The organism is Enterobacter soli (assembly GCF_964208575.1).
GTDB classification, from domain to species: Bacteria; Pseudomonadota; Gammaproteobacteria; order Enterobacterales; family Enterobacteriaceae; genus Enterobacter; species Enterobacter soli_A.
Window position 1 is genome coordinate 1 of record NZ_CAXOFU010000006.1, and the last position, 230,686, is coordinate 230,686.

Genomic DNA, 230,686 nt, shown 5'->3' on the forward strand with positions numbered 1-230,686 from the left:
CGTCCGAGGACGTTAAGAATCCATGTCACTTTGAGTGCCCACACAGATTGTCTGATAAATTGTTAAAGAGCAGTTGCGACGCGCTTCAGCGCTCTGTCGCGAGGTGGCGTATAATACGCTTTCCTCTTTCAGAGTCAACCCTGAATTTCAGGATTTTTCTCTTCAACCGAACCGGCTGTTTGTGTGAAGTGATTCACATCCGCCGTGTCGATGGAGGCGCATTATAGGGAGCTCCCGAGGAATGACAAGCGGAAAAATGCATTTTTATTTCAACCGCTCACCTTTTCACCAAAAAGGCTATTTTTGGTGCTTTTTAATCTCTTTTGGTAGGTCTGCCAGGCTATTAATCACCCAATCAGCCGCTTTTTCTGCTTCCGGCGTAACGGGCTTACCGGTACGAACCAGTATTTTTGACCCTACACCTGCTGCGGCGGCTGCCTGCATATCTTCCAGTTTGTCGCCCACCATATAAGAAGCAGCCATATCAATGTGCAGGAATTCTTGTGCAGAGATAAACATACCCGGATGCGGCTTACGGCAATCACACGTCTGGCGATACTCTTCTACCGTTCCCTGTGGGTGGTGCGGGCAATAATAGATACCGTCGAGATCGACGCCGCGATCGGCTAATGACCAGTCCATCCATTCCGTCAGCGTTTCAAACTGCGCTTCGGTGAATTTACCGCGCGCAATGCCGGACTGGTTGGTGACAACCACCAGCGCATACCCCATCTCTTTCAGCTGACGCATTGCATCTATTGCGCCTTCGATAAACTCGAACTCGTCGATCTCGTGGACATAGCCGTGATCCACATTAATAGTGCCATCACGGTCGAGAAAAATTGCAGGTACTGATTTTGCCACCGGTTTGCTCCTGAAAAAGGCATGTTCAGCTAGTATCTCATGAATCGCAGCGCAATAAAGTGCTCATCGTACAGAGGCGGATTGATTTAGACGTCTGGATGCCTTAACATCCGTTTTGTTTACGGTCTTCACCCGTATCTGGCAGAAGAAAATGCCACGGCTAACTTACATACGATAAAAATAATCTAATGATTAAACTTTCCAATATCACCAAAGTGTTCCAGCAGGGGAACCGAACCATTCAGGCGCTGAACAACGTCAGCCTGCATGTTCCTGCTGGTCAAATTTATGGCGTCATTGGCGCATCGGGCGCAGGTAAAAGTACCCTGATCCGTTGTGTTAACCTGCTTGAGCGCCCAACCCAGGGCAGCGTGGAAGTGGGTGGACAGGAACTTACCGCCCTTTCAGAGAAAGAATTAACCAAAGCGCGTCGCCAGATTGGCATGATCTTCCAGCACTTTAACCTGCTGGCGTCCCGCACCGTATTCGGCAACGTTGCCCTGCCGCTTGAGCTGGACAACACGCCAAAAGAAGAAGTGAAGCGCCGCGTGACCGAGCTGTTAGACCTGGTGGGCCTGGGCGATAAGCACGACAGCTATCCGGCGAACCTCTCCGGCGGTCAAAAGCAGCGCGTGGCTATTGCCCGTGCGCTGGCAAGCAACCCAAAAGTGCTGCTGTGTGACGAAGCCACCAGCGCGTTAGATCCGGCAACCACCCGTTCTATTCTGGAACTGCTGAAAGACATTAACCGTCGCCTGGGTCTGACCATCCTTCTTATTACTCACGAAATGGATGTAGTGAAGCGCATCTGTGACTGCGTTGCGGTTATCAGCAACGGTGAGTTGATTGAGCAAGACACCGTGAGCGAAGTGTTCTCTCATCCGAAGACGCCGCTGGCGCAGCAGTTTATTCAGTCCACGCTGCATCTGGATATTCCGGAAGATTATCTGGAGCGTTTAAAAGCAGAAGCGACAGCCGACAGCGTTCCGATGCTGCGCATGGAGTTCACCGGCCAGTCCGTTGATGCGCCGCTGCTTTCCGAAACCGCGCGCCGCTTTAACGTGAACAACAACATTATTAGCGCGCAGATGGATTACGCCGGCGGCGTGAAGTTCGGCATCATGCTGACTGAAATGCACGGCACACAGGAAGAAACACGGGCGGCTATCGCCTGGCTGCAAGAACATCACGTAAAAGTAGAGGTACTGGGTTATGTCTGAACCGATGATTTGGCTGCTGGTTCGCGGCGTTTGGGAAACGCTGGCAATGACCTTCGTATCAGGCTTCTTTGGCTTCGTGATCGGCCTGCCGGTTGGCGTGCTGCTGTACGTAACGCGCCCGGGGCAAATTATTGAAAACGCGAAGCTCTACCGCACGCTCTCTGCGGTGGTGAATATCTTCCGATCCATCCCGTTCATTATCCTGCTGGTGTGGATGATTCCATTTACCCGCGTAATCGTCGGGACGTCCATCGGCCTGCAGGCTGCTATCGTTCCTCTGACCGTGGGGGCAGCACCCTTTATCGCCCGTATGGTGGAAAACGCCCTGCTGGAAATCCCAACCGGTTTGATTGAAGCGTCACGCGCGATGGGCGCAACGCCTCTTCAGATCGTTCGTAAGGTCCTGCTGCCGGAAGCGCTGCCGGGCCTGGTGAATGCGGCAACCATTACGCTTATCACCCTGGTCGGGTACTCCGCGATGGGGGGTGCCGTGGGCGCCGGCGGTTTAGGGCAGATTGGCTATCAATACGGCTATATTGGTTATAACGCTACCGTGATGAATACCGTTCTGGTATTGCTGGTTGTTCTGGTTTACTTAATCCAATTCTCTGGCGATCGCATCGTCCGGGCTGTTACTCACAAATAACGTTACACACAACACAAACTCGACGAGTTAAGGATAAAACATGGCGTTTAAATTAAAGACCTTTGCAGCGGTAGGCGCGCTGATCGGCTCTCTGGCACTGGTGGGTTGTGGTCAGGACGAAAAAGATCCGAACCACATTAAAGTGGGCGTTATCGTGGGCGCAGAACAGCAGGTTGCTGAAGTGGCGCAGAAAGTCGCGAAAGAGAAATACGGCCTGGACGTTGAGCTGGTGACCTTTAACGATTACGTGCTGCCAAACGAAGCGCTGAGCAAAGGCGATATCGATGCGAACGCCTTCCAGCACAAACCGTACCTGGATCAGCAGATCAAAGACCGTGGCTACAAGCTGGTCGCGGTAGGTAACACCTTCGTTTACCCAATTGCCGGTTACTCCAAGAAAATTAAATCTCTGGACGAACTGCAGCCTGGCTCTCAGGTCGCTATCCCGAACGACCCAACGAACCTTGGCCGTTCCCTGCTGCTGCTGCAGAAAGTGGGCCTGATTAAGCTGAAAGACGGCGTTGGCCTGCTGCCGACCGTTCTGGACGTGACCGAGAACCCAAAAAATCTGAAGCTGGTTGAGCTGGAAGCACCGCAGCTGCCACGTTCACTGGACGACGCGCAGATCGCGCTGGCGGTCATCAACACCACCTACGCCAGCCAGATCGGCCTGACGCCTGCGAAAGACGGCATCTTCGTTGAAGACAAAGACTCTCCGTACGTGAACCTGATCGTAACCCGCGAAGACAACAAAGATGCGGAAAACGTGAAGAAATTCGTACAGGCATACCAGTCTGACGAAGTTTACCAGGAAGCCAACAAGGTGTTTAACGGCGGCGCTGTTAAAGGCTGGTAATCTGACCTCAGTGTAATATCATCAGGACGGGCGAAAGCCCGTCTTGTCATTTATGCAGGCAACTGATTCAATATCTGACGATTTGATTATCCATTGAGGAACTATTATGCGTGCTTTACCGATCTGTCTTTTAGCACTGATGCTGAGCGGTTGTTCTATGCTAAGCAGATCTCCTGTTGAACCTGTTCAAAGCACTGCAACCCCGCCAAAAGCGGAGCCAGCAAAACCGAAAGCGCCTCGTCCTGCGCCGGTAAGAATCATCACCAAAGCCGAAGATTTAGTGGGCAAACCTTTCCGCGAGCTGGGTGAAGTCAGCGGTGAATCCTGTCAGGCGACCAATCAGGACTCCCCACCGAATATCCCAACCGCCCGCAAGCGCATGCAGATCAATGCATCAAAAATGAAAGCGAACGCCGTGCTGCTGCATAGCTGCGAAGTGACCAGCGGAACGCCAGGCTGCTATCGTCAGGCTGTTTGCATCGGTTCTGCGCTTAACATCACGGCGAAATGAGTTCGTTTCAGTTCGAGCAGATAGGCGTTATCCGCTCCCCGTACAAAGAGAAGTTCGCCGTGCCGCGCCAGCCAGGGCTGGTTAAAAGCAGCAGCGGCGAGCTTCACTTAATCGCACCCTATAATCAGGCCGATGCGGTACGCGGGCTCGAGGCGTTTAGCCACCTGTGGGTTATCTTCGTGTTTCACCAAACGATGGAAGGCGGCTGGCGTCCTACCGTGCGCCCTCCTCGTCTGGGTGGCAACGCGAGAATGGGGGTCTTTGCTACCCGTTCCACCTTCCGCCCGAATCCCGTGGGGATGTCGCTGGTTGAGCTGAAAAGTATTCGCACGCAGAAAGAACAGGTCATTCTGGAGTTAGGCAGCCTCGATCTGGTGGATGGCACGCCGGTTATCGATATCAAGCCCTATCTTCCCTTTGCGGAAGCCCTGCCGGACGCGCGGGCAAGCTATGCCCAGCAGGCGCCGCAGGCCGACATGCCGGTTTATTTCACCGCTGAGCTGGCAGCACAGCTTGTGCAGCTGGAAAAGCTTTACCCTCGCCTGAAAGATTTTATCGTTGAAGTGCTGGCTCAGGACCCGCGTCCGGCCTACCGAAAAGAAGAGGAAGCCGGGAAAACCTACGCCGTCTGGCTGCTTGATTTCAACGTTCGCTGGCGGGTGATTGAAGCGGGTTTTGAAGTCTTTGCCCTGGAACCCAGGTAATTTTATTCTCCTCTCTTTTGGCATCTTTGCCACACTGGTAAACTAAACCACTTTTTTTGTGTCAGGCTGGCGTCTCAGCCTGTTCCAATCGTAGAAATGGAACCGTAACAACATGCGTACTAGCCAATATCTGCTCTCCACTCTGAAGGAGACACCTGCCGACGCCGAAGTGATCAGCCACCAGCTGATGCTGCGCGCCGGGATGATTCGCAAGCTGGCCTCAGGTTTATACTCCTGGCTGCCGACCGGCGTGCGCGTCCTGAAAAAAGTCGAAAACATCGTGCGTGAAGAGATGAACAACGCCGGTGCTATCGAGGTGTTAATGCCGGTCGTTCAGCCCTCTGAGCTGTGGCAGGAGAGCGGTCGCTGGGAGCAGTATGGTCCGGAACTGCTGCGTATTGCCGATCGTGGCGATCGCCCGTTCGTGCTCGGTCCTACGCATGAGGAAGTCATCACCGACCTGATCCGTAACGAGCTGAGCTCTTACAAACAGCTGCCGCTGAACTTCTTCCAGGTGCAGACCAAGTTCCGTGACGAAGTGCGTCCACGTTTTGGCGTGATGCGCTCGCGCGAGTTCCTGATGAAGGACGCCTACTCTTTCCACACGTCTCAGGAATCGCTGCAAGAGACTTACGACAAGATGTACGAAGCCTACAGCAAAATCTTCTCCCGCATGGGTCTGGATTTCCGCGCGGTACAGGCTGACACCGGCTCTATCGGCGGTAGCGCATCTCACGAATTCCAGGTGCTGGCGCAGAGCGGCGAAGACGACGTGATCTTCTCTGACTCCTCCGATTACGCCGCGAACATCGAGTTTGCTGAAGCCCTGGCGCCAACAGCGCCGCGCGCGGCTGCAACCGAAGAGATGAAGCTGGTTGATACGCCAAACGCGAAAACCATTGCCGAGCTGGTTGAGCAGTTCAATCTGCCAGTCGAGAAAACCGTTAAAACCCTGCTGGTGAAAGCGGTTGAAGGCAGCAAGAGCCCGCTGGTTGCCCTGCTGGTGCGCGGCGATCACGAGCTGAACGAAGTGAAAGCAGAGAAGCTGGCCATGGTTGCCAGCCCGCTGACCTTCGCGACGGAAGCCGAAATCCGCGCCGTGGTTAACGCAGGTCCAGGCTCTCTGGGCCCGGTCAACATGCCTGTTCCAGTGGTGATTGACCGCACCGTTGCGGCCATGAGCGATTTCTCCGCTGGCGCAAACATCGACGGTAAGCACTACTTCGGCATTAACTGGGATCGCGACGTTGCGACGCCGGAAGTGGCTGACATCCGTAACGTGGTTGCCGGCGATCCAAGCCCGGACGGCAAGGGTACGCTGATGATCAAACGCGGTATCGAAGTGGGCCATATCTTCCAGCTGGGCGAGAAATACTCCCGCGCGATGAATGCCTCCGTTCAGGGTGAAGATGGTCGTAACCAGATCCTCACCATGGGCTGCTACGGTATCGGCGTGACGCGCGTCGTTGCGGCGGCGATTGAGCAGAACCATGACGAGCGCGGCATCGTTTGGCCAGACAATATCGCCCCGTTCCAGGTCGCGATCCTGCCGATGAACATGCACAAATCTTACCGCGTACAGGAGCTGGCTGAAAAACTGTACGCCGAGCTGCGCGCCAAGGGTATCGACGTGCTGATGGACGATCGTAAAGAGCGTCCAGGCGTGATGTTTGCGGATATGGAGCTGATTGGCATCCCGCACACTATCGTTATCGGCGACCGTAACCTCGACAGCGACGAGATTGAGTACAAATACCGTCGCAGCGGCGAGAAGCAGATGATCAAGACGGGCGATATCCTTGATTACCTGGTGAAAGCCATCAAAAATTAAAAAAACAAAACCCCGCGGATGCGGGGTTTTTTTATGGGGTTATACCGGCTATTTGCTGCTGCAGTCTTTACCCGCGAGGAATTTCGCGTCTTTGTCCGCCACCAGCGTTTTCACCATTTCACCGCTATCCGGATTAGGCTCCATCGTGAAATGACCGTCCACCGTTAGCAATACCGGCTTGCTGTCGTTCCCACGCGCCACGGCGAAATCACGCTCCAGCTGAGCGTTGTTTGCCACGCTGACTTTTTTACCGGTCGCGCAGTCGGTGAAGACCGCCGCATCCGCCATATAGAAGTACATGCCGCGCATCGCCATTGGCGTGGCGGGCAGCGCCGCTTTTACCGGTGCCAGCGTGTAGTTGAACTGCGACTCAATCGGGTTACCTTCGCGATCGAGCATCTCCATCCCTTCACCTTTGGCGCGGAAATAGGTCTTGTCGCCCGTGGTATCCGTCAGGATCAGCTTCTCCGCGGTGCGCGCCCAGGTGCCATAGGTCGCAAAGGACGACGGCTCTTTTGCCCCCTGATAGCGCTGGTTCATCACCCATGTTCCGTCTTTTTCCAGGAACAATGAGGTTTCGATACCTTCACAATCCGCACAGGGCAGAACGCCTCGCCAGCTTTGCTGCATCGGTTTTAATTCTTCCGCCTGAGAAGGCTGGAGGGCCTGCGTTTCCGCACGGTTGTTACACCCGAAAAGTGCAAAGAGCGTACTCACTGCCAGGACTGACAATAGTGCTTTTTTCACCATGAATTCCTTATAAACAATTGTGTTCCTTTTCGTCACTCCGTAGGGCGACGAACTTTACCGCGTAGCGCTTTCACTGTGGATTTCTGCGCCTTCGACGACAATCGACGCTCTTTAGAGGCGCGAGTGGGTCGCGTTGGACGACGACTTTTTTGTACCGCGGTTAACTCTTTTATGACAGCGACCAGCCTTGAGATTGCCGCTTCCCGGTTTAGTTCCTGGCTGCGGTACTCCTGCGCTTTAATCACAATCACACCCTCGCTGGTGATCAGGTGGTGGCTGGCGGCTAACAGACTTTCCTTATAATACTCTGGCAGGCTGGAGGCCCGGATGTCAAAGCGCAAATGGATAGCCGTTGAGGCCTTATTGACGTGCTGCCCGCCCGCGCCCTGCGCGCGGATCGCCGTAATCTCCAGCTCGTTGTCAGGAATGCTGACGTTCCGGGACAAGACAATCATGCGGCGGGCTGCCAGGCCGTCAGATGAATTTCCAGATTATTCTGAGCGTCAGAGAGCCAGATGGCGCCGTCCTGAATCGTTGCCTGTAGCACCATCGTCCGGCTGGCAAACTCGCTCAGCTGCGCCAGCTGTTCATCATCCAGATACCAGACGGTCAGATTGGCGAACTGGGCGCATTTGTTTTTGTTCTGCTGCCACCAGATCTCCGCCGCGCGCTGGTTATAGGCAAACAGCGCAACCGCTGCGGACTGGGTGCAGGCTTTTTTAATCCGGCGCTCGTCGGGCAGGCCGAGCTCAATCCACAGATCAATGCCGAGATGATCGTTACGCAGCCAGGCCTCCGGCTCGTCTTCCGCGCTCAAGCCGCGGGTAAACTGCAGCCGCTCGTCGGCGTATTTGATCCACGCCAGCAGGCGCAGCATCATGCGCTCCTGGGTTTCAGAGGGGTGACGCGCCAGCGTCAATGACGCATCGAGAAACTGGTTGCGGTCAAGATCCGCCACATTGACCACAGCTTTATAAATTGTCGCTTTCAGCGCCATGAGAGAACTCCTTTCGAATCAGGCGCACATTGTAGCGAAATTAGTATCAAAAGGCTGTTACGAGGTGATGAATGACCCACCATCAAGGCGCTGATATTGCTTGAATGAGTATGGTATAGTCACCTTGCTAAACCGAGTTTATCTTCGTAGGCTTAATGATATCTCACAGTAAAGGTCAGTACGCTGGCAGGAGGGGATGTGAATAATTATTGTGAGCTAATTCGCAAAAGGTATGCGGAAATCGCCAGCGGCGATTTGGGATACATCCCGGACGCGCTGGGCTGTGTATTGAAAGTGCTAAATGAAGTGGCCTCCGATGAGAGCCTTTCAGAATCGGTCAGGGAAAAAGCAGCGTATGCTGCGGCGAATTTACTGGTGAGCGATTATGTCGATGAATGATACCTATCAACCCATCAATTGTGATGACTATGACAACCTCGAACTCGCCTGCCAGCATCATCTGATACTGACGCTGGAGCTAAAAGATGGCGAAGTGTTGAAGGCGAAAGCCAGCGACCTGGTTTCACGCAAAAATGTGGAATATCTGGTAGTGGAAGATGCCGGAACGACGCGCGAGCTTCGTCTGGACAAAATTGCCAGCTTTAGCCACCCGGAGATCGGCACCGTTGTGGTGAGCGAATCCTGATTATCACTAACGGGCAGCCTGGCTGCCCGTTACGCTTTCCATTCCAGACAGACACCCTCTTCAGCCCACCCTTCCTCGGTAATGAACACGCCCGCAGCAGCAATCAGCGTTTCCCCGTAGAAAAGCAGCGGCGTGGTGTCGCGCAGCCAGGGCGGAACATTGCTCTCCTGCCAGATTTTTTTCAGCTTGCGCCCGCCGTTGCGCCCGACGATATGCAGCATTCCGCTCGCCTTAAAACGCACGGTGACGGCTTCATGCGCCAGCGGCAGGCGAACATTCCCCGGTTTCGTCAGTGATACTACACCCGTCCCAAACGGCAGGACGAGGTCATCCTCGGGTGTCGTCCAGGGGAGAACAACGTCAGTCAGGGACGGCCGGGAGGCTATCCACCACAGCTGCCCTTTATAGCGCCTGACCTCAAAGCCGTTGAGATGGACGCAGGGCGCAGCGTCTTCCCGGGCCTGCGCCACTTCGTCCCAGATACGGTTTAGCATCGCCCGCGACGGCATGGCGGCATTGTGCGTTGCCAGCCAGCGCCGCAGCAGCGACGCGCGACGCGCCGCGCTTAAGGTTTCAAGCGGCGGGATCGCCAGCGCGCCCTGCGGAGAAAGCATCTCCGCCAGCTCTTCGCCTAGCAGCTCGTCAAGCAGGCTTTCCTGTTCGGCACAAAGCTGCGCGCTTCTCGCCGTGGCCTGCGCGAAATGCGGCCAGCGCTCAGCCAACTGAGGAAGTACGCGCAGGCGCAGGAAATTGCGGTCGTAGCCGTCGTCCTGATTGCTTTCGTCTTCAATCCAGCGCAGATCGTGTTCACGCGCCCAGGCTTCCAGCGAGGCGCGCGATTCGCTCAGGAGCGGGCGAATCAGCTGCGTCCCGGCGAACTCGCTGCGCTCAGGCATGGCAGACAGCCCCGCCGGGCCGCTCCCCCGCTTGAGCGCCAGCAAAAAGGTTTCGCACTGATCGTCCAGGTGCTGCGCCGTCACCAGCGCCTCGCCGGGCTTGAGGGCGTCGGCAAAAGCCGCATAGCGCGCCTTGCGCGCCTGCGCTTCCGTCCCCAGCCCGTCGTCCCCAAGCGTCACCCGCGCCACCGTCAGCGGGATATTCCACGCGGCGCAGAGCGCTTCGCAGTGCGCAACCCAGTCATCGGCAAAAGGGCTCAGCCCATGATGGATATGCATGGCACGCAGCTGAACGTCAGGTGCCTGTTCGCGCCAGAGCATCAGTCGATGAAGGAGAACGGTGGAATCCAGGCCACCGCTAAACCCCACCAGCAGCTGGCGGTAGGGTGAAACGGCTTGAGCGATAGCGGGTAGGGTCATAGAAATCTAGCGTAAAAAAATGCCCGAACAAGACGGGCATTATCACACATGACGGGCATTACTGCTGGTAAAGCTCCAGCGGCAGGCCGTCCGGATCGTTGAAAAAGGTGAACCGCTTGTCGGTGAATGGATCGATTCGAATCGCTTCGCACGTCACGCCGTGAGCTTCAAGGTGCTGCACCGCGCTGTCGATGTCGTCCACGCTAAAGGCGAGGTGGCGCAGGCCGCAGGCTTCCGGACGGGACGGGCGCGCCGGCGGAAAAGGAAAAGAAAACAGCTCGATCACATACTGCCCGTTTAGCGCGAGATCGCCTTTCCAGGAATCGCGCTCTGCACGGTAGGCCTCGCTGAGCAGCGTAAAGCCCAGAATGTCGCAGTAAAACGACTTACTTCTCTCGTAGTGGCTCGCAACAATCGCTATATGATGAACCTGTTTTAAACCCAGCATAGCTTCTCCTTTTTTTGAAGCCAGAACGTTACAACTGAAAACCCGCGCCGCGCAAGCAGCCCCTTTTATTTTAGGACTCGTACCCAATAGACGCCCTGCTCATCGCGTTTCGCGCCGTGGATATCGGTCTCAAAGCCCGGATAATGGCGGCCAACGGAGCAGAGCATCAGCAGGAAATCGAGTACCGCCCTGCTCTGTTCGGTGATCATCTCCCCGGGCATCAGCAGCGGTACGCCGGGCGGATACGGCAGGATCATGTTTGCCGATACGCGACCGACCAGGTTTTCCAGCTCGATCGTTTCTACCTCGCCTTTCACCTGCCGCTGCCACGCCTTGTGTGGCGTGAGCTTCATCTCCGGCAGAACGTCAAACGCCTGCAGCATCAGACGCGGCAGATCGTGCTGGCGGATAAGCCGGTGGATCCCCTGCGCCAGATCCTGAATGCGCATATTGCGGTAGAAGTCCGGATCTTCCGCATAGAGATCCGGCAGCATATTTTTAACCCGCAGGTTGAGATCGTACGCGCGCTTGAACTCCATCAGCCCGCGCAGCAGCCCCATCGCGCGGGTTTTATCGATCCCAATGCTGAACAGGAACAGCAGGTTGTACGGCCCGGTTTTCTCTACCACCACGCCGCGCTCGTCGAGGAATTTCGCCACCAGCGCGGCGGGGATCCCCTCATCGCTCATGGCGCCCTGCTCGTCCATGCCCGGCGTCAGGATCGTCACCTTCACCGGATCGAGGAACATATGGTCGGCGTCCGCATCGCGGAACCCGTGCCAGGGCTCTCCCGGCGCGACCGGCCAGCATTCGGCCTCTTCAATCTCTTCCGGCTGCCAGATGTCAAAGAACCAGCCGTCGGCTTCATCCTTCAGGCGCTGGACCTCTTTGCGGAAATGCAGCGCCCTTTCGACGGAGCGATTGATCAGGCGCTTGCCCGGATTTCCGCGCAGCATCGCCGCCGCCGTTTCAATCGAGGCCACCAGCGGGTAGCTCGGCGAGGTGGTGGTGTGCATCATAAAAGCTTCGTTGAAGGTGTCTTCGTCGTACTCGCCCTTGATGTGAATAAGGGAAGCCTGGGAAAACGCCGCCAGCATCTTGTGGGTCGACTGGGTTTCGAAGAACACTTTGCCCGGTACGCGCTCCCCGCTCATGCCGCTTTTGCCCGCGTAGATCGGATGGAAGTTGGTATAAGGCACCCAGGCGGAATCGAAGTGAATAGACGGCACGTCGAGGGTTTGCTTGATCCAGTTGGTGTTGTACAGCAGTCCGTCGTAGGTCGAGTTGGTGATCACCGCGTGGATCGGCCAGCTTGCGCCCGGCACCGAGGCCACTTTGCTTTCAATCGCGCCGTGGCTAAATTCACGGCGCGGAATGCCGCCTAAAATCCCCAGCGCGTTGCGCGTGGGCGACAGCCAGAGCGGAACGACGTCGCTCATCATCAGCAGATGTGCCAGCGACTTGTGGCAGTTACGGTCAATCAGCAGCGTGCTGCCCGCGGGGGCGGCGTACATCCCGACGATTTTATTCGACGTGGAGGTGCCGTTGGTGACCATGTAGCTCTGCTCGGCGCCAAAGGTGCGGGCGATGTACTCTTCGGCTTCCAGGTGCGGCCCGGTGTGGTCAAGCAACGATCCCAGCTCGGTGACCGAAATCGACACGTCCGCCTTCAGGGTGTTACCGCCGAAGAAATCGTAGAACAGGCATCCCACCGGGCTTTTCTGATAGGCGGTTCCCGCCATGTGGCCCGGCGTGCAAAAGGTATATTTGCCCTCTTTAACGTAGGTAAACAGGGCGCGGGTAAAGGGCGGCGTGATGTTGTCGAGGTATTCGCGGGTGTATTGCTGAATGCGGGTGGCAATATCCTCCGCCACCCCGAGGGAATATTCAAAGAACCACAGCGCCATGCGCATGTCGTGGGCGCTGACGTCCATCGTCGAGTGGGTATTGATAAAGGCGTACAGCGGGAGATATTCATTCAGCTTGTTGATGTCGCTGCACAGCTCCAGGTCGTACTCGTCCCAGTCGAAAATCACGCCGCAGATGCGCGGGTTGTGTTCGATAAACTTCAGCAGGTCTGCACTGTTGTGCGGCCATATCAGCTGATATCCGCGAGCCTGCAGTGATTGCTCCAGCTCCTTGATGGGTTCGTCTTTATAAAAGACGCCGTGTGGCCCCATGATGGCGATGATGTTCACGGTCTACCTCCTTGAAAAACATTAGCTAAGCATAGCCAGGGTAAACCGCAGGTATAAAAAAAGCCGCAACAATGTGCGGCTTTTCGGATAATTGTGACGCTTATGCGTAACCGTAGGTCATCAGACGCTGATAGCGGCGGTTGAGCAAGTCTTCTTTGCTCAGCACGTCGAGATCGGCCAGGTCTGCCAGCAGCTGCGCCTTCAGGGAAGCGGCCATCACTTCCGGCTTACGGTGCGCACCGCCCAGCGGCTCTGGGATCACGGTGTCGATCAGCTTAAGCTCTTTCAGGCGCGGTGCAATGATGCCCATCGCTTCTGCTGCCAGAGGCGCTTTGTCGGCGCTCTTCCACAGAATAGATGCACAGCCTTCCGGAGAGATAACGGAGTAGGTGCTGTACTGCAGCATGTTCACTTTATCGCCCACGCCGATCGCCAGCGCACCGCCGGAGCCACCTTCACCGATAACGGTACAGATGACCGGCACGCTCAGCCGAGACATTTCACGCAGGTTGCGTGCGATGGCTTCGGACTGACCGCGCTCTTCCGCGCCCACGCCAGGATATGCACCCGGGGTGTCGATGAAGGTGATGATTGGCATGTTGAAACGCTCAGCCATCTCCATCAGACGCAGCGCTTTACGGTAGCCTTCTGGTGCTGGCATACCGAAGTTGCGGCGAATTTTCTCTTTGGTTTCACGGCCTTTCTGATGACCAATGATCATCACCGGGCGTCCGTCCAGACGCGCGATACCGCCGACAATCGCTTTGTCGTCAGCGTAAGCGCGATCGCCTGCCAGTTCGTCAAATTCATCAAACGCCAGGCGGACATAATCCAGGGTGTACGGGCGCTGTGGATGACGCGCCAGCTGGGCAATCTGCCATGCGCCGAGATCGGCAAAGATTTTGCGCGTCAGTTCTACGCTTTTTTCGCGCAGACGATGCACTTCTTCGTCGATGTTAATATCCAGTTTTTCATCCTGACGGCTTACCGCTGTCAGAGAATCGATTTTCGCTTCCAGCTCTGCAATCGGCTGTTCGAAATCAAGGAAATTCAGACTCATAGTATTCCTGTATTAGTCAAACTCCAGTTCCACCTGCTCCGAACCAATGAGGCCACGGAGATCGTTTAGTAAACGATCGCTCGGAGAGACACGCCACGTTGCACCAAAGCGCAACCGCGCACGTGCATCCGCCCTCTGATAGTAGAGATGTACTGGAATTGTCCCCGAGCGGTGGGGTTCCAGAGACTGACGGAGTCGGTTTAAAAGCTGGTCATCAATTTGCCTGTCCGTCAGCGAGATAGCAAGCCCGCGAGCATATTTTTCCCGGGCTTCGTCAATGTCCATCACTTCGCGGGCGGTCATTTTAAGCCCCCCGCTGAAGTCATCAAAGCTGACCTGTCCGCTGACGATAAGTATGCGGTCTTTTTCCAGCAATTGCTGGTATTTATCCAACGCGTCGGTGAACAACATCACCTCCAGCCGCCCGGAACGGTCATCCAGCGTACAGATGCCGATACGATTGCCGCGCTTGGTGACCATAACCCTTGCAGCAATCACGAGCCCCGCAGCCGTGGTGATTTTACCACGATCTGTCGGATGCATGTCTTTCAGCCTATTGCCTCCGACATAGCGCTCAATTTCTTTAATGTACTGGTTGATCGGGTGACCCGTCAGGTACAGCCCTAACGTTTCACGCTCGCCGTCCAGCACCACCTGTTCTGGCCACGGCTGGCAGTTGGAATACGACTGTTCAATCTGCTCTGGCTCTTCAGCCAGCACGCCGAACATATCCGCCTGCCCTATCGCTTCCGCTTTCGCGTGCTGATCCGCCGCTTTCAGCGCATCCCCAAGGGAGTTCATCAGCGCGGCGCGGTGCGGGCCAAGCCTGTCGAACGCGCCGGACATGATCAGTTTTTCCAGCACGCGGCGATTCAGTTTTTTCGTATCGGTGCGGGCGCAAAGATCGAACAGCTCGCGGAAGTAACCGCCGTTATTACGCGCCTCGATGATAGCCTCAATCGGCCCTTCACCCACACCTTTAATCGCACCGATGCCGTAAACAATTTCCCCGTCGTCGTTGACGTGGAAATGGTAAAGACCCGAGTTGATATCCGGCGGCAGGATCTTAAGCCCCATACGCCAGCACTCGTCCACCAGGCCTACCACCTTCTCGGTGTTGTCCATATCGGCAGTCATTACCGCCGCCATAAACTCGGCGGGATAGTGCGCTTTCAGCCACAGCGTCTGGTAAGAGACCAGCGCATAGGCGGCGGAGTGAGATTTGTTAAATCCGTACCCGGCGAATTTCTCTACCAGGTCGAAGATTTTCATTGCCAGCTCGCCGTCAACGCCGTTCTTTTTCGCCCCTTCTTCGAAGGTGCCGCGCTGCTTGGCCATCTCTTCCGGCTTTTTCTTACCCATTGCACGACGCAGCATGTCCGCGCCGCCGAGGGTGTAGCCAGAGAGCACCTGGGCAATCTGCATAACCTGTTCCTGGTACAGGATAATGCCGTAGGTCGGCTCCAGTACCGGTTTCAGGCTTTCGTGCTGCCACTGGACGTCCGGGTAGGAAATTTCTTCGCGCCCGTGCTTACGGTCGATGAAGTTATCTACCATCCCCGACTGCAGCGGGCCCGGACGGAACAGCGCCACCAGTGCGATCATATCTTCGAAGCAGTCGGGCTGCAGGCGCTTAATCAGGTCTTTCATGCCGCGGGATTCAAGCTGGAAGACCGCCGTAGTTTCCGAGCGTTGCAGCATGTCGAAGCTTTTCTTGTCGTCCAGCGGGATAGCGGCGATGTCGATAGGCTCCAGGCCCTGCTTCTCCCGGCGCGGGTTGATCATCTTCAGCGCCCAGTCGATGATCGTCAGGGTTCGCAGACCGAGGAAGTCAAACTTCACCAGCCCGGCGTATTCCACGTCGTTCTTATCAAACTGGGTAACCGGATGCTGGCCCGCTTCATCGCAGTACAGCGGCGCAAAATCGGTAATTTTGGTTGGAGCGATAACCACGCCACCCGCATGTTTACCGGCGTTACGCGTCACGCCTTCGAGCTTGCGCGCCATGTCGATCAGCGCTCTGACTTCTTCGTCAGCCTCGTAAATTTCCGGCAGCTGCGGCTCGGCCTCAAAGGCTTTCGCCAGGGTCATGCCCGGATCGGGCGGCACCAGTTTTGAGATGCGATCCACGAAGCCGTAAGGGTGACCCAGCACGCGGCCTACGTCGCGGATAACCGCTTTCGCCGCCATCGTACCGAAGGTGATAATCTGCGATACCGCATCGCGGCCGTACATATCCGCCACGTGATCGATAACCTGGTCGCGTTTCTCCATGCAGAAGTCAACGTCGAAGTCGGGCATCGAAACACGTTCCGGGTTAAGGAAACGTTCGAACAGCAGGTCGAATTCCAGCGGATCGAGGTCGGTAATTTTGAGCGCGTAAGCCACCAGCGAGCCCGCACCGGAACCACGGCCCGGGCCTACCGGCACGCCGTTGTCCTTCGACCACTGGATAAACTCCATTACGATCAGGAAGTAGCCGGGGAAGCCCATCTGGTTGATAACCTGGAGTTCAATGTCCAGACGTTCATCATAGGGCGGGCGTTTTTCCTTGCGCACCGCTTCATCCGGGAACAGGAATTCCAGACGCTCTTCGAGACCCTCTTTCGATTTCACGACCAGGAAGTCTTCCGTGGTCATGTCGCCGGTTGGGAACTGCGGCAGGAAGTACTCGCCGAGGCGCACGGTCACGTTACAGCGCTTGGCTATCTCAACGGTGTTTTCCAGCGCTTCCGGAATATCCGAGAACAGCTCGCACATCTCGTCTTCGTTGCGCATGTACTGCTGCGTCGAGTAGTTACGCGGGCGCTTGGGATCGTCAAGGGTAAAGCCGTCGTGGATCGCCACGCGAATTTCATGCGCATCGAAGTCGCCCGGCTCGAGGAAACGCACGTCGTTGGTTGCCACAACGGGCAGCCCGCGCTCTTCCGCCAGCGCGACCGCGGCGTGAAGATAGCTCTCTTCATCCTGGCGCCCGGTGCGAATAAGCTCCAGGTAATAGCGATCCGGGAAATGTTCTTCGTAGAAGGCAACGCACTGATCCACCAGCGCGGCATTCCCGCGCAGCAGGCTTTTACCCACATCGCCCATACGGCCGCCGGAAAGCAGCAGCAGCCCTTCGCTGAGCTCCGCCAGCCAGTCGCGATCGATCCACGGCCCCAGTGCGCCGTAGCCGCGCTGGTAGGCTTTAGAGATAAGCAGCGTGAGGTTCTGGTAGCCCGTGTTGTTCATTGCCAGCACGGTGATTTGCGTCAGTTCGTCGCCGATAAGATCGCTCTGAACGTGAAAATCCGCACCGACGATAGGTTTCATCCCCGCACCGTGCGCCGTTCCGTAGAACTTCACCAGGCCACACAGGTTGGTAAAATCGGTGATCGCCAGCGCAGGCATACCCAGAGAGGCCGCCTTTTTTACCAGCGGCCCGGTCTTTGCCAGCCCATCGATCATGGAGTAGTCGCTATGCACCCGCAGGTGTACGAAACGTGGTTCAGCCATCTTCAGATTCCGCGTTACTTAATTGCTTGCGTCTTGATTCAGGACACCAGTCCCAGCGCGCGTTTCACCGGGCCAAAACTGCGCCGGTGATGTTCAGTTGCGCCATGTTCAGCCAGCTTTTCCAGGTGGAAAGCGGTTGGATATCCCTTGTGCTGGGCAAAGCCATACTGAGGATAAGTGAGGTCCAGCGCGGCCATTTCAGCGTCGCGCGTCACTTTGGCAATAATAGAAGCCGCGCTGATTTCTGCTACCCGGCTATCGCCTTTGACCACCGCCATAGACGGGACAGGCAATGCAGGACAGCGGTTACCGTCAATCAGCACGTACTCAGGGGCAATTTTCAGGCCCGCTACCGCACGCTGCATGGCAAGCATGGTGGCGTGCAGAATGTTCAGCGTGTCGATCTCTTCCGGCTCGGCGCGCCCGAGGCTCCAGGCCAGGGCTTTCTCTGTGATCTCATCGAAGAGCGCCAGGCGGCGTTTCTCGGTGAGTTTTTTCGAGTCATTCAGGCCGATAATCGGACGAGCGGGATCGAGGATCACCGCAGCCGTGACGACAGCACCGACTAACGGGCCGCGCCCGACTTCATCCACACCCGCAACGAGGTGCGTATGTGGGTAAACGAATTCAATCATTTTGCTAGCTCCAGCACCGCGTCCGCCGCTTGCTCATCGGCATTACAGCAGATCTGCTGATGCAGTTCGCGGAAGGTGTCATGCATCTGGTGGCTGGTTTTGCCGTCGGCAAGAAGCGGCAGCAGCGCGTCGGCTAACGCCTGCGGCTCGCATTCATCCTGCAGCAGCTCTTTCACCAGCTCGCGACCGGCAAGCAGGTTGGGCAGTGAAACGTAGTCCGTCTTCACCAGGCGCTTTGCCAGCCAGAAGGTGAATGGCTTCATGCGATAACCCACGACCATCGGGCATTTTGCCAGCATACACTCCAGCGCAGCCGTGCCGGAGGCCAGCAGCGCCGCGTCGCTGGCGACCATCGCTTCGCGTCCTTTGCCGTCCAGCAGATGGACGTGAAGATCGGGAGCCACTTCCGCTTTAATGCGCTCGAACTGCTCGCGGCGTTTGGCATTGACCAGCGGCACGACCACTTCGAGATCGGGATAGGTGTTACGCAGAATTTGCGCGGTTTTCAGGAAATCAGCGCTGAGCATTTCAACTTCGGCGCCGCGGCTTCCTGGCAGGAGCGCCAGACAGTGCGCGTTGTGCGGAATGCCCAGCACGTCACGCGCCGCGTTCTTATCCGGATCAAGCGGCATGGCATCTGCCATGGTATGACCGATAAAACGGCACGGGACGTTAAATTTGTCGTAAAACGCTTTTTCGAAAGGCAGAAAAGCCAGCACCAGATGGGTGGATCTACCGATTTTGAAAACGCGTTTCTGTCGCCACGCCCACACGGACGGACTGACGTAGTGGATTGTTTTGATTCCCTGCTTTTTCAGGTTCCCTTCAAGGGTGATGTTGAAATCAGGGGCATCAATACCGACAAAGACATCGGGTTTGAGATCGGTGAAACGGCGGGTGAGATCGGCGCGAATATGCAGCAGGCGACGCAGGCGCCCCAGCACCTCGACAATGCCCATCACGGCCAGCTCTTCCATTTCATACCAGGCTTCACAGCCTTCAGCCTGCATCAGCGGGCCAGCCACGCCAACAAAGCGGGCGTTAGGGACGCGAGCCTTTAGCGCGCGGATCAGACCGGCACCAAGAATATCGCCGGAGGTTTCTCCGGCGACCAGGGCTATCGTAAGCGGACGATTGTCGACCATTAACGAATCAGACCACGCGTTGAACGCTCAAAGAATTCCATGAACGCGTTCACCTCAGGGTGCTTATTCGCCAGCTCGGCAATTTCCGGCTTCGCCTCTTCCAGCGTTTTACCGTTACGGTACAGTTGCTTATACGCGTTACGGATGGCTGTGATTGCTTCGCGGCTAAAGCCACGACGCTTGAGGCCTTCGATGTTTACGCCAAACGGCGTTGCATGGTTGCCCTGCGCAATGACGTACGGTGGGACATCTTGCGCCACACCGGAACAGCCGCCGACCATCACGTGTGCACCAATGATGCAGAACTGATGAACTGCGGTCATGCCGCCAATAATTGCGAAGTCATCGACCGATACGTGTCCTGCCAGCGTTGCGTTGTTGGCAAGAATACAGCGGTCACCTACCGTACAGTCGTGCGCGATATGCGCATTGACCATAAACAGGTTGTCGCTGCCCACCTTCGTCAATCCACCGCCCTGTACTGTTCCACGATGAATGGTGACGCTTTCGCGGATGCGGTTACGATCGCCAATTTCCAGACGGGTCGACTCACCAGCATATTTCAGATCCTGGTTAACTTCGCCGATGGAGGCGAACTGATAGATCTCGTTGTTGCTGCCAATGGTCGTATGACCATTCACGACAACGTGAGACTTCAGTACTGTACCCTCACCAATTTCGACATGGGGTCCAACAATACAAAACGGGCCAATGTGAACGTTAGCACCAATGATGGCACCGACTTCCACAATCGCAGTAGGATGAATAAAGGCGGATTTATCAATCACGTATCAGGCCTCCCGGCTACGAGCACACATCATTGTCGCTTCGCAAACAACTTTACCGTCAACCAGAGCTACGCCCTTAAAGCGAGTCAGGCCACGGCGCGTTTTTTCAAAAGTGACTTCCATGATCATCTGATCACCAGGCACGACTGGACGCTTGAAGCGCGCTTCATCGATACCCGCGAAGTAATACAGCTCACCTGGCTCCAGTTTACCTACGCTTTTAAACGCCAGAATACCGGTAGCCTGTGCCATCGCTTCCAGGATCAACACACCCGGGAAGATAGGCTTACCAGGGAAGTGCCCCTGGAAGAATGGCTCATTTACGGAGACATTTTTCACTGCGCGCAGAAAACGACCTTCTTCAAAATCCAGCACACGGTCTACCAGCAAAAACGGGTAGCGGTGCGGCAGAAGTTCTAAAATCTCTTCAATATGCAGAGTATGAGTGTCGGTAGTCAAAATACTCTTCCTGTCAAAATGTACTGAATAGCAATAATAACACGGCCTGCCGGTTTATAAGAAAGCCGACAGGCCGGGAAATTTAGCGTTAAATTGATGAACGCTTAGTCTTGTTGATCGATCTTGCGCTCAAGAGACTTGAGTCGCTTGCTCATATCATCAATATTCATCACCAGAGCTGCTGTTTTACGCCACACCTTGTTAGGTTGCAGCGGGATACCCGAGGAATAGACGCCAGGCTCAGTGATAGGACGCATCACCATGCCCATTCCGGTAACCGTGACTTTATCGCATATTTCCATATGCCCGTTAATCACGCTGGCACCACCAATCATACAGTAACGGCCAATTTTGAGGCTGCCCGCCATGATGACGCCACCAGCAACGGCAGTATTGTCGCCAATCACAACGTTATGTGCAATCTGACACTGGTTATCGATGATAACACCGTTACCAATAATGGTGTCGTCAAGCGCGCCGCGGTCGATGGTCGTACATGCGCCGATCTCAACACGATCGCCGATAATCACGCGTCCAAGCTGGGGGATCTTGACCCAGTTACCGCGATCGTTGGCATAGCCGAATCCGTCAGAGCCGATCACGGTGCTGGACTGAACCAGGCAATTTTCGCCGATCTCGACTTCGTGATAAACGGAGACGTTGGCCCACAAACGGGAACCTGCGCCAATTTTTGTGTTTTTACCAACGAAGCAACCCGGGCCGATGACCACGTTATCACCGAGCACAACCCCGGATTCGATAACGGCATTGGCGCCGATTGAGACGTTGTTACCCAGCTGCGCCGTGGCGTCGATTGCGGCACTGGCAGCAATGTTCTGCGCCGGCTGCGGCGTGGTATCAAGAATTTGAGCCATGCGTGCATAGGTCAGGTAGGGATTTTTCACTACCAGCGCGCTTACAGTGGCAAAAGGAAGATCGTCCTGCGTCAGAACAACGGCAGACGCCTGGCATTGAGCCAGATGTTCACGGTACTTAGGGCTTACCATGAAGGTAATGTTGCCAGTTTTAGCAGATTGCATGGACGCAACAGCGGTGATGACGATATCGCCATCACCGTGTAATTCTGCATCCAACTGCTGAGCTAAATCAGCCAGTCGAATAGAAGGCATTACTTATTTAACCTGTTTCAGAACATCAGCGGTGATGTCTTTAACATCGCTGCTGTTGAAAGCAACGGCGTTCGCATCTACAACCAGATCGATGCTCTGATCGGCAGCAACTGCTTTAACAGCAGTCTGAATGCGGGTAACCAGTTTGCCACGTTCTTCGTTGGAACGACGCTGACGATCCTGCTCGAAAGCCTGCGCTTTCTGGGAGAAAGTCTGGCGCTGAGCCATTACGTCTTTTTCCAGCTTGCTGCGGTCAGATGCTTTCATGGTAGAACCATCACGCTGCAGACGCTGCATTTTGGACTGAAGATCGTTTTCCATACCCTGCAGTTCGCTTGCACGGCCTTTGAATTCGTTTTCCAGAGTCGCAGAAACACCTGTTTTCTGTGCAACCTGCTGGAACAAATTACCCATGTTGACGATTGCAATTTTGTCTGCTGCCTGAGCAGAAGTTGCCATCGCTAAACCGAGACCTGCAGCTAATAACCACTTTTTCACAATTAACTCCTTACCATCCCATTGGCACCCGAAGGTACCGTTCTTTGCGTGGCAAGGCGATCGTGTTACCGATCGCCGGTTGTCAGCGCTACACTGCCAACGCATTCCATTGCAGCGGATTATTACCAGGTTTTACCAATGTTAAACTGGAACTGCTCCGCTTTGTCTCCATCGTATTTCTTAAACGGCTGGGCGTAGGAGAAGACCAACGGCCCCAGCGGTGACATCCATTGTAATGCGATACCTGCAGACATGCGAATGTTGCTCGGATCGCTATAGTCCGGAATACCTTCTGCACGCGTTGCGGCAGTGTTCTCCCAGTTGGTATCCCACACGGTACCCGCATCCAGGAAGAACGAGGTACGCACGGAGTTCGCATACTTGTCGCTAATAAACGGCGTAGGCGTAATGAACTCCAGGCTGGCAACACCCATGGCGTTACCGCCCACCGCGTCGTCTGAGCTACAGACTTTCGAGGTGTCTGATGTATCACAGTTATCCAGACCCTTACCGCCGTAGTAAACCGCTTTCGGACCAATGTTATTGGACTGGAAGCCACGGACGGTGCTGGAACCACCGGCATAGAAGTTTTCATAGAATGGCAGTTCTTTGCCACCTAAACCATCGCCGTAGCCCCAGCGTGTACGACCCAGAACAACCCATTTATGGTCGTCATCAATTGGGAAGTAGGACGCGGTATCCAGCGTAATTTTGTAGAACTCGTTATCAGAGCCTGGAATGGTCACTTTACCGTTCAGGTTGACGCGAGAACCTTCCGTCGGGAAGAAACCACGGTCGAGGCGGTTATAGGTCCAACCGTAGTTGAACGTGAAGTCATCCGCAGCGAAGCCGTTGTTATCGCTCGACGTACTGGTCGATTGGCCGATGGAATCCAGATAACGCCACATCGCCACCTGCGGTTGCATATTGGACAGGTCGTTATGCACGTAACCTAAACCAGCACGCAGGGTGTTGTATTCGTTAATTGGGAAGCCCAGCGTGCCATCGACACCGTAGCTTTTGTTGGTGTACGAGGACAGATCCGCGTCGTCTGCTTTAAAGTCGTTATAGAAGATACGACCGCCCAGGCTCACACCGTCAACGGTGAAGTATGGGTTAGTAACAGAGAACTCAGAGTAGGTCTGGTAGTCGTTTTTGGTGCCGTTGATGCCCACAGAGTAACCTGTGCCCAGCCAGTTATCCTGCTGAACACCGACCTGGAAGCTCACGCCACTTTCAGTACCGTAACCCACACCGAAGTTGAAGCTACCGGTGTTACGCTCTTTGACTTTATAAACAACGTCAACCTGATCGGGACGACCCGGCACGCGCTGCGTATCGGTATCAACGGTTTCGAAGTAGCCCAGACGGTTCAGACGTTCTTTACCCTGGTCGACGAGATCGCTACCCAGCCATGCACCTTCCATCTGACGCATTTCACGGCGCAGAACGGAATCTTTAGAGGTATCGTTGCCTTCGAAGCGGATCTTACGCACGTAGAAACGGTTACCCGCGTCCACGTTCACGTGCAGCTTCACGGTTTTATCCGTGTCGTTGATCTCAGGCTGAGTTTGTACGCGCGGATAGGCATAACCATAACGGCCGAGCAGCTTCTTAATGCCGTCTTCCATTTTGGTCACTTTAGAGCCGCTATACAGATCGCCCGGCTGAATCTTGGTCAGAGACTCGATCTCAGCTGAATGTCCGGCCAGGTTTCCGCTTACCTCAACACCTGAAAGCTTGTACTGCTCGCCTTCAGTAATGTTAATCGTAATGTAGATGCCTTTCTTGTCCGGAGTCAGACTTACCTGAGTCGAATCAATGTTGAAACGCGCATAGCCGCGATCGAGGTAGTAGCTGCGCAGGGTTTCAAGGTCGCCCGCCAGCTTCTGCTTCTGGTATTTACGATCGCCAACCACGTTCCACCACGGCACTTCGTCGCGCAGCTGGAAGGTAGAGATCAGTTCATCGGTGCTGAAAGCATGGTTACCGACGATGTTGATCTGCTGGATCTTTGCAGAAACACCTTCCTGGAACACCAGCTTCAGGTCTACGCGGTTACGCGGCAGCGGTGTGACAACCGCTTTCACGCTGGCGCTGTATTTACCTACGCTGTAGTAGAAGTCTTCCAGACCTTTTTCAATGTCTGAAAGGGTAGTGCGGTCCAGAGATTCCCCCACACGGACGCCAGATGCTTCAAGGTTCTGCTTGAGCATGTCATCTTTCACCGACTTATTGCCGGAGAAAGTGATACTGGCGATCGTTGGACGTTCTTTTACCTGAACCAGCAGCGTATCACCATCGCGCAGGACGCGGACGTCCTCAAAGTTGCCAGTGGCAAACAGAGCACGGATGGTGTTACTGATATCATCATCATTAACCGTATCGCCAGGGCGCACAGGCATACTGAGGAGGGCCGCACCAACGGCGACACGCTGAAGGCCTTCGAAATGAATGTCTTTCACTACGAACCCGTCAGCACCGTATACGGTGGCGCTGCTAAACAGCAGCGACGCTATGAGCAACTTTTTCATCGCCATCGTTATTATGCGTTCTTCCTAACTAACTCTCTTACAACCGAGAGAAATCATTGAAAAGTGCAAGCCCCATTAACAGCACCAGCAAAATCGAGCCAATGCGATAACTAAAGTCTTGAACTCGCTCGGATACCGGTCCGCCTTTTAGCTTTTCAATCGCTAAAAACAGCAGATGACCCCCGTCTAACACGGGAAGCGGGAACAGGTTGATTATCCCGAGGTTCACGCTAATGAGCGCGAGAAACATGAGATAGTAAATCACCCCGAATTCCGCTGACATCCCAGCCCCCTGAGCAATCGAGATTGGCCCACTGAGGTTGTTCAGTTTCACATCACCGGTTATCAATTTCCCCAACATGTTTACCGTTAGCTTCATCAGTTGCCATGTTTTATCCGTGGCTTCAAGGATGGCGCTAAACGGCCCATACTGGCGTATTGTCTTGTACTCATCTGGCAGCGGGATCACTTTCGGCACTACGCCTGCGAACCCTTCCGCCTTTCCGCCTCCCGATTTGGTATCCGGGATAAGCGTCAGTGAGAGCGGACTCCCCTGCCTTTCAACGTCTAATGCGAGTGACGTACCTGGATTATCGCGCACCAGATTAACAAAGGTCATCCACTGTGTTAATGGCTGACCATCGACTTTAACGATCCTGTCGCCCGCTTGCAAACCCGCTTTACTCGCTGCCGAGTTAGCCTGTACTTCGGCTAATACCGGTTCGATCTGCGGGCCTCGCGGTCGAATCCCCAGTGCTGAAACCGGATCTTCTTTGTCAGGCTCGAAGCTCCAGTGGCGTAAATCCAGAACTTTCTCCTGCCGCTGGTTAGTTCCAAATGGCGACACGCTGACGGTCGTCTGCTCGTCACCGATTTTCGCTACCAGCTGCAGTCGCACGGCATCCCAATCAGGGGTTTCGATGCCATCAATCGCTTTAAGTTCCATCCCCGGTGTAATTTGCGCACTCGCCGCGATGGAGTCGGGGGCAATTTCACCGACAACCGGACGCACGCCAGGGACGCCGATGATAAACACCAGCCAGTAGGCAAAGATAGCAAAGATGAAATTGGCTACCGGTCCGGCAGCGATGATGGCGGCGCGTTGTCCAACGGTTTTGTTGTTAAACGCGCTGTGGCGAAGTTCTGGGGCAACCGGCTCGACGCGCTCGTCGAGCATTTTGACGTAGCCGCCGAGCGGGATAAGAGCGATGACAAACTCGGTGCCATGCTTGTCGGTGCGCTTCCAGAGCGATTTACCAAAACCGATGGAGAATCGTTCTACCCGCACACCGCAGCGCCGAGCAACCCAGAAATGGCCAAATTCATGCACGGTAATCAGTACACCCAGTGCAACAATGAACGCCGCCAGATTCCAGAGAATGCTCAGCATAAAACCTTCCGTTAAATCGTCCCAAATACCAGTAAAAGCAGGCAAGCAAACACTGGAACTGCAGCCGTCAGGCTGTCAATGCGATCCAGTATACCGCCATGTCCTGGGATAAGGTGACCACTATCTTTAATCCCTGCTTCACGCTTAAACATGCTCTCGGTTAAATCACCCAGAACGGATGCCAGCGCAGCGAAAATAGAGCATACCAGCAGCGTTGACGGCGCAACGTCGAGATTCGCCCAGACGCCGTAGCCCCAGGAGATAATCGCTGCGGTAAACAGGCCGCCAATGAATCCTTGCCAGGTTTTTCCCGGCGAGACTTTGGGAGCCAGCTTATGTTTGCCAAACAGTTTACCAAACATATACGCGCCAGAGTCAGCACCCCAGACGAGGATCATCACGTAGAGCAGCCACAATGCGCCGCTGTAGTGGTTTTCATCGTAGTGCCAGGCGCGCAGTGCAACCATACCCCAGAAAAAGGGAATAATGGTGAGCAGACCAAAAATCAGGCGTAAAACTTTAGAGTTACGCCAGAGCGCCGCAGAGCCTGGGTAAAAAAGCACCAGCACAAGCGCGGCAACCCACCAGCCTAATGACACCCAAAGCGAGCCAGCGACCAGCGGTTGGTGAATATCGTGGTGATATTCAGGCAATGTAAACAGCATCAGAGCCAGGATAAAGCCGCAGAGCACCGCCAGCCATACCCGCTGAGTGCGTGAGGTAAAGCCGCTAAACTGTCCCCATTCCCACGCGGCGAGCATGCACACCACCAGCGTCACAATAGCGAATCCCACTGGAGGCAGTAAAAACAGCGCCGCAATGACAATGGGTATTAATACAAAAGCGGAAATCAGGCGATACTTCAGCAAAAGCTACCCCCATCAGGCTTTGTCGCCACCAGGCTCTGTGCCGCCGAAACGACGCTCTCGGTTGGCAAAGGCATGAAGCGCACCTTCAAAGTCTTGTTCATCAAAATCGGGCCAAAGAACATCAGTAAAGTAAAGTTCGGCGTAGGCGATTTGCCAAAGCAAAAAGTTACTTATGCGATGTTCTCCCCCTGTCCTAATTACCAAATCCACGGGAGCCAGTTCATTCATGCAGATTTGCTTACCCAGCGCCTCTTCATCAATTTGGTCGGGTCTCAACAGCCCTTCCTGAACCTGTTCGGCCAGATGCCGAACACCCTGGATAATATCCCAGCGTCCGCCGTAATTCGCCGCGATATTGAGCGTCAGACCGGTGTTGTTTTCCGTCAACGCTTCTGCTTTGCGAATACGTTCCTGCAAACGTGAGTTAAAACGACTGGTTTCCCCGATAATACGCAGGCGCACGTTGTGGCGGTGCAGGCTTTTTACTTCGCTGTCGAGCGCCCACACAAACAGTTCCATCAACGCAGTGACTTCCTGCGCAGGTCGATTCCAGTTTTCACTGCTAAAAGCATAGAGCGTTAACGCATCAATGCCGTTATTGGCGGCAAAAGAAACGGCGCGGCGAACGGATTTCGCCCCAGCTTTATGCCCAAAGGCTCGTATCTTCCCTTGTCTTTTCGCCCAGCGGCCGTTGCCATCCATGATGATTGCTACATGACGGCAGCCATGCGCTGGCAAGTTTTCGCTTATTGGTTGATTCGCAGACAACATAACGCGTTTTTAGTCCCTGAAAAGGATTTAACGGTACTCAGGAATACTGAAGCCTAAACATAAAAAAGCCGTGTCAAACCACGGCTTACCTGACCACATTAAGTCAAATACCTGCGATCAGGTGGCGCAGACTATATCACTGAAGCCCAACGCTAACAAATGGCACGACGACTACTGGTTGGTTTATCACCAGCTTGCGAGACGTGTCACCTGCTTGCGCGCAATAACACGGGCCTGAGCATCCACCGCCAGCACCTCTTCCACGCTCTGTGGTTCGCGCAAATCCATCATTTCCAGCACCGACAGGTTCAGTGCGGCAATGTCGGTAAAGCGGATCTGCTGATTCAGGAATGCCTCAACGGTCACCTCATTGGCTGCATTCAGTGCTGTCGTCGCCGCCTGTCCCTGGTCGAAGGCCGTCATTGCAAGCTTCAGACACGGATAGCGGTCGTAATCAGGCTCGCTGAACGTCAGCGAGCTGAGCTTGCAAAAATCGAGCGGTTTTACGCCCGACTTCACGCGGTTTGGCCACGCCATAGCATGCGCAATCGGGGTTCGCATGTCAGGCTCGCCCAGCTGTGCCAGCACGCTACCGTCCTGATAGCGCACCATTGAGTGGATCACCGATTGCGGGTGGATCAGCACTTCCATCTGTTTCGCTGACGCATTGAACAGCCAGCGGGCTTCAATGTATTCCAGACCTTTGTTCATCATGGTGGCTGAATCAACGGAGATCTTACGCCCCATCGACCAGTTCGGATGACGGCACGCCTGATCCGGCGTCATTGCGCTCAGTTCAGACAGTGGCGTTTCGCGGAACGGGCCACCAGACCCGGTAAGCAGAATGGATACAACGCCATTTTGCTCCAGGTCAGCGTACCCCAGGTTCTGCTGAAAAGGTTGGGGCAAACTCTGAAAAATGGCGTTGTGCTCGCTATCAACCGGTAAAAGACGCGCCCCGCGCTGTTTAACGGCATCCATGAACAGGCGTCCGCAGGTCACCAGCGACTCTTTGTTCGCCAGCAGAACATCTTTTCCGGCATCAATAGCGGCAAGCGTCGGCAGAAGCCCTGCCGCACCGACGATTGCCGCCATCACCTGATCAACCTCATCCAGCGCAGCCATGTCGCACGCTGCCTGCTGCCCGCTCAGCACCTCTGTCCGACAGCCCTTCTCAGCAAGCTGTGCTTTCAGCAGTCGCGCACTGCTCTCGTCATCCATAACCGCATAGCGAGGCGTGAACTCCAGACACTGCTCCACCATGCGCTCCACGTTTTTTCCGGCCACGAGCGCAGTCACGGTGTAGAGTTCAGGGTTATGGCGAACAACGTCGAGAGTGCTGCAGCCAATAGAGCCGGTTGAGCCGAGGAGAGTTAAATGCTTCATGAGATGCCCGGGAAAAGTTAAACCAGATAAAAGCAAAACGCCGCCAGCAAGCACGAAGGCTCTCTGAACGGCGTTTATCAGTGTACGACAGAAATCAGAACTGCATCAGTTCCGCTTCTTTTTCTGCCAGCGCCGCGTCAATTTTCTTGATAGCAGCGTCAGTCAGTTTCTGCACGTCGTCCTGGGAACGACGGTCGTCATCTTCGCTGATCTCTTTTTCTTTCAGCAGTGCTTTCACTTTATCGTTCGCATCGCGGCGCACGTTACGCACGGACACACGACCCTGCTCCGCTTCACCACGAACCACTTTGATCAGGTCTTTACGACGTTCTTCAGTCAGCGGCGGCAGTGGAACGCGGATATCAGTACCCGCAGAGCTTGGGTTCAGACCCAGGTCAGAAGCCATAATCGCTTTCTCAACCGCAGGACCCATAGAACGGTCGAATACGTTGATTTTCAGCGTGCGGGTATCTTCCACGGTGACGTTCGCCAGCTGACGCAGCGGAGTTGGCGTGCCGTAGTATTCCACAACGATGCCATCCAGCAGGCTTGGGGAAGCACGGCCAGTACGAATTTTGCTGATTTGGTTTTTGAACGCTTCTACGCACTTATCCATGCGTACTTCAGCATCTTTTCTGATGTCGTTAATCACGTTACGGATCCTTGAAAACTTGTCTCAGGCAGACTATCCGCCAGCACAGCCGCTACAGGTGTGCTAAGTATAGTCGCGTTTAAATCATGACAACGCCAAAGGCGCGTCCGGGTAAGATACCACTACAAAATAAAGCGGAATCTTACCTGTATTTATCGTCGACGGAAATTATTCCGTGATCAAAGTGCCTTCTTTTTCGCCCATTACAACGCGACGCAGCGCGCCGGGCTTGTTCATGTTGAAGACACGAATCGGCAGTTTGTGGTCACGAGCCAGCGTGAAGGCGGCAAGATCCATTACTTTCAGCTCTTTATCCAGTACTTCGCTGTAGGTCAGCTGATCGTACATGGTGGCAGAAGGATCTTTTGCCGGATCGGCAGTAAACACGCCGTCAACTTTGGTCGCTTTCAGCACCACATCGGCTTCGATTTCGATACCGCGCAGGCAGGCAGCGGAATCGGTAGTAAAGAACGGGTTACCCGTACCGGCGGAGAGGATCACCACGCGGTTGTTGCGCAGCAGGCTGATTGCCTCTGCCCAGCTGTAGTTATCGCAAACGCCATTCAGAGGAATAGCAGACATCAGGCGAGCATTCACGTAGGCGCGGTGAAGCGCATCACGCATTGCCAGGCCATTCATTACGGTTGCCAGCATCCCCATGTGGTCGCCCACAACGCGGTTCATACCCGCTTTCGCCAGACCAGCACCACGGAAAAGGTTGCCACCGCCAATGACCACGCCAACCTGAATGCCCAGTTCGACCAGTTCTTTGATTTCCTGTGCCATGCGATCAAGGATGCTTGCGTCAATACCGAAGCCTTCCGATCCCTGCAGCGCTTCGCCACTCAGCTTAAGCAGAATGCGTTTGTACACGGGTTTTGCATTGGTAGCCATGTTTCTTTCCTGAGACTGTCAACGATTAAGATGGGGGTTAATTCTGGCGACATGTTATGTCGCAAACCAGCACAGCGATACCGGAGCCTGTCTGATTTTGTATGACGGGTGACAAAAAGAAGCCGCCCTCAGGCGGCTCCTTTTTCATCATTAAGACTGCTTGGACATTGCAGCAACTTCTGCTGCGAAGTCAGTCTCAACTTTCTCGATGCCTTCGCCCACTTCGAAGCGGATGAAGCCAGTTACGTCAGCGTTATGCTCTTTCAGCAGCTGAGCAACAGACTTGCTTGGATCCATTACGAAAGGCTGGCCAGTCAGAGAAACTTCGCCGGTGAATTTCTTCATGCGGCCTTCAACCATTTTCTCTGCGATTTCTTTTGGCTTACCAGACTGCATCGCGATGTCCAGCTGAACCTGGTACTCTTTCTCTACCACTTCAGCAGACACGTCTTCTGGCTTAACGAATTCTGGCTTGCTTGCAGCGATGTGCATTGCCAGCTGTTTAACCAGCTCTTCGTCAGCGCCTTTAGCCGCAACCAGAACACCGATACGCGCACCGTGCTGGTATGAACCCAGAACGTCACCTTCCAGAGAAGATACGCGACGGATGTTGATGTTCTCACCGATTTTAGCAACCAGCGCAACGCGTTCTTCTTCGAACTGTGCTTTCAGAACTTCAACGTCAGTGATTTTGCCAGCAACAGCTGCGTCCAGAACTTTGTTCGCAAATGCCTGGAAACCGCCATCTTTAGCAACGAAGTCAGTCTGGCAGTTAACTTCCAGAATGATGCCGTAGTTGCCGTCGATTTTAGTGATGATCACGCCGTCAGCAGCAACGTTGCCTGCTTTTTTAGCTGCTTTGATCGCACCGGATTTACGCATGTTTTCGATTGCCAGCTCGATGTCGCCGTTCGCTTCAGTCAGCGCTTTTTTGCAATCCATCATGCCTGCGCCAGTACGCTCACGCAGCTCTTTTACCAGGGATGCGGTAATTTCAGCCATTCTTAAATCCTCGGGAGATGTGAACTGCCCGGCCAGAAGCCAAACAGTATAAATTGAAAAAAGGGGCCGATAATTGGCCCCTATTCATACACGGTACTAATAAGGGGTGTAGCCTTATTATTCAGCTTCTACGAAGCTTTCTTCCGCCTGAGAAGCCAGATCCTGAGAACGGCCTTCACGAACGGTAGCAGCTACAGCGCCCAGGTACAGGCTAACGGCACGGATTGCATCGTCGTTACCCGGGATAACGAAGTCAACACCGTCCGGATCGGAGTTGGTATCAACGATAGCGAATACCGGGATACCCAGGTTGTTAGCTTCTTTGATTGCGATGTGCTCGTGGTCTGCATCGATTACGAACAGCGCGTCTGGCAGGCCGCCCATATCTTTGATACCGCCCAGGCTGTTTTCCAGCTTGTCCAGTTCACGAGTACGCATCAGCGCTTCTTTCTTAGTCAGCTTATCGAAAGTACCGTCCTGAGACTGGGTTTCCAGATCTTTCAGGCGTTTGATTGACTGACGAACGGTTTTCCAGTTGGTCAGCATGCCGCCCAACCAGCGATGGTTCACGAAGAACTGATCGCAGCTGTTAGCAGCATCTTTCACAGCTTCGCTTGCAGCGCGTTTAGTACCAACGAACAGAATCTTACCTTTACGGGAAGAGATCTTGTTCAGCTCAGCCAGGGCTTCGTTGAACATTGGTACAGTTTTCTCAAGGTTGATGATGTGAACTTTGTTACGCGCGCCGAAGATGAAAGGCTTCATTTTCGGGTTCCAGTAACGGGTCTGGTGACCAAAGTGAACACCAGCCTTGAGCATGTCGCGCATGGAAACAGTTGCCATGTTTAAAACCTCTATTTAAAAGTTGGGGTTATGCCTCCACGTATCCCATGTTACCGACCCCGAAGGGCACCCCGGAACATGTGCCGATACGTGTGTGTTGTTACACAAAGTGAGATATGTCGCCTCCGTCCATTCTGTGTATATGAAATGGATCGGAAGTCCGGCGCGCTTTATACCACAAAACGCGGGCGGAAACCAACAGTTGTTGGCGGTGTGTGCTGCTAATGATTCTCAATTTGGCACGGGGTGCGCCTGACTGATACCATTAACGACACTTAGACTAGTATTGTCGAAAAAATCGACACCGATGGACAGATTACATGGCTATCTCTATTAAGACCCCTGAAGAAATTGAAAAGATGCGCGTCGCCGGTCGTCTGGCCGCCGAAGTGCTGGAAATGATCGAACCGTTCGTTAAACCGGGCGTTAGCACCGGCGAGCTGGATCGCATTTGTAACGACTACATCGTGAACGAGCAGCACGCGGTTTCCGCCTGCCTCGGCTATCACGGTTTCCCGAAATCCGTCTGCATCTCTATTAATGAAGTGGTTTGCCACGGTATTCCGGACGACGAAAAACTGCTGAAAGATGGCGACATCGTGAACATCGACGTGACCGTCATTAAAGACGAGTACCACGGCGACACCTCTAAGATGTTCATCGTGGGCAAACCGACCATCCTCGGCGAGCGTCTGTGCAAAGTGACGCAGGAAAGCCTCTACTTGGCGCTGAAAATGGTTAAGCCGGGCATTCGCCTGCGCACGCTCGGCGCGGCTATCCAGAAGTTCGTTGAAGCAGAAGGTTTCTCTGTGGTGCGCGAGTACTGCGGACACGGCATCGGCCGCGTGTTCCACGAAGAGCCGCAGGTTCTGCACTACGATGCGGATGACGGCGGCGTGGTGCTGCAAAAAGGCATGACCTTCACCATCGAGCCAATGGTCAACTCCGGCGATTACCGTATCCGCACCATGAAAGACGGCTGGACGGTGAAAACCAAAGACAGAAGCTTGTCTGCGCAGTACGAGCATACTATTGTGGTCACAGACAACGGCTGCGAAATTATGACGTTGCGCAAGGATGACACTATCCCGGCGATACTGACGAACATTGAGTGATAAGAAGCCGGCAAATGCCGGCTTTTTTAATGGCGATAGCTTTTTCTTATGGGTGGCGCACGATGAGTAATCTATTACCAGAACAGTATGCTAACACAGCCCTTCCCACCCTCCCTGACCAGCCCGACAACCCGGGCGTCTGGCCGCCGCACGAGCTGACCTGCGCCCACATCAAAGCGCATCTGGACGTCTTCCAGCGCTGGCTCGGCAGCGCGTTTGACGCGGGCATTTCCGCCGAACAGCTGATTGAAGCGCGCACCGAATTTATCGACCAGCTTTTGCAGCGCCTGTGGATCGACTACGGCTTTGGGCAAATCAGCGACGTCGCGCTGGTCGCCGTTGGCGGCTACGGCCGCGGCGAGCTGCACCCGCTGTCTGACATCGACCTGCTGATCCTGAGCCGCAAAAAGCTGCCGGACGACCAGGCGCAAAAAATCGGCGAGCTGCTGACCCTGCTGTGGGACGTGAAGCTGGAAGTCGGCCACAGCGTGCGAACCCTGGAAGAGTGCCTGCTCGAAGGGCTTTCCGACCTGACCGTCGCCACCAACCTGATTGAAACGCGTCTGCTGATTGGCGACGTGGCGCTGTTCCTGGAGCTGCAAAAACACATCTTCAGCGACGGCTTCTGGCCGTCGGAGAAGTTCTTCGCCGCGAAGGTGGAAGAGCAAAACCAGCGCCACCAGCGCTACCACGGCACCAGCTATAACCTCGAACCCGACATCAAAAGCAGCCCCGGCGGCCTGCGCGACATCCACACCCTGCAGTGGGTCGCCCGTCGCCATTTCGGCGCCACCTCGCTGGACGAAATGGTCGGCTTCGGCTTTTTGACCGAGGCCGAGCGCAACGAGCTGAACGAGTGTCTGCACCTGCTGTGGCGCATTCGCTTCGCCCTGCATCTGGAAGTCACCCGCTACGACAACCGCCTGCTGTTCGACCGCCAGCTGAGCGTGGCCCAGCGCCTGAACTACAGCGGCGAAGGCAACGAGCCGGTCGAGCACATGATGAAGGACTTCTTCCGCGTGACCCGCCGCGTCACCGAGCTGAACCAGATGCTGCTACAGCTTTTCGACGAAGCGATCCTGGCGCTGACGGCGGATGAAAAGCCGCGTGCGATCGACGACGAATTCCAGCTGCGCGGCACGCTGATCGACCTGCGGGACGAAACCCTGTTCATCCGCGAGCCGGAAGCGATCCTGCGCATGTTTTACACCATGGTGCGTAACAGCACGATCACCGGGATCTACTCCACCACCCTGCGCCATCTGCGCCACGCCCGTCGTCACCTGACGGAGCCACTGTGCTATATCCCGGAAGCGCGTTCGCTATTCCTGAGCATGCTGCGCCATCCCGGGGCGGTCAGCCGCGGCCTGCTGCCGATGCACCGCCACAGCGTGCTGTGGGCCTATATGCCCCAGTGGTCGCACATTGTCGGGCAGATGCAGTTCGATCTTTTCCACGCCTATACCGTGGATGAGCACACCATCCGCGTGATGCTCAAGCTGGAAAGTTTTGCGAAGGAAGAGACTCGCTCCCGCCACCCGCTGTGCGTTGAGCTGTGGCCGCGCCTGACCCACCCGGAGCTGATCCTGATCGCCGCGCTGTTCCACGATATTGCCAAAGGGCGCGGCGGCGACCACTCGGTGCTGGGCGCGCAGGACGTGCTGAAATTTGCCGAGCTTCACGGCCTTAACTCCCGGGAAACGCAGCTTGTGGCCTGGCTGGTGCGCAATCACCTGCTGATGTCCGTGACCGCACAGCGCCGGGACATTCAGGATCCGGAGGTGATTAAGCAATTCGCCAAAGAGGTGCAGACGGAGCATCGCCTGCGCTTCCTGGTGTGCCTGACGGTGGCCGATATTTGCGCCACCAACGAAACCCTGTGGAACAGCTGGAAGCAGAGCCTGCTGCGCGAACTCTATTTCGCGACGGAGAAACAGCTGCGGCGCGGAATGCAGAACACGCCGGACATGCGCGAGCGCGTGCGCCATCACCAGCTTCAGGCGCTGGCGCTGCTGCGGATGGACAATATTAATGAAGAGGCGCTGCATCAGATTTGGGCCCGCTGTCGCGCCAACTACTTTGTGCGCCACAGCCCGAACCAGCTCGCCTGGCACGCGCGGCACCTGCTCAAGCACGATCTGTCGAAACCGCTGATCCTGCTCAGCCCGCAGGCGACGCGCGGCGGAACGGAGATTTTTATCTGGAGCCCGGATCGCGCCTACCTGTTTGCCGCCGTTTGCGCCGAACTTGACCGCAGAAACCTGTCCGTTCACGACGCGCAGATTTTCACCACCCGCGACGGGATGGCGATGGACACCTTTATTGTGCTGGAGCCGGACGGCAGCCCGCTGTCGTCAGACAGGCATGAAGGGATTCGTTTTGGTCTGGAGCAGGCGATAACCCAGCACAGCTGGCAGCCGCCGCAGCCTCGCCGCCAGCCGGCAAAATTGCGCCACTTTACGGTGGATACGGAGGTCAATTTCCTGCCCACGCACACCGACAGGAAATCGTTCCTGGAGCTGATCGCGCTTGACCAGCCAGGGCTGCTCGCCCGCGTTGGCCAGGTTTTTGCGGATCTGGGAATTTCGCTTCACGGGGCAAGAATTACAACCATTGGCGAGCGAGTAGAAGATTTATTCATAATCGCGACCGCCGATCGGCGTGCCCTTAATAATGACCTGCAACTTGAAGTGCAACAACGGTTGACAGCAGCCCTCAATCCAAACGATAAAGGGTGACTTGTTTTTAGTGAATATGGAAAGAGTAAACAATGCAGCAGTTACAAAACGTTATTGAGTCCGCTTTTGAGCGCCGCGCCGAGATCACTCCGGCAAATGTGGATACCGTTACCCGTGAAGCCGTGAACCAGGTGATTGCCCTGCTGGATTCCGGCGCTCTGCGCGTAGCAGAGAAAATCGACGGTCAGTGGGTAACTCATCAGTGGCTGAAGAAAGCCGTGCTGCTCTCTTTCCGTATCAACGATAACCAGGTTATCGACGGAGCAGAAAGCCGCTACTTCGACAAAGTGCCGATGAAATTCGCCGATTACGACGAAGCGCGTTTCCAGAAAGAAGGTTTCCGCGTCGTGCCACCGGCAGCCGTGCGTCAGGGTGCATTTATCGCGCGTAACACCGTGCTGATGCCATCCTACGTCAACATCGGTGCTTACGTTGACGAAGGCACCATGGTAGACACCTGGGCGACCGTGGGTTCCTGTGCGCAGATCGGTAAAAACGTTCACCTGTCCGGCGGCGTGGGCATTGGCGGCGTACTGGAGCCGCTCCAGGCTAACCCAACCATCATCGAAGACAACTGCTTCATCGGCGCACGCTCCGAAGTGGTTGAAGGCGTGATCGTGGAAGAAGGCTCCGTGATCTCCATGGGCGTGTACATCGGTCAGAGCACCCGTATCTATGACCGCGAAACCGGCGAAGTGCATTACGGTCGCGTTCCGGCGGGCTCCGTGGTAGTTTCCGGCAACCTGCCGTCAAAAGATGGCAAATACAGCCTGTACTGCGCGGTTATCGTGAAGAAAGTTGACGCGAAAACCCGCGGCAAAGTGGGCATCAACGAACTGCTGCGCACCATCGATTAATCCGCTTAGCAAACCGCTAAACGTAAAAACCCGCCTGATGGCGGGTTTTGTTTTTAGGCCTTAGTCACGCGTACCGGCACGCTTTTATAGGCGGGCGTCAGGCTTTGCCAGTCCACCGCATCCAGCGAGAGCAGCACGTTGGCCTCCGGCAAATAGGCGCCAACCGACCCGCTCGCCATACTGTAAATCACCACCGTCAGGCCTGACATCATCCGCCCCCGCGAAGGCTGCCCGCTATCATCCAGCGCCTGCACGTTCACGACATCCCCTTCCGCCAGGCCGCGCGCGGTCGCTTCGGCTTCGCTCAGGAACACCACGTCGCGACGACCGGTGATGCCGCGATAGCGATCGTTCATGCCGTAGATGGTGGTGTTGTACTGGTCATGGCTGCGCAGCGTGGCCAGCACCAGCGCGTCGTCCGGCTGACGCGCGCGGTCAACGGCCCGGCGTCGACTCACCGCAAAGTTCGCTTTGCCGTTGACCGTCCGCCATTCGCGGCGGGAGGCTGGCGTGTCCATACGGAACCCGCCGGGTTCAGCAATGCGCGCGTTGTAGCCCGCAAATTCCGGGAGCACGTCGGCAATGGCCTCGCGGATCAGGGCGTAATTACCGCTCATCTCCTCCCAGTTAACCGGGGAGTCAGGCAGCGCGGCGCGCGCCATTTCAGCCACGATGGCCGGCTCCGATTTCAGCCAACGCGAGGCGGGTTTGAGCGCCCCGCAGGAGGCGTGAACCATCGACATGGCGTCTTCCACGGTGACGGACTGGATCCCCGTCGCCTGTACATCGCGCTCGGTTCTGCCCAGCGCCGGCAGCAGGTAGTTATGCTTCGCCAGCAGCAAGTGCGACCGGTTGAGCTTAGTGGCAACGTGAACCTGCATATCGAGGTGCTTTATGGCCGCAAAGGTGCGCTGCGGATCAGGCATCGCCACCGCAAGGTTACCGCCCATGCAAATCAGCGCCCTGGCCTCGCCGCGCTCGATCGCCCGAATACTCTCCACGCTGGAGCGACCATGCTTGCGGGAAACGGTAATCGAAAAACGATCTTCAAGGCGCTGTAAAAATGCCTCCGGAGCCGCCTCGTTGATCCCGACCGAGCGGTCGCCCTGCACGTTGGAGTGGCCGCGCAGCGGGCAGATCCCCGCCCCCGGCCTCCCGATGTTGCCTTTCAGCAGCAGCAGGTTAACCAGCTGCTGGACGTTTTCCGTGCCGTTTTTGTGCTGGGTGATGCCAAGCCCGTAGCAGATGATGGTAGCGCGGGATTGACTGTAGGTGTGGGCCAGATCTTCCATCTGGCTGCAGGTCAGCCCGCTTTCCCTTTCCAGCTCCGCCCATTTGTGGTTGCGAAGATCCTGATACAGCGCGTCGTAGCCTTCGGTGTGTTCCGCAATGAAATCATGGTCGAGGCAGAGCGGCTGGTTGAGCAGCGCCCGGGCTTCATCCATCTCGATTAGCGCTTTCATCATGCCTTTCAGCAGCGCCGAATCGCCCCCCATCTTCACCTGGTAGTAGCTGCTGCTGAGGGCGGTCGCTTTTCCGGAGAGCATCTCGCCCGGGCTTTGAGGGAAGCAAAACCGCTCGAGGCCGCGCTCTGCCAGCGGGTTAATGGAGATAATTTTCGCTCCGCGCTTCGCCACCTCACGCAGCGTGGTGAGCATTCGCGGATGGTTGGTGCCGGGGTTGTGGCCGATGCAAATCACCAGATCGCAGCGTTCAAAGTCGGCCAGCTCGACCGTGCCTTTGCCCAGACCGATGGAGTGGGTCAGGCCGACGCTGGTCGGCCCGTGGCACATGTTTGAACAATCCGGGAAGTTAGTGCTGCCATACTCGCGCGCAAAAAGCTGATACAGGAACGCCGCCTCGTTGGAGGTACGCCCGGAGGTATAAAACTCTACCTGCTCCGGAGAATCATAGCCGCGCAGGCGCTCGCCGATTTCCTGAAACGCCACCTGCCATTCGATGGCCTGCCAGCGATCCGTGGCGGCATCGTACTTCATGGGGTGGGTCAGCCGACCGCTGTTTTCGAGCGCATAATCGCTGTACTGCCATAGCTCGGAAACCGTATGGCGGCGGAAAAACGCCGGAGAAGCTTTCTTGCTGGTCGTTTCCCAGGAGACCGCCTTAACGCCATTTTCGCACAGCTCCATCGGCGCGCGATGGGCTGGATCGGGCCACGCGCAGCCCGGGCAATCAAAGCCCGAGACCTGATTCATCCTGAACATGGCGATAATGTCGCGGGCCACCGCCTTTTGTGAAAACACCGACGCCGAGACCGCTTTCACCGCGCCCCAGCCACCAGCCGGGCCTTGATAGCCGCGGACACCCTGAATACCCTTTTTCATTGCTACTGCTTATTTATCGGCAATTATTAATAGCAAATACGGTAGCAAGTTCTCTTTGGCATTGATTTCCTCTTGACGAGGTAACTAAAAACTACAATAAACGAGTTAGATTACTTCTCCCTGACCGGGGTAAACGGGCGAAAACTGAGTACAGGTATTCAGGGTTTTCTCTGATTTCCACAAGCCCCGTCATTTGCCGTCTGGACGTAATCAGGATCGACCCCGCTTTTTTTGTATCTGAGGGTGGCAGTAAGACATTTTTTCGTTAATTATTCATAGGTTATGTTGAGATAAAGGGTACCGATATGTACGATAATCTGAAAAGTCTGGGCATTACCAATCCTGATGAAATTGATCGTTACAGCCTCCGTCAGGAAGCGAACAACGATATTTTGAAAATCTATTTCCACAAGGACAAAGGAGAGTTTTTCGCCAAAAGCGTGAAGTTTAAATACCCACGCCAGCGTAAGACCGTGGTCGCTGACGGAGTGGGTCAGGGATACAAAGAGGTTCAGGAAATCAGCCCTAACCTGCGCTACGTGATCGACGAACTCGATCAGATTTGCCAGCGCGATCGTACCGAGGTCGATCTCAAACGTAAGATCCTTGACGACCTGCGTCATCTGGAAAGCGTTGTCACCAACAAGATCAGCGAAATCGAAGCGGATCTTGAGAAGTTAACGCGGAAATAAAAGCAAAACGGCAATCCTTGATTGCCGTTTTTAGTGTTTGCGCTCTCTCCGGTGAGAGCACCAGTCCGCACTCAGCTATCGCTGTTCATCAAGTTCTTGTAGGCCGGGTAAGGCGAAGCCGTCACCCGGCACACAGCCTCACCGCTGCTCGTCTAACTGAAGCGCCACGTACAGCAGCAGCCTGTCGTCAAAATTCCCCAGGTCCAGCCCGGTCAGCTCAGAGATACGGTTAAGCCGATACTCCAGCGTGTTGCGGTGTATAAACAGCGCTTTCGAGGTGGCCAGGGGCTGCACGTTATGGCGAAACCACGCCTGAAGGGTGCGGCGCAGCAGGCCGTTGTTGTCCATCGCCTTCAGGCGCACCAGCGGGCGCGCCAGCTCGTTGGCCTGCCAGCCGCCGCGCAGGCTGTCGAGCAGCACGGGCAACATCAAATCCTGATAAAAATAGCTCCGGCTTTCCGGCATCCGCTGTTTGCCCACCATCATGGTGGTGCGGGCGGTACGCCACGAACGGGCGATGCTGCCCGGCCCGGTAAAGTAGTTGCCGAGCGCAACGCGAAAGCGCAGCTGGCCGTTCTCTTTCATCCGCGCAATCAGCTGGTCGACCCGGCGACGGTGATCTTCCGCATCCCAGCGGCCAAACTGGTTTAGCGCCGGTTTAAGCACCACCATTTCGGTCAGCGAGACAATGGCCACCAGGTTGTTACGCTCCGGCGTGGCCAGCGCGTTTTGCAGCTGCTGCAGCTCGGCCATCGCGCTGTCGACTCCAAGCTGGCCGCTGTCCACCTCAATCACCGCCACCACGCGCGGCTGATTGAGATCGATCCCCAGACGCTGCGCCCACTCGCTCAGGGCAGGCGTATGTTCTTCCGCCTGAATCAGGTTCATCACCAGCTCTTCGCGCAGGCGGCTATCCTGCGCCAGCAGGTGCATCAGGCGCGACTGCTCCAGCATCATCTCGGCGGTCATGCACACCAGCTCGCCGTACTTGCGCAGCGACTCCGGCTCACCGGTCAGGCCGATCACCCCGACGATTTCCCCTTCGAGGCGCAGCGGTAAGTTGATGCCCTGACGCACGCCGTGCAGGTGTTTGGCCACCGCATCGTCGATATCCACCACCCGCCCCTGGGAGAGCACCAGCAGCGCCCCTTCGTGCAATTCACCAATGCGCTCGCGATCGCCGCTGCCAATAATGCGCCCGCGGGCATCCATTACGTTGATATTGGTATCAATGATGCGCATGGTGCGCGCCACGATATCCTGCGCCATTTTGGTATCAAGATGCCAGCCAGCCATGTAACCCTCCTGTGAGCAGAGCTCAAGCATAGGGGAGTTCAATCACGGCCGCATTGTGCAGATGCACAAACTCAGGGGGAGAAGTATGGACTTGTGGAAAGGGTCACAGAAAAGTAAAACCCCGCTCGCTGCCGGGCGGGGGTTTGAGGGGATTACTGCATCAGCAGGTAGATTGAGGAATCACCGCGCTGGATATTCAGCGCCAGCACGGACGGTTTGCTGTCGAGAATTTTGCGCAGTTCAGCGATGTTTTTCACCGGCTGCTGGTTCGCACCCATGATGACGTCGCCTTTTTTCAGGCCGATGCGGGCTGCCGGTGAGTTCGCTTTCACGTTGTTCACCACCACGCCTTTATCAGCGCCCTTGTTGCTCATCTCTGCGCCTTCAATGCCGCTGAAGATAGAGCTGGAATCCACCTGATTCTGGCTGCTCTGCTGCAGTTCAAGGCTGACGTTGACCGGCTTACCTTCGCGCAGCAGGCCAAGGGTAATTTTGCTGCCGACCGGCATTGAACCCACTTCCGCACGCAGCGCCGCGAAGCTGCTGATTGGCTTGCCGTTCAGGGAGGTGATGACATCACCCGCCTTGATGCCCGCTTTCGCCGCAGACGAGTTCGGCATCACCTGGCTGACGAACGCGCCGCGCTGGGCGTCAACTTTCATCGCCTTCGCCAGCTCGGAGTTCAGCTCCGTCCCCAGAATACCCAGCTCACCGCGTTTCACCTGGCCGTACTGCACCATCTGCGCGGTCAGGTTTTTCACCATGTTGCTTGGGATCGCAAAGCCGATACCGATGTTGCCGCCGTCCGGTGCCAGGATCGCGGTGTTAATACCGATCAGCTCGCCGTTCAGGTTAACCAGCGCACCGCCGGAGTTGCCGCGGTTGATGGCGGCATCCGTCTGGATGAAGTTTTCGTAGTTTTCCGCGTTCAGGCCGCTACGGCCCAGCGCAGAGACGATCCCGGAGGTTACGGTTTCGCCCAGGCCGAACGGGTTACCGATTGCCACGGTGTAGTCGCCAACGCGCAGCGCGTCGGAGTCGGCAATTTTAATCGCCGTCAGGTTTTTCGGATCCTGGATTTGGATCAGCGCGATATCGGAGCGCGGATCTTTGCCCACCACTTTAGCGTCGAATTTACGGCCGTCGCTCAGCTGGACTTTAATCGTGTTGGCGTTATCCACAACGTGGTTGTTGGTGACGACATAGCCTTTTGCGGCATCAATGATGACGCCGGAACCCAGCGCCATGAACTTCTGCTGCTGGCCGCCGTTACCGCCGCCCTGTGAGTCATCACCTGCGCCACCGCCCTGACAGAACGGTGAGCTCTGGAACGGTGAACCATCCTGGCAGAACGGCGAGTTGTCACCGAAGAACTGCTGGAAGTTGCGCGGCATGCGCGGCGTGTTAACCGTCGTGCTGCCTTCAACGTTAATACTCACCACCGATGGCATCACTTTTTCGAGCATCGGTGCCAGGCTTGGCATCGGCTGCGCCGCTGCGGCTGACGATGCGGTCTCGGCTGCCGTAGCAGTCACAGGAGACAGTGCTAAACCTAAACTCAGAGCCAGTGCACTCATTGCTAATGTGGTTTTTTTCATGTTTCTTAATCTCGATTAACAGATAACGCAAAATTGCTGTGTTACTCAGATTCGTTTTATACCGCTTAGTTCCGGGAGTAAGTTTATGGAAAAAGTAAAAATTTATTGGCCGTCTTTACAAAACTCCCCCTTTATTCCACCGCCATCAGCTTCCGGTATTCATCCCACGCATAGAGATCGGTCATCCCGCTGATATAGTCCTGAATAAGCCGGCAGCGATAATAATATTCCAGCACCGGCCACTGCAAAGCGTGGCGGTCAATCTTGCCAATCGCTTCTATGTAAGCCAGGCGATGGCGGGTCGACAGCTTATGATACAGGCGGGTTTCAATCGGCAAGCGGCGCACCCGCTCTTTTTCCACCAGCTCGCTGAATTCGTCCGTGGATAATTGCAGCAGCGGGCGGTAAATTTCCAGCAGGCCGCTTATCACCCGATATCCTTGCAGTTCCAGCTGTTCCACGTCGGGGTGGCTGAAGACGTGACGCACAGCGACATTCTTATAGAGCTCAAGCAGTTGGCTAAAGTCGCTGTCATCTTCCAGCAGGGCGTGGTTGAATTCCCCGCTGAAAATCATCGGCAGGTTATCAATAAAGCGCGAGGCCGCGTAGGGCACCAGCTTATTTAAGGTGTTGACCCGCAAATACATAAAGAACTGATCTTCGGTGCTGCGGCTGAGGGTATTTGAGCGCGATTTCTCCCACGCGTTTTCGACAACCTGGGCAAACAGCGACCCTTTTTCGTGTTTTCCCCAGGCCTCATAAAGATGCTGATAAAGTTCTTCTACGCTGAATATTCTTTTTTCAACGGCGTCTTCGAGATCGGCCACGCAATAGGAAATATCGTCGGCGGCTTCCATTATCCAGGTGAGCGGGAAGCGGCCGTGCGGGGTCAGAGAAAGTTCTTTACGTAGCCTTTCAATATAAACTTCTTCGGATAAATAATAGCCCGGCTTTTTCATTAAATAATTGTGCGATGCGGGCGGTTCGCCCATCCACCACGCCGGTCGCGTATATTTCAGAATGCAGCCGACCTGCGCCCACGTCAGGTTCATGCGCATCAGGGTGTGCACCATGCGAATGCCCTGCGCGTTGCCTTCGAAGTGGCAAAGATCCTGACGAACCTTGCGCCGCAGTTCGTTTAGCGCCTCCTCGCCTTCGCGCAGACGTAAATCCCGCACGGTACAGCGATCGTCGCTCAGCGGCTGGCTGATGGCATCCGAAGGGAAAAGGCGCTGCTTGAACCAGTCGTTAATCGCCGCCTCGCCGAAATGCCCAAACGGCGGATTGCCGATGTCGTGCATCAGGCAGGCCATCTCAACGATGCTTTCAAACGGGCCGGTCAGCTCGTCAAGGCCGTAGGTTTCGAGCAGGCGCTGCTCTTTCAGGCGGCTTAAAATCTCTTTGGCAATGTAGCGCCCGACCTGCTGAACTTCCATTGAGTGGGTTAAACGCGTGCGGACCGCTGCGTTACGCTCCAGCGGGAAAACCTGGGTTTTTTGCTGCAAACGGCGGATCGCCGGTGAGTTAATGATGCGCCCGCGATCGCTTTCGAAAATACGCAGGATCTCATGTTCACTTTTTTCTCCCTGTGGAGAACGAAAACGGCGCTGCCAGTTAATCTTGGTGCGAAAATCGATTGGTGCCATGTGCTCTCCCGCCTGAGAATGCGTTTCCCCTTATGCGCATGATAGACTATGCATCTTAACAAGGCACATCGCGAGTAAATCTATGAAAATCGGCATTATTGGTGCAATGGAAGAAGAAGTTACGCTGCTGCGTGACAAAATTGAGAACCGTCAGACCCTCTCTCTTGGTGGCTGTGAAATCTATACCGGCCAGCTGAACGGTGTCGACGTGGCTCTGCTGAAATCAGGCATCGGTAAAGTTGCGGCTGCGCTGGGCGCAACGCTGTTGCTCGAACGCTGCAAGCCGGACGTGATCATCAACACGGGCTCTGCGGGCGGTCTGGCACCGACGCTGAAAGTGGGCGATATCGTGGTTTCCGACGAAGCGCGTTATCACGATGCCGACGTGACCGCGTTTGGTTACGAATACGGTCAGCTTCCGGGCTGCCCGGCGGGCTTTAAGGCGGACGACAAGCTGGTTGCGGCGGCAGAAAGCTGCATCGCCGAGCTGAACCTCAACGCCGTGCGCGGCCTGATCGTCAGTGGCGACGCCTTCATCAACGGTTCCGTCGGCCTGGCGAAAATCCGTCATAACTTCCCGCAGGCTGTTGCCGTGGAAATGGAAGCGACCGCGATTGCGCACGTTTGCCATAACTTCCAGGTGCCGTTCGTGGTGGTTCGCGCCATCTCTGACGTGGCCGACCAGCAGTCGCACCTGAGCTTTGACGAGTTCCTGGCCGTGGCGGCAAAACAGTCTACCGTGATGGTAGAAACCCTGGTGCAGAAACTGGCACGTGGGTAAGCACTTCCGGAGGGCGCTTGCCGCCCTGCTTCTGCTGGCACCGGCATGGCTTTACGCCGTGCCGCGTGTTATCACCCTCTCCCCCGCCAATACCGAGCTGGCCTTTGCCGCCGGGATCACCCCCGTTGGCGTGAGCAGTTTTTCCGATTATCCCCCGCAGGCCGCAGGCATCGAAGAGGTGTCGACCTGGCAAGGGATGAACCTCGAACGCATCGTGGCGCTGAGGCCTGACGTGGTGTTAGCCTGGCGCGGCGGCAACGCGGAGCGGCAGGTTAACCAGCTGACCTCGCTCGGCATCAACGTCATGTGGATTGACGCCGTAAGCATCGAGCAGGTCGCCCAGGCGCTTCGCGATTTAGCGCCCTACAGCCCAACGCCGCAACAGGCTGAACGGGCGGCGCAGAATATGCTCAACGACTATGCGGCGCTGAAAGCGAAATACGATACCCCGACCAAAAAGCGCGTGTTTTTGCAGTTCGGCAGCCAGCCGCTGTTTACCACCGGACAGGGCTCTATTCAGAATCAGGTGCTTGAAGTGTGCGGCGGAGAAAACATCTTTGCCGCCAGCCGGGTGCCCTGGCCCCAGGTTAGCCGCGAACAGGTTCTGGCTCGCCAGCCCCAGGCCATTGTGGTAACGGGAAATGCGAGCGAGATTCCTAAAGTTGAAAAATTCTGGCAGGGTCAACTCAAAATTCAGGTAATACCGCTCAACGGCGACTGGTTTGAACGTGCCGGCCCGCGTATTATCCTCGCCGCAAAACAGCTCTGTGCGGCACTGGCGCAGAGCCATTAACAAAGACAATTAACATAGACCCGTAGTTCGAGGATTTCACGATGCTCGTATATTGGCTGGATATTCTTGGCACAGCCGTTTTTGCTATCTCCGGCGTTCTGCTCGCCGGAAAACTGCGCATGGATCCGTTCGGCGTTCTGGTATTGGGCGTGGTGACCGCCGTTGGCGGAGGCACGATCCGCGATATGGCGCTGGCGCATGGCCCGGTGTTTTGGGTCAAAGATCCCACCGACCTGGTGGTGGCGATGGTCACCTGTATGTTAACCATCGTGCTGGTGCGCCAGCCGCGCAGGCTGCCCAAGTGGGTGCTGCCGGTGCTGGACGCCGTCGGCCTGGCGGTGTTTGTCGGTATCGGGGTGAACAAAGCCTTCAACGCAGGGACGGGCCCGATGGTGGCTATCTGCATGGGCGTGTTAACCGGCGTGGGCGGCGGGATTATTCGCGATATTCTGGCGCGTGAAGTGCCGATGATCCTGCGAACGGAAATCTACGCGACGGCCTGTATCGCTGGCGGCATTGTTCATGCCACGGCGTATTACACCTTTGCTATTCCGCTGGAAACATCCGCCATGCTGGGCATGGTGGTGACGCTGGGGATACGTTTAGCGGCGATACGCTGGCATCTTAAGCTGCCGACGTTTGCGCTGGATGAAAATGGCAGGTAAAAGCAAAACGGTAACCTTGCGGTTACCGTTTTGAGTCTTTTCGGCCGGTGCGAGGGCGTCAGCCCGCACATCTTAAATACTGAACGAAGAGCCGCACCCGCAGGTGCTTGTCGCGTTAGGGTTGGTCACCACAAAGCGCGAACCTTCCAGACCTTCGCTGTAGTCAACCGAACCGCCCACCAGATACTGCAGGCTCATCGGGTCAACCACCAGCGCAACGCCCTGTTTCTCGATAGTCATATCGCCATCGTTCACCTGGTCGTCAAAGGTGAAGCCATACTGGAAGCCGCTGCAACCGCCGCCCGTAATATAGACGCGCAGTTTCAGATCGGGATTGTCTTCGTCGGCAATCAGGGTTTTCACTTTATTGGCTGCGGCTTCGGTAAACTCGAGCGGCACAGCTACTACGTCATCACTCATCTTATGCTCCCATGAATACTGCTGTTGGGTAAAAATCGCCCAATTCTTCTTGTCATTATCTAATACCCTGGTAATTCATTCAAGTATTCTGCTTGAGGGCGCGCTCGGCCTCAAGCTTGCCCAGGGTGCGTGCAAGGATGGTGGAGTATAGCGGTTTTCCACCCAGGAATTGGGCTAATAGTGTCGCGCCGAGGCAGGTAATGATCATTGGCAAAATGAGCTGGTAATTGTCGGTCATTTCCAGAACCAGCACGATCCCTGTCAGCGGCGCGCGCAGAGAAGCCGCCAGCAGCGCCCCCATTCCCGCGATCGCAAACGTCCCGGCATCAAGGTGATACGCCGGGAAACTGACTTCGGCGGCCATGCCAAATGCCGTCCCGAGCAGCGTCCCGAGCGCCAGCATCGGCGCGAAAATCCCGCCCGGCGCGCCGGAGGAGAAGCACAGCACCGTCGTCACGACCCGGGAGATAAACATAAACAGCAGCAGGCCCATGCTGAAATTGCCCGCCGCGGCAATCGGGATCAGCCCGAAGCCGCCGCCCGCGGCGTTAGGCTCAATAAAGCCCAGCACGCCGCACATCCCGCCGAGCAGGCCGCCCATCAGCACCCACTTCGTCGTGTTGCCGCCGTGAACGCGCTGGAACATATCCTGGGCGCGGATGATCAGCGTATTGAACAGCGGGCCGACCACGCCAAAAATCATCCCGAGGATCAGATAAAGCCACAGCGTATTCACCGGCGCGTTGGTCAGCTTCCCGACCTCGATTACCGCCTCTTCGCCGTTAAAAACGCGAAAAACGATGCTCGACATAATGACGCCGGTAAACACCGCTTTTATCGAGATCAGGTTGTAACGAAACTGGGCGCGCATCTCCTCGATGATAAACAGGATGCCCGCCAGCGGCGCGTTGAACGCCGCAGAAAGCCCGGCGGCGGCACCGGTCGCCAGCAGGGTGTGGCGCGCCTCGGCGCTGCGCATCCGGAACAGATCGCCAATCATCCGCCCGACGTTGCCGCCGAGCTGCACCGTTGGCCCCTCGCGTCCCAGCACCATCCCCGCGCCGAGCGTGCCCATGCCGCCGATGAATTTCACCGGGATCACGCGCCACCAGCGAACCGGACGCAGCTCTTCAAGCGCCCCTTCGATTTCAGGGATCCCCGAGCCGCCCGCCTCCGGCGCGAATTTGCGCACCAGAAAATAGCCGACCATCGCAAACAGCGCCGACAGGCCAAAGGCCGCGACCCACACCAGCCAGGGTTTATCGGCAAAACCGGCCACCGTACCGATACGCCAGTTGAGCACCGCATTCACCGCTTTTTCAAACGCCACGCCCACCAGCCCGGCCACCGTCCCGACCACCGCCGCCGCCAGCAAAATAGCCAGCGGGGTCTTATCGCGATTGAGCAGTCGGCGGATGCTGATGCGGTGCCGCGCGCGCGTAAACTGTTGTTCTTCAAAAGAGGAGGGTTCTGCTTTCATCATCTGTTCTTTTTCGTCATACAAATTTCCGTGGGGATTTTACCAGAGTGCGCCATCGCGTCCCCTGAAAAATCCTTAACAATTGTTTATGCATTAGTGGGGCAAAATTTCGCGAATCACTTAGAATAGTGCGCTTAATCATTTTATACGAACCAGGAACGATGCCATGAGCAAGTCTGAAAACCTCTACAGTGCAGCCCGCGAGCTTATTCCGGGTGGTGTGAACTCACCGGTTCGCGCCTTTACCGGCGTTGGCGGCACGCCGCTGTTTATCGAACGTGCTGACGGCGCGTATCTGTATGATGTCGATGGCAAAGCCTATATCGATTATGTCGGCTCCTGGGGCCCGATGGTGCTGGGTCATAACCATCCTTCTATCCGCAATGCGGTGATCGAAGCCGCTCAGCGCGGCCTGAGCTTCGGTGCGCCAACCGAGATGGAAGTGAAAATGGCCGAGCTGGTGACCGAACTGGTGCCGACGATGGACATGGTGCGTATGGTGAACTCCGGTACGGAAGCCACCATGAGCGCAATCCGTCTGGCGCGCGGCTTTACCGGGCGCGATAAAATCATCAAATTTGAAGGCTGTTACCACGGCCACGCCGACTGCCTGCTGGTGAAAGCCGGCTCCGGCGCGCTGACCCTCGGCCAGCCGAACTCGCCGGGCGTGCCTGCCGACTTCGCGAAGCACACCCTGACCTGCACCTATAACGATCTGAATACCGTTCGTGAAGCCTTCGAGCAGTATCCGCAGGAGATTGCCTGCATCATCGTTGAGCCGGTCGCGGGCAACATGAACTGCATTCCACCGCAGCCTGACTTCCTGCCGGGCCTGCGCGCCCTGTGCGACGAGTTCGGCGCACTGCTGATCATCGATGAAGTGATGACCGGCTTCCGCGTAGCCCTGGCGGGCGCGCAGTCCTACTACGACGTCGAACCGGATCTGACCTGTCTGGGCAAAATCATCGGCGGCGGGATGCCGGTTGGCGCGTTTGGCGGCCGCAAAGAGGTGATGGAAGCCCTGGCACCTACCGGCCCGGTTTACCAGGCGGGTACGCTCTCCGGTAACCCGATTGCGATGGCGGCGGGCTTCGCCTGTCTGACCGAGGTTTCTCAGCCGGGCATTCACGAAACCCTGTCCGACCTGACCGCGCAGCTGGCGCATGGCCTGCTGAAAGCCGCAGAAGAAACCGGAATTCCTCTGGTGGTGAACCACGTTGGCGGGATGTTCGGGATTTTCTTCACCGATGCGAAAACCGTGACCTGCTATCAGGACGTGGTGAAGTGCGACGTTGAGCGCTTCAAGCGTTTCTTCCACCTGATGCTGGAAGAAGGCGTTTACCTGGCACCGTCGGCGTTCGAAGCGGGCTTTATGTCCGTGGCGCACAGCAAAGAAGATATCAACAATACCATTGACGCGGCGCGTAAGGTGTTTGCGAAGCTTTAAAACGTGCGGCTTGATGCCCTCACCCTACCCCTCTCCCACAGGGAGAGGGAACCGATCGCGCGAAGCGTTACTAACGCGATCCCATTGCCTGCATAAAAGATAATCCTGAAGCGACTCCCTGTTCCGGCCGAAAATCGCCGAAGCGTTTCCGTAAGGCCGGGGCGAGGCGCAGGGACGCGCCGAGAGGGCATAGCCTGCAGGGATGCAGGCTGGTGCCCGACCCGAAAGCCTGAAGGAATAAGCTGAGGGCATCGCGAAGCGACGATTTTCTTGCCGGGAGCCAGGGTGGTCAGGGAGGCGGCGGTGAGCCTCCCTGACACGTTCACAGGTAGTGTGGTGACAGAGAAGCAGGGAACGTAAGGTGAACGGAATGACCTCCACAGCCGTATGTTCCCCTCACCCATACCTTCTCCCCAGCGGGAGTCAGTGCTAGCGACTCTGCTTCCTCAACAAATAAACAAAATACGGCGCGCCGATAAACGTCGACAGCAGCCCCGCCGGGATCTGGTACGGGAACAGGATCATCCGTCCACACCAGTCCGCAAAGACCAGCATTAGCCCCCCCGTTAGCGCCGACATCACGATGTGCGGCATCGTCCTGCGAAAGCCCATCATTCTGGCGATATGCGGCGCCATCAGCCCGACAAAGCTCAGCGGCCCGATGGTCATCGTCGCCGTGGCGGTCAGACACGCCGCCAGCAGCAGCAGCCCGATACGCGCGGGCGTCAGCGCAATGCCCACCGCGCGCGCGGTTTCGCCCCCGAGCGGCAGAATGGTCATCCAGCGGCGGCACAGCGGCACAATCGCCAGCAGCACGAGCATCGCCACGCCGGTATGCATCACCTGGCTGGCCGTCGCCCCGTAGGTGGAGCCGGAGATCCAGGTGAGGATCTGCGCCATGCGCGGATCGCCGCTGGCCTGCAGCATCATCAGCAGCATGGTGAAGGCGGTGCTGAGCGCCATCCCCGCGAGCAGCATTCGGTGCGGCGAGAACCCGCCGCGCCCGGCGGCAATCATGATAATCAGCAGCGTGACGGCCGCGCCGATACTCCCGGCAGGCATCAGCCAGCCAAAGGCGTTGCCCGGCACCAGGAACAGCATCAGCACCACGCCGAACGCCGCGCCGGAGCTGATCCCCAGCACTTCCGGGCTTGCCATCGGGTTACCGGTTAAGCGCTGGATAATGCAGCCCGCCACCGCCAGCATCACGCCCGCGATCAGCGCCGACGAAATGCGCGGCCAGCGCCACTGCATCAGTTCATTGAGCAGATCCCCGCTCGCCCAGTGCCAGCCCTGGGCGTCACGCCCGAGCGAGAGCGCCGCGAAGGAGGCAATAATCAGCACCGCAAGTCCGGCCAGGCTAAACCACAGCACCGACCGACGCTCGGCATAGACCTTATCGCCCGCGTCCATCGCCGGGGCGCTCATGCTGCGCAGGCGCGGCAGCAGCCACAGCAGCAGCGGTGCGCCGATCAGCGCCGTCACCGAGCCGGTGGAGACTTCCATCCACACTCTTGAGAGCCAGAGAATGATTTGATCCGACAGCCAAAGGATCAGCGCCCCGATCAGCGGCGCGAGCATCAGACGCGCCAGCAGGCGGCGCGCGCCGAGCATTTTCGCCAGCAGCGGCGCGAACAGGCCGATAAAGCCAATGATCCCCACCGCGTTCACCAGCAGAGCGCTGAGCACAATCGCCAGCGTCAGCGCCGCCAGACGCGCAAGGGAGAGCGCCAGCCCGAGGTTGCGCGCCACGCCGTCGTCCAGCCCCATGAGTGTCAACGGACGCAGGAGCAGCAGCGTCAGCACCACGCCGCCAACCAGCTGCGGCCACAGGCGCTGCACGATGCTCCAGTCGGTCTGGGTGAGCGTTCCGGTGCTCCACAGGAACATGCTTTGCAGCTGATCGTGATGGAACAGCACCAGCAGCTGGTTGATGGCGCCGCAGTAGAGGCTCACCACCAGCCCGGCGAGGATCAGCGTTACCGGCGAGAGGCGCTTACCCCACGCGACGCCAAACACCAGCGCCCCCACCACGCACGCCCCGGCAAGGGCGGCGAACTGCGAGGTTAACGCCCCGGGCAGCGCCCACAGCGTGGTGATGGTGATCCCAAGCTGCGCGCCGGTCGCGACGCCGAGCGTGGTCGGCTCCGCCAGCGGGTTACGCAGAACCTGCTGGAACAGCACGCCCACCAGCCCTAATCCGGCCCCGACCAGCAGGGAAATCGCCAGCCGCGGCAGCAGGCTGTAGTGGAACAGCATTTGCTGGATGTTATCGATATCCGGCGTAGCCAGCGCCGCGCCCCACTGCCCGCGCGGCAGCGCCGTCGACAGGTTGAACCAGGTCAGCGTCAGGGCAACGAGGAAAATAAGCGTCAGCAAGAGCGCCGGGAAACGGGCGATACGCGTGCTCATGCTTTACCTCCCAGCGCGCCGTCCAGCACCCGGGCGAAGTGCATGGCTGACAGGGTCGCCCCGTAGAACCATACCGCCGGCACGCGCTGGAAGCGCTGCTCGCGCACGAACGGCATCGCCTGCCAGAGCGGCGTCGCCATCAGGGTTTGCATTTCGCGCTCGTTGCCGTGATCGAAACAGAGCACGTCCACATCGCGGAAGGCCGCCAGGCGGTCAATGCCCACGGCGGTGCTGCCCCAGAAGGTCATCTCCCCTTCCCAGGCATTGCGGATGCCAAAGCTATCCAGCACTTCCTGGAACAGGCAGTTGTGACCAAAGACCAGCACGTGTCGGGCATCCAGCAGCGTGACCATCAGCAGCGGACGGTCGCCACGGCTTGCGAAGCGCGGCTTGAGGGAGTCAATCAGGGCATCAAAGTCGTCGAGGTGGCGTTTCGCCGCCGCCTCTTTATTCAAAAACTGCGCCATTTCGTTAATTGAGCTGCGCGCCATCGTCAGCGGCTTTTTGCCGTCGCTAAAGGAAAATCCGCGCCCGGGCGCGATGCGCGCCATTGTCTCCTCCGAGGGGCCATAGCCCGCGGACCAGAACAGGAATGACGGCTTCATCTGGGTGAGCAGCTCGAGGTTGGGCTCGGTGCGCAGGCCGATGTCGATAACCGACGCGGGCAGCTTTGGCTCGTTCACCCACAGGTTGTAGTTCGGGATATCGGCCACGCCGTAGGGCGTGACGCCCAGCGCCAGCATTAGCTCAACGGGCAGCCACTCCAGCGCCACAATGCGGTGCGGATCGATGGCCGCCGCGCGCGCGGGGCGCATTTTTAACAGGAGTGGCGAAAGCGCCAGCGCCGTCAGCAAGCGACGGCGGCTCATCATCATGCGTTCCATCAGTACACAAAGCTCACCGGTGCAGCCCCGGCAGGGTGAGGCAAGATCCCCATTGGAATACCGTAGATATGTTCCAGCGTTTCACTGCGCATCAGCTCGGACGGCGTGCCCTGGGCGATCGTCTCGCCGCCGCGCAGCGCCACCAGATAGTCGCAGTAGCGGGCCGCCATATTGATGTCATGCAGAACGGCGATCACCGTCAGGCCGCGCTGCTGGCTTAAGCGGTGGATCAGCGCCAGAACGTCAACCTGATGGGCGATATCCAGCGCGGAGGTGGGCTCGTCGAGCAGCAGACAGCGGCTGTCCTGCGCCACCAGCATCGCAATCCACGCCCGCTGACGCTCGCCGCCGGACAGGCTATCGACCAGGCGATGGGCCAGCGGTTTTAGTCCCACCAGCGAAATGGCTTCCTCTACTTTTTCACGGTCGGCGACGCCAAAACGCCCGAGCGCTCCGTGCCACGGATAGCGCCCAATCGCCACCAGCTCGCGCACCGTCATCCCTTCCGCCTGCGGCAGCTGCTGCGGCAAATAGGCCACTTTGCGGGCAAAGGCTTTACTGTTCCAGCTCTCAAGGGGCTGCCCGTCCAGCAAAATATCCCCTTCTGAAGGGGGCTGATGGCGGCCAAGCATTTTGAGAAGCGTTGATTTACCGGAACCGTTGTGGCCAATAAGGCCAGTGACTTTGCCTGCGGGGAACGTCAGAGAGAGCGGGTGCAGCAGGGTGCGCCCGGGTACGCGAAAAGAGAGGTTGTTGAGCGTAAAGGTGGTGTCAGATTGCGATTTATTGTCCTGCATATCAGCCAACTTAGTGAAAAAAGGGCACGAAAACCGTGCCCAAAGAGAGTTAGAAGCGGAAGGTTGCTGTCGCTACAACCTGACGCTCAGCACCCCAGAAGCATCCGTAGGTGTTAAAGCAGCTGGCAACATATTCACGATCGAACAGGTTGTTCACGTGCAGCGCCACGTTCGAGCCTGCCATGCCAACGCGCGCCAGATCGTATCGAACCAGTGCGTCCACAACCGTGTAGCTGCCCACTTTGAAGGAGTTCGCCGGGTCGCCGTAGCTGGAGCCAGTGTAACGCACGCCGGTACCCAGCGTCAGGCCGGAGAGCGCGCCATCAAACAGCGTGTAGTCGCCCCAGACGGATGCCATGTGTTTTGGCACCTGCGCTGGCGTGTTGCCTTTGTAGTTGGTGTCGGTGGTGTACTGCGCGTCGGTGTAGGTATAAGAACCCACCACGTTAACGCTCGCAGAGAGCGCCGCTTTCGCTTCCAGCTCTACGCCGCGCGAGCGAATTTCGCCGCCTTCAACCGAGAAGAAGGAACCCGCAGGATCGCCCATCAGGTTGTTGGTTTTGGTCAGCTGGTAGACCGCACCGGTGATAACGATCGGACGATCGTTCGGCACATATTTCACGCCCGCTTCGTACTGTTTGCCTTTAGACGGTGCAAACAGCTTGCCCTGCGCATCGGTCTGCGATGCCGGTTCGAAGGATTCGCTGTAGCTGAAGTACGGGGTTACGCCGTTATCAAACAGGTAGTTAACGCCGCCGCGCCAGGTGAACTGGGTGTCATCACGCTTAGAGGTTGACCCCGTTACGCGGTTGAAGGATTCCTGATCCGCCCAGTCGTAGCGACCGCCCAGGGTGACCAGCACTTTGTCCCACTGCGCCTGATCCTGAACGTACAGACCGGTTTGCTTCTGACGGTTCAGAACCTGATACGCGCCGGAAGTTGCCGGATCTTTCGAGCCGAAATCGAAGTTGCCGTTCACCGGATGGTAGAGATCCAGCAGCGGTACAGAGTCGTCGTAGCCGAACCAGGAGTTGATGTCGTTACGCATGCGCATGAAGTCAACGCCGGTCAGCAGGACGTGGTCCACTTCGCCGGTGGCAAACGTGCTCTGCAGCTGTGTATCCACGGTGAAGTTTTGCAGTTTTTCGTCATCGACAACGTATTTACGCGCCAGATAGCGGCCTTTGTCCGCAGGCGCTAGCGCCGCACACTGCTTGCTGTAGACGTTTGCTGGGTCGGAACAGACGCCATAGCCGTAAACGCTGTTCTGGGAGGTTTTATTCTCCGCAAAGCGCAGGTTCTGACGCACCGTGAAGGTGTCGTTGAACGCGTGGTCGAAGCTGTATCCCACCATTTTCTGATTGCGGGAATAGGTGTTGTTCTTCGCGCCTTCGTTGAAGTCGGTTGGCAGACGATCGCCGTTCGGCAGCGGATCGACCGTCCCCTCTTTCGGCAGCCAGCCGTAGTAGCCGGTTTCAGGCTCGTTCTGGAAGTAAGAGAGGAAGGTGAAGTTGGTTTTGTCATCCGGGCGCCAGGAGAATGACGGCGCGATGGCATAGCGCTGCTCGCCTTTGTCCTGCTGCTGCGAATTGTTGGAACGCGCAACGCCGGTTAAGCGATAGGAGTAAACGCCGTCGTCATCGATGGCATCGCTGAAGTCAAAGCCGGTCTGGAACAGGCTGTCGGTGCCCATCTTGAACTGGACTTCTTTCAGCGGCTCGGTTGTCGGGCGCTTGCTGACCATGTTCAGCAAACCGCCTGGGCTGCTTTTTCCGTACAGCACGGAAACCGGGCCGCGCATGATTTCGGCGCGCTCCAGCATATAAGGGTCAATTACCGCGTCGTTATAGAAGTTGCCCTGCATCTTCATACCGTCGAGGTAGTTGTTCTGGCTCTGACCATCGGCGGCAAAGCCGCGGATCACCAGGTAATCATAGGTATTGGACGCACCGCGGGTGCCGACCGCAACACCCGGCGTATAGCTCAGGGCTTCTTTAACGGAACGCGGCTGGTGCAGCGCCATCTCTTCTGCCGTCACGACGGAAATAGACTGCGGAACCTTTTGAATAGGGGTATCCGTTTTGGTGCCGGTAGCAGACTGACGAGCAGCAATCGTTGCCGCCGGGCCCCAGGCACTTTCCTGCGGCGCGGGGGCGGCAGTAACGGTGATGGTTTCTTCTTTTTTCGGGGTTTCGGCAGCCTGTGCATATGCAGACATGCCGGCAACCGCTGTGGCTACGACGACCGCGATTTTTCGCAGCGTCATGTTAATTGGCTGAGCAGTATTGGAAAGCGCCATGTTGTATCTCTGATGGAAAATTGAATGATAACGTAAACGAGAATTATTATTATGACCGCAGAATAATATGCGAAACGCTGAACGCATAGCAAGCAGTATGCGCCCCTACTGGAAATAAGGGTTTAAGAAACAACCAGATGAAAAGAAGGGGTTAAAAGAGTTGGGATTTATGTTGTTCTGATGAAATGACCTGGTTAACCAGGCCATCCTATTCATTCATCGATAATAGATTTCAAACGTTGCCAGCGCCTTCACCTCGCCGGGCTGGACGGAATCAAGCATGATGTACCGCGCCTTTAGCGGGATGGTGATAGACTGCTTCCCGACCGTTTTCATATTGGCGTAATAGTGCTTATCGAAATCAACGACGTTGCCGCTGCTGCCAATTATCTGAATCCCGACGCCTTTTGCCGCATTTTCTCCATCCTGGATACTGAGGATGTTGTTTTTCGTCACGGTGTTTGAGCCCGCAGAGGTAAATCTGAAATCGACGATTAAACCAGGCGCGCAGTCTGCCAGCTCGATTTTAAACTCATCGCCGGAAACGACCGGTGAATACGCGCTGACGAAAGCATTCGTGGTGATCGTTTTTAACGGCACGGTGATGTTTTTTTCTACCAGCGTGCAGGCGTTGGACACGACGTCCATCTTCGCGTTGGTAAAGGTCAGCTCGGCGACGAGCAGGTTGTCATACTGCCACTTTGCAACCAGCTCGGTGGCATAAAGCGTTCCCGCGGCAATAGGCCCGGTCACCACAACCTGAAAAATCGCGTTGAAATTCAGGGTATAGGTACCCGCGCTATGGCTTACCGTTGACGATCCTTTGCTCCACGGCTTGATGTATCCCGAATCGAAGCTCGCCGTGCCGGTGTTTACCCATGTCGCGCGTATCCCGATCCCTGGAACACTCGTCGCGTAAACGCCCGACAGCGGGTTATCTGAAACCAGATCGGCATCGCTAATCCCCCCGGTATACCCCTGATATATCGGCCCCGTCGCATTGCAGGTCACCTTTACGGTAGCGGAGCTCATTTGCCCGGTATACAGCACGGTACCCACGATGACATCCTGCGGGAGGCTCAGTGACGGGATGGTAAAATTCATCTTACCGATGCTGCTCCCGCTGTTAAAACTGCATGATGCCCAGGCCGGCTGCGCCAGCAGGCTTGCGGCCATCACGCCCACGAGTTTGAGAATAATAAAGAATCTGGATTTCACGCTTAACTCCTCCTTGAGTTACTGGCAGCTGGCGGTCATATGAAGCAGCCCGGCTTTGGCGTTTTCCGGTACTGAGATCTTGCCCGCGCACTGCGTTTCCGGCGTTTCGCCCCACTGCACGCGGAACGCCTGAGTCCCTTTAAGCCCGGTGAGGTACACTTCACCCTCTTCGCCCACGATGTTCGTCACGCCGTCCATGCTTAAGATCGCGCCAAACGGCACCATCCCCTGCGGGCGCGTTAAGGTGACGAGCGCGCGTTTACCGGAACGCGCGGTGAAATCAGCCGCCACCACCGCGCCTTTGGTTGGAATAACGGACGCCGAGGCGTCGTGGATATCGATCTCTGCACGCCCGCGGGTATTTACCGTGATGCTGTTGCGGCGATAGGAGGTCAGCGACGGCACCACCGCGTTGCCCCAGTAGTCGGTATACACGCCCTGGGTGTTCTGCACTTTTACGTTATCGCCATCCTTGATGTGGACGATCCCGAAGGCGTTTTGAACCGCCTGCCCCAGGGTGACGCCGTGCGGATGCGCCACAATTGAACCCTGAGCGCTATATCCCCACTGCTTACTGTCTTTTTGATAGCTGTAGCTGGCGCTGACTTCCCCGGCGGAAGCGCGATAGCGCGACGAGAGATAACCGCCGTTTCCTTCGTCGTTGCCCATATAGGTCTGCTGAAGGTTGTAGCTGAGATTGTTATCTTCCAGCAGCGTTCCGCTAATGCCCGCCTGGTGCGATGTTCCGCTCTTTTTGACATCTGTCACCGTGTAGGTCGCCCAGGCGTTCGTCAGCCAGCGCGACAGCGGAACGTTAATGGTCAGCGACACCTGCTGGTCATCATCCATGAACGGCGTTTTGGTCAAGTTGTAATTCACCGACCAGTTGATGTTGTTCCAGCTGCTGCTGTAGCCAAAACTGATGCTGCGCTCGTGGCCTTTCAGCCCCCAGTAGTCCTGCTGATAGGCGTTGGCATAGATCGAACCCAGCACGTCCAGCGACTGAGAAAGGTTGAGCTGGAAGCGGCTGCGGCGGTTGTTTTTACCGCGATAGTTGTAAAAATCATCGTCATCATAGCGGTTGCTGCGCTGATCCAGCGCTTCCTGGAAGGTGTAAAAGCCCGCCGTCGAGTAACGGTAGCTTGCCAGGGTAACGGTTGTATCCGTCGCCGGGAAATCTTTCGCGTACTGCGCGCGCCAGGATTGTCCGTTGGCAACGTCGCGGTCGTCGTTGAGGGTGGTTTTCGCCGCCGTTAAGTCCATCGACAACGAGCCAAAATCACGCAGATCGGCACCCAAACCAATCAGACCGGCCTGATACATGGACGCCCCCTGCAGGCCGCCGTACACCGTCATGCCGTACGGCAAACCGTATATCAACGTGCCCTGGCCGAACTCCGGCTCTTCAGCCGCATTCACGCCGCGATACTGACCGCCAGACAGGCTGTATTTGTACGCGTCTTCACGCAGCATGATCGGCACCGAGGAGCTTGCCTGAATAAAATGCTGCTCAGCGCCGTTGGCCTCCTGAACCGTCACTTCCAGATCCGCACCCGCGGTAACCTGAGAAAGGTCGTGAATTTCAAACGGGCCCGGTGAGACGTTGGTCTGGTAAATGGTGTAGCCGTTCTGCTTCACAATGACTTTGGCGTCGCTGGCCGCGATGCCGCGAACGACGGGCGCAAACCCCTGAAGGCTGCTCGGCAGCATCCCGGTATCCGTTTCCATCTTAACGCCCGTCATCTGCACGCTGTCGAACAGCTCGCCGTTGGTGTAGGTCTGGCCGATGGCGAGCTGGCTGCGCAAGCTTTTCAGGTCGCGTTCCAGCGTGGTGCTGATGGATTCCCAGCCCTGCGTTTGATCCCAGTTGCTGGCGTTTTTCAATCGCCACGGGCCAACGTTGAGCCCGGAGTTCACGCTCGCCCAGTTCGAAGTGCTGGTGCTGCTGTTATTCTGCTGGCGGCTTCCGGAAAAATAGTAACTCGCCCAGAGCGCGGGGATGCCGTCGTCCCAGTTTTTAGGCGAGGTTTCACCCGAAATATGGCTATTGCGATAGATCTGCGGAATGTGGACCTGCAGCACATGGCTTTCCGGGCTAAAGATAAATTTAGCCTCCGGAATGTAGCGGCTGATATCGCCCACCAGCGCATCGTCTTCGAGATCTTTGATCCCCGGCATCGCGTCAACCTTAGCGCCCAGCTCCCGCAGATCCGCTTTGGTGAATTGCGGGATCAGCGTCTTTCCGTCTTTGGACAGAAGATAGGTGACGTTGCGTTTATCAATGAGGTCATGGTTCCAGACGATAGCCGTGAGGTAATCGCCCGGCGTCAGGCCATTGCTCCGAAGATAGGCTTCCAGCGCCCCTGAATTTTCGAGCGGGGTTTCCGTTTCAAGCGCACTAATATTGAAATAATCATCCGCATACACCGGACACACCGCGGCCCATATCGCCAGGGTGAGCGCCCTGATGTTAAAGGGGCGTTTGGTTATGATTGGAAGCATATGCACCACCGTCATTGATTAAGTGTCTGATGCTGCATTACAGGCTTTGCTTGCGTTGCTCGGTCTCAGCACCAAAATCATTGATGGCGGTCCAGGTGAGCCGACCTTTCGCGTTAGCCGGAATCGCGAAATATTGCTCGCTGAACGGCGCGAGCATCATCGACAGCGCGGAAGGCGAATTCTGCTCTTTGGACGGAGTCAGCGCTTTTCCACCCAGGGAAAGTTCCCCGAAGGAGACATAGAAAGGCGTTGGGTTTTTCACCCGCAGCTGATTACCGCTGCGGCTGAACTGCAGCGATGTCCACGCGTTTTTTGCCGCGTTGCCGTCCAGCGACGACGGGCGATAAAACAGCTTCATTTTGCTTTTAATGGCGAACTGCAGCGTATTACTGCTGCGCAGCTCTTCGGGGATCGCGGAGACGGATTTCACATTCATCATAAACAGCGATTCACGATCCTGAGGCAGTGCGTTTTTATCACCGGTATAAACGATATGCAGCAGCGTCTGGCGGTTTTCTTCCAGTTTATAAACAGGCGGAGTGACGACAAAAGGCGCTTTATTGTCATCAATACCGCTGATCCAGCTCTGAACTAAATACCGTTTATCGTTATCTTTATTTTTTAACGTGACCTGCACTTCCGGCTGTTCAGACGGATAAATAACGCGCGTGCCGCCAACAATTACCCCTGCCAGTGACGCGCAGGTATAAAAGAGAAGCAGCAGCGAAAACATTCCGAAATTCCATTTCATCATTTTCATTCCCTTTGAAAATTGTAAAAAAAAGCACTGACTCATATGAGCCAGTGCTAAAAACGTAAATTAACGGTAGATCAGGGTGTAGGTAGTCTGAGCCGCGTAGTCACCCACTGTAGGCACGGCAGAACCGACCTGGATAACTTCAGCGGTATAGTTGAATACTACGCTTGCTGCATTAGCTTTACGCAGCGCAACGTCTGGCTCAGAGCCATCGAATTTGATGTAGCTGCTGGATCCTTCCGGCAGCAGACGCACGCCGAGGTTGCTTGCAGTACCCGTCGCTTTCAGAACTTCGTCGTCGTAACCGGAAATACGTGTGCCGTCAAAAACAACGTTCAGGTTTTTAATTGCAGAGTCACACTTGGTCACGGTAATCACTAAAGGCTGTGAGTCGCCAACCGTTTTATCCGCGCCAAATGAGGTGGTGGATAAGTTGTTGAACGTCACAACGCCATTGGTCGTTGAACCATTAACGTCAACGGCGCAGCTATCCGCAACAATCTTACCATTAAAGGTTACAGTTCCAGTATCGACGGCCATTGCAGGTGAAACTACCGCAGCGAGCAACAGCGTTGCGAGATATTTTTTACACATATTGTATTCCTTACATATGTTTAAGTGATAAGCACGCGGAAAGAAATAAGACAGGAAAGATTTATTCACTATTCACTTTTTGAATATGTAGGAATATTTAACTGAGCAAATCCTTTGCCTGAGTTTCCTTAATCCGACGAGATTCTATATTTCAGACGGGGAGACTGTCTATGCCACGCCAATAAGCATAAAGAACTTATCAGAACAAAGCCCTGTTTTTAAAGGATAAAACACTATGCTTAATTTTACTAAACAGACGGTTAAGAAAACTTTGAAATATAATTCACACTAATATCAAATATGAATTCAATCATAATTAAATATAAAAAAAGCCTGCCTGATAATTCAGGCAGGCTTTTTATCATTTCACACTATCAGTTACCGCCGAACATATCCTTAATCCAGCCGGCGACGCCATCGCTGTCCTTCTTCTCATTCTGCTGCTGAGCCGGCTGCTGTTGCTGCGGCTGCTGCTGCTGCGGGGAAGAAGAATCAAACGGGTTACCCGACGGCTGCTGAGGCTGGCTCTGCTGGCAGAGTGAATCCGGATTGGTTGTCCAGACCGGAAGCGTACGCATACCGCCACCGCAGATGAAATTACCGGATTCATCGACACCCATATCCACGATATCTTCCGGCGCAACCAGATTCAGCGGCACCGGAGACTGGTTAGCCAGGTAGCGCTGGTAAATCGACATCGCACCGCTCGCGCCGTACAGTTTGGTCGGCTGGTTGTTATCGCGTCCTACCCATGTGATTACCACTTCACGGCCGTCGATACCGGCGAACCAGGTATCGACGTTGTTGTTGGTGGTCCCGGTTTTACCCGCCAGATGCAGGCCCGGATATTTCGCGCCCAGCTGACGGCCCGTACCACGCTGCACAACCTGCTGCATGGTCCACAGCGTCATGTACGCCGCCTGAGCCGGAACCGCACGCTCTGCCTGCGGGAAGCTCTGATAGAGCACGGAGCCATCTTCCGCAATCACCGAACGCAGCGATGAAAGCTGTGCGCGGTTACCGCCGCTGGCGATAGTCTGGAACGCCTGCGCCACTTCAATTGGCGTCAGGTTCAGGGCACCGAGGATCATCGCCGGCACCGGATGCAGCTGATCTTTCGGCACGCCGAGCTTCTGCCAGGTGTCGGTGATCGCTGGCAGGCCAAGCGCCATACCCAGGTTAACCGTTGGCACGTTCATGGAGCGCGTCAGCGCGTCCACCAGCATCACCTGACCGCTGAACTGTTTGTCATCGTTCTGCGGCGACCACACCTGGCCGTTAGGCTGGCGCAGGGAGATTGGCGCATCGGCAATCCAGGTATTCAGACGGTACTGGTTTGGCTGGCTCAGCGCGGTCAGATAGGTCGCCGGTTTTGCCAGAGAACCAATCGAACGGCGCGCCTGCATTGCGCGGTTGTAACCCGCGAACTGCGGCTCTGCCCCGCCCACCATCGCGCGAACTTCACCGGAGTTACGGTCAACAACGACCATTGCCGTTTCCAGATCGCTCAGCTTGCGCTGTTTCTTCAGCACCGGAATGCCTTCCACCGCCGCTTTTTCTGCCGCATCCTGCGCCACGGAGTCGAAGGTGGTGAAGATCTTCACGCCGGAGAGATCTTTAACCTTGTCGCCGAGCTTAGCCTGCAGCTCCTGGCGAACCATCTGCATAAAGGCAGGCTGCGGAGAGATCACCCCACCGCGCGGCTGCACGCCCAGCGGACGCGCGCTCAGCATGTCGTACAGTTCCTGGTCAATCACCTGCTGCTGCTGCAGCAGACGCAGAACCAGGTTACGACGCTCCAGCGCCAGCTTCGGGTTACGCCACGGGTTGTAGATGGACGCCCCTTTCACCATGCCCACCAGCAGCGCCTGCTGGTCGAGGCTCAGCTCTTCCACCGGACGGCCAAAGTAGTAAAGGCTCGCCAGCGGGAAGCCGCGGATCTCGTTATCGCCGCTCTGACCGAGGTACACCTCGTTCATGTACAGCTCAAGGATACGATCCTTGCTGTAGCGGGCATCCATCAGCACGGCCATGTACGCTTCGTTGGCCTTACGCCAGTAGGAGCGCTCGCTGGAGAGGAACAGGTTCTTCACCAGCTGCTGGGTCAGGGTACTCGCCCCCTGCACCGTGCGGCCTGCCGTCAGGTTCGCCAGCACCGCACGACCGATGGAGTACAGGCTGATGCCGTCATGCTCGTAGAAGTGACGGTCTTCGGTTGCCAGCAGGGTATCCACCAGCAGATCCGGGAAGCCGTTACGCGCCACGAACAGGCGCTGCTCGCCGTTGGTCGAAGAGAGCATGGTGATCAGACGCGGATCGAGACGGAAGAAACCGAACTGGCGGTTGTTATCCATGTTCTCGATAGTGTCGAGGCGATCGCCGTCAAAGGTCAGGCGCGCGCGCACCTGCCCCTCTTTGCTGTCCGGGAAATCAAACGGACGGCGGATCATTTCGATGCTTTTTGCCTGCACGGTAAACTCGCCGGGACGGGTCATCTTCGTCACCTGACGGTACTGTGTCGCCTGCAGCAGTTTGACCATCTCGTTCTTGCTGATGGACATGTCAGGCTCAAGATTGACCATGCGACCGTACACCGCCGCCGGCAATTGCCAGACTTTGCCATCAATACGGCTGCGGATCTTCTGATCCAGGTAAACGCCGTAGATCGCAATCAGCACCACAAAAACAATGAATAGCTTCAGCAGCAGCCAGAACCAGCCGCGTTTTCCACGAGGCTTACGCCCTTTGCCTTTTCCTTTACGCGGCATCGGTTCTTCATCCTCATAATCATCTTCATAGTCATCGTCGTAATCATCACTACTGCGACGACGGCTCACCTTTTCTTTTGCCGGACGTGAAGGTTTACCCTTACGTCCAATTGGCTCGCGGTCATTCCCCGCCATGCTTTTTCTCCGCAACATTCAGGCGCAAAGGCCAGATTTTCTTTTCTTCCACGAACCTGTGAAAGAAGAAATCTCTCAAAACTGCTTTCTCCCTCTCTCGTGGAGAGGGCCGGGGCGAGGGCATCAGCCGCACGCCTTACGAATATTTCTTTGTTCGCCTTGTCGGCGCCGTATTCGCCGGATCGTCCGGCCAAACGTGCTTGGGATAACGCCCTTTCATCTCTTTTTGCACTTCCCGGTAGCTTCCCGCCCAGAAGGCGCTCAGGTCGCGGGTGATCTGCAAAGGCCGGTGCGCGGGCGAGAGCAGCTCCAGCACCAGCGATACCCGCCCCTGTGCAATGGACGGCGTTTTCGCCTCGCCGAACATCTCCTGCATCCTCACGGCCAGCGCGGGCGGATTATCCTCATGATAACGAATGGCAATCCGGCTTCCGGTCGGCACAGTGTAATGCCCAGGCAGTTCACTATCCAGACGTTGACGTAATGACCAGTCGAGTAAATTCTGTAACGCCGCTTTAACATCGAGCGTTTTCAGGGCGCGCAGCGAATGCACGCCGTCCATTTGCGGCAGTAGCCACGCGTCGAGCGAGGCCAGCAGCGTATCGTCATCAACGGCGGGCCAGTCGTACTCCGGCAGCCAGCGCGCCGCACAGTGAAGACGAATGCGGTACTGCTCGGCCTCCGGCGTCCAGTTCAGCACGCCCAGCCCCTTTTCCCTAATGCCGTTCAGCATCGCCCGATGCAGCTCCTCTTCCGACGGCTTCGCCAGCGGCCTGCTGCCCAGCGTCAGCCTGCCTATCTGGCTGCGGCGAAACGCCTTCAGCGTGCCCTGCGCGTCGTCCCACTCGACGATATCGGACTGCTGGATCAGCTGCGGACAGTCGCGCGTAAGCGCTTCAACGTCCACGGCAATCGCCTGTAAAATCCGCGCATCCGGGGAGTGGCTGCCCTGCAATAATAGCGGAGCGATAAGCCATTCGTGACGCGTTAATGCATCATCGCTGTCCAGCATCGCCCCCATGCCGTTTGCCAGCTGGTAGCGCCCGTCCAGGCCGCGCCGACGCGCCACCCGATCCGGGAACGCCTGCGCCAGCAGGGGCGCAATGCGATCGCCGTCGGGCGAGCCGCCGCGGCCGTTGAGCCGCTTGCACAGCTGCTGCGCCCGCTGCTGCCAGTTAGGCTGATTGCGAGAAAACGCCTGGGCCAGATCGCTGCTTCCACCGCGCGGGGGCTCCTCCAGAATAGCTGCCAGTTTCGCCGCCGTGTAAATTTCGTCATCCCCTTTTGCCGCCACCAGCATCGCCGCCAGCCGCGGATCGTTGCCCAGCGTCGCCATGCGCTGGCCGCGCGACGAGAGGCGATTGCCGTCGAGCGCCCCCAGGCGGGTTAACAGCGCTTGCGCGGCGGCGAGGTTGACCGCAGGCGGCGGGTTGAGCCAGGTCAGCTGCGACGGATCCGGGCAGCCCCACTGGAGCAGATCCATCACCAGACCCGACAGATCGCTTTGTAAAATCTCCGGCGTGCTTTGCTGGGCGGCGCGCTCAGCCTGCTCTGCGCTGGTTAAATGCAGGCAAATGCCGGGCTCGAGTCGACCCGCGCGGCCCGCGCGCTGGATCATCGACGCCTGGCTGATCCGCTGGGTTAACAGCTTCGTCAGCCCGGTGCGCGGATCGAAGCTCGCCACCCGCTCCTGGGCGGTATCCACCACCAGACGTATGCCTTCGATGGTCAGACTGGTTTCGGCAATATTGGTCGCCAGCACCACTTTGCGCTGCCCGGCGGGGGCGGGAAGAATGGCTTTGCGCTGCTCGCTTAACGGCAACGCGCCGTAGAGCGGGCAGAGCGCGACATCGCTGCCCACGCGGGCGGCAAGCTGCTCCTGCACGCGCTGAATCTCCCCGACGCCGGGCAAAAACAGCAGCAGAGAGCCGGGCTCCTGGCGCAGCAGGTCAGCGGTGGCGATTGCCACGGCCTCATCGAAACGCTGATGCGCGGAAAGCGGCTGATAGCGCCGTTCAACGGGAAAAGCCCGCCCCTCGGATGAAATCACCGGCGCGTCGGGCAGCGCCTGCTGCAGCCGCTCGTTATCCAGCGTCGCGGACATGATCAGCAGGCGGAGATCGTCCCGCAGCCCCTGCTGCACGTCCAGCAGCAGCGCCAGCGCCAGGTCAGCCTGCAGGCTGCGCTCGTGGAACTCATCGAGAATCACCAGATCGACGCCGATAAGCTCAGGATCGTTTTGCAGCATTCGGGTAAGAATGCCCTCGGTCACCACTTCCAGGCGGGTTGCTGGCCCGACGCAGGTTTCGGCGCGCATCCGGTAGCCCACCGTTTCACCCGGCTTTTCGTTGAGAAGCTCGGCCAGACGCTGCGCCACGTTGCGCGCGGCGAGCCTGCGCGGCTCCAGCAGGATAATTTTCCCGCGGACGTTGCCTGCGTTAAGGATTTGCAGCGGCAGCCAGGTCGATTTACCCGCCCCGGTGGGGGCGTTAAGCAAAACCTGGGGGGCAGACTGTAGGGCGGCAAGTAGCTCAGGAAGTACGGCGGCGACTGGCAATGAGGACACTAACGGCTCCAGAGGGTTAACATTCGTCGGCGTACATTGTAGCATCGCCGCATCTCATTACAGAGCACCCGTATGTCTGAATTGAAACGACTGTTTTTCGCCATCGAGCTGCCCGCCCCTGTCCAGCGGCAGATTGTCCGCTGGCGCGCCGACCATTTCCCGCAGGAGGCAGGCCGCCCCGTGGCCGGCGCGAATCTGCACCTGACGCTGGCCTTTCTCGGCGACGTCAGCGCGGAAAAGCAGCGCGCGCTGGCAGCCATGGCCGGGCGAATCAGCCAGCCGGGCTTTACGCTGCATCTGGATGACGCCGGGCAGTGGCTGCGCTCGCGGGTGGTGTGGCTCGGCACGCGCCAGCCGCCGCGCGGATTGTTGCAGCTCGCCAGCATGCTGCGCGCGCAGGCCGCCCGCAGCGGGTGTTACCAAAGCCCGCAGCCTTTTCATCCGCATATCACCCTGCTGCGCGATGCGGGCCAGGCCGTCGCCATCCCGCCGCCGGGGTTTAGCTGGTCATTTCCGGTCAATGAATTCGTCCTCTATGAATCTGTTTTTGGACAGGGACGCACCCGATACACGCCGCTGCAGCGCTGGACGCTGGGCGACAATCTAAGGAATTCCGATGAAGTTTAGCCCCGCGCTGCAGCGCGCCACGCTTATCCAGCGCTACAAACGTTTTCTTGCCGACGTGGTGACCCCCGAAGGTGAACACCTGACCCTGCACTGCCCAAACACCGGCGCGATGACCGGCTGCGCGGCGCCGGGGGATACCGTCTGGTATTCCACTTCAGAAAATACTAAACGCAAATATCCCCATACCTGGGAGATTACGCAGACCCAGCAAGGGGCATTTATTTGCGTTAACACCCTCCGGGCGAATCAATTAGTTAAGGAAGCTCTTATGGCGGGGAATATTCTGGAAATCACCGGTTACGACTCGATAAAGAGCGAAGTGAAATACGGCGATGAAAGCAGCAGAATTGACTTCATGCTACAGGCGGAAGGAAAGCCTGAGTGCTATATTGAAGTAAAATCAGTGACGTTAGCGGAACAGGAAAATGGCTATTTCCCGGATGCGGTGACGCTACGCGGTCAGAAGCATCTGCGGGAACTGATGAGTGTAGCGGCGGCGGGCAAGCGCGCCGTGTTGCTGTTTGCGGTGCTGCACACGGCAATTGAACGTTTTTCACCTGCCCGCCATATTGATCCAAAATACGCGCAATTGTTGAATGAGGCACAAAAGCAGGGGGTGGAGGTTTTGGCTTATAAAGCGGAACTTTCTGCCGATAATATGACTCTGAGATTGTCTCTCCCCGTTACGTTATTAAGGGGGTAGTCGATTGATTATTATGTGTTCTGGTCGCGTGCGCAAATACGCTTTTCCTCACAGGCTTGTCAAGTGTTACGTTTAGATAATTGCCATTCGGAAAAGCATCTGCTATTTATAGCGACCTGATTTTTCCCCCAACACGGGGATCGATAGTGCGTGTTAAGGAGAAGCAACATGCAAGAAGGGCAAAACCGTAAAACATCGTCCCTGAGTATTCTCGCCATCGCTGGGGTGGAGCCGTATCAAGAGAAGCCGGGCGAAGAGTATATGAACGAAGCCCAGCTGTCGCACTTCAAGCGTATTCTTGAAGCATGGCGTAATCAACTCAGGGATGAAGTCGATCGCACCGTTACACATATGCAGGATGAAGCAGCAAACTTCCCGGATCCGGTAGACCGTGCCGCTCAGGAAGAAGAGTTCAGCCTCGAACTGCGTAACCGTGACCGCGAGCGCAAGCTGATTAAAAAGATCGAAAAAACGCTGAAAAAGGTTGAGGACGAAGATTTCGGTTACTGCGAGTCCTGCGGTGTTGAAATTGGTATCCGTCGCCTGGAAGCGCGTCCAACTGCCGATCTGTGCATCGACTGTAAAACGCTGGCGGAAATCCGCGAAAAACAGATGGCCGGTTAATTCCAGCGCTGTAAACACTCTATAAAGGCGGGAGTCTCTCCCGCCTTATTACCGTTGATATGTCTGAATCACACTATATTGGGCGCTTTGCGCCATCCCCTTCCGGTGAATTACATTTCGGCTCGTTAATTGCCGCTCTCGGCAGCTACCTGCAGGCCCGTGCGCACCGCGGTATCTGGCGCGTCCGCATTGAAGATATTGATCCCCCTCGTGAAGTTCCCGGTGCAGCAGAGACCATTCTGCGTCAGCTGGAACATTACGGCCTTCACTGGGACGGCGACGTCCTGTGGCAGTCAAAACGTCACGATGCCTACCGTGAACGCCTGGCCTGGCTCTATGAGCAGGGGCTTTCCTATTATTGCACCTGCACCCGCGCGCGCATTCACAGCGTGGGGGGCGTCTACGACGGTCATTGCCGGACGTTAAACCACGGCCCGGAAAACGCCGCCGTGCGGCTGCTGCAGCGCGCGCCCGTGACCCATTTCCACGATCTCTTGTCCGGTGACATGCAGGCCGACGCCCGCCTGGCGCGTGAGGATTTCATTATTCACCGTCGCGACGGGCTGTTTGCCTATAACCTGGCGGTGGTGGTGGACGATCATTTCCAGGGCGTGACGGAAATCGTGCGCGGTGCAGATTTAATTGAGCCCACGGTGCGACAAATATCGCTTTATCAGCAGTTTGGCTGGACGGCTCCGGCGTATATTCATCTGCCGCTGGCGCTGAACGCGCAGGGCAACAAATTATCAAAGCAAAATCACGCCCCGGCCTTGCCAGACGGCGATCCGCGCCCGGTTTTGATCGACGCGCTGCGATTTCTCAACCAGACTGTAACGGACGAATGGCAGGATTTGCGTATTGATGAATTGCTAAAAATGGCGACTCAGAACTGGACGCTACGGGACGTGCCAAAAATCCAGCATTCTCAAACGCGTCGCGCTGAGCTATGATTAGCCGCTTTTTTCATAACAAAACACACTACGAGGTGTACTATTTTTACCCGAGTCGCTAATTTTTGCCGTAAGGTGCTAAGCCGCGAAGAGAGCATGGCGGAAGAGGCTGTTGCCCAAAACCACATGTCGGTTATTCCACGTGAGCAGCACAATATTTCCCGCAAAGATATCAGTGAAAATGCCCTCAAGGTGCTCTATCGTCTGAATAAAGCAGGCTACGAGGCCTATCTCGTCGGCGGCGGGGTTCGCGATTTACTGCTGGGCAAAAAACCAAAAGATTTCGATGTGACAACCAGCGCCACCCCTGAGCAGGTACGCAAGCTTTTCCGTAACTGCCGTCTTGTGGGTCGCCGCTTCCGTCTTGCACACGTTATGTTTGGGCCTGAAATCATTGAAGTGGCTACCTTCCGTGGCCATCACGAAGGCACTCCCTCAGACAAAGCCACCTCCCAGCGCGGCCAGAACGGTATGCTGCTGCGCGACAACATCTTTGGCTCTATCGAAGAAGATGCCCAGCGTCGCGATTTCACGATCAACAGCCTTTATTACAGCGTCGCCGATTTCACCGTGCGTGATTACGTGGGTGGCATGCAGGATCTCAAATCCGGCACGATCCGCCTGATCGGCACGCCGGAAACGCGCTACCGCGAAGATCCGGTGCGTATGCTGCGCGCCGTGCGCTTTGCCGCCAAACTGAATATGCGTATTAGCCCGGAAACCGGCGAGCCGATTCCGCGTCTGGCAACGCTTATCAACGACGTTCCGCCCGCGCGCCTGTTTGAAGAGTCGCTTAAGCTGCTGCAGGCCGGTTACGGGTTTGAAACCTATAACCTGCTGTGCGAATACAACCTGTTCCAGCCGCTGTTCCCGACCATCACCCGCTATTTCACCGAAAATCGCGACAGCCCGATGGAGCGCATGATTGCGCAGGTGCTGAAGAACACCGACAACCGTATCCACAACGATATGCGCGTCAACCCGGCGTTCCTGTTCGCCGCGATGTTCTGGTATCCGCTGCTGGAAACCGCGCAGAAGATTGCCCAGGAGAGCGGCCTCGCCTACTACGACGCGTTCGCGCTGGCGACTAACGACGTGCTGGATGAAGCCTGCCGCACGCTGGCAATTCCAAAACGCATTACCACGCTGGTGCGTGATATCTGGCAGCTGCAGCTGCGCATGTCCCGTCGTCAGGGTAAACGCGCCTGGAAGCTGATGGAGCATCCAAAATTCCGCGCCGCTTACGACCTGCTCTCCCTGCGCGCAGACGTAGAGAAGAATCAGGAGCTGCAGCGTCTGGCACAGTGGTGGGGCGAGTTCCAGGTGTCCGCGCCGCCAGAGCAGAAAGACATGCTGACGGACCTGGACGATGAACCGGCACCGCGCCGTCGCCATCGTCGCCCGCGCAAGCGCGCGCCGCGCCGTGAAGGCACCGCATGACCCTCGCCTATATCGCCCTCGGCAGCAACCTTGCCTCTCCTCTGGAGCAGGTAAACGCTGCCGTTAAGGCGCTGGGCGAAATCCCGCAAAGCCGCATCGTGGCGGTATCGTCCTTTTATCGCACGCCGCCGATGGGGCCTCAGGATCAGCCTGACTATCTGAATGCCGCCGTTGCGCTGGAGACCGCGCTGGATGCCGAAACGCTGCTGGACAACACCCAGCGTATCGAGCTGCAGCAGGGCCGCGTGCGTAAAGACGAGCGCTGGGGGCCGCGCACCCTTGACCTCGACATCATGCTTTTTGGTCAGGACGTCATCGCGACAGAACGCCTGACGGTTCCCCATTACGATATGAAAAACCGCGGGTTTATGCTCTGGCCGCTGTTTGAAATTGCCCCTGATCTGACCTTTCCCGATGGCGATCCTTTCCGCGCCCTTCTCGCCCGTCTGGACGCTGAAAAACCCGCCTTCTGGTGATGCCGTTTTTTTATCGGTTAACCGCAAAATATTTGTGGTTAATCGATTGCCTAAAATCATTGTTCCCTCGAATGTTACTGTTAGAATGCGCAAAGATTCGCTTTTGGGCTTTCAGGAAAAGCAGGAAACAGTATGAAACCAACCACCATCTCCTTATTGCAGAAGTGCAAACAGGAAAAGAAACGCTTCGCCACCATCACCGCGTATGACTACAGCTTCGCCAAACTGTTTGCCGAAGAGGGGATTAACGTCATGCTGGTCGGAGATTCGTTAGGGATGACGGTACAAGGACATGATTCCACCCTGCCGGTCACGGTCGAGGATATTGCCTACCACACGCGTGCGGTGCGCCGCGGCGCGCCTGCCTGTCTGCTGCTTTCCGATCTGCCGTTTATGGCCTACGCCACGCCGGAGCAGGCCTTCGAAAATGCCGCTGCCGTCATGCGCGCCGGCGCCAACATGGTGAAAATCGAGGGTGGCGCGTGGCTGGTGGACACCGTGAAAATGCTCACCGAGCGCGCGGTACCCGTCTGTGGGCATTTAGGCTTAACGCCGCAGTCGGTCAACATCTTTGGCGGGTATAAAGTGCAGGGCCGCGGCGATGCGGCGCAAACCCTGTTTGACGACGCCGTCGCGCTCGAAGCCGCTGGCGCGCAGCTGCTGGTGCTGGAGTGCGTGCCCGTCGAGCTGGCCCAGCGCATTACCGACGCGCTCTCCATTCCGGTGATTGGCATTGGCGCGGGCAACGTCACCGACGGTCAAATCCTGGTGATGCACGACGCGTTCGGCATTACCGGCGGCCATATCCCGAAATTCGCGAAGAATTTCCTGACCGGCACCGGCGACATGCGCGCCGCGGTCAGGCAGTATATTGCCGAGGTTGAATCCGGTGCTTACCCGGGTGAAGAACACAGTTTCCATTAAGGAGTCTTGTTGTGCTAATCATTGAAACCCTGCCGCTGCTGCGTCAGCATATTCGCCGCCTGCGTCAGGAAGGTAAACGTATTGCGTTGGTGCCTACGATGGGCAATCTGCACGACGGCCATATGAAGCTGGTCGACGAGGCGAAGGCCCGTGCGGACGTGGTCGTGACCAGTATTTTCGTGAACCCAATGCAGTTCGACAGAGCCGACGATCTGGCGCGCTACCCGCGTACGCTCCAGGAAGATTGTGAAAAGCTCAAAAAGCACCACGTCGATTTCGTCTTCTGCCCTACCCCGGCGGATGTTTATCCGCAGGGTACAGAAGAGGCGACCTATGTCGATGTGCCGGGCATTTCAACCATGCTTGAAGGCGCGAGCCGTCCCGGGCATTTCCGCGGCGTGTCCACCATCGTCAGCAAGCTTTTCAACCTGGTGCAGCCGGACATCGCCTGCTTCGGCGAGAAGGATTTCCAGCAGCTTGCGCTGATCCGCAAAATGGTTGCCGACATGGGCTACGACATCGAGATCGTGGGCGTGCCGATTGTGCGCGCCAAAGACGGTCTGGCGCTGAGCTCCCGCAACGGCTATCTGACCGCCGACCAGCGTAAAATCGCGCCGGGTCTGAGCAAAGTGATGAACACCATGGCCGAACAGCTCGGCGCCAAAGAGCTGACGGCAGAAGAGATCGTCGCCCTGGCCGAGCAGGCGCTGAATGACAAAGGCTTCCGCGCCGATGATATCCAAATCCGCGATGCCGATACGCTGCTCGAACTGACCGGTTCAAGCAAGCGCGCGGTCATTCTGGTGGCCGCATGGCTTGGCCAGGCGCGTCTCATCGACAATAAAGTGGTTGAACTGGCGTAGCCCGTTCGCTCTGCCCTCTTTCAGGAGAGGGCTTAACGCATGATGATTAAAGGTAAACGTAATGATTCGCAAAATGCTGCAAGGTAAGCTTCACCGTGTGAAAGTCACTCAGGCCGACCTGCACTACGAAGGCTCCTGCGCGATCGATCAAGATTTCCTCGATGCGGCTGGCATTCTGGAAAACGAAGCCATTGATATCTGGAACGTGAACAACGGCAAACGCTTCTCAACCTACGCCATCGCCGCCGAGCGCGGATCGAAAATCATCTCCGTCAACGGCGCGGCAGCGCACTGCGCGGACGTGGGTGACATTGTGATCATCGCCAGCTTCGTGATGATGTCTGACGAAGAAGCCCGCCGCTGGCAGCCGAAAGTCGCCTACTTCGAGGGCGACAACGAAATGAAGCGCACCGCCAAAGCCATTCCGGTTCAGGTCGCTTAACCCTACCCCTGCGGCTGATTGCTGATCAGCCGCGACATGGTCTCTAATGAATCCGTTCTTAAAATATATAAGCGCTTAAGTAAGAACGGATTATCCCCCGGCTTCACCTTCCCTTTTACCGTCGTCACCGCCAGGTGGAAACCCGCGTCGTTCGCCGCCTTCACCGCGCTGTCGTTATAGGCGCCAAACGGATAGGACAGATACAGCACGTGCGGGTTGAACTGCGTCAGGTCCCGGCGCGAGCGCTGGAAGTCAAACAGGATCACGTGGTAGCTGCGGCTGAGCAGAATAGGGTGTTTGTTGGCATCAACCCGGTGCAGGAAATGGGTGTGCGACTGCACGTCAAACACGTCCTGAATGCCCTTAAGCTCCGATACGCTCATAAACTGCAGCGATTTAGGATCCCACTTCTGCGGGTGGCGCTTAATGCGCGAAGAGATAATAAAGGCGGTGGCGTTAAAGCCGTACTCTTTCAGGATCGGGTAGGCGTAGCGGCTGACCGATTTCAGGCCGTCATCAAAGGTGATTGCCACCGCGCGGGCCGGCAGGTTGATCTTGTTTCTGACGTAGCCTTCCACCTGATACAGGGTTAACGTCGTATAGCCCTGATCCCGCAGCCAGGTCATCTGGTTGCTGAAGGCGCGCACGCTGGTGGTGGTGGAGGTGTGGCGAAAACGCGTATTCTCTTCGTCGCGCAGAATATGGTGGTAGGTCAGGATCGGCAGACCGCTGTCCTCCTGTGCGTCCAGGCTGCTTACCCACGCCAGCCGATTCCCGATGCGGATCTGAAACCAGGTCTGGTTCAGGCGATCTTTCAGCTTGTTCAAAATGGGATAGCGCAGATTGTCGCTGAGCGTACCAAAGGGGGCGCTGCCGCTGGAGGGCGCGTTATACACCGGCGTATCTTTCCAGGTGATCAGGTTCTGATTGCTGAGCGGCTTATTGAGGTCGCCCAGGCTGTCCTCCACCCGCTGCTTGCCCTGAACGGGCTCGAGATGCTCTTTATCGATAAAACCGGTGCCAAAGCCGAAGCGGAACTCGTAGTAGTCTGCTTTGATCGGCACCACGGCGATAATCTGCCCGGCGCGAATATTGCCGACGTTGACCACCTCATCGCCCACCTGCGCCCAGATAGCCGCATCTTCCGTGGTTTGCATGTACTGAGCTGGCACACCCTGTTCGCTCAGCAGGCTGGCTGACGCGCTAAAGGAAAACATCATCAGAAGGATGATAAACCGGATAAACATAGGCCCAAGAGTTATCAAAGTGACATTCACCACATTGTAACATAAGGTCATCCCGATCCCCCTGTTTCCTCTCCCCTCGCCTCGCGTCGTTATCTGGCCTCCTGAACAATTAACGATAAAAAAAGCCAAAAAATAGCTTCAATTGTCGATAGCACAAATTAACAAAATATCTCAACGCCTTGTTTAAGCATCAGAAAATACCTTTGCATCACCCTCTTTTTTCTCTTGTAGAAATACTAAATCTGCGCATAAGAAAAATGAAATATCCCCAAAATGATATTTCTCTAGTATGAAAACCCGTGAATAAATCACGAAGAAAATATATCAATTATTTAACACAGGTGAAATCGTGACGGGCAAAATGTTCAAAATGGCAAATGCGTCAATTCTTATTCTCGCGGGCATCATGTCGTTTAATGCCTGCGCGGATATTATTATTTCCGGGACGCGCATTGTTTATCCTGCAAAAAATAAAGACGTCACCGTGAACCTGGAAAATAAAGGCAATAAGCCTTTACTGGTTCAGTCCTGGCTCGACGACGGACGCGATAGCGTTAATCCGCAGGAGCTTAAAATTCCTTTTATTATTACGCCGCCGGTCACCCGCGTTGACGCGCATAAAGGCCAGACCATTCGCGTGACCTGGCTTGGGCAAAATGTCCCTCAGGACAGGGAATCCCTTTTCTGGTTTAACGTTCTGGAAGTGCCGCCGAAGGCCCAGGGCGCCGAAACGCAGAACCTGCTGCAGGTGGCCTTCCGCACCCGTATTAAGCTGTTCTTCCGCCCGACGGGCCTGAAAGGCACGCCGCAAGAGGCGGTGAAGAATCTGAAGTGGTCACTCACTTCTGGCGGCAGCGTTCTGACCGCCAAAAATGACTCGCCGTACAACGTCTCTATCGCCAGCGCGGACGTGGTGTCCGGCGGCAAAAAATACGCGACCGACAGCCACTCCATTAAGCCGTTTTCCAGCGAAAACATGAAAATTAAAAACTCGGCGTCGCTATCTTCCGCAACCGTGAAATTTGTTTCGATTAATGACTTTGGCGGCACGGAAGATAATCAGGCAACCGCGAACCGCTAATTTTTTCTCACCCCCTGCGCAATAAGAATGTGAAAAATGTTAGGTCGTCACTCATTAACATGCTTAATTCTCTGCTCTGCACTGAGTGCAAACGCGGCTGAAAACGCAGCTCCCCTGCCGGGTCAGGGAGAGGGAAATGACGTCGAATTTAACGATCAGTTTTTATATAGCACGGGCACAAATATCGACGTTCATCGTTATTCCCGCGGAAATCCGGTGACGCCGGGTACGCATCGGGTGACGCTGGCCGTAAACGGCGTAACGAAATTAACAACTGATGTGAAATTTAAGGATAACGGCACGCCGCGGGCGACGCCCTGCGTGACGCTTAAGCTCTTAAAGCAGATGGACGTGGATATTTCCCATGTCGATACCGTCGATGATGAAGAGATGTGCCGGGATATCGAAAAGGTATTTCCCGGGTCGTCCGTCGAGTTTGATACCGCCACCCAGACGCTGGATCTGGGTATTCCGCAAATATATGTGCTGAAGCACGCGGCGGGCTATATCGACCCGTCCCTGTGGGATGACGGCATCACCGTCGGGCTGCTCTCTTACGATCTGAACGCCTGGCACAACCAGGGCGAGCAGTCCCAGGGCGATACCGCCTACGCCGGGCTGCACTACGGCGCCAACGTTGGCCCGTGGCGCCTGCGCTCCAACGGCAGCCTGAACTGGAGCCAGGAGGCGGGCGCCAGCTATGTAAATCAGGATATCTACCTGCAGCGGGATATCACCGCGCTGAAGGCGCAGATGGTGATGGGCGACTCCTGGACGCGGGGCGATGCCTTTGACGCCGTGAGCCTGCGCGGCGCGCGGATGTACAACGACGACCGAATGCTGCCAAGCGGCATGTCGAACTACGCCCCGACCATTCGCGGCACGGCGAACACCAACGCCAAAGTCACCGTGTCGCAAAGCGGCAATAAGATCTACGAAACCACGGTTCCGCCGGGCGCGTTCGAGTTCAACGACATCAATGCCTCGGGCTACGGCAAAGATCTGACCGTCACCATCGAAGAGTCAGACGGGAGCCAGCACTCGTTCATCGTGCCGTTCTCTTCCGTGACGCAGATGCTGCGTCCGGGCTATGCGCGCTGGGAAGCCGGCGCGGGCGAGCTGCACGACGATACGCTGCACCACTCGCCGAAGCTCGGGTACGGCACGATCTATTACGGCCTGAACAACACCTTCACGGGCTACACCGGCCTGCAGTACACCGAAATGGGCTTTACCGCCGGGCTGCTGGGTATTGCGATGAACACAGCCCTGGGCGCGCTGGCCTTTGACGTGACCCGGTCGTCGGCACAGATTGACGGCGTGCCCGCCAGGCACGGGCAGAGCTATCGCCTGTCGTGGAGTAAAACGGTCGATCAAACCGATACGTCGCTGAACGTGGCGGCGCTGCGTTTTTCAACCAAAGACTACCTGAGCCTGACCGACGCCGCCGAGCTTGAGGATCGCATTAAATATGAAAACGAAAGCAGCGACGAGGCCTGGAATAATCTCCAGCAGATGAAAAACCAGGTGCAGGTAAACGTTAACCAGCCGATTGAAATTAATAAAACCAACTATGGCTCTTTTTATATTAACGGCAGCTGGCAATCCTACTGGAAAGGTGAAAGCCAGACGGCCAGTTACGCCATGGGCTATAGCAACAGCTTCCGCTACGGCAGTTATTCCATGGCCCTGCAGCGCACCTACGATGCCTACGGTGAACCCGATAACAGCCTGTACGTCAATATTAATATTCCCTTCGACGCGTTCCTCGAGGGGAAAAGAAGCTTAGCCGGATTTAATAACGTCAATATGGGGATGAGTTCCGATCTGAAAGGAATGAATAACCTCAATATGACGGCAAACGGCGCGACGGAGGACAGCCGCTATAACTACAGCGTCACCACCACCTACAGCACCAATTCCACCGCGGACTTAAGCCAGGTGAGCGCTTACGGCAGCTACAACAGCGCCTACGGGCCATTAAGCGTGTCGGCCTCATCCAGCTCGGACAACAGCCAGCAATTCTCCACCAGCTACAGCGGCGGGCTGATTGCCCACGCCGGGGGCATCACCTTTACGCCGGGCAGCATCGGCGAAACCGACGCGCTGGCGCTGGTGAAAGCCAGCGGCGCCAGCGGCGCGAAGGTCAGCAACAGCCGCGGCGAGATTGGCGATTCCGGCTACGTGGTGATGCCGTATCTATCGGCCTACCGGGAGAATCGCATCACGCTGGATACCAGCGGATTAACCGCGGACGTCGACGTGGAGAGCAGCAGCACCGTCGAAGTCCCGCGTAACGGGGCGGTGGTGATGGTCAATTTTAAAACGAATCAGGGCCGCTCAGCGGTGCTCGAATTACTGCGCTCGGATAAAGGCTTTATTCCGCTGGGCGCGGACGTCATGAATGAAAAAGGAGAAATCATTGGAAGCGTAGGCCAGGCAGGGCAAGCGTATGTCAGGGGGGTTAATGAAACAGGAAAATTAACGGTGGTATGGGGAGCAGGAAAAGAGAGTACCTGTTCCGTGAATTATCAGTTTGGTTCTGATGAACAAAAAGTGGGGTTAACCACAATTCTCCATAATCAAATATGCGTTATGCAAAGGGATCTTTAAGCATGGAAATTAAAATAGCTGCGTTAAACAAAAAGCGATTACTGGTCAGCACGTCTCTTGTGGCGGTTTTATTGACTGCCGCAGGCGCTGTGAGAGCGGCCGAAAACATTGACCTGACCTTCAGTGCCAATATCCGGGAAACCACCTGCGATATTAAAATTGATGGCGGGACAGGTGACGGTACGAATAACACCCTTTCCATTGGCGCCAACGGCAATACCCGCGTTGACACCATTGCGACAGGTGCCGCAAAAGAAAACTTCAAGCTGGTCATTACCGAATGTCCTTCCAGCCTCAACGCTCTGAAAACCTCGGTGAGCGGAACTGTTTCTGAAAGCCTGACAACGGCGATTGCGAACAGCGTCGGGACGGAAGCAGGCGGTGCGGCCAACATTGGGCTTTCCATTGCACGCGCCTCCGCACCGGACGCCCCTTTTGTCATCAACTCAACGGATGACAGCAAGCGGCTGGTGTGGACCAGGGATGAAATCACAGCAAAAGAAGTGGGACTGGTGGCAACCCTGGTGGAAACCGCTGCCGATCAGGCAGCGACCGGCTCGTTCAGAGCCATCGCCACGTTTAACTTCAGCTACGAATAACGATACAGGGAAAGGAACAAGTAATGCGTAAACATATTTCGGCTTTAGCTTTAGCAGTCTGCGGCGGCGTGTTGTCCTTCGCGGCACAAGCGCAAATCACCGGCACGACCAGTCTGACGGCAACGTTTGAGACTAACGTCGTTCCAGGAACCTGTAGCGCAGAAATTCAGGATTCGACAGGCAACGCGTCATCGGAAATCAGTTTTGGCGACGTGTTTAAATCCGATCTGACCTCTAAAAGTCGTATCGAAGCCTTCAAACTGAACTTCAGCGGCTGTTCCGGGGTGAAAAATGCGGTAGTGCAAATTACCCCTGGAGCCGGAACAAACTGTTCAACGGCCTCCAGCGATAAGTTTGGTTCAACCCATGGAACCGCCTTTGAAGTCTGGAAAGGTGTGGCCGATTCCGGCTCGGTTCTGAGTTGCACCACGCAGCCTAAGCAGAACGTGGCAATCGCGTCTGGGGCGGGCTCTCTGGACATGAATGCGCGCATTGTTATTGCCGACGATAAAACCATTGCTGATGTTACGCCCGGTGCGGTGACATCCCTGGTAACGTTCATGGTGACCTATCAGTGAAAATCAAAAAGGGCTGTCGGGCATCTGTTCGGCGCGGCACCCTTTTTTTCTTTGTATGCAGGCTGTGCAAAAAAATGAAAAACCACCCTTTCCGTCCTCTGCTTATGCTGTTGCTGCTCGCGCTTGTCGCGCTGCTGAGCCGCCCGGTCTTTGCCGATCAAAGCTGCTATATCCACAGCACCAACGGAGGAACTTACACCACGGGCAGCTCGCCGCTGCTGAACATTTCAACCAATCACGTCACCACGCCAACCAGCCTCAACGTGAGTTACACCTGGGTCATTCAGTTTATGACCAGCGATCCGATTGGCTGTAAGAACTGGACGCCCTACGACAATACCGTTCACTTTATTAATGCCGCCGGCAGCCTGCTCGACACCCGCTACACCACGCCGGACGGCAATGCGCTGATTAAAACCACGGTGCCGGGCATCGATTACACCGTTGAACTCGTGTGCCTGGTGTCCGACGGCTGCGGGACCTCGCACCCTGCTATCGATCTCTTTTTGAAAGGCGGGAATGGCACGGACAACACGGTGGCCTCCCAGGGCGGGGATCCGCCCTATACCGACGCCGACAGCCAGTGGAAGCTGAAGTATTCCCTGTGGGTCACGCCCGATTTTAAGCCGCAGAAAGGGCTGAACATGGGGAATGCGCTGCCGGGCACGCTTGCCGAATTCCGGATCGGGCCGTCCAGCCAGCCAAGCATTATCTTTAATGCCACCGCCAGCACCCTGCAATTTACCGTTCCGGCCAGCAGCTGTTCCTTTGGCGTGGCGCAGGGGAATACCGTGTCGGGGAATAACGTCGCGCTTGGCGATGCCTGGGTCAACGACATCAAATATGGCAATACGCCGGTGATTCCGTTTTCGATCTCCCTGGAAAACTGCTACACGCCGAAGCTTAAAATTAAAATGACGTCGCCCTACGTCGCCAGCGATAAAACCATGCTGGGGCAAAGCAGCGGTAGCGCCGCGGGGGTCGCGCTGAAGATTATGAATACGGACATCCCGATGCAGATGATCCCAAACAGCGCCAGCAGCACGGATTACGATCGCGGCGATGACTGGGCGTCGATGGCAAACCTGAACTTCTCTGCCCAGCTGCTGTGGACGGGCATCCCGATGAAGGCGGGTGATTTTAACGCCATCGCCACCTTCCAGATGGATTACGAGTAGCTATAGCGAGTAGAGGTCGTGCAGCAGAACAAAGGGAGGGTTTTTCTGCTGCTGGTGCCACAGGCTGCTGACGCCCGGGGCGCCCTCCTGGACGATGGCATCACGAAATTCCGCGCTGCTCAGGGCGTCGCGCCGGGTGAACATGGCTTCAAGGAGAGGATAGCTGATACCGGATATCACTTCGCAGGAGTCGTGCTTATGGCTCATCAGCGAGGCCACGCGGTACGGCGCCGCGCCGGTTTTATCGGTTAAGAAGATCACGCCGTCGCCGGAGTCGGTTTCATGCAGCGCATCGCACATCATGCGGCTCAACATGTTGCTGCTTAATCCACGCCAGTAGTTGACCGCCCGGCACTGCACCAGCGGGCCAAATTTCTTCTCCAGACGATCGAGGATCGTCTGTGCTTCATCATCGTGGCAAGTAATCACCCAACCCAACATAACGTCTCTCCTTAGCGGGCAAGTAGTTTAGCGGAGTGAAAGTTAGCGTGAGGTGATAGTAATCAAAGAAAAGCGCCCGGCACGCAGAATGCCGCCGGGCGAGGAGATTAGCTGCGCAGTCCGCGTCCGCGCTGGATCAGATACCAGCAGAGCAGATAAAACGCGACGATGAACACCACCAGCACCGCCACCGTGGTAAACAGCGGCACGTCGGTGATGCCGAGGAAGCCAAAGCGGAAACCGCTGATCATGTAGACAATCGGGTTCAGATGCGACAGCGCCTGCCAGAACGGTGGCAGCAGGGTCAGGGAGTAGAACACCCCGCCGAGATAGGTCAGCGGCGTCAGCACGAAGGTCGGGATCAGGCTGATGTCATCGAAGGTTTTCGCGAAAACGGCGTTCAGCAAGCCCGCCAGCGAGAACAGGATCGCCGTCAGCAGCAGCGTGAGCGCCACAAACAGCCAGGAGTGAACCTGGAACGGCACGAAGAACAGCGAGATCGCCGTCACCAGGATCCCCACGCACAGCCCGCGCGCCACGCCGCCGCCGACATAGCCTGCGATAATGACGTGCGTTGGCACCGGGGCCACCAGCAGCTCTTCGATGTTGCGCTGGAATTTGGCGCTGAAGAACGATGAGGCCACGTTCGCGTAGGCGTTGGTGATCACCGCCATCATGATCAGACCCGGCACGATAAACTGCATATAGGTAAAGCCGTGCATCTCACCGATGCGGGAGCCGATCAGGTTCCCGAAGATGATGAAGTACAGGGTCATGGTGATCACCGGCGGCACCAGGGTTTGCACCCAGATGCGCATAAAGCGGTTGATCTCTTTCGCCCAGATGCTTTTCAGCGCAACCCAGTAAAGATGCGTCATGCCTTGTCTCCTTGTTTGTCGTGCACCAGAGAGACAAACAGCTCTTCCAGTCGGTTGGCCTTGTTACGCATGCTCAGAACCTGCACGCCTTGCGCGCTTAGCTGCGAGAACACGCTGTTAATGCCCTGCTCGCGCAGCACTTCCACTTCCAGCGTTGAGGTGTCCACCAGACGATAGTTGTAACCTTCCAGCTTCGGCAGCGGGCTTTTCGCCGCCAGATCGAGAATAAAGGTTTCGGACTTGAGCTTGGAGAGCAGATCTTTCATCGAGGTGTTTTCCACCAGCTCGCCGTGCTGAATGATGCCGATGTTGCGGCACAGCATTTCCGCCTCTTCGAGGTAGTGGGTGGTCAGAATAATGGTGGTGCCTTTGTCGTTCAGATCCTTCAGGAAGCCCCACATGGAGCGACGCAGTTCGATATCCACGCCCGCGGTCGGCTCGTCGAGGATCAAGAGCTTTGGCTCGTGCATCAGGGCGCGGGCGATCATCAGACGGCGCTTCATCCCGCCGGATAACATCCGCGCGCGTTCGTTGCGCTTTTCCCACAGATCGAGCTGTTTAAGGTACTTTTCGCTGCGCTCAACCGCCTCTTTGCGCTCAACCCCGTAATAGCCGGCCTGGTTGACCACAATCTGCTGCACGGTTTCGAACGGGTTGAAGTTGAACTCCTGCGGCACCAGCCCGAGCTGGCGCTTGGCGTTGACCACGTCCTTTTGCAGGTCGTAGCCAAACACGCTCACCCGGCCAGAGGTTTTATTGACCAGCGAACTGATGATGCCGATGGTGGTGGACTTCCCCGCCCCGTTCGGCCCGAGAAGGGCGTAGAAATCCCCCGCCTCGACTTTAAGATCTATCCCGCGCAGCGCCTGAACGCCGCCCGGATAGGTTTTTTTAAGCTGTTCAAGCTCTAGTGCAATTGCCATGAATTAAACTTACCTATAGTTCTGACACACGTTGTGTGGTTTCATTAAAAGTCCGGTTACCCTATAGTAGCGCAACGCAATCACTCGGTTACAGGTCGTTAACCACCATGAATGACATAGATACACTCATCAGCAACAATGCACTATGGTCAAAGATGCTGGTGGAAGAGGATCCCGGTTTTTTTGGGAAGCTGGCGCAAGCGCAGAACCCGCGCTTTCTCTGGATAGGGTGTTCCGACAGCCGCGTTCCGGCAGAGCGTTTGACCGGTCTTGAACCTGGCGAACTCTTTGTCCACCGCAACGTTGCCAACCTGGTCATTCATACGGATCTCAACTGCCTGTCAGTCGTTCAGTATGCGGTCGACGTTCTGGAAGTTGAGCACATCATTATTTGCGGCCACTACGGCTGCGGCGGCGTGCAGGCGGCGGTCGAAAACCCGGAGCTGGGCCTGATCGACAACTGGCTGCTGCACATTCGCGATATCTGGTTCAAACATAGCTCACTGCTTGGCGAAATGCCGCAGGAGCGCCGCCTTGACACGCTTTGTGAGCTTAACGTGATGGAGCAGGTGTATAACCTCGGGCACTCCACCATCATGCAGTCGGCGTGGAAACGCGGGCAGAAGGTGTCGATTCACGGCTGGGCTTACGGTATTCACGATGGCCTGCTGCGTAACCTGGAAGTGTCGGCCACCAACCGCGAAACGCTGGAGCAGCGCTACCGTTCGGGCATTGCCAACCTCAAGCTTAAGCACGTGAACCATAAATAAAGCGGGGTTTTCTCCCTCTCCCTGTGGGAGAGGGCCGGGGTGAGGCCATCAGACCGCACCCAACACGTTTTACTCGTCCAGCAGCACCACTTTCCCGACGTACGGCAGATGGCGATAGCGCTGCGCGTAGTCAATGCCGTAACCCACCACGAATTCGTCCGGAATGGAGAAGCCTACAAACTCAACGGGCACCTGCACTTCGCGGCGCTCGGGTTTGTCCAGCAGCGTACAGATAGCCAGCGACTTCGGCTCGCGCAGGCTCAGGATTTCGCGCACTTTAGACAGGGTGTTGCCGGAGTCGATGATGTCTTCCACGATCAACACATCTTTGCCACGAATATCTTCATCCAGATCTTTGAGGATTTTCACATCACGGGTGGTGGACATGCCGCTGCCATAGCTGGATGCGGTCATAAAATCGACCTCATGGGGCACCTGCACTTCACGGCACAGATCCGCCATGAACATGAAAGAGCCGCGCAGCAGGCCAACCAGCACCATTTCGCTGCCGCTGTCTTTGTAGTGCTCGGTGATTTGACGACCCAGTTCGGCGATACGCGCTTTGATCTCGGCTTCCGGGATCATCACTTCAACAGTATGTTTCATATTACTAACCATATGATTTTAATGAAAATCTCTCAATGCGGGCGAGTGTTTTTCCGGCATCGATTCGCAAGCCAGCCATTATAACAGCAAATGGATAGCCCTGGCGCATGAGTTATAAAAAGCAAATTTTGTGATTCCGATCACAGTTGTTAATACCTATAATTAATTGCTAGCAAATAATTAACAAAACTGACGAGTACTTTTCTATGGCTGAAATAAAAACTCAACAGCCGCGTTTACTGGTAACTCTTACAGCGGCGTTCGCAGCCTTCTGCGCGCTGTATCTGTTAATCGGTGGCGTCTGGCTGGTCGCGCTTGGCGGCTCCTGGTACTACCCGATTGCGGGTCTGGTTATGGTTGGCGTAACCGTCCTGCTGTTCCGCAGAAAGCAATCTGCACTGTGGCTTTACGCTGCATTACTCCTCGCAACCATGATCTGGGGCGTCTGGGAAGTCGGCTTCGACTTCTGGGCACTGACGCCGCGCAGTGACATCCTTGTCTTCTTCGGTATCTGGCTGATCCTGCCGTTCGTCTGGCGTCGCCTGCTCGTGCCGTCCAGCGGTGCCGTTGCGGCGCTGGTGGTGGCCCTGCTGATCAGCGGCGGCATCCTGACCTGGGCCGGCTTCAACGATCCGCAGGAAATTAACGGCACGCTGAACACCGAATCCACCCCGGCAGCGGCGATTTCGCAGGTCGCGGATAGCGACTGGCCTGCCTACGGTCGTAATCAGGAAGGTCAACGCTACTCTCCGCTGAAGCAGATCAACGCGGATAACGTTAAAAACCTGAAGGAAGCGTGGGTCTTCCGCACCGGCGACCTGAAAATGGAGAACGATCCGGGTGAGCTGACCAACGAAGTGACGCCGATCAAAGTGGGCGACATGCTTTATCTGTGTACCGCGCACCAGCGTCTGTTCGCGCTTGATGCGGCAACCGGTAAAGAGAAATGGCACTTCGATCCGCAGCTGAACTCGAATCCGTCGTTCCAGCACGTCACCTGCCGCGGCGTGTCCTATCACGAAGCGCGTGCAGAAACCGCAAGCCCTGACGTGGTGGCCGACTGTCCTCGTCGTATCATCCTGCCGGTGAACGATGGCCGTCTGTTTGCCATCAACGCCGAAACGGGCAAGCTGTGCGAAACCTTTGCCAACAAAGGGATCCTGAACCTGCAAACCAACATGCCGGACACCACGCCTGGCCTGTATGAGCCGACCTCTCCGCCAATCATCACCGATAAAACTATCGTGATTGCCGGTTCGGTAACGGATAACTTCTCAACCCGCGAAACCTCCGGCGTTATCCGTGGTTTCGACGTGAACACCGGTAAACTGCTGTGGGCGTTCGACCCGGGCGCGAAAGATCCTAACGCGATCCCATCCGACGAACATACCTTTACCTTCAACTCGCCAAACTCCTGGGCGCCGGCCGCGTATGACGCGAAGCTGGATCTGGTCTACCTGCCAATGGGTGTGACCACGCCGGATATCTGGGGCGGCAACCGCACGCCGGAGCAGGAGCGTTACGCGAGCGCGATCGTGGCGCTGAACGCCACCACCGGTAAGCTGGCCTGGAGCTATCAGACCGTCCACCACGACCTGTGGGATATGGATATGCCGTCCCAGCCGACGCTGGCGGACATTACCGTTAACGGCAAAACCGTTCCGGTGATTTATGCCCCGGCGAAAACCGGCAACATCTTCGTGCTGGATCGCAGCAACGGTAAGCTGGTCGTGCCTGCGCCGGAAAAACCGGTTCCGCAGGGCGCGGCGAAAGGCGACTACGTCAGCAAAACCCAGCCTTTCTCTGACCTGAGCTTCCGTCCGAAGAAAGACCTCAGCGGGGCAGACATGTGGGGTGCCACCATGTTTGACCAGCTGGTGTGCCGCGTGATGTTCCATCAGCTGCGCTACGAAGGTATCTTCACGCCGCCGTCCGAGCAGGGCACGCTGGTCTTCCCGGGTAACCTGGGGATGTTCGAATGGGGCGGGATCTCCGTTGACCCGAACCGTCAGGTGGCGATTGCTAACCCGATGGCGCTGCCGTTCGTTTCCCGCCTGATCCCACGCGGTCCGGGCAACCCAATGGAGCAGCCGAAAGACGCCAAAGGCAGCGGTACAGAAGCCGGTATCCAGCCGCAGTACGGCGTGCCTTACGGCGTAACCCTGAACCCGTTCCTGTCTCCGTTTGGTCTGCCGTGTAAACAGCCTGCCTGGGGCTATATCTCCGGTCTGGATCTGAAAACTAATCAGATCGTATGGAAAAAACGTATCGGTACCCCGCAGGACAGCATGCCGTTCCCGATGCCGGTTCCTGTACCGTTCAACATGGGTATGCCGATGCTGGGTGGCCCAATCTCCACCGCCGGTAACGTGCTGTTCATCGCGGCAACCGCAGATAACTACCTGCGCGCGTACAACATGACCAACGGTGAGAAGCTGTGGCAAGGCCGTCTGCCGGCGGGTGGACAGGCAACGCCGATGACCTATGAAGTGAATGGCAAGCAGTACGTTGTCATCTCTGCGGGCGGTCACGGTTCGTTTGGTACGAAGATGGGCGACTACATCGTTGCCTATGCCCTGCCTGACGAGAAGTAAGTAGCAAAAGCCGGGTGGCGGCTGCGCCTTACCCGGCCTACGGAAAGATGCAAAACGGCAACCTCGGTTGCCGTTTTTTTGTTTATTCCCTCTCCCCGTGGGAGAGGGTCAGGGTGAGGGCATCAGGCCGCGCAGAACTAAACCGTAAACCCGAGCATCATCCCCGTATCTTCATGCTCCAGCAGATGACAGTGCGCCATATAGGCAAACTCCTTCGGCGCGTAGTGGTCAAACTTCACCAGCACCTCGCTCACGCCGCCTTCTACCCGCACCGTGTCCTTCCAGCCCGCGCGATGCACCGCTGGCGCTTTGCCGTTCTCAGACAGTATGCGGAACTGCGTGCCGTGGATATGGAACGGATGCAGCATCATGTCGCCCTCGCCGGAAATCACCCAGCGCTCGAACTGCCCTTTCGCAGCGGCAAACATCGGGGTATTCATGTCGAAGGCAGTACCGTTAATCCGGTTGGCGTTGTGGAAATCGAAGCCGTGGCTCCCGTGATCCATTCCGCCCATCTTGCCGTGATCCATATTCATATGGCCCATCATCTGCCCGTGATGCATCCCCGCCATCGCCTGATTGCCATACTTCTGCATCAGCGCCTGCATCCCCATCATGTCGAGCATCGGATCCATCGACAGCTGGAGCTTACGCTGGGTAAGCCCTTCCAGCGCCGGTAGGGCAGGCAGCGTGGTGAGGGTATCCGGCAGTACGCCAGACGCGGTGATTTGCAGCGGCTGGATGCGCAGCACCGGATGCGGCTTATCAAACGGCGCCACGGCCATGCCCATCTGGCTCACCGGCAGCGTGACAATGTCAAAGGCTTTACCGTCGCTGATATCCACCAGCACTTCGAAACGCTCGCCCATCAGCATCGGCAATTCCGTGACTTTTACCGGCTCGGGCAGCAGGCCGCCGTCGCTCGCCACCACGTACAGCGGGCGCTTATCGCTGGCGGCAAAGTTCAGGGAGCGGGCGTTACAGCCGTTAAGCAGGCGCAGGCGCAGCCAGCCCTTCGGGGCGGCGTGCTGAGGGTAAATCGCGCCGTTGGTCAGCAGCGTATCGCCAAACCAGCCCACCGCCGCGCTCATTACGTCCAGCTGATAGTCTATCTGCCCGTCCTGGGTGAATTTTTTGTCCTGCACAATCACCGGCACATCGTCGATGCCCCACTGCTTTGGCAGGCGCAGCAGGCGGCTTTCGTCATCTTCAATCAGCACCAGCCCGGCCAGCCCCATCGCCACTTGACGCCCGGTTTTGCCATGCTGATGCGGATGGAACCAGCAGGTCGCCGCGCGCTGATCAGGAGTAAAGGTCACGCTGCGTTTACCGCCCGCCTTGATGATGCCGTGCGGGCCGCCGTCCACCTCGCCCGGCACCTCCAGCCCGTGCCAGTGCAGCGTAGTCTCTTCCGCCAGGGTGTTGTGAATATCGACGGTGACGGTTTTCCCTTTGCGGAGCTGAATCGCAGGGCCGAGCAGATTGCCGTTATAGCCCCAGGTTGACGCGGTGTGCTGCCCAAACGCAGTTTTACCCGCCTGAACGACGAGCTGAATGCGGCTGCGGGCATCGGCGGTGAGTAAATCCGGGATAGGTAAGGCGGGCCTGTCGGCGGCAAAGACGGTACGACTCCATAGCGGTAATGCGCTGGCAACCCCCAGCGCAACTGAATATTTTAAAAAATCACGACGTTGCATGTTCATTTCCTTATTTCCAGCAGGCGATTATTTGAGCATAAACCCTCCCCTTACAGGAAGGTCAAGCCGCGCGTCGATAATAAAGATCGTCGGGTTGGCATCAAGTATGCTAACGTTAATTTTCCGTGACGCAGTGGTAGAAGCAATGAAGACGTTTTTCAGGACAATTTTGTTCAGCAGCCTGATGGCAATGTGTGCGAACAGTTATGCGCTAAGTGAAAATGAAGCGGAAGATATGGCCGATTTAACGGCGGTTTTTGTATTCCTGAAGAATGATTGTGGCTACCAGAATTTACCCAACGGGCAGATTCGCCGCGCACTGGTCTTTTTTGCCCAGCAGAACCAATGGGATCTCAGCAACTACGACAGCTTCGACATGAAAGCGCTCGGTGAAGACAGCTACCGTGATTTAAGCGGTATCGGCATCCCCACTGCAAAAAAATGCAAAGCACTGGCTCGTGATTCACTTAGCCTGCTCGCCTACGTCAAATAACCTTCCCGACGCCTCTCGTTGTCTTCTGGCCGTTTAATCGCGGCCAGAGGTTGCGCCATTCTGCCGGACGTAATGGATGTTAACGAAAGAGGTATCACCCATGACCGAAAAAACGGTATGGCATGAAACGCTGCATGACCAGTTTGGTCAGTACTTTGCCGTTGATAACGTGCTTTATCATGAGAAAACCGATCATCAGGATCTGATCATCTTCGAAAACGCCGCCTTTGGCCGCGTGATGGCGCTGGACGGTGTGGTGCAAACCACCGAGCGCGACGAGTTCATCTACCACGAGATGATGACCCACGTTCCCCTGCTGGCGCACGGGCACGCAAAACACGTTCTGATTATTGGCGGCGGCGATGGCGCGATGCTGCGCGAAGTGTCTCGCCATAAAACCGTGGAATCCATCACGATGGTGGAGATCGATGCCGGGGTCGTTTCTTTCTGCCGCCAGTATCTGCCGAACCACAACGCCGGAAGCTATGACGATCCGCGCTTTAATCTGACGATCGACGATGGCGTTAACTTCGTTAACCAGACGTCGCAAACCTTCGACGTGATCATCTCTGACTGTACCGATCCCATCGGCCCGGGCGCGTCGCTGTTTACCTCGTCGTTCTACGAAGGCTGCAAACGCTGCCTCAAGCCCGGCGGGATCTTCGTGGCGCAAAATGGCGTTTGCTTCCTGCAGCAGGATGAAGCCCTCGACAGCCACCGCAAGCTGAGCACCTATTTTTCCGACGTCAGCTTCTATCAGGCCGCCATTCCGACCTACTACGGCGGGATCATGACCTTCGCCTGGGCGACCGACAACGAGGTGCTGCGCCATCTTTCCACCGAGATTATTCAGGCCCGCTTCCACCAGGCCGGTTTAGCGTGCCGCTATTACAACCCGGCAGTCCACACCGCCGCGTTTGCCCTGCCACAGTATCTGCAAGACGCGCTGTCCCCGAAGGAGGTGAACTAATTGAAAAAGCTTAAACTGCATGGCTTTAACAACCTGACCAAAAGCCTGAGTTTTTGTATTTACGATATCTGCTACGCCAAAACGGCAGAAGAGCGCGATGGTTATATCGCCTATATCGATGAACTCTACAACGCTAACCGCCTGACGGAGATCCTGTCGGAAACCTGTTCGATTATCGGCGCGAACATCCTGAACATTGCCCGTCAGGATTACGAGCCGCAGGGGGCGAGCGTGACCATTCTGGTCAGCGAAGAGCCCGTTGACCCTCAGCTTATCGACAAAACCGAGCACCCTGGCCCGCTGCCGGAAGTGGTGGTGGCGCACCTCGATAAAAGCCATATCTGCGTGCATACCTACCCGGAAAGCCACCCCGAGGGCGGACTCTGTACCTTCCGCGCGGATATCGAAGTGTCGACCTGCGGCGTGATCTCCCCGCTGAACGCGCTGAACTATCTCATCCACCAGCTTGAGTCCGATATCGTGACCATTGATTACCGCGTGCGCGGTTTTACGCGCGATATCAACGGCATGAAGCACTTCATCGACCACGAAATTAACTCGATTCAGAACTTTATGTCCGACGACATGAAGGCGCTGTACGACATGGTGGACGTGAACGTGTACCAGGAGAACATCTTCCACACCAAGATGATGCTGAAAGAGTTCGACCTGAAACACTATATGTTCCACACGCGACCTGAAGATTTGAGCGAAGAAGAGCGGAAGGGCATTACGGATCTGCTCTGGAAAGAGATGCGCGAAATCTACTACGGCCGCAATATTCCGGCCGTGTAAAGGCGCCAGGAGCAGGGACGCTCCGGTAGGTTATTTCTGTTTCATAAATTCGCGGTACGCCGCCACCACCTTCAGGAAGTCTTCCACGCCGCACAGCGACAGGCTTTCTTCATCGTAGTAGCTCATCCCCTCTTCCATCTCGTCACCCGAGAATTCAAGCTGGTTGGCACGCACCATGACCTCTTCGCCATCCATCCACAGCGTGTATTCATGCCCGGCGCGCTGCCAGGAGCGCTCGCTGCCTTTTACCGTCTGTGCCGCCTGCTCAACTTCATCCAGCAGCGAGAGGTTCTCTTTCACCTCTTCGTTAAACCAGTGTCCAACGGCTTCGTGGCCCATCGACATACGCACTTTCACCACTCCGGTGATGTCGCGCAGAAATTCGTAATCCATAGTGTTTTCCTCTGCAAAGCCATTGGGGTAATTATCGCAGCAGAGAAGAAGAAAAAAAGCGTGAGAGGTGGGAGGAATGAAAATAAAAAATCCCCCTCACCCCCTGCCCCTCTCCCCAGAGGGGCGAGGGGGGGATTATATTCCCTCTCCCCTTTGGGGAGAGGGCGAGGGTGAGGGGTTGGTTTTTATACCGCGGTCTGGAAGATCACCCCGTCCGCTTTCTCGGTGTACTGAGAGAGCTGGTCGAAGTTCAGGTAGCGATAGGTATCCACCGCCGTCTTATCAACCTGAGCAATATAGGCCTGGTACTCTTCCGGCGTTGGCAGTTTACCAATCAGCGCCGCAACCGCCGCCAGCTCCGCCGAGGCCAGGAAGACGTTCGCCCCCGTACCCAGACGGTTCGGGAAGTTACGGGTTGAGGTAGACACCACCGTCGCACCGTCCGCTACGCGCGCCTGGTTACCCATGCACAGGGAACAGCCAGGGATTTCGATGCGCGCACCGCTCTTACCGAACACGCTGTAGTAGCCCTCTTCGGTCAGCTGTGCCGCGTCCATACGGGTTGGCGGAGCCACCCACAGGCGGGTTGGCAGCTGGCCTTTGTGGGTATCCAGCAGTTTACCGGCCGCGCGGAAGTGGCCGATGTTGGTCATGCAGGAACCGATGAACACTTCGTCGATTTTTTCGCCCTGCACCGCAGACAGCGGACGCGCGTCGTCAGGATCGTTTGGCGCACAGAGGATTGGCTCTTTGATGTCCGCCAGATCGATGTCGATCACTGCCGCGTACTCTGCGTCAGCATCGGCTTCCAGCAGCTGCGGATCCGCCAGCCATTTTTCCATGCCCTGAATACGACGCTCCAGGGTACGACGATCGCCGTAGCCTTCTGCGATCATCCACTTCAGCAGCACGATGTTTGACGTCAGATACTCTTCAATCGGCGCCTGGTTCAGCTTGATGGTACAGCCCGCAGCGGAACGCTCTGCGGAGGCATCGGTCAGCTCAAACGCCTGCTCTACTTTCAGATCCGGCAGACCTTCGATCTCCAGAATGCGGCCTGAGAAGATGTTTTTCTTACCTTTCTTCTCAACGGTCAGCAGGCCCTGTTTGATGGCGTACAGCGGGATGGCATGCACGAGGTCGCGCAGGGTGATCCCCGGCTGCATTTTGCCCTTGAAGCGCACCAGAACGGATTCCGGCATGTCCAGCGGCATCACGCCGGTCGCGGCAGCAAACGCCACCAGACCCGAGCCCGCCGGGAAGGAGATACCAATTGGGAAACGGGTATGGGAGTCACCGCCGGTGCCCACGGTATCCGGCAGCAGCATACGGTTCAGCCAGGAGTGGATCACGCCGTCGCCCGGACGCAGGGAAACGCCGCCGCGGTTCATGATGAAGTCCGGCAGAGTGTGGTGCGTGGTCACGTCAACCGGCTTCGGATACGCCGCGGTGTGGCAGAAGGACTGCATCACCAGGTCAGAAGAGAAGCCCAGGCACGCCAGGTCTTTCAGTTCGTCACGGGTCATTGGGCCGGTGGTGTCCTGAGAGCCCACGGAGGTCATCTTCGGCTCGCAGTATGCGCCAGGGCGAATACCGGTTACGCCGCACGCACGACCCACCATTTTCTGCGCCAGGGAGAAGCCGCGGCTGCTTTCGGCCACGTCTTTCGCCTGACGGAATACGTCGGAGTGCGGCAGACCCAGCGCTTCACGCGCTTTGGTGGTCAGGCCACGGCCGATAATCAGCGGGATACGGCCACCGGCGCGCACTTCGTCGATCAGCACGTCGGTTTTCAGCTCGAAGCTTGCCAGCAGCTCGTTGGTTTCGTGGTTACGCACTTCACCTTTGAACGGATAAACGTCGATGACGTCGCCCATGTTCAGATTAGTGACGTCCACTTCGATAGGCAGCGCGCCCGCGTCTTCCATGGTGTTGAAGAAGATTGGCGCAATTTTGCCGCCGAGGCACAGGCCGCCGCCGCGCTTGTTCGGCACGTGAGGAATGTCATCGCCCATGAACCACAGCACGGAGTTAGTCGCGGATTTACGGGAAGAACCGGTACCCACCACGTCGCCCACGTAGGCCAGCGGGTAGCCTTTTTTCTGCAGGGCTTCAATTTGCTTGATCGGGCCAATGCTGCCCGGCTGATCCGGCTCGATACCTTCACGGGCGTTTTTCAGCATCGCCAGCGCGTGCAGTGGGATATCAGGACGGGACCATGCATCCGGCGCCGGAGACAGGTCATCGGTGTTGGTTTCACCGGTCACTTTGAAGACGGTAACGGTAATTTTTTCAGCCAGCGCAGGACGGTTCAGGAACCATTCGGCATCGGCCCAGGACTGCATAACCTGCTTCGCGTAGACGTTGCCCGCTTTGGCTTTTTCTTCCACATCGTAGAAGTTATCGAACATCAGCAGCGTTGAAGAGAGCGCTTTAGCGGCAATGGGCGCCAGCTTGTCGTTATCCAGCGCGTCGATCAGCGGATGAATGTTGTAGCCACCCTGCATAGTGCCGAGCAGTTCAATCGCTTTTTCAGGAGAGACCAGTGGGGAGGTTGCTTCGCCTTTGGCAATGGCAGCAAGGAATCCGGCTTTCACGTAGGCAGCTTCATCTACGCCAGGCGGTACGCGGTTGATCAACAGGTCTAACAGGAATTCTTCTTCGCCCTTAGGCGGGTTCTTCAGCAGCTCGACGAGCGCGGCCATTTGGGTTGCATCTAACGGTTTGGGTACAATTCCCTCGGCGGCACGTTCTGCTACGTGCTTACGGTATTCTTCTAGCACGACGGTTCTCCTCGCTCTCATTGTCATAGTGCGGCATACACGTTGTGTATTGGGCTTCTCTTCACGCTCCTGTGAGACAGCAGTTTGTAGGGTAAATGCCCGTTACCGCGTCGGGCAGCATAGCAGGATTTCTGCACAGTGTTAATCCGTTTACAAAAAAGCAACATTAAAATATTTGCTGAATCGTTAAGGATGGTATAGCGGCGATAGAGGGCGAATTTCAGGCACAAAAAAACCGCCTTACAGCGGTTAGTTTGTTGCCTTGCGGTGGTAGCACACCGGGCTGGCAGATTTGCGGCAAAACGCACGAAGCCCCAGCGACTTTTACGGCATCGGATATAATTGTGTAATAAATGCTCACACTCTTTGTCCGGGCAACCCGGTCTGATTCCCAATAAAAGTCAAAACTGTATAACACGGGTGAATAATACTCGCGGCAACAGGATCGCCTAACGGCACAGCTCTCTCGGAGTCACTTTATGAAGTTGCCATTTAAGCCACATCTGCTTGTCCTTCTGTGCAGTGCCGGGCTGTTTGCCGCCTCGGGCGTCATGTTCGTTAAAAGCCGGGCGACGGAAACGCCGGTCGCTCCCGCCCCCGTTGCCCAACAGGCCGCCACCCCAACCCCGACGCCGGCAGCGCAGCCTGCCGCACCAACCTATACGCCAGCGCAGATCGATCAGTGGGTCGCGCCCATCGCGCTCTATCCTGATGCGCTGCTGTCGCAAATTTTGATGGCGTCAACCTACCCGGCAAACGTGATTCAGGCGGCGCAGTGGTCGAAAGACAACCCCAAAATGCAGGGAGATGCCGCCGTTCAGGCCGTGTCCGGGCAGCCGTGGGATCCGAGCGTGAAGTCGCTGGTCGCGTTTCCTCAGCTGATGTCGCTGATGGGGGAAAACCCGCCGTGGGTGCAGAGCCTGGGCGATGCGTTTCTTGCCCAGCCGAAAGACGTGATGGATTCCGTGCAGCGTCTGCGCCAGCTGGCACAGCAGACCGGGGCATTGCAGTCCACGCCGCAGCAGACGGTGACCACCGTCACCAAGCCGGCCCCCGCGAAAACCGCGGCGACGGAATCAACCGCTACCACTACGACCACCACGACCACCACCAGTCCAACGGTCATCAAGATCGAGTCTGCCGACCCGCAGGTGGTTTACGTTCCAACCTACAACCCGAACACGGTGTACGGCACCTGGCCGAATACCGCCTATCCGCCGACCTATCTGCCCCCCTCTCCCGGCGAGCAGTTTTCCAACAGCTTCGTGAACGGCCTGGGGTTTAGCCTCGGCGTGGCCACCACCTACGCCATATTCAGCAACATCGACTGGGACGATGACGACGATCATCACCACCACGATGACGACTGGGATCATCACGGCGGCTATAACCGCAACGGGGACAACAACATCAATATCAACGTTGATAACTTTAATAAAATCAGCGGTGAGCATCTGACAAACGCCAACCGTACCTGGCAGCATAACCCGGCCTATCGCGAAGGGGTGCCCTACCCGAACAGCCAGCTGAACAGCCGCTTCCACTCCACCACCACGGCAACAGGGCTGAGCGCGACGCAGCAGAAGCCGGTGAATCGGGATAGCCAGCGCCAGGCGGCGATGGCGCAAATGGAAAAATCGACCGGGAAAACCTTCCCGCAAGCGGCCCGCACGGGCAGCAAAGAGACTCAGCGTCAGGCCGCCAGCCAGCAGCTGAAGCAGATCTCCCAGCGCAATAGCTATCGCGGCTATGACACCAGCAAACCGCAGACCGCGAAACGCGCGGCGGCCCAGCAGCCGCGGGAGAACCGCCCGCAGCGGCAGGAGCAGCGGGCGACACAAACCGCACAGCAGCGAAACGTGCAGCAACGCCCTATTCAGCAGCGCACCAGCCAGCCGCGCGCCAACGCGCTGAGCGGTAACGACAGCCGCTCCGGCAACTGGCAGGCCCAGCAGCAGCGCGGGGCGCAGAGCCGTCAGATAGCCTCGCGCAACCTGCAGCCGCGCCAGGCCCCTGCGCACCGTGAATTCCGCCATCGTTAAGGGAACCGACATGAAGACTCAATTACTCAGTGGAATCGTGTTGCTGATGGCCTCCACCCTCGCTCACGCGCAGCAGCATTTCAGCACGCCCGAACAGGCCACCGACGCGCTGGCAACCGCGATCAGCGAGCAAAACGAAAGCGCGATGAGCAACCTGCTCGGGGAAAACTGGCGCGATTTTCTGCCCGAAGAAGGCGTCGATCCGGACGCGGTGGATCGCTTCCTGCGCGACTGGAAGGTGAAACACAGCACCGTCATCAACGGCGACGTGGCGCATCTGGTGGTCGGCGACAGCAGCTGGCAGCTGCCCATCCCGGTCATAAAGACCGCCAGCGGCTGGCAATTTGACATTCAGGAAGCCGCCGAGGAGATCCTGACCCGCGAAATCGGGCGCAACGAACTCGCCGCCATCGAGGCGCTTCACGCCTACGTCGACGCGCAGCAAAGCTATTACGCCATGAACCAGAGCTACGCGAAGAAAGTGGTGAGCTCAGCGGGCAAAAAAGACGGCCTGTACTGGCCGGCAGCCCCCGGCGAAGCGCCCAGCCCGCTTGGCCCGGCCTTTAGCCCCACCGAGCCCGGCGCGGGCTATCACGGCTACCGGTTCCGCATTCTGCCGGACAAAAACAGCGGCTTCGCGATGGTTGCCTGGCCGGTCAGCTACGGGCAAACGGGGGTGATGAGCTTTGTGGTGAATCAGGATGATAAGGTGTACCAGAAGGATCTGGGCAACGACTCCGCGCAAAAAGCGCAGGCGCTCGCGCAATACAACCCGGACGGCAGCTGGCAGCCCGTGGCGCCGTAAACGTCAGGCATAAAAAAAGCGGCTCGTGAGCCGCTTTTTTCTGTCAGAAGAAACTTACTTCTTCTTCGCTTTCGCGTTTGGCAGGTCGGTGATGCTACCTTCAAACACTTCTGCCGCCAGGCCCACTGACTCGTGCAGAGTCGGGTGCGCGTGGATGGTCAGCGCGATGTCTTCCGCGTCGCAGCCCATTTCGATCGCCAGACCGATTTCACCCAGCAGCTCGCCGCCGTTGGTACCGACAATCGCACCACCGATTACGCGGTGAGTCTCTTTGTCGAAGATCAGTTTGGTCATACCGTCTGCGCAGTCGGACGCGATAGCACGGCCGGAAGCAGCCCACGGGAAGGTGGCGGTTTCGTAGCTGATGCCTTTCTCTTTCGCTTCTTTCTCGGTCAGACCCACCCAGGCAACTTCTGGCTCGGTGTACGCGATAGATGGGATCACTTTCGGATCGAAGTAGTGCTTCATGCCGGCGATAACTTCAGCGGCAACGTGGCCTTCGTGAACACCTTTGTGCGCCAGCATAGGCTGACCGACGATATCGCCGATAGCAAAGATGTGCGGCACGTTAGTGCGCAGCTGTTTGTCAACGCGGATAAAGCCACGGTCGTCCACTTCCACGCCAGCTTTGCCCGCGTCGAGGTTTTTACCGTTCGGCACGCGGCCGATTGCCACCAGCACGGCGTCGTAACGCTGTGGTTCAGCAGGAGCTTTTTTGCCTTCCATGGAAACGTAAATACCGTCTTCTTTCGCTTCAACGGCAGTCACTTTGGTTTCCAGCATCAGGTTGAATTTCTTGCTGATGCGTTTGGTGAAGACTTTAACGATGTCTTTGTCGGCAGCCGGGATAACCTGGTCGAACATTTCAACCACGTCAATATCTGAACCCAGCGCATGGTAAACGGTACCCATTTCCAGACCGATGATACCGCCGCCCATAACCAGCAGGCGTTTTGGCACGGTTTTCAGTTCCAGCGCATCGGTGGAGTCCCACACGCGCGGATCTTCATGCGGAATGAACGGCAGTTCGATCGGACGGGAGCCCGCCGCGATGATCGCGTTGTCGAAGTTGATCACGGTTTTGCCGTTTTCGCCTTCCACTTCCAGGGTGTTTGCCCCGGTGAATTTACCCAGACCGTTAACCACTTTGACCTTACGGCCTTTCGCCATACCCGCCAGACCGCCGGTCAGCTGAGTGATAACTTTCTCTTTCCAGGTACGAATTTTGTCGATATCGGTCTTCGGCTCGCCGAAGACGATACCGTGTTCAGCCAGCGCTTTGGCTTCTTCGATAACTTTTGCTACGTGCAGCAGAGCTTTAGAAGGGATACAGCCGACGTTCAGACAAACACCGCCAAGGGTGTTGTAACGTTCAACGATTACGGTTTCCAGACCTAAATCAGCGCAACGGAAGGCAGCAGAGTAACCTGCCGGGCCTGCCCCAAGTACCACGACCTGAGTTTTGATTTCAGTACTCATCATGACCTCTTATTGATTTCCGGCGGTCCAGGTACTTGTCGCCCTTCATCCACCGGGACGTTCTATCCGCCCGTATTTTACAAAATTGTTAACAATTTTGAAACAACAAACGGCTCACGAATTGTCGCTTTCGCTCATAACCTCACAGACTTCATGAGATTACCAGAAAAAAGCCGGCCGATTGGCCGGCTTTTCGATTACATCACCAGGCGGCGAATGTCGCTCAGCATGTTGTTGATGATGGTGATGAAACGCGCACCATCAGCACCGTCGATCACGCGGTGGTCGAAGGACAGAGAGATTGGCATCATCAGACGCGGCATGAACTCTTTGCCATTCCATACCGGCTCCATCGCGGACTTGGACACGCCAAGGATCGCAACTTCAGGCGCGTTAACAATCGGCGCGAAGTGGGTAGTACCCAGGCCGCCGATGCTGGAGATGGTGAAGCAACCGCCCTGCATTTCGCCAGCGGTCAGCTTGCCATCACGCGCTTTCTTGGAGATCACGGTCAGTTCACGGGACAGCTCGGTGATGCTCTTCTTGTTCACGTCTTTGAAGACCGGAACAACCAGACCATTTGGCGTATCAACCGCAACACCGATGTTGATGTATTTCTTCAGCGTCAGCTTCTGGCCGTCTTCGGACAGGGAGCTGTTGAAGCGTGGCATCTGTTCCAGCGCCGCAGCAACCGCTTTCATGATGAAGACCACTGGGGTGAATTTCACGTCCAGCTTACGCTTCTCAGCTTCGACGTTCTGCTGCTTACGGAAGGCTTCCAGATCGGTGATATCGGTTTTGTCGAAGTGCGTAACGTGCGGGATCATCACCCAGTTACGGCTCAGGTTTGCACCAGAGATTTTCTGGATACGGCCCAGCTCAACTTCTTCGATTTCGCCGAACTTGCTGAAGTCCACTTTCGGCCATGGCAGCATGCCCGGGATACCGCCGCCAGCGGCTGCAGCAGGTGCAGCTTCAGCGCGTTTCACCGCGTCTTTCACGTAGGTCTGAACGTCTTCGCGCAGGATGCGACCTTTACGGCCGGTGCCTTTCACTTTCGCCAGGTTCACACCGAATTCGCGCGCCAGGCGGCGGATCAGCGGAGTCGCGTGGACGTAAGCGTCGTTTTCAGCGAATTCAGATTTGCCTTCTGCTTTCGCAGCTGGGGCCGCGGCAGGTTTAGCCGCCTGAGCCGGAGCAGCAGCCGGTGCTGGAGCAGCCGCAGCCGCCGGAGCAGCAGCAGGCGCAGCGCCTTCCACTTCGAAGACCATGATCAGAGAGCCGGTAGACACTTTGTCGCCGGTGCTGATTTTGATCTCTTTAACCGTACCCGCGAACGGCGCAGGGACTTCCATAGAAGCCTTGTCGCCTTCAACGGTGATCAGTGACTGTTCAGCGGCAACTTTGTCGCCCACTTTCACCATCACTTCGGTCACTTCAACTTCGTCACCGCCGATGTCCGGTACGTTAACGTCTTTCGCGCCGCCAGCGGCTGCTGGTGCAGCAGCCTGAGCCGGTGCCGCTGCCTGTGCAGGCGCGGCAGCAGGTGCAGCACCCGCCACTTCGAAGATCATGATCAGGGAGCCGGTAGACACTTTGTCACCGGTGTTGATTTTGATCTCTTTAACGGTACCCGCGAACGGCGCCGGAACTTCCATAGAGGCTTTGTCGCCTTCTACGGTAATCAGCGACTGCTCAGCGGTCACGGAATCGCCCACTTTCACCAGGATTTCAGTGACTTCAACTTCGTCACCGCCGATGTCAGGCACGTTCACTTCTTTCGCGCTCGCGGCAGCGGCTGGAGCAGCGGCGGCCGGAGCGGCTTCTTTCTTCTCTTCCTGCGCAGGTGCAGCAGCTGCTGCACCGTCGGCGGAATCGAAAATCATGATCAGTTTGCCGGTCTCGGTTTTATCGCCAACAGAGACTTTGATCTCTTTAACGATGCCAGCCTGAGGAGACGGAACTTCCATAGAGGCTTTATCGCCCTCTACGGTGATCAGCGACTGTTCAGCTTCAACTTTGTCGCCCACTTTGACCAGGATCTCGGTGATTTCAACTTCATCAGCCCCGATGTCCGGTACATTGATTTCGATAGCCATTATTCTTTTACCTCTTACGCCAGACGCGGGTTAACTTTTTCTGCATCGATGTTGAATTTGGTAATTGCGTCTGCAACCACTTTCTTATCGATTTCGCCACGTTTAGCCAGTTCGCCCAGGGCTGCTACAACCACGTAGGAAGCATCAACTTCGAAGTGGTGACGCAGGTTTTCGCGGCTGTCAGAACGACCGAAGCCGTCAGTACCCAGTACGCGATAATCATCAGCCGGTACGTAAGTACGAACCTGCTCAGCGAACAGTTTCATATAGTCAGTAGACGCCACCGCTGGCGCATCGTTCATCACCTGAGCGATGTACGGAACGCGCGGCGTTTCCATTGGGTGCAGCATGTTCCAGCGCTCACAATCCTGGCCATCACGCGCCAGTTCAGTGAAGGAGGTCACAGAGTACACGTCGGAACCCACACCGTAGTCTTTCGCCAGGATCTGCGCTGCTTCACGGACGTGACGCAGGATAGAACCGGAGCCCAGCAGCTGAACTTTACCTTTGCTGCCTTCGAGGGTTTCGAGTTTGTAGATACCTTTACGGATACCTTCCTCGGCGCCTTCCGGCATCGCTGGCATGTGGTAGTTTTCGTTCAGCGTGGTGATGTAGTAGTAAATGTTCTCCTGCGCTTCGCCGTACATACGCTGCAGACCGTCATGCATGATGACTGCCACTTCGTACGCGTAAGACGGATCGTAAGAGATACAGTTAGGGATAGTCAGAGACTGAATGTGGCTGTGGCCATCTTCGTGCTGCAGACCTTCACCGTTCAGGGTCGTACGACCGGAAGTACCACCTACCAGGAAGCCGCGAGCCTGCTGGTCGCCAGCCTGCCAGCACAGGTCACCGATACGCTGGAACCCGAACATGGAGTAGTAGATGTAGAACGGGATCATCGGCAGGTTGTTGGTGCTGTAAGAGGTCGCAGCAGCCAGCCAGGATGCGCCTGCGCCCAGCTCGTTGATACCTTCCTGCAGGATCTGGCCTTTCTCGTCTTCTTTGTAGTATGCAACCTGCTCACGGTCCTGCGGGGTGTACTGCTGGCCGTTCGGGCTGTAGATACCGATCTGACGGAACAGACCTTCCATACCGAAAGTACGCGCTTCGTCAGCGATGATTGGCACCAGGCGATCTTTGATCGACTTGTTCTTCAGCATCACGTTCAGGGCACGCACGAAGGCGATAGTGGTGGAGATCTCTTTGTTCTGCTCTTCCAGCAGCTGAGAGAAGTCTTCCAGCGCCGGCAGTTCCAGCTTCTCGGTGAAGTTAGGCTGACGAGCAGGCAGGTAGCCTTTCAGCGCCTGACGACGTTCGTGCAGGTACTTGTGCTCTTCAGAACCTTCCGGGAAGGTGATGTAGGACAGGTTTTCTACCTGCTCATCGGTCACTGGAACGTTGAAACGGTCGCGGATATAACGCACGCCGTCCATGTTCATTTTCTTAACCTGGTGAGCGATGTTTTTACCTTCTGCGGTATCACCCATGCCGTAACCTTTGATGGTGTGGGCCAGGATTACAGTCGCTTTACCTTTGGTTTCCTGCGCTTTTTTCAGTGCAGCGTAGACTTTCTTCGGATCGTGACCACCGCGGTTCAGCGCCCAGATCTGCTCGTCAGTCCAGTCTGCAACCAGTGCTGCGGTTTCAGGATATTTACCGAAGAAGTGCTCACGAACGTAGGCACCGTCTTTAGATTTGAAGGTCTGATAGTCACCGTCAACGGTTTCGTTCATCAGCTGGATCAGTTTACCGCTGGTGTCTTTACGCAGCAGCTCATCCCAACGACCGCCCCACATGACTTTAATCACGTTCCAGCCAGCACCTGCGAAGATGCCTTCCAGTTCGTTGATGATCTTGCCGTTGCCGGTTACCGGACCATCCAGACGCTGCAGGTTACAGTTGATGATGAAGCACAGGTTGTCCAGCTTCTCACGGGTCGCGATGGTGATCGCGCCTTTAGATTCTGGCTCATCCATTTCGCCGTCGCCCAGGAAGGCGTATACGGTCTGCTCAGAGGTGTCTTTCAGCCCACGGTGTTCCAGATATTTCAGGAATTTAGCCTGGTAGATCGCACCGATAGGACCCAGACCCATAGATACGGTCGGGAACTGCCAGAATTCAGGCATCAGTTTAGGGTGCGGATAAGAGGACAGACCTTTACCGTGAACTTCCTGACGGAAGTTGTTCATCTGCTCTTCAGTCAGACGACCTTCCAGGAATGCACGTGCATAGATGCCCGGAGAGATGTGGCCCTGGAAGTACACCAGATCGCCGCCGTCTTTCTCGTTAGCTGCACGGAAGAAGTGGTTGAAGCACACTTCGTAAACGGTTGCAGAAGACTGGAAGGACGCCATGTGGCCGCCCAGCTCCAGATCTTTCTTGGAAGCGCGCAGAACGGTCATGATGGCGTTCCAGCGGATTGCAGAACGAATGCGGCGTTCCAGATCCAGATTGCCCGGGTATTCCGGTTCGTCTTCGACGGCAATCGTGTTTACGTAGTTGCTAGCCCCTGCACCTGAAGCGACCTTCACGCCACCTTTACGGGCTTCTGAAAGCAGCTGATCAATCAGATACTGAGCGCGCTCAACACCTTCTTCACGGATGACCGATTCGATCGCCTGTAGCCAGTCGCGAGTTTCGATCGGATCCACGTCATTTTGGAGACGTTCTGACATGGGGGTATTCCTTATCTATCTAATACGTTGATTTGTCTGGAACCTGTCCCATTGCACTTTCCTTTCTTCATATTTCGGGCTGTCTCTTTGTTGGCTGCGCTTCCTCACCCCAGTCACATAGTTAACTATGCTCCTGGGGATTCGCGCGCTTGCCGCCGCGATACACCCAAACTATTTCGAAAACTAAAAGCGCAATAAGACAGGTTCTGCGTTTAGTTGCCGCGCTCTAAAAAACCCTGGCGCTTAATCCTTTCGTTGCTGTATGCGGCGTAACGAACGTTCGCGACGCGATTGTTCTCGGCTGCGGTCCAGCAAGATTTCCTCAATGAAAGCCAGATGGCGGTGCGACGCTTCGCGCGCCTGCTCCGGTTCCCCGGCCATTATCGCCTCGAATACTCGGGTGCGATGGTTGCTTACCAGTGGGAGCATGTCCCGACGGGCATACAACAATTCAAAATTCTGACGAACGTTCTGGGCCAGCATCGGCTCCATGCAGCGTAGCAAGTGTAGCAACACCACATTGTGTGCCGCTTCGGTGACGGCAATCTGATACTGGACGACGGCATTGGACTCGGCGTCTAAGTCGCCGGACTGCTGTGCCCGTTCAATGGCCTGATGCAGCTCGCGGATGCGCACGCGATCTTCATCAGTGCTGCGAAGGGCGGCGTAATAGGCCGCGATACCTTCAAGCGCGTGACGGGTCTCAAGCAGGTCAAACTGGGATTCGGGGTGGTCAGAAAGAAGCTCTACCAGCGGATCGCTGAAGCTCTGCCACAGGCTGTTTTGCACAAAGGTTCCGCCACCCTGGCGACGAAGCAGCAGGCCCTTGGCTTCGAGGCGTTGAATTGCCTCACGCAGCGAGGGGCGGGAAACGTCGAACTGTTTGGCCAGCTCGCGTTCAGGCGGGAGTTTTTCACCAGGGCGCAGCGTCCCTTCGAGGATCAAAAACTCCAGCTGCTGTTCGATCACATCGGATAATTTTGGTTGGCGAATTTTGCTGTAGGCCATATTCCCTGTCTTACGCCTTTTTGCCCGGAGTCAATTGGTCTTACCAATTTCAAGTTCGTATCGCTAAAGTAACAAAGTATTCACCTTCTGTCCATATTGGTTTTGATTGAAATCAGTAAACCTTGCACATTTTAACAACCTTACAGAAATAACGTTTCAGAAATGTAACTTTGCACAAATGAGTTGATTACCCCCTTCGAGGGAGTTTTAACCATAATGAAACGAGGGTTTTTGCAATCTGAAGCGATTCAACAAGGCAAATAATGAAAATTCGCCCACTTATGGAGCATTTCTATTCTATAGGTTGGGGTAGGAACGACTAACGGGCAGATTTACAAATGCTTTCTTTTTATTCAACTCGTCATCACCCCTTCATAAAGCAGGTGCATTCGCTCGCACTTATCACTATTCTTGCGCCTACGGAAGATGCTTCCGAATATTTCACACCCTTAGTCCGTAAAGAAAATAATACATGAAATGGACTTTCGTAATTACACACGCCATTGCGTGAACATAACAACCACACACGAGGTTTCATGATGGAAGGTCAACAGCACGGCGATCAGCTAAAGCGCGGACTTAAAAACCGCCATATACAGCTCATCGCATTAGGTGGTGCTATCGGTACCGGCCTGTTTCTGGGAAGCGCATCCGTTATCCAGTCCGCCGGCCCTGGCATTATTTTGGGTTACGCTATCGCGGGGTTCATCGCCTTCCTGATTATGCGTCAGCTGGGTGAGATGGTGGTTGAGGAGCCGGTTGCAGGCTCGTTCAGCCACTTCGCCTATAAATACTGGGGCGGCTTTGCGGGCTTCGCCTCCGGCTGGAACTACTGGGTACTGTACGTGCTGGTTGCCATGGCCGAGCTGACCGCCGTCGGCAAGTACATTCAGTTCTGGTATCCGGAGATCCCCACCTGGGCCTCCGCGGCGGCCTTCTTCGTTATCATTAACGCCATCAACCTGACCAACGTAAAAGTGTTCGGTGAGATGGAGTTCTGGTTTGCCATCATTAAAGTCATTGCCGTGGTGGCGATGATCATCTTCGGCGGCTGGCTGCTGTTCAGCGGCAACGGCGGCCCGCAGGCGACGGTGCGTAACCTCTGGGAGCAGGGCGGGTTCCTGCCTCACGGTATGACCGGGCTGGTGATGATGATGGCGATTATCATGTTCTCCTTCGGCGGCCTTGAGCTGGTGGGGATCACCGCAGCCGAAGCCGATAACCCGGAGCAGAGCATCCCGAAAGCCACCAACCAGGTTATCTACCGCATTCTGATCTTCTATGTGGGTTCACTGGCCGTTCTGCTCTCCCTGCTGCCGTGGACGCGCGTCACCGCCGACACCAGCCCGTTCGTGCTTATCTTCCATGAGCTTGGCGACACCCTCGTGGCAAACGCCCTGAACGTGGTGGTGCTGACCGCGGCGCTGTCCGTTTATAACAGCTGCGTCTACTGCAACAGCCGTATGCTGTTCGGCCTGGCGCAGCAGGGCAACGCTCCGAAAGCGCTGCTCAACGTGGATAAGCGCGGCGTACCGGTTAACACCATCCTGGTCTCTGCCGTCGTCACCGCGCTGTGCGTATTGATTAACTACCTTGCACCGGAGTCGGCCTTTGGCCTGCTGATGGCGCTGGTGGTCTCTGCTCTGGTGATCAACTGGGCGATGATCAGCCTGGCGCACATGAAGTTCCGCCGCGCGAAACAGCAGCAGGGCGTAACCACCCGCTTCCCGGCGCTGTTCTATCCGCTGGGTAACTGGATCTGCCTGCTGTTCATGGTGGCGGTGCTGGTCATCATGGTCATCACCCCGGGCATGGCGATTTCTGTTTACCTGATCCCGGTCTGGATTGCCGTTCTCGGCGTGGGCTACCTGTGTAAAGAGAAAACCCGCAACGCCGTAAAAGCGCATTAATCCCCTCCCCGACGTGCCCGCGCTTTGCGGGCGCGTCGAGTTGTTACCTTCCTCACATATTCTCGCCGACAGCCATTTAATCCATATCACCGACTTTATACTGCAACGCATATATTTGATTGCCAGCGAATAATTCTCTCCATACCGTAACCCGGAGAGCAGTCAATGGATAACACAAAGCTTTCAGTCAAAGAAAAGATCGGCTATGGGATGGGCGACGCAGGATGCAACATCATCTTCGGCGCCATCATGCTGTTTGTTAACTATTTTTATACGGATATTTTCGGCCTGGCCCCCGCACTGGTGGGGGTATTGTTGCTCTCAGTGCGGGTTATCGACGCCGTAACGGACCCGATCATGGGGGCGATCGCCGACCGTACCCGCAGTAAATACGGACGATTTCGTCCATGGCTGCTGTGGATTGCCTTCCCCTATGCGCTGTTCAGCATCCTGATGTTCACCACGCCGGAATGGAGCTATAACAGCAAGGTTATCTATGCGTTTGTCACCTATTTCCTGCTGTCGCTGACCTACACCGCCATTAACATTCCGTACTGCTCGCTGGGCGGCGTGATCACCAACGATCCGAAGGAGCGCGTGGCCTGCCAGTCCTGGCGCTTTGTGCTGGTGGGTATCGCCACCCTGCTGCTCTCCCTGACGCTGCTGCCGATGGCCGACTGGTTCGGCGGCGACAACAAGGCCAAAGGCTACCAGATGGCGATGACCGTGCTGGCGCTGATCGGGACCTGCATGTTCCTGTTCTGCTTCGCCACCGTGCGCGAGCGCGTGCGCCCGGCGGTGCAAACCAACGACGAGCTGAAAAACGATCTCAGGGACGTGTGGAAAAACGACCAGTGGGTGCGCATTTTGCTGCTGACGCTCTGCAACGTCTGCCCCGGGTTTATCCGCATGGCGGCGACGATGTACTACGTCACCTGGGTAATGGGCCAAAGCACCCACTTCGCCACCCTGTTTATCAGCCTCGGCGTGGTGGGCATGATGTTCGGCAGTATGCTGGCAAAAGTCCTGACCGACCGCTGGTGTAAGCTGAAGGTGTTCTTCTGGACCAACATCGCGCTGGCGATTTTCTCCTGCGCGTTCTATTTCTTCGATCCGAAAGCGACCACCGCCATCGTGGTGCTCTACTTCCTGCTCAACATCCTGCACCAGGTCCCTTCCCCGCTGCACTGGTCGCTGATGGCCGACGTGGACGACTACGGCGAGTGGAAAACCGGTAAACGCATCACCGGGATCAGCTTCTCCGGCAACATCTTCTTCCTCAAACTCGGGCTGGCGATTGCCGGTGCGATGGTTGGCTTCCTGCTCTCCTGGTACGGCTATGACGCGGGTGCAAAAGCGCAAAGCGCGGATGCCATCAACGGGATCGTGCTGCTCTTTACCGTCATTCCGGGCGTGGGATACCTCATCACCGCGGGGGTGGTGCGTCTGCTGAAGGTTGACCGCGACACCATGAAGCAGATCCAGGCAGACCTGGAAAAGCGCCGGAACAACTACCGCGAGCTGAACGACTATACCCTAAATAATTCGAGTTGCAGGAAGGCGGCAAGTGAGTGAATCCCCGGGAGCGTACATAAGTACGTGATTGGGGTGAACGAGTGCAGCCAACGCACATGCAACTTGAAGTATGAAGGGTATATCAGGAACTCAAAGCCGCTGAGACCAAATAAGGAGAGCCGAATGCAAACCTGGCCAAACCCGTTTATCGAACAACGCGCCGATCCGTACATTCTGCATCATGAGGGGCAGTACTATTTCATCGCCTCCGTGCCGCAGTACGACAGGCTGGCAATCCGCCGTGCCGACACGCTGGAAGGCTTACGCAGCGCCGAAGAGGTCGTGGTGTGGCGCAAGCCCGATACCGGCCCGATGAGCCAGCTTATCTGGGCGCCAGAGCTGCACCACATCGACGGTAAGTGGTACATCTATTTTGCCGCCACCCACACGCAGGCGCTGGATAAGCTCGGGATGTTCCAGCACCGCATGTTCGCTATCGAATGTGCCGGGCCGGATCCGCTTACCGGCAGCTGGGAGGAAAAAGGGCAAATCGTCACCCCGTTCGACACCTTCGCGCTGGACGCCACCACCTTCGTGCATCAGGGCAAGCGCTGGTATCTGTGGGCGCAAAAGGCCCCGGATATCTCCGGCAACTCCAACCTCTATTTGTGCGAAATGGAAAATCCCTGGACGCTCAAGGGCGAGCCGGTGATGCTGAGCCAGCCGGAATACGACTGGGAGTGCCGCGGCTTTTGGGTCAACGAAGGCCCGGCGGTGCTGGTGCACGATGACAGGCTATTTATCAGCTATTCCGCCAGCGCCACGGATGAAAATTACTGCATGGGGCTGCTGTGGATAGACATGAACGCCGATCCGCAAAACCCGGCGAACTGGCATAAATCGCCCCATCCGGTTTTCAAAACCAGCTACGAAAACCGCCAGTACGGGCCTGGGCACAACAGCTTTACGCAAACGCCGGAAGGGGAAGATGTGCTGGTGTATCACGCGCGTAACTACACCGAAATTGAAGGCGATCCGCTTTACGATCCCAATCGCCATACCCGCCTGAAGCGAGTGCGCTGGAAAGAAAACGGGATGCCCGATTTCGGCATCCCGCCCGCTGATACGCAGTAAATGATGCGGCGCGCTGGCCTACACCAGCGTGCCGTAAATCGTCAGCAGCGCCACGACCACAATCACCACAAACGACGTTTTCTTGGCCATGGAAACCGCCGCTTTCGGCGTTTCTACCTTGTCGGTATGCGGTTCACGCGCCAGGGAGAACTGCGCCAGACGCGTCAGCACCTGATACTGTGAGGTATGGCGGTCGCCCAGAGAGGCAAACCAGGCCGGGAGCGCCTTTTCACCGTGACCAATCAGCGCGTACACCACCCCAACCAGGCGCACCGGAAGCCAGTCAAGCACGTGCAGAATGGCATCAATCCCGGACTGCAAGCGCTCGTGCGGGGTGAGATAACGGGCAAGCCAGCTCTGCCAGGCGCGTAAAAAGGCATAGCCCATCAGCAGTACCGGCCCCCACGGACCACCCACCACAAACCAGAACAGCGGCGCCAGATAAAAGCGGAAGTTAATCCACAGCAGCGCGTTTTGCAGCTCGCGAAGGAAATCACGCTCGTCGCAATCCGGCGGCACGCCGTGGATCATGGTCAGCTCGCTGGCCATTGCGGCACGCGCATGGGCATCATCACGCGATGCCGCTTTCAGGTAGGCGTGATAGTGCAGCCGCACCTTGCCCGCGCCAATGCACAGCACGCCGAGCAGGATCCACACCACCAGCAGCGGCACGTTGAAAAACAGGCCGTACAGCGCGCGCAGCAGGAGGAAAGTAACCAGCATCACGCCCGCCATCATCAGCAGCGTGCGCAGCATGGAAAAGTGTTTGATTCTGCGGAAAAAGACTTCGAGTCGATGATCCAATTGCCAGTGTTCACCGAGCTTAAACAAACGCTCGGCGATGATAACCAGCAGCATGGTAAACAACGTCATGTTATCTCCTTATCTGACGAAGCGGTAAGCATGGCGTGAAAACGCGACCAGTCAAACGCCGGACCGGGGTCGGTTTTTCTCACCGGGGCAATGTCGCTGTGCCCGGTTATATTCTCGGCTATCGCGGGATACATTCCGATCAGGGTCTGCGCCACGGCAGCCAGCTGTTGATACTGCGCGTCGGTATACGGCGTGGTGTCAGTTCCTTCCAGTTCGATACCAATCGAAAAATCATTGCAGCGTTCGCGCCCCTGGTAAACCGACACCCCGGCGTGCCAGGCGCGCTTATCAAACGGAACATACTGAACAATCTCTCCGTCACGGCGGATCAGGCAGTGCGCCGACACGCGCAGATGCGCGATTTCAGCAAAGAAGGGATGAGCGTTGGGATCAATCGTTCCCGTGAATAATGCATCAATCCACGGCCCGCCAAATTCCCCAGGCGGAAGACTGATATTGTGAACCACCAGCAGTGTGGGCTTTTCATCCTCCGGGCGGCAATCGTGGTGCGGCGAGGGCACATGCCGCGCGTCCACTAGCCATCCGTTTTCTAACAACATGCTGGAACTCCTTATGTATGGTGCTGTTACTCGGTTCAGAGTAGCATGTTTCAATATTATGATTCGTTACCAATTTGGAGTTTTATCATGCCGCCTCGCCGCTACAACCCCGACCACCGACGTGACGCGCTTCTGGAACGTATTAACCTGGATATCCCGGCAAGCGTTGCCCATGCCCTGAAAGAAGATCTGGGCGGCGACGTCAATGCCGACAACGATATTACCGCGCAATTATTACCAAAAGAGACGCGCTCCCACGCGGTCATCATCACCCGCGAAGACGGCGTGTTTTGCGGTAAGCGCTGGGTCGAAGAGGTGTTCACTCAGCTTGCTGGCGACGATGTGCAGGTCACCTGGCATGTGGAAGACGGCGATGCCATCCGCGCAAATCAGCCGCTGTTCGAACTCGACGGCCCTTCTCGCGTGCTGCTGACCGGCGAACGCACCGCGCTTAACTTTGTGCAGACGCTGTCCGGCGTCGCCAGCGAAGTTCGCCGCTACACCGACCTGCTGGCGGGCACCCAAACTCAGCTGCTCGACACGCGTAAAACCCTGCCGGGCCTGCGTACCGCGCTGAAGTACGCGGTGCTGTGCGGCGGCGGCGCGAACCACCGTCTGGGCCTCTCCGACGCCTTCCTCATCAAAGAAAACCACATTATTGCCTCTGGCTCCGTGCGTCAGGCGGTGGAAAAAGCCTTCTGGCTGCACCCGGACGTGCCGGTCGAGGTGGAAGTGGAAACGCTGGAAGAGCTGGATGAAGCCATCAGCGCCGGGGCCGATATCATCATGCTGGATAACTTTGAAACCGAGCAGATGCGCGAAGCGGTAAAACGCACCAACGGTCAGGCGCAGCTTGAGGTTTCCGGCAACGTGACCTTCGACACCATCCGCGAATTCGCCGAAACGGGCGTTGATTTTATCTCCGTCGGCGCGCTGACCAAACACGTCCGCGCCCTCGATCTCTCAATGCGCTTTAAGTAATCCCCCGCTTCCCCTCTCCGCCCGGAGAGGGGAAATACGAGGCGACTCGCAAATCTGCTGTTCCGCACTGCAACCCCGTCATTAATCCCTGAAAGCGCCTTCACGTTTCCTTTTTTGCCGCTCGTCTCAACGCCTCCTCGCTGCCACAGTAGCGCCACTTTTTCTGAGGAGCAGATATGAACAGACAACAAGGATTCACGCTCATTGAGCTGATGGTGGTCATTGGCATTATTGCCATTCTGAGCGCGATAGGCATTCCCGCTTACCAGAGCTACCTGCGAAAAGCCGCTTTGACCGATATGCTGCAAACCGTCACTCCCTACCGAACGGCGGTCGAACTCTGCGCGCTGGAGCGGGGCGGAACGGACGGCTGCGACGGCGGCAGTAACGGCATTCCGTCGCCTGCCACGTCCCGCTACGTTTCCGCCATGAGCGTGGCAAAAGGCACGGTCTCGGTCTCCGGTCAGGAGAGTCTTAACGGGCTTGAGGTCAGCCTCACGCCGCTGTGGGGCAACGGCAACGGCATCACGGGCTGGACGCGTACCTGCACCATCGCCAGCGACAGCGCGCTCAGGCAGGCCTGCGAAGAGATCTTCCGCTTCAACAGCAAGTAGCAGGAGCCGCCCATGAAATTCGAACAACTCATGGCGCTGTGCCAGCGCCACAACGCCCAGCTGCTTGCCAGCGATGCCGGCAAAGTCAGCATTGCCGTAGTGGGAACACCGAACGCCGAGCTGATGGAGGCCTTACGCTTCGCCACGCAAAAGCGCATTGATATCGAATGCTGGCCCCGCGAGCGCATGGAAAAGCACAGGCAGCTCGCCGCGCAGTCCCATCTGCCCGTCGCCGCTAATACCGCCTCTGCGGTGGATATTCTCAACCGCACGCTTTTGCAGGCCATGAACCAGCGTGCGTCTGATATCCACATTGAGCCCACGGAGCAGGCCTGCCATATCCGCCTGCGCATTGATGGCGTGTTAACCCCACAGCCATCGTTGTCCGCAGAGCTGGCTGCAACGCTCACCGCACGGCTAAAAGTGCTGGGGAATCTGGACATTGCCGAGCGCCGCCTGCCGCAGGACGGGCAGTTTACGGTGGAGCTGGCGAACGAGCCTGTCTCTTTTCGCATCGCCACGCTGCCCTGCAGCAATGGGGAGAAAATTGTTCTGCGCCTGTTGCAGCAGGTCAATCAGGCGCTGGACGTTGGTCTGCTGGGGATGAACGCCGATCAGCTGGCGCGCTTCACCAGGGTGCTCCACCAGCCACAGGGGTTGATCCTCGTCACCGGGCCAACGGGAAGCGGGAAAACCGTGACGCTCTACAGCGCGTTACAGGCCCGCAATACGTCTGATGTGAATATCTGCAGCGTCGAAGACCCGATTGAGATCCCCCTGCCCGGCTTAAACCAGACGCAGATTAACCCCCGCGCGGGCTTAAGCTTTCAAAGCGTGCTGCGCGCGCTGCTTCGCCAGGACCCGGACATCATCATGGTCGGTGAGATCCGCGACGGCGAAACGGCCGAGATAGCCATTAACGCCGCCCAGACCGGGCATCTGGTGCTCTCCACGCTCCATACAAACTCGACGGCAGAAGCGCTGATCCGCCTGCAGCAGATGGGCGTTGCCCGCTGGATGATTGCCTCTGCACTCTCTTTGGTTATCTCTCAGCGTCTGGTTCGCCGCCTGTGCCCGCACTGCCGACGGGAGGGACAAACCAAAACGGCCATGCCGCGCACGCTGTGGCCACGCGAGCTCCCCCACTGGCAGCCCGTGGGGTGCGAGCGTTGCTATCACGGCTTTTACGGGCGCGTTGCGCTGTTTGAAGTGCTGACCGTGGATAATCCCCTTCGGCAGGCGATTTCCGGCGGCGCAGCCGTCGAGGTTATCGAAGCCAGCGCCCGGCAGACCGGGATGATGACTCTGTTCGAGCATGGCTGCATGGCAGTCGAACAGGGACTTACCACACTGGAAGAGCTGATACGCGTTCTGGGGATGCCCGATGGCAGCTAATCAACTCTGGCGCTGGCGGGCGCTGACGCTCGACGGCGAGCTGCAAAGCGGTGCGCTGTGGGCAACCTGCCGCGAAGCGGCGTTTACCGCATTGATGCATAAGGCCCTGCACCCGCTAACCCTGACGCGCTGCTCCCCGCGCCATCGCTGGCAGGCCAATCACTGCTACGAGGTGTTTAGCCAGCTTGCGACCCTACTCCAGGCCGGGATTACGCTGTCCGACAGCCTGCAAATGCTGGCGCAACAGCACCCTTTGACCCAATGGCAGGCCCTTTTACAAAGCCTGGCAGACGATCTGAGTGAAGGATCGGCATTTTCGGAGGCGTTAAAAAAATGGCCCAACGTATTTAGTCCGCTGTACGTGTCGATGGTGAAAACGGGCGAGCTGACGGGAAAGCTGGAAACCTGCTGTCGGCAGCTCGCTCAGCAGCAAAAATCACAGCAGCTTCTCAACGCCAGGGTGAAAAAAGCGCTGCGCTATCCCCTGATCGTCCTGACGCTGGCCGTCGCCGTGGTGCTGGCGATGGTGACGCTGGTGCTGCCAGAGTTCGCAGCTATCTATAAAACGTTTAATACTCCCCTTCCGCTGCTGACCCGGATGGTCATGGGGCTGGCAACCTTCATTGAGGAGTGGTTGATGGTGCTCGTCGTTTTGCTGCTGATACCTGCCCTGCTCGTTTACAGCCTACGGCGGGATCCGCGATGGCAGCGCGTGAGCCAGCGCATTCTGCTGCAAATGCCCGCGGTGGGTTCGCTGGCAAAAGGGCACAGGCTGGGGCAAATATTCACCGTGCTCTCGCTCACGCAGCAGGCGGGTATCGCCTTTTTACAGGGGCTGGAAAGCGTGGAGGAGACGACCCAGAATCGTTACTGGCAGGAGATCGTTCACGCCATGCGCGAAGAGGTCGAGCGGGGATCGCCCGTCTGGTCAGCGTTTCAAAACGCCGCGGTGTTTACGCCGCTTTGCATACAGCTGGTGCGCACAGGTGAAATTTCCGGGGCGCTCGATATCATGCTGGCGAACCTGGCGCGCCACCACACCGAACACGCGTTTCAGCAGGCAGATAGCCTGGCCGCTTTGATGGAGCCAGTACTGTTGATTGTGACCGGAGTGATAATCGGCACGCTGGTGGTGGCAATGTATCTTCCCATTTTCCACCTGGGAGATGCCATGAGCGCGGGATAGCGCTGGCGCATGACGCTGCGCCAGCGAGAGGCCATTACAGGCTATTGAAAATGCGGTTTTCCTGTTCCTGAACGCGGATAAACGTGGTGCGTTTGGTCAGCTCTTTCAGGCGAGATGCTCCCACGTAGGTGCAGGCTGAACGCAGGCCGCCGAGAATATCGAGCGCGGTATTTTCTACCGGGCCGCGCAGAGGCAGCTTCACGGTTTTACCTTCTGCTGCGCGATATTTCGCAACGCCGCCCACGTGGCGAGTCATGGCAGATTCAGAGCTCATGCCGTAGAACAGCATAAATTTCTCGCCGTTCTCTTCAACGACGGTGCCGCCGCTCTCTTCGTGGCCTGCCAGCATTCCGCCGAGCATGACGAAGTCTGCGCCGCCACCGAAGGCTTTCGCGACATCGCCTGGCATGGTGCAGCCGCCGTCGCTGATGATCTGGCCGCCGAGACCGTGAGCCGCATCAGCGCACTCAATCACCGCAGAAAGCTGCGGATAGCCGACACCGGTTTTCACACGCGTGGTGCACACGGAGCCAGGGCCAATACCGACCTTCACGATATCTGCGCCGGAAAGAATCAGCTCTTCACACATTTCGCCGGTCACAACGTTACCCGCGATAATGGTTTTTGTCGGCCAGGCTTCACGCGCTTTGCTGACGAACTGAACGAAGTGTTCGGAATAACCATTCGCAACGTCAATACAAACGAAATTCAGCGCCGGGTTGGCAGCCAGAATCTGTTTGGTCTTCTCGAAATCGGCGTCGGAGGTGCCGGTGGATACCACGGCATGTTTGATAACATCTTCGGAAGCAGAAGCGACAAAGTCGTTCCACTCTTCCGGGCTGTAGTGTTTATGCACGGCGGTGAGAATGTCGAACTTCGCCAGCGCGGTCGCCATTTCGAAGGTGCCCACGGTGTCCATGTTAGCGGCAATGATCGGCACACCAGACCAGGTCTGACCGGAATGTTTAAAGGTGAATTGACGGTCGAGTTCAACGTCTGAGCGACTTTTCAGCGTAGAGCGTTTAGGGCGGATAAGAACGTCTTTGAAACCTAACTTCAGATCTTCTTCGATACGCATGTGCGGATTCCTGGGGTTAGAGGCAAATATTTAAAAGCACAACTCCAGTGACGCTATCATACGCACTAATACCTGCTCCGCAAGACTGCGAAATTCTCTTTTTTTACGCTACAATCCTATAAATTTACCTGCATAAAAGCGGGTAAAGAGAGTTAAACATTCGCTGCTCTACGTTTAAATTTTAAGCAACTGATTTTCATAATGAATAATTCCCAGGATTTGATTTAATGGGGTATATCGTCGCATTAACCGGCGGCATCGGTAGTGGCAAAAGTACCGTTGCAGACGCATTTTCACGTCTGGGTATCTCAGTTATTGATGCCGATATTATTGCCCGTCAGGTGGTAGAGCCGAATACACCCGCGCTAAAGGCCATCGCAGCCCATTTCGGAAGCGCTATTCTCAACGAGGATGGCACGCTCAATCGCCGGCAGCTCAGAGAATGCATTTTTTCTGACTCGTCGGAAAAGGTCTGGCTTAACGCCCTGCTCCACCCCATTATCCACCAGGAAACACAGCGCCAGATGGCAGAAGCCCGTTCACCTTATGTGCTGTGGGTTGTGCCTCTGCTGGTTGAGAATCAGCTGCAGAAAAAAGCCGACCGGGTTCTGGTTATCGATGTTTCCCCCGAAACGCAGATTGCCCGCACCATGGCGCGCGACCATGTCTCGCGAACCCATGCTGAACAAATCCTTGCTGCTCAGGCCACGCGTGAAGCGCGCCTTGCTGTCGCGGATGATGTTATTGATAATAACGGCGCACCAGATGCTATCGCATCGGATGTTGCCCGTCTGCACGAGCAGTATCTGACGTTCGCCGCGCAGGCCGTTGCACAGGAAAAACCATAATGACCACTCATATCCTTTTTGAGCACCCGCTTAACGAAAAAATGCGTACCTGGCTGCGCATTGAGTTTTTAGTTCAACAGCTTTCACAACATCTGCCCGTCAACGATCACGCCACGGCGCTGCATTTTTTCCGCAACGTTGGCGATCTGCTGGATGTCGTCGAGCGCGGTGACGTGCGTACCGAGCTGTTGAAAGAGCTTGAGCGCCAGCAGCGTAAATTACAGGCATGGAATGAAGTACCGGGCGTTGACCAGAGCCGCATTGACGCTCTTCGCCAGCAGCTGAAAAACAGCAGCGGCATTCTGATGGCCGCGCCGCGCGTGGGGCAGTTCCTGCGCGAAGATCGCCTGATCGGCCTGGTGCGCCAGCGCCTGAGTATTCCCGGCGGCTGCTGCAGCTTTGACCTGCCAACCCTTCACATGTGGCTGCATATGCCGCAGGCGCAACGCGATGTTCACGTGAACGGCTGGCTCGCCAGCCTTGAGCCGATGAACCAGGCGCTCTCGCTGATTCTCGATCTCGTGCGCAACTCCGCGCCTTTCCGCAAGCAGACCAGCCTGAACGGCTTTTATCAGGACAACGGCGACGACGCCGATCTGCTGCGCCTGACGCTGTCACTTGGCGATCAGCTTTACCCGCAAATCTCGGGCCACAAGAGCCGTTTTGCAATTCGATTTATGCCGCTGGACAGCGAAAATGGCACCGTACCGGAACGCCTCGATTTCGAGCTGGCCTGCTGTTAAGGAGTTTAGATGTCTGAAGTCACAACCGTAAGTTGCCCTACCTGCGGCAAAACCGTTGTCTGGGGTGAGGTGAGTCCGTTTCGCCCGTTCTGCTGCAAGCGCTGCCAGCTGATCGATCTCGGCGAGTGGGCGGCAGAAGAGAAACGCATTCCAAGCGAAGGCGATCTCTCCGACAGCGATGACTGGAGTGAAAACCAGCAGTAACCGTTAAGGCCTGCTGGCGCATCGTCCGGCAGGCTTATTTGCCTTCCACTAATCGGGCAATAACGGGCTCGTTGGCTGGCGGGAATTTTTCCGCATCCGCTGCCTGAAGTTCTACCCACTGTCCCGGCTGCCCCTCTTTCCCCCAGGGTTCCCCTTCCCAGCTCTCGACAAGCCAGAACCACAGGGTGATATGGCGATCGGGAAACTGGTATTCGAGTTTATCAAAGAGCGTTGCGCCGACGGGCGTGATCCCTACCTCTTCCTGAAGCTCGCGGATCAGCGCCTGCTCCGGCGTCTCTCCCGACTCAATTTTCCCGCCGGGAAACTCCCATTTGTTTGCCATGTGCGCATCGGCAGCGCGTTGGGTGATGAAAATTTGGTTTTGCGGGTTGCGAATAATCCCGACGGCGATTTGCAGTGTTTTCATAGTGTCGCTTCCATAAAAAAGGCGCAGATATCTGCGCCTTTTCGGTTTGTTATGCTCTTAGCTCAGACGGCCGTGGCACGCTTTGTATTTTTTACCGGAACCACATGGGCACGGATCGTTACGCCCGACTTTACGATCGCCGGTCTGCGCCGCGATTGCCGCAGCCGCTTCGCTCTCGTCAGTCTGGTGGCTCAGCTGCTGCATCTGCGCCAGGCGCTCAGCCTCTTCGCGACGCTGCTGCTCCATCGCTTCAACTTCTTCCGGCATACGCACCTGAACCTTGCTCAGGGTGCTGATCACTTCGTACTTCAGCGACTCCAGCATAGAGGCAAACATAGCAAAGGACTCACGTTTGTACTCCTGCTTAGGATCCTTCTGCGCATAGCCGCGCAGGTGGATACCCTGACGCAGGTAATCCATCGCCGCCAGGTGCTCTTTCCACAGGGAGTCCAAAGTCTGCAGCATCACGCCTTTTTCGAAGTGACGCATCATCTCTGCGCCAACCACTTCTTCTTTACGCTTGTAAACTTCCAGCGCAGTTTCGAAGATGCGCTCGCGCAGCGTTTCTTCGTGCAGCTCCGGCTCTTTGTCCAGCCACTCTTTGATTGGCAGCTCGAGGTCGAAGTCGTTTTTCAGACGTTCCTGCAGGCCTTCGATATCCCACATCTCTTCCAGAGACTGCGGTGGAATGTGGCCATCGATGGTCGCTTTGAAGACGTCTTCACGAATGCTGTTGATGGTTTCGCTCACGTCGGACACGTCGAGCAGCTCGTTACGCTGGGTGTAGATAGCGCGACGCTGGTCGTTCGCCACATCATCGTATTCAAGCAGCTGTTTACGGATGTCGAAGTTACGGCTTTCAACTTTACGCTGTGCGTTGGCGATGGCCTTAGTCACCCACGGGTGTTCAATCGCTTCGCCAGGTTTCATGCCCAGCTTACGCATCATGCCGGACACGCGATCAGAGGCGAAAATACGCATCAGCGCATCTTCCATCGACAGGTAGAAGCGGGAAGAACCGGCATCACCCTGACGACCCGCACGACCGCGGAGCTGGTTATCGATACGACGAGATTCGTGACGCTCAGTACCAATGATGTGCAAGCCGCCGGAAGCCAGTACCGCATCGTGGCGAACCTGCCAGTCAGCTTTGATCTGGGCAATCTGCTCTGGCGTTGGGTTTTCCAGCTCGGCCACTTCTGCCTGCCAGCTGCCGCCGAGCATAATGTCAGTACCACGACCCGCCATGTTGGTTGCGATTGTTACAGCGCCAGGATAACCGGCCTGCGCAACGATATCCGCTTCTTTAGCGTGGAACTTGGCGTTCAGAACGTTGTGCTTAATGCCCGCTTTGGTCAGCTCATTGGAAACCACTTCGGATTTCTCAATGGAGATAGTACCTACCAGCACCGGCTGGCCAGCAGCAGTACGATCGCGAATATCTTCGATGATCGCCTGAATTTTTTCCGCTTCGGTCATGTAAACCAGATCCGGCATATCCTTACGGATCATCGGACGGTTGGTTGGAACAACCACGGTATCCAGCTTGTAGATGGAGCTGAATTCAAACGCTTCGGTATCTGCAGTACCGGTCATACCTGCCAGCTTCTCGTACAGACGGAAGTAGTTCTGGAAGGTGATGGATGCCAGCGTCTGGTTTTCGTTTTGAATATCAACGCCTTCTTTGGCTTCAACGGCCTGGTGCAAACCGTCAGACCAGCGGCGACCCTGCATGGTACGGCCAGTGTGTTCATCGACGATGATCACTTCGCCGTCTTTAACAATGTAATCCACATCGCGGGTGAACAGCGCATGAGCGCGCAGCGCCGCAGTTACGTGGTGCATCAGCATGATGTTGCTCGGAGAGTAAAGCGACTCGCCCTCTTCCATAATGCCCTGCGCAACCAGCAGCTCTTCGATTTGCACCAGACCACGCTCGGTCAGGTTCACCTGACGCGCTTTTTCGTCAACGGAGAAGTGACCTTCACCCTGGAAGGTGTCGGAGTCTTCTTTTTCCTGACGCAGCAGGTGTGGAATGATTTTGTCGACTTTACGGTACATTTCGGAGCTGTCTTCAGCCGGACCGGAGATGATCAGCGGGGTACGCGCTTCGTCGATGAGAATGGAGTCAACCTCATCCACCAGCGCATAGTGCAGCTTACGCTGTACGCGCTCTTCAGGGCTGAACGCCATGTTGTCACGCAGGTAGTCGAAGCCGTATTCGTTGTTCGTACCGTAGGTGATATCCGCGTTATACGCATCACGCTTAGCCGGTGCTGGCAGGCCGGACATGTTGATGCCGACGGTCATGCCCAGGAATTCGAACAGTGGACGGTTGTTTTCGGCGTCACGCTGCGCCAGATAGTCGTTGACGGTAACAACGTGAACGCCTTTACCGGTCAGCGCGTTCAGGTAAGCAGGCAGCGTCGCGGTCAGGGTTTTACCTTCACCGGTACGCATTTCCGCGATGCAGCGTTCGTTCAGCACCATGCCGCCCAGCAGCTGCACGTCGAAGTGACGCATGCCGAACACGCGTTTACTTGCTTCACGCACCACGGCAAAGGCTTCTGGGATCAGGCTTTCTAAGGTTTCACCTTTTTCCAGACGCGCGCGGAACTCACCGGTTTTGGCTTTCAGCTCGTCGTCAGACAGCTTTTCCATTGCCGGTTCCATACCGTTGATGACGGCTACAGCCTTACGCATACGGCGCAGGGTACGATCGTTACGACTACCAAAAACTTTAGTTAATAATTTGATTAGCATAATAAATTCTCAAACGCCCCAGATGGGCAGATAAATTAAGGTATTGAAAAAGCGTTAATTTAGCTGAGGCGTTGAGGCCCGGCACGGATGCCGTGAACCTGGCTAATCCAGGTCGATACGATAAACGTTGAAGGCGGGACAACATCGGTTTTCGCCAGCTGACGAACGACGACAGGCGGCTGTGTATCCTGGGTCAGCAGAGCATTGAGCGTATCCAGCAGCGCAAGATGCTGCGCCTGAACCGGCAGCGTCTCTTCTGCAACGGGCATCGCCTGCGGCGCCATTGCAAAGGAAAGGTGACGGATAACGGTGCGGATAGCGTGCTGGTGCCAGTAGTCCACCGAAAAATTCGGGCGGCGATTGGCTTCCAGCAATGCGAGGTTAGTAAAGTTAACCCGCGTGGAGAGATCGTGTTTGGTGGAAGTGGTCTTTGTCGGCGTCGCCGCTTCCGCGCTGTTGCTGAGCACAGGCAAGCCGAGACTCGCCGCGACCATCCCTAATAAGAGATGCGGCCAGAAGTAACGTCTGCCAAATTGTCGCCAGCGCGTCAGTATTCCGCTCACTTGCTCCACCCGATAAGCCAGCCGTGTCAGGCTGAGTTCAGTTATTCTTTTTAGCGCCCAGATATTACCACTAAAGCCATAGCACAGCAGCAGGAATGACGTATTACAGCGGGGAAAAACGGTCAAGAATGCAGCTAACGCGCAGATTTTCTACGACTGGCAGGCGATCGGTAAAACTGGTACGAAAGTCAGAGAGATAAAAATAAAAAAGACTGGCTACCCTGGCCGGAGAGAGTACCAGGTGAACCAGTCTTTTTTTACGAAACGGTTAAACCGTTACGCCAGAACCATGCTTGGTGCTTTGAACGCCAGCGGCAGTTCTGCTTCGTCTTCGAAGGTCACATATTCCCAGGCTTCCTGTTTTGCCAGGACGGCCTGCAACAGTTTGTTGTTCAGCGCATGACCGGATTTAAACGCGGTAAATGCACCAATGATATTGTGACCACACATGAACAGGTCGCCGATTGCATCCAGCATTTTGTGACGCACGAATTCATCTTCAAAACGCAGGCCGTCTTCGTTCAGTACGCGATAATCGTCAACAACGATGGCACAATCGAAGCTACCGCCCAGGCACAGGCCGCGGGACTGCAGATATTCGATATCACGCATGAAGCCGAAAGTACGGGCACGACTGATCTGGCGCATGAACGCATCCGCAGAGAAGTTCATCGCGTAGCGCTGGGTGCTGGCATCAATCGCCGGATGGTTAAAGTCGATGGTAAAGTCCAGCGAGAAACCATTGTACGGTTTGAATTCAGCCCACTTGTCGCCGTCTTCAACGCGAACAGTGTCTTTGATGCGAACAAATTTCTTCGCGCAGTTCAGTTCTTCGATGCCAGCGTCCAGCAGCAAATACACGAACGGAGCAGCACTACCATCCATAATCGGGATTTCTGGTGCATCGACTTCAACAACGATGTTGTCGATACCCAGACCCGCCAGGGCGGCGTTCAGGTGCTCTACGGTAGAAATCCGCACGTCATGCTCGTTCACCAGGCAAGTACAGAGCATAGTATCACGCACAGATTTGGCATCGGCCGGAAAATCTACCGGTGGATTCAAGTCGGTGCGACGATAGATGACCCCGGTATTGGCCGGCGCAGGGCGCAGCGTCAGGGTGACTTTCTTGCCGGTATGCAAACCGACGCCAGTCGCCTGAACGATACGTTTAAGTGTCCTTTGTTTGATCATCGTATAATCTCGCCAAATTAACTATCCAACCGAGAGTGTATATCACTATCGGTGGGCCAGTTTAGCACAAAGAGCGAAAATCCCCAAATTCCAGCCAATTCTTAATCAGCTTGCTTACGCAGGAACGCTGGGATGTCCAGATAATCTGGCTCTTTCGCCGTTTGCGGAGTTGTGTCGTTAACCACTTTCGCGGCCGGTTTCTGCTCTTGGGTCAGCGGAGCCATACCGTGCTGCTGGTAACGATCCATCACCGGCTGCTGAGTCTGTTTATTGGTTACCAGGGTGATCTCAGGACGTTTGTCCATGCCGATACCGGTGGCAACAACAGTCACACGCAGTTCGTCGTTCATTTCTGGATCAAGTGAAGTACCGATTACCACCGTCGCGTTGTCGGATGCGAACGCACGGATGGTGTTACCCACGGTTTCGAACTCATCCAGACGCAGGTCGAAGCCAGCGGTAATGTTGACCAGCACGCCGCGCGCGCCAGACAGATCGATATCTTCCAGCAGTGGAGAAGAGATAGCCATTTCAGCCGCTTCTTCTGCACGGTCTTCACCGCTCGCCACGCCAGAGCCCATCATCGCGTAGCCCATTTCGGACATCACGGTGCGAACGTCTGCAAAGTCAACGTTCATCAGGCCAGGACGGGTAATCAGCTCGGCGATACCCTGCACTGCGCCTTTCAGTACGTCGTTTGCTGCGCCAAAGGCGTCCAGCAGAGAAATACCGCGGCCCAGAACTTTCAGTAACTTGTCGTTCGGGATAGTAATCAGAGAGTCCACATGCTTGGACAGCTCGGTGATACCCTGCTCTGCGAACGCCATACGCTTCTTGCCTTCAAAGTTGAACGGCTTAGTCACGACAGCAACAGTCAGAATACCCAAATCTTTTGCTACTTCTGCCACAACAGGTGCTGCACCGGTACCCGTACCGCCGCCCATACCTGCTGCGATGAAGACCATGTCCGCACCTTCCAGTGCCGCACGCAGTGCTTCACGGTCTTCTTCGGCTGCATTGCGGCCGACTTCCGGATTAGCCCCTGCTCCCAGACCTTTGGTGATGCCGCCACCGATCTGAATAGTCTGGCCAACCGCCGTTTTACGCAGTGCCTGAGCATCGGTGTTAACCGCAAAGAATTCAACACCTTCGATACGTTCACGCACCATATGCTCTACGGCGTTACCGCCGCCGCCACCGACGCCGATGACTTTAATCACCGCGTCGTTGGTTAATTCCATTGGTTCAAACATAGTTTCTCTCCGTTGTGCCTGTCGCCCGAGACCGCTAATTCTCTCCGGTCTCTTAAAAAAATTAAAACTCTTTTCGCAACCAGGTGTTGAGTCGTTTGACCCACGACCCCACCGATACGCGTTTTTCCACTTCGGCTTCACCACTCAAATGGGACTCTTTCCCGTAGTGAAGCAACCCGACAGCCGTTGAATAATACGGCTCCTGGGCATAATCCGTTAAACCGGTAATATTCAGCGGTGCGCCAATACGAACCTGCGTATGGAACACGCGCTGCGCGCAAGCAGCAAGACCTTCAATTTGCGCTGCACCGCCGGTTAATACAATCCCCGCCGCGAGATGATGTTTCACACCCTGCTGGCGAAGCTGTTCCTGTAACTGCAAAATTTCTTCGTTGACGAGGTTGAGCAGCTCGGTGTAGCGCGGCTCAATGACCTCTGCCAGCGTCTGACGTTGCAGGCTGCGCGGCGGACGACCACCAACGCTTGGCACTTCAACGCTCTCATCTTTGCCAACGATAGAGCCCAGCGCACAGCCGTGGCGCACTTTGATTGCCTCTGCATCGCTCGGCGGCGTACCAAAGGCATAAGCGATATCGCTGGTCACCACGTTCCCTGCGTAAGGGATCACTTTGGTATGGCGCAGGGCACCGCCGGTATAAACGGCCATGTCCATAGTACCACCACCAATATCGACCACACAGACGCCGAGTTCACGTTCATCTTCGGTCAGCACGGAATAGCTTGCGGCCAGACCGGCGAAAATGAGTTGGTCAACTTTCAGGCCACAACGTTCAACGGCTTTTACAATGTTCTTCGCCATATCGTTGTGACATGTGATCAAGTGCACTTTTGCCTGCATACGCACGCCGGAAAGACCGACCGGGTTCTTGATCCCTTCCTGATAGTCGATTGCATACTCCTGCGGAATAACGTGCAGCACACGATGTTCATCGCGCACACGCACGGACTTCGCCGTATGCACCACATTTTCAACGTCTTCCTGCGTCACTTCTTCTTCTGAAATCGGCACCATACCGATTTCGTTCTGGCAGCTAATATGCTTGCCAGAAAGGGCCAGATAGACAGATGAAATCTGGCAATCTGCCATCAATTCAGCCTGATCGATGGCGCGCTGAACGCATTTCACCACCGACTCAAGGTCGTTTACCCCACCTTTATCCATACCACGTGACGGGCAACTGCCCACGCCAATGATATTGACCATACCGTCGGGCAGAACTTCCCCTACTAAAGCGGCAACCTTCGCGGTGCCAATCTCCAGTCCAACTACCAGTTTTCTGTCCGTCGCCTTGATCATTGTTGTTTTGCCTGTACCTGTGCCTGATTCTGTTGCTGATTAGGTTCTTCGACCGGAGCCGGCACCCAACCGACTGCTGCGCCTGAGTCATAACGCAAATCAACGTAGCTTATCCGTTTGCCATCGGTCTGCGCCTGTTGCTGTAAAACTGGGTAAAGTTCTACAAATCGCGCCAGACGTTTCATCGTGTCGCCGCGGCCAAGGTTGAGCTTAATGCCGTTCGTTAACGTGAGCTGCCATGAACGGCGCGCCGTCATTGCTGCATCTTTTAACGTGAACCTGTCCTTAGCCAGCACTTGCCCCATATCGCGGAAACCCTGTAAGACTTCGTTTTCGCTACCTTCCGGGCCGTACAACATCGGTAAATTTTGCTTGCTGACGCGATCGCTTGGGACGCTGAAGGAATTTCCGTCTACGTCTACCATGTGCTGATCATTCCAACGCGCAATGGGCACATATTCAACCAGATGAATCTTCAATTCATCAGGCCATTGCTTTCTTACACTCGCCTGTTTTATCCACGGCAGACGTTCGATCTGGCTTTGGATAATATTGACGTCCTGGGTCATAAAGGTTCCAGGCGATCCCAGAGCCAGAATCGACTGACGAATATCGTCGTTGCGGGTGTAGTGGCGCTCCCCGGTTACCACCAGCTTAGAAAGCGGTAAACGTTGCGCATCTTCCATCCAGCCCAGCACCATCCAGCCGCTGATAAACACGGTACACAGCACACCGAGCAGGAAAATAATCCCTGCAAGACGCGTTCCATTACTCCGCCGTGAAGAAGAATATTCTTCTTCGTCTTCGCGGTTGCGCGTGTTCAATGCAGCCTGAGACATATCAGCCCGCCTGGTCCAGAATACGTACGACTAATTGCGAGAAGCTCATTCCCGCCTGACGCGCAGCCATCGGCACAAGGCTGTGACTGGTCATGCCAGGAGAAGTATTGGCTTCCAGCAGATAAAATTGTCCGTCGCTGTCGAGCATCACATCAATGCGCCCCCAGCCGCGGCAACCCAGAACATTCCAGGCTTTGAGGACCAAAGACTGTAAATCTGATTCGCGTTCTGCTTCAAGACCACTTGGGCAGAAATATTGCGTTTCATCAGAGAGATACTTCGCCTCATAATCATAGAAGGTTCCGGCGGGTTGGATACGAATTGACGGTAAAATTTCTTCGCCAAGCATCGCGACGGTAAATTCCGGCCCGCTGAGCCATTTTTCAATCAGAACTTCTTCATCATGTTGAAATGCCAGCGCTAAAGCGGGAGATAAATCCTGCGCTTTATCGACCTTCGACATTCCAACGCTCGACCCTTCACGGCTCGGTTTCACAATAACCGGTAAACCCAGTTCGGCAATGCGCGCATTAACGCTATCCGAAAGGCCTAATTCAAACTCGCGACGCGTCAGGGCAACCCAAGGAGCAACGGGCAAGCCCGCGCCCTGCCACAGCAGTTTGCTGCGCAGTTTATCCATAGAGATAGCGGACGCCATCACGCCGCTGCCGGTATACGGCATACCAATTAAATCCAGCAGCCCTTGCAGCGTGCCGTCTTCACCGCCGCGACCGTGCAGGGCGATAAAGACTTTGTCGAAGCCCATTGCTTTAAGCTGGGTGACGTCGACCTCTTTTGGATCGACCGGGTGCGCATCCACACCGCCTTCACGCAGGCCCGCCAGCACGGCAGCGCCAGAATTCAGCGAAACTTCACGTTCAGCGGATGTCCCGCCGAACAGGACCGCAATCTTATCAGCCATGGCGCTCTTCCTCTGGAGTTTGCGGCTTCAGTTTGATTTCAGCTAAGGTACGGGCGATTTTGCCGATATTTCCCGCACCCTGAATCAGAATCAAATCGTTACCCGTCAGCACCGGCGCCAAAATTGCGGCCACCTCGGCAGGATCGGACACCAGAATAGGGTCAACTTTACCGCGACCACGAATGGTACGGCACAGTGAACGGCTATCCGCGCCCGGGATCGGGGTTTCACCTGCAGAGTAAACGTCGAGCATCAGCAGCGTGTCTACCTGAGAGAGCACGCTTGCGAAATCGTCATACAGGTCGCGGGTACGGGTGAAGCGGTGCGGCTGGAAGATCATCACCAGATTCTTCTCAGGCCAGCCCGCGCGGGCTGCTTTGATCGTCGCGTCGACTTCCGTTGGGTGGTGACCATAGTCATCAACCAGCATCGCGCTGCCCGCTTTACCGTTCACTTCTTCCAGCGGGTATTCCCCGAGGAAGTCGAAGCGACGGCCCGTTCCCTGGAAGCTTTCCAGCGCACGCAGGATAGCTTCGTCTTCAATACCTTCTTCGGTTGCCACCGCAACCGCTGCCGCCGCGTTCAGGGCGTTATGGCGACCTGGCGCATTGAGCGTCACGTGCAGCAGTTCTTTATCCTGACGCGCCAGGGTGAAATGCCCCTGCGCGCCAATCTGTTTGTACTCTTCCACGCGGACGTCAGCGTCTTCGCTAAAGCCGTAAGTGGTGATTTGACGACCGACGCGCGGCAGCAGCTCGCGGATCACCGGATCGTCAACGCACATCACCGCGCGCCCGTAGAACGGCAGGTTGTGCAGGAAGTTGATGAAGGTCTGCTTCAGATTCTCGAAGTCGCCCTGGTAAGTATCCATGTGGTCGGCTTCGATGTTGGTGACAATGGCCACCATCGGCTGCAGGTGCAGGAACGACGCGTCGCTCTCATCCGCTTCCGCAATCAGATAGCGGCTGTGCCCCAGGCGCGCATGAACGCCTGCCGCCTTCACCAGACCGCCGTTAACGAAGGTCGGATCCAGGCCAGCTTCGGCATAAATGCTGGACACCATTGCCGTGGTCGTGGTTTTACCGTGGGTTCCGGCCACGGCGATACCGTGACGGAAGCGCATCAGTTCAGCCAGCATCTCAGCGCGGCGGATCACCGGGATACGCGCTTCATGGGCCGCAACGATTTCCGGGTTATCCGCGGAGATGGCGCTGGACACCACAACAACACTCGCATCGCGCACGTTTTCCGGGCGATGGTTGAAATAGATAGTCGCCCCAAGCGACGTCAACTGCTGCGTAACAGGGTTTGGCGCCAGGTCAGAACCGCTGATCTGGTAACCTTCGTTAGCTAACACTTCGGCAATACCGCCCATGCCAGCACCACCGATGCCGACAAAGTGAATGTGCCGGACGCGACGCATCTCGGGCACGATTGAACGCAGTTTCGCCAGTTGTTGTGTATTCATTCTCTAAACGCCATCGACTACTTCAAAAAATCGTGCAGCGCAACACGCGCTGCGAGGGTTAAGCCTGGGCTGCCAGGCTCACTTCATTTGCCACCCGCTCTGTCGCATCCGGGATAGCGGTCGCGCGCGCGCGCTGTGCCATCTCCAGCAATGCTTCTCTGTTCCAGCCCGCCAGGGTGGTGGCGACCGCATCGGCGGTAAATTGTGGCTGCTCGAATATTTTCGCGGCGCCCGCTTTCTCAAGCGGCAGCGCGTTCCAATACTGCTGTCGGTCTTTGTGCTGGAAAGGCACAAACAGCGCCGGCAAACCCGCCGCGGCGATCTCGCTCACCGTCAACGCGCCTGAACGGCAAACAACGACATCGGCCCAGGCATAGGCTGCCGCCATGTCGTCGATAAATTCGGTGACTTTATGCTGCGGCTGACCCGCGTCGGCATACGCCTGCTCAACCGTCTGCTGAGCGCCTTTACCGCTTTGATGCCAGATGGTTACGGCATCGCCCAGCTTCGCCGCGACGTCCGGCATAGTCTGGTTCAAAATGCGGGCACCCTGAGAGCCGCCCACAACCAGCACCCGCACCGGGCCTTCACGCCCAGCCAGACGCGCATCGGGAAGAGGCAATGCCAGTACGTCTACGCGCACCGGGTTCCCCACGACGTCCGCTTTCGGAAACGCGCCGGGGAATGCCTGCATCACCTTGGTGGCGATCTTCGCCAGCCATTTATTGGTCAGCCCGGCAATACCGTTCTGCTCGTGCAGCACAACCGGAATACCCAGCGACCACGCAGCCAGCCCGCCCGGGCCAGAGACATAGCCACCCATGCCTAATACCACATCAGGTTTAAAGCGCTTCATAATGGTGCGAGCCTGACGCCAGGCGTTAAAAATACGCACCGGCGCAAGGAGCTGCGCCTTGATCCCTTTTCCGCGTAAACCTGAAATACGGATAAAATCAATGTCGATACCGTGCTTCGGCACTAGATCGGCTTCCATGCGATCGGCGGTTCCAAGCCAGCGTACCTGCCAGCCCTGATCCATTAAATGGTGCGCAACGGCCAGCCCCGGGAACACGTGTCCTCCGGTACCGCCTGCCATCACCATTAACCGCTTCGGTTGATTCATCGTGAACCTCGTGTAAACGCCTGAGCTTTCTCCAGACGCGTTTCATAATCTATACGTAACAACAACATGATGGCCGTCGACATGATCAGAAGACTGGAACCACCATAACTGATTAACGGCAACGTCAGGCCCTTGGTCGGCAGCATACCCGCTGCGGCCCCTACGTTTACCAGTGCCTGGAAGCTGAACCAAATACCAATTGAGCAGGCTAAGAAACCTGAGAAGCGGTGATCGATCTCCAGCGCTTTCCGGCCAATCGACATAGCACGGAAAGCCACGAAGAATACCATTAAAAGCGCAAGTACCACACCGATATAACCCAGTTCCTCCGCAATAATGGAGAAGATGAAGTCAGTGTGCGCTTCAGGTAAATATTCGAGTTTTTGCACCGAGTTGCCTAGGCCCTGCCCCCAGACTTCACCACGGCCAAAGGCCATCAGCGACTGGGTCAGCTGGTAGCCGCTGCCGAACGGATCTTCCCACGGGTTCCAGAAAGAGGTCACGCGGCGGATACGATAAGGCTCGGCGAGGATCAGCAGCACCACTGCGGAAATCCCCATGCCGATGATGGCGATGAACTGCCACAGCTTCGCCCCCGCCAGGAACAGCATCGCCAGCGTGGTAACGAAGAGTACAACCACCGTACCGAGGTCAGGCTGCGCCAGCAGTAACACCGCCAGCACCAGAATCACGCCCATCGGTTTTAAGAAGCCGCGCAGGTTATTACGCACTTCATCAACCTTACGCACCAGGTAGTTGGCGAGATAGCAGAACAGGGAAAGCTTTGTGAATTCAGCAGGCTGAATACGCAGCGGGCCAAACGCAATCCAGCGTGATGCCCCGTTTACCGAGCTCCCCACCACCAGCACGATCAGCAGCATGATGATGGAGGCAATCAGCATCGCGGTGCTGTGGCGCTGCCAGAAGGCCATCGGCAGACGCAGGGTCACCATCGCCAGGCAGAACGCCAGAATGATATACAGGCCATCACGTTTGGCAAACAGGAACGGGTCATTCGCCAGTCGTTGCCCGACGGGCATGGATGCCGAGGTCACCATAATAAAGCCGATCGCCGCCAGTCCCATGGTCAACCAGAACAGCGTGCGGTCGTACATGATCAGGCTATCGGAATCTTTATCCCGCGAAGCCATCACCCAGCCTTTCAGCGCCGTAAACAGCCACGCCAGGATCCCAAATCCTGGCAAGCGCGGCATTTTCAGGCGAGGGAGAGATAAACGCATTAGCCTAACTCCTTCGCCAGGCGGGTAAAGACATCACCCCGCTGTTCGAAATTCTTGAACTGATCGAGGCTGGCGCAGGCAGGGGAAAGCAGCACCATATCGCCCGGCTTCACGCGCGGGGCAATAAGCCGCATCGCCTGTTCCATGGTCTCGGTCTGTTCGGCAATGTCCGGGCGCAGCTCTGCCAGCTCGGCGCCGTCGCGACCGAAACAGTACAGGCGGATGTTGTCACCGCTGAGATAGCGCTTCAGCGAGGAGAAATCGGCAGATTTACCGTCGCCGCCCAGCAGCAGATGCAGCGTGCCATCAACGTGCAAACCGTTCAGGGCAGCTTCTGTGCTCCCGACGTTGGTGGCTTTCGAGTCGTTGATCCAGCGCACGCCGTTGTGCTCCAGCGCCAGCTGGAAACGGTGCGCCAGGCCGGTAAAGGTCGTCAGCGCCTTCAGGCTTGAGGAGCGCGGCAGGCCAACGGCATCCGCCAGCGCCAGCGCCGCCAGGGCGTTGGTGTAGTTATGCTGCCCGGTAAGCTTCATCTCTTTCACGTTCAGCACTTTCTCACCCTTCACGCGCAGCCAGGTTTCGCCCTGCTGACGGTTCAGATGATAGTCACCCATGGTGATACCAAAACTGACGCAGCGCTCGTCGGCACCGCGAACCGGCATGGTCAGCGCATCGTCGGCGTTGACCACGCAGACTTTGGCATTTTCGTACACCCGCAGCTTGGCCGCGCGGTACTGCTGAAGGCCAAACGGATAGCGATCCATATGATCTTCGGTCACGTTCAGGATCGTCGCCGCCGCCGCATGAAGGCTGGAGGTTGTCTCAAGCTGGAAGCTTGAAAGTTCCAGCACGTACAGCTCGCAGCCCTTATCGAGCAGCATTAACGCCGGCAGGCCAATGTTCCCGCCAACGCCAACGTTTTTGCCCGCGGCCTGGGCCATTTCACCCACCAGCGTGGTAACGGTGCTTTTCCCGTTAGAGCCGGTAATCGCAATGACGGGCGCCTGCGCTTCGCGGCAGAACAGCTCGATGTCACCAACGATTTCAACCCCGGCATCCGCCGCCGCGCTCAGCGAAGGATGGGCCAGCGCCATGCCCGGGCTGGCGACAATCAGATCGGCCGCCAGCAGCCAGTCATCGTTCAGACCACCAAGGTGGCGTTCTACCGATTCTGGCAGCTTATCCAGACCCGGCGGAGAGACACGCGTATCCATCACGCGAGGCGTCACGCCGCGCGCGAGGAAAAAGTCCACGCAGGAAAGGCCGGTGAGGCCCAACCCGATGATAACGACTTTTTTACCCTGGTAATCTGCCATGATTAACGTACCTTCAGCGTTGCCAGGCCAATCAGCACCAGCATCAGCGAAATAATCCAGAAGCGCACAATGACGCGCGGTTCCGGCCAGCCTTTCAGTTCATAGTGGTGGTGAATCGGCGCCATACGGAAGATGCGCTGACCGCGCAGCTTGAAGGAGCCGACCTGCAGGATCACCGACAGGGTTTCAACCACAAACACGCCGCCCATAATCACCAGCAGGAACTCCTGACGCAGCAGTACGGCAATGATGCCCAGCGCGCCGCCCAGCGCCAGAGAGCCGACGTCACCCATGAAGACCTGAGCCGGATAGGTGTTAAACCACAGGAAGCCAAGCCCTGCCCCGACGATTGCCGTACAGACGATCACCAGCTCGCCCGCGTGGCGCAGATACGGAATGTGCAGGTAGTTAGCAAAGTTCATGTTACCGGTCGCCCAGGCCACCAGCGCAAAGCCCGCAGCCACGAAGACGGTCGGCATAATCGCCAGGCCGTCCAGACCGTCCGTCAGGTTCACGGCATTGCCGGTCCCGACGATGACGAAGTAGGCCAGCAGGATGTAGAACAGCCCCAGCTGCGGCATCACGTCCTTGAAGAACGGCACAACCAGCTCGGTGGCTGGCGTGTCTTTCCCTGCGAGGTAGAGCGCAAACGCGACGCCCAGCGCAATCACCGACATCCAGAAGTATTTCCAGCGGGCAATCAGGCCTTTGGTGTCTTTACGCACCACTTTGCGGTAATCATCGACAAACCCGATGATGCCGTAGCCGACCAGCACGGTCAGCACGCACCAGACATACGGGTTAGACGGGTATGCCCACAGCAGCACGGAAACCACAATCGCGGTCAGGATCATAATCCCGCCCATGGTCGGCGTGCCGCGCTTGCTGAAGTGCGATTCCGGACCGTCGTTACGCACGACCTGGCCGAAAGAGAGCTTTTGTAAACGGGCAATCATGCGCGGGCCCATCCACAAAGAGATGAACAGCGCGGTCAGCAGGCTGACGATGGCGCGAAACGTCAGATAGGAAAAGACGTTAAAGCCTGAATAATATTTGACCAAATGTTCGGCCAGCCAAACTAACATGTCCCGTTCTCCTGTAATGCGTGCACAACCTCTTCCATGGCGGCACTGCGTGAACCTTTAACTAACACCGTCACAATTTGTTTTTCGGCAATTAACGTCTTAAGACGTTCAATAAGTGAAGCTTTATCGGCAAAGTGCTCGCCCACGCCGCTCGCCTGGCTGATGGCCTGGCTCAGTTTTCCTGCGCTCAGAACGCAGTCAAGGCCCGCCGCTTTGGCAGCGTCCCCCACCTGGGTATGGCAGGCTTCGCTTTCGTCGCCGAGCTCTGCCATATCACCGACAACCATTACGCGATAGCCCGGCATCTCTGAGAGCACCTGCACCGCGGCGGTCATTGAGCCGACGTTGGCGTTGTATGAGTCATCCAGCAGCAGCTTGTTTTCCGCCAGCTGGATGGGGAACAGACGCCCCGGCACGGCCTTCAGATTGGCCAGCCCGGTTTTAATCGCCTCATGGCCCGCACCCACCGCCATCGACAGCGCGGCAGCGGCAAGCGCGTTAGCGATGTTGTGACGCCCCGGCAGCGGCAGCAGCACATCAATGCCGCCCGTTGGGGTATTGAGCGTGAATTCCGTACCGTGCGAAGTCACGTGGATATTGGTCGCCGTAAAATCGCTGTTGGCCGCATTCGGTGAAAAGCGCCAGGTTTTACGGGAGCCAATAATGCTCTGCCAGTTCAGCCAGTCGTTATTGTCGGCATTCATAATGGCAATGCCGTCGGCAGGGAGGCCGGTATAGATTTCCCCTTTCGCTTTCGCCACGCCTTCCAGCGAGCCAAAACCTTCCAGATGCGCCGCCGCCAGGTTGTTCACCAGCGCGGCTTCCGGGCGAGTCAGGCTCACGGTCCAGGCGATTTCGCCCTGGTGGTTAGCGCCCAGCTCGATCACGGCAAACTCATGTTCTTTGGTCAGGCGAAGTAATGTCATCGGCACGCCAATGTCATTATTGAGATTGCCTGCGGTATAAAGCGTATTCCCGCACTGGCTCAGGATGGCGGCGGTCATCTCTTTGACCGACGTTTTGCCCGAAGACCCCGTCAGAGCAACTACGCGAGTTGGCACCTGCTGACGAACCCATGCCGCCAGCTCGCCAAACGCCAGACGCGTATCCTTCACCACGATTTGCGGCAGGTCGATATCGAGCTTGCGGCTGACCAGCAGCGCGCCCGCGCCGTTGTCTTTGGCCTGCACCACAAAATCGTGCGCATCAAAACGCTCACCTTTCAGCGCCACAAACAGGCAGCCGGCGGTGATTTTGCGGGTGTCGGTGGTGACGGCATCGATGGTCAGATCCTGACCATGCAGCGTACCCTGTAAGACCTGAGCGGCCTGGTTCAGCGTAATGCTAATCATGCCACCACTCCCAGCAGACGGGCTGCGGTCACGCGGTCGGAGTAATCCAGACGACGGTTGCCGACAATCTGATAGTCCTCATGGCCCTTACCAGCCAGCAGAACCACGTCGTTCTCCTGCGCCTGCATGATGGTGTTGGTCACGGCTTCCGCTCGGCCTTCCACCACGCGCGCGCGACCCGCGTCCAGCATTCCTGCCAGAATGTCGTTAATAATGGCGCGCGGCTCTTCGGTACGCGGGTTGTCGTCGGTCACAACCGGAATATCCGCGAACTGTTCGGCAATGGCGCCCATCAGCGGACGCTTGCCTTTATCGCGATCGCCGCCGCAGCCGAATACGCACCAGAGTTTGCCCGCGCAGTGCAGACGCGCCGCTTCCAGCGCTTTTTCCAGCGCGTCCGGCGTGTGGGCGTAATCAACAACCACGGTCGGTTTGCCCGGCGCGCTGAACACTTCCATACGGCCGCAAACCGGCTGCAGACGATCGGCAGTTTTCAGCAGTTCGGCCAGCGGATAGCCCAGCGCCAGCAGCGTTGCCAGCGCCAGCAGCAGGTTGCTGACGTTAAATGCGCCCATCAGGCGGCTTTCAATTTCACCGTCGCCCCACGACGAGGTAAAGCGAATGGTCGCCCCGCTGTCGTGATAATTCACCTCAACCGCCTTCAGCCAGCGGCCGTGGCAGTTCGGGTTAATACGATCGTCCATGGATACCGCCACGGCATCCGGCAGTTTTGCCAGCCAGCGGCGGCCCACTTCGTCGTCGGCGTTGATAATCGCCTGACCGCAGTGGTGCGTGGAATAGAGCAGCCATTTCGCGGCTTCGTAGTGCTCCATATCGCCATGATAATCAAGATGATCGCGGCTCAGGTTGGTAAACACAGAGGCCGCGAACTTCAGCGCAGCCACGCGGTGCTGCACCAGCCCGTGAGAAGAGACTTCCATTGCGGCAAAGGTCGCGCCCTGCTCTGCCAGACCCGCCAGAACATGCTGCACGTCTACCGCCGAGCCGGTGGTGTTTTCCGTTGGGTTTACTTTGCCCAGAAGGCCGTTACCCACGGTGCCCATGACCGCACCGGTTTCACCCAGCAGCTGCGCCCACTGCGCCATCAGCTGCGTGGTGGTGGTTTTACCGTTGGTTCCGGTTACGCCAATCAGACGTAACTGGTCGGAAGGTTCGTGATAAAAACGTCCCGCCAGCGCGGAAAGACGCTCACTTAACTGGCTGAGATAAATGACCGGCACACCGTGCATTTCACGGATTTCACCGTCGGTTGCCTCATCTTTTGCCTCAGCAATAATGGCAGCTACACCTTGCGCAATCGCCTGCGGGATATAACGACGCCCGTCCGCCTGATGACCGACCACCGCTACAAAAAGATCGCCAGAAGCAGCCGCACGGCTGTCCAGTACCATCTCTCGCAGTGCTCGCTCCGGTGCATTTGGCACCCACGGAGCGAGAAGGTCGCGCAAATTACGATCTGCCACCTGTACCCTCGCCTTGATTAATTACATATTCACTTTTTTCGCCCGTTGCCAGCGCATCCGGTTCAACGTTCATGGTGCGCAACACGCCGCCCATGATGGCGCCGAACACAGGCGCAGAAACGGCGCCGCCGTAGTATTTACCCGCCTGTGGATCGTTAATAACGACCACCAGCGCAAAACGCGGATTGCTGGCAGGCGCAACGCCTGCGGTATAGGCAATGTATTTGTTGATATAGCGGCCGTCCGGCCCCACTTTTTTCGCCGTACCGGTTTTGATGGCGATGCGATAGCCTTTAATCGCCGCCTTCACGCCACCGCCGCCGGGCAGTGCCACGCTTTCCATCATATGAACTACGGTACGAACGATAGATTCCGGGAAGATACGCTCCCCCGGAACAGGTGGATCAACCTTGGTAATTGACAGCGGGCGATACACGCCATAGCTGCCAATCGTTGCGTAGACTCGCGCCAACTGTAACGGTGTTACCATTAGCCCGTAGCCGAAAGAGAAGGTGGCCCTCTCTATGTCAGACCACCGTTGTTTTTGAGGATATAAGCCACTGCGTTCTCCGACCAACCCCAAATTGGTCGCCTTTCCAAGCCCAAAACGTGAGTAAGTCTCTACTAACGCTGAGGACGGCATCGCTAACGCCAGTTTTGAAACACCGACGTTACTCGACTTCTGCAAGACCCCGGTCAGGGTCAATTCGCTGTAACGCGCCACGTCTTTGATTTCGTGGCCGTTAATTCGGTAAGGGATCGTATTCAGAACGGTACTTTCATTCACGATGCCGCGCTGGAGCGCAGTCATCACTACCATTGGCTTCACGGTTGAACCCGGTTCGAACACGTCGGTGATCGCCCGGTTACGCATCGCGTCTTTGGCGGTGCCGGTGAAGTTGTTCGGGTTGTAGGACGGGCTGTTCGCCATCGCCAGCACTTCGCCGGTGCTGACATCCACCAGCACGGCGCTGCCTGATTCAGCCTTGTTAAAGGCCACGGCGTTGTTCAGTTCGCGATAGACCAGCGCCTGCAGGCGCTCGTCAATGCTCAGGGCAAGGTTGTGCGCGGCCTGGCTGTCGGTGGAAGAGATATCCTCAATCACGCGGCCATAGCGGTCTTTACGCACAATACGCTCGCCCGGCTGGCCGGTGAGCCATTTATCGAAGCTCTTCTCAACGCCTTCAATCCCCTGGCTATCCACGTTGGTGAAGCCGATGAGGTGAGCGGTTACTTCGCCTGAAGGGTAATAGCGGCGAGATTCTTCACGCAAATGAATGCCCGGCAGCTTGAGCTTTTTGATGTAGTCGGCCATATCAGGGTTAACCTGACGCGCCAGATAGATAAAGCGCCCTTTCGGGTTAGCGTTAACGCGAGAGGCGAGCTGGTCCAGCGGCATTTTCAGGGCATCAGCCAGCGCTTTCCAGCGGTTATCGAGGGTGATACCGCCCGCATCGTGCAGCTCTTTCGGGTCTGCCCAGATGGCCTTCACGGGCACGCTCACCGCCAGCGGACGACCAGAACGGTCGGTAATCATGCCGCGGGACGTGGAGACTTCCTGAACGCGCAGAGAACGCATATCCCCCTGACGCACCAGCATGTCCGGGGCGATGATCTGCAGCCAGGCGACGCGTCCCAGCAGGAAACCCAGTGCCAGTAAAATACAGCCGCACAGCAACGCAAAACGCCAACTGATAAAGTTGGCCTGCTCTTCCTGACGTTTTGGTTTTTGCGTTTTTGCCGCTGCTCTCATGCGTCGCGTTTTCCCTTATTTTTGTACTACGATATTTTCCTGTGAAGGATCAACATGCTGCAGTTGCAGCTTTTCCGTTGCGATCCGTTCAACCCGGCTGTGATCGCCGAGCGCGTTTTCTTCAAGGATCAGATTTCGCCATTCAATATCCAGCGCATCGCGTTCCAGAACCATCTGCTCGCGTTGCGCAGTTAATAAACGTGTGTGGTGGGCCGTCGTGACCACCGTTACTGCCGTCACAATGATGCAAATGAACAAGCAGAGTGGCAGCTTCCCAAACCGCAAAAGATCGTCGCCGATCACGCCAGGCAAGGCATGGCGCTCGTTGCTTCCTAACGATCCCTTAACTTTGCTTAGGGTCTCTGTCACTCTGCCGATCATGCGTTCGTCCTCTCTGCAACTCGCAGCACTGAACTACGGGCACGTGGATTCTCTGCCACCTCTTCTTCGCCCGGCATCAACTTGCCTAATGCTCGCAGCTGACGGCCACCCAGCTTCCTGAGTTGTTCTTCCGTCATCGGCAACCCCGCAGGAACCTGAGGACCGCGGCTTTGTTCACGCATAAAGCGCTTCACAATACGGTCTTCCAGCGAATGGAAGCTGATGATGGATAACCGCCCACCCGGGGCCAGCACGTCGAGCGAGCTTTTTAGCGCCAGCTCTATTTCCTCCAGTTCACTGTTTACCCAAATGCGCACCGCCTGGAAGGTACGGGTCGCGGGATGTTTGTGTTTATCTTTGACCGGCGTTGCCGCCGCGATAACCTCTGCCAGCTCTTTGGTGCGTGTCATCGGTTCAATTCGGTTACGCTCAACGATGGCGCGGGCAATACGTTTGCCAAAGCGCTCTTCGCCAAAGGTTTTGATCACCCAGGCGATATCCGCTTCGTCCGCAGTTTGCAGCCACTCCGCGGCCGATTGACCGCGCGTAGGATCCATACGCATGTCCAGCGGTCCGTCACGCATGAAGGAGAAACCGCGTTCTGCATCATCAAGTTGAGGTGAGGAAACGCCAAGATCGAGAAGGATTCCGTCGATCTTGCCCGTCAGGCCGCGCTCGGCGACATAATCAGCCAGCGCGGAGAAAGGTCCATGCACGATGGAAAAGCGTGGGTCATCGATGGTTTGCGCAACGGCAATCGCCTGCGGGTCACGATCGATTGCCAGCAGACGTCCTTCCGCTCCAAGCTGGGAGAGGATCAAACGCGAGTGGCCACCGCGACCAAAAGTGCCATCAATGTAGATGCCGTCCGGACGAATATTCAGACCGTTGACGGCCTCATCCAGCAGCACCGTTGTATGTTTATAATTTTCCATCATATTTATAGAGACAAGTCCTGCAGCCGTTCCGACAACAATGCGGAATCAGACTGCTCAGCGTCGATATCTTCCTTGACCCGTTGATACCAGGCCGTTTCATCCCACAGTTCAAACTTGTTGAACTGGCCGACCAGCATCACTTCTTTTGTCAGACCGGCATGTTGCCGCAACACAGGCGCTATCAGTATTCGCCCGGCGTTATCCATCTGACATTCACTGGCATGTCCCAATAACAGCCGCTGTACGCGGCGTTCCTGCGGGTTCATGCTCGACAGTCGCGACAGCTTTTGCTCGATAATTTCCCATTCAGGCAGGGGGTAAAGCAGCAGGCAGGGGTGGTTAATGTCAATGGTGCAGACCATTTGACCTGAAGCGTTCTCGATCAGCTGGTCGCGGTATCGGGTTGGTACCGATAAACGCCCTTTGCTGTCGAGATTGACTAACGTTGCTCCACGGAACATGCCAGCCTCACCCCTCCTCACCACTTTAACCCACAAATTCCCACCTAAAGGAGTTTACGGAGCGAGGGAAAAGCTTGTCAAGCCAGGACTCTCTCTCTATGAACCCGAAAGCCCTCTATTCGTGGATATATCCCGGCTTGATTAATTACTGCACAACTGGCGAGGCAAATTAACGTCATGAATATTTGTAAGAAAAAAACCAATATGCACACTGCCGTTAAAAACCACTCAATATCATCGCAGGGAAATATAAAGTGTCAGTTTGCGACGCGGGCGGCATTTTAAGACATATTCTCAGGGGATAACAGCGCCAGTTTCATCATGACGGCACCAGAGCGTGCAAGCCTCCGTGCGGAGTGGATGCATTCCTGAAAAAACGCCTGATTATTCATCGTTAGAATGGCCTTTGTAACAAAATAATACAAAGAAGGTGTTTATAAATCGTTTAAAGGGGATTTTAAAGGCAATTTAAAAGCCAGAATCAATTAGGAAAAATAGCAGGCTATCCATTCTCAGGAATTATCCTAATTTTAATCCGGGAATTATTCATATGAAGCAAGCCTCAAAATGCAGGGCCGTTTTCACGACCCCTGGGCTATTTCATTAATGGCGGCTGAGAATTCCGCGGCGATAAAGATTGCGTTTGATGCGCGAAAGACCCGGTTTCGGCTTGCGCGGCTCATCAAGGCTTGCGAGGACGATCTCCAGCACGCGCTCGGCAACATCGCGATGGCGCTGGGCGACGGCGAGAACCGGGCACTGAAGGAAATCGAGAAGTTCGTTATCCCCAAACGTGGCGATCGCCAGATCCGAAGGCAGCTTGCCGTCGCGGCGCAGGGTGACATCCATTACGCCCTGCAGCAGCGCGAAGGAAGTGGTAAACAACGCCTGCGGCATCGGGTGCGTTTCGAGCCACTTCTCGAACAGCTGCGCCGCCGCTTCGCGCTCGTAGCTATTGGCATACAGGTAGTGCACCTCGCGCGGATCGTCTTTCCACGCGGTGCGGAACCCTTGCTCGCGCAAGAAACTGACTGAAAGCTCCGGCAGCGCGCCCAGATAAAGTACCGTTTCGGCTGGGAAAGTTCTTAGCTCGGCCGCCAGCATTTCGGCGTCATCCTGATCGGCACCCACCACGCTTGTGAAGTGCTCGCGATCCAGCGCGCGGTCGAGCGCCACGATCGGGAACGGATCGTTCGCCCAACGCTGGTAGAAAGGATGTTCTGGCGGTAATGAGGTTGAAACGATGATGGCATCGACCTGACGCTGAAGCAGATGTTCGATACAGCGCATCTCGTTGTCGGGCTGATCTTCAGAGCAGGCAATCAGCAGCTGATAGCCGCGCTGGCGAGCCTGGCGTTCAAGGTAGTTGGCGATGCGGGTATAGCTGGTGTTTTCCAGATCGGGAATAACCAGGCCTATTGAGCGGGTGCGCCCGGCACGTAAACCGGCTGCGACAGCATTCGGATGGTAGTTGTGTTCACGAACTACCGCCATAACTTTTTCAACGGTCTTATCGCTGACACGGTACTGCTTTGCTTTACCGTTAATCACATAGCTCGCCGTAGTTCGTGACACGCCGGCGAGCCGGGCGATTTCATCCAGTTTCACAATTGCCCCTTAAAAAAAGAAAAGAGTCCATGGCCCTGTCAAGGTTATGGTTAAATCTTTTAACATCTAAACGCAGAATAGGCCTCGCGGCAACCGCTTTTATCTGCGTTATCGGTCGATTACGCAAAAAAAAGCCCGGCTTTGGTGACCGGGCAGAAAGAGGCGAACCTTTTTGACAGCTAGCGCATGATTTTCTCGCCGCGGGAAAGCCCGACGACGCCCGAGCGCGCTACCTCAACAATTTTTGCGACATCGCGAACCGATGCCAGGAAAGCATCCAGCTTATCGCTCGTTCCTGCAAGCTGCACGGTATATATAGAAGGCGTAACGTCAATAATCTGCCCGCGGAAGATATCGGTGTTGCGTTTGACCTCTTCACGGCCGTAGCCGCTGGCCTGGATTTTCACCAGCATCACCTCTCGCTCGACATACGCCCCCTGCCCCAGCTCGCTCACGCGCAGAACATCAACCAGCTTATGCAGCTGCTTTTCGATCTGCTCGAGCACCTTGGCATCACCCACGGTCTGGATCGTCATTCGCGAAAGCGTAGGATCGTCAGTTGGCGCCACGGTCAGGCTTTCGATGTTATAGCCACGCTGAGCAAACAGCCCGATGACGCGAGACAATGCGCCCGACTCGTTTTCCAGTAATACAGATAATATCCGGCGCATATCAGGTTCTCTCCGTTTTGCTTAACCACATTTCATCCATTCCGCCGCCGCGAATGTGCATCGGGTAAACGTGCTCTGCACCGTCTACGATGACATCGACAAAGACCAGGCGATTGTTTTTAACGTGCTCAAGCGCTTCGCCGAGTTTCGTTTCCAGCTCCGCCGGAGAACTGATGCGCATCCCGACATGCCCGTAGGCTTCGGCCAGACGGACAAAGTCCGGCAGCGAGGTCATATAGGACTGGGAATGGCGGCCGGAGTAGATCATGTCCTGCCACTGCTTCACCATGCCGAGATAGCCGTTGTTCAGGTTCAGCACCAGAACGGGCAGCTCGTATTGCAGCGCGGTGGAAAGTTCCTGGATGTTCATCTGGATACTGCCATCGCCGGTCACGCACACCACGGTTTCATTTGGCAGCGCCAGCTTCACGCCCAGCGCGGCGGGCAGGCCGAAACCCATGGTTCCTAAACCACCGGAGTTAATCCAGCGGCGCGGTTTGTCGAACGGATAATAGAGCGCGGCGAACATCTGGTGCTGGCCCACGTCGGAGCTGACGTACGCCTCGCCTTTGGTCAGACGCCAGATAGTCTCGATCACCGCCTGCGGTTTGATGTGCTCGCTCTGGGTATCGTAGCTGAGGCAGTGACGCCCCCGCCATTGCTCGATTTGCTGCCACCAGTCGCGGATATCGTCCAGCGGCTGCGACGTTGTCTCTTGCGTCAGCAGGTCAAGCATTTGCTCCAGCACCTGACGCGCATCGCCCACAATCGGCACATCGGCGGCAACGGTTTTGGAAATAGACGTCGGGTCGATATCGATGTGCAGCACCGTCGCGTTCGGACAGTACTTCGCCAGGTTGTTGGTCGTGCGATCGTCAAAGCGCACGCCGACGGCAAAAATCACGTCCGAGTTATGCATCGTCATGTTGGCTTCATAGGTGCCGTGCATACCCAACATGCCGAGCGCCTGACGATGGGTCGCCGGGAACGCCCCCAGCCCCATTAATGAAGAGGCGACAGGAAGATTTAATTTCTCAATAAGCGTGCGAAGCTGCCCTTCGCAGGCGGAGGCAATAGCACCGCCACCGACATACACAACCGGCTTTTTCGCCGCCAGCAGCGTCTGGAGGGCGCGCTTGATCTGGCCTTTATGTCCCTGAGTTGTGGGATTATAGGAACGCATACTGACCGAATCGGGCCAGACGTAAGGCAATTTATTCGCCGGATTCAGAATGTCTTTTGGCAGATCGACCACTACGGGGCCAGGGCGACCGCTCGATGCCAGCCAGAATGCTTTTTTCAGCACCCCGGGGATGTCTTCGGTTTGCTTCACCAGGAAGCTGTGTTTTACCACGGGACGGGAAATCCCCACCATGTCGCACTCCTGGAAGGCGTCATAGCCAATCAGCGAGGTCGCGACCTGTCCGGAGAGGATAACCAGCGGAATAGAGTCCATATAGGCGGTCGCAATACCGGTGATTGCGTTCGTCGCGCCCGGGCCGGAGGTCACCAGCACAACGCCCACTTCACCCGTTGCGCGAGCCAGCCCGTCAGCCATATGCACGGCTGCCTGTTCATGGCGAACCAGAACATGATCAATGCCGCCGACCGTGTGTAGCGCGTCATAGATATCAAGAACCGCGCCCCCCGGATAGCCGAATACCTGCTTTACGCCCTGATCGATAAGCGATCGGACGACCATTTCCGCGCCAGACAACATCTCCATGCTTTGCCTCCAGGCTTTTGTTATAGACAGATCGCCGAATTCATTTCCGCGCCGTCTTACGATCGGGCCGACCCAATCTTATTATTTGCAGAGTGTCACTTACCTTAACCGCTCGCTATGAGGCAGGCAATTGGCAAACCGGGTGATGCAGAGGGTGAGTAAAGCAGAATAAACACGCATGACGAGGTGAAGTGGTGGATTCGTCTGGAATAAGAGGATGCGTTGATAATTGATCGTTTAAAAAAGAGCGGAATCAGGAAATCATCTATTTTTGAGAGCGAAACGACACTCGAAAAAAATGCACGCAGAATAAAATGTCAGAACACGATAAAAAAGCGGGATAAACCGTATGTAAGATAACGATTCATCCCGACTGGATTATCGGCGACAAACGCTGATAAGTAATTCTTCCATCCACTGATGCCCTTTATCCCGGCCCGCCGCTTCGTGCCAGGAAAGATAGCAAGTGCGGCTATTCAGCTTCAATGGTAATGGCAGCACCTGAAGATCAAGTTGTTCAGCAAACTCTTCTGCTAACCAACGCGGTGCAATAGCCACCAGCTGCGTTTGAGAGATAATATTTAACACGCTTACCATTGCCATCCCCTGATAGGCAACACAGGCCTGCTTATCGGCGGTGTCGTACCATGGCTGGCTGAAGGATGCATATCTGTCGAGGGAAACAACAGCATGTTGCTCGTTATAAACATCGCTTTCACGCAGCGGCGAATTCATTCGCGGATGTTTTTTACTGGCAACTAACACCATTTCATCTTTAAAAAGCGGAACACAGGAGAATTCAGGACGACGGAATTCCTCATATCCCAGAACAAACTCAGTTTCCTGATAGCGAAGCTGATGCTCGGTGTTCTGATTTAAGGATGATTTAAATGCAAGATGAATATTAGGTGCAATTTCTTCAACTTTTTTGTAAATCACCGAGGTCAAATAATTATCCAGCGGACTGCATACGCAAAGATTAAAAACACGCTCACTGCTTAACGGTTCAAATCCGGAACCAGGCAGTTCATTTTGCACTAATTGCAGCGCCTGACGGATAGACCCAAACAACTGATACGCACGCGCCGTTGGCTGGATACCCCTGCCATAGCGAACAAATAATTCGTCGTTAAACATCACCTTAAGTCTGGACACTGCATTACTGACCGCAGGCTGAGACATACCGAGAGAGTGAGCTGCCCGAGTAATATTCTGTTCCTGCATCACCGCATCAAACACGGTTAACAGATTGAGATCTACTGTGCGTAACTGGGGTTTAACCCCATCATGAATTTGAGGTTGTTTAATATTATTTTTTGACATATTTAACTCGACTGTCACTCTAAACTCCCTTAACCAAGTGCTGCAAGAACATCGAAAAATATGATTTACCATGCATATAGAAGCAGCGAAAGAGAAATATATAAAATTCAGAATACATAAAGAACGCTTATCCGCAAATGAATGCGTTAAGCTTCATATCCTGATGAGGATAAATTCAGATCAAATGATACGTCTAACATTAGTGATGGAAATGAAACCATAAACCAAACAAATAAACAATCGCCTGTCTGGTTAATGATGACTTAAGTATTATTAAACTATTAACCCTGAACCACTCAAAATCATTAACATCTTATTTTCAAATACTAAAGACTTCGCGCGGGTTCATCATTCAGCATAGTTATAAATTAATGAATTCAAAAGCATTTAATTTAAAACGTTGTCAAACCAATTTATATGTTCAATTGATACCAGTTGTTTTTAGTTTATTCCACTCGTGAATACTCAGTCCAAAAAAAGATAATTAACCTGCTGGTGAAAGTAAAAACCAGCACAATAAGCTAAAGTTAAAAGAACGAGATCGCGACGAATTGATGGCCTTTTTCCGGAGCGGGGGTTGACATGAATCTTCGTATCAAGTACCACTAAAAGCATATCGCATTCATCTGGAGCACGATTCATGATTCGCACCATTCGTTTCACCAGCCTACTACTACTAAACGCATCCTCTGTGCGCGGTAGGCTGGCGGGCGAAATTCAGCGTTGAATCGTCACCAGTAAGACTAAGAACCCGCGCCACTGCGCGGGTTTTTTTATGCTCGTAGCAAGGCGCCCTAAGACTGACAAGGACCTAACCCATGAGCCAGCAAGTCATTATTTTCGATACCACCTTACGTGACGGTGAACAGGCATTACAGGCAAGCCTGAGTGTTAAAGAAAAACTCCAGATTGCTCTGGCCCTCGAGCGTATGGGCGTCGACGTGATGGAAGTGGGTTTCCCTGTCTCGTCCCCGGGCGATTTCGAATCCGTTCAGACCATCGCGCGCACCATCAAAAACAGCCGCGTCTGTGGCCTGGCGCGCTGCGTTGAGAAAGACATCGACGTTGCGGCAGAATCGCTGAAAGTAGCCGAAGCGTTCCGTATCCATACCTTTATCGCCACCTCCCCGATGCACATCGCAACCAAATTGCGCAGCACGCTGGACGAGGTTATCGAACGCGCGGTGTATATGGTTAAACGCGCCCGTAACTACACGGACGACGTTGAATTCTCCTGTGAGGACGCGGGCCGTACCCCAATCGACGATTTGGCGCGCGTGGTAGAAGCCGCCATCAACGCCGGTGCTACCACCATTAATATTCCGGACACCGTCGGCTATACCATGCCGTTCGAATTCTCCAACATCATTACCGGCCTGTACGACCGCGTGCCTAACATCGATAAAGCCATTATTTCCGTGCATACCCACGACGATTTAGGCCTGGCGGTCGGGAATGCCATCGCCGCGGTCCATGCGGGTGCGCGTCAGGTTGAAGGCGCAATGAACGGCATCGGCGAGCGTGCGGGTAACTGTTCGCTGGAAGAAGTGATCATGGCGATCAAGGTGCGTAAAGACATCATGAACGTCAACACGCGCATCAACCACAACGAAATCTGGCGCACCAGCCAGACCGTGAGCCAGATTTGCAACATGCCTATCCCGGCGAACAAAGCGATTGTCGGCACCGGCGCCTTCGCGCACTCCTCCGGTATTCACCAGGACGGCGTGCTGAAAAATCGTGAAAACTACGAAATCATGACCCCGGAATCTATCGGTCTGAACCAGGTGCAGCTGAACCTGACCTCCCGCTCAGGCCGCGCGGCGGTGAAACACCGCATGGAAGAGATGGGCTACAAAGACAGCGACTACAACATGGATCAGCTGTACGACGCGTTCCTGAAGCTGGCGGATAAAAAAGGCCAGGTATTCGACTACGACCTGGAAGCATTGGCCTTCATCAACAAGCAGCAGGAAGAGCCAGAGCACTTCCGTCTGGACTACTTCAGCGTACAGTCCGGCTCCAGCGATATCGCAACGGCGTCCGTGAAGCTGGTGTGTGGTGATGAAGTCAAAGCCGAAGCTGCGAACGGTAACGGCCCGGTTGACGCGATTTATCAGGCCATCAACCGCGTAACCGACTACGACGTTGAGCTGATCAAATACGATCTGACCGCCAAAGGTCAGGGTAAAAACGCGCTGGGTCAGGTTGATATCGTGGTCAATTACAACGGCCGCCGCTTCCACGGCGTGGGACTGGCGACGGATATCGTTGAGTCATCCGCCAAGGCGATGGTGCACGTCCTGAACAACATCTGGCGCGCCGCCGAAGTCGAAAAAGAATTGCAACGCAAAGCTCAGAATAAAGAGAACAATAAGGAAACCGTGTAATGTCGAAGAATTACCATATTGCCGTGTTGCCGGGTGATGGAATTGGCCCGGAAGTGATGGCACAGGCGCTGAAGGTACTGGAAGCCGTTCGTACCCGTTTTGCGATGAAGATTACCACCAGCCATTACGATGTCGGCGGAATTGCGATTGATAACCACGGCACCCCGCTGCCGAAGGCAACCGTTGAAGGCTGCGAGAATGCGGACGCGGTGCTGTTTGGCTCCGTGGGCGGCCCGAAATGGGAGCACCTGCCGCCAGCAGAGCAGCCTGAGCGCGGCGCATTGCTGCCGCTGCGTAAGCACTTCAAGCTGTTCAGCAACCTGCGCCCGGCGAAGCTGTATCAGGGCCTGGAAGATTTCTGCCCGCTGCGTGCCGATATCGCCGCTAACGGCTTCGATATTCTGTGCGTGCGTGAACTGACCGGCGGCATCTACTTTGGCCAGCCGAAAGGCCGCGAAGGCAGCGGTCAGCATGAGAAAGCTTTCGATACCGAGGTGTATCACCGCTTTGAAATCGAACGTATCGCCCATATCGCGTTTGAGTCCGCGCGCAAGCGTCGCCGCAAGGTGACCTCCATCGATAAAGCGAACGTGCTGCAATCCTCGATTTTATGGCGTGAAATCGTCAGCGAAATCGCGAAGGGGTATCCGGACGTTGAGCTGTCGCACATGTACATTGATAACGCGACAATGCAGCTGATCAAAGATCCGTCCCAGTTTGACGTTCTGCTGTGCTCCAACCTGTTTGGCGACATTTTGTCTGACGAGTGCGCCATGATCACCGGCTCAATGGGCATGTTGCCATCCGCCAGCCTGAATGAAGAAGGCTTTGGCCTGTACGAACCGGCTGGCGGCTCCGCGCCGGACATCGCAGGCAAAAATATTGCTAACCCGATCGCGCAGATCCTCTCTCTGGCGCTCCTGCTGCGCTACAGCCTGGATGCAGGCGAGGCAGCAACCGCGATCGAAAACGCCATTAACCGGGCGTTAGAAGAAGGCATCCGTACCGGTGATTTAGCACGCGGCACGGCGGCAGTCAGTACCGATGAAATGGGCGACATCATTGCCCGCTATGTCGCAGAAGGGGTGTAATCATGGCGAAGACGTTATACGAAAAGTTGTTTGATGCTCACGTGGTGTATGAAGCAGAAAACGAAACCCCGCTGCTGTACATCGACCGCCATCTGGTACACGAAGTGACCTCTCCGCAGGCGTTTGACGGCCTGCGTGCGCACAAGCGCCCGGTGCGTCAGCCGGGTAAGACCTTCGCGACGATGGATCACAACGTATCCACCCAGACTAAAGACATTAATGCTTCCGGCGAGATGGCGCGGATCCAGATGCAGGAGCTGATCAAGAACTGCAACGAGTTCGGCGTTGAGCTGTATGACCTGAACCACCCGTATCAGGGTATCGTCCACGTTATGGGCCCGGAGCAGGGCATCACCCTGCCGGGAATGACCATCGTATGCGGCGACTCCCACACCGCAACCCACGGCGCGTTCGGCGCGCTGGCGTTCGGTATCGGAACATCCGAAGTTGAACACGTTCTGGCAACGCAGACCCTGAAGCAGGGCCGCGCCAAAACCATGAAGATTGAAGTGAAGGGCAAAGCCGCGCCGGGCATCACTGCGAAAGACATCGTGCTGGCGATTATCGGCAAAACCGGCAGCGCGGGCGGCACGGGCCACGTGGTTGAGTTCTGCGGCGACGCTATCCGCGACCTGAGCATGGAAGGCCGTATGACTCTGTGCAATATGGCGATTGAAATGGGCGCCAAAGCGGGCCTGGTTGCACCAGACGAAACCACCTTCAACTATGTGAAAGGCCGTCTGCACGCGCCTAAAGATCAGCACTTTGCCGACGCCGTAGCCTACTGGAAAACCCTGAGCACCGATGAAGGCGCCGCTTTCGATACCGTCGTCACCCTGCAGGCTGAGGAGATTGCGCCGCAGGTAACCTGGGGCACCAACCCGGGCCAGGTGATTTCCGTTAACGACAGCATTCCCGATCCGGCCTCTTTCGCCGATCCGGTTGAACGCGCCAGCGCGGAAAAAGCGTTGGCCTATATGGGTCTGAAACCGGGCGTGCCGCTGACGGATGTCGCCATTGATAAAGTCTTTATCGGCTCCTGTACCAACTCGCGTATTGAAGATTTGCGCGCAGCCGCCGAGATTGCCAAAGGCCGCAAAGTGGCGCCAGGCGTGCAGGCGCTGGTCGTTCCCGGCTCAGGCCCGGTTAAAGCACAGGCAGAAGCGGAAGGTCTGGATAAGATCTTTATCGAAGCCGGTTTTGAGTGGCGCTTGCCCGGCTGCTCCATGTGTCTGGCGATGAACAACGATCGCCTGAACCCGGGTGAACGCTGTGCGTCCACCAGCAACCGTAACTTTGAAGGCCGTCAGGGCCGAGGTGGACGTACTCACCTGGTCAGCCCGGCAATGGCCGCCGCTGCGGCAGTTACCGGCCATTTCGCCGACATTCGCGGCATGAAATAAGGAGACAATCATGGCAGAGAAATTTACCCAACATACGGGCCTGGTTGTCCCCCTGGACGCGGCCAACGTCGATACCGACGCGATCATTCCCAAGCAGTTTTTGCAGAAAGTGACCCGCACCGGTTTTGGCGCGCACCTGTTTAACGACTGGCGTTTTCTGGATGACAAGGGGCAGGTTCCGAACCCGGAATTCGTTCTGAACTTCCCGGAATTTAAAGGCGCGTCGATTCTGCTGGCGCGTGAGAACTTTGGCTGTGGCTCGTCCCGCGAGCACGCGCCGTGGGCGCTGACGGACTACGGCTTTAAGGTGGTCATCGCTCCAAGCTTTGCGGATATTTTCTACGGCAACAGCTTTAACAACCAGCTGCTGCCCGTGACGCTCAGCGACGAGCAGGTTGATGAATTATTCAATCTGGTTCAGGCTAATCCGGGTATTTCATTTGAAGTCGATCTGGAAGCCGAAGTCGTTAAAGCAGGCGATAAAACCTACAGCTTTAGCATTGATGCTTTCCGCCGCCACTGCATGTTAAATGGCCTGGACAGCATTGGCTTAACGCTGCAGCACGAAGAGGCGATCTCCGCCTACGAGAAAAAACAGCCTGCGTTTATGGGCTAAATGAAAAGGCCCGTCCGCCACGGACGGGCCCTAAGCCCTTGATCTTCATCTCTGTTCTTCTTCCCCGTCACAAATCCGTATAGTCTGCGAACGCATCGCGACCCTCCGCTGGTTCACTCAGCAAAAATGCCAACCGCACAGCAGCGGCGAACACGGCGAACAGCGCCAGCGCCCACGGTTTAGGCGGTGGCTACTATTACTGATTCGTCAGACGTCCTTAACGCGGCACGTCAGCGCCAGCGTCACCAGTGAAATCGCGGCAATCATCCAGTACACCGCCCCGTGACCGTAGCTCTGGGACAGCGCGCCCTGAATCACCCCCGCCAGGATAACGCCCGTTGAGATACTGTTGGTGAACAGCGTCGTGGCCGACCCCGCCCGTCCCGGCATCAGATCCTGGAACCACAGCATCCCAATCCCCGCCACGATCCCGATAAACACTGCATTGAAAAGCTGCAGCGCCAGAAGCGCCTCGCGGGTATGGAAGAAAATGAGCCCCAGATAGAAAAGCACGCCCGCCGCCACCGCGACGATCATCATCGAGCGCTTCCCGAAACGCTTCACGTAATAGCCCGCGAGGATCATCGCCGGGATCTCCAGCCCTGCGGCGGTGCCCATCAAAATACCGGCAAGCTTATCCGGCAGCCCCAGCGTACTGCTGATCCACAGCGGCATATCGATGATGTACATGGTGTTGCAGGTCCACATCAGCGTGGAGGCGATAAACAGCATGCGAACGTTTTTGTCTTTCCAGCCGCTGACCTCCGTTAAGGGTTTATCCGTCGTTTGCTCGACGCGCGCCACCGACGGCAGCGCAAAGGCAATCAGGGCCAGGCTGATGACAAATATCCCGGCGGCAATGCTAAACATCACCGTAAAGCCGTAATTCAGCGCCAGCATAAAGGCCAGCGGCGGGCCAATAACCCACGCCAGGGACAGCTGGGCGCGCATCACCGAGCTGAACATCACCACTTCGCGGGCAGAGTTATCGGCGTATTCGCGGGCGAGGGCGAAAAGCTGCGGCATCGCGGTATTAGCGAGGGACGCCAGCAGCACGCCGCAGGTCAGTAAGGTCATGTAATGGCGATTAAAGGCGAACAGCAGGGCGTTGCCGATAGCCATCGCGCAGCAAAAGAGGATCAGCCTGCGGCGATCGCCCTGGCTGTCGGAACGCTTTGCCAGCCACAGGCTGACGAGGATCCCGGCGATGGCGTTGACGGTGTAAAACAGGCCGACCCAGAAAGGCTGTGCGCCCACTTCACGGCTCAGAAACAGGCTCAGCGTCGGCGCCTGAAGGGCTCCCGCAACGCCCATCATAAACGCCACCAGCATAAAAGCGGCGTACACGCCGTTCAGGCGTCGCCCCATCGTCATCAACCAGAGCATACGGAATCCTTGTAAAAGCCGTTCGAAATTGGGTGGAATACTAAACGAAAAAAGCCAGCAAAAAAATTTTGCTGGCCGGTGATTAGCACCAATACTCAGTCACACATGATCGAGGCGAGTCAGCGAGAAGAGGTCGGCTTCGTAACATCCCACTGCATCAGGTCTTCCAGCATTTTCAGCCTCTGCTCCGCAGACTGGCGGGCCAGCCAGGACTCTCCCTTTGTCGCTGAAAAATAGTTCCGATAAAACTGACGTGCGGTTGACCTCTTCATAATTTACCTCCTCGCTTCAACGAGAAGAATTATTGGCTTAATATAGGGATTAATAAATTGCTGATTTTTTGTCAGGAGTTCCCCTTTTATGCCGTCCGGTCGTCTGCAACAACAATTTATCCGTCTCTGGCAGTGCTGCGAAGGCCAGTCGCGGGAAACCACGCTGAACGAGCTGGCGGATCTGCTGAACTGCTCCCGCCGTCATATGCGCACCCTGCTCAACACCATGCAGCTGCAGGGCTGGCTGAGCTGGGAAGCGGAAGCCGGACGCGGCAAACGCTCGCGCCTGACCTTCCTCTATACCGGTCTTGCGCTCCAGCAGCAGCGGGCGGAGGATCTTCTCGAGCAGGATCGTATCGATCAGCTGGTGCAGCTGGTCGGCGACAAGGCTGCGGTGCGTCAGATGCTGGTATCGCATCTCGGCAGGAGCTTTCGCCAGGGGCGGCATATTTTGCGGGTCCTCTACTACCGTCCAATGAAAAATCTGTTGCCCGGCACGGCGTTACGCCGCTCGGAAACCCACATTGCGCGGCAAATCTTCAGCGGCCTGACGCGCATAAATGAGGAAAACGGGGAACTGGAAGCGGATATCGCCCACCACTGGCAGCAAATTTCGCCGCTGCACTGGCGTTTCTTTTTACGTCCCGGCATCCATTTTCACCACGGCCGCGAGCTGGAGATGAGCGACGTCATCGCCACGCTGGAGCGCGCCCGCAGGCTGCCGCTGTATTCCCACATCGTCCACGTCCACTCCCCCACGGCGTGGACGCTGGATATTGAGCTGTCGCAGCCGGACAAGTGGCTGCCGTGGCTGTTAGGCTATGTTCCGTCGATGATCTTGCCCGCCGAATGGCGGTCTCTGAACAATTTTGCCAGCCTGCCCATCGGCACCGGGCCCTATTCGGTTTCCCGCAACAACAGCAACCAGCTGAAAATCCGCGCCTTTGATGACTATTTTGGCTATCGGGCGCTCATCGACGAAGTGAACGTCTGGGTGCTGCCTGATATCAACGAAGAGCTGAGCGTCGGGCTGACGCTGGAAGGCCCCACCCGGGGCGAAAAGGCGGTTGAGAGCCGCCTCGAAGAGGGGTGCTACTATCTGCTGTTTGATAGCCGTACCCATCGTGGGGCAAATCAGGACGTCCGCCAGTGGGTGAGCCACATCCTCGCGCCAGCCAACCTGATTTACCACGCCGAGGAGCAGTATCAAACCTACTGGTTCCCGGCCTGGGGGCTGCTGCCCCGCTGGCACCACGCCCATCCCACGCACGGCGAGAAACCCGCCGGGCTGGAGTCCATCACCCTCACCTACTATCGCGAACATGTCGAACACCGGATTATCGCCAGGATCATGTCCAGGCTGCTGGCCGCAGAAGGGGTCAGGCTGGAGATTCAGGAAGTGGACTACGACGAATGGCATCGCGGCGAGGTGGTGAGCGACATCTGGCTGAACAGCGCGAACTTCACCCTGCCGCTCGATTTTTCGCTGTTTTCCCATCTGTATGAGGTGCCGCTGATCCAGAACTGCATCGACCGGGACTGGCAGCAGGACGCCGCGCAATGGCGCGCGGGGGAGATGAATCTGGCCGTCTGGTGCCAGCAGCTGCTGGCCGAGCAGGCGATTGTACCGCTGATCCACCACTGGCTGATGATTCAGGGTCAGCGCAGCATGCGCGGCCTGCGCATGAACACCCTGGGCTGGTTTGATTTTAAATCCGCCTGGTTTGCGCCGCCGGAGCCATAACGCTTTCGTAATATTCACCAAATCATTACAATACTGCCGTTCTCAACGGGGTGCTGCATCACTGATGTGCGCTGAGATAATACCCGTCGAACCTGATCCGGATAACGCCGGCGAAGGGATTTGAGGCTGTCGCTCAAAATCCTTTGCCACTCAACTTTGAGGTGCAAAGTGTTAAAAAAAGTTCTTCCTCTGCTGGTGCTGTTTGCCCTGCCCGCCGTCGCCAAACCCGTGCTGACGGTCTACACCTACGATTCGTTCTCTGCCGACTGGGGCCCAGGCCCGGTGGTGAAAAAAGCCTTTGAAGCCGACTGCAGCTGCGAGCTGAAGTTCGTGGCGCTGGAAGACGGCGTGTCGCTGCTTAACCGCCTGCGCATGGAGGGTAAAAACAGCAAAGCCGACGTGGTGTTAGGCCTTGATAACAACCTGCTCGACGCCGCGTCACAAACCAAACTGTTTGCCAAAAGCGGCGTCGGGGCGGACGCCGTGAAGGTGCCGGGCGGCTGGAATAACGACACCTTCGTGCCGTTCGATTACGGCTACTTCGCCTTCGTGTACGACAAAAACAAGCTGAAAAACCCGCCGAAAAGCCTGAAAGAGCTGGTCGAGGGCGAGCAGAAATGGCGCGTGATATATGAAGATCCGCGTACCAGCACGCCGGGACTTGGTTTGCTGCTGTGGATGCAAAAAGTCTACGGCGACAAAGCGCCGGAAGCCTGGCAGAAGCTGGCGGCGAAAACCGTCACCGTGACAAAAGGCTGGAGCGAAGCCTACGGCCTGTTCCTGAAAGGGGAAAGCGATCTGGTGCTGAGCTACACCACCTCCCCGGCCTACCACATCATTGCCGAGAAGAAAGACAACTACGCGGCGGCTAACTTTGCCGAAGGGCATTATCTCCAGGTTGAGGTCGCCGCGCGCACCGCGGCCAGCAAACAGCCGGCGCTGGCAGAGAAGTTCCTGAAATTTATGGTCTCTCCGGCGTTCCAGAATGCGATCCCGACGGGCAACTGGATGTATCCGGTCACCGACGTTGCGCTGCCGGCGGGCTTTGAGCAGCTGACGAAACCGCAAACCTCGCTGGAGTTCACGCCGCAGCAGGTTGCCGCGCAGCGCGCCGCATGGGTAAGTGAATGGCAACGCGCCGTCAGCCGCTGATCGCCGGCTGGCTACTCCCCGGCCTGCTCGCTGCCGTTCTGATGGTGGCTGTCAGCCTGGGGGCCTTCCTTGCACTGTGGCTTAACGCGCCGGAGAGCGACCTGCGCGCGCTCTGGCACGACAGCTACCTCTGGCACGTGATTCGCTTCTCGTTCTGGCAGGCGTTTCTGTCGGCGCTGCTGTCGGTGTTTCCCGCCATTTTCCTCGCCCGCGCCCTGTACCGCAGGCGTTTCCCCGGCAGGCAGGCGCTGCTGCGCCTGTGCGCCATGACGCTGATCCTCCCGGTGCTGGTGGCCGTGTTCGGGATTTTAAGCGTTTATGGTCGTCAGGGCTGGCTGGCCTCTCTTTTTAACCTGCTCGGCCTTGAGTGGACCTTCTCCCCCTACGGGCTGAAGGGCATTCTGCTGGCGCATATCTTTTTCAATATGCCAATGGCGACCCGCCTCTTTTTACAGGCGCTGGAAAATATCCCCGGCGAGCAGCGGCAAATCGCGGCACAGCTTAACATGCGCGGCTGGTCGTTCTTCCGATTCGTGGAGTGGCCGTGGCTGCGCCGACAAATTCCTCCCGTGGCGGCGCTTATCTTTATGCTCTGTTTCGCCAGCTTCGCCACCGTGCTCTCCCTCGGCGGCGGGCCGCAGGCGACCACCATCGAGCTGGCTATCTATCAGGCGCTGAGCTACGACTACGATCCCGGCCGCGCGGCGCTGCTGGCGATGGTGCAGATGTTCTGCTGCCTGGGGCTGGTGCTGCTGAGCCAGCGCTTAAGCAAAGCGATCCCCGTGGGCAGCAGCCAGATTGCCGGGTGGCGCGATCCGCAGGACAGCCTTCACAGCCGCATCAGCGATGTCGTGCTGATCGCGCTGGCGCTCCTGCTACTGCTGCCGCCGCTGCTGGCGGTGGTGGTGGACGGGGTGAACCTCAACGTGCTGTCGGTTTTGCAGCAGCCGGTGCTCTGGCAGGCCACCTGGACATCCCTGCGCATCGCGCTCGGGGCGGGGCTGCTGTGCGTGGTGCTGACCATGATGCTGCTCTGGAGCAGCCGGGAACTTTACGCCCGCGAGCGCCGCAAAGCCGGGCAAGCGCTCGAGCTGTCGGGCATGTTGATTCTGGCGATGCCCGGCATCGTGCTGGCAACCGGCTTCTTTTTACTTTTCAATTCCACCGTCGGCCTGCCCGAGCGCGCGGACGGCATTGTGATTTTCACCAACGCGCTGATGGCGATCCCCTACGCGCTCAAGGTGCTCGAAAACCCGATGCGCGACGTGAACAGCCGCTACGGCTTGCTCTGCCAGTCGCTCGGCATGCAGGGCTGGCAGCGGCTAAAGGTGGTGGAGCTGCGCGCCCTCAAGCGTCCCATTGCGCAGGCGTTGGCCTTCGCCAGCGTGCTGTCGATTGGCGATTTCGGGGTGGTGGCGCTGTTCGGCAATGAAGATTTCCGCACCCTGCCGTTCTGGCTTTATCAGCAAATTGGCTCCTATCGCAGCCAGGACGGGGCCGTGACCGCACTGCTGCTGCTTGCGCTGTGCTTTGCCTTATTCACCGTTATCGAAAAACTTCCGGGGCGCGATGTTAAAACTGACTGATGTAACCTGGCTCTACCAGCACCTGCCGATGCGCTTCACCCTCTCCGTGCGTCAGGGCGAGATGATTGCGGTACTCGGCCCAAGCGGAGCCGGAAAGAGCACGCTGCTCAACCTGATCGCCGGATTCCTGCAGCCGGCGAGCGGCACCCTCACGATCGAGGGTCAGGAACATACCCGCACGCCGCCCGCTAAGCGCCCGGTATCAATGCTGTTTCAGGAAAACAATCTTTTTACCCACCTGACCGTGTGGCAAAACATCGCCCTGGGCATGAACCCGGGGATGAAGCTCAACGACGCGCAGCGTAAAAAGCTGGAAAACATCGCCGCGCAGATGGGGTTAACGGACTTCCTCGACAGGCTGCCGGGAGCGCTTTCCGGCGGCCAGCGTCAGCGGGTGGCGCTGGCCCGCTGCCTGGTGCGCGAGCAGCCGGTGCTGCTGCTGGATGAGCCGTTTTCCGCGCTCGACCCGGCGCTGCGCCAGGAGATGCTCGCGCTGGTGCAGGACGTCTGCCAGCGGCAGCAGATGACGATGCTGATGGTGTCGCACAGCATTGAAGATGCGGCGCGCATTGCCCCGCGCTCGGTGGTGATCGCCGAGGGACGAATTGCGTGGGACGGAAAAACAGAAGAACTGCTGAGCGGTAACGCGGGGGCGTCTTCACTGCTGGGCATCCCTGCGGCCTGATGCCCTCCTCCTGACCCTCTCCACAGGGAGAGGGAAAAGAGATTAACGACTCACTACCTTCAATAAAATCTCACCGTAAACCGGCATCAGCGGATGGCGAATCAGCGCCACCAGCGCCACGACCGCAACGCCAAGCGTTAACGGCGCCAGCCACAGCAGACGCGCGCGCGGAAGGTAGCGCGTCAGGCGATCGACGCTCGCTTTCGCGCTACGCCACAGGCGCCAGCACAGCCACGCCGCCAGCCACAGCAGCACCGCGGTGCCGAGCAGCAGCCACTTAAACTCTCCGCTTTGCATACCGTCCGGAATATCAATCGCCGCACCCGCCAGGATCCCCGGCAGGAAGTAAAACGGCGGCCAGAAGACGCAGCCGATGATATTGGGCACCACGAACTTAGCGACGGGCAGATCCAGCATGCCGGCCACCATCGGGACGAGGGGACGGGTCGGCCCCACGAAGCGGCCCACGAGGATGGTAAACATGCTGTGCTGATGCAGCGCGTGCTCGGTTTTATCCAGCAGCGCTTTGTTCTTTTTCATAAATGACCAGCGGTGCAGCGGCTTTTTGAAGCGCCAGCCCAGCCAGAAAGAGATCCAGTCCCCCAGCAGACAGCCAATGATTCCGGCCAGCCACGCCTGCCAGAAGTTGACTTCACCGCTGCCGATTAGCGCGCCAAGCCCCGCCATCATGACGGTGCCGGGTAAAATCAGCCCGACGAGCGCCAGCGATTCCAGAAACGCCACCAGCGCAACGGCGATGAGTGAGTACATAACGGACTGGGTGATAAAATGTTCCAGCAATGCCTGCATAACTATTCCGGTCAGAAAACGAATCAGCGATTCTGCTTAGCGCCCCGCACCGCGTCAAGGCAACAATTGTCTGAATAGTTTACAGGTTGCTTTCTGCATTCACCTGTTTGTTTATCTTTTTTTACCGTTTATTCACATCCGGCGCGGAATTCACTCGGGCTGGCCCCGGTGCATTTCTTAAACACGCGCGAGAAATAGAGCTGATCTTCAAAACCGACGTTTCGCCCGACGGAGGCAATCGGCATGCGGGTCGTGCTGAGCAGCAGTTTTGCCTGGCTGATGCGCTGATCCTCGCGCCAGCTCAGCACGCTCACGCCCAGCTGCTGGCGGAACAGGTGCGATAAACGCGACGGCGACAGGCACACGTGCTGGGCCACGCCCGCGATATCAAACTGGCTGTCGGCCAGATGGTCGCTGATGTACTGACAGGCATCGCGCACGCGGTTATCCAGGGGCGGATTGAGGGATTCGTTGATCGCCTCCATGCGCCGCAGCAGCAGCTGTTCAAGCAGGTTGATGGCCAGATGCTCGGCGTAGCGCCCGCCCGCCTGCCCCGCCTCGATGATCTGGGCGAAGAGTTCGCGGAACAGTGCCTGGTGCACATCGTCCGGGCGGTAAAAACCGGTATGGGCAAAAATCGCCGGCCAGGAGAGCCACTCCTGCCAGTAGGCGCGCGGGCGGAAGTAAACCCACTGGTGATACCACTCTTTGGCATCCGGGTGGCGGCCGTAGTGGTGAATCTCCCCCGGCGGGAACAGCAGCATATCGCCTGGGCGGCAGACAAACTGCTGGTCGCCGTTTTTAATCACCCCCTCGCCACGCACGGTGAGGTTCAGAATATACCCCTTCATCCCCAGCGGTCGGTCAACGTAAAAATCGAGATAGCCCCCGGCCTCGATAGGGGTCAGTCCCGCGACCAGATGGGCGTTAAACGAGTAGCCCGGCAGCAGGGGATCGCTTTGCGTTTCGGCCATAGATTCAGTACTCCCGGCAGTCTTAAAGGAAACCAATTGTCCATATCGTTAAAAGCAGTATAAAAACGGCCCGCCAAAAGATCCAAAAAGCATCAGCCCTCTTTTACGTCCGCTCAATTTCAGCTTTCGCCCCTGATTTCTCCGTCGACACGTGCGGATAAGCAGTAACAAAAGTGTCTATAAGTGCGGCAGAAATGTCCACATTGAATATTTGCACGGCGTCACACTTTCAATCGCAACAGCAATTTAGTCCATAAGATTAGCGGATCCTGCCTGACGATTTTTCCCCTCACTCTCTAATGTTCTTCCATACCCGTTTTTTGATGGAGCAACACCATGGCAATTGCGATTGGCCTCGATTTTGGCAGCGACTCGGTTCGCGCGCTGGCAGTGGACTGTACGACCGGCCAGGAAATAGCAACCAGCGTTGAGTATTACCCGCGCTGGCAGGAAGGGCGCTACTGCGATGCGCCAAACAACCAGTTCCGTCACCACCCGCGTGACTACATCGAATCCATGGAAGCGGCGATCAAAACCGTGCTGGCCGAACTCAGCGACGACCAGCGCGCGCAGGTCGTCGGCATTGGCGTCGACAGCACCGGCTCCACCCCTGCCCCGGTAGATGCTGAAGGCCGCGTGCTGGCGCTGCGCCCGGAGTTCGCCGACAACCCGAACGCCATGTTCGTGCTGTGGAAAGACCATACCGCCGTTGAAGAAGCCGAAGCCATCACCCGCCTGTGCCATCAGTCCGGCAAAACCGACTACTCGCGCTATATCGGCGGCATTTATTCCAGCGAATGGTTCTGGGCAAAAATTTTGCACGTGACTCGCGCTGACGCGTCGGTTGCGCAGGCGGCGGTGTCCTGGATTGAGCTTTGCGACTGGGTGCCCGCCCTGCTCTCCGGCACAACCCGTCCGCAGGATATTCGCCGCGGACGCTGCAGCGCCGGGCATAAATCCCTGTGGCACGAAAGCTGGGGCGGCCTGCCGCCGGCAGCGTTCTTCGACGAACTCGACCCGATCATCAACAAAAACCTCAAGTACCCGCTGTTTACCGACACCTTCACCGCGGATATTCCGGTCGGCACGCTCTGCGAGGAGTGGGCGAAGCGCTTAGGCCTGCCGCAAAACGTGGCGATTTCCGGCGGCGCGTTTGACTGCCACATGGGGGCGGTGGGCGCGGGCGCGCAGCCGAACACGCTGGTGAAAGTCATCGGCACCTCCACCTGCGACATCCTGACGGCGGATAAGGCCAGCGTGGGCGACCGCGCGGTGAAAGGCATTTGCGGCCAGGTGGACGGCAGCGTGGTGCCTGAGTTTATCGGCCTGGAGGCGGGGCAGTCCGCGTTCGGGGATATCTACGCCTGGTTTGGCCGCGTGCTCGGCTGGCCGCTCGACCAGCTGGCGGCGGCGCATCCTGAGCTGAAAGCGCAGATCGCCGACAGCAAAAAGCAGCTTCTGCCGCAGCTTACCGATGCCTGGGCGAAAAATCCTTCTCTCGATCACCTTCCGGTAGTGCTCGACTGGTTTAACGGCCGCCGCACGCCGTTTGCCAACCAGCGCCTGAAGGGCGTGATTACCGACCTCAATCTGGCAACCGACGCGCCCGCGCTGTTCGGCGGCCTGATTGCCGCCACCGCGTTTGGCGCCCGCGCCATCATGGAGTGCTTCACCGAGCAGGGTATCGACGTCAACAACGTGATGGCGCTGGGCGGTATCGCCCGCAAGAACCCGGTGATCATGCAGGCCTGCTGCGACGTGCTGAACCGTCCGCTGCAGATTGTAGCCTCCGATCAGTGCTGCGCGCTGGGAGCGGCCATTTTCGCCGCCGTCGCCGCCGGCGTTCATGCGGATATCCCGACCGCGCAGCAGCATATGGCGAGCGCCGTCGAAAGCACGCTGCAGCCGCGCGCCCAGCAGGCGCAACGCTTCGAACAACTCTATCAGCGCTACCAGCAATGGGCGAAAAGCGCCGAACTTCACTATCTCCCTGTCGCAGCCCCGGCGAAACACACCGCGGACACCACGGCAACCCTGACACATTAAGGACACGATAATGACCATTTTTAATAATTACGAAGTGTGGTTTGTCATTGGCAGCCAGCATCTGTACGGCCCGGAAGCCCTGCAGCAGGTGACGAAGCACGCCGAACACGTTGTTAACGCGCTGAATGCGGAAGCCAAACTGCCGTGCAAACTGGTGCTGAAGCCGCTGGGCACCACGCCGGACGAAATCACAAATATCTGCCGCGACGCGAACTACGACGACAAATGTGCCGGGCTGGTCGTGTGGCTGCACACCTTCTCGCCGGCCAAAATGTGGATCAACGGTCTGGCTATCCTCAACAAGCCGCTGCTGCAGTTCCACACCCAGTTCAATGCGTCCCTGCCGTGGGACAGCATCGATATGGACTTTATGAACCTGAACCAGACCGCGCACGGCGGCCGCGAGTTCGGCTTTATCGGCGCGCGTATGCGTCAGCAGCACGCGGTGGTGACCGGGCACTGGCAGGATGGGCACGCGCAAAGCCGAATCGGCTCCTGGATGCGCCAGGCCGTATCAAAACAGGATACCCGCCACCTGAAAGTGGTGCGTTTCGGCGACAACATGCGTGAAGTGGCGGTGACCGACGGCGATAAAGTCGCCGCGCAGATTAAGTTTGGCTTCTCCGTGAACACCTGGGCCGTGGGCGACCTGGTGCAGGTGGTGAATAACATCAGCGATGGCGACGTGAGCGCGCTGGTGGACGAATACGAAAGCAGCTACCGCCTCACCGCCGCCGCGCAGATCCACGGCGACAAGCGCCAGAACGTGCTGGATGCCGCGCGCATTGAGCTGGGGATGAAGCGCTTCCTGGAACAGGGCGGCTTCCATGCCTTCACCACCACGTTTGAAGATCTTCACGGCCTGAAGCAGCTGCCGGGCCTGGCCGTACAACGTCTGATGCAGCAGGGCTACGGCTTTGCCGGCGAAGGCGACTGGAAAACTGCCGCTCTGCTTCGCATCATGAAGGTGATGTCGACCGGTCTGCAGGGCGGCACCTCCTTTATGGAGGACTACACCTACCACTTCGAGAACGGCAACGATCTGGTGCTTGGCTCCCACATGCTGGAAGTGTGCCCGTCGATCGCCGTGGAAGAGAAACCGATCCTCGACGTGCAGCACCTCGGCATTGGCGGCAAAGCCGATCCGGCGCGTCTGATCTTCAACACCCGCACCGGTCCGGCGATCAACGCCAGCCTCATCGACCTGGGCGATCGTTTCCGCCTGCTGGTGAACTGCGTGGACGCGGTTCACCAGCAGGCGCTGCCAAAACTGCCGGTCGCCAACGCCCTGTGGAAAGCCCAGCCGGATCTGCCAACCGCCTCCGAAGCCTGGATCGTCGCGGGCGGTGCGCACCACACGGTCTTCAGCCATGCGCTGGATCTGAACGACATGCGTCAGTTCGCCGAGCTGCACGATATCGAGCTGACCGTTATCGACAACGACACCCGCCTGCCGGCCTTCAAAGACGCGCTGCGCTGGAACGAAGTCTATTACGGTTCAAAACGCTAAGCCCTGAATGCCCGGTGGCACTGCGTTTACCGGGCCTACGGTTCCGTAGGCCGGATAAGCGAAGCGCCATCCGGCAGGAGACAACTATGTTAGAGGATCTCAAACGTCAGGTGCTCGAAGCCAACCTGGCGCTGCCGAAACACAATCTCGTCACCCTCACCTGGGGCAACGTCAGCGCCGTTGACCGCGAAAAGGGCGTGTTCGTGATCAAACCTTCCGGCGTCGATTATACGGTGATGACCGCTGAAGATATGGTGGTGGTCAGCATAGCAACCGGCGAAGTGGTGGAAGGGACGAAAAAACCCTCCTCCGACACGCCGACCCACCGCCTGCTGTACCAGTCGTTCCCGACCATCGGCGGCATTGTTCACACCCATTCGCGCCACGCCACCATTTGGGCGCAGGCGGGCCAGTCCATTCCGGCCACCGGCACAACGCATGCGGATTACTTTTACGGCACCATCCCCTGCACCCGCCTGATGACCGATGCGGAAATTAACGGCGAGTACGAGTGGGAAACCGGCAACGTGATTGTCGAAACCTTCGAAAAACAGGGCATCGACGCCGCGCAAATGCCGGGCGTGCTGGTGCACTCCCACGGCCCGTTTGCGTGGGGCAAAAACGCCGAAGACGCGGTGCACAACGCCATCGTGCTGGAAGAGGTCGCCTACATGGGGATCTTCTGCCGCCAGCTGGCGCCTCAGCTCCCGGATATGCAGCAGACCCTGCTGGATAAGCACTACCTGCGCAAGCACGGGGCGAAAGCGTATTACGGGCAGTAACTCTAGCCCGGTGACGCTACGCTTACCGGGCCTACCGTACCTGTAGGCCGGATAAGCGCAGCGCCATCCGGCAAAACAACCCCTGTATAAAACCCCAGCAAAACAACCATAACCAGGCTATAATCATGCCTGGTTTTGTCTTATGAGGTAACGCCGTGGCGCAGGCGCAAGAAGGCTTTTTACTGACCCGACACTGGCGGGATACGCCTCAGGGCACCGAGGTTGAATTCTGGCTGGCTACCGATAACGGCCCGCTGAACGTCACGCTGCCGCCGCAGGAGTCCGTGGCCTTTATTCCGGAGCCGCACGTCGAAAAGGTGAAACAGCTGCTGCGCGGCGAGAACGGCTGGCGCATTACCCCGCTCGAACTGAAAGACTTCCACCGCCAGCCGGTGTACGGCCTGTACTGTCGCGCCCATCGCCAGCTGATGCGCTATGAAAAACTGCTTCGCGAAGCGGGCGTGACCTTATATGAAGCGGATGTTCGTCCGCCCGAGCGTTTTTTGATGGAGCGCTTTATTACCGCGCCGGTGTGGGTTGACGGCACCGCGCAGGGTAACAGGCTGGTGAATGCGCGCCTCAAGCCCAATCCCCACTACCGTCCGCCGCTCAAATGGGTGTCGCTGGATATCGAAACCACCCGCCACGGCGAGCTGTACTGCATCGGCCTTGAAGGCTGCGGCCAGCGGGTTGTCTATATGCTCGGGCCGCCGAACGGCGATGCGTCGGGGCTCGATTTTCATCTGGAATACGTCAACAGCCGTCCGCAGCTGCTTGAAAAGCTGAACCAGTGGTTTGCCGAACACGATCCCGACGTGCTGATCGGCTGGAACGTGGTGCAGTTCGATCTGCGCGTGCTGCAAAAACACGCCGAACGCTACCGCATTCCGCTGATGCTCGGGCGCGGCAACGCGGAGCTTGAGTGGCGCGAGCACGGTTTCAAGAATGGCGTGTTCTTCGCCCAGGCCAACGGGCGGCTGATTATCGACGGCATCGAGGCGCTGAAATCGGCGTTCTGGAACTTTTCGTCGTTCTCGCTGGAGGCGGTCGCGCAGGAGCTGCTCGGCGAGGGCAAATCCATCGACAACCCGTGGGACAGAATGGACGAGATTGACCGACGCTTTAATCAGGACAAACCGGCGCTCGCCACCTACAACATGAAAGACTGCGAGCTGGTCACGCAAATCTTCCATAAAACGGAGATTATGCCGTTTCTGCTGGAGCGGGCCACGGTGAACGGCCTGGCGGTGGACAGGCACGGCGGGTCGGTCGCCGCGTTTGGCCACCTCTATTTCCCGCGCATGCACCGGGCCGGATACGTGGCGCCAAACCTCGGCGAAGTGCCACCGCAGGCAAGCCCCGGCGGCTACGTGATGGATTCACGCCCGGGGCTGTACGACTCGGTTCTGGTGCTGGACTACAAAAGCCTGTATCCGTCGATTATCCGCACCTTTCTTATCGATCCGGTGGGGCTGGTCGAGGGCATCGCGCAGCCGGACGATACGCACAGCACGGAGGGGTATCTCGGCGCGCGCTTCTCGCGTGAAAAGCACTGCCTGCCTGAAATCGTCGGGCAAATCTGGCACGGGCGCGACGAGGCGAAGCGTCAGGGCAACAAGCCGCTGTCCCAGGCGCTGAAAATCATCATGAACGCCTTTTACGGAGTGCTTGGCACCAGCGCCTGCCGCTTCTTCGACCCGCGTCTGGCGTCGTCCATCACCATGCGCGGGCACGACATCATGCGCCAGACCAAAGCGCTAATTGAATCTCAGGGCTATGACGTCATTTATGGCGACACCGATTCCACCTTTGTCTGGCTGAAAGAGGCGCACAGCGAAGACGAGGCCGCGCGCATCGGCAAGCGGCTGGTGGCCTTCGTTAACGACTGGTGGCAGAGCCATTTGCAAAAAGAGCGCTTAACCAGCGCCTTAGAGCTGGAATTCGAAACCCACTTCAGCCGCTTTCTGATGCCGACTATTCGCGGGACGGATCAGGGCAGCAAGAAGCGCTATGCGGGTCTGATTCAGGAGGGCGACGCGCAGCGGATGGTGTTTAAAGGGCTGGAAACGGTGCGCACCGACTGGACGCCGCTGGCGCAGCAGTTCCAGCAAACGCTCTATCTGCGGGTGTTTCGCAACGAGCCCTATCAGGACTACGTGCGCGAAACCATAGCGCAGCTGATGGCGGGCGAGCTGGACAGCCAGCTGGTCTATCGCAAGCGGCTGCGCCGTCCGCTGGCGGAGTATCAGCGCAACGTTCCGCCGCACGTGCGGGCTGCCCGTCTGGCGGACGAAGAGAACATGCGCCGGGGTCGTGCGCCGCAGTATCAGAACCGCGGAACCATCAAATATGTCTGGACCACCAGCGGCCCGGAACCCGTGGATTATCAGCAATCACCGCTTGACTATGAGCATTATCTGACCCGCCAGCTACAGCCCGTCGCGGATGGAATTTTGCCTTTCATTGACGACGATTTTGCTACACTAGTGACAGGGCAACTTGGGCTATTTTGACGCGTGACGAAACCGTTGCCATCCAGTACCATAGCGCCCTTTCCATTCCCGGACCCATTTTTCGATGACCGTCATTTCTGACGGGGTCGAACTATTGCCTGCAATTAAAGATTAGAGCCGAACATATATGCCTTTTACACTTGGTCAACGCTGGATCAGCGATACAGAAAGCGAACTTGGATTAGGAACTGTCGTTGCGCTGGATCCGCGCATGGTCACGCTCCTGTTCCCTGCTACCGGTGAAAACCGCCTGTACGCTCGCAATGACTCCCCGGTTACCCGCGTGATGTTTAACCCGGGCGACACCGTGACCAGCCACGACGGCTGGCAGCTAAAGGTTGAAGACGTAAAAGAAGAGAATGGACTGCTCGCCTACATTGGTACGCGTCTGGATACGGAAGAGACCAATGTCGTCCTGCGCGAAGTGCTGCTCGACAGCAAGCTGGTCTTCAGCAAGCCGCAGGATCGCCTGTTCGCCGGGCAGATCGACCGTATGGACCGCTTCTCCCTGCGCTATCGCGCCCGTAAGTTCCAGAGTGAGCAGTACCGTATGCCGTGGAGCGGCCTGCGCGGTCAGCGTACCAGCCTTATCCCGCACCAGCTGAATATCGCCCATGACGTGGGCCGTCGCCACGCGCCGCGCGTGCTGCTGGCAGACGAAGTGGGCCTGGGTAAAACCATCGAAGCGGGTATGATCCTGCATCAACAGCTGCTCTCCGGCGCCGCCGAGCGTGTGCTGATCGTGGTGCCTGAAACCCTGCAACACCAGTGGCTGGTGGAAATGCTGCGCCGCTTCAACCTGCGCTTCTCCCTGTTTGATGACGAGCGCTATGCCGAAGCGCAGCACGATGCCGATAACCCGTTCGAGACCGAACAGCTGGTCATCTGCTCGCTGGATTTCGTGCGCCGCAGCAAGCAGCGTCTTGAGCACCTGTGCGAAGCCGAATGGGATCTGATGGTTGTCGATGAAGCGCACCATCTGGTCTGGAGCGTCGACGCGCCGAGCCGCGAGTATATGGCCATCGAACAGCTTGCCGAGCACGTGCCGGGCGTCCTGCTGCTGACCGCAACGCCGGAACAGCTCGGTCTGGAGAGCCACTTTGCGCGTCTGCGCCTGCTCGATCCAAACCGTTTCCACGATTTCGAGATGTTCGTCGAAGAGCAGAAAAACTACCGCCCGGTGGCCGACGCCGTGGCGCTGCTGCTGGCAGGCAAGCACCTGTCTAATGACGAGCTTAACACCCTGAGCGAGCTGATTGGCGAGCAGGATATCGAGCCGCTGCTGCAGGCGGCGAACAGCGACAGCGACAACGCCGCGTCTGCGCGTCAGGAGCTGATCGACATGCTGATGGATCGCCACGGCACCAGCCGCGTGCTGTTCCGTAACACCCGTAACGGCGTGAAAGGCTTCCCGAAACGCGAACTGCACACCATTAAGCTGCCGCTGCCGACCCAGTATCAGACGGCGATTAAAGTCTCCGGCATTATGGGCGCGCGTAAGACCTCAGAAGAGCGCGCGCGCGACATGCTCTACCCGGAGCAGATTTATCAGGAATTTGAAGGCGATACCGGTACGTGGTGGAACTTCGATCCCCGCGTCGAGTGGCTGATGGGCTACCTGACCGCACACCGTTCCCAGAAAGTGCTGGTTATCTGCGCCAAAGCGGCAACCGCGCTCCAGCTGGAACAGGTGCTGCGCGAGCGGGAAGGTATTCGCGCTGCGGTGTTCCACGAAGGTATGTCCATCGTTGAGCGTGACCGCGCGGCGGCATGGTTCGGTGAAGAGGACAGCGGCGCGCAGGTTCTGCTGTGTTCTGAAATCGGTTCGGAAGGCCGTAACTTCCAGTTCGCCAGCAACCTGGTTATGTTCGATCTGCCGTTCAACCCGGATCTGCTCGAACAGCGTATCGGCCGTCTGGATCGTATCGGCCAGGCGCACGACATTCAGATCCACGTCCCGTACCTGGAAAAAACCGCCCAGTCCGTACTGGTGCGCTGGTACCACGAAGGCCTGGACGCGTTTGAACATACCTGTCCGACCGGCCGCACCATTTACGATCGGGTGCACGGCGAGCTGATTAACTACCTGGCCGCGCCGGAAGAGACTGACGGTTTCGACGACCTGATCAAAACCTGCCGCGAACAGCACGATGCGCTGAAGGCGCAGCTGGAGCAGGGCCGCGACCGTCTGCTGGAGATCCACTCCAACGGCGGCGAAAAAGCGCAGGCGCTGGCCGAGAGCATCGAAGAGCAGGATGACGACACCAGCCTGATCAGCTTCTCAATGAACCTGTTTGATATCGTCGGGATCAACCAGGACGATCGCGGCGAGAACATGATCGTGCTGACCCCGTCCGATCACATGCTGGTGCCGGACTTCCCGGGCCTGCCGGAAGACGGCTGCACCATCACCTTCGAGCGTGACGTGGCGCTGTCCCGCGAAGACGCGCAGTTCATCACCTGGGAGCACCCGCTGATCCGCAACGGTCTGGATCTGATCCTTTCCGGCGATACCGGCAGCAGCACCATCTCCCTGTTGAAAAACAAGGCGCTGCCTGTCGGTACGCTGCTGGTGGAGCTGATCTACGTTGTGGAGGCCCAGGCGCCGAAACAGCTGCAGCTCACCCGCTTCCTGCCGCCAACGCCCGTGCGTCTGCTGCTGGATAAAAACGGCACGAACCTGGCCGCGCAGGTCGAGTTCGAGAGCTTTAACCGCCAGCTGAGCGCGGTGAACCGCCACACGGGCAGCAAGCTGGTTAACGCCGTGCAGCAGGACGTTCACGCCATTCTTCAGCTGGGCGAAGGCCAGGTTGAGAAAGCGGCGAGAGCGCTGATTGACGCAGCGCGCGCGGAAGCAGACGAAAAACTGTCTGCCGAGCTTTCCCGTCTGGAAGCGCTGAAAGCGGTGAACCCGAACATTCGTGACGATGAGCTGGCGGCGATCGAAAGCAACCGCCAGCAGGTGCTGGAAAGCCTGGATCAGGCAAGCTGGCGTCTGGATGCCCTACGTCTTATCGTCGTGACCCATCAGTAAGCGGAGCGCAAGATGGTAATGGAGCCCTACAATCCCCCGACGGATCCCTGGCTGGTCATTCTGTATCAGGATGAGCACATTATGGTGGTCAACAAGCCGAGCGGCCTGTTGTCCGTGCCGGGGCGTCTGGACGAACACAAGGACAGCGTGATGACGCGCATTCAGCGCGATTTTCCGCAGGCCGAGTCCGTGCATCGTCTGGACATGGCCACCAGCGGCGTGATTGTGGTGGCTCTGAATAAAGAGGCGGAACGCGAGCTAAAGCGCCAGTTCCGCGAGCGTGAGCCGAAAAAACAGTACGTGGCGCGCGTCTGGGGCCACCCGGCGCAGGAAGAGGGGCTGGTGGATTTACCGCTGATTTGCGACTGGCCGAACCGGCCTAAGCAGAAAGTGTGTTACGAAACCGGCAAGGCGGCGCAAACCGAGTACGAAGTGCTGGAATACGCCCCGGATAACACCGCGCGCGTGTTGCTCAAGCCGATCACCGGGCGCTCGCACCAGCTGCGCGTGCATATGCTCGCTCTGGGACATCCGATTCTGGGAGACCGTTTCTACGCCCCGCCCGAGGCGCTGGCGATGGCGCCGCGTCTGCAGCTTCACGCCCAGACGCTCACCGTGACCCATCCCGTCTTCGGCAACGCGATGACCTTCAAAGCGCCCGTCGATTTCTAAAAAAAAGCCCGACGCTGTCGGGCTCTTTATTATTTGAAACCTTTCTTCTCTTTTATAAGCTCGTAGGCTTTCTGGATTTCCTGCGCTTTTTGCTTCGCCATCTCCATCATTTCCGGCGGCAACCCTTTCGCGACCAGCTTGTCCGGGTGGTGCTCGCTCATCAGCTTACGGTAGGCGCGCTTGATGGTCGTCGCATCGTCCGTCGGCTTCACGCCGAGCACGTTACAGGCGTCTTCCAGCGTAGGGCCACGCTGCGCCTGCTGCCAGCCGCCGCCCGATGAGGACTGCTGCTGATATCCGCCGCCAAACTGCGCGCCGCCCTGCATCATGCGCAGGAACTGGTCGAACTGCATACGGGAGATACCCAGCTCTTCTGCAATAACGTACAGAACGTCACGCTCGTTCGGGTGCAGCGAACCGTCCGCGAAGGCGGCCTGGATCTGGATTTCCAGAAACATCCGAATTAAATCAAAGCGTCCGAAGCAAATGCTGCGGAACTGACGCATTTTTTCACGCAGCGGGTAGTTATCGGCTTTACCAATACGGAACGCATTTTGCGCCGCCAGACGGGAGTCGCCGTGCAGGTTCATTCGGTCCATGAACACGCTGGCGACCTGGATATCCGCTTCCGTTACCCGCCCTTTTGATTTGGTTAAGTGCCCCATCACCTCAAAGGTGGTGGAGAAAAAGAGTGACTGGCGCTCGCGCTGGTTGGCAAACCAGGCCATTTTGCGGCTGCGCGCTTTATCAAACATATGGCCGATAATGAGGCCGAGAACGATCCCCCAGAACCCTGCTCCCATCATGATTGCGAACGCAACGCCGATTATTTTACCCCAATACTGCATATACTCCCCGAATGGTCATGTTCCTGATTCGACGTAACGCCATCATTACAGTGGTCGTGCCACGGTCAATTGAGGGACATCGCCTATAATTTGCATTATCATACTCGTCATTCGATAGCGAGCCTAACACTCTGGCGCGCAAACGGGCAGGATTAACGCTGGTACTGCGCTGATGAGTAAGATAGTCTCTGAGCGTTTGTAAGCCGTAGCCACTGATGACGGAACAATAAATACAACGTATGAAAAAACGTATCCCCACCCTCCTGGCCACAATGATTGGCACCGCCCTGTACAGCCATCAGGGACTGGCAGCCGATCTCGCCTCGCAGTGTATGCTGGGCGTCCCAAGCTATAATCGTCCACTGGTGAAGGGCGATACAAATAGCTTGCCGGTAACCATTACCGCCGACAGCTCGAAAGGGACATATCCTGACAACGCCACGTTTACCGGCAATGTGGATATCAACCAGGGCAACAGCCGCTTGCAGGCAGACGAAGTGCAGCTGCATCAGAAGCAGCCCGACGGCGCGGCCGAGCCAGTGCGCACGGTGGATGCACTGGGTAATGTGCACTACGACGACAATCAGGTCATCCTGAAAGGTCCGAAAGCCTGGTCAAACCTGAATACTAAAGATACTAACGTCTGGGAAGGTGACTACCAGATGGTAGGCCGTCAGGGGCGCGGTAACGCCGACCTGATGAAGCAGCGTGGCGAAAACCGCTACACGATCCTCGAAAACGGTTCATTTACCTCCTGTCTGCCGGGTTCAAACACCTGGAGCGTGGTGGGTAGCGAAGTGATCCACGACCGCGAAGAGCAGGTGGCAGAGATTTGGAACGCCCGCTTCAAGCTCGGCCCGGTGCCCGTTTTCTATAGCCCGTACCTGCAGTTACCGGTTGGCGACAAGCGTCGTTCAGGCTTCCTGATCCCGAACGCCAAATACAGCACCACGAACTACTTTGAGTTCTACCTGCCGTATTACTGGAACATCGCGCCCAACATGGACGCCACCATCACGCCGCACTATATCCACAAGCGCGGCAATATCATGTGGGAAAACGAATTCCGTTACTTGACGAAAGCGGGTACAGGTCTGATGGAGCTGGACTACCTGCCGTCGGATAACGTTTACAAAGACGATACGACGAATAACCCGTCCGGCGACGATCGCCACCGCTGGCTGTTCTACTGGCGTCATGCCGGGGTGATGGATCAGGTCTGGCGTTTCAACGTTGACTACACCAAAGTCAGCGACCCAACCTATTTTAACGACTTCGATTCTAAGTACGGTTCAAGTACCGACGGTTACGCTACGCAGAAATTCAGCGCGGGCTACGCCATTGAGAACTTTAACGCCACGGTGTCCACCAAACAGTTCCAGGTCTTCAGTACCCAGACGGCAAGCACCTACGGCGCAGAACCGCAGCTCGACGTGAACTGGTACCAGAACGACGTGGGCCCATTCGATACCCACGTCTACGCCCAGGCCGTGCATTTTGTGAATACCAATTCCGATATGCCGGAAGCGACGCGTGTTCACCTTGAGCCGACGATCAACCTGCCGTGGTCTAACGACTGGGCAAGCCTGAATACTGAAGCCAAGCTGATGGCTACCCACTATCAGCAGAAAAATCTGGATAGCTATAATGCCAATCCAAATAATGGCCCGGACCTGAAAGAGTCGGTAAACCGTACGCTGCCGCAATTTAAAATGGACGGTAAGCTCATTTTCGAACGTGATATGGGTCTTCTGTCTGATGGTTATACCCAGACCCTCGAGCCGCGTATGCAGTACCTTTACGTGCCATATCGCGATCAAAGCAACATCAATAACTACGACTCCTCTCTGCTGCAATCAGACTACAGCGGCCTGTTCCGGGATCGTACTTATGGTGGTCTTGACCGAATTGCCTCCGCTAACCAGCTCACCACGGGCGTGACAACGCGTGTATATGATGACGCCGCAGTTGAACGTTTTAACGCTTCTGTTGGTCAAATCTATTACTTCACCGAATCACGCACAGGAGATGAGCAAAATATTCAGTGGGAAAACAACGATAAGACAGGTTCTGTGGTTTGGGCAGGAGACACTTACTGGCGTATGACTGACCGCTGGGGTCTGCGCGGCGGCGTTCAATATGACACGCGTCTGGATAACATCGCTAACAGTACCGCCACAATCGAGTACCGTCGTGATGAAGATCGACTCGTTCAGCTGAGCTATCGTTACGCCAGCCCTGAGTATATTCAGGCCACGCTGCCGAAGAACAAAAACGACAAGACCTGGACTCAAGAGCAGTATAAAGACGGCATCTCGCAGGTGGGGGCAGTTGCAAGCTGGCCGATCGCCGATCGCTGGTCGATTGTCGGGGCCTACTACTTCGATACCAATGCCAATAAATCCGCAGACCAGATGTTAGGCCTGCAATACAACTCCTGCTGCTATGCGCTGCGCGTCGGCTACGAACGCAAGCTTAACGGCTGGGATACCAAAAATAATCAAAGCGAATACGATAACGTGATTGGCTTTAATATCGAGTTGCGCGGCCTGAGTTCTAACTACGGTCTGGGCACGCAGCAGATGCTGCGCTCGAACATTCTGCCGTACCGTACTTCCTTGTAATGTGCTTGATTTACAACGTAATCCGCTTTGCGGTTAATTGAAATGGAAAAAGTATGAAGAACTGGAAAACGCTGCTGCTCGGTGTCGCTATGGTTGCTAATACCAGCTTCGCGGCTCCCCAGGTTGTCGATAAAGTCGCAGCCGTGGTTAACAACGGCGTCGTGCTTGAAAGTGACGTTGACGGTTTGATGAAATCTGTGAAGCTCAACTCGGGCGAAGCAGGTCAGCAGCTTCCAGATGACAACACGCTGCGCCATCAGATCCTGGAACGTCTGATCATGGATCAGATCGTTCTGCAAATGGGTCAGAAGATGGGCGTGAAGATCTCTGACGAGCAGCTCGATCAGGCGATTGCGAACATCGCAAAACAGAACAACATGTCGATGGACCAGATGCGCAGCCGTCTGGCCTACGACGGCATCAGCTATCCGACCTACCGTAACCAGATCCGCAAAGAGATGCTGATTTCGGAAGTGCGTAACAACGAAGTGCGTCGTCGCGTCACTATCCTGCCGCAGGAAGTGGATGCCCTGGCGAAGCAGGTTGGCAGCCAGAACGATGCCAGCACCGAGCTGAACCTGAGCCACATTCTGATCCCACTGCCGGAAAACCCAACCTCCGATCAGGCTGCGGAAGCAGAAAGCCAGGCGCGCTCTATTGTTGAGCAGGCTCGTAACGGCGGTGACTTCGGCAAACTGGCGATCACCTACTCTGCTGACCAGCAGGCGCTGAAAGGCGGCCAGATGGGCTGGGGCCGTATTCAGGAGCTGCCGTCTATCTTTGCGCAGGCGCTGAGCACCGCGAAGAAAGGCGATATCGTGGGTCCAATCCGTTCAGGCGTTGGCTTCCACATCCTGAAGGTGAACGATCTGCGCGGTCAGAGCCAGAATATCTCCGTGACCGAAGTTCACGCTCGTCACATCCTCCTGAAGCCATCTCCGATCATGAATGACGATCAGGCCCGTGCGAAGCTGGAGCAGATTGCCGCTGACATTAAGAGCGGTAAAACCTCCTTTGCTAACGCGGCGAAAGAGTTCTCCCAGGATCCAGGCTCGGCTAACCAGGGCGGCGATCTCGGTTGGGCTGCGGCTGATATCTACGATCCGGCGTTCCGCGATGCGCTGATGAAGCTGAACAAAGGCCAGATGAGCGCGCCGGTTCACTCGTCCTTCGGCTGGCACCTGATTGAACTGCTGGATACCCGCAACGTGGATAAAACCGACGCGGCGCAGAAAGACAGAGCCTACCGCATGCTGTTCAACCGTAAGTTCTCTGAAGAAGCGGCCACCTGGATGCAGGAACAACGCGCCAGCGCTTACGTGAAAATACTGAGTAACTGATGAAACACCATCGTGTTGTTATCACTCCCGGCGAACCCGCCGGGATTGGTCCCGACCTTGTCGTCCAGCTCGCCCAGCGCAGCTGGCCGGTCGAACTGGTCGTCTGCGCCGATGCAACACTGTTACAAGACCGGGCAAATTTGCTCGGTCTGCCTTTAACGCTTATCCCCTACGTTGAAGGCCAACAGCCCGCACCGCAGCAGGCCGGTACGCTTACCCTTCTCTCTGTTCCACTTCGCACTCCCGTTATCCCCGGCCAGCTCAGCACCGAGAACGGACATTACGTTGTCGACACCCTGGCGCGCGCCTGCGACGGTTGCCTGAACGGTGAATTTGCCGCGCTGATCACCGGCCCCGTGCATAAGGGCGTGATCAACGAAGCCGGCATTCCGTTTACCGGCCATACCGAGTTCTTCGAAGAGCGCTCGCAGAGCCCAAAAGTGGTGATGATGCTGGCAACCGAGGCGATGCGCGTCGCGCTGGTGACAACCCATCTGCCGATCAAAGCCATTCCGGATGCCATTACGCCTGAACTTTTGCGTGAGATCATCGGGATTTTGCATCACGATCTGCAAACCAAGTTTGGCATCAAACAGCCGCACGTGCTGGTCTGCGGCCTGAATCCGCACGCGGGTGAAGGCGGCCATATGGGAACGGAAGAGATAGACACCATTATTCCGGTGCTCAACGAAATGCGGGCGAAGGGGATGAATCTTAGCGGGCCGCTGCCTGCGGATACCCTTTTCCAGCCCAAATACCTGGATAATGCCGACGCCGTGCTCGCGATGTACCACGATCAGGGCCTGCCCGTGCTAAAATACCAGGGATTTGGCCGCGGGGTGAATATCACCCTCGGTTTACCCTTTATTCGAACTTCCGTTGACCACGGTACTGCGCTGGATCTGGCAGGCCAGGGAAAAGCGGATGTCGGCAGTTTTATTACGGCGCTTAATCTCGCCATCACAATGATTGTTAATACTCAATGACTAATCGAGTCCATCAGGGCCACTTAGCCCGTAAACGCTTCGGGCAAAACTTTCTCAACGATCAGTTTGTGATCGACAGTATCGTTTCTGCCATCAATCCGCAGAAAGGCCAGGCGATGGTCGAAATCGGCCCAGGTCTTGCCGCGCTGACCGAGCCAGTAGGCGAACGCCTCGACGAACTGACCGTTATCGAACTTGACCGCGATCTGGCTGCACGCCTGCAAACGCACCCGTTCCTGGGGCCAAAGCTGACCATTTATCAGCAGGATGCCATGACCATGAACTTCGGCGAGCTGTCAGAAAAAATGGGTCAGCCGCTGCGCGTGTTCGGCAACCTGCCGTACAACATCTCCACGCCGCTGATGTTCCACCTGTTTAGCTATACTGATGCCATTGCCGACATGCACTTCATGTTGCAAAAAGAGGTTGTGAACCGTCTGGTTGCAGGCCCGAACAGTAAAGCGTATGGTCGTTTAAGCGTGATGGCGCAATATTATTGCAACGTGATCCCGGTACTCGAAGTGCCGCCAACCGCGTTCACGCCACCGCCGAAAGTAGACTCTGCGGTTGTGCGTCTGGTGCCGCACAAAACGATGCCTTACCCGGTCAAAGACCTGCGCGTACTGAGCCGCATCACCACAGAAGCCTTTAACCAGCGTCGTAAAACGATTCGCAACAGCCTTGGCAATCTGTTTACCGTGGAAGTGTTAGCGGAACTGGGCATCGACCCGGCAATGCGTGCAGAAAATATTTCCGTTGAGCAGTACTGCAAGCTGGCTAATTACATTAGCGACAATGCGCCGCCGAAGGAGAGCTAAGCCATGATTGATTCGCCCCGCGTATGTGTTCATGTACAAAGCGTCTATATCGAGTCTCAGTCCACGCCGGACGAAGAGCGTTTTGTTTTCGCTTACACCGTGACCATTCGCAATCTGGGGCGGATGCCTGTGCAGCTTCTCGGGCGCTACTGGCTTATCACTAACGGCAATGGCCGTGAAATTGAAGTCCAGGGTGAAGGTGTGGTCGGCGAACAGCCGCACATCGCCCCTGGCGAAGAGTATCAATACACCAGCGGCGCGGTCATCGAAACGCCGCTGGGTACCATGCAGGGCCATTACGAAATGGTCGACGCCGACGGCAATGCTTTCCGCATTGCTATCCCTGTGTTCCGTCTTGCCGTTACCACACTCATTCACTAATCCAATGTCTACATATCTGATTGGCGACGTTCACGGTTGCTACGATGAACTGATCGCATTGCTAAAGCAGGTGGACTTTACGCCTGGCCGTGACACCCTCTGGCTGACGGGCGACCTGGTGGCGCGCGGGCCCGGCTCGCTTGACGTGCTGCGCTACGTAAAATCGCTGGGCGACAGCGTGCGCATGGTGCTGGGCAACCACGATCTGCATCTGCTCGCGGTCTTCGCCGGGATCAGCCGCAATAAGCCAAAAGACAGGATCTCGCCGCTGCTGGAAGCCCCGGACGCCGACGATCTGATCAACTGGCTGCGCCGCCAGCCGCTGCTGCAAATTGACGAAGAGAAAAAGCTTCTCATGGCGCACGCGGGGATCACCCCGCAGTGGGATCTGGAGACGGCGCAAACCTGCGCGCGCGACGTTGAAGCCGTGCTGGCCAGCGACTCCTACCCGTTCTTCCTCGATGCGATGTACGGCGATATGCCGAACAACTGGAGTGAGGATCTGAGCGGCCTGGCGCGCCTGCGTTTTATCACCAACGCCTTCACGCGCATGCGCTACTGCTTCCCGAACGGGCAGCTGGATATGTACTGCAAAGACACGCCGGACAACGCCCCCGCGCCGCTCAAGCCGTGGTTTGCGATCCCCGGCCCCGTCACCGGCGAGTACAGCGTGGTGTTTGGCCACTGGGCATCGCTGGAAGGCAAAGGCACGCCGGAAGGGATCTACGGGCTGGATACGGGCTGTTGCTGGGGCGGTGATTTAACCTGCCTGCGCTGGGAAGATAAAGCTTACTTTGTGCAGCCGTCGAACCGGCATCTGGACTTAGGCAAGGATGAGGCGGTCGCCTCCTGAGAAGTGTTCCCTCTCCGCCAGGAGAGGGAAAAACGCTTAGCGACGCTCCAGAATTTCGAAGCAGTAGCTGTGTGAGTTTTGCGCGTCAGCGTCGTGGAATTCGCTGAATACGGATTCCCACTCGTCCGGATCGTAATCCGGGAAGTGCGTATCCCCTTCCACTTCCGCATCAATGTGGGTCAGATACAGCTTCTGCGCTTTTGGCAGGAACTGCTCGTACACGCGACCGCCACCGATAACCATAATCTCTTCGGCGTCACTGCAGGCGGCAATTGCCTCGTCCACGGACTTCACCCATTCGACACGATCGTCAGTGCCCGGCTGGCTACTGATAACGATATTCTTACGACCCGGCAATGGACGACCAATCGACTCCCAGGTCAGGCGGCCCATCACTACCGGCTTGTTTAACGTAGTACGTTTAAACCATGCGAGATCGGCAGGCAGGTTCCACGGCATGGCGTTTTCCATACCGATAACGCGGTCTACCGCCAGCGCTGCAATCAGACTGATCATTGAAAATTTCCCGGATGCAAAAAATTGCCGCCACTATACGGAAAGCTTAATCTTTCGTCGACTGGCGGCATGGTAAAGAAAGAGAAATTTTTTAATATTGCTGGCAACCCCTCTTCACGCGGAAGGTTTACTCTCCGGCTCATCCGCCGGATCGCCGGTATGCTTGCCCTCTTCCGTGCCCTGCCAGCCGTGACGCTGCACCAGCGACAGATGATTGCGATCTTCGTTAATGATTTCCGTCAGCATCGCGCTGGTACGCTTAAACACCGCCGCGCGCTCGGACGCGGTGCTGCTCGCCATCGCCACCATCTCTTCCACCATGTCGGTGTTGAACCGGCGGAACAGGTCGGCGCGCTCGCGGGCTTCATAAGCGCCCAGCCCCAGGCTTTCCAGCGCCATGCGTCCAGACTTGAGCGCCCCTTCGAAGGTTTCACGCTCGGGTGCGGCAACCCCCGCCTGGCGCAGCTGGATGTAGTGATCCACATCGCGGGCGCGGGAGATGATCGTCAGGTTCGGGAAGTGCTCCTTCGCCAGCGCCACCATCTCCATGCTGGCCTGGGGATCGTCGATGGCGTTGATCAGCACTTCCGCTTTCGCCGCCCCCGCAGACTCCAGCAGATCGACGCGCGTGGCATCGCCGTAGAACACCTTCATATCGAATTTACGCAGGGTATCGACATGGTCGGGATCGTGATCGAGGATGACCATTTTCACCCCGCTTGAAAGCAACAAACGGCCGGTGATCTGCCCGAAGCGGCCAAATCCGGCGATGATCACCCGCGGCTGTTCTTCGTCGATTTCGTCCGCCTCACGCTCCTGCTCGCTGCCCGATTTTTCCAGACGCGTCAGCAAGACCAGCAGGATCGGCGTCGCCGCCATCGACAGCGCCACCGCCAGCGTCAGCGCTTTCGCCCATTCCGGGTCGAGCACGTTCGCCATCTGCGCGGCACCGAAGACCACGAAAGCAAATTCACTTCCCTGCCCCAGCAGCACGGCAAACCACAGGCGCTGCTTGTTCGGCACCTTCAGCGGACGGGCGATCAGCCACAGCATCACCATTTTAATAACGAGGAAGCCCACCAGCAGGATGACGATCCGCAGCGGGTGGGTGACCAGCGTACCAAAGTCGATAGACATCCCCACGCCGATGAAAAACAGCCCCAGCAGCAGCCCCTTGAACGGCTCGATATCGCTCTCCAGCGCGTGACGGTATTCCGAGCTTGCCAGCAGAACGCCCGCCAGGAAGGCGCCCATCGCCATCGACAGGCCGGCCTCTTCCAGCAGCAAGCCAAAGCCAAACACCAGGAACAGGGCCACGGCGCTGAACACTTCGCGCAGGCCGGAGCGGGCAACAAAGCGCAGCAGCGGACGGGTCACATAGCGGCCCAGCAGGATCACCAGCGCCAGCGCCCCCGCCACCTTCAGCGCCGAGAGTGCAAAGGCGCCGAGCGTAGTGGACGAGCCGCTTGCCGCCAGCAGCGGGATCATCGCCACCAGCGGGATAGCCGCGATATCCTGGAACAGCAGCACAGAAAAGGCGCTACGCCCCATCTGGGATACGGTCAGGTTACGCTCGTTCATCGCCTGCATTGCAATGGCGGTCGAGGAGAGCGCCAGCGTCATGCCGATCAGCTCCGCCACCTTCCAGTCCATGCCGAGCAGAATGCAGAACCCGCCCAGCAGCAGGCCGCAGGCCACCATTTGCAGCGCGCCGCCGCCAAAGACCGAGGCGCGCAGCTTCCATAAACGCTGGGGATCGAGCTCCAGGCCAATGACAAACAGCATCAGCACTACGCCGATCTCGGCGAAATGCAGAATCGACTCGGCGTCGGTCACCAGGCGGAAGCCCCACGGCCCAATGACGCACCCGGCAATCAGATAGCCGAGCACCGAGCCCAGCCCCAGACGAACCGCCACCGGGACAATCAGCGCCGCCGCGCCGAGGTATATCAGCGCCTGTATCAGCGTATGGCTATCCATTGTGCGTCTCCTGCCACTCAATTAAGCGTTGTTTATAGTGACGAGCCTGCGCCTGTAAGGTTTCATCGTCGCACACGAAGGTGCAATGCATCGCGAAAGGCGGCAGCCAGTTCAGACCGCAGTAGAGCGCGGTCGCCTGAAGCGGCTGGGCCAGCACGTCGAAGCCGGGGAAGGCGCCGATCTCAAAGTGGCTCTCGCCGCCGCCGGTAGTGACCGCCCACATCAGGCTTTTGCCCTTCAGGGCATTGCCGTTGTGACCGTACGCCCAGCCGTGGGAGAAGACTTTGTCGATCCAGAGCTTAAGAAGAGGAGGCGTGCTATACCACTGCATCGGGTGCTGCCAGACGATCAGATCGGCACGGGAAATCTCCTCCTGCTCGGCGGCGATATCGATATTGAAGTCGGGATAGAGCTGATAAAGGGAGCGGACTTCCACTCCGTCGAGCGTCCTTGCCTGTTCAAGCATCCGCTTATTCGCATGGGAGTGATGCGGATACGGATGCGCATAAATGATTAAAATCATAAATTAGCCTGATGTTTTTCTGCCTACTTTTGTCAAAAGAGTGTAGTCAGTTATTCATCAGGCTAATAGTGAATATTATTGACAGGCCGGAATGAGAATACTGAATTAGTTATCCAGTTCGCCCATCGATTTAACCTGGTCGCGGTTAATCTGCTCGGTTTGACCGGTTTCGGCGTTTTTGTACGACACCAGACCGGTATCGTCATCCACCTGCGGTTTGCCGTCGGTCACGATGGTTTTGCCATCGGTGGTTTTCACGGCCTGATTGGAAGAACAGCCCGCGACGGTGAACATTGCTGTGGCCGCAAAAATTGAGGCGATAAGAAGTTTATTTTGCATGTTGTTTTCTCCTGCACTCAGATGAATTTAATTATCGTCCTGATAATTCTAGGCTAACTCACTGAGTAAGGATGGAAAACCAGAAGGTTCTGAAGATGGGAATAACGCCCGACAGCGGGGTGCCGCCGGGTGTCGGGACTTACTTGTTAATCTGCGCGTGCATTTCCTGCACCGAAATCACCTTCTCGGTAGCGTCCGCGTTCAGCGCCATCGCCGTGGCGAAACCGCCGTTCAGGGTGGTGTCGTAGTGCACTTTGTACTGCAGCGCGCTGCGGCGAATCAGCTTGGAGTCTTCAATCGCCTGGCGGCCTGCCGTGGTGTTGATGATGTAGGTGTATTCGCCATTCTTGATACGGTCCTGAATGTGCGGACGACCTTCATGCACCTTGTTCACCAGGCGCGGGTTGATGCCCGCTTCGCCCAGCACAATCGCCGTACCGTGGGTGGCATCCAGCTCGAAGCCCTGCTTAAGCAGCTTGGCGGCCAGGTCAACCACGCGCTCTTTGTCGCCTTCGCGAACGGAGAGCAGCGCACGGCCAGATTTCTTCATGGTGGAGCTGCTGCCCAGCTGCGCCTTCGCGAACGCTTCTGCGAAGGTGCGGCCAACGCCCATCACTTCCCCGGTAGAGCGCATTTCTGGCCCTAACAGCGGGTCAACGCCCGGGAACTTGTTGAACGGCAGAACCACTTCTTTCACCGAGTAGTACGGTGGAATAATTTCTTTGGTCACGCCCTGCTGGGTCAGCGTCTGGCCCGCCATCACGCGCGCCGCCACTTTCGCCAGCGGTACGCCGGTCGCTTTGGACACGAACGGTACGGTACGCGCCGCGCGCGGGTTGACTTCAATCAGGTAGACTTCGTTGTCTTTCACCGCAAACTGCACGTTCATCAGACCGCGAACCTGTAATTCGAAGGCCAGCTTCTGCACCTGCTGGCGCATCACGTCCTGAATTTCCTGGCTCAGCGTGTAGGCCGGCAGAGAACAGGCGGAGTCACCGGAGTGAACGCCTGCCTGCTCGATGTGCTCCATGATGCCGCCAATCAGCACCATTTCGCCGTCGCAGATGGCGTCAACGTCCACTTCCACCGCGTCGTCGAGGAAGCGGTCAAGCAGCACCGGCGCATCGTTGGACACGCTCACCGCCGTCTGGAAGTAGCGGCGCAGGTCGGCTTCGTCGTAGACGATTTCCATCGCGCGGCCGCCCAGTACATAGGAAGGACGCACCACCAGCGGGTAGCCAATCTCTTTGGCCTTCTCAACGGCCTGTTCAATGGCGGTCACGGTGGCGTTCGCAGGCTGTTTCAGCTTCAGACGGTCAACCGCCTGCTGGAAACGCTCGCGGTCTTCTGCACGGTCAATCGCGTCCGGGCTGGTACCGATAACCGGTACGCCTGCCGCTTCCAGCGCGCGCGCCAGCTTCAGCGGCGTCTGCCCGCCGTACTGCACGATAACGCCTTTCGGCTTCTCGATGCGCACGATTTCCAGCACGTCTTCCAGCGTGACCGGCTCGAAGTACAGGCGGTCGGAGGTGTCGTAGTCAGTGGAGACGGTTTCCGGGTTACAGTTAACCATGATGGTTTCGTAACCGTCTTCGCGCAGCGCCAGCGAGGCGTGTACGCAGCAGTAGTCGAACTCAATGCCCTGGCCGATACGGTTTGGCCCGCCGCCCAGCACCATAATCTTGTCGCGGTCGACGGACGGGTTCGCTTCGCACTCGTCTTCATAGGTGGAGTACATGTAGGCGGTGTCGGTAGCGAATTCTGCCGCACAGGTATCGACGCGCTTGTACACCGGGTGCAGGTTGTACTGGTCGCGCAGCTTGCGGATTTCCGCTTCGCGCACGCCAGCCAGCTTCGCCAGACGCGCATCGGCAAAGCCTTTACGCTTGAGCACGCGCAGGAAGTCAGCGTCCAGGCCGTTGATGCCCAGATCCGCCACCTTCTCTTCCAGACGCACCAGCTCTTCAATCTGCACCAGGAACCAGCGGTCGATGTTGGTCAGGTTGAACACGCCGTCCACGGACAGGCCCGCGCGGAAGGCGTCGGCGATGTACCAGATACGCTCTGCGCCCGCGTCTTTCAGCTCGCGGCGGATTTTGGTCAGCGCTTCCGGGTCGTCCAGGCTCACTTTCGGGTCAAAGCCGGTCGCGCCCACTTCCAGGCCGCGCAGCGCTTTTTGCAGGGACTCCTGCTGGGTGCGGCCAATCGCCATCACTTCGCCCACCGATTTCATCTGGGTGGTCAGGCGGTCGTTCGCGCCGGCGAATTTCTCGAAGTTGAAGCGAGGAATTTTGGTTACAACGTAGTCGATAGACGGTTCGAAGGACGCCGGGGTACGGCCGCCGGTGATGTCGTTCATCAGCTCGTCGAGGGTGTAACCCACCGCCAGCTTCGCCGCCACTTTGGCAATCGGGAAGCCGGTCGCTTTAGACGCCAGCGCGGAGGAGCGGGACACGCGCGGGTTCATTTCGATAACGATCAGACGGCCCGTTTTCGGGTTCACTGAGAACTGCACGTTAGAGCCGCCGGTTTCGACGCCGATTTCACGCAGTACCGCCATCGAGGCGTTACGCATGATTTGGTACTCTTTGTCGGTCAGGGTCTGGGCTGGCGCAACGGTGATGGAGTCACCGGTGTGGATGCCCATCGCATCGAAGTTTTCGATGGAGCAGACGATGATGCAGTTGTCGTTTTTATCACGCACCACTTCCATCTCGTACTCTTTCCAGCCAATAAGAGACTCGTCAATCAGCAGCTCTTTGGTTGGGGAGAGATCCAGACCGCGCTCGCAAATCTCTTCGAACTCTTCGCGGTTGTAGGCGATACCGCCGCCCGTACCGCCCATGGTAAAGCTAGGGCGGATAATGCACGGATAACCCACGTCAGCGGCAACCGCCAGCGCTTCTTCCATGTTGTGTGCGATACCGGAACGCGCGGTGTCGAGGCCGATTTTCTTCATCGCCACGTCGAAGCGGCGACGGTCTTCTGCTTTATCAATCGCGTCGGCGGTGGCGCCGATCATGGTCACGCCGAACTCTTCCAGCACGCCCTGACGCTCAAGCTCCAGCGCGCAGTTCAGCGCGGTCTGGCCGCCCATGGTTGGCAGAACCGCATCCGGACGCTCTTTTTCGATGATTTTGCGCACCACTTCCCAGTGAATCGGCTCGATGTAGGTTGCATCGGCCATTTCCGGGTCGGTCATGATGGTTGCCGGGTTGGAGTTCACCAGGATTACGCGGTAACCCTCTTCGCGCAGGGCTTTACACGCCTGTGCGCCAGAGTAGTCGAACTCACAGGCCTGGCCGATAACAATCGGGCCAGCGCCAAGGATCAGGATGCTTTTTATGTCTGTACGTTTTGGCATTGTCTTCTCGGCTCCTGATTATTTAGCGGTCTTACGGTATTGCTCGATAAGTTCGATGAAGTGATCGAACAGCGGCGCGGCATCGTGCGGGCCAGGGCTGGCTTCCGGGTGACCCTGGAAGCTGAACGCAGGCTTGTCGGTGCGATGGATGCCCTGCAGGGTGCCATCGAACAGCGACTTGTGCGTCACGCGCAGGTTAGCGGGCATGGATGCCTCATCTACCGCGAAGCCGTGGTTCTGCGCCGTAATCATGACGGTATTGTTGTCGATGTCTTTCACCGGGTGGTTTCCACCGTGGTGACCGAACTTCATCTTGACGGTGTTCGCCCCGCTCGCCAGCGCCAGCAGCTGATGGCCGAGGCAGATGCCGAAGACCGGGATATCCGTTTCCAGGAAGGATTTAATGGCGTCGATAGCGTAGTCGCACGGCGCCGGGTCGCCCGGGCCGTTAGAGAGGAAGATGCCGTCCGGGTTCATCTTCAGGACGTCTTCCGCAGAGGTTTTCGCCGGAACCACCGTCAGGCGGCAGCCGCGGTCAACCAGCATACGCAGGATGTTGCGCTTGGCACCGAAATCGTAGGCCACCACGTGGAACGGCAGCTCGCTTTCGGATTTCGCTTCCGGCAGGTCGCCTTCCAGCGTCCAGCTACCCTGCGTCCAGCTGTAGGCTTCGCGGGTGGTCACTTCTTTCGCCAGGTCCATACCGTTCAGGCCCGGGAAGGCTTTCGCTTTTTCCAGCGCCAGCGCCGCATCCAGGTTGTCACCTGCGATGATGCAGCCGTTCTGTGCGCCCTTCTCGCGCAGCAGACGCGTTAGCTTACGGGTATCGATATCGGCAATCGCCACGATGTTATGGCGCTTGAGGTAGGAAGAGAGGTCTTCGGTATTGCGGAAGTTGCTGGCAATCAGCGGCAGGTCGCGAATGACCAGGCCTTGCGCATGTACCTGAGAGGATTCTTCGTCAGCAGCATTGGTGCCGACATTGCCGATATGAGGATAGGTAAGAGTAACGATTTGGCGAGAATAAGAAGGATCAGTGAGGATTTCTTGATAACCGGTCATTGAAGTATTGAAAACGACTTCCCCAACCGCCGAACCCGTTGCCCCTATGGCCCGACCGATAAACTGGGTTCCGTCTTCCAGAACCAATAGCGCTGACTTAATCAAAACACCCTCCAGAGAATATTCACTCACTTTATTTGCATATTAATTCACAACCACGTTATGAAGCAATGCAAATTTGTTGCCAGCGGATTTTTGGCAAACGGCGGCATTCTGGGTATTTGGAGGGTAAAAGTCAACTCAAAAGCGGATATTTTATTTATTCTTTTGCAGGCCTGGCGGCTGGAATGCGGTTTAAGCGGCGAAATGATCAGGTAAATCACATCAGAAAACGCTTGCGCGGCAAGTTTAATGGAAATCTGAGCCCGACGACACGGAAAAGTAGACCAGATGGTCAAAATTTACATTACCGCAACACAAATTGAGCGGTTTAATGTGCTTTTTAAGAGGTAAGTTACTAATTAAGGATGAAACAGGCAAAATAAAAGGGCAATAAATTATTGCCCTATGCAATCAAGACATTACGACTGCAATAACCACATCACGATGGGTAATAACGCTTACAAATTGTTGAGATCGAGCACATCTCGCATATCAAAAAGACCGTTATCCTTACCTTTCAGCCACAAAGCGGAGCGCACGGCACCGTTAGCAAACGTCATGCGGCTTGACGCTTTATGCGTAATCTCCACGCGCTCGCCAATATCGGCGAACATCGCCGTATGTTCGCCGACGATGTCGCCCGCGCGCACGGTCGCAAAACCAATGGTGCCCGGCACGCGCTCGCCGGTGTGGCCTTCGCGGGTGTAAACCGCGCACTCTTTTAAATCTTTATCCATTGCATGAGCAATCGCTTCGCCCATCGCCAGCGCCGTGCCCGATGGAGCGTCCACTTTATAGCGGTGGTGCGCTTCAACGATCTCAATGTCGGTGTAGTCGCCCATCACCTTCGCCGCCTTCTCCAGCAGCTTCAGCATGACGTTAACCCCCACGCTAAAGTTCGCGGCGAAGACAATCGCAATCTCGCCGGATGCATCCTGAATGGCCTGCTTTCCGGCATCGTCAAAACCGGTGGTGCCGATGACCATGCCTTTACCGTGCTCGCGGCAAAATGCCAGGTGGTTCAGCGTGCCTTCCGGACGGGTAAAGTCGATGAATACGTCGAAGTCGTCTTTTACCGCATCCAGACTGCTCTGTACGCTAACGCCCATCTTCCCTGCCCCGGCCAGCTCGCCCGCATCGGAGCCCAGCAGTGAGGAACCTTCACGCTCCAGCGCCGCGCCAAGCGCCACGCCATCCATCTGTAGCGCCGCCTGAATCAGCTGGCGGCCCATACGTCCACCCGCGCCCGCAATGGCGACACGGATCTGTGCATCATGCATAGTTATTCTCTTACGTTAAAATGATGTAAACCGTTTTCAGATTAACCAGCCTTCGCGGAGGCTGCCAACTGAAAACACCGATAATTAGAATTTAACGTGAAACCGACGTAAATATCAGTAAAAGACATGATTTCGTCGTCACGATAAATCATTGGCAAAAAAAAAGGCCAGCACAGGAGGTGCTGGCCTTTTATCAGAAAAGGGATTATTCCACTTCGCGCGCGTCGATACGCAGCTCTTTCGGCACTTCGAAAACGATGTTCTCTTCACGGCCTTCCAGCGGTACGGCTTCGCCGCCGCCCAGCTCCTGAAGACGCGCAATCACGTTTTGCACCAGAATATCCGGCGCGGAAGCGCCGGCGGTGACGCCAACGCAGGCGGCATTTTTCACCCAGGCTTCCTGAATGTCGGTAGCATCGTCGATCAGAAACGCCGCTTTCCCCATACGCTGCGCCAGCTCGGCCAGGCGGTTAGAGTTAGAGGAGTTTTTCGAACCGACCACCAGCACCACGTCCGCCTGTTCCGCGAGAGCACGCACCGCTTCCTGACGGTTAGTGGTGGCGTAGCAGATGTCATCTTTACGCGGCCCGACGATTTTCGGGAAGCGCTGGCGCAGGGCGTCAATCACGTCTGAAGTGTCGTCAACCGAGAGCGTTGTCTGGGTCATAAACGACAGACGGGCTTCGTTTTTGACGTTCAGCGTGAACACATCTTCCGGCGATTCCACCAGGTACATGCCCCCTTCAGGGTTGCTGTACTGGCCCATAGTGCCTTCCACTTCCGGGTGCCCCGCGTGACCAATCAGAATCGACTCTTCACCGCGACGGCTGGCGCGCGCCACTTCCATATGCACTTTGGTCACCAGCGGACAGGTGGCATCGAAAACGGTCAGGTCACGGCTTTTCGCTTCGTTACGCACCGCCTGCGACACCCCGTGGGCCGAGAAGATCAGGATCGCGCCGTCCGGCACTTCGCTAATCTGCTCAATAAAGATAGCGCCGCGCTCGCGCAGGCTGTCCACCACGTAGCGGTTATGAACCACTTCGTGACGCACGTAAATTGGCGCGCCGTAAATCTCCAGCGCGTTTTCAACAATGCTGATAGCGCGGTCTACACCGGCGCAGAAGCCGCGCGGGTTAGCCAACAGGATCTGCATTTCAGGCCTCCAGTGCCGGATCGATCCCCAGCACTTCAATATCAAAATGGACGGTGCGCCCGGCAAGCGGATGGTTGAAGTCAACGGTAATGGAATCGCCGTTAACTTCACGGATCACGCCAGGCATTTCGCTGCCGTCCATAGCGGTAAAGAGCATAATCGCCCCAACTTCAGGCTCGCCCGCATCCATAAACTCACGGCGCGAGAAGTACTGAACGAGATCCGGGCTTGGCACGCCAAACGCCGCATCCGGCTCCAGCGAGAACGCCTTTTTCTCACCCTCTTTCAGACCGAGCAGCTGCTGCTCAAGGCCTTCGGAAAGGGAGGTATCACCAAGACGAAACAGGGCGGGTTTTCCATTATTGCGGGTAGATTCAGCAGTGGAGCCATCATCCAGCTTCAGCGTGAAGTGAACGAGGAGTGCGCTGTTGCTCTGTACGGATTTAGACATACACATTGCTCTTTAATGTTGTCTCGCCTGTTTGCCGGGTGACGCGTAGCGATCCCGGCCTACAAGTGTCGGCATATTCGGTAGGCCGGGATCGCTACGCGTCACCCGGCTGGTTTTGTTACGCCTGCTCTTTCGCGGCCGGTTTAGGCAAGAAGCCCTCCAGCACGATTAACGCCGCACCGATGCAAATGGCGCTGTCGGCGAGGTTAAAGGTCGCGAAGTGCCAGTCGCCGACGTAGAAGTCGATCATATCGACCACAAAGCCGTGCCACAGGCGGTCAAACAGGTTGCCTAACGCGCCGCCAATGATCAGCGCGTAAGCGATGTTATTCAGCTTTTGCGTTGCTTTCGAACGGTACATCAGCACCGCCAGCACCACGCAGATACCGATAGCGATACCCGCGAAGAACCAGCGCTGCCAGCCACCGCTGTCAGCAAGGAAACTAAACGCTGCGCCGTAGTTGCGCGCGTAGTGCAGATTAAGGGACGGGAACAGCGACACCGTATCCCCCAGAGCAAAGTTCTGGAGGATCAGGAATTTGCTGCCCAGATCGATAATCAGCACCACCACCACCAGCCACAGCCAGCGCAGTCCTGTTGAACAGAGAGATTTACTCATCAGGCAAACTTACGTTGCTCGCCGTCACCGGCGACGTTGCTTACACAGCGTCCGCAGATGTCTGCGTGTTCCGCCACCTGACCGACATCGGTAGTGTAATGCCAGCAACGCGGGCACTTCTCACCGTCGGCTTTACTCAGTGCCACTTTCAGCCCTTTGAGCAGTTCGCTCTGCTGGGCATCAGCTGGCGCTGCGGCATAATCCGCAACTTTCGCACCGGAGGTCAACAGGACAAATCGCAATTCATCGCCGAGCGCCGTCAGTTTCGCCGCCAGCTCAGGTTCCGCGTACAGGGTTACTGCCGCTTCCAGAGAGCCGCCCACTTTCTTGTCAGCACGCGCCTGCTCGATAACCTTGTTCACTTCGCCACGCACTTTCAGCAGCTCTTCCCAGAAGGCATCGTTCATGGCTTCGGTGTTGGACAGGTCGAACAGACCTTCGTACCACTCGCCGGTGAAGACATACTTCTCGCGATCGCCCGGCAGGTAGCCCCAGATTTCATCCGCGGTGAAGGACATGATCGGCGCCATCCAGCGCACCAGCGCTTCTGCGATGTGGTACAGGGCGGACTGGCAGCTGCGACGCGCCACGCTGTCGGCTTTCGCGGTGTACTGACGGTCTTTGATGATGTCGAGGTAGAACGAGCCCATTTCGATGGAGCAGAAGCGCATCAGGCGCTGCACCACTTCGTGGAAATCGTAAGACTCGTAGGCTTTCAGGATATCTTCCTGCGCCGCTTTCGCGCAGCCCACGGCCCAGCGGTCCAGCACCACCATGTCTTCCGGTTTCACCATGTCTTTCACCGGATCGAAACCGTTCAGGTTCGCCAGCAGGAAGCGCGCGGTGTTACGGATACGACGATAGCTGTCGGCAGCACGCTTCAGGATCTCGTCGGACACGGCCATTTCGCCGGTGTAGTCGGTGGATGCCACCCACAGACGCAGGATATCCGCGCCCAGCTTGTTCATCACGTCCTGCGGAGAAACGGTGTTGCCGATGGATTTCGACATCTTGCGACCCTGACCATCAACGGTGAAACCGTGGGTCAGCACCTGACGGTAAGGCGCTTTGCCTTTCATCGCGGTGGAGATCATCAGGGATGACATGAACCAGCCGCGGTGCTGGTCGGAACCTTCCAGATACATGTCGGCTGCGTGGCCCGCGAATTCAGGGCGCACGTCAACAACGGAAGCGTGGGTAGAACCGGAGTCGAACCACACGTCAAGGGTATCTGGCACTTTCTCGTAGCTGTCGGCGTCTGCGCCCAGGATGTCGCGGGAATCGAGATCCCACCACGCCTGAATGCCGTCAACTTCAACGCGCTTGGCGACTTCTTCCATCAGCTCCAGGGTATTTGGATGCAGTTCCTGAGTCTCTTTATGCACGAACAGAGACATCGGCACGCCCCAGGTACGCTGACGAGAGATACACCAGTCAGGACGGTTCGCGACCATGGATTCGATACGCGCCTGGCCCCAGTCAGGGATCCACTGCACGCCTTTGATCTCTTTCAGCGACTGTGCGCGCAGGCCTTTCTGATCCATGCTGACGAACCACTGCGGGGTCGCACGGAAGATGATCGGTGACTTGTGGCGCCAGCAGCATGGGTAGCTGTGCTGCATTTTTTCGACGTGCAGCAGCGCGCCGCTGGTGCGCAGCATATCCACGATGATGTCGTTCGCTTTGAAGACGTTGATACCGTCCAGCGCCGGATAGGTGCCAGGCAGGTAAGAACCGTCCGGGCCCACCGGGTTAGCGATTTCCAGACCGTATTTCAGGCTGATGTTGTAGTCGTCCGGGCCGTGGCCGCCGGCGGTATGCACCGCACCGGTACCTGCGTCCAGGGTCACGTGATCGCCCAGAATCGCCGGAACATCGAAGTCCAGGAACGGGTGTTTGAAGCGCATCAGCTCCAGCGCGTCACCTTTCACGGTGCCCAGCACGGTGTAATCGGTGATGTTCGCGCGTTTCAGCACGCTTTCAACCAGATCCTTCGCGAGGATTACCGCCTGACCGTCAACCTGCACCAGCGCGTATTCAAACTCACCGGACAGGGAGATCGCGCGGTTTGCAGGCAGCGTCCACGGGGTAGTGGTCCAGATGACCAGAGAGATCGGGCCGTTGACGGACGACACGCCAAATTTCGCTTTCACCGCGTCCTGATCGACGGCCTGGAACGCCACGTCGATAGACGGAGAGGTTTTGTCGTAATACTCAACTTCCGCTTCTGCCAGCGCAGAACGGCAGTCAACGCACCAGTGAACCGGCTTCGCACCTTTATGCAGGTGACCGTTACCGATGATTTTACCCAGCGCGCGGATGATGTTGGCTTCGGTTTTAAAGTCCATGGTCAGGTACGGGTGCGACCAGTCGCCCAGCACGCCCAGACGGATGAAGTCGGCACGCTGGCCTTCTACCTGAGTCGCGGCATATTCGCGGCATTTGGCGCGGAATTCAGCGGCGGTGAACTTCTCACCTGGCTTGCCGAACTCTTGCTCCACTTTCAACTCGATTGGCAGACCGTGGCAGTCCCAGCCCGGAACGTAAGGCGAGTCATATCCCGCGAGTCCTTTGGACTTCACGATAATGTCTTTCAGAATCTTGTTTACGGAGTGACCAATATGAATGCTGCCATTCGCATATGGAGGGCCATCATGCAGAATGAAGGTTTTTTTGCCTTTTTTGGCTGCACGAATGATGCCGTACAGGTCATCATCGGTCCAACGCGCCAGCATTCCCGGTTCGCGCTTGGCGAGATCGCCGCGCATCGGGAACCCTGTTTCCGGCAAATTCAGGGTAGATTTATAGTCACTCATCAGATTCTCGGTTCCGTATTTATCACGTAGGCAGTTAAGCCGGTTCTAGAGCCCAAAAAACTCGCGGGCCGTTAATTCGTCGCGCGCGATTTGCGCTTTCAGTTCGTCCAGTGAAGCAAATCGCTGCTCATTGCGTATTTTTTTACGCAGTATTACATCTATATGGCGACCGTAGAGGTCCATTACAACGTCTAACAGATGCACTTCCAGCTGTTGTCGTACACCGGCAACCGTTGGACGCGTGCCAATATTGGCAACACCGAAATAGGGCTTGTCGCCCAGTCCGGCCACTTCCACCGCATATACCCCTTTAACCGGGGAAACCTGACGACGCAGCGGTATGTTCGCCGTCGGGAAACCTATGGTGCGGCCCAACGCATCGCCATGCACCACGCGACCGGAGATAGTGAACGGATGTCCCAGCAGGTTCTCTGCGGTCTCCAGCTCATCATCTGCCAGCGCCAGGCGAACGGCCGTGCTGCTGACACGAACCCCACCTTCATAGAAAGTCATGGCGCTGGTGACGTCAAACCCGTACTCCAGGCCAGCCTTCTGTAATAACAAGAAATCGCCCTGACGACCAGCGCCAAAGCGGAAATCATCGCCCACGGCGAGAAACTGCACGCCAAGTTGCTTCACCAGCAGCTCGCCGACAAAATTTTGTGCTGTCAGCGCGGCGAAGCGACGATCGAACCGAACGCACAGCACGTAGTCCACGCCGCACTCGGCCAGATAGCGCAACTTTTCGCGCAGGCGAGTGAGGCGGGCGGGGGATTTCTCGCCCGCAAACAGCTCAAGCGGCTGTGGCTCAAAAATCATGACGACGACGGGCAGGCCGCGGGCCTCCCCTTCTTTACGCAATCCTTGTATCAGCGCCTGATGCCCACGATGCACGCCGTCGAAATTACCAATGGTCAGCACGCACCCGTGAGGCGCTTTACTGAGATTATGTATGCCGCGTATCAGCTTCATGACTGGCTCAAAACAGTGAAAATCGCCAAAGTATACCTTGTACAGCGATTAAGGTTAACCGACGATTGTTCACCCAAAACAGAAAGCCGTAATGATTTCATGATGCTGACCTTTCGGAGTGAAAAAAACTGCTCGCTAACTGCGATTTTTATGCCGAAAAGCTGTATTCAGGTGACACAAGCTGGTAGAATCCTGCGCCATCACTACGTAACGTAGCGTCGCTAATTAACGGCGCTTATTTGCACAAATCCATTGACAAAAGAAGGCAAAGAGGGCATATTCCTCGGCCTTTGAATTGTCCACATAGATCATATTTGGGAGTTGGACTTGGCTAATATCAAATCAGCTAAGAAACGTGCCGTACAGTCTGAGAAGGCTCGTAAGCACAACGCAAGCCGTCGCTCTATGATGCGTACCTTCATCAAGAAAGTATACGCAGCAATCGAAGCTGGCGACAAAGCTGCAGCGCAGAACGCATTTAACGAAATGCAACCAATCGTGGATCGTCAGGCTGCTAAAGGTCTGATCCACAAAAACAAAGCAGCGCGTCATAAAGCAAACCTGACCGCGCAGATCAACAAACTGGCTTAATCGCCTCTTGTTGTTGCTTGTTTAAAGAACCCGCTTAACGCGGGTTTTTTTATGTCTTCAGATCGCGGGTGGCGTAAACAGCGCCGAGTAGTCGCGATTGCAAATTCGCTGCACCGCAGGATGCTGAATCATCCTTTCGGCAAATATCGCGTGGTACTCTTCCATCACGTTATCCACCCTGCCAATCTCCGTAATTCTGTCATCCGAATAGAGATCGTGCGCGTACAGCGTTGGCGCCACGAAGATAGCGTTATGCGCTTCGCCAAAGGCCTTCATCAGCGCCGCATCGTCGAACTCCCCGAGGATCTCAACCTTCAGCCCCTGCGAGTTAAACCAGTTCAGCAGCTTACGCCCCAGCATCGAACGCCGTCCGGGCACCAGCAGGCGGCGCTCCTCCAGACAGGCCGGGAAAGGTTTTTCCGGCGGCGGATTGATGCACCAGAAACTGACGCCACACTCGCCAATCTTCACCGAGAACAGCCCTTCCTGCTGCGTGGAGTCAATCGGGCAGTCTGAGATGATCATATCCAGCTTGTGCTGGCTCAGCTGCTCGAGCAGCATCTCGTGGGTGGACTCAAAGCAGCGCAGGTGAATTTGCTCGTCTTCCACGACCGCCGCATCCAGCACGCCGCTTACCAGCCGTTTTGACAGCGCATCCGCCACGCCAACGTCAAAGAGCAGATTAGACTCTTTGCGATAGTTAACGATATCCAGCATCTCCTGGCTCAGGGTGAACATTTTGTCCGCGTAGCGGAACACCAGTTCACCCAGCTCGCTCGGCTCGATGCCGCGCCCTTTACGCTTAAAGAGCTTGCCCTGCAAGCGCTCTTCCAGCGCTTTGATTTGCCCGGTGATGGTCTGCGGCGTCAGGTAGAGCGCTTCCGCCGCTCCCACTACCGAGCCCTCTTTGTAGACATGCCAGAAATAGTACAGATGGTTGTAATTGATATGAGACATTGCTTCTTCTCTCCCTGAGGGTTTTCGGGGAGAGCCTGGTGCCCTCCCCTGTATCCTGTTATGCCTGGCTAGCCTGGCCCGGCAATTTTACCTTTAATAACGTGTAACCAATGACCGCCGCCAGTAGCGAGCCGATTAAGATCCCAAGCTTAGCCCAGACGATAAGCTCCGGAGCGTGGGCACCAAACGCCAGCGTCGAGATAAAGATAGACATCGTAAAGCCGATCCCGCACAGCACGCCCACCGCCATAATCTGCCGGAAAGTTGTCCCCTGCGGCAGGGAGGCCAGCTTCAGCTTCAGCGCCAGCCAGCAGAAGAGGCTAATGCCCAGCGGCTTGCCGATAAACAGCCCGGCAATCACCCCCAGCGGCAGCACGGAGGTCAGCCCGTCCAGCGTCACCCCTTCCAGCGAAACGCCCGCGTTGGCAAACGCAAACAGCGGCAGGATCATAAAGGCGACCCACGGATGAAGCACGTGCTCAAGCTGTTTTGCCGGTGACTTACCGTCCTGCGCCTTCAGCGGCACAAAGAAGCCGACAATCACGCCCGCAAGAGTGGCATGCACCCCGGATTTGAGCACCGCCGTCCACAGCACCATGCCCACCAGCACGTAGATACCAATGCGCCGCACGTTGCAAACGTTGAGCAACGCCAGCACCGCAATCGCCCCTGCGGCCACGCTCAGCGACAGTATCGACAGATCGCTGGTGTAGAACAGCGCGATAATCACGATAGCGCCCAGGTCATCGATGATCGCCAGCGCCATCAGGAAGATTTTCAACGCCACGGGAACGCGGCTGCCGAGCAGCGCCAGAACGCCCAGCGCAAAAGCGATATCCGTCGCGGCCGGGATAGCCCAGCCGTGGCGGGCTACCGGATCCTGCCAGGTAAACGCCAGGAAGAGCAGCGCCGGAATCACCATTCCGCCGAGCGCCGCAATGACCGGAAACGCCGCGCGCTGGCGGCTCGCCAGGGATCCCTGAACCAGCTCGCGTTTCACTTCTAGCCCCACCAGCAGGAAAAACACCGCCATCAGCGCATCGTTGATCCACAGCAGCATGTTTTTATTAATTTCCAGAACGCCCACCCGCAGCTCGACGGGCGTTTCCAGAAATGCATGGTAGAGTTCGCGCGTTGCGCCCAGATTGGCCAACACCATCGCGGCCATAGCAGCCATGATTAAAATGACGCCACCGGCCGCTTCATTGCTAAAGAAACGGTGCAATAATTTCACTTAAGTTCTCTCTTTTACAACAATACCTCGATAAAACCATAATACCAAGCCAAACAACTCGAGAAAAACAGATTAATGTTGAGTATATATTCGTTTTAACCGAAACATACCCACAAAAAGAAAAAGCCCGGAATCGCTTCCGGGCTTTTTAAAACTGGAGAACCTGCTGTCGGCTTAGCGGGTCAAATCATCGAAGAACTTTTTGACGCCATCGAAGAAGCTTTTGGAGCGCGGGCTGTTTTTCTCACCCGTTGGCCCGCCAAAGCTTTCCTGCAGCTCTTTCAGCAGCTGTTTCTGCTTGTCGTTCAGGCCGACCGGGGTTTCCACCACAACGCGGCACAGCAGGTCGCCCTGCGCACCGCCGCGCACGGACTTCACGCCTTTACCGCGCATACGGAACAGCTTGCCGGTCTGGGTTTCGCCTGGCACTTTCAGATTCACGCGACCATCAAGCGTTGGCACTTCGATTTCGCCGCCGAGCGCCGCCATCGCGAAGTTGATCGGCACTTCGCAGTACAGGTTGTTGCCTTCACGCTCAAAGATGGCGTGCTGCTTCACCTGAACCTGAACGTACAGATCGCCTGCCGGTGCGCCATGCTCGCCCGCTTCACCTTCGCCGGAAAGACGGATGCGGTCGCCGGTATCCACGCCCGCCGGGATTTTAACGGACAGGGTTTTGGTTTTCTCAACGCGACCATGACCGTGGCATTTGTTGCACGGATCTTTAATCAGCGTGCCGCGACCGTGACAGTGCGGACAGGCCTGCTGAACCGCGAAGAAGCCCTGACGCATCTGCACCTGGCCGGAGCCGTGACAGGTTGGACAGGTCTGCGGTTTGGTGCCCGCTTTCGCCCCGCTGCCGTGGCAAACGTCGCACTCTTCCAGCGTCGGAATGCGGATCTCTTTAGTGACGCCGCGTACCGCTTCTTCCAGCGTCAGATCCATGTTGTAGCGCAGGTCCGCGCCGCGCGCCGCGCGCTGACGACCGCGGCCGCCACCAAAGATGTCGCCGAACACGTCGCCGAAGATATCGCTGAAATCAGCGCCGCCGCCAAAGCCGCCGCCGCCGAATCCACCGCCGCCCATGCCGCCCTGTTCAAAGGCTGCGTGACCGTACTGGTCATAGGCCGCACGTTTTTGCGCATCGGTCAGGATTTCGTAGGCTTCTTTAATCTCTTTGAATTTGGCTTCAGCCTCTTTATCACCCTGGTTACGGTCCGGGTGATATTTCATGGCCAGGCGCTTGTACGCCTTTTTGATTTCACGCTCTTCCGCTGTTTTGGAAACGCCTAAAATCTCGTAATAGTCTTGCTTTGCCATTGGTTTTTTTAAGCCCCTTAACATGCGAGCACGGGCGGAGAGGAAACCTCTTCGCCCGTGCTGATTAATGACCCTGCATCAGGGCGATTATTTTTTGTCTTTCACTTCTTCGAACTCAGCGTCGACAACGTCGTCGTCTTTCGCGTTGTTCGCGGAAGCGTCAGCGCCGCCAGCCTGCTGCTGTGCGTGCTGCTGCTGAGCAATTTCCATCAGCTTCTGAGAAGCCTGTGCCAGCTCCTGCATTTTCGCTTCGATATCCGCTTTGTCTTCGCCTTTCAGAGAAGTTTCCAGCGCGCTCAGTGCAGCTTCGATAGCCGTTTTGTCTTCAGCTGGCAGTTGTTCGCCGGCTTCTTCAACCTGCTTACGGGTGCTGTGCAGCAGATGGTCACCCTGGTTACGGGTCTGAACCAGCTCTTCGAACTTACGGTCGGATTCAGCGTTAGCTTCTGCATCGCGAACCATTTTTTCGATTTCTGCTTCGTTCAGGCCAGAAGATGCCTTGATGGTGATCTTCTGCTCTTTACCGCTGTTTTTGTCTTTCGCAGACACGTGCAGGATACCGTCAGCATCGATATCGAAGGTGACTTCGATCTGCGGCATACCGCGCGGTGCCGGGTTGATACCGTCCAGGTTGAACTGACCCAGAGATTTGTTATCCGCCGCACGCTTACGCTCACCCTGAATCACATGGATGGTTACCGCAGACTGGTTGTCTTCAGCGGTAGAGAACACCTGGCTGTGCTTCGTTGGGATGGTGGTGTTTTTGTTGATGAGCGCAGTCATCACACCGCCCATGGTTTCGATACCCAGAGACAGCGGGGTAACGTCCAGCAGCAGTACGTCTTTCACTTCACCGGTCAGCACGCCGCCCTGAACCGCTGCACCGATAGCCACAGCTTCGTCCGGGTTAACGTCTTTACGTGGCTCTTTACCAAAGAACTCAGCCACTTTCTTCTGAACCATTGGCATACGCGTCTGACCACCCACCAGGATAACGTCCTGGATGTCAGATACGGACAGGCCAGCATCCTGCAGTGCAACTTTCAGTGGCTCGATAGAACGGTTCACCAGGTCTTCTACCAGGCTTTCCAGTTTTGCACGGGTCACTTTGATGTTCATGTGTTTTGGACCGGTCGCGTCTGCGGTGATGTACGGCAGGTTCACGTCGGTCTGCTGAGCGGAAGACAGTTCGATCTTCGCTTTCTCAGCGGCTTCTTTCAGGCGCTGCATTGCCAGCGGGTCGTTACGCAGGTCAATGCCCTGATCTTTCTTGAACTCTTCAACGAGGTAGTTGATCAGACGGGTATCGAAGTCTTCACCACCCAGGTGGGTATCACCGTTGGTTGCCAGAACTTCGAAGGTTTTTTCGCCGTCAACTTCGTCGATTTCGATAACGGAGATATCGAAAGTACCACCACCCAGGTCGTAAACCGCGATAGTACGGTTGCCAACTTCTTTATCCAGACCGTAAGCCAGTGCAGCCGCGGTTGGTTCGTTGATGATACGTTTTACTTCCAGACCCGCGATACGGCCAGCATCTTTTGTTGCCTGACGCTGAGCATCGTTAAAGTACGCAGGTACGGTGATAACAGCTTCAGTTACCGGCTCACCCAGGTAATCTTCCGCGGTTTTCTTCATTTTTTTCAGCACTTCAGCAGAGATCTGCGGTGGTGCAGTTTTGGTGCCTTTCACGTCAAGCCATGCATCGCCGTTATCTGCCGCGATGATTTTGTAAGGCATGATTGAAACGTCACGCTGAACTTCTTCGTCCTGGAAGCGGCGGCCAATCAGGCGTTTAATCGCAAACAGGGTGTTTTGCGGGTTTGTCACTGCCTGACGTTTAGCCGGCTGACCAACCAGAGTTTCACCATCCTGGGTATAAGCAATGATAGAAGGCGTGGTGCGATCGCCCTCGGCGTTCTCCAGCACACGTGCAGTGGTGCCATCCATAATCGCTACACAAGAGTTGGTAGTACCCAGGTCGATACCAATAATTTTACCCATCTAAACGTCCTCACTAAAAAATCAGTCAACATGTGGTTGTGTACCTGTAATAAGGGCAGAACGTGCTTTTTCAACTGCCCAGATTTGGAATTTTTCAGGTCCACACACTGCGGTTGACTACTAGATGGGGTCGCAACTGCATCCATCAAGGGGGAAGGATAAAAAAAATTTTAATTTCACCCTGATGAGATCATAGACGGCATCGATTGCGCCCATTATCATGCCGCGCCCCGTCAGGGAGTATTGACGAGGGTTTAACCATTTCACCATATAAATGATGATTTTTTTGAGGACTTATGGGCAACACTAAGTTGGCTAATCCGGCTCCGCTGGGCCTGATGGGTTTTGGCATGACCACTATCCTGCTGAACCTGCACAACATCGGGATGTTCCCGATGGACGGCATTATCCTGGCGATGGGCATTTTTTACGGCGGTATCGCGCAAATCTTCGCGGGCCTGCTGGAATATAAGAAAGGCAACACCTTCGGTTTAACCGCCTTTACCTCTTACGGCTCTTTCTGGCTGACCCTGGTCGCCATCCTGCTGATGCCTAAAATGGGTCTGGCAGATGCCGCCAACGCGCACTTCCTGGGCGTCTACCTGGGCCTGTGGGGCGTGTTCACGCTGTTCATGTTGTTCGGCACCCTGAAGGCAAACCGCGCGCTGCAGTTCGTCTTCCTGAGCCTGACCGTGCTGTTCGCCCTGCTGGCAATTGGCCACCTGGTGGATAACGAAGGCATCGTTCACGTTGCAGGCTGGATTGGTCTGGTTTGCGGCGCAAGCGCTATCTACCTGGCAATGGGTGAAGTGCTGAACGAGCAGTTCGGTCGCACCGTGCTGCCGATTGGTGAAAAACACTAATCGCGCGCTTTTCGTGCCTGCGCAAGCGGGCACGATCCTCAGGCTCACCCCGTCTATTTTTCCGCCAGAACTCAAACAATCCATCAATGAAACCCGCGTAATTTCATTATTGAATTGATAAGCATTATCACTTTAAATATCGTCCCCAGGTCTCTCCTGGATAATGGATATCAGGCTGCACGTGCGACAGGAACGGTTGGGGATACCACGATTTTGTTGTGTTGCATAAGGTTATCCAATGAATTCCAGCCTTACTGCCAGCAATCAGACTGGCGAAACCACCGTCGCGTTACGCTACCGTAACGTTCTCGTCAGGCGCTTCGCGCTGGCCGGCGTGCTTTTCGCGCTCATCGTTTGCTCCCTGCTCCTCGATTTCACCATTGGGCCGTCCGGCATATCGGTTTCAACGCTGTGGCAGACGCTTATCCACTCCGCCACCGCCGACGCAGGCACGCGCGTTATCGTCTGGGATATCCGCCTGCCCTTCGCCCTGATGGCGATTGCCGTGGGGATGGCGCTCGGGCTGGCGGGCGCAGAGATGCAAACTATCCTCAACAATCCGCTGGCCAGCCCGTTTACCCTCGGCGTGTCGTCTGCCGCCTCGTTCGGCGCGGCGCTGGCGATTGTGCTCGGCCTCGGCATTCCGGGCATTGCGGATAAGTGGTTCATCCCGGCGAACGCGTTTGTTTTCGCGCTGCTGGCCTGCTTTATTCTCGACGGCATCAGCCGCTGGACGCGGGTCGCCACCTCCGGCGTGGTGCTGTTCGGTATCGCGCTGGTCTTCACCTTTAACGCCCTGATTTCTATCCTCCAGTTCGTCGCCAGCGAAGATACATTGCAGGGGCTGGTCTTCTGGACGATGGGCAGCCTGGCGCGCGCCTCGTGGGACAAGCTCGCGATCCTCGCCGTCGCGCTGCTGATTATCGTGCCGCTCTCCCTGAAAAACGCCTGGAAACTCACCGCCCTGCGCCTGGGGGAAGATCGCGCCGTCAGCTTCGGGATTAACGTCAAAAAGCTGCGCATGACCACCCTGCTGCGCATCAGCGTTATCTCTGCGCTGACGGTGGCCTTTGTCGGCCCGGTTGGCTTTATCGGCCTGGTCGCGCCGCATATCTCGCGCATGATGTTTGGGGAAGATCACCGCTTTTACCTCCCCGGCAGCATGTTGATTGGCGCGCTGGTGCTCTCCCTGGCGTCCGTATTTTCCAAGAACATTGTTCCCGGCGTCATCATTCCCGTCGGCATTGTCACCTCGCTGGTGGGCGTGCCCTTCTTCCTGAGCATCATTATTCGTAACCGGGGGAACGTATGACCGACGGGCTTCGCGTACTCGACCTGCATACCGGCTACCGCAAAAAGAAGATCATCGCCGGGCTGACCACGCCGCGGCTCCCGCGCGGAAAGATCACCGCCCTGCTGGGGCCGAACGGCTCGGGCAAATCCACGCTGCTGCGCGCGCTGGCCGACCTCAATCCCGCCGAGGGCCAGCTGCTGCTTAACGATGAAGACCTGATGACGCTGCCGTCGTCCACGCGGGCGCAAAAGGTAGTGTACCTGCCGCAGTCGCTGCCTCAGGGGGTGCATCTCCACGCCCTTGAGTCTGTCATTGTGGCGCGCCGGGCCAGCGGCGGCGTGCAGGGTCGTAACGTCGAGCAGGAGGCCTATGCCATCCTCGAAAAGCTGGGCGTGGCGCATCTGGCGATGAGCTTTCTTGACCAGCTTTCGGGCGGGCAAAAGCAGCTAATTGGCCTCGCGCAGTCCCTCATCCGCGAGCCGGATTTACTGCTGCTGGACGAGCCGCTCAGCGCTCTCGACCTGAACTATCAGTTTCACGTGATGGATATCGTGGCGCGGGAAACGCGGCTGCGAAATATCGTCACCGTGGTGGTTATCCACGACATCAACATTGCGCTGCGCCACGCCGAGTACGCCCTGATGCTGAAAGGCGGGGAGCTGATTGCCAGCGGCGTGCCGGGAGAAGTCGTCACGCCGGCGAATCTGGCGAGGGTGTATGGCGTAGAGGGCCGGGTTGAATACTGTTCCCGTGGGCTGCCGCACGTGGTGGTCGACGGGCTAACGCCATAAGAAGAAGACGGGGAAAACATGACGCTAAAAAAACAGATTGCGGCCGGGCTGGCCATCCTGTTGATGCCTTTACTGGCGCTGGCGCAGAGCTGGCCGGTGACGGTGAAAGATCTCGATAACCGCACGGTCACGATTGAACATGAGCCGCAGCGCATCATTTTGCAGGACGGGCGCGACATCTTCGCTCTGGCGCTGCTGGAGCGCGATAACCCGTTTGCCAAAGTGGTGGCGTGGAACAACCTGCCGAAGAAGCAGGACACCGAAACCTGGAACGTGCTGAAGCGCCAGTGGCCGGAAGCGGAAAAGATCCTCGACATGAAGTTTTCCGACCAGGGAAATGTCGATCTTGAAACGGTGATCTCCCGCCAGCCTGACCTGATGATTGCCCAGCTTCGCGCCAAACCGTCGCTGGTGCAGACCGGCGTGCTGGCGAAGCTCGAGGCGCTGCATATCCCGGTGGTGTTCGTGGACTATGAGCTGCACCCGGAACAGAACACGCTGCCGAGCATTGCTCTGCTGGGTAAGGTCATGGGGCAAACCGAGCGCGCGCAGGCGTATATCGATTTCTATCAGCAGCGGCTGAATACGATCCACCAGCGTCTGGCATCGGTCAGCAAAAAGCCGCTGGTCTTTATCGAGCCTATTGCCGGCGTTGGCGGGCTGGATAACGGCTGCTGCTTCACCCACGCCCGCAACGGCTGGGGCGGGCTGGTTGAAGCCGCTGGCGGTGACAACATTGGATCGCAGCTGCTGCCGGGGGCAACGGGGACGGTGTCGGTAGAGAAAATCATCTCCCTGAACCCGGACTATTACCTGATGACCGGCTCTAAACGTCCGGGCAAAGGCACGGCGATTATCCCGTTTGGCTATAACGTTCCGGCGGGAGACGTCAGCGCCGCGTTCAATGCGCTAGCGGCGCGCCAGGGCGTTGCCAGCATTCCGGCGGTTGCGCAGGGGCATACCGGCGCGCTTTACCACCACTTCTACAACAATCCGTACAACATCGTTGCCATCGAAGCGCTGAGCAAAATCTTCTATCCGACGCGGTTTAAGGATGTCGATCCGCTGGCGGACTACCACGCGATTATCACCCGCTTCACCCACATTCCGGACGACAACATCATCCTGAGCTACACGCCTTCACATTAAGCGAAGGCGCACGGTTAGCCTGCCAGCACCGGGGCTTCGACGGGCTTTTGACGCAGCCAGAGCCCCAGCAGCAGCCCCATCACCGAGAGCGCCAGCACGTACCAGGCTGGCGCCATCGGCGACACGCCCATCAGCAGGGTCACGGCAATCGGCGTTAATCCACCGAAGATGGCGTAGGAGACGTTATAGGAGAAGGAGATCCCGGTGAAGCGCACCTCCGGCGGGAAGGCGCGCACCATCACGTAAGGCACCGCCCCCACCACGCCCACGCACAGGCCGACCACGCCGTACAGCAGGAACAGCTGCTCCGGATGGCTGCCCGCCAGATGGTAGAACGCCCAGCTTGAGGCGGCCAACAGCAGGCTGCCGATGATAAAGGTCAGGCTGGCGCCGAAGCGATCTACCGCCAGCCCGGCGCTCAGGCAGCCAAAGCAGAGCATAATCGTGGCGATGCTGTTGGCCTGAAGCGTGACCGCCGGCGCGAATCCATACTGCTTTTGCAGCCAGACCGGGGACATCAGGATCACCACTACGATGCCCGCCGACAGCAGCCAGGTGAGGAGCATCGACACCACCACCGCACGCCGGTGGCGCACCACCACCGCTTTCACCGGCAGCTCTTGCGCCAGCGCCTTGCGCTGCTGCATTTCGAGGAAAATGGGCGTTTCCTGCAGCCAGCGGCGCAGGTACATGGCGACCAGACCAAACGCCCCGCCCAGCAGGAACGGAATACGCCAGCCGCCGTCGTGCACCGCCTGCTGCGTCATGCTGGTGTTAATGATGGTTGCCACCACCGATCCCAGCAGAATGCCCACCGTCAGCCCGGCGGTTAAGGTGCCGCAGGCGATACCGATACGCCGCGCAGGAACGTGCTCCGCCACGAAGACCCACGCGCCGGGGACTTCACCGCCAATCGCCGCGCCCTGAAGAATGCGCATCAACAGCAGCAGCAAAGGGGCGACGATGCCCAGCATAGCGTAGGTTGGCAGCAGGCCGATCGCCAGGGTTGGCACCGCCATTAGAAGAATACTGAGGGTAAACATCTTCTTGCGCCCGACCAGATCGCCAAAGTGCGCCATCACAATGCCGCCCAGCGGACGGGCCAGATACCCGGCGGCAAAGATGCCGAAGGTTTGCACCTGGCGCAGCCACTCGGGGATATCCGCCGGGAAGAAGAGTTCGCCTACCACGGCGGCAAAGAACACGAAGATGATGAAGTCATAAAACTCCAGCGCCCCGCCGAGTGCCGCGAGGGTGAGAGTTTTATAGTCCTGTCGATTCAGAGGTCGGGTGTAATGTGACATAGCGAGCCATTTGTCAGAGTTGTGGATTTATATTTACGGCTTTCGTAAAGAAAAACTGACTATACCGTAAATCAATCGGCACGCTATGGCGGCTGTAGCTAATGTCACATATTGGTTAATTTCAGGAGATTGTTTCGCGGCGCGCGCTTTTAGGGCGAAATGCTGCTACGACCTTCGCGTCCGTTTCCACGTAAGGGCCATCGAGCAACTGTATACAATACGGTACACTTGCGAAGATCCCGTGTACCACCACGCTGCCGTCTTCGGCTTTGACCCCTTCCAGCGTCTCTTTGATCGACTTCGGCTGGCCCGGCAGGTTCAGGATCAGCGCCTGCTTGCGGATCACCCCTACCTGACGGGACAGGATCGCCGTGGGCACATAGTGGAGGCTAATCTGGCGCATCTGTTCGCCGAAGCCGGGCATTTCGCGATCGGCAATGGCAAGGGTGGCGTCCGGGGTGACATCGCGGCGCGCGGGCCCGGTTCCGCCGGTCGTGAGCACCAGATGGCAGCTCATTTCGTCCACCAGCTCGCACAGCGTTTGCTCGATGATCGGCTGTTCATCAGGGATTAAACGGGTCTGGATTTCAAACGGGGTGGTCAGCGCAGTCTCCAGCCACTCTTGCAGAGCGGGGATGCCTTTATCCTGATAAACACCGCTGGAGGCGCGGTCAGAAATCGACACTAAGCCGATGCGTAAGGTATTCATATCCATTCCCTTCAAACAATACAGTTAGAGGGAATGATACACGCAGAGGGGAAATTCAGACAGAGTACGAAAGAAGTAGCGTGACCGGGAGCCCGGCCACGCGCAATGATTACAGCAGGTCGCCGATCATTTTTTCCAGTTTTTCCTGGTCAACGGCAAACTTACGGATACCGTCCGCCAGTTTGTCTACGGCCATTGGATCCTGGTTGTGCTGCCACAGGAACTCGGATTCAGTGATGCGCTCTGGACGGGCTTTCACTTCGCCGGTGTAGGTCAGTTTACGCTCGATAGCGCCTTCGCTCTCTGCCAGCTCTTTCAGCAGCGCAGGGGCGATAGTCAGGCGGTCACAGCCAGCCAGCTCGATGATTTCGCCGACGTTACGGAAGCTTGCGCCCATAACAACGGTCTCGTAGCCGTGCTGTTTGTAGTATTCGTAGATTTCAGTCACAGAAACCACGCCCGGATCTTCAGATGCCGCGTACTCTTTCTTGTCGGTGTTGGCTTTGTACCAGTCCAGAATACGGCCCACGAACGGAGAAATCAGGTAAACGCCGGCTTCTGCACATGCGCGCGCCTGCGCGAAGGAGAACAGCAGGGTCAGGTTACAGTTGATGCCTTCTTTTTCCAGCTGCTCTGCAGCGCGGATGCCCTGCCAGGTAGAAGCCAGTTTGATCAGGATACGGTCGTTGCTGATGCCAGCGTCGTTGTACAGTTTGATCAGGCGTTTTGCTTTTGCGATTGACGCTTCGGTGTCGTAGGACAGACGCGCATCAACTTCAGTAGAGATACGACCCGGAACCAGCTTCAGGATTTCCAGACCGATGTTTACAGCCAGTTTGTCAGTTGCATCCACAACCTGCTGCGCGCGATCGTTGCTCTGGCCTTTCGCCCAGGTCACAGCGTCGTCGATCAGTTTGCGATACTCAGGGATCTGCGCGGCGTTAAGGATCAGAGAAGGGTTAGTTGTGGCATCCTGCGGCTGGTACAGCTTCATTGCCGCGATATCTCCGGTGTCAGCGACGACAGTGGTGAACTGACGAAGGGAGGTCAATTTATCCGTCATGATAGTATTTCTCTTTTAACGTGCCCTGGATAATTCACGCAACCGACAGCTTGCCAGCAGCGGAAAAATGACAGGTTTACTTGTTAGGGGGATGTAACCGGTCTGCCTCTGATGATAACACGGTGGATAGGCAGCGCAACCGCAGACAGTGCGCTTAGCCATAGTATGATAAACTCGGAATATTAACAGCGTGCTAAGTAACAGCATGGTCAATCAGTGGTAGCGCTTACATATTCACTTTGGCATCAACAAGAGGGACGTTAATGCCTGATTTCCTCTCATTTATCAATGACGTCCTGTGGGGCTCAATCATGATCTATCTGCTCCTTGGAGCCGGTGTCTGGTTCACGCTTCGCAGCGATTTCATTCAGTTTCGCTATATTCGCAAGTTTGGCAGAAGTCTGAAAAACAGCGTCACGCCGCAGCCGGGTGGCTTAACCTCATTTCAGGCGCTGTGTACCAGCCTTGCCGCGCGGGTCGGAAGCGGCAACCTTGCTGGCGTGGCGCTGGCTATCGGCGCGGGCGGCCCCGGCGCGGTGTTCTGGATGTGGGTCACCGCCGTTATCGGCATGGCGACCTCCTTTGCCGAAAGCTCTCTCGCGCAGCTCTATAAAGAGAAGGACAAAAGCGGCCAGTTTCGCGGCGGCCCGGCGTGGTACATGGCCCGCGGCCTGGGGATGCGCTGGATGGGGGTGCTGTTTTCCATTCTGCTGCTTGTCGCTTACGGCCTGATTTTCAATACCGTGCAGGCGAATTCGGTCTCTCACGCGCTGCGATACGCCTTTGAATGCCCGGAATGGGTAACGGGCGGACTGCTCGCGGTGTTCACCCTGCTGACCATCACCACGGGCATCAAAGGGGTGGCGCGTCTGATGCAGTGGCTGGTGCCGATCATGGCGCTGCTGTGGGTTGCGGCGAGCCTGTTCGTGACGCTGACCCACCTTAATCTGGTGCCGGACGTTATCACCACCATTTTTAGCAGCGCCTTCGGCTGGCGCGAAGCGGCCTCAGGCGCGCTGGGATATACCCTCAGCCAGGCGCTGACGGCGGGCTTCCAGCGCGGCATGTTCTCGAACGAAGCCGGGATGGGCTCAACGCCAAACGCCGCCGCGATGGCGTCATCATGGCCCCCTCACCCCGCCGCGCAGGGCATTGTGCAGATGATTGGCGTCTTCGTGGATACCATTGTTATCTGCTCCGCGAGCGCGATGATTGTCTTATTGGCCGGCCCAATGGCGCACGACGACGGAACGAGCGGCATACAGCTGGTTCAGCAGGCGCTGGTTAACCTTGCCGGTGACTGGGGCGCAGGGTTTGTCTCGCTTATCGTTATCCTTTTTGCGTTCAGCTCGATCGTGATGAATTACATTTACGCCGAGAATAACCTCATCTTCCTGCGGCTCGACTCGCGGAACACGCTCTGGCTATTGCGTATCGCAGTGATGCTGATGGTGATGGCGGGGTCGCTGCTGAGCCTGCCGCTGGTGTGGCAGCTGGCGGATGTGATTATGGCGCTCATGGCAATCACCAACCTGACGGCCATTTTGCTGCTTTCGCCCGTGGTGACGCTGATCGCCCGGGACTATCTGCGCCAGCGCAAACTTGGCGTCCAGCCGGTCTTTGACGCCACTCGCTATCCCGAAATCGAGTCACAAATCGCCCCCGGCACGTGGGATGATTTGCCCCGTCAATAATAGCTATCGATCAATTCAGGGCGATTTTTTGCTAAAGTCGCTCTAAATTTCCTGCAAGGACTGGATATGCTGATTCTGATTTCACCTGCAAAAACGCTCGATTACCAGAGCCCGCTCGCCACCGAGCGCTATACCCAGCCGGAACTGCTGGACTACTCGCAACAGCTGATCCACGAGGCGCGCAAGCTGTCTGCGCCGCAGATTGCCTCGCTGATGCACATCAGCGATAAGCTCGCCGATTTGAACGCCACCCGCTTCCACGACTGGCACCCGGACTTTACGCCAGACAACGCGCGCCAGGCCCTTCTGGCCTTTAAGGGCGATGTGTATACCGGCCTGCAGGCGGAAGATTTTAGCGAAGCCGATTTCGACTTTGCCCAGCAGCACCTGCGTATGCTTTCCGGACTCTATGGCGTGCTGCGCCCGCTGGATCTGATGCAGCCGTATCGCCTGGAGATGGGTATCCGTCTGGAAAACGCCAAAGGCAAAGATCTGTACCATTTCTGGGGCGATATCATCACCGACAAGCTGAACGCGGCGCTGCGCGCCCAGGGCGATAGCGTGGTGGTCAACCTGGCGTCCGATGAGTACTACAAATCCGTGAAGCCGAAGAAGCTGGACGCGGAAATCATCAAGCCCGTGTTCCTCGACGAGAAAAACGGCAAGTTCAAGGTCATCAGCTTCTACGCTAAAAAAGCGCGCGGCCTGATGAGCCGCTACATCATTCAAAACCGCCTGACGAAGCCGGAGCAGCTGACCGGGTTTAATACCGACGGCTATTTCTTCGATGAAGCCGCGTCAGGAAAAGGTGAGCTGGTGTTTAAACGCCACGAGCAGTAAAGCAAAACCCCCGCATCAGGCGGGGGTTGTTTTTAGCGGTGCTTCCAGTCCGGACCATGACCGCGATCGTCGTGATGTTTGTCGTGATGGTCATGGTGCTCATCGTGATGGCGAGGCTCATCATGCGGACGCCAGTGGTTATCGCGCCAGTCGTAGTGAGCCTTCCACCAGTCATGATCCCGCCAGCGGCCGCCATCCCAGTAATGCCCGTTATTATCCCGATCGCCAATCTGCAGTTTTACCGCCGGCACGAGAGTGATCTCAGATGCCTGTACCGCCATGGGAGCGACCAGCATCAGTGAAAGCGCGATGAGTGCAGGTTTCAGTTTAGACATAGGTGACTCCTTATTCTTCTTGCCCAACGTGGGCCGATGTAAGGAGATTACGTGAGGGGAACCGGGGTTGTTATTCTCTGCAATCCTAATCTCTAAGCGACCGCATTTAGTGGGAATTCCTGCATTTTTACTGCTTTTTTTCTCCTTATTTTCTCCACAAAAAAGCCGGGCGGCGGCTTTGCCATTCCCGGCTTCGGTACAGTGCTGCTGTTGCCGGGTGGCGCTATGCTTACCCGGCCTACGATCTTAGACGTTAAGGCGTAACCGCCACCCGACGTAAATCAGGCGCGCGTCATCATCAGCTTACGCAGCGCGGCGAAATCCGCTGGCAGCTCGTGGGACAGCAGCGGCAGGTCTGCGCGCTCGGCCAGCTCTTTCGGCAGCGGCAGGGTTTCGCCCAGAATCTCTTCCACGCTCTCTTTAAACTTCGCCGGATGTGCGGTCCCTAGGAACAGACCGTACTCGCCCGGATTAAGCTGGTCGCGCAGCGCGCGGTAGGCAATTGCCGCGTGCGGCTCAGAGGTATACCCCACCGCTTTCAGCTCGCGCATGGTGGCTTTGGTGGTTTCGTCGGTCACCGACGCGTAGCCAAGATCCCCCAGACGCCACACCTTACGGCGGAACAGCTCCTCCACGCGCGGCCAGTTGTTTGGCTGGCTCACGTCCATGGCGTTAGAAAGCGTCGCCTGCGTTGCGTTCGGCGCCCATTTGCCGTCCTTCAGGAAGCGCGGCACGGTGTCGTTCGCGTTGGTCGCCGCGATAAAGCGTTTTACCGGCAGGCCGAGGGACTTCGCCAGCAGGCCAGCCGTCAGGTCGCCGAAGTTACCGCTAGGTACGGAGACAACCAGCTGGTTGCGCGCTTCCTGCGGCAGCTGCGCCACCGCTTCGAAGTAGTAGCAGATCTGCGCCAGCAGACGGCTGATGTTGATGGAGTTCGCCGAGTTCAGGCCCAGCGCCGCCTTCAGCTCTTCGTCGTCGAAGGCCTGCTTCACCAGCGCCTGGCAGGCATCGAAATCGCCGTCGATGGCCACGGTTTCAATGTTGCCACCGAGCGTACAGAACAGTTTTTCCTGCAGCGGGCTGATTTTGCCCTTCGGATAGAGGATGACCACGCGGACATTTTTTAGGCCGTAGAAGGCATGAGCCACCGCCGCACCGGTATCGCCGGAGGTAGCGGTCAGAATGGTTACCGGCTTGTCGCCGCTGATGTGGGTCAGCATCTGCGCCATAAAGCGCCCGCCGAAGTCTTTAAACGCCAGGGTCGGGCCGTGGAACAGCTCCAGGCAGCCCACGTCCGGCTCAACCTGCTTAACCGGCGCCGGGAAGGCGAACGCCGCACGCACGCGCTCTTCCAGCAGCTCCTGCGGGATTTCGTCGCCAATAAACGCAGACAGAATTTTGGTGCTGCGGGTGACAAAGTCCTGCTTCAGCAGCTCATCGATTTCGGTCAGCTGGAATTCCGGCAGGTCGTGCGGGAAGAACAGCCCCTGGTTTTTGCCCAGCCCCTGCGTAACCGCCTGGGCGAAGCTGACCTGTTCGTTATGATCTTTAAGGTTGTAGAGTTTCATTATTTATCCCAGTACTCGTGCGCCTGCCGTGTCCAGACGGCAAATATGAACAAAGCCTTCCTGATTTTGCAGGTAGTGTTTAGAGAGCCAGTCCGCCACGCGCTGCGCGGTGTCTGGCTTATCGCAAAGGGCGAACAGCGTCGGGCCGGAGCCAGAGATACCGCACGCCTGCGCGCCGATATCCATTGCCGCCTGACGCGCCTCGTTGAAGCCTGGCAGCAGCTTAGTGCGGTACGGCTCGGCGATAACATCTTTCATCAGCTTCGCCGCCAGCTGCGGCTGACGGGTGTAGCAGGCGTGAATAAAGCCCGCCAGATGACGCCCGTGGGCGATGCAGTCCTGACGACGATACTGCGCGGGCAAAATCGCGCGCGCTTCGGCGGTGGAAACCTTAATTCCCGGATAGGCGAGCACCCACAGCCACTCATCAAACCCTGGCACCTGCTGGCTGATGATGCCATTTTCTTCGATCATCAGCTGCATCCCGCCGAGGAAGCACGGCGCGACGTTATCGTAATGAATACTGCCGGAAATTCGCCCTTCCAGCTCGCCCATTAACCCGAGCAGGCGGTTGTTGTTCAGCGGCTTGCCGCAGTGCTCGTTCATGGCGACCAGCGCGGCCACCACGGAACAGGCGCTGGAGCCGAGCCCCGAGCCAATCGGCATACTTTTTTCCAGCGTCATCGCGACCGGCACGTTTTTGCCGATCTCCTGGCAAAACCGCTCCCAGCACTGGTAGACAATATTTTCGCGCGGTTCGGTGGGCAGTTTGCTGGCAAAGCGGCCCACGTTGTTCAGGCTAAAGCTCTCCGCCGCCTCAACCGTTACCGTATCGCCCAGCAGCGAACCATCAACCGGCGTCACCGCCGCACCCAGCACATCAAATCCGACGCTCATATTGGCGCTGGAAGCCGGGGCATAAACTTTGACCATGTTAAACTCCTAACTTCCATGACAGGGTACGCAGCAGATCGGCAAACACACCCGCCGCCGTAACATCGTTCCCTGCGCCATAGCCGCGAAGCACCAGCGGCAGTGGCTGATAATAGTGGCTGTAAAACGCCAGGGCGTTCTCGCCGTTTTTCACTTTGTACAGCGGATCGTTGCCATCCACTTCGGCAATCTTCACGCGGCAAACGCCGTCTTCTTCAATGTTGCCAACATAGCGCAATACCTTGCCTTCATCACGGGCTTTCGCCACGCGGGCGGCAAATGCGTCGTCAAGCTGCGGCAGACGGCTCATAAAGGTGCTGACGTCGCCGCTGTCGTCGAACTCTTTCGGCAATACCGGTTCGATTACGATATCGGAAAGCTCCAGCTCGCGTCCGGTTTCACGCACCAGAATGAGCAGCTTACGCGCTACATCCATACCGGAGAGGTCGTCACGCGGGTCCGGCTCCGTATAGCCCAGCTCGCGCGCCGCGCGGGTCGCTTCGGAGAGGCTCATGCCCTCATCCAGCTTGCCAAAGATAAACGACAGCGAACCGGAGAGAATGCCGGAGAAACGCTGCAGTTCGTCGCCGGCGTTGAGCAGGTTTTGCAGGTTTTCGATAACCGGCAGGCCCGCGCCCACGTTGGTGTCATACAGGAACTTACGGCGCGACTTGCTCGCCGCCAGGCGCAGCTGATGGTAATAATCCATCGACGAGGTGTTGGCCTTTTTGTTCGGCGTCACCACGTGGAACCCTTCGCGCAGGAAGTCGGCGTACTGATCGGCCACCGCCTGGTTCGAGGTACAGTCGACAATCACCGGGTTCAGCAGGTGATACTCTTTCACCAGACGAATCAAACGCCCGAGATTGAACGGCTCTTTGGCGTCGGCCATTTCAGCCTGCCAGTTTTCCAGATTCAGGCCGTGAACGTTGGTCAACAGCGCTTTTGAGTTCGCAATACCGCAGACGCGCAAATCAATATGCTTCTTCTTCAACCACGCCTGCTGGCGTTTTACCTGCTCCAGCAGCGCGCCGCCGACACCGCCCACGCCAATCAGGAACAGCTCGATCACCTGGTCGGTATTGAACAGCATCTGGTGCACGACGCGCACGCCGGTGGTGGCATCGTCATTATCCACCACCACCGAAATGGAACGCTCGGACGAGCCCTGGGCGATGGCCACAATGTTGATATTGGCGCGAGCCAGCGCCGCAAAGAACTTGGCGGAGATGCCGCGCAGGGTGCGCATACCGTCGCCCACCACGGAGATAATCGCCAGACGCTCCTGGATTGACAGCGGCTCCAGCAGTTCTTCTTTCAGCTCCAGATAGAACTCTTCTTCCAGCGCACGGCGCGCGCGCAGACAGTCCGCCTGGGGCACGCAGAAGCTGATGCTGTATTCGGATGAGGATTGGGTAATCAGCACCACGGAGATCCCGTTGCGGGACATCGCGGCGAACACGCGGGCCGCCATGCCAACCATGCCCTTCATGCCCGGCCCTGACACGCTGAACATCGCCATGTTATTCAGGTTAGAAATGCCTTTAACCGGCAGACCGTCTTCGTCAGCGCTGGCGCCAATCAGCGTACCCGGCGCCTGCGGGTTTCCGGTATTTTTAATCAGGCAAGGGATCTGGAACTGGGCAATCGGGGAGATAGTGCGAGGATGAAGGACCTTAGCGCCGAAGTAGGAAAGCTCCATCGCTTCCTGGTACGACATCGACTTCAGCAGCCGGGCGTCCGGTACCTGGCGCGGGTCGCAGGTATATACGCCGTCGACGTCAGTCCAGATCTCGCAGCAGTCTGCGCGTAAACAGGCCGCCAGCACGGCAGCGGAGTAGTCGGAGCCGTTACGGCCCAGCACGACCAGCTCGCCCTTCTCGTTCCCGGCGGTGAAGCCCGCCATCAGGATCATGTGGTCGGACGGAATTTTGCTCGCGGCAATACGGCGAGTGGATTCGGCAATATCAACGGTGGATTCGAGGTAATGGCCCACGGCCAGCAGTTTTTCTACCGGATCGATCACCGTCACGCTGTGACCGCGCGCTTCCAGCAGACCCGCCATGATGGCGATAGAGAGTTTCTCACCGCGGCAGATTAGCGCCGCATTGATACCGTCCGGGCACTGACCCAGCAGGCTGATGCCGTGCAGGACGTGTTTGATTTGGGCAAATTCTTGTTCGACAAGGGATTTCAGCTGTGCCAGCGGGAAACCGGGCTGGATGTCAGCCAGCCCCTGGAGCAGATCGGCGAAGATTCGCTCTGCATCGCTAATGTTCGGAAGTGCATCCTGGCCACCGATGGTTTTTTCAATCATCGCCACCAGATGGTTAGTGATTTTCGCCGGGGCAGAAAGCACGGTCGCAACCTGCCCCTGCCTGGCATTGCTCTCCAGGATATCGGCAACGCGCAGAAAACGTTCCGCATTTGCCACTGATGTACCGCCGAACTTCAACACTCGCATGGTATTACCTCGTTACCTTTAGCCGAAAAAAAAAGCCCGCACTGTTCAGGTGCGGGCTTTTTTCTGTTTTTCCTGTACGCGTCAGCCCGCATCGTTACCTGTGGTAATGATGATGGTTGTTGTAATGGTGGTGATGCTGATGCGCTTCATGGATGTTGTGTACTCTGTAATTATTATCTGTCTGTGCTGTATTCTTTTAGGGTTAAAGGATCGGGCCTGCTAAGTCAATGAATTTTTAATTTGATCACAGTTCGGGACGCTCTCACGTCCCTCTGCTTGCAGATTTATTTTCATCCGATTACGCCAGACGCAACCCTTGTTATCAGTCTGTTCCGCCATATAAAAATCTTATGGCAGCATTTTACTCGGCTAATTTTTTTTCAATGTCGTGCAGCAATCGGTGCAGCATGGCCGTGTCCCGCTGCTCAAGACGTCCCAGACGCTGATGTAGCCAGTCGGCCATTTTCAGATCGCCCGCCACGCCAAGCTGAGATAACAGCCCCTGAGCACGTTCCCGCAGCGCGGCCAGCTGATTTTCATCCGTCGCAGCCGCCTGCGGCTGGGCAATTTGCATTAAGGATGCTAATTGATAGCAATAAACCATCACCGCCTGGCCTAAATTCAGCGACGGATAATCGGCCACCATCGGCACGCCCGTCAGCACGTCGGCGAGCTCCAGCTCTTCGTTAGTCAGGCCCGAATCTTCCCGGCCGAAAACCAGCGCGGCTTTCTCCAGCCACTGACTTTTCTCGGTCAACATCGGCACCAGCTCGGCGGGCGTGGCGTAGTAATGGAACTTCGCCCGGCTGCGCGCCGTGGTGGCGACGGTGAAAGAGATGTCGTGCAGCGCGTCGGCGAGCGTGGCGTAAGTGGTTATATTATCTAGGATATCTCCCGAGCCGTGCGCCACCCACCGCGCGGCTGGCTCCAGGTGCGCAGTGCTGTCGACAATGCGTAAGTCCGTAAATCCCATGGTCTTCATGGCGCGCGCCGCAGCGCCTATATTTTCCGATCTCGCTGGCGCAACCAGCACAATTGACAGATGCATTTATGCTCTCTTTTTAATCAGTTAGCGCGAAAAAATGTGAGGTGCCTCAACATATTACGCAGAGCGAATTTACAAAATTGCAACACAAATCACCGAAATAGCGTTTCATAACAAATTAAAGACGCTAAACTATTTTGAGACTGAACAATCAGTTAGAATGTTAACAGATGCACCTTATCCCTATGTTTAATAATGATAATGGCCGCATAAATACCGTTTTCTGATTGGATTCATATTGTTTATCAATCAATGTCCGCAACTAGTTGGTTTATTGAAAATTTGTGACAAAGGCTAGCATTCAGATACGATGATTTCATCAAACTGTTAACGTGCTACAATTGAACTTGATATATGTCAACGAAGCGTAGTTTTATTGGGTGTCCGGTGTCACTTAGCCTGTTATGTTGCTGTTAAAATGGTTAGGATGACAGCCGTTTTTGACACTGTCGGGTCCAGAGGGAAAGTACCCAGACCAAGCTAATGATGTTGTTGACGTTGATGGAAAGTGCATCAAGAACGCAATTACGTACTTTAGTCACGTTAGGCCGATCATGTTAATTTGCGACATGCATCAGGCAGGTCAGGGACTTTTGTACTTCCTGTTTCGATTTAGTTGGCAATTTAGGTAGCAAACATGCAGACCCCGCACATTCTTATCGTTGAAGACGAGTTGGTAACACGCAACACGTTAAAGAGCATTTTCGAAGCAGAAGGCTACGATGTCTTTGAAGCGACCGATGGCGCAGAGATGCATCAGATCCTTTCTGAAAATGATATCAACCTGGTCATTATGGATATCAACCTGCCGGGCAAAAACGGCCTTCTTCTGGCGCGCGAGCTGCGTGAACAGGCGAACGTCGCATTAATGTTCCTGACAGGCCGTGACAACGAGGTCGATAAAATTCTTGGCCTGGAAATCGGCGCGGATGACTATATCACCAAACCGTTTAATCCTCGCGAGTTAACCATTCGTGCACGCAACCTGCTGTCCCGCACCATGAATCTGGGTACGGTCAGCGAAGAGCGTCGTAGCGTAGACAGCTACAAATTCAACGGCTGGGAACTTGATATCAATAGCCGTTCGCTGATTAGCCCGAACGGCGAGCAGTACAAGCTGCCGCGCAGTGAATTCCGCGCGATGCTGCACTTCTGCGAAAACCCGGGCAAGATCCAGTCCCGTGCAGAGCTGCTGAAGAAAATGACCGGTCGCGAGCTGAAGCCTCATGACCGTACCGTAGACGTGACTATCCGTCGTATTCGTAAGCACTTCGAATCTACGCCAGATACGCCGGAAATCATCGCCACGATCCACGGCGAAGGCTACCGTTTCTGCGGAGACCTGCAGGAATAATCCTGTACTCAGGCATTAAAAAACGGCGCGTTTGCGCCGTTTTTTTTCAGGATTGCGCAAGCGTCAGCGTCGCAACCACGCCACCTTCGGCCCGATTCTCAAGTGCGATACTCCCCTGATGCAGGCGAGCCACCTCCTGCACAAACGCCAGCCCTATCCCGCTGCTTTTGTACCCGTTCTCGCGCGGCAGCGAGTAAAACCGTTCAAAAATACGCGCCAGCGCATAATCCGGAATACCGCTTCCGCTGTCGGTAACGGTTATCCGCACCTGCTTCTGCTCATCCCGCGCCGCAAGCGCAAGGGTTCCGCCCGGCGGGGTAAAATCGATCGCGTTATCCAGTAAATTCCCCAGCGCCTGCTCAAGCAGCTCGGGCTCGCCGGCCACCTTGAGGGAGGTGCTATTGCAGGTCAGCGTCAGGTTTTTAGCCGACAGAAGCGCCGAGCGGGCATCGGCAACCCGGGTGAAAAGCGCGTCAACGCTGACGCTCACGGGCGCTATCTCTACTCGGTTCTCCAGCCGCGCCTGGGTGAGAAGCTTCTCCACCAGCGACTGCATCCGGGCGTTTTGCGCCAGAATGTTGTCGATAAATCGCTTCGACACCTCGGGCGGCGGCCGTTCGCTCAGGATCTCTGCCGCACCGCGAATCGCCGCCAGCGGGCTTTTCAGCTCGTGGGTGAGCGCATGAACGTAGCGTTCAATGTCCTTCTTACCCTCCAGGCGAATACGCATGTTTTCCAGGGCCTGCGCCAGCCTGCGCAGCTCGCTGCTGCCGGGATCGGGTAACGGCAGCGGCGCATCGTTCGTCACCGAGTCCGCATAGCGCGACAAGGTGCTGATGGAGCGGTTGATCCACCAGGCCACCGCCAGACCAATCAGCAGCGCTATGCCCAGCAGCGCGGCGCCTGCCCACAGTATCCGCCGCTCGCTGCGGTGAATGACCGGCGCCATCGCGCTGTTGGGCTTGCCGACGGAGAGTACGCCGATAATCTTGCCGCCGTCGTAAATCGGCGCGGCCACGTACATCACCGTATTTTCCCGATCGGCGTTATTCACCGGCGAGCTGCGCGCGCCGTACTTGCCCCTGAGCGTCAGGTAGACGTCGTTCCAGCGGGAGTAATCTTCGCCCACCGCACGCCCGGCGGAATCAAAAACCACCCGGCCCTGGGCATCGGTCATGTAGACGTGATACTCGTTACGCACCTTTTGAATGCCGCCAATATCGGCGTTGATGGGCCGCTGGCGGAGCTGTGAAAAGGCCTGCGACAGCCTGTCCTGCTGCGCATGTCCTGAGAGTAAATCCTCGCGCCCGACCTCAGCCAGCAGCGTGGCGGTGTCGATCAGCGTCCCTTCCGTGGCCCTGCGCACCCCGGGCTTTACCTCCTGGACAAAGATCGACAGCACAAACCAGGCGGCGATGGCCACGATCAGGAAGTACCCCAGCAGCAACCGCATTCCGATGCGCATTAATATTGACCCAGGCTATAGCCCATCCCGCGATGCGTGCTGATGGGCGAGAGTTCGTCGTTCACCGCCCGCAGCTTGGCGCGCAGCGTTTTGATATGGGTATCGACCGTGCGATCGAAGCTATCGCCTTCATCGCCCCATACGTTGTCCATAAGCTGCTGACGAGAAAACACGCGTCCCGGCGCGAGCAGAAAGGTTTTGAGCAGCAAAAACTCGTAGCGGGTGAGCGTGAGCGGCTCGCCGCACCAGCTGATGCGGGCGGCGGGTTCGTTCAGCTCAAACTCTCCGACCCGGACGATTTCAGAAGGCAAAGCGGATTTTTGCATCCGGCGCAAAATCGTCCGGACCCGGGCGCATACCTCGCGCGGTGAGAAGGGTTTCGCAACGTAATCGTCGGCCCCCATCTCCAGCCCGAGCAGCTTGTCCACCTCGTCGCTACGCGCCGTCAGGAACAGCACGGGCAGCGACGGATGCAGCGCCAGGAGCTTTTGGCACAGCTCAAAACCGCTGAGATCCGGCAGCCCCACGTCGAGGATGGCAAGCGCCGGCGCCTGACGCCGTGCCGCGTCGAGCGCCGGCAGGCCGCGTTCGAAGGCCTTCACCGCAAATCCCTCCTGCTGGAGCATGTAGATAAGCGTGTCGGCGATGCTGATTTCATCTTCAACCAGCCAGATCAGAGGTTGCTGCATAGTCAGTGCCTGAATTAACGCCACGGCATAATCGGCACGGCACTCAGGGCGTTTTTCGGCGAGCCTTCCACCACTTTGTCGGAATAGGCCAGATACGCCAGGGTGTTACGTTTGGCATCGTAGAAACGCACAACCTGCAATTTCTTAAACACTAACGAGGTCCGTTTCTGGAATACCACGTCACCCTGGGCTTTGCCGTTTTTGATCTTATCGCTCAGCTCAACCGGGCCGACCTGCTGGCAGGAGATGGCCGCATCGGAGGTGTCTTCAGCCAGCCCCAGCCCGCCTTTGATACCGCCCGTTTTCGCACGGCTGATGTAGCAGGTGACGTTTTTCACATCCGGGTCGTCGAAGGCTTCCACCACAATTTTGTGGTCAGGGCCGAACACTTTAAACACGGTATCCACCGAGCCAATTTCCTCTGCCAGCGCCGCGCGTCCGGTCATCAGCAGCAGGGCGGTTAAGATCAATGTCTTGTATTTCATATTGTTACCATTCTTTAAAATTACATTGAGCGATTATTCAACACTTTAGATAAAAATGTAGCAAGATCACATGATTAGAATATATTTGCCCGCAAAGCGCAGCAAAAAGCATGAAAACGCAAAAAAAACACTGAATGCTAAAACATCAAAAAATGCTATTATCCGCTAACCTGTTAACAGGGCACCTGCTGTTTTAAGGATGAGGATAGTATATGGATCAGGCTGGAATTATTCGCGACCTGCTTACCTGGCTGGAGGGTCACCTCGACCAGCCTTTGTCACTGGATAATGTGGCGGCAAAAGCAGGCTATTCCAAGTGGCACCTGCAAAGGATGTTCAAGGATGTCACCGGACATGCCATCGGTGCCTATATTCGTGCGCGTCGTCTGTCGAAATCTGCCGTGGCGCTGCGCCTTACCGCACGCCCGATTCTGGATATTGCCCTGCAATACCGTTTCGATTCGCAGCAAACCTTCACCCGCGCGTTTAAAAAACAGTTCTCGTTAACGCCAGCGCTTTATCGCCGCTCGCCTGACTGGAGCTCGTTTGGTATGCGTCCGCCGCTGCGTCTGGGCGAGTTCGCGATGCCGAAGTATGAAATCATCACGCTGCCTGAAACCCATCTGATTGGCACAACGCAAAGCTACTCCTGTTCGCTGGAGCAGATTTCCGAGTTCCGCCATCAAATGCGCGTGCAGTTCTGGCGCGATTTCCTCAGCCATGCGCCGGCGATCCCGCCGCTGCTGTACGGCCTGAACGAAACGCACCCAAGCCAGGAAAAAGACGACGAGCAAGAGGTGTTCTACACCACTGCCCTACCGCCTGAGCTGGCAAACGGCTACATTCAGGGCTCAAAACCGGTGGTGCTGGAAGGTGGCGAGTACGTCATGTTCACGTACGAAGGGCTGGGCACGGGCGTGCAGGAATTTATCCTGACCGTTTACGGCACCTGTATGCCGATGCTGAATCTGAACCGTCGTAAGGGTCAGGACATTGAGCGTTACTATCCGACCAGCGATGTGAAGCCGGACGAACGCCCAATCAATCTGCGTATGGAATTCCTGATCCCAATTCGTCGTTAACGCTGCAGTTCATCCAGCGCAGGGGCATCGAGATGCGAAATGTCCCCTGCCATCTCCACTACCCATCCTGACGCCAGCCACTGGCTTTCCTGATAGTCGATACGGGAAATAGAACAGTTACGCAGACGCAAGCGGCGCTCCGCGTAAGCAGGCAGCCCCAGGATCGTGCTCACCAGACACCCCAGCGCAATACCGTGGCTAACCAGCAGCGGACGGCTACCCGCCGGAAGCTTCAGGCATTCTGCCAGCGCCTGATGCATACGCACGCTCAGCTCCTGCATGGATTCACCGTCAGGAATACGCCCATCTTCGGTCCCGTTCACCAGTGTGCGGCGCCAGCCCTCTTCCGTTTCGGTGAGCGAGTCGATATGGCGTTTTTCCAGGATCCCCATATCCAGCTCGCGCAGGCGCGGCTCAAGGGTGACGTCACAGCCGCAGGCGTCAGCGATGATGCGCGCCGTCTGCTGCGTGCGACCTAAATCGCTGGAGATAACGTGGGTAATGCCCAGCGTTCTGGCACGTTCTGCAACTTGCCGCGCCTGCTGAACACCCTTGTCGGTGAGAGGACTGTCTGACTGCCCTTGAATACGTCGCTCGGCGTTCCACTGCGTTTCACCGTGGCGAACAAGGTATACCTGTAACATGCTTTTTTTCCGTTATACTGCGATGAGTTTTTTTGAATCGAGCTTAATTATGCACCATGTTGTCTCTGCTACCACTAATCCTGCCAAAATTCAGGCAATTCTAAGGGCATTTGAAGAGATCTTCGGCGAAGGATCCTGCCATATTGACGCCGTCTCCGTCGAGAGCGGTGTCCCGGAACAGCCGTTTGGCAGCGAGGAAACGCGGGCTGGCGCACGAAATCGCGTGGCTAACGCGAAGGTGGCTCGTCCTGAGGCGGATTATTGGGTGGCGATAGAAGCGGGCATCGACGAAGGCGCGACCTTTAGCTGGGTCGTGATTGAAAACCGCGAACGGAGCGGTGAAGCGCGCTCCGCCACGCTGCCGCTGCCGGCGATCATTCTGGAAAAAGTCCGCGCGGGAGAAGCGCTCGGGCCGGTGATGTCGCAATACACCGGCATCGATGAGATTGGTCGTAAAGAGGGGGCGATTGGCGTGTTTACCGCGGGGACGCTTACGCGTTCAAGCGTGTATCACCAGGCGGTTATCCTGGCGCTGAGCCCGTTCCATAACGCGATTTATCGGTGAGATTGTCGTTGTCGGCCTGATAAGCAGCACCCTTGCCGGATGGCGGCGTTGCCTTATCCGGCCTACGGGAACCTCAGGCGTTTTTCAGCAACACCGCTTCCAGCCACTGACGCAGCTCAACCGGCGCCGATTTCAGGCTGTTTGAGCCGCGGGTAATGGTGGCAATGCCCGCGCCGAGCTCGTTTTTCAGCTCGCGCTGGCTCATCTCTCCTCGCAGCAACTCTTCGATAATACGCACGCGCGTGCCCAGCGCTTCACGCTCGTCGGGCGTGAGCATCAGCTGCAAAAGCGGTTGGTGCAGATCTTCTGAATAGGCCTGGCGGAGCAACTCCACGAAACGAAGCCACTCCTGATTGCGCTGTTCGGCCATCGCCGATGAATAAGGGGAATGCTGGGTCATGTTATGCCGCCTGTTGTACTCATTAACGAGTACAGCATAACACAACCCATGCGGATCAGTAACGCCTCTCCCACTCGGCGTCGCTCAACAGGGTGTCTTTCTGCCCCATGAAGTAGCGATAGTAGGCGTCATAAGCCAGCACGTTCTTCACGTATCCGCGCGTTTCCGAGAACGGAATGCTCTCAACAAACGCCACGGCGTCGAGGCGACCCGCGCTGTTGCCGAGCCAGGTACGCACGCGCCCCGGGCCCGCGTTGTAGGCGGCGGACGAGAAGATGCGGTTGTTACCAAACTGCTGGTAAACGTACTGGAGGTAGCTGGTGCCGATGTTGATGTTGGTATCCGGATCCAGCAGCTGCGACGGGCTGCTGTAGCCTGGGATATTAAACATCTTCACCGTGTGCGTCGCGGTGCCGGGCATGATCTGCATCAGCCCGCTGGCACCGACCGGGGAGCGCACCTTCGGGTTCCAGGCGCTCTCCTGACGGGCAATTGCCATCGCATAGCTCTGCGGAATGTCTTTGCCGCTGGTGTAGCGATCGAACAGATCTTTATACGCCAGCGGGAAACGCTCTTCGAGATGATCCCACAGCTTGCCGGAGATCGTTGCCTGCACGCTCAGATCCCACCAGTGGTTATCAAAGGCATAGCGCGCCAGCTGGGCTTTTTCGTCGGTCGTCCGGCTGGTGACCAGGTTCGCCCACTCGCTGCGCGCGGTGTTGTCCATGTTCCAGTACATCAGCTCCCGCACGCGCGCCATTTCAGGCCCCTGCGTCAGCGCCGGGTTGGCGTTGGTCGGGGCTTTGTCGATGCGGAAGGTGTACTCCTCGCCCAGACGCTGGGCCGCCACCATCGGGTAAAAGCCGCGCTGCTGCATCAGGGCGTGGAGGATCTCTTTGGCTTCGTCTTCACGACCGCGCTCCAGCAGCATGTCGGCCTGCCAGTAGCGCCATTCGTCTTTCTCTTTGGCGTCCATCGGCAGACGCGCAAGCCAGGTATTCAGGCCGCGGCGGTCGCCGTTGCCGAGCGCCATACGCACCCGACGCTCAACCAGCGAAACGGAGTTCGAACGCATCACCGCGTCGTCACGCCAGCGCGCCTGCTCGTCGGTCACATCGGTGCCCATTAAGCGCCACGCCACGGTGTCGCGCAGCTCCTGGGTTTGTTCCTCGTTGAGCTGCTGCGCCTGCACCAGCTGCGGGATCATCAGCCGCGCGTTTTCCACATCGTCGCGCGCCACGCTGGTGAAAGCGACCGCAGCCATCTGGCGGGTAAAGTCCGTCGCGCCCGTGGTGCGGGCAAAGGTCATCACCGAGTTGGGATCGTTTGCCAGGGCAATAACCGCGCTGGAAATGGTCTGATAGTCTGACGGCATTTGCCCCGCAAGCGCCGTCACCAGGCGCGTATTCCCGGCCTTCATGGCCAGGCGAATGCGCTCAAGGTAGGCCAGCGGATCCTGCTGGCCTGACGCGCGCCACGCGCCAAACAGGGAGTCGCAGGCGTTCGGCTGGCTTTTGCCGGTCAGCCACAATTCTTTCGCCCCGGCCCAGGCCTCTTCCTGCTGCCCGGTGGCCCACTTGGCGTAGTAGTAGTTACACTGCGCTTCGGTGGTGTTCGGTTTGTCCGGGCTAAAGGCCAACAGCCCGCGCCAGTCTTCGCGGCGCGCCAGTTCGTTCACAAAGCGGGATTGCAGGTTTCGCGCAGGCGGCAGGGTCGGATTCGCCTGAATGAAGTTATTCACGGTGACCGTCGGCTGATTCATCAGGTCGTCGGTGATCTGGCGATACTCCAGATACGGATACAGCGGATAATCCTTGAGCGTGGGCATCAGCGCCTGCACGGTATCCATTTGCTTGTTGTCCCACGCCTGCTTGATTTGTGCATAGCGACTACGTTGTTCATCCAGTGAATCGGCGTGCGCCGCGTGGTTTAGGGTCATCACGCATACGCTGGCAGCCAGCAGACGCCAGACCACCCGTTTGGCTTTTTCCACAAGCTCTTCCTCATTATGTGTTGAATGCAATTGCAGCGTCTTGCCACGTAAAAGTCTAATTAACTTATGCTAACCAGGCATCTATCAACGCGCCACGTCATGAACACTTTTTTACCTTTCTTGCGCGTTTTAACACTCCCGACGTTCCTGGCTGGGATTAGGCAGTGAAAAAGGCTACACTTCGCAGCTAATACCCATTCTCATCACGATAAAAGAGGCGAAGTCCAACGTGGCTCAATTCGTTTATACCATGCATCGTGTCGGCAAAGTGGTCCCGCCGAAACGTCATATTCTTAAAAATATCTCGCTGAGCTTCTTCCCGGGCGCAAAAATCGGTGTTCTGGGTCTCAACGGTGCCGGTAAGTCCACCCTGCTGCGCATCATGGCCGGCATCGATACAGACATCGAAGGTGAAGCCCGTCCGCAGCCTGGCATCAAAATCGGCTATCTGCCGCAGGAACCGCAGCTGAACCCGGAACACACCGTGCGTGAATCCGTGGAAGAAGCGGTGTCCGAAGTGGTTAACGCGCTGAAAGGTCTGGATGAAGTGTATGCAAAATACGCCGAGCCGGACGCTGATTTCGACAAGCTGGCCGCTCAGCAGGGCAAGTATGAAGAGATTATCCAGGCGCACGACGGTCACAACCTGAACGTGCAGCTTGAGCGCGCCGCTGATGCGCTGCGCCTGCCGGACTGGGATGCGAAAATCGCGAATCTGTCGGGTGGTGAACGCCGCCGCGTGGCGCTGTGCCGCCTGCTGCTGGAAAAACCAGACATGCTGCTGCTCGACGAACCGACTAACCACCTAGATGCAGAGTCCGTGGCGTGGCTGGAACGCTTCCTGCACGACTTCGAAGGCACCGTTGTGGCGATTACCCACGACCGTTACTTCCTCGACAACGTGGCGGGCTGGATCCTGGAGCTGGACCGCGGTGAAGGTATTCCGTGGGAAGGTAACTACTCCTCCTGGCTGGAGCAGAAAGATCAGCGTCTGGCGCAGGAAGCCTCTCAGGAAGCGGCACGCCGTAAGTCTATTGAGAAAGAGCTGGAGTGGGTTCGTCAGGGCGCTAAGGGCCGTCAGTCTAAGGGCAAAGCCCGTCTGGCACGCTTCGAAGAGCTGAACAATACCGAATACCAGAAACGTAACGAAACCAACGAACTGTTTATTCCACCTGGAGCCCGCCTGGGTGACAAAGTGGTTGAAGTCAGCAACCTGCGCAAGTCCTACGGCGACCGCCTGCTGATTGACGATCTGAGCTTCTCCGTACCGAAAGGCGCCATCGTCGGCATCATCGGTCCGAACGGCGCGGGTAAATCGACCCTGTTCCGCATGATGTCCGGTCAGGAACAGCCTGACAGCGGCTCTATCACCCTGGGTGAGACCGTGAAGCTGGCTTCCGTTGACCAGTTCCGCGACGCGATGGACAACAGCAAAACCGTATGGGAAGAAGTGTCCGGCGGTCTGGACATTATGCGTATCGGCAACACCGAAATGCCGAGCCGCGCTTACGTTGGCCGCTTTAACTTCAAAGGCACCGACCAGGGCAAACGCGTGGGCGAGCTGTCCGGCGGTGAGCGTGGTCGTCTGCACCTGGCGAAACTGCTGCAGGTTGGCGGTAACGTTCTGCTGCTCGATGAACCAACAAACGACCTGGATATCGAAACCCTGCGCGCGCTGGAAAACGCCCTGCTGGAGTTCCCGGGCTGCGCGATGGTTATCTCGCACGACCGCTGGTTCCTTGACCGTATCGCGACCCACATTCTGGACTACCAGGATGAAGGTAAAGTGGAGTTCTTCGAAGGTAACTTCACCGAATACGAAGAGTATAAGAAACGCACTCTCGGCGCCGACGCGCTGGAGCCGAAGCGTATTAAGTACAAGCGTATTGCAAAATAAGTGCCTGAGTGCCGGGTGGCGGCTTCGCCTTACCCGGCCTACGGTACTGTGCAGTTTGTAGGCCGGGTAAGCGTCAGCGCCACCCGGCTTTTTTATTTGCTCACGTAATACCGCTTCACCTCTTCAAACTGCATCGCAAAGTCGATATAGCTCATCAGCGCAGGCGAATTCAGCTTGCGGCTCGGGTAGGCCAGCCACAGCTCATTGCCCTCCACGTTCCACGCTGGCAGCACCGGCACCAGCGCCCCCTTCTCGACCTTATCTTCCAGTAAAAAGGCAGGCAGCAGCGTTATCCCCGCCCCTGCGATGGCACTTTCCCGGGCGTAGACCAGGTTATCGGTGACGTGGGCGTTGTCCGGCAGGAAGCGGTAATCTTCATTTCCACTTTGCAGCACCCACTCCGCCCAGGCTTTGTGGGTAATGCAGCGGTGTTCAATCAGCTGGCGAGGGTGCTCAAGCGGCGCGAAGCGCGCCAGATAGTCCGGCGAGGCCAACAGGCAGCGCGGGCAGTGTCCAATCATGCGGCCAATCAACGACGAGTCCTGCGGCTTGCCGGTGCGAAGCGCCACGTCAAAGCCCGACTCCACCAGATCCACCACGTCGTCGGAGATAGAGACATCCAGCGACACGTCCGGGTAGCGGCGCTGGAATTCGGCGTTCATGTGCGCCAGCAGCGTTGCGCCAATCCCCGCCGGGCAGGTAATGCGCAGCCGTCCGCTCGGGTTATCCCGCAGACGCCCAATGGCGTACTCCGCCCGCTCGCTGGCGGCCAGCATTTCCCGGCAGTGCACCAGATAGTGCTCACCCGCAAAGGTCAGGTTGAGTTTGCGCGTGGTGCGGTTCAGCAGCCGGATCCCCACCTGCTGCTCAAGCTGGCTGATGCGCTGGCTGACGCTGGACTTCGGCAGCCCGGCCTTTTGCGCGGCGGCGGTGAAGCTGCCCATCTCGGCCACCAGCGCAAACAGCGCCATATCCTGAAGCTGTTTAAACATGATTGTTCATCCTGTGCGAACACTTCGTTCTTGATTGTCCATCTTATCACGCAACAGTCCACTTTATAGACTAGCCTCAACACAACGCATTCCACTGAGGAGTTCATCATGACCGTTAAAGCCATTGCCGTTAATCCTGCCCAACCCAGCGCGTTTATTGAAATCACCCTGCCCATGCCTGAGCCGGGCGAACACGATTTACTGGTCGAAGTGAAAGCCGCGTCGGTGAACCCGGTTGATACCAAAGTTCACGCCGGGATCGCCAAAAACGGCCTGCAAACGCCACGCGTTCTCGGCTGGGACGCCAGCGGTATCGTGACCGCCGTCGGCGCGGGCGTGACCGGGTTTAAGCCTGGCGATGAAGTGTGGTACGCAGGGGATATCACCCGTCCCGGCAGCAACTCGACCTACCAGCTTATCGACGCCCGGATTGTCGCGCATAAGCCCTCGAGCCTCGACTGGGCGGCCTCTGCGGCACTGCCGCTGACCGCGCTCACCGCCTGGGAAGGCCTGTTCGAGCGGCTGAACATTCAGGACGCCGGACAGGAAAAAACGCTGCTGATCATCGGCGGCGCGGGCGGCGTCGGATCGCTGGCGATCCCGTTTGCGAAGCACAACAGCAAGGTGAAGATTATCGCCACGGCGTCGCGGGAAGAGTCCGCCCAGTGGTGCCGCGATCGCGGTGCGGATCTGGTGGTGAACTACCGCGATCTGAAAGGCGAGCTGAAAAAACAGGGGATCGACTTTGTGGATTACATTTTCATCCTGAACGATACCGACGGGCACTGGGACGCCGTGAGCGAACTGATTGCGCCGCAGGGGCATATTTGCTCCATCGTGGAGAATGAGCACCCGCTGAATCAGGACAAGCTGAAATCCAAGTCCGCCGCGCTGCACTGGGAGTTTATGTACACCCGCAGCATGTACCAGACCGCAGATATGGCGCGTCAGGGGGAGATCTTAAACGAGGTGGCGAAGCTGGTGGATAACGGCGTGGTGGAAAGCTCGCTCAGCGAAACGCTGCACGGTTTGAGCGTGGAGAGTATCACTGAGGCACACCGGAAAGTGCTGGACGGGCATATGCGCGGGAAAGTGGTGGTGGCGTACTGAGTGGTTTGTTCCCCTCACCCTGCCCTCTCCCCAGAGGGGAGAGGGTAAATACGGCTCCGTGCGATCCCTATGGAGAGAGGCTAAAAACGGCTCCGTGCAAGCCCTGTGGGGAGAGGCTAAAGACAGCTCCGTACGATCCCCTCTCCCCTTCGGGGAGAGGGTTAGGGTGAGGGGGGCCAGCGATTTACCCCTGCTCCCCCATCATCTCCTTCACCAGCTCCACGCAGCGCAGGAAACGGTTGTCGTAGTCCAACTCTTCCACATGCACAAACTCAACGTTGTTCTCGTTGAGCATCTCCACCAGCATGGTCTGGAACTCTTTGCGATCCACCGAGCTGCCGAGGCTGCGCATGCCGTCGGCAACCCACGGGGTATTGTTTTCCAGCAGGATCACCAGGTCGAAGCGGTATTCGTCTATCAGCGCCTGCACGAACGGGTGCTCGCGCCCTTCGTACTTTTTACAGAACGCCTGCGTGGTGACGAAATCGGTATCGATAAACGCCACCTTGTTGGCATATTTCACTGCAAAATCAATGTACTGCGCGTGACCGAGCGCGATTTTATCGTAGTCGGAATACTGGAGCGCCATCTCGTCGCCGCCGAGGTGCGAGAAGACGTAATCGCGCCCGTACTCCCAGGCGCTGGTGGTGTTAAAGATGTTCGCCAGCTTATTGACCAGCGTGGATTTACCGCTCGACTCGCCGCCCAGGATCGCCACCGTGCGCACGAAGAACGGCTTCACCTCGGTGGGGATGTAGTCCCAGTAGCGGAACGGGTTTTCGCGGATCTGCGCGCCGCTGATGTTCATAAAGGTACGCTTCGGATCGATAATCACCGTTTCGATGCCCAGATGCTCGCGGAACTGCGGCGCATCGGACTCTTCAGAGGTGTAGATCCAGTTCGGGGCAATCCCCTTCTCTTCCATAAACCCTTTGATGCCGTTGCTCCACACGTCCCAGCCGTGCGGATACGGCTCCATGCCCTCTTCGTTAAAGGCATGAATACGGATGTTTTTCTGATACTTAAAGGTCTGGAGCAGCCAGCGCAGGCGGTCGGGCACCGTCGGCTGTTGCGACATGGCGCTGTCTTCGAACAGCTGACGATCGCGGGTTTCGTCGTACCCCATGATGATGTGCAGCTCGTCGACCTGGCTACAGGCGCGCTGGATCAGATAGATATGGCCGGTATGCAGCGGGTAGAACTTGCCGAACACCACGCCGATGTTCTTTTGCATACGCGGGAATTCAAGCCCCAGAAAGCGGTGCAAGGCTTCCAGCTTTTGCGCGCTGGGGCTTTTGATTTTGGCGTTCAGCAGCTGGCTAAGATAGCCTTTGGTCATACCGCTGGCGTCCGCCACCTGCTGTAAGGTGCAGCCTTTCTGACGGATTGCGGTTTTAATGTAGTCAAAAGATGACATAAATTACGGTGCCTCCTGCAAAATCGAATACGTAATTATAAGTCGTCAAAGACATTTAACGCATCTGCGAGTTTCTTCACGCCAAAGACCTTCATCCCTTCCGGGATTTTTTTCGGCACATTAGCGGCCGGAACGATAGCCCGGCGGAAACCGTGTTTTGCCGCCTCGGAGATACGCTCCTGCCCGCTCGGCACCGGGCGAATTTCCCCGGCCAGACCGACCTCGCCAAACACCACTAAATCCTGCGGCAGCGGCCTGTCGCGCAGGCTGGAGACCATCGCCAGCAGCAGCGCCAGGTCGGCGCTGGTTTCGGAAACCTTCACGCCGCCGACCACGTTGACGAAGACATCCTGATCCGCCATTTGCAGCCCGCCGTGACGGTGCAGCACCGCCAGCAGGATAGCCAGACGGTTCTGTTCCAGACCTACCGCCACGCGTCGCGGGTTGCCCATCATGGAGTGATCTACCAGCGCCTGGATCTCTACGAGCAGCGGGCGCGTCCCTTCCCACAGCACCATGACGGAGCTACCAGACGTGACTTCATCGCCCCGGCTCAGGAAGATGGCGGACGGGTTGTTCACCTCGCGCAGCCCCTGCTCGGTCATGGCGAAAACGCCCAGCTCGTTAACGGCGCCGAAGCGGTTTTTGTGGCTGCGCAGGGTGCGGAAGCGGGAGTCGGCGTCGCCGTCGAGCATCACCGAGCAGTCGATACAGTGCTCCAGCACTTTCGGGCCCGCCAGCGAGCCGTCTTTGGTGACGTGGCCGACCATCACAATCGCCACGCCGCGGGTTTTGGCAAAGCGCGTAAGATAGGCCGCGGTTTCGCGCACCTGCGCCACGCTGCCCGGCGAAGACTGAATATCCGCCATGTGCATCACCTGGATGGAGTCGATCACCATCAGCTTCGGCTGCTCTTCTTCGGCAATCATGCAGATCTGCTCGATGCTGGTTTCCGAGAGCATGTTCAGGTTGCCCGTTGGCAGGCCAAGGCGGTGCGCGCGCATCGCCACCTGCTGCAGGGACTCTTCCCCGGTAACGTACAGGGTTTTCATCTGCTCGGCGAGCTTGCACAGCGTCTGCAACAGCAGCGTGGATTTACCCGCGCCCGGGTTACCGCCGATAAGGATCGCGCTGCCCGGCACGACGCCGCCGCCGAGCACACGGTCGAACTCTTTAAATCCGGTGGAAAAGCGCGGCAGTTCTTCGAGGCTGATGTCGGACAGCTTTTGCACTTTCGCGACGCCCGCATTCCCCGCATAGCCGCTCAGGCGCTCGTTGCGGGCCACGCTCGGCGAAGCCGCCACACCACGCACTTCGGTGATGGTGTTCCAGGCATGGCAGGCGCTGCAT

The 230,686-nt window shown here is 56.8% G+C and carries 198 protein-coding genes, 2 pseudogenes, 1 riboswitch and 1 other annotated feature (1 of these 202 cut by a window edge); of the genes and pseudogenes, 81 read left to right on the top strand and 119 right to left on the bottom strand.

Features of this window, described 5'->3' with window-relative positions:
* Positions 1–297: 297 nt before the first annotated feature.
* Positions 298–864 (bottom strand): D-glycero-beta-D-manno-heptose 1,7-bisphosphate 7-phosphatase, encoded by a 567-nt coding sequence (gmhB, locus tag AB6V08_RS07630; protein ID WP_368542127.1) that lies wholly within the window; start codon positions 862–864, stop codon positions 298–300.
* 188 nt (positions 865–1,052) lie between these two features.
* On the opposite strand from gmhB, the gene metN reads away from it, so the two are divergent.
* The 6 genes from metN to proS all read left to right on the top strand — a co-directional run bounded on the left by metN (position 1,053) and on the right by proS (position 6,632).
* Complete coding sequence (gene metN / locus AB6V08_RS07635) at positions 1,053–2,084, top strand: methionine ABC transporter ATP-binding protein MetN (protein WP_368542128.1); 1,032 nt, start codon at positions 1,053–1,055, stop codon at positions 2,082–2,084.
* Complete coding sequence (locus AB6V08_RS07640; RefSeq protein ID WP_368542129.1) at positions 2,077–2,730, top strand: methionine ABC transporter permease MetI; 654 nt, start codon at positions 2,077–2,079, stop codon at positions 2,728–2,730. The genes metN and AB6V08_RS07640 overlap by 8 nt, the downstream gene beginning before the upstream one ends.
* Positions 2,731–2,770: 40 nt before the next feature.
* A complete protein-coding gene (gene metQ / locus AB6V08_RS07645; RefSeq protein ID WP_234675588.1) occupies positions 2,771–3,586 on the top strand; it encodes a methionine ABC transporter substrate-binding lipoprotein MetQ in 816 nt (271 codons plus the stop codon).
* Positions 3,587–3,692: 106 nt separating this feature from the next.
* A complete protein-coding gene (gene rcsF / locus AB6V08_RS07650) occupies positions 3,693–4,097 on the top strand; it encodes an Rcs stress response system protein RcsF (protein WP_368542130.1) in 405 nt (134 codons plus the stop codon).
* Positions 4,094–4,801 (top strand): tRNA (N6-threonylcarbamoyladenosine(37)-N6)-methyltransferase TrmO, encoded by a 708-nt coding sequence (gene tsaA / locus AB6V08_RS07655; protein WP_368542131.1) that lies wholly within the window; start codon positions 4,094–4,096, stop codon positions 4,799–4,801. The genes rcsF and tsaA overlap by 4 nt, the downstream gene beginning before the upstream one ends.
* Before the next feature lie 112 nt (positions 4,802–4,913).
* On the top strand, positions 4,914–6,632 hold the full coding sequence (gene proS, locus AB6V08_RS07660) for a proline--tRNA ligase (protein ID WP_368542132.1): 1,719 nt from the start codon (positions 4,914–4,916) through the stop codon (positions 6,630–6,632).
* A gap of 48 nt (positions 6,633–6,680) precedes the next feature.
* Here proS and nlpE read toward each other — a convergent pair whose 3' ends face one another.
* From nlpE to AB6V08_RS07675, 3 genes are read right to left on the bottom strand one after another with little or no spacing between them, the layout of a single operon-like run.
* On the bottom strand, positions 6,681–7,379 hold the full coding sequence (gene nlpE / locus AB6V08_RS07665) for an envelope stress response activation lipoprotein NlpE (protein ID WP_368542133.1): 699 nt from the start codon (positions 7,377–7,379) through the stop codon (positions 6,681–6,683).
* A 35-nt stretch (positions 7,380–7,414) separates the two neighbouring features.
* The gene (arfB, locus tag AB6V08_RS07670) at positions 7,415–7,837 is read right to left on the bottom strand and encodes an alternative ribosome rescue aminoacyl-tRNA hydrolase ArfB (RefSeq protein WP_368542134.1); all 423 of its coding nucleotides are present in this window, start codon (positions 7,835–7,837) and stop codon (positions 7,415–7,417) included.
* The gene (locus AB6V08_RS07675) at positions 7,834–8,379 is read right to left on the bottom strand and encodes a YaeQ family protein (RefSeq protein ID WP_368542135.1); all 546 of its coding nucleotides are present in this window, start codon (positions 8,377–8,379) and stop codon (positions 7,834–7,836) included. The genes arfB and AB6V08_RS07675 overlap by 4 nt, the downstream gene beginning before the upstream one ends.
* Before the next feature lie 198 nt (positions 8,380–8,577).
* On the opposite strand from AB6V08_RS07675, the gene AB6V08_RS07680 reads away from it, so the two are divergent.
* A complete protein-coding gene (locus AB6V08_RS07680) occupies positions 8,578–8,778 on the top strand; it encodes a YaeP family protein (RefSeq protein WP_006173580.1) in 201 nt (66 codons plus the stop codon).
* Positions 8,765–9,025, top strand: coding sequence for a Rho-binding antiterminator (rof, locus tag AB6V08_RS07685; protein WP_213845348.1), 261 nt, complete (start codon positions 8,765–8,767; stop codon positions 9,023–9,025). Before AB6V08_RS07680 ends, rof begins: the two co-directional genes overlap by 14 nt.
* 29 nt (positions 9,026–9,054) lie before the next feature.
* Here rof and tilS read toward each other — a convergent pair whose 3' ends face one another.
* From tilS to rpsB, 20 genes are all read right to left on the bottom strand, one after another.
* The gene (gene tilS / locus AB6V08_RS07690; RefSeq protein ID WP_368542136.1) at positions 9,055–10,341 is read right to left on the bottom strand and encodes a tRNA lysidine(34) synthetase TilS; all 1,287 of its coding nucleotides are present in this window, start codon (positions 10,339–10,341) and stop codon (positions 9,055–9,057) included.
* A 58-nt stretch (positions 10,342–10,399) separates the two neighbouring features.
* A complete protein-coding gene (locus AB6V08_RS07695) occupies positions 10,400–10,789 on the bottom strand; it encodes a VOC family protein (protein WP_368542137.1) in 390 nt (129 codons plus the stop codon).
* A 65-nt stretch (positions 10,790–10,854) separates the two neighbouring features.
* The gene (locus AB6V08_RS07700; RefSeq protein ID WP_368542138.1) at positions 10,855–12,987 is read right to left on the bottom strand and encodes a lysine decarboxylase LdcC; all 2,133 of its coding nucleotides are present in this window, start codon (positions 12,985–12,987) and stop codon (positions 10,855–10,857) included.
* A 100-nt stretch (positions 12,988–13,087) separates the two neighbouring features.
* Complete coding sequence (gene accA, locus AB6V08_RS07705) at positions 13,088–14,047, bottom strand: acetyl-CoA carboxylase carboxyl transferase subunit alpha (RefSeq protein WP_006810033.1); 960 nt, start codon at positions 14,045–14,047, stop codon at positions 13,088–13,090.
* A gap of 12 nt (positions 14,048–14,059) precedes the next feature.
* Positions 14,060–17,542: a DNA polymerase III subunit alpha gene (gene dnaE, locus AB6V08_RS07710; RefSeq protein WP_368542139.1), complete on the bottom strand. Its 3,483-nt coding sequence runs from the start codon at positions 17,540–17,542 to the stop codon at positions 14,060–14,062.
* Positions 17,543–17,580: 38 nt separating this feature from the next.
* A complete protein-coding gene (rnhB, locus tag AB6V08_RS07715; protein ID WP_368542140.1) occupies positions 17,581–18,177 on the bottom strand; it encodes a ribonuclease HII in 597 nt (198 codons plus the stop codon).
* The gene (lpxB, locus tag AB6V08_RS07720) at positions 18,174–19,322 is read right to left on the bottom strand and encodes a lipid-A-disaccharide synthase (protein ID WP_368542141.1); all 1,149 of its coding nucleotides are present in this window, start codon (positions 19,320–19,322) and stop codon (positions 18,174–18,176) included. The genes rnhB and lpxB overlap by 4 nt, the downstream gene beginning before the upstream one ends.
* Positions 19,322–20,110, bottom strand: coding sequence for an acyl-ACP--UDP-N-acetylglucosamine O-acyltransferase (lpxA, locus tag AB6V08_RS07725; protein ID WP_368542142.1), 789 nt, complete (start codon positions 20,108–20,110; stop codon positions 19,322–19,324). Before lpxA ends, lpxB begins: the two co-directional genes overlap by 1 nt.
* A gap of 3 nt (positions 20,111–20,113) precedes the next feature.
* A complete protein-coding gene (gene fabZ, locus AB6V08_RS07730) occupies positions 20,114–20,569 on the bottom strand; it encodes a 3-hydroxyacyl-ACP dehydratase FabZ (protein ID WP_007373234.1) in 456 nt (151 codons plus the stop codon).
* A gap of 104 nt (positions 20,570–20,673) precedes the next feature.
* Complete coding sequence (gene lpxD / locus AB6V08_RS07735; protein WP_368542143.1) at positions 20,674–21,699, bottom strand: UDP-3-O-(3-hydroxymyristoyl)glucosamine N-acyltransferase; 1,026 nt, start codon at positions 21,697–21,699, stop codon at positions 20,674–20,676.
* Positions 21,700–21,702: 3 nt separating this feature from the next.
* Entirely contained in the window at positions 21,703–22,197 is a 495-nt protein-coding gene (skp, locus tag AB6V08_RS07740; protein WP_020882619.1) for a molecular chaperone Skp, read from the bottom strand.
* A gap of 122 nt (positions 22,198–22,319) precedes the next feature.
* Positions 22,320–24,737: an outer membrane protein assembly factor BamA gene (gene bamA, locus AB6V08_RS07745; RefSeq protein ID WP_368542144.1), complete on the bottom strand. Its 2,418-nt coding sequence runs from the start codon at positions 24,735–24,737 to the stop codon at positions 22,320–22,322.
* Positions 24,738–24,768: 31 nt separating this feature from the next.
* Positions 24,769–26,121, bottom strand: a complete 1,353-nt coding sequence (gene rseP, locus AB6V08_RS07750) for a sigma E protease regulator RseP (RefSeq protein WP_368542145.1) — start codon at positions 26,119–26,121, stop codon at positions 24,769–24,771.
* Between the two features lie 11 nt (positions 26,122–26,132).
* Entirely contained in the window at positions 26,133–26,990 is an 858-nt protein-coding gene (gene cdsA, locus AB6V08_RS07755) for a phosphatidate cytidylyltransferase (protein WP_368542146.1), read from the bottom strand.
* Between the two features lie 12 nt (positions 26,991–27,002).
* Complete coding sequence (gene ispU, locus AB6V08_RS07760; RefSeq protein WP_368542147.1) at positions 27,003–27,761, bottom strand: (2E,6E)-farnesyl-diphosphate-specific ditrans,polycis-undecaprenyl-diphosphate synthase; 759 nt, start codon at positions 27,759–27,761, stop codon at positions 27,003–27,005.
* Between the two features lie 186 nt (positions 27,762–27,947).
* Positions 27,948–29,147, bottom strand: a complete 1,200-nt coding sequence (ispC, locus tag AB6V08_RS07765; protein WP_368542148.1) for a 1-deoxy-D-xylulose-5-phosphate reductoisomerase — start codon at positions 29,145–29,147, stop codon at positions 27,948–27,950.
* A gap of 94 nt (positions 29,148–29,241) precedes the next feature.
* On the bottom strand, positions 29,242–29,799 hold the full coding sequence (frr, locus tag AB6V08_RS07770; protein ID WP_103178334.1) for a ribosome recycling factor: 558 nt from the start codon (positions 29,797–29,799) through the stop codon (positions 29,242–29,244).
* A 168-nt stretch (positions 29,800–29,967) separates the two neighbouring features.
* Positions 29,968–30,693, bottom strand: a complete 726-nt coding sequence (gene pyrH, locus AB6V08_RS07775; protein ID WP_004098747.1) for a UMP kinase — start codon at positions 30,691–30,693, stop codon at positions 29,968–29,970.
* 150 nt (positions 30,694–30,843) lie between these two features.
* Complete coding sequence (gene tsf, locus AB6V08_RS07780) at positions 30,844–31,695, bottom strand: translation elongation factor Ts (protein WP_014882627.1); 852 nt, start codon at positions 31,693–31,695, stop codon at positions 30,844–30,846.
* A 117-nt stretch (positions 31,696–31,812) separates the two neighbouring features.
* Positions 31,813–32,538 (bottom strand): 30S ribosomal protein S2, encoded by a 726-nt coding sequence (gene rpsB / locus AB6V08_RS07785; RefSeq protein ID WP_139537040.1) that lies wholly within the window; start codon positions 32,536–32,538, stop codon positions 31,813–31,815.
* 320 nt (positions 32,539–32,858) lie between these two features.
* Here rpsB and map point away from each other — a divergent pair, with 320 nt between their 5' ends.
* From map to dapD, 3 genes are all read left to right on the top strand, one after another.
* A complete protein-coding gene (gene map / locus AB6V08_RS07790; RefSeq protein WP_006173616.1) occupies positions 32,859–33,653 on the top strand; it encodes a type I methionyl aminopeptidase in 795 nt (264 codons plus the stop codon).
* A 62-nt stretch (positions 33,654–33,715) separates the two neighbouring features.
* Positions 33,716–36,391, top strand: coding sequence for a bifunctional uridylyltransferase/uridylyl-removing protein GlnD (gene glnD / locus AB6V08_RS07795; protein WP_368542149.1), 2,676 nt, complete (start codon positions 33,716–33,718; stop codon positions 36,389–36,391).
* A 32-nt stretch (positions 36,392–36,423) separates the two neighbouring features.
* On the top strand, positions 36,424–37,248 hold the full coding sequence (gene dapD, locus AB6V08_RS07800) for a 2,3,4,5-tetrahydropyridine-2,6-dicarboxylate N-succinyltransferase (RefSeq protein ID WP_368542150.1): 825 nt from the start codon (positions 36,424–36,426) through the stop codon (positions 37,246–37,248).
* A 53-nt stretch (positions 37,249–37,301) separates the two neighbouring features.
* Here dapD and AB6V08_RS07805 read toward each other — a convergent pair whose 3' ends face one another.
* A complete protein-coding gene (locus AB6V08_RS07805) occupies positions 37,302–39,590 on the bottom strand; it encodes an FdhF/YdeP family oxidoreductase (RefSeq protein ID WP_368542151.1) in 2,289 nt (762 codons plus the stop codon).
* Positions 39,591–39,895: 305 nt separating this feature from the next.
* Between AB6V08_RS07805 and AB6V08_RS07810 the strand changes: the two genes are divergently transcribed.
* Entirely contained in the window at positions 39,896–40,282 is a 387-nt protein-coding gene (locus AB6V08_RS07810; RefSeq protein WP_014168696.1) for a DUF3461 family protein, read from the top strand.
* A 138-nt stretch (positions 40,283–40,420) separates the two neighbouring features.
* On the opposite strand, the gene cdaR is transcribed toward AB6V08_RS07810, so the two are convergent.
* The 3 genes from cdaR to dgt form a co-directional block, all read right to left on the bottom strand.
* Positions 40,421–41,578, bottom strand: coding sequence for a DNA-binding transcriptional regulator CdaR (gene cdaR, locus AB6V08_RS07815; protein ID WP_014068966.1), 1,158 nt, complete (start codon positions 41,576–41,578; stop codon positions 40,421–40,423).
* A 152-nt stretch (positions 41,579–41,730) separates the two neighbouring features.
* Positions 41,731–43,176 carry a serine endoprotease DegP gene (degP, locus tag AB6V08_RS07820; RefSeq protein ID WP_368542152.1) on the bottom strand — a complete coding sequence of 482 codons (1,446 nt, stop codon included), beginning with the start codon at positions 43,174–43,176 and terminating at the stop codon, positions 41,731–41,733.
* Positions 43,177–43,307: 131 nt separating this feature from the next.
* Positions 43,308–44,822 (bottom strand): dGTPase, encoded by a 1,515-nt coding sequence (gene dgt, locus AB6V08_RS07825; RefSeq protein WP_368542153.1) that lies wholly within the window; start codon positions 44,820–44,822, stop codon positions 43,308–43,310.
* 82 nt (positions 44,823–44,904) lie between these two features.
* Here dgt and mtnN point away from each other — a divergent pair, with 82 nt between their 5' ends.
* Genes mtnN through AB6V08_RS07840 form a run of 3 tightly spaced genes read left to right on the top strand, consistent with a single transcriptional unit; the run spans position 44,905 to position 47,061 of the window.
* Positions 44,905–45,603 (top strand): 5'-methylthioadenosine/S-adenosylhomocysteine nucleosidase, encoded by a 699-nt coding sequence (mtnN, locus tag AB6V08_RS07830; protein ID WP_368542154.1) that lies wholly within the window; start codon positions 44,905–44,907, stop codon positions 45,601–45,603.
* Positions 45,596–46,396 (top strand): vitamin B12 ABC transporter substrate-binding protein BtuF, encoded by an 801-nt coding sequence (gene btuF / locus AB6V08_RS07835; RefSeq protein ID WP_368542155.1) that lies wholly within the window; start codon positions 45,596–45,598, stop codon positions 46,394–46,396. Before mtnN ends, btuF begins: the two co-directional genes overlap by 8 nt.
* Before the next feature lie 41 nt (positions 46,397–46,437).
* Positions 46,438–47,061 (top strand): TRIC cation channel family protein, encoded by a 624-nt coding sequence (locus AB6V08_RS07840; RefSeq protein ID WP_368542156.1) that lies wholly within the window; start codon positions 46,438–46,440, stop codon positions 47,059–47,061.
* Positions 47,062–47,133: 72 nt separating this feature from the next.
* On the opposite strand, the gene erpA is transcribed toward AB6V08_RS07840, so the two are convergent.
* Both erpA and clcA read right to left on the bottom strand, forming a co-directional pair.
* A complete protein-coding gene (gene erpA, locus AB6V08_RS07845; RefSeq protein ID WP_368542157.1) occupies positions 47,134–47,481 on the bottom strand; it encodes an iron-sulfur cluster insertion protein ErpA in 348 nt (115 codons plus the stop codon).
* A 79-nt stretch (positions 47,482–47,560) separates the two neighbouring features.
* Entirely contained in the window at positions 47,561–48,961 is a 1,401-nt protein-coding gene (gene clcA, locus AB6V08_RS07850; protein WP_368542158.1) for a H(+)/Cl(-) exchange transporter ClcA, read from the bottom strand.
* Between the two features lie 166 nt (positions 48,962–49,127).
* Between clcA and hemL the strand changes: the two genes are divergently transcribed.
* On the top strand, positions 49,128–50,408 hold the full coding sequence (gene hemL, locus AB6V08_RS07855; protein ID WP_368542159.1) for a glutamate-1-semialdehyde 2,1-aminomutase: 1,281 nt from the start codon (positions 49,128–49,130) through the stop codon (positions 50,406–50,408).
* Between the two features lie 429 nt (positions 50,409–50,837).
* Here hemL and fhuB read toward each other — a convergent pair whose 3' ends face one another.
* The 10 genes from fhuB to hrpB all read right to left on the bottom strand — a co-directional run bounded on the left by fhuB (position 50,838) and on the right by hrpB (position 67,340).
* Entirely contained in the window at positions 50,838–52,820 is a 1,983-nt protein-coding gene (gene fhuB / locus AB6V08_RS07860; protein ID WP_368542160.1) for a Fe(3+)-hydroxamate ABC transporter permease FhuB, read from the bottom strand.
* Complete coding sequence (gene fhuD / locus AB6V08_RS07865; RefSeq protein ID WP_439649863.1) at positions 52,817–53,695, bottom strand: Fe(3+)-hydroxamate ABC transporter substrate-binding protein FhuD; 879 nt, start codon at positions 53,693–53,695, stop codon at positions 52,817–52,819. The genes fhuB and fhuD overlap by 4 nt, the downstream gene beginning before the upstream one ends.
* 8 nt (positions 53,696–53,703) lie before the next feature.
* A complete protein-coding gene (gene fhuC / locus AB6V08_RS07870) occupies positions 53,704–54,501 on the bottom strand; it encodes a Fe3+-hydroxamate ABC transporter ATP-binding protein FhuC (protein WP_368542161.1) in 798 nt (265 codons plus the stop codon).
* Positions 54,502–54,550: 49 nt separating this feature from the next.
* Complete coding sequence (gene fhuA / locus AB6V08_RS07875) at positions 54,551–56,800, bottom strand: ferrichrome porin FhuA (RefSeq protein WP_368542162.1); 2,250 nt, start codon at positions 56,798–56,800, stop codon at positions 54,551–54,553.
* 216 nt (positions 56,801–57,016) lie between these two features.
* Positions 57,017–58,018 (bottom strand): fimbrial protein, encoded by a 1,002-nt coding sequence (locus tag AB6V08_RS07880; RefSeq protein WP_368542163.1) that lies wholly within the window; start codon positions 58,016–58,018, stop codon positions 57,017–57,019.
* 18 nt (positions 58,019–58,036) lie between these two features.
* Complete coding sequence (locus tag AB6V08_RS07885) at positions 58,037–60,520, bottom strand: fimbria/pilus outer membrane usher protein (RefSeq protein ID WP_368542164.1); 2,484 nt, start codon at positions 60,518–60,520, stop codon at positions 58,037–58,039.
* A gap of 37 nt (positions 60,521–60,557) precedes the next feature.
* A complete protein-coding gene (locus AB6V08_RS07890) occupies positions 60,558–61,271 on the bottom strand; it encodes a molecular chaperone (RefSeq protein WP_368542302.1) in 714 nt (237 codons plus the stop codon).
* A 69-nt stretch (positions 61,272–61,340) separates the two neighbouring features.
* Positions 61,341–61,871 (bottom strand): fimbrial protein, encoded by a 531-nt coding sequence (locus AB6V08_RS07895; protein WP_368542165.1) that lies wholly within the window; start codon positions 61,869–61,871, stop codon positions 61,341–61,343.
* A gap of 374 nt (positions 61,872–62,245) precedes the next feature.
* Complete coding sequence (gene mrcB / locus AB6V08_RS07900) at positions 62,246–64,774, bottom strand: bifunctional glycosyl transferase/transpeptidase (protein ID WP_368542166.1); 2,529 nt, start codon at positions 64,772–64,774, stop codon at positions 62,246–62,248.
* 136 nt (positions 64,775–64,910) lie between these two features.
* On the bottom strand, positions 64,911–67,340 hold the full coding sequence (hrpB, locus tag AB6V08_RS07905) for an ATP-dependent helicase HrpB (protein ID WP_368542167.1): 2,430 nt from the start codon (positions 67,338–67,340) through the stop codon (positions 64,911–64,913).
* A gap of 72 nt (positions 67,341–67,412) precedes the next feature.
* Here hrpB and thpR point away from each other — a divergent pair, with 72 nt between their 5' ends.
* The 9 genes from thpR (at position 67,413) to panD (ending at position 74,389) form a co-directional block, all read left to right on the top strand.
* The gene (gene thpR / locus AB6V08_RS07910; RefSeq protein WP_368542168.1) at positions 67,413–67,967 is read left to right on the top strand and encodes an RNA 2',3'-cyclic phosphodiesterase; all 555 of its coding nucleotides are present in this window, start codon (positions 67,413–67,415) and stop codon (positions 67,965–67,967) included.
* A complete protein-coding gene (gene sfsA / locus AB6V08_RS07915; protein ID WP_368542169.1) occupies positions 67,957–68,670 on the top strand; it encodes a DNA/RNA nuclease SfsA in 714 nt (237 codons plus the stop codon). The genes thpR and sfsA overlap by 11 nt, the downstream gene beginning before the upstream one ends.
* 168 nt (positions 68,671–68,838) lie before the next feature.
* Complete coding sequence (gene dksA, locus AB6V08_RS07920; RefSeq protein WP_001155232.1) at positions 68,839–69,294, top strand: RNA polymerase-binding protein DksA; 456 nt, start codon at positions 68,839–68,841, stop codon at positions 69,292–69,294.
* Between the two features lie 59 nt (positions 69,295–69,353).
* Positions 69,354–70,244, top strand: coding sequence for a tRNA glutamyl-Q(34) synthetase GluQRS (gluQRS, locus tag AB6V08_RS07925; protein ID WP_368542170.1), 891 nt, complete (start codon positions 69,354–69,356; stop codon positions 70,242–70,244).
* A 42-nt stretch (positions 70,245–70,286) separates the two neighbouring features.
* Positions 70,287–71,684, top strand: a complete 1,398-nt coding sequence (gene pcnB, locus AB6V08_RS07930; protein ID WP_368542303.1) for a polynucleotide adenylyltransferase PcnB — start codon at positions 70,287–70,289, stop codon at positions 71,682–71,684.
* Positions 71,681–72,160 carry a 2-amino-4-hydroxy-6-hydroxymethyldihydropteridine diphosphokinase gene (gene folK / locus AB6V08_RS07935; protein WP_368542171.1) on the top strand — a complete coding sequence of 160 codons (480 nt, stop codon included), beginning with the start codon at positions 71,681–71,683 and terminating at the stop codon, positions 72,158–72,160. Before pcnB ends, folK begins: the two co-directional genes overlap by 4 nt.
* A 132-nt stretch (positions 72,161–72,292) precedes the next feature.
* Positions 72,293–73,084: a 3-methyl-2-oxobutanoate hydroxymethyltransferase gene (gene panB, locus AB6V08_RS07940; RefSeq protein WP_368542172.1), complete on the top strand. Its 792-nt coding sequence runs from the start codon at positions 72,293–72,295 to the stop codon at positions 73,082–73,084.
* Between the two features lie 11 nt (positions 73,085–73,095).
* On the top strand, positions 73,096–73,947 hold the full coding sequence (panC, locus tag AB6V08_RS07945) for a pantoate--beta-alanine ligase (RefSeq protein WP_368542173.1): 852 nt from the start codon (positions 73,096–73,098) through the stop codon (positions 73,945–73,947).
* 61 nt (positions 73,948–74,008) lie between these two features.
* Positions 74,009–74,389: an aspartate 1-decarboxylase gene (gene panD, locus AB6V08_RS07950; RefSeq protein ID WP_003856284.1), complete on the top strand. Its 381-nt coding sequence runs from the start codon at positions 74,009–74,011 to the stop codon at positions 74,387–74,389.
* 2 nt (positions 74,390–74,391) lie between these two features.
* Here panD and AB6V08_RS07955 read toward each other — a convergent pair whose 3' ends face one another.
* Positions 74,392–75,636, bottom strand: coding sequence for a polysaccharide deacetylase family protein (locus AB6V08_RS07955; RefSeq protein WP_368542174.1), 1,245 nt, complete (start codon positions 75,634–75,636; stop codon positions 74,392–74,394).
* Between the two features lie 361 nt (positions 75,637–75,997).
* Here AB6V08_RS07955 and AB6V08_RS07960 point away from each other — a divergent pair, with 361 nt between their 5' ends.
* The 5 genes from AB6V08_RS07960 to AB6V08_RS07980 all read left to right on the top strand — a co-directional run bounded on the left by AB6V08_RS07960 (position 75,998) and on the right by AB6V08_RS07980 (position 81,685).
* Positions 75,998–76,717, top strand: a complete 720-nt coding sequence (locus AB6V08_RS07960) for a fimbrial chaperone (RefSeq protein WP_439649864.1) — start codon at positions 75,998–76,000, stop codon at positions 76,715–76,717.
* Positions 76,718–76,753: 36 nt separating this feature from the next.
* Positions 76,754–79,330, top strand: coding sequence for an outer membrane usher protein (locus AB6V08_RS07965; protein WP_368542175.1), 2,577 nt, complete (start codon positions 76,754–76,756; stop codon positions 79,328–79,330).
* Positions 79,331–79,332: 2 nt separating this feature from the next.
* Positions 79,333–79,929 carry a fimbrial protein gene (locus tag AB6V08_RS07970; RefSeq protein ID WP_368542176.1) on the top strand — a complete coding sequence of 199 codons (597 nt, stop codon included), beginning with the start codon at positions 79,333–79,335 and terminating at the stop codon, positions 79,927–79,929.
* A 23-nt stretch (positions 79,930–79,952) separates the two neighbouring features.
* On the top strand, positions 79,953–80,507 hold the full coding sequence (locus AB6V08_RS07975) for a fimbrial protein (protein WP_368542177.1): 555 nt from the start codon (positions 79,953–79,955) through the stop codon (positions 80,505–80,507).
* 74 nt (positions 80,508–80,581) lie between these two features.
* Positions 80,582–81,685: a fimbrial protein gene (locus tag AB6V08_RS07980; RefSeq protein ID WP_368542178.1), complete on the top strand. Its 1,104-nt coding sequence runs from the start codon at positions 80,582–80,584 to the stop codon at positions 81,683–81,685.
* Here AB6V08_RS07980 and AB6V08_RS07985 read toward each other — a convergent pair whose 3' ends face one another.
* The 3 genes from AB6V08_RS07985 to AB6V08_RS07995 all read right to left on the bottom strand — a co-directional run bounded on the left by AB6V08_RS07985 (position 81,686) and on the right by AB6V08_RS07995 (position 83,927).
* Entirely contained in the window at positions 81,686–82,126 is a 441-nt protein-coding gene (locus tag AB6V08_RS07985; RefSeq protein WP_368542179.1) for a PTS sugar transporter subunit IIA, read from the bottom strand.
* Positions 82,127–82,233: 107 nt separating this feature from the next.
* Positions 82,234–83,004 (bottom strand): ABC transporter permease, encoded by a 771-nt coding sequence (locus AB6V08_RS07990; protein WP_100168639.1) that lies wholly within the window; start codon positions 83,002–83,004, stop codon positions 82,234–82,236.
* Positions 83,001–83,927 (bottom strand): ABC transporter ATP-binding protein, encoded by a 927-nt coding sequence (locus tag AB6V08_RS07995; protein WP_368542180.1) that lies wholly within the window; start codon positions 83,925–83,927, stop codon positions 83,001–83,003. Before AB6V08_RS07995 ends, AB6V08_RS07990 begins: the two co-directional genes overlap by 4 nt.
* A 107-nt stretch (positions 83,928–84,034) precedes the next feature.
* Here AB6V08_RS07995 and can point away from each other — a divergent pair, with 107 nt between their 5' ends.
* Entirely contained in the window at positions 84,035–84,697 is a 663-nt protein-coding gene (gene can, locus AB6V08_RS08000; protein ID WP_368542181.1) for a carbonate dehydratase, read from the top strand.
* A gap of 69 nt (positions 84,698–84,766) precedes the next feature.
* Here can and hpt read toward each other — a convergent pair whose 3' ends face one another.
* Positions 84,767–85,303: a hypoxanthine phosphoribosyltransferase gene (gene hpt / locus AB6V08_RS08005; RefSeq protein ID WP_032644976.1), complete on the bottom strand. Its 537-nt coding sequence runs from the start codon at positions 85,301–85,303 to the stop codon at positions 84,767–84,769.
* A gap of 206 nt (positions 85,304–85,509) precedes the next feature.
* On the opposite strand from hpt, the gene AB6V08_RS08010 reads away from it, so the two are divergent.
* Positions 85,510–87,897 carry a glucose/quinate/shikimate family membrane-bound PQQ-dependent dehydrogenase gene (locus tag AB6V08_RS08010; protein ID WP_368542182.1) on the top strand — a complete coding sequence of 796 codons (2,388 nt, stop codon included), beginning with the start codon at positions 85,510–85,512 and terminating at the stop codon, positions 87,895–87,897.
* Positions 87,898–88,034: 137 nt separating this feature from the next.
* Here AB6V08_RS08010 and cueO read toward each other — a convergent pair whose 3' ends face one another.
* The gene (gene cueO, locus AB6V08_RS08015) at positions 88,035–89,594 is read right to left on the bottom strand and encodes a multicopper oxidase CueO (protein WP_368542183.1); all 1,560 of its coding nucleotides are present in this window, start codon (positions 89,592–89,594) and stop codon (positions 88,035–88,037) included.
* Between the two features lie 145 nt (positions 89,595–89,739).
* On the opposite strand from cueO, the gene AB6V08_RS08020 reads away from it, so the two are divergent.
* The 3 genes from AB6V08_RS08020 to speD all read left to right on the top strand — a co-directional run bounded on the left by AB6V08_RS08020 (position 89,740) and on the right by speD (position 91,852).
* On the top strand, positions 89,740–90,087 hold the full coding sequence (locus tag AB6V08_RS08020) for a YacC family pilotin-like protein (RefSeq protein ID WP_025756784.1): 348 nt from the start codon (positions 89,740–89,742) through the stop codon (positions 90,085–90,087).
* 100 nt (positions 90,088–90,187) lie between these two features.
* A complete protein-coding gene (gene speE / locus AB6V08_RS08025) occupies positions 90,188–91,057 on the top strand; it encodes a polyamine aminopropyltransferase (RefSeq protein WP_368542184.1) in 870 nt (289 codons plus the stop codon).
* On the top strand, positions 91,058–91,852 hold the full coding sequence (gene speD, locus AB6V08_RS08030) for an adenosylmethionine decarboxylase (RefSeq protein WP_368542185.1): 795 nt from the start codon (positions 91,058–91,060) through the stop codon (positions 91,850–91,852).
* 30 nt (positions 91,853–91,882) lie between these two features.
* Here speD and yacL read toward each other — a convergent pair whose 3' ends face one another.
* A complete protein-coding gene (gene yacL / locus AB6V08_RS08035) occupies positions 91,883–92,245 on the bottom strand; it encodes a protein YacL (protein ID WP_368542186.1) in 363 nt (120 codons plus the stop codon).
* 185 nt (positions 92,246–92,430) lie between these two features.
* Complete coding sequence (gene acnB / locus AB6V08_RS08040; RefSeq protein ID WP_368542187.1) at positions 92,431–95,028, bottom strand: bifunctional aconitate hydratase 2/2-methylisocitrate dehydratase; 2,598 nt, start codon at positions 95,026–95,028, stop codon at positions 92,431–92,433.
* 479 nt (positions 95,029–95,507) lie between these two features.
* On the opposite strand from acnB, the gene AB6V08_RS08045 reads away from it, so the two are divergent.
* Positions 95,508–97,070 carry a DUF3300 domain-containing protein gene (locus tag AB6V08_RS08045; RefSeq protein ID WP_368542188.1) on the top strand — a complete coding sequence of 521 codons (1,563 nt, stop codon included), beginning with the start codon at positions 95,508–95,510 and terminating at the stop codon, positions 97,068–97,070.
* 10 nt (positions 97,071–97,080) lie between these two features.
* A complete protein-coding gene (locus AB6V08_RS08050; protein WP_368542189.1) occupies positions 97,081–97,875 on the top strand; it encodes a DUF2950 family protein in 795 nt (264 codons plus the stop codon).
* A gap of 54 nt (positions 97,876–97,929) precedes the next feature.
* Here the strand turns inward: AB6V08_RS08050 and lpdA are convergent, their stop codons facing one another.
* The 4 genes from lpdA to pdhR form a co-directional block, all read right to left on the bottom strand.
* Complete coding sequence (lpdA, locus tag AB6V08_RS08055; protein WP_148420169.1) at positions 97,930–99,354, bottom strand: dihydrolipoyl dehydrogenase; 1,425 nt, start codon at positions 99,352–99,354, stop codon at positions 97,930–97,932.
* A 197-nt stretch (positions 99,355–99,551) separates the two neighbouring features.
* Positions 99,552–101,453, bottom strand: a complete 1,902-nt coding sequence (aceF, locus tag AB6V08_RS08060; protein WP_368542190.1) for a pyruvate dehydrogenase complex dihydrolipoyllysine-residue acetyltransferase — start codon at positions 101,451–101,453, stop codon at positions 99,552–99,554.
* A gap of 14 nt (positions 101,454–101,467) precedes the next feature.
* Positions 101,468–104,131, bottom strand: coding sequence for a pyruvate dehydrogenase (acetyl-transferring), homodimeric type (gene aceE / locus AB6V08_RS08065; RefSeq protein ID WP_368542191.1), 2,664 nt, complete (start codon positions 104,129–104,131; stop codon positions 101,468–101,470).
* Between the two features lie 243 nt (positions 104,132–104,374).
* On the bottom strand, positions 104,375–105,139 hold the full coding sequence (gene pdhR, locus AB6V08_RS08070; protein ID WP_013095596.1) for a pyruvate dehydrogenase complex transcriptional repressor PdhR: 765 nt from the start codon (positions 105,137–105,139) through the stop codon (positions 104,375–104,377).
* Positions 105,140–105,675: 536 nt separating this feature from the next.
* Here pdhR and aroP point away from each other — a divergent pair.
* From aroP to AB6V08_RS08085, 3 genes are all read left to right on the top strand, one after another.
* Positions 105,676–107,049, top strand: coding sequence for an aromatic amino acid transporter AroP (aroP, locus tag AB6V08_RS08075; protein WP_368542192.1), 1,374 nt, complete (start codon positions 105,676–105,678; stop codon positions 107,047–107,049).
* A 165-nt stretch (positions 107,050–107,214) separates the two neighbouring features.
* Complete coding sequence (locus AB6V08_RS08080; protein WP_368542193.1) at positions 107,215–108,624, top strand: glycoside-pentoside-hexuronide (GPH):cation symporter; 1,410 nt, start codon at positions 107,215–107,217, stop codon at positions 108,622–108,624.
* A gap of 123 nt (positions 108,625–108,747) precedes the next feature.
* The gene (locus tag AB6V08_RS08085) at positions 108,748–109,698 is read left to right on the top strand and encodes a glycoside hydrolase family 43 protein (protein WP_368542194.1); all 951 of its coding nucleotides are present in this window, start codon (positions 108,748–108,750) and stop codon (positions 109,696–109,698) included.
* 18 nt (positions 109,699–109,716) lie between these two features.
* On the opposite strand, the gene ampE is transcribed toward AB6V08_RS08085, so the two are convergent.
* Together ampE and ampD are read right to left on the bottom strand one after the other, a co-directional pair.
* The gene (ampE, locus tag AB6V08_RS08090; RefSeq protein WP_368542195.1) at positions 109,717–110,571 is read right to left on the bottom strand and encodes a beta-lactamase regulator AmpE; all 855 of its coding nucleotides are present in this window, start codon (positions 110,569–110,571) and stop codon (positions 109,717–109,719) included.
* A complete protein-coding gene (gene ampD / locus AB6V08_RS08095; protein WP_368542196.1) occupies positions 110,568–111,131 on the bottom strand; it encodes a 1,6-anhydro-N-acetylmuramyl-L-alanine amidase AmpD in 564 nt (187 codons plus the stop codon). The genes ampE and ampD overlap by 4 nt, the downstream gene beginning before the upstream one ends.
* A gap of 87 nt (positions 111,132–111,218) precedes the next feature.
* Here ampD and nadC point away from each other — a divergent pair, with 87 nt between their 5' ends.
* From nadC to hofC, 4 genes are all read left to right on the top strand, one after another.
* Entirely contained in the window at positions 111,219–112,112 is an 894-nt protein-coding gene (gene nadC / locus AB6V08_RS08100; RefSeq protein WP_368542197.1) for a carboxylating nicotinate-nucleotide diphosphorylase, read from the top strand.
* Between the two features lie 176 nt (positions 112,113–112,288).
* Positions 112,289–112,726: a prepilin peptidase-dependent pilin gene (ppdD, locus tag AB6V08_RS08105; RefSeq protein ID WP_368542198.1), complete on the top strand. Its 438-nt coding sequence runs from the start codon at positions 112,289–112,291 to the stop codon at positions 112,724–112,726.
* Between the two features lie 12 nt (positions 112,727–112,738).
* Entirely contained in the window at positions 112,739–114,121 is a 1,383-nt protein-coding gene (gspE, locus tag AB6V08_RS08110) for a type II secretion system protein GspE (protein WP_368542199.1), read from the top strand.
* A complete protein-coding gene (hofC, locus tag AB6V08_RS08115) occupies positions 114,111–115,307 on the top strand; it encodes a protein transport protein HofC (protein WP_368542200.1) in 1,197 nt (398 codons plus the stop codon). The genes gspE and hofC overlap by 11 nt, the downstream gene beginning before the upstream one ends.
* 34 nt (positions 115,308–115,341) lie before the next feature.
* Here hofC and AB6V08_RS08120 read toward each other — a convergent pair whose 3' ends face one another.
* Positions 115,342–116,385: a GMP reductase gene (locus AB6V08_RS08120; RefSeq protein ID WP_368542201.1), complete on the bottom strand. Its 1,044-nt coding sequence runs from the start codon at positions 116,383–116,385 to the stop codon at positions 115,342–115,344.
* Positions 116,386–116,612: 227 nt separating this feature from the next.
* Between AB6V08_RS08120 and coaE the strand changes: the two genes are divergently transcribed.
* From coaE to yacG, 3 genes are read left to right on the top strand one after another with little or no spacing between them, the layout of a single operon-like run.
* The gene (gene coaE / locus AB6V08_RS08125; protein WP_368542202.1) at positions 116,613–117,233 is read left to right on the top strand and encodes a dephospho-CoA kinase; all 621 of its coding nucleotides are present in this window, start codon (positions 116,613–116,615) and stop codon (positions 117,231–117,233) included.
* On the top strand, positions 117,233–117,976 hold the full coding sequence (gene zapD / locus AB6V08_RS08130; RefSeq protein ID WP_368542203.1) for a cell division protein ZapD: 744 nt from the start codon (positions 117,233–117,235) through the stop codon (positions 117,974–117,976). The genes coaE and zapD overlap by 1 nt, the downstream gene beginning before the upstream one ends.
* A gap of 9 nt (positions 117,977–117,985) precedes the next feature.
* Positions 117,986–118,180, top strand: coding sequence for a DNA gyrase inhibitor YacG (gene yacG / locus AB6V08_RS08135; protein WP_368542204.1), 195 nt, complete (start codon positions 117,986–117,988; stop codon positions 118,178–118,180).
* Between the two features lie 34 nt (positions 118,181–118,214).
* Here yacG and mutT read toward each other — a convergent pair whose 3' ends face one another.
* From mutT to leuO, 23 genes are all read right to left on the bottom strand, one after another.
* Positions 118,215–118,607, bottom strand: a complete 393-nt coding sequence (mutT, locus tag AB6V08_RS08140) for an 8-oxo-dGTP diphosphatase MutT (RefSeq protein ID WP_368542205.1) — start codon at positions 118,605–118,607, stop codon at positions 118,215–118,217.
* 57 nt (positions 118,608–118,664) lie between these two features.
* A complete protein-coding gene (gene secA, locus AB6V08_RS08145; protein WP_368542206.1) occupies positions 118,665–121,370 on the bottom strand; it encodes a preprotein translocase subunit SecA in 2,706 nt (901 codons plus the stop codon).
* Positions 121,371–121,429: 59 nt separating this feature from the next.
* Positions 121,430–121,933: a secA translation cis-regulator SecM gene (secM, locus tag AB6V08_RS08150; protein WP_368542207.1), complete on the bottom strand. Its 504-nt coding sequence runs from the start codon at positions 121,931–121,933 to the stop codon at positions 121,430–121,432.
* A 276-nt stretch (positions 121,934–122,209) separates the two neighbouring features.
* On the bottom strand, positions 122,210–123,127 hold the full coding sequence (gene lpxC, locus AB6V08_RS08155; protein WP_368542208.1) for a UDP-3-O-acyl-N-acetylglucosamine deacetylase: 918 nt from the start codon (positions 123,125–123,127) through the stop codon (positions 122,210–122,212).
* A 101-nt stretch (positions 123,128–123,228) separates the two neighbouring features.
* Positions 123,229–124,380 carry a cell division protein FtsZ gene (ftsZ, locus tag AB6V08_RS08160; RefSeq protein ID WP_131633946.1) on the bottom strand — a complete coding sequence of 384 codons (1,152 nt, stop codon included), beginning with the start codon at positions 124,378–124,380 and terminating at the stop codon, positions 123,229–123,231.
* Between the two features lie 61 nt (positions 124,381–124,441).
* Positions 124,442–125,698, bottom strand: a complete 1,257-nt coding sequence (ftsA, locus tag AB6V08_RS08165; RefSeq protein WP_010426970.1) for a cell division protein FtsA — start codon at positions 125,696–125,698, stop codon at positions 124,442–124,444.
* On the bottom strand, positions 125,695–126,537 hold the full coding sequence (gene ftsQ, locus AB6V08_RS08170) for a cell division protein FtsQ (protein WP_368542209.1): 843 nt from the start codon (positions 126,535–126,537) through the stop codon (positions 125,695–125,697). The genes ftsA and ftsQ overlap by 4 nt, the downstream gene beginning before the upstream one ends.
* Before the next feature lies 1 nt (position 126,538).
* Positions 126,539–127,459, bottom strand: a complete 921-nt coding sequence (locus tag AB6V08_RS08175; protein ID WP_368542210.1) for a D-alanine--D-alanine ligase — start codon at positions 127,457–127,459, stop codon at positions 126,539–126,541.
* On the bottom strand, positions 127,452–128,927 hold the full coding sequence (gene murC / locus AB6V08_RS08180; protein ID WP_368542211.1) for a UDP-N-acetylmuramate--L-alanine ligase: 1,476 nt from the start codon (positions 128,925–128,927) through the stop codon (positions 127,452–127,454). Before murC ends, AB6V08_RS08175 begins: the two co-directional genes overlap by 8 nt.
* 58 nt (positions 128,928–128,985) lie before the next feature.
* Positions 128,986–130,050 (bottom strand): undecaprenyldiphospho-muramoylpentapeptide beta-N-acetylglucosaminyltransferase, encoded by a 1,065-nt coding sequence (gene murG, locus AB6V08_RS08185; RefSeq protein WP_368542212.1) that lies wholly within the window; start codon positions 130,048–130,050, stop codon positions 128,986–128,988.
* Positions 130,047–131,291: a cell division protein FtsW gene (ftsW, locus tag AB6V08_RS08190; RefSeq protein WP_368542213.1), complete on the bottom strand. Its 1,245-nt coding sequence runs from the start codon at positions 131,289–131,291 to the stop codon at positions 130,047–130,049. The genes murG and ftsW overlap by 4 nt, the downstream gene beginning before the upstream one ends.
* Positions 131,291–132,607, bottom strand: coding sequence for a UDP-N-acetylmuramoyl-L-alanine--D-glutamate ligase (gene murD, locus AB6V08_RS08195; protein ID WP_368542214.1), 1,317 nt, complete (start codon positions 132,605–132,607; stop codon positions 131,291–131,293). The genes ftsW and murD overlap by 1 nt, the downstream gene beginning before the upstream one ends.
* 2 nt (positions 132,608–132,609) lie before the next feature.
* The gene (gene mraY, locus AB6V08_RS08200) at positions 132,610–133,692 is read right to left on the bottom strand and encodes a phospho-N-acetylmuramoyl-pentapeptide-transferase (protein ID WP_008501985.1); all 1,083 of its coding nucleotides are present in this window, start codon (positions 133,690–133,692) and stop codon (positions 132,610–132,612) included.
* Positions 133,686–135,044 (bottom strand): UDP-N-acetylmuramoyl-tripeptide--D-alanyl-D-alanine ligase, encoded by a 1,359-nt coding sequence (gene murF / locus AB6V08_RS08205; RefSeq protein ID WP_368542215.1) that lies wholly within the window; start codon positions 135,042–135,044, stop codon positions 133,686–133,688. Before murF ends, mraY begins: the two co-directional genes overlap by 7 nt.
* Positions 135,041–136,528 (bottom strand): UDP-N-acetylmuramoyl-L-alanyl-D-glutamate--2,6-diaminopimelate ligase, encoded by a 1,488-nt coding sequence (gene murE / locus AB6V08_RS08210; protein WP_368542216.1) that lies wholly within the window; start codon positions 136,526–136,528, stop codon positions 135,041–135,043. The genes murF and murE overlap by 4 nt, the downstream gene beginning before the upstream one ends.
* On the bottom strand, positions 136,515–138,281 hold the full coding sequence (locus AB6V08_RS08215) for a peptidoglycan glycosyltransferase FtsI (RefSeq protein WP_368542217.1): 1,767 nt from the start codon (positions 138,279–138,281) through the stop codon (positions 136,515–136,517). The genes murE and AB6V08_RS08215 overlap by 14 nt, the downstream gene beginning before the upstream one ends.
* A 15-nt stretch (positions 138,282–138,296) precedes the next feature.
* Positions 138,297–138,662, bottom strand: a complete 366-nt coding sequence (gene ftsL, locus AB6V08_RS08220) for a cell division protein FtsL (protein ID WP_333043329.1) — start codon at positions 138,660–138,662, stop codon at positions 138,297–138,299.
* A complete protein-coding gene (gene rsmH / locus AB6V08_RS08225) occupies positions 138,659–139,600 on the bottom strand; it encodes a 16S rRNA (cytosine(1402)-N(4))-methyltransferase RsmH (protein ID WP_014068893.1) in 942 nt (313 codons plus the stop codon). The genes ftsL and rsmH overlap by 4 nt, the downstream gene beginning before the upstream one ends.
* 2 nt (positions 139,601–139,602) lie before the next feature.
* On the bottom strand, positions 139,603–140,061 hold the full coding sequence (gene mraZ / locus AB6V08_RS08230) for a division/cell wall cluster transcriptional repressor MraZ (RefSeq protein ID WP_368542218.1): 459 nt from the start codon (positions 140,059–140,061) through the stop codon (positions 139,603–139,605).
* A 603-nt stretch (positions 140,062–140,664) separates the two neighbouring features.
* Positions 140,665–141,669, bottom strand: a complete 1,005-nt coding sequence (cra, locus tag AB6V08_RS08235) for a catabolite repressor/activator (RefSeq protein WP_014068891.1) — start codon at positions 141,667–141,669, stop codon at positions 140,665–140,667.
* 179 nt (positions 141,670–141,848) lie between these two features.
* On the bottom strand, positions 141,849–142,340 hold the full coding sequence (gene ilvN / locus AB6V08_RS08240; protein WP_368542219.1) for an acetolactate synthase small subunit: 492 nt from the start codon (positions 142,338–142,340) through the stop codon (positions 141,849–141,851).
* A gap of 1 nt (position 142,341) precedes the next feature.
* Positions 142,342–144,066 carry an acetolactate synthase 3 large subunit gene (ilvI, locus tag AB6V08_RS08245; protein WP_368542220.1) on the bottom strand — a complete coding sequence of 575 codons (1,725 nt, stop codon included), beginning with the start codon at positions 144,064–144,066 and terminating at the stop codon, positions 142,342–142,344.
* Between the two features lie 378 nt (positions 144,067–144,444).
* A complete protein-coding gene (gene leuO / locus AB6V08_RS08250) occupies positions 144,445–145,389 on the bottom strand; it encodes a transcriptional regulator LeuO (protein ID WP_368542305.1) in 945 nt (314 codons plus the stop codon).
* 640 nt (positions 145,390–146,029) lie between these two features.
* On the opposite strand from leuO, the gene leuL reads away from it, so the two are divergent.
* From leuL to leuD, 5 genes are all read left to right on the top strand, one after another.
* Complete coding sequence (gene leuL, locus AB6V08_RS08255) at positions 146,030–146,116, top strand: leu operon leader peptide (RefSeq protein ID WP_368542306.1); 87 nt, start codon at positions 146,030–146,032, stop codon at positions 146,114–146,116.
* 91 nt (positions 146,117–146,207) lie between these two features.
* Positions 146,208–147,779, top strand: a complete 1,572-nt coding sequence (leuA, locus tag AB6V08_RS08260; protein WP_368542221.1) for a 2-isopropylmalate synthase — start codon at positions 146,208–146,210, stop codon at positions 147,777–147,779.
* The gene (gene leuB, locus AB6V08_RS08265) at positions 147,779–148,870 is read left to right on the top strand and encodes a 3-isopropylmalate dehydrogenase (RefSeq protein ID WP_368542222.1); all 1,092 of its coding nucleotides are present in this window, start codon (positions 147,779–147,781) and stop codon (positions 148,868–148,870) included. The genes leuA and leuB overlap by 1 nt, the downstream gene beginning before the upstream one ends.
* Before the next feature lie 2 nt (positions 148,871–148,872).
* The gene (leuC, locus tag AB6V08_RS08270) at positions 148,873–150,273 is read left to right on the top strand and encodes a 3-isopropylmalate dehydratase large subunit (RefSeq protein ID WP_368542223.1); all 1,401 of its coding nucleotides are present in this window, start codon (positions 148,873–148,875) and stop codon (positions 150,271–150,273) included.
* A 10-nt stretch (positions 150,274–150,283) separates the two neighbouring features.
* Positions 150,284–150,889: a 3-isopropylmalate dehydratase small subunit gene (gene leuD, locus AB6V08_RS08275; protein ID WP_368542224.1), complete on the top strand. Its 606-nt coding sequence runs from the start codon at positions 150,284–150,286 to the stop codon at positions 150,887–150,889.
* Positions 150,890–151,096: 207 nt separating this feature from the next.
* Here leuD and AB6V08_RS08280 read toward each other — a convergent pair whose 3' ends face one another.
* Together AB6V08_RS08280 and sgrT are read right to left on the bottom strand one after the other, a co-directional pair.
* A complete protein-coding gene (locus tag AB6V08_RS08280) occupies positions 151,097–152,275 on the bottom strand; it encodes a sugar efflux transporter (protein WP_368542225.1) in 1,179 nt (392 codons plus the stop codon).
* A 119-nt stretch (positions 152,276–152,394) separates the two neighbouring features.
* Complete coding sequence (sgrT, locus tag AB6V08_RS08285; RefSeq protein WP_368542226.1) at positions 152,395–152,547, bottom strand: glucose uptake inhibitor SgrT; 153 nt, start codon at positions 152,545–152,547, stop codon at positions 152,395–152,397.
* 88 nt (positions 152,548–152,635) lie between these two features.
* On the opposite strand from sgrT, the gene sgrR reads away from it, so the two are divergent.
* The 4 genes from sgrR (at position 152,636) to thiQ (ending at position 157,714) form a co-directional block, all read left to right on the top strand.
* A complete protein-coding gene (gene sgrR, locus AB6V08_RS08290) occupies positions 152,636–154,291 on the top strand; it encodes an HTH-type transcriptional regulator SgrR (protein WP_368542227.1) in 1,656 nt (551 codons plus the stop codon).
* A 36-nt stretch (positions 154,292–154,327) separates the two neighbouring features.
* Positions 154,328–154,428, top strand: a riboswitch (TPP riboswitch).
* A 31-nt stretch (positions 154,429–154,459) separates the two neighbouring features.
* A complete protein-coding gene (gene thiB / locus AB6V08_RS08295; protein ID WP_368542228.1) occupies positions 154,460–155,443 on the top strand; it encodes a thiamine ABC transporter substrate binding subunit in 984 nt (327 codons plus the stop codon).
* On the top strand, positions 155,419–157,029 hold the full coding sequence (gene thiP / locus AB6V08_RS08300) for a thiamine/thiamine pyrophosphate ABC transporter permease ThiP (protein WP_368542229.1): 1,611 nt from the start codon (positions 155,419–155,421) through the stop codon (positions 157,027–157,029). The genes thiB and thiP overlap by 25 nt, the downstream gene beginning before the upstream one ends.
* A complete protein-coding gene (thiQ, locus tag AB6V08_RS08305; RefSeq protein ID WP_368542230.1) occupies positions 157,013–157,714 on the top strand; it encodes a thiamine ABC transporter ATP-binding protein ThiQ in 702 nt (233 codons plus the stop codon). The genes thiP and thiQ overlap by 17 nt, the downstream gene beginning before the upstream one ends.
* Before the next feature lie 42 nt (positions 157,715–157,756).
* Here thiQ and AB6V08_RS08310 read toward each other — a convergent pair whose 3' ends face one another.
* Positions 157,757–158,524, bottom strand: a complete 768-nt coding sequence (locus tag AB6V08_RS08310) for a DedA family protein (RefSeq protein WP_045259445.1) — start codon at positions 158,522–158,524, stop codon at positions 157,757–157,759.
* 128 nt (positions 158,525–158,652) lie between these two features.
* Positions 158,653–159,498 carry an arabinose operon transcriptional regulator AraC gene (araC, locus tag AB6V08_RS08315; RefSeq protein ID WP_368542231.1) on the bottom strand — a complete coding sequence of 282 codons (846 nt, stop codon included), beginning with the start codon at positions 159,496–159,498 and terminating at the stop codon, positions 158,653–158,655.
* A 336-nt stretch (positions 159,499–159,834) separates the two neighbouring features.
* Between araC and araB the strand changes: the two genes are divergently transcribed.
* The 6 genes from araB (at position 159,835) to rluA (ending at position 170,055) form a co-directional block, all read left to right on the top strand.
* Entirely contained in the window at positions 159,835–161,544 is a 1,710-nt protein-coding gene (araB, locus tag AB6V08_RS08320; protein WP_368542232.1) for a ribulokinase, read from the top strand.
* 10 nt (positions 161,545–161,554) lie between these two features.
* Entirely contained in the window at positions 161,555–163,054 is a 1,500-nt protein-coding gene (gene araA, locus AB6V08_RS08325) for an L-arabinose isomerase (protein WP_368542233.1), read from the top strand.
* A gap of 86 nt (positions 163,055–163,140) precedes the next feature.
* Complete coding sequence (gene araD / locus AB6V08_RS08330) at positions 163,141–163,836, top strand: L-ribulose-5-phosphate 4-epimerase (RefSeq protein WP_368542234.1); 696 nt, start codon at positions 163,141–163,143, stop codon at positions 163,834–163,836.
* Between the two features lie 155 nt (positions 163,837–163,991).
* Positions 163,992–166,349, top strand: a complete 2,358-nt coding sequence (gene polB / locus AB6V08_RS08335) for a DNA polymerase II (protein ID WP_368542235.1) — start codon at positions 163,992–163,994, stop codon at positions 166,347–166,349.
* A 127-nt stretch (positions 166,350–166,476) separates the two neighbouring features.
* Positions 166,477–169,383 carry an RNA polymerase-associated protein RapA gene (rapA, locus tag AB6V08_RS08340; protein ID WP_368542236.1) on the top strand — a complete coding sequence of 969 codons (2,907 nt, stop codon included), beginning with the start codon at positions 166,477–166,479 and terminating at the stop codon, positions 169,381–169,383.
* Positions 169,384–169,395: 12 nt separating this feature from the next.
* Positions 169,396–170,055 (top strand): bifunctional tRNA pseudouridine(32) synthase/23S rRNA pseudouridine(746) synthase RluA, encoded by a 660-nt coding sequence (gene rluA, locus AB6V08_RS08345; protein ID WP_368542237.1) that lies wholly within the window; start codon positions 169,396–169,398, stop codon positions 170,053–170,055.
* A 29-nt stretch (positions 170,056–170,084) separates the two neighbouring features.
* Here rluA and djlA read toward each other — a convergent pair whose 3' ends face one another.
* Entirely contained in the window at positions 170,085–170,903 is an 819-nt protein-coding gene (gene djlA / locus AB6V08_RS08350; RefSeq protein WP_368542238.1) for a co-chaperone DjlA, read from the bottom strand.
* Between the two features lie 239 nt (positions 170,904–171,142).
* Here djlA and lptD point away from each other — a divergent pair, with 239 nt between their 5' ends.
* From lptD to apaH, 6 genes are read left to right on the top strand one after another with little or no spacing between them, the layout of a single operon-like run.
* Complete coding sequence (gene lptD, locus AB6V08_RS08355; RefSeq protein ID WP_368542239.1) at positions 171,143–173,527, top strand: LPS assembly protein LptD; 2,385 nt, start codon at positions 171,143–171,145, stop codon at positions 173,525–173,527.
* Positions 173,528–173,580: 53 nt separating this feature from the next.
* Positions 173,581–174,867, top strand: coding sequence for a peptidylprolyl isomerase SurA (gene surA / locus AB6V08_RS08360; RefSeq protein ID WP_368542240.1), 1,287 nt, complete (start codon positions 173,581–173,583; stop codon positions 174,865–174,867).
* Positions 174,864–175,853 (top strand): 4-hydroxythreonine-4-phosphate dehydrogenase PdxA, encoded by a 990-nt coding sequence (pdxA, locus tag AB6V08_RS08365; protein ID WP_368542307.1) that lies wholly within the window; start codon positions 174,864–174,866, stop codon positions 175,851–175,853. Before surA ends, pdxA begins: the two co-directional genes overlap by 4 nt.
* Positions 175,850–176,671: a 16S rRNA (adenine(1518)-N(6)/adenine(1519)-N(6))-dimethyltransferase RsmA gene (gene rsmA / locus AB6V08_RS08370; RefSeq protein ID WP_368542241.1), complete on the top strand. Its 822-nt coding sequence runs from the start codon at positions 175,850–175,852 to the stop codon at positions 176,669–176,671. Before pdxA ends, rsmA begins: the two co-directional genes overlap by 4 nt.
* A gap of 3 nt (positions 176,672–176,674) precedes the next feature.
* Positions 176,675–177,052 carry a Co2+/Mg2+ efflux protein ApaG gene (apaG, locus tag AB6V08_RS08375; RefSeq protein WP_368542242.1) on the top strand — a complete coding sequence of 126 codons (378 nt, stop codon included), beginning with the start codon at positions 176,675–176,677 and terminating at the stop codon, positions 177,050–177,052.
* A 4-nt stretch (positions 177,053–177,056) separates the two neighbouring features.
* Complete coding sequence (gene apaH / locus AB6V08_RS08380; RefSeq protein ID WP_368542243.1) at positions 177,057–177,905, top strand: bis(5'-nucleosyl)-tetraphosphatase (symmetrical) ApaH; 849 nt, start codon at positions 177,057–177,059, stop codon at positions 177,903–177,905.
* 36 nt (positions 177,906–177,941) lie between these two features.
* Here the strand turns inward: apaH and folA are convergent, their stop codons facing one another.
* From folA to carA, 6 genes are all read right to left on the bottom strand, one after another.
* Positions 177,942–178,421, bottom strand: a complete 480-nt coding sequence (folA, locus tag AB6V08_RS08385; protein WP_368542244.1) for a type 3 dihydrofolate reductase — start codon at positions 178,419–178,421, stop codon at positions 177,942–177,944.
* 114 nt (positions 178,422–178,535) lie between these two features.
* Entirely contained in the window at positions 178,536–180,401 is a 1,866-nt protein-coding gene (gene kefC / locus AB6V08_RS08390) for a glutathione-regulated potassium-efflux system protein KefC (RefSeq protein WP_368542245.1), read from the bottom strand.
* Entirely contained in the window at positions 180,394–180,924 is a 531-nt protein-coding gene (kefF, locus tag AB6V08_RS08395; RefSeq protein ID WP_368542246.1) for a glutathione-regulated potassium-efflux system oxidoreductase KefF, read from the bottom strand. Before kefF ends, kefC begins: the two co-directional genes overlap by 8 nt.
* A 105-nt stretch (positions 180,925–181,029) precedes the next feature.
* Positions 181,030–181,263, bottom strand: a complete 234-nt coding sequence (locus AB6V08_RS08400; protein WP_368542247.1) for a YgdI/YgdR family lipoprotein — start codon at positions 181,261–181,263, stop codon at positions 181,030–181,032.
* A gap of 139 nt (positions 181,264–181,402) precedes the next feature.
* Positions 181,403–184,627: a carbamoyl-phosphate synthase large subunit gene (gene carB, locus AB6V08_RS08405; protein WP_368542248.1), complete on the bottom strand. Its 3,225-nt coding sequence runs from the start codon at positions 184,625–184,627 to the stop codon at positions 181,403–181,405.
* A gap of 18 nt (positions 184,628–184,645) precedes the next feature.
* A complete protein-coding gene (gene carA, locus AB6V08_RS08410) occupies positions 184,646–185,794 on the bottom strand; it encodes a glutamine-hydrolyzing carbamoyl-phosphate synthase small subunit (protein WP_368542249.1) in 1,149 nt (382 codons plus the stop codon).
* Positions 185,795–185,851: 57 nt separating this feature from the next.
* Between carA and AB6V08_RS08415 the strand changes: the two genes are divergently transcribed.
* Entirely contained in the window at positions 185,852–186,007 is a 156-nt protein-coding gene (locus AB6V08_RS08415; RefSeq protein ID WP_368542250.1) for a hypothetical protein, read from the top strand.
* Between the two features lie 242 nt (positions 186,008–186,249).
* Here AB6V08_RS08415 and dapB read toward each other — a convergent pair whose 3' ends face one another.
* The 7 genes and pseudogenes from dapB to AB6V08_RS08450 all read right to left on the bottom strand — a co-directional run bounded on the left by dapB (position 186,250) and on the right by AB6V08_RS08450 (position 193,311).
* Positions 186,250–187,071 (bottom strand): 4-hydroxy-tetrahydrodipicolinate reductase, encoded by an 822-nt coding sequence (gene dapB, locus AB6V08_RS08420; protein WP_368542251.1) that lies wholly within the window; start codon positions 187,069–187,071, stop codon positions 186,250–186,252.
* A 205-nt stretch (positions 187,072–187,276) separates the two neighbouring features.
* A complete protein-coding gene (gene ispH, locus AB6V08_RS08425) occupies positions 187,277–188,227 on the bottom strand; it encodes a 4-hydroxy-3-methylbut-2-enyl diphosphate reductase (protein ID WP_022647010.1) in 951 nt (316 codons plus the stop codon).
* Between the two features lies 1 nt (position 188,228).
* The gene (gene fkpB / locus AB6V08_RS08430) at positions 188,229–188,678 is read right to left on the bottom strand and encodes an FKBP-type peptidyl-prolyl cis-trans isomerase (protein ID WP_368542252.1); all 450 of its coding nucleotides are present in this window, start codon (positions 188,676–188,678) and stop codon (positions 188,229–188,231) included.
* A 118-nt stretch (positions 188,679–188,796) separates the two neighbouring features.
* Positions 188,797–189,297 (bottom strand): signal peptidase II, encoded by a 501-nt coding sequence (gene lspA, locus AB6V08_RS08435; RefSeq protein ID WP_368542253.1) that lies wholly within the window; start codon positions 189,295–189,297, stop codon positions 188,797–188,799.
* Positions 189,297–192,113 (bottom strand): isoleucine--tRNA ligase, encoded by a 2,817-nt coding sequence (ileS, locus tag AB6V08_RS08440; protein ID WP_368542254.1) that lies wholly within the window; start codon positions 192,111–192,113, stop codon positions 189,297–189,299. Before ileS ends, lspA begins: the two co-directional genes overlap by 1 nt.
* Before the next feature lie 45 nt (positions 192,114–192,158).
* A complete protein-coding gene (ribF, locus tag AB6V08_RS08445) occupies positions 192,159–193,085 on the bottom strand; it encodes a bifunctional riboflavin kinase/FAD synthetase (RefSeq protein ID WP_368542255.1) in 927 nt (308 codons plus the stop codon).
* A gap of 7 nt (positions 193,086–193,092) precedes the next feature.
* A pseudogene (locus AB6V08_RS08450) lies at positions 193,093–193,311 on the bottom strand (DUF2575 domain-containing protein).
* A gap of 101 nt (positions 193,312–193,412) precedes the next feature.
* On the opposite strand from AB6V08_RS08450, the gene rpsT reads away from it, so the two are divergent.
* Complete coding sequence (rpsT, locus tag AB6V08_RS08455) at positions 193,413–193,676, top strand: 30S ribosomal protein S20 (protein WP_003856458.1); 264 nt, start codon at positions 193,413–193,415, stop codon at positions 193,674–193,676.
* Between the two features lie 57 nt (positions 193,677–193,733).
* Here rpsT and nhaR read toward each other — a convergent pair whose 3' ends face one another.
* The 4 genes from nhaR to dnaK all read right to left on the bottom strand — a co-directional run bounded on the left by nhaR (position 193,734) and on the right by dnaK (position 199,191).
* A complete protein-coding gene (nhaR, locus tag AB6V08_RS08460) occupies positions 193,734–194,633 on the bottom strand; it encodes a transcriptional activator NhaR (RefSeq protein ID WP_368542256.1) in 900 nt (299 codons plus the stop codon).
* Positions 194,634–194,691: 58 nt separating this feature from the next.
* Positions 194,692–195,867: a Na+/H+ antiporter NhaA gene (gene nhaA / locus AB6V08_RS08465; protein ID WP_368542257.1), complete on the bottom strand. Its 1,176-nt coding sequence runs from the start codon at positions 195,865–195,867 to the stop codon at positions 194,692–194,694.
* Positions 195,868–196,041: 174 nt separating this feature from the next.
* Entirely contained in the window at positions 196,042–197,187 is a 1,146-nt protein-coding gene (gene dnaJ, locus AB6V08_RS08470; protein WP_234673870.1) for a molecular chaperone DnaJ, read from the bottom strand.
* A gap of 87 nt (positions 197,188–197,274) precedes the next feature.
* A complete protein-coding gene (dnaK, locus tag AB6V08_RS08475; protein WP_368542258.1) occupies positions 197,275–199,191 on the bottom strand; it encodes a molecular chaperone DnaK in 1,917 nt (638 codons plus the stop codon).
* A gap of 296 nt (positions 199,192–199,487) precedes the next feature.
* Here dnaK and satP point away from each other — a divergent pair, with 296 nt between their 5' ends.
* The 4 genes from satP (at position 199,488) to AB6V08_RS08495 (ending at position 203,288) form a co-directional block, all read left to right on the top strand.
* Entirely contained in the window at positions 199,488–200,054 is a 567-nt protein-coding gene (gene satP / locus AB6V08_RS08480) for an acetate uptake transporter (RefSeq protein WP_368542259.1), read from the top strand.
* 238 nt (positions 200,055–200,292) lie between these two features.
* Positions 200,293–201,366 carry a FecCD family ABC transporter permease gene (locus AB6V08_RS08485; RefSeq protein ID WP_368542260.1) on the top strand — a complete coding sequence of 358 codons (1,074 nt, stop codon included), beginning with the start codon at positions 200,293–200,295 and terminating at the stop codon, positions 201,364–201,366.
* A complete protein-coding gene (locus AB6V08_RS08490) occupies positions 201,363–202,139 on the top strand; it encodes an ABC transporter ATP-binding protein (protein WP_368542261.1) in 777 nt (258 codons plus the stop codon). The genes AB6V08_RS08485 and AB6V08_RS08490 overlap by 4 nt, the downstream gene beginning before the upstream one ends.
* An 18-nt stretch (positions 202,140–202,157) precedes the next feature.
* Positions 202,158–203,288 carry an ABC transporter substrate-binding protein gene (locus tag AB6V08_RS08495; protein WP_368542262.1) on the top strand — a complete coding sequence of 377 codons (1,131 nt, stop codon included), beginning with the start codon at positions 202,158–202,160 and terminating at the stop codon, positions 203,286–203,288.
* 14 nt (positions 203,289–203,302) lie between these two features.
* Here the strand turns inward: AB6V08_RS08495 and AB6V08_RS08500 are convergent, their stop codons facing one another.
* From AB6V08_RS08500 to tal, 3 genes are all read right to left on the bottom strand, one after another.
* The gene (locus tag AB6V08_RS08500) at positions 203,303–204,592 is read right to left on the bottom strand and encodes an MFS transporter (protein ID WP_368542263.1); all 1,290 of its coding nucleotides are present in this window, start codon (positions 204,590–204,592) and stop codon (positions 203,303–203,305) included.
* 121 nt (positions 204,593–204,713) lie between these two features.
* The gene (mog, locus tag AB6V08_RS08505) at positions 204,714–205,301 is read right to left on the bottom strand and encodes a molybdopterin adenylyltransferase (RefSeq protein WP_368542264.1); all 588 of its coding nucleotides are present in this window, start codon (positions 205,299–205,301) and stop codon (positions 204,714–204,716) included.
* 109 nt (positions 205,302–205,410) lie between these two features.
* Positions 205,411–206,364 carry a transaldolase gene (gene tal / locus AB6V08_RS08510; RefSeq protein ID WP_368542265.1) on the bottom strand — a complete coding sequence of 318 codons (954 nt, stop codon included), beginning with the start codon at positions 206,362–206,364 and terminating at the stop codon, positions 205,411–205,413.
* Between the two features lie 263 nt (positions 206,365–206,627).
* Here tal and AB6V08_RS08515 point away from each other — a divergent pair, with 263 nt between their 5' ends.
* Together AB6V08_RS08515 and yaaA are read left to right on the top strand one after the other, a co-directional pair.
* Positions 206,628–208,058, top strand: coding sequence for an alanine/glycine:cation symporter family protein (locus tag AB6V08_RS08515; protein WP_368542266.1), 1,431 nt, complete (start codon positions 206,628–206,630; stop codon positions 208,056–208,058).
* Positions 208,059–208,124: 66 nt separating this feature from the next.
* Positions 208,125–208,898 (top strand): peroxide stress protein YaaA, encoded by a 774-nt coding sequence (gene yaaA / locus AB6V08_RS08520; RefSeq protein WP_368542267.1) that lies wholly within the window; start codon positions 208,125–208,127, stop codon positions 208,896–208,898.
* A 32-nt stretch (positions 208,899–208,930) separates the two neighbouring features.
* Here the strand turns inward: yaaA and AB6V08_RS08525 are convergent, their stop codons facing one another.
* The 7 genes and pseudogenes from AB6V08_RS08525 to yjjY form a co-directional block, all read right to left on the bottom strand.
* Positions 208,931–209,233, bottom strand: a complete 303-nt coding sequence (locus AB6V08_RS08525) for a DUF2502 domain-containing protein (protein ID WP_368542268.1) — start codon at positions 209,231–209,233, stop codon at positions 208,931–208,933.
* A gap of 281 nt (positions 209,234–209,514) precedes the next feature.
* Positions 209,515–210,801, bottom strand: a complete 1,287-nt coding sequence (gene thrC / locus AB6V08_RS08530; RefSeq protein ID WP_368542269.1) for a threonine synthase — start codon at positions 210,799–210,801, stop codon at positions 209,515–209,517.
* Positions 210,802–210,804: 3 nt separating this feature from the next.
* A complete protein-coding gene (gene thrB, locus AB6V08_RS08535; RefSeq protein WP_368542270.1) occupies positions 210,805–211,734 on the bottom strand; it encodes a homoserine kinase in 930 nt (309 codons plus the stop codon).
* Between the two features lies 1 nt (position 211,735).
* Entirely contained in the window at positions 211,736–214,198 is a 2,463-nt protein-coding gene (gene thrA / locus AB6V08_RS08540; protein ID WP_368542271.1) for a bifunctional aspartate kinase/homoserine dehydrogenase I, read from the bottom strand.
* Positions 214,199–214,223: 25 nt separating this feature from the next.
* Positions 214,224–214,341: a sequence feature (Thr leader region), on the bottom strand.
* On the bottom strand, positions 214,280–214,348 hold the full coding sequence (gene thrL, locus AB6V08_RS08545) for a thr operon leader peptide (RefSeq protein ID WP_015572623.1): 69 nt from the start codon (positions 214,346–214,348) through the stop codon (positions 214,280–214,282). Its footprint overlaps the feature before it by 62 nt.
* 211 nt (positions 214,349–214,559) lie before the next feature.
* Positions 214,560–215,246, bottom strand: coding sequence for a tRNA/rRNA methyltransferase (locus tag AB6V08_RS08550; RefSeq protein ID WP_368542272.1), 687 nt, complete (start codon positions 215,244–215,246; stop codon positions 214,560–214,562).
* 399 nt (positions 215,247–215,645) lie between these two features.
* Positions 215,646–215,785: pseudogene (yjjY, locus tag AB6V08_RS08555) on the bottom strand (protein YjjY).
* Positions 215,786–215,880: 95 nt separating this feature from the next.
* Between yjjY and arcA the strand changes: the two are divergent.
* Complete coding sequence (arcA, locus tag AB6V08_RS08560) at positions 215,881–216,597, top strand: two-component system response regulator ArcA (protein WP_003856501.1); 717 nt, start codon at positions 215,881–215,883, stop codon at positions 216,595–216,597.
* A 46-nt stretch (positions 216,598–216,643) separates the two neighbouring features.
* On the opposite strand, the gene creC is transcribed toward arcA, so the two are convergent.
* Genes creC through creA form a run of 3 tightly spaced genes read right to left on the bottom strand, consistent with a single transcriptional unit; the run spans position 216,644 to position 219,236 of the window.
* Positions 216,644–218,062 carry a two-component system sensor histidine kinase CreC gene (gene creC / locus AB6V08_RS08565; RefSeq protein WP_368542273.1) on the bottom strand — a complete coding sequence of 473 codons (1,419 nt, stop codon included), beginning with the start codon at positions 218,060–218,062 and terminating at the stop codon, positions 216,644–216,646.
* Positions 218,062–218,751, bottom strand: coding sequence for a two-component system response regulator CreB (creB, locus tag AB6V08_RS08570; protein WP_368542274.1), 690 nt, complete (start codon positions 218,749–218,751; stop codon positions 218,062–218,064). Before creB ends, creC begins: the two co-directional genes overlap by 1 nt.
* Positions 218,752–218,765: 14 nt before the next feature.
* On the bottom strand, positions 218,766–219,236 hold the full coding sequence (creA, locus tag AB6V08_RS08575; protein ID WP_368542275.1) for a protein CreA: 471 nt from the start codon (positions 219,234–219,236) through the stop codon (positions 218,766–218,768).
* Between the two features lie 212 nt (positions 219,237–219,448).
* On the opposite strand from creA, the gene robA reads away from it, so the two are divergent.
* Entirely contained in the window at positions 219,449–220,318 is an 870-nt protein-coding gene (gene robA, locus AB6V08_RS08580) for an MDR efflux pump AcrAB transcriptional activator RobA (protein ID WP_368542276.1), read from the top strand.
* Here robA and gpmB read toward each other — a convergent pair.
* Entirely contained in the window at positions 220,315–220,962 is a 648-nt protein-coding gene (gpmB, locus tag AB6V08_RS08585; protein WP_368542277.1) for a 2,3-diphosphoglycerate-dependent phosphoglycerate mutase GpmB, read from the bottom strand. The two genes, robA and gpmB, sit on opposite strands and share 4 nt — an antisense overlap.
* Positions 220,963–221,011: 49 nt before the next feature.
* On the opposite strand from gpmB, the gene yjjX reads away from it, so the two are divergent.
* On the top strand, positions 221,012–221,527 hold the full coding sequence (gene yjjX, locus AB6V08_RS08590) for an inosine/xanthosine triphosphatase (RefSeq protein WP_368542278.1): 516 nt from the start codon (positions 221,012–221,014) through the stop codon (positions 221,525–221,527).
* Positions 221,528–221,600: 73 nt separating this feature from the next.
* Here yjjX and trpR read toward each other — a convergent pair whose 3' ends face one another.
* Both trpR and sltY read right to left on the bottom strand, forming a co-directional pair.
* Entirely contained in the window at positions 221,601–221,927 is a 327-nt protein-coding gene (gene trpR, locus AB6V08_RS08595) for a trp operon repressor (protein WP_368542279.1), read from the bottom strand.
* Positions 221,928–221,982: 55 nt separating this feature from the next.
* Positions 221,983–223,920 (bottom strand): murein transglycosylase, encoded by a 1,938-nt coding sequence (gene sltY, locus AB6V08_RS08600; protein WP_368542280.1) that lies wholly within the window; start codon positions 223,918–223,920, stop codon positions 221,983–221,985.
* Between the two features lie 229 nt (positions 223,921–224,149).
* Here sltY and ettA point away from each other — a divergent pair, with 229 nt between their 5' ends.
* Complete coding sequence (gene ettA, locus AB6V08_RS08605) at positions 224,150–225,817, top strand: energy-dependent translational throttle protein EttA (protein WP_032660788.1); 1,668 nt, start codon at positions 224,150–224,152, stop codon at positions 225,815–225,817.
* Positions 225,818–225,909: 92 nt separating this feature from the next.
* On the opposite strand, the gene AB6V08_RS08610 is transcribed toward ettA, so the two are convergent.
* Positions 225,910–226,809 (bottom strand): LysR family transcriptional regulator, encoded by a 900-nt coding sequence (locus tag AB6V08_RS08610; RefSeq protein ID WP_368542281.1) that lies wholly within the window; start codon positions 226,807–226,809, stop codon positions 225,910–225,912.
* A gap of 108 nt (positions 226,810–226,917) precedes the next feature.
* Between AB6V08_RS08610 and AB6V08_RS08615 the strand changes: the two genes are divergently transcribed.
* Entirely contained in the window at positions 226,918–227,919 is a 1,002-nt protein-coding gene (locus tag AB6V08_RS08615; RefSeq protein ID WP_368542282.1) for a zinc-binding alcohol dehydrogenase family protein, read from the top strand.
* A gap of 184 nt (positions 227,920–228,103) precedes the next feature.
* On the opposite strand, the gene nadR is transcribed toward AB6V08_RS08615, so the two are convergent.
* Together nadR and radA are read right to left on the bottom strand one after the other, a co-directional pair.
* Positions 228,104–229,336, bottom strand: a complete 1,233-nt coding sequence (gene nadR, locus AB6V08_RS08620) for a multifunctional transcriptional regulator/nicotinamide-nucleotide adenylyltransferase/ribosylnicotinamide kinase NadR (RefSeq protein ID WP_368542283.1) — start codon at positions 229,334–229,336, stop codon at positions 228,104–228,106.
* A 35-nt stretch (positions 229,337–229,371) separates the two neighbouring features.
* Positions 229,372–230,686, bottom strand: partial view of a DNA repair protein RadA gene (gene radA / locus AB6V08_RS08625; RefSeq protein WP_368542284.1) — the 3' portion only. It continues 71 nt past the right edge of the window; only the last 1,315 of its 1,386 coding nucleotides appear in the window; the start codon falls outside the window, past its right edge; the stop codon is at positions 229,372–229,374.

Coding starts and splice junctions, on each gene's coding strand:
- robA (WP_368542276.1), top strand. CDS start 219,449: ATGGATCAGGCTGGAATTATTCGCGACCTGCTTACCTGGCTGGAGGGT.
- aroP (WP_368542192.1), top strand. CDS start 105,676: ATGATGGAAGGTCAACAGCACGGCGATCAGCTAAAGCGCGGACTTAAA.
- thiQ (WP_368542230.1), top strand. CDS start 157,013: ATGTTAAAACTGACTGATGTAACCTGGCTCTACCAGCACCTGCCGATG.
- gspE (WP_368542199.1), top strand. CDS start 112,739: ATGAAATTCGAACAACTCATGGCGCTGTGCCAGCGCCACAACGCCCAG.
- ftsZ (WP_131633946.1), bottom strand. CDS start 124,380: ATGTTTGAACCAATGGAATTAACCAACGACGCGGTGATTAAAGTCATC.
- thrB (WP_368542270.1), bottom strand. CDS start 211,734: ATGGTCAAAGTTTATGCCCCGGCTTCCAGCGCCAATATGAGCGTCGGA.
- creC (WP_368542273.1), bottom strand. CDS start 218,062: ATGCGCATCGGAATGCGGTTGCTGCTGGGGTACTTCCTGATCGTGGCC.
- AB6V08_RS07985 (WP_368542179.1), bottom strand. CDS start 82,126: ATGTTGGGTTGGGTGATTACTTGCCACGATGATGAAGCACAGACGATC.
- can (WP_368542181.1), top strand. CDS start 84,035: ATGAATGACATAGATACACTCATCAGCAACAATGCACTATGGTCAAAG.
- murC (WP_368542211.1), bottom strand. CDS start 128,927: ATGAATACACAACAACTGGCGAAACTGCGTTCAATCGTGCCCGAGATG.
- rseP (WP_368542145.1), bottom strand. CDS start 26,121: ATGCTGAGCATTCTCTGGAATCTGGCGGCGTTCATTGTTGCACTGGGT.
- hofC (WP_368542200.1), top strand. CDS start 114,111: ATGGCAGCTAATCAACTCTGGCGCTGGCGGGCGCTGACGCTCGACGGC.
- rof (WP_213845348.1), top strand. CDS start 8,765: ATGTCGATGAATGATACCTATCAACCCATCAATTGTGATGACTATGAC.
- gpmB (WP_368542277.1), bottom strand. CDS start 220,962: ATGTTACAGGTATACCTTGTTCGCCACGGTGAAACGCAGTGGAACGCC.
- glnD (WP_368542149.1), top strand. CDS start 33,716: ATGAGTAATCTATTACCAGAACAGTATGCTAACACAGCCCTTCCCACC.
- yjjX (WP_368542278.1), top strand. CDS start 221,012: ATGCACCATGTTGTCTCTGCTACCACTAATCCTGCCAAAATTCAGGCA.
- rapA (WP_368542236.1), top strand. CDS start 166,477: ATGCCTTTTACACTTGGTCAACGCTGGATCAGCGATACAGAAAGCGAA.
- AB6V08_RS08215 (WP_368542217.1), bottom strand. CDS start 138,281: ATGAGAGCAGCGGCAAAAACGCAAAAACCAAAACGTCAGGAAGAGCAG.
- ispH (WP_022647010.1), bottom strand. CDS start 188,227: ATGCAGATCCTGTTGGCTAACCCGCGCGGCTTCTGCGCCGGTGTAGAC.
- dnaK (WP_368542258.1), bottom strand. CDS start 199,191: ATGGGTAAAATTATTGGTATCGACCTGGGTACTACCAACTCTTGTGTA.
- speE (WP_368542184.1), top strand. CDS start 90,188: ATGACCGAAAAAACGGTATGGCATGAAACGCTGCATGACCAGTTTGGT.
- creB (WP_368542274.1), bottom strand. CDS start 218,751: ATGCAGCAACCTCTGATCTGGCTGGTTGAAGATGAAATCAGCATCGCC.
- AB6V08_RS08120 (WP_368542201.1), bottom strand. CDS start 116,385: ATGCGTATCGAAGAAGATCTGAAGTTAGGTTTCAAAGACGTTCTTATC.
- cdaR (WP_014068966.1), bottom strand. CDS start 41,578: ATGGCTGGCTGGCATCTTGATACCAAAATGGCGCAGGATATCGTGGCG.
- AB6V08_RS07810 (WP_014168696.1), top strand. CDS start 39,896: ATGTACGATAATCTGAAAAGTCTGGGCATTACCAATCCTGATGAAATT.
- mraZ (WP_368542218.1), bottom strand. CDS start 140,061: ATGTTCCGTGGAGCAACGTTAGTCAATCTCGACAGCAAAGGGCGTTTA.
- arcA (WP_003856501.1), top strand. CDS start 215,881: ATGCAGACCCCGCACATTCTTATCGTTGAAGACGAGTTGGTAACACGC.
- fkpB (WP_368542252.1), bottom strand. CDS start 188,678: ATGTCTAAATCCGTACAGAGCAACAGCGCACTCCTCGTTCACTTCACG.
- map (WP_006173616.1), top strand. CDS start 32,859: ATGGCTATCTCTATTAAGACCCCTGAAGAAATTGAAAAGATGCGCGTC.
- AB6V08_RS07965 (WP_368542175.1), top strand. CDS start 76,754: ATGTTAGGTCGTCACTCATTAACATGCTTAATTCTCTGCTCTGCACTG.
- clcA (WP_368542158.1), bottom strand. CDS start 48,961: ATGAAAGCAGAACCCTCCTCTTTTGAAGAACAACAGTTTACGCGCGCG.
- dnaE (WP_368542139.1), bottom strand. CDS start 17,542: ATGGCTGAACCACGTTTCGTACACCTGCGGGTGCATAGCGACTACTCC.
- aceF (WP_368542190.1), bottom strand. CDS start 101,453: ATGGCTATCGAAATCAATGTACCGGACATCGGGGCTGATGAAGTTGAA.
- apaG (WP_368542242.1), top strand. CDS start 176,675: ATGATTGATTCGCCCCGCGTATGTGTTCATGTACAAAGCGTCTATATC.
- ampD (WP_368542196.1), bottom strand. CDS start 111,131: ATGTTGTTAGAAAACGGATGGCTAGTGGACGCGCGGCATGTGCCCTCG.
- lptD (WP_368542239.1), top strand. CDS start 171,143: ATGAAAAAACGTATCCCCACCCTCCTGGCCACAATGATTGGCACCGCC.
- AB6V08_RS08045 (WP_368542188.1), top strand. CDS start 95,508: ATGAAGTTGCCATTTAAGCCACATCTGCTTGTCCTTCTGTGCAGTGCC.
- AB6V08_RS07840 (WP_368542156.1), top strand. CDS start 46,438: ATGCTCGTATATTGGCTGGATATTCTTGGCACAGCCGTTTTTGCTATC.
- arfB (WP_368542134.1), bottom strand. CDS start 7,837: ATGATTGTCTTGTCCCGGAACGTCAGCATTCCTGACAACGAGCTGGAG.
- nadC (WP_368542197.1), top strand. CDS start 111,219: ATGCCGCCTCGCCGCTACAACCCCGACCACCGACGTGACGCGCTTCTG.
- metN (WP_368542128.1), top strand. CDS start 1,053: ATGATTAAACTTTCCAATATCACCAAAGTGTTCCAGCAGGGGAACCGA.
- murD (WP_368542214.1), bottom strand. CDS start 132,607: ATGGCAGATTACCAGGGTAAAAAAGTCGTTATCATCGGGTTGGGCCTC.
- dgt (WP_368542153.1), bottom strand. CDS start 44,822: ATGGCACCAATCGATTTTCGCACCAAGATTAACTGGCAGCGCCGTTTT.
- surA (WP_368542240.1), top strand. CDS start 173,581: ATGAAGAACTGGAAAACGCTGCTGCTCGGTGTCGCTATGGTTGCTAAT.
- mrcB (WP_368542166.1), bottom strand. CDS start 64,774: ATGGCGGGGAATGACCGCGAGCCAATTGGACGTAAGGGTAAACCTTCA.
- murF (WP_368542215.1), bottom strand. CDS start 135,044: ATGATTAGCATTACGCTGAACCAGGCCGCTCAGGTCTTACAGGGTACG.
- leuB (WP_368542222.1), top strand. CDS start 147,779: ATGTCGAAGAATTACCATATTGCCGTGTTGCCGGGTGATGGAATTGGC.
- dapD (WP_368542150.1), top strand. CDS start 36,424: ATGCAGCAGTTACAAAACGTTATTGAGTCCGCTTTTGAGCGCCGCGCC.
- nhaR (WP_368542256.1), bottom strand. CDS start 194,633: ATGTCTCATATCAATTACAACCATCTGTACTATTTCTGGCATGTCTAC.
- tal (WP_368542265.1), bottom strand. CDS start 206,364: ATGACGGATAAATTGACCTCCCTTCGTCAGTTCACCACTGTCGTCGCT.
- trpR (WP_368542279.1), bottom strand. CDS start 221,927: ATGACCCAGCATTCCCCTTATTCATCGGCGATGGCCGAACAGCGCAAT.
- araC (WP_368542231.1), bottom strand. CDS start 159,498: ATGGCCGAAACGCAAAGCGATCCCCTGCTGCCGGGCTACTCGTTTAAC.
- ispC (WP_368542148.1), bottom strand. CDS start 29,147: ATGAAGCATTTAACTCTCCTCGGCTCAACCGGCTCTATTGGCTGCAGC.
- AB6V08_RS08495 (WP_368542262.1), top strand. CDS start 202,158: ATGACGCTAAAAAAACAGATTGCGGCCGGGCTGGCCATCCTGTTGATG.
- pdhR (WP_013095596.1), bottom strand. CDS start 105,139: ATGGCCTACAGCAAAATTCGCCAACCAAAATTATCCGATGTGATCGAA.
- ampE (WP_368542195.1), bottom strand. CDS start 110,571: ATGACGTTGTTTACCATGCTGCTGGTTATCATCGCCGAGCGTTTGTTT.
- metQ (WP_234675588.1), top strand. CDS start 2,771: ATGGCGTTTAAATTAAAGACCTTTGCAGCGGTAGGCGCGCTGATCGGC.
- gluQRS (WP_368542170.1), top strand. CDS start 69,354: ATGTCTGAATCACACTATATTGGGCGCTTTGCGCCATCCCCTTCCGGT.
- rcsF (WP_368542130.1), top strand. CDS start 3,693: ATGCGTGCTTTACCGATCTGTCTTTTAGCACTGATGCTGAGCGGTTGT.
- sgrT (WP_368542226.1), bottom strand. CDS start 152,547: ATGAAGAGGTCAACCGCACGTCAGTTTTATCGGAACTATTTTTCAGCG.
- AB6V08_RS07970 (WP_368542176.1), top strand. CDS start 79,333: ATGGAAATTAAAATAGCTGCGTTAAACAAAAAGCGATTACTGGTCAGC.
- pyrH (WP_004098747.1), bottom strand. CDS start 30,693: ATGGCTACCAATGCAAAACCCGTGTACAAACGCATTCTGCTTAAGCTG.
- AB6V08_RS08525 (WP_368542268.1), bottom strand. CDS start 209,233: ATGTCTAAACTGAAACCTGCACTCATCGCGCTTTCACTGATGCTGGTC.
- rsmH (WP_014068893.1), bottom strand. CDS start 139,600: ATGATGGAAAATTATAAACATACAACGGTGCTGCTGGATGAGGCCGTC.
- lspA (WP_368542253.1), bottom strand. CDS start 189,297: ATGAGTAAATCTCTCTGTTCAACAGGACTGCGCTGGCTGTGGCTGGTG.
- AB6V08_RS08550 (WP_368542272.1), bottom strand. CDS start 215,246: ATGCATCTGTCAATTGTGCTGGTTGCGCCAGCGAGATCGGAAAATATA.
- ileS (WP_368542254.1), bottom strand. CDS start 192,113: ATGAGTGACTATAAATCTACCCTGAATTTGCCGGAAACAGGGTTCCCG.
- rluA (WP_368542237.1), top strand. CDS start 169,396: ATGGTAATGGAGCCCTACAATCCCCCGACGGATCCCTGGCTGGTCATT.
- tilS (WP_368542136.1), bottom strand. CDS start 10,341: ATGACCCTACCCGCTATCGCTCAAGCCGTTTCACCCTACCGCCAGCTG.
- ispU (WP_368542147.1), bottom strand. CDS start 27,761: ATGTTGTCTGCGAATCAACCAATAAGCGAAAACTTGCCAGCGCATGGC.
- fhuC (WP_368542161.1), bottom strand. CDS start 54,501: ATGCAGGACAATAAATCGCAATCTGACACCACCTTTACGCTCAACAAC.
- AB6V08_RS08615 (WP_368542282.1), top strand. CDS start 226,918: ATGACCGTTAAAGCCATTGCCGTTAATCCTGCCCAACCCAGCGCGTTT.
- rsmA (WP_368542241.1), top strand. CDS start 175,850: ATGACTAATCGAGTCCATCAGGGCCACTTAGCCCGTAAACGCTTCGGG.
- AB6V08_RS07975 (WP_368542177.1), top strand. CDS start 79,953: ATGCGTAAACATATTTCGGCTTTAGCTTTAGCAGTCTGCGGCGGCGTG.
- ftsQ (WP_368542209.1), bottom strand. CDS start 126,537: ATGTCTCAGGCTGCATTGAACACGCGCAACCGCGAAGACGAAGAAGAA.
- mraY (WP_008501985.1), bottom strand. CDS start 133,692: ATGTTAGTTTGGCTGGCCGAACATTTGGTCAAATATTATTCAGGCTTT.
- fhuD (WP_439649863.1), bottom strand. CDS start 53,695: ATGATGATGAGCCGCCGTCGCTTGCTGACGGCGCTGGCGCTTTCGCCA.
- dnaJ (WP_234673870.1), bottom strand. CDS start 197,187: ATGGCAAAGCAAGACTATTACGAGATTTTAGGCGTTTCCAAAACAGCG.
- rpsB (WP_139537040.1), bottom strand. CDS start 32,538: ATGGCAACTGTTTCCATGCGCGACATGCTCAAGGCTGGTGTTCACTTT.
- lpxC (WP_368542208.1), bottom strand. CDS start 123,127: ATGATCAAACAAAGGACACTTAAACGTATCGTTCAGGCGACTGGCGTC.
- kefF (WP_368542246.1), bottom strand. CDS start 180,924: ATGATTTTAATCATTTATGCGCATCCGTATCCGCATCACTCCCATGCG.
- AB6V08_RS07955 (WP_368542174.1), bottom strand. CDS start 75,636: ATGTTTATCCGGTTTATCATCCTTCTGATGATGTTTTCCTTTAGCGCG.
- cueO (WP_368542183.1), bottom strand. CDS start 89,594: ATGCAACGTCGTGATTTTTTAAAATATTCAGTTGCGCTGGGGGTTGCC.
- ftsA (WP_010426970.1), bottom strand. CDS start 125,698: ATGATCAAGGCGACGGACAGAAAACTGGTAGTTGGACTGGAGATTGGC.
- AB6V08_RS08280 (WP_368542225.1), bottom strand. CDS start 152,275: ATGCTCTGGTTGATGACGATGGGGCGACGCCTGAACGGCGTGTACGCC.
- araA (WP_368542233.1), top strand. CDS start 161,555: ATGACCATTTTTAATAATTACGAAGTGTGGTTTGTCATTGGCAGCCAG.
- AB6V08_RS08010 (WP_368542182.1), top strand. CDS start 85,510: ATGGCTGAAATAAAAACTCAACAGCCGCGTTTACTGGTAACTCTTACA.
- AB6V08_RS07805 (WP_368542151.1), bottom strand. CDS start 39,590: ATGAAAAAGGGTATTCAGGGTGTCCGCGGCTATCAAGGCCCGGCTGGT.
- lpxB (WP_368542141.1), bottom strand. CDS start 19,322: ATGGTCGACAATCGTCCGCTTACGATAGCCCTGGTCGCCGGAGAAACC.
- AB6V08_RS07960 (WP_439649864.1), top strand. CDS start 75,998: ATGTTCAAAATGGCAAATGCGTCAATTCTTATTCTCGCGGGCATCATG.
- AB6V08_RS08490 (WP_368542261.1), top strand. CDS start 201,363: ATGACCGACGGGCTTCGCGTACTCGACCTGCATACCGGCTACCGCAAA.
- AB6V08_RS07675 (WP_368542135.1), bottom strand. CDS start 8,379: ATGGCGCTGAAAGCGACAATTTATAAAGCTGTGGTCAATGTGGCGGAT.
- hemL (WP_368542159.1), top strand. CDS start 49,128: ATGAGCAAGTCTGAAAACCTCTACAGTGCAGCCCGCGAGCTTATTCCG.
- rnhB (WP_368542140.1), bottom strand. CDS start 18,177: ATGATTGAATTCGTTTACCCACATACGCACCTCGTTGCGGGTGTGGAT.
- AB6V08_RS08400 (WP_368542247.1), bottom strand. CDS start 181,263: ATGCAAAATAAACTTCTTATCGCCTCAATTTTTGCGGCCACAGCAATG.
- AB6V08_RS08500 (WP_368542263.1), bottom strand. CDS start 204,592: ATGTCACATTACACCCGACCTCTGAATCGACAGGACTATAAAACTCTC.
- folA (WP_368542244.1), bottom strand. CDS start 178,421: ATGATCAGTCTGATTGCAGCGCTGGCGGTAGACCGCGTTATCGGTATG.
- AB6V08_RS08310 (WP_045259445.1), bottom strand. CDS start 158,524: ATGCAGGCATTGCTGGAACATTTTATCACCCAGTCCGTTATGTACTCA.
- dksA (WP_001155232.1), top strand. CDS start 68,839: ATGCAAGAAGGGCAAAACCGTAAAACATCGTCCCTGAGTATTCTCGCC.
- tsaA (WP_368542131.1), top strand. CDS start 4,094: ATGAGTTCGTTTCAGTTCGAGCAGATAGGCGTTATCCGCTCCCCGTAC.
- yacG (WP_368542204.1), top strand. CDS start 117,986: ATGTCTGAAGTCACAACCGTAAGTTGCCCTACCTGCGGCAAAACCGTT.
- thrA (WP_368542271.1), bottom strand. CDS start 214,198: ATGCGAGTGTTGAAGTTCGGCGGTACATCAGTGGCAAATGCGGAACGT.
- zapD (WP_368542203.1), top strand. CDS start 117,233: ATGACCACTCATATCCTTTTTGAGCACCCGCTTAACGAAAAAATGCGT.
- ftsW (WP_368542213.1), bottom strand. CDS start 131,291: ATGCGTTTATCTCTCCCTCGCCTGAAAATGCCGCGCTTGCCAGGATTT.
- AB6V08_RS08415 (WP_368542250.1), top strand. CDS start 185,852: ATGAAGCAATGCAAATTTGTTGCCAGCGGATTTTTGGCAAACGGCGGC.
- AB6V08_RS07980 (WP_368542178.1), top strand. CDS start 80,582: ATGAAAAACCACCCTTTCCGTCCTCTGCTTATGCTGTTGCTGCTCGCG.
- yaaA (WP_368542267.1), top strand. CDS start 208,125: ATGCTGATTCTGATTTCACCTGCAAAAACGCTCGATTACCAGAGCCCG.
- AB6V08_RS07995 (WP_368542180.1), bottom strand. CDS start 83,927: ATGGCAATTGCACTAGAGCTTGAACAGCTTAAAAAAACCTATCCGGGC.
- mtnN (WP_368542154.1), top strand. CDS start 44,905: ATGAAAATCGGCATTATTGGTGCAATGGAAGAAGAAGTTACGCTGCTG.
- proS (WP_368542132.1), top strand. CDS start 4,914: ATGCGTACTAGCCAATATCTGCTCTCCACTCTGAAGGAGACACCTGCC.
- erpA (WP_368542157.1), bottom strand. CDS start 47,481: ATGAGTGATGACGTAGTAGCTGTGCCGCTCGAGTTTACCGAAGCCGCA.
- dapB (WP_368542251.1), bottom strand. CDS start 187,071: ATGCATGATGCACAGATCCGTGTCGCCATTGCGGGCGCGGGTGGACGT.
- secA (WP_368542206.1), bottom strand. CDS start 121,370: ATGCTAATCAAATTATTAACTAAAGTTTTTGGTAGTCGTAACGATCGT.
- panD (WP_003856284.1), top strand. CDS start 74,009: ATGATTCGCAAAATGCTGCAAGGTAAGCTTCACCGTGTGAAAGTCACT.
- mutT (WP_368542205.1), bottom strand. CDS start 118,607: ATGAAAACACTGCAAATCGCCGTCGGGATTATTCGCAACCCGCAAAAC.
- thpR (WP_368542168.1), top strand. CDS start 67,413: ATGTCTGAATTGAAACGACTGTTTTTCGCCATCGAGCTGCCCGCCCCT.
- leuL (WP_368542306.1), top strand. CDS start 146,030: ATGATTCGCACCATTCGTTTCACCAGCCTACTACTACTAAACGCATCC.
- apaH (WP_368542243.1), top strand. CDS start 177,057: ATGTCTACATATCTGATTGGCGACGTTCACGGTTGCTACGATGAACTG.
- degP (WP_368542152.1), bottom strand. CDS start 43,176: ATGAAAAAAACCACATTAGCAATGAGTGCACTGGCTCTGAGTTTAGGT.
- AB6V08_RS07895 (WP_368542165.1), bottom strand. CDS start 61,871: ATGTGTAAAAAATATCTCGCAACGCTGTTGCTCGCTGCGGTAGTTTCA.
- AB6V08_RS08610 (WP_368542281.1), bottom strand. CDS start 226,809: ATGTTTAAACAGCTTCAGGATATGGCGCTGTTTGCGCTGGTGGCCGAG.
- fhuA (WP_368542162.1), bottom strand. CDS start 56,800: ATGGCGCTTTCCAATACTGCTCAGCCAATTAACATGACGCTGCGAAAA.
- araD (WP_368542234.1), top strand. CDS start 163,141: ATGTTAGAGGATCTCAAACGTCAGGTGCTCGAAGCCAACCTGGCGCTG.
- lpxD (WP_368542143.1), bottom strand. CDS start 21,699: ATGCCTTCTATTCGACTGGCTGATTTAGCTCAGCAGTTGGATGCAGAA.
- AB6V08_RS08175 (WP_368542210.1), bottom strand. CDS start 127,459: ATGGCTGATAAGATTGCGGTCCTGTTCGGCGGGACATCCGCTGAACGT.
- satP (WP_368542259.1), top strand. CDS start 199,488: ATGGGCAACACTAAGTTGGCTAATCCGGCTCCGCTGGGCCTGATGGGT.
- fhuB (WP_368542160.1), bottom strand. CDS start 52,820: ATGAGCACGCGTATCGCCCGTTTCCCGGCGCTCTTGCTGACGCTTATT.
- AB6V08_RS08515 (WP_368542266.1), top strand. CDS start 206,628: ATGCCTGATTTCCTCTCATTTATCAATGACGTCCTGTGGGGCTCAATC.
- kefC (WP_368542245.1), bottom strand. CDS start 180,401: ATGGATAGCCATACGCTGATACAGGCGCTGATATACCTCGGCGCGGCG.
- AB6V08_RS07695 (WP_368542137.1), bottom strand. CDS start 10,789: ATGCTGGGTTTAAAACAGGTTCATCATATAGCGATTGTTGCGAGCCAC.
- AB6V08_RS07640 (WP_368542129.1), top strand. CDS start 2,077: ATGTCTGAACCGATGATTTGGCTGCTGGTTCGCGGCGTTTGGGAAACG.
- hpt (WP_032644976.1), bottom strand. CDS start 85,303: ATGAAACATACTGTTGAAGTGATGATCCCGGAAGCCGAGATCAAAGCG.
- thiP (WP_368542229.1), top strand. CDS start 155,419: ATGGCAACGCGCCGTCAGCCGCTGATCGCCGGCTGGCTACTCCCCGGC.
- carB (WP_368542248.1), bottom strand. CDS start 184,627: ATGCCAAAACGTACAGACATAAAAAGCATCCTGATCCTTGGCGCTGGC.
- nadR (WP_368542283.1), bottom strand. CDS start 229,336: ATGTCATCTTTTGACTACATTAAAACCGCAATCCGTCAGAAAGGCTGC.
- AB6V08_RS07990 (WP_100168639.1), bottom strand. CDS start 83,004: ATGACGCATCTTTACTGGGTTGCGCTGAAAAGCATCTGGGCGAAAGAG.
- ilvI (WP_368542220.1), bottom strand. CDS start 144,066: ATGGAGATGTTGTCTGGCGCGGAAATGGTCGTCCGATCGCTTATCGAT.
- ftsL (WP_333043329.1), bottom strand. CDS start 138,662: ATGATCGGCAGAGTGACAGAGACCCTAAGCAAAGTTAAGGGATCGTTA.
- thrC (WP_368542269.1), bottom strand. CDS start 210,801: ATGAAACTCTACAACCTTAAAGATCATAACGAACAGGTCAGCTTCGCC.
- AB6V08_RS07885 (WP_368542164.1), bottom strand. CDS start 60,520: ATGCTTCCAATCATAACCAAACGCCCCTTTAACATCAGGGCGCTCACC.
- tsf (WP_014882627.1), bottom strand. CDS start 31,695: ATGGCTGAAATTACCGCATCCCTGGTAAAAGAGCTGCGTGAGCGTACT.
- araB (WP_368542232.1), top strand. CDS start 159,835: ATGGCAATTGCGATTGGCCTCGATTTTGGCAGCGACTCGGTTCGCGCG.
- murG (WP_368542212.1), bottom strand. CDS start 130,050: ATGAATCAACCGAAGCGGTTAATGGTGATGGCAGGCGGTACCGGAGGA.
- AB6V08_RS08020 (WP_025756784.1), top strand. CDS start 89,740: ATGAAGACGTTTTTCAGGACAATTTTGTTCAGCAGCCTGATGGCAATG.
- AB6V08_RS08080 (WP_368542193.1), top strand. CDS start 107,215: ATGGATAACACAAAGCTTTCAGTCAAAGAAAAGATCGGCTATGGGATG.
- leuA (WP_368542221.1), top strand. CDS start 146,208: ATGAGCCAGCAAGTCATTATTTTCGATACCACCTTACGTGACGGTGAA.
- ribF (WP_368542255.1), bottom strand. CDS start 193,085: ATGAAGCTGATACGCGGCATACATAATCTCAGTAAAGCGCCTCACGGG.
- ppdD (WP_368542198.1), top strand. CDS start 112,289: ATGAACAGACAACAAGGATTCACGCTCATTGAGCTGATGGTGGTCATT.
- AB6V08_RS07890 (WP_368542302.1), bottom strand. CDS start 61,271: ATGAAATGGAATTTCGGAATGTTTTCGCTGCTGCTTCTCTTTTATACC.
- leuD (WP_368542224.1), top strand. CDS start 150,284: ATGGCAGAGAAATTTACCCAACATACGGGCCTGGTTGTCCCCCTGGAC.
- coaE (WP_368542202.1), top strand. CDS start 116,613: ATGGGGTATATCGTCGCATTAACCGGCGGCATCGGTAGTGGCAAAAGT.
- leuC (WP_368542223.1), top strand. CDS start 148,873: ATGGCGAAGACGTTATACGAAAAGTTGTTTGATGCTCACGTGGTGTAT.
- aceE (WP_368542191.1), bottom strand. CDS start 104,131: ATGTCAGAACGTCTCCAAAATGACGTGGATCCGATCGAAACTCGCGAC.
- mog (WP_368542264.1), bottom strand. CDS start 205,301: ATGAATACCTTACGCATCGGCTTAGTGTCGATTTCTGACCGCGCCTCC.
- djlA (WP_368542238.1), bottom strand. CDS start 170,903: ATGCAGTATTGGGGTAAAATAATCGGCGTTGCGTTCGCAATCATGATG.
- AB6V08_RS08085 (WP_368542194.1), top strand. CDS start 108,748: ATGCAAACCTGGCCAAACCCGTTTATCGAACAACGCGCCGATCCGTAC.
- sfsA (WP_368542169.1), top strand. CDS start 67,957: ATGAAGTTTAGCCCCGCGCTGCAGCGCGCCACGCTTATCCAGCGCTAC.
- leuO (WP_368542305.1), bottom strand. CDS start 145,389: ATGTCAAAAAATAATATTAAACAACCTCAAATTCATGATGGGGTTAAA.
- bamA (WP_368542144.1), bottom strand. CDS start 24,737: ATGGCGATGAAAAAGTTGCTCATAGCGTCGCTGCTGTTTAGCAGCGCC.
- ilvN (WP_368542219.1), bottom strand. CDS start 142,340: ATGCGCCGGATATTATCTGTATTACTGGAAAACGAGTCGGGCGCATTG.
- AB6V08_RS08050 (WP_368542189.1), top strand. CDS start 97,081: ATGAAGACTCAATTACTCAGTGGAATCGTGTTGCTGATGGCCTCCACC.
- creA (WP_368542275.1), bottom strand. CDS start 219,236: ATGAAATACAAGACATTGATCTTAACCGCCCTGCTGCTGATGACCGGA.
- folK (WP_368542171.1), top strand. CDS start 71,681: ATGACCCTCGCCTATATCGCCCTCGGCAGCAACCTTGCCTCTCCTCTG.
- AB6V08_RS08485 (WP_368542260.1), top strand. CDS start 200,293: ATGAATTCCAGCCTTACTGCCAGCAATCAGACTGGCGAAACCACCGTC.
- accA (WP_006810033.1), bottom strand. CDS start 14,047: ATGAGTCTGAATTTCCTTGATTTCGAACAGCCGATTGCAGAGCTGGAA.
- panB (WP_368542172.1), top strand. CDS start 72,293: ATGAAACCAACCACCATCTCCTTATTGCAGAAGTGCAAACAGGAAAAG.
- yacL (WP_368542186.1), bottom strand. CDS start 92,245: ATGGATTACGAATTTCTGCGCGACATCACCGGAGTGGTGAAAGTGCGT.
- lpdA (WP_148420169.1), bottom strand. CDS start 99,354: ATGAGTACTGAAATCAAAACTCAGGTCGTGGTACTTGGGGCAGGCCCG.
- sgrR (WP_368542227.1), top strand. CDS start 152,636: ATGCCGTCCGGTCGTCTGCAACAACAATTTATCCGTCTCTGGCAGTGC.